This is a genomic window from Bradyrhizobium sp. USDA 10063 (assembly GCF_054063735.1).
On record NZ_JBSSGP010000002.1, the window covers coordinates 8,712,176 to 8,942,861 of the forward strand.

A 230,686-nucleotide genomic window follows, 5' to 3' on the forward strand; every position below is an offset into this window, starting at 1 on the left:
ATAGCCGAGCGCGAGAAGAACAACGTCTCGCACCAGCCCTTCCAAAGGCAATACGACGCCGAGGCCGAGTGGGATATCTAAGTCTGGCTTCCACACGCCGCTCAAGAGCACAGCAACCATAATGCCCGCCAGATATACCACGTTATGTAAACCCTCGATCCTTAATTGGCGCGGCACGTGGCTGATGGGCCAATTCTCCCCGTCCTTTCGCCAATGATGGCGGTCGATGAAATAAAAGAGCACCAGAAGAACAGTACTTGCGAAGGCCATAGGCGGAAACATCGATGTTACCGTCCAGAGAAAGTCCACGCCTTTCAAAAATCCAAGAAACAAAGGCGGATCGCCAAGAGGAGTCAGCGAGCCGCCAATGTTGGCGACGAGAAAAATGAAAAATATGAACACATGACGGTTGTAGTGACGATCCTGGTTCGCTCGAATGAGGGGACGGATCAACAACATGGCGGCGCCGGTGGTCCCAACGAGACTTGCCGCCACCGTCCCGATGCCTAGCAGGGCGGTGTTGGTTGTGGGATTGCCAATGAGATTTCCCATAAGCTGGATACCGCCCGCCACGACAAACAGCGAAAACAGAAGAATAATGAACGGGAAGTATTCCAATGCCGCCGAATGAAGTAGTTCAGTTGCAGTGACCAAAAGGCCGAAGGATATGGCGCAGGGCACTAGAAGCATTGCGGCGCAAAACGCCGCGATCTTGCCGAAGTGATGCTCCCAGAAACGTGGCGCCACTAGAGGAAAGAGCGCGATCGACAAGAGGATGCCAATGAAGGGTAACCCCCAAAGCAAGCTTAGCTGAGAACCGACAAGATGGACCCCTTCGGCTGCGCGCGCCGTCGGGGGAAAAGCCATCGTTACTGTGGCGCCAATCGCGGCCACGCGCTTCATTTTCTCTCCCCCCACAACAAGTTCGCTCGACTAAACGCTTGGCTCGCGCCAAGTCTAAGACTTTCGTTGACATCTAAGCCATTACGTTCTGCCGAAGCCACTGGATTCCAAGCGGTTGAGCCTTTTCGCAAGCCCATAAGCTTCCAGACTTAAGTTCGATGACGACAAAGGCGTCACCCGCATCGGCGGCGGCCCCCAATTCAACTCGGATTTGGGATGCGGACAGGTTGCTGTTAAAAACCCATAGCGAGTCAAGGAGCCGAGTGGCTCCCCAGCTTTCAAGCTTGCGCAGCATGGGATGGTAGTTGCGGACGCGGAGCCGGTGTAGATCGTAACTTGCGATGTAGTGTGCCATTTGGGCCCCCTTTCTAGCTGCGGAGCCGATCCTTATTCGCGCGCAGTTTCAGTAAGCATACCACAGCATGCGCCTTTCCAAAAATTGCGAGAGTCTGGTTCGGGTCTTGGCCATGTAAAAACGATCTCATGGAAGGTCGCTTCTGAGAGCCAGGTGTCGAGCATGTCTCAGACTGCGATCGTTGCCGAGAACGTTCATGGCCAGCGTCGCCAGATTGTAGTCAGAACCGAGAGCGCCATCTCGGCCGCCACCTCCGGTTTGGTGAGGAAGTGTGCCGCTCCCATGCGAGCCTTCGTCGTACCGAACGAATGTTCGACGGTCTTTCGACGCTGACGCATAGGGTCCGGGTCTTGCATCAAGGCGCTGTTGCAGAGCCTCGAGCAGATGCTCACCATCTGGCCCTGTCGCGCATTACGATTTGAGCGATCAATTTGACAGCTGGTCGTCCGGTAGCACCGCAGGATTTGCCGTATTCTTCGTTTGTATAGCGATACGGCAAGCGCTCCCCAGCTGGACAGCGATAGGCGTCCTCCTCAGGCAAATCAGCAAAGTCCTGCGTGCCCGAAGCGCCCATCGACTTGACGCCCGACGTCAGCGGCTTGGGCAGAGTTACGGTATGCCCGCCTCGTGGCACGCAAGGATCTCCGGTCTATTGACGTAGCCGCAATCGGCCACGTCCTCGAGCGTCTCGGCTTTTAGAGCAGCCTTCGCCTGCTTGGCCACGTTGGCAAGTTGTGCCCGATCTGAGCCGCTGTTGGTGACCTCATGTGCCACGATCAGATGATGCTCGGTATCTACGGTGGATGCTCATCACCCGACCGCAACCTGCACGTTGTAGTGGGAGAGTCTCGACCGCAGGCCGGAATAGGAGAACAGCCAGGGTCAAAATGCGACGTGGAGGGAAGGGCAGATGTTCGTGCAAACCGTAGATCGCTTCCTCGTGATTCTGGCAGCCATGACGCGGTTGGATTTTTCGTTGCAAGCCATTGATATGTAATGATCGGATTCTGGCTCGGTTGGAAAAATTCCTTTGAGATATCAATGCGAATAGGATGCCTCTTAATCAGCGGGTCCCAGGTTCGAGCCCTGGTGCGCCCACCACGCTTAAGCCGCTGCCAGGCAGTGCTTCGCGATGGTCTGCGCGCTCTTGTAGCTGTCGCCGATTGAATGCCGCGTGATCTCATCGGAAGCCGCGACCCAGGCAGAAAATTCCGGCATCGTCACCAGCACCACACGTCCGTCGGGATGATCGAACTCCATGCCGATGCGAGAATTGGGCCCGATGGTCGACCGTCTCTCGTTTCCGCGCCGGCTTTGGCTTGGTCCGTCTCGCGGCGCGCGCGGCCGCGACTTCCGCAAACCGCTTGTCGGAGAACGCCGCGGCTTCCTCGATCGTGAACCATCGGCCGACCGGCCGGGGTTTGTCGTCCAACGGCGGATGGCGCAGATCGGCGTCGACGAAGCCGAGCGCGCGCTGGCGCGGTCCATGCACGGCGCGCGGCCGGTCGGCGCGAGTACAAATAGGATGCAAAAGGCGCTGTCACGTCGCGCATTCGCGCGCCACCGCTATGCGACCCTGCAACCAGACCATTATGAGCGGGAGGATAATCGACCGCGACCGTTGATTTTCCGATGTTTTCGTTTGAGATTGATCCTGTTCATCGCGTTCTGGTGAGATTGTTTCTGGCGCGAAACTGGGGCGGTCCACGTGGAACGTCTGCAGGACCATGGGGTCTGCTCATGAGAATGAATGCGAACGTAGAGCTCGACGCCGGCACCAAGACATTCGCCTCGGGCCTCCTGCCGGATTTGATAGCTGCGCTCCGCCGCAGCCGTAAGGGCGATCTCGTGGCTGTGATCAGCGGCGATCCAGGCATCGGCCCCGAGCTCGAGGCATGGTGCCGCTTTACCCGCAACAGTTTGGTCGACATAACAGTCGAAGAGGGCCGCAGCTGTTGGGTATTTCGGCACGGAGAGGCTCTTCAGAATGTCGGAGAGGATCGGCCTGTCGGCTCTCGTCTATGGCTTTACACCAACTTCGACTGCAACTTGAGCTGCGACTATTGTTGCGTGCGCTCGTCACCCAAAGCTCCGCGGCGAGCTCTTGGTATCGAGCGGGTGCGACGCATCGCTGCCGAGGCAGCGGAACTCGGCGTAGGTGAAATCTTTGTGACCGGCGGCGAGCCGTTTATGCTGCCGAGTATCGGCGAGATCCTTGCCGCTTGCGCTGCGGCGGCGCCGACCACGGTTCTCACCAACGGCATGCTGTTTGCCGGAAGTCGGCTTCAGATGCTGCGCGCGTTGCCGCGTGAGCGCGTAACCTTGCAGATCAGCCTCGACAGTGCGACGCCGGAGCACCACGACAGCCATCGAGGAAAGGGAACATGGGAGCGTGCCTGCAAGGGAATCGAGCGCGCCCGCGCCGAAGGATTCCGAGTGCGATTGGCGGCGACGGTGTCGACTGACGCGGAGGCCGAGGAGTTCCGTAGCTTCCTTGATGCCAATCACGTCAGCGAGGAGAACCGGGTGGTCAGGCGGATTGCCTTGCGAGGCTCCGCCACACAGGGCATCGCCTTGGCGAGGGCAGATCTGGTTCCCGAGGTGACGATTACGGCCGAAGGCGTCTTTTGGCATCCGGTCGGAGCCGAGGACAACGATCTGCTCGTCAGCCGCGAAATCTTTCCGCTCGCCGAATCCTTCGCAGCCGTGCGTCGCGCGTTCGATCGCGAATTTGAGCATCCACGCCGTTTGGCAAAGATTTTCAATTGCGCCTGATAAATGGTGGCGCGTGCGCTTGAGGCCGAAGCAGGTTTTTGCTCCCGGTCGCTAAGCGATAGGCCGCCTCAAAAGTCCTTGTTGCGCTGACGCTTCCCGCAACTCGGCATAGGCTTCAAGCTGCGGCGCTATCCATTGGCGCAGCCCTTCCGCCTCGAGCACAGCACGATGCGTCGGATTGTTGTAGCTCATCCCGAAGAGCGCTTTCGCAAACTGTTGCTCCAGCGCGGCATCCAGATCGGAGCGAGCAGTGAACATGCAGTGATTATAGGGCCGCGAGGTCCAGATCTCAGTCAGCGCGCCTTCCGGCACCAGACGCTCGGTACGCACGGCATTCCAGAACGGGCTGCCAATTGCACCCGCATCGGCGCGGCCGTCGAGGACCGCACGAACAACATCGGACTCGCTTGTCCCCGTATCCCCATGCTTGCCGAGGTCGGAGTTGAAGCGAAGCGTTTGGTAGTCCGCCCCCTCAACCAGTCCCTCGCGTTGCAGAAAATAAACTGGGAGGATTGCCGCATGACCGCTGTCGCGGCTTCCGAGAGCGAGGGTGCGGCTCTTAAGATCGGCGAGCGTAGCGACCGGCCCCCCGGTCACCGCGACGATCTTGGTCGCCCAGCCCACATCGGTATCGCGCATCGCGATAGGTCGGCAGCGGTGGCCGCTCCAGGCATCGGCCTGGATATAGGCGAGGTTCGTGTTCCATGCGATGTCGATGCGCGGCAGCGGCTCGCCGGGTAAAGCCAGGAGGGCGGCGACCTGTGCCTCGTAGCTCTGGAACAGTACCACCTCGACCGGTAGTCGCGCTTCCTCGTGAAAATACCGTCGCATGCCCTCCCAGATACCGACTACCTTTGGGTCATACGCGACGGCACCTACCCAGATCGTCTGGTCCATGATTGCTTCTCACATGTCGAATCTAACGTCCAATTGCGACAATCGCGATCCGTGCGCTCCCAGGCGGCGCAGCGCTCTCACACTCAGAACAGCGGTATTCCCAAAATGGCTTTGCCGATGAAGTCCCGCAGAACATCGCCTGTCGGCGCCATAACAGCGCCGGCATGGGCATCGCGGAACAATCGCTCGGTGGCCATATGCTTGGAAAAGGCTGCGCCGCCGCACGCTCGCATCGCTGCCGAGGTGACGGCGATAGCAACATCACCTGCCGACGCCTTGCTCTCAAGCACGCGCAGCATGGTGGTATCTCGAGGGCGCTCAAGGTGATCGATGAGATCGTCGATGCGCGCCGCAAGCCCGTCCGTGTCGATCTGCATTGTCGCAAGCTGGGCGCGAAGCGTCGGCAGGCTCTCTCCGAGGGTCTGGCCCAAATGCTCGAAGCGAGCGCTCTTGAGATGAGCTGCGGTCGCGGCCACCGCGGCCCGGCAAAGGCCTAGCGCGACCGCCGATGTTCCGAGGTTGAACAGTGGAAGCACGATCTCCAGCATCGCCTTGAAGCCGGCGCCGTCGTCGGTCAGTTGGAGCCCAGGCTCGGCCCTGCAATTCTCGAGGATCATCGGCGCGGAAGCGTTGGCGCGCATCCCGAAACCATCCCATGGGCCGGCGACCGACAGTCCGGGCGTACCACTGGCGACAAGGTAGAGGGTCGAATCCGTTGGACTCTTGCCTTCAGGAGCTAAGGTCGAGACAACATAGCTTTGCGCGTGACCGGCGCTCGTCACCCACGATTTCTTGGCCGTGAGGTACACGTTGGCGCCGTTGGGCTGCGCTCGCGAGACTGGAGTCCAGAAGTGGCTGCGCGATCCGGCTTCGCTGAATGCCAGGGTTGTCAGGTGTCGGCCGGCCGAAATGTCCTTGAGCGTCTGTGCGACGGCAGCACCCGGACGTGCCGCCGCGATCGTCGCGGTGGCGCTCATGTGCATCAGATAGACCATCGCGGCGGACGCGTCCGCTTCTGCGAGCGTCGCAATGACGGCCGCGAACGTCCGCGGTCCCAGAGCCGAGCCGCCCATCTCGGTGGGCAGCATGATCCCCAGCAATCCGGCTGAACCAAGCGCCGCGACTGCCTCGGACGAAAATCGACCATCCTTGTCGTTCTGTTTGGCTGCCGGCGCGAGAATACGGTCAGCGATCTCCTTGGCATTCGAAACTGCGGTCTCATGGTTCATAGCGACCTCTCGACACCTGGGCACTGTCGGTCACGTTCGAATATCGAACCCGCCTTTTCTCGCGACCGATGCTACGCGACCCGCACGATCGGATCAACACGACCAGCTCCCGCATGGCAGGCTCTTGCCGTACCAACAGCCAGTACAGACCGTCGTTATTACGTTCTTCAAAGCCGCCTTGTTACATCACCTGAAATCCATTTTTTGTGACATCGGCGAAACCTTGGCAGCGCTTGCCCGTCGTCCGGGGGAGCGCTACCAATAACCGGCAACAGCGTGACAAGGTTTGCCTGGTGATGGCGATCAATGATGGCGGGGTTCCGCCCATCCTAGCGCAAAAACACTATACGAAGCCGTCGGCATTTACGCCGGAAAATCTGCTGCGCGAAGCGTGCAGGCAAAAGCGGATTACGGACTCCAGCGTTCCCGATGTCTGCGTGCTCGACCCCGACGGCGACATCGTGCGTAGCCTGCTCGCTCGCGGCGAAGCCCGGCTCGAACCGGGATGGGCCTGCTATCACACGCAGCTCTATACCTTCAACCGGAGCGGGATCGATTTCGGAATTGTCGGCTGCGCTGTCGGCGCCTCGTTCGCGGTGCTGATCGCCGAGGAAATGTTTGCATCGGGCTGCAAACTGCTGATCAGCGTCACGTCCTCCGGGCAGATCGTGCCGGTACGTCCGCCGCCTTATTTCATCGTCATCGAACGCGCCCTGCGCGACGAAGGCACCAGCTATCACTACATGGCAGCGTCCGACTATTCGCATGCTAATGCCGGACTGATCTCGGCGCTCAACGGTGCATTCGGCGAATTCCCTGTGCCGGTGCTTACGGGCGCGACCTGGACGACTGACGCGCCGTTCCGTGAAACCCAGCCGGCGATCGACGCAATGGTTCAAAGGAATTTGATGGCAGTCGAAATGGAAGCCGCTGCGCTTTACGCGTTCGCGCGAGCCCGACAGAAGCCCGTCCTGTGTCTTGCCCATGTGACCAATCAAATGGGGCGCGTCGATGGTGATTTTGAAAAGGGCGAAGCAGACGGTAGCCGGGACGCGCTGCAGTTGATCGCGATCGCCGCCGATCGCCTGCGGTCCCGGCTCCTTCCGTGAGTGTCGCGGCGATCGGGATCATCTGCAAGGCGCCGCAGCCCGGCCGCGCAAAGACGCGGCTGGCGACGGCCATTGGCGCGGTTGCGGCGTCGGAGCTCTCGTCCTGCTTTCTGCGTGACGTCGCCGCAGCCATCGACGCGGTCCCCGAGACTCTCGGCCGGCGCGGGTATGGTGTCTATGCTCCCGCGGGAGTCGAACACATCATGCGGGAGCTTCTTCCCGCAACGTTCGGGCTCATGCTGCAGGTTGGCGACGATCTGGGTGACGTGCTGTTCGGTGCCACGCGCGATCTGTTGATCGATGGACATGATTGCGTCCTGCTCGTCAATGGCGACAGCCCGACCCTTCCTACCCGTTTCCTGATGCAGGCCATTGAAATCCTCCGCGAGCCAGGCGACCGAATGGTGCTCGGGCCGGCGAGCGATGGCGGCTACTATCTTATCGGCTTGAAACACCCGCACAGGCAGCTGTTCACGCGAATTGCCTGGGGAACCGAAACTGTGGCTCGCAGCACATGCGAGCGCGCTACGGCGATCGGGCTGGCGACGACGCTGCTTCCGGAATGGTACGATATCGACGACGTTGAAACGCTGGGTTGGCTCAGGGACGAACTGTCCGGCAGTTCCACGCGCTTTCGTGGCGGTGGTCTTGCCCCGGCGAGCCGGGCCTTTCTCGAGGCCGCGCCGCAGATAGATCCATGAAGCCAATGCCGGTGGCTGTTCCCAGTCAATTCGATCGACTTGCGCGCTCCGCCAACAACATGCCTCCGCTTCACCTGTTGGCCGGCATCGGTGCGGCTCTGGTGGCTCTGACCCTGGTGACACCCTTTGCCTTCGAGGCCTATGGTGACAATGCTTTCATTGCTCTGAGCATCGCCGCAGGTCTGCTGACGATCGTAGCAACACGCCTGGTCGAGCGCGCGCCACCTGATCGAGCCCTGTTGCTTGTTTTGGGGCTCGGGATTGCGCTGCGAATCTGTGCGCTGCTGTTCGATCCACTTCTGTCCACTGACATTTATCGCTATGTCTGGGACGGCAAGGTGCAGGCCGCTGGCATCAATCCCTATCGCTATGTGCCAGCCGATGACGCGCTGGCGTTTCTGCGCGATGGGACGATCTTTCCTCACATCAACCGGGCCGATACCGCCGTCACCATCTATCCCCCGGTGGCGCAATTCTTCTTCTTCATTGTCACGCGGATCGGCGAAGGCGTGACGACGATGCGTCTTGCACTGCTGGGGTGCGAGTCAGTCACCGTCACCCTGATCATGCTTCTGTTGCGGCGTATGAACCGGCCGGTGACGCGCGTGATCGCCTATCTTTGGCACCCGCTTCCCCTGTGGGAGATTGCCAACAGCGGCCATGTCGATGCGTTGATGGTTGCGCTGATGCTGCTGGGGCTGTGGGTTGCCCTGACGGGCCACGCTCTCCGCGGAGCCGTCGTGATCACTTTTTCAGTGCTGGTGAAGCCCTATGCGGCGCCGGTGCTGGCCGGAATTTGGCGCCCTTGGGACCTCAGGATGCCACTCGTCGTGATCGCCACCGTGGCGCTTTGTTATCTTCCCTATTTGTCGGTTGGCTGGGGAGTTCTCGGATTCTTGACCAAGGGCTATCTGAGGGAGGAGGGGATTAGTGCCGGCAACGATCTCTGGCTGTTGTCCGTCTGGCGCCTTTTGTTTGGCGAGCATCAAGGTGTTGTTATCGTCTACGTCGCGCTGGCCGCGTTGGTCCTCCTGTTCAAGGGGCTCTCCGTGGCCCGCAGCTCTGACCGCACTATCGTGTCAACGCTTGCCGACATCAATATGCTGTTACTCCTCACGCTGTTGTTGTTGTCGCCCAACTATCCCTGGTATTTTCTGATCATCATGCCGTTTGTCGCCCTGTGTGGATCGGCATCTACCTGGGTCGTTTCGATCGGCGCGCTGTTGCTGTCCGAACAGCTCGATTGGGATTTCTACATTCCGAGAATAGTGACCAAATCAATTCTGTTCGGAGGTCTTTTCCTAGCCTGCGCCTTCACAGCCTGGAGGGCCCGCATGCAGCGGATTGCAGATACAGAGGCATCGCGATGAGCCTTTCGCAGAACGCTCGCGCGCCGCTTGATCCGCGCCGATATCACGAGTCGGTCATGGGCGAACGCACCGAGATCGCCCCGCGTCCGCCGGTCTGTCTTTATCTGGAAGTCACCAATCGCTGCAACCTGCTGTGCACGACCTGCCCTCGCACCTACGAGGAACTCGAGCCGCCGGCAGACATGAGTTGGGATCTGTTCACGTCGATTGTCGATCAGGCTCCGGGCCTCTCGCGCGCGGTGCTGCACGGCGTCGGTGAGCCGATGCTGGTCGCCAACCTGCCCCGGATGGTCAGGTACCTGAAGGAGCGCGGCGTTTACGTCCTGTTCAACACCAACGGAACAGTGCTCAGCGAGCGCAACGGCCGTGCGCTGATCGACGCGGGACTTGATGAGTTGCGTGTGTCGCTTGACGCATCAGATCGCGAGAGCTTCAAGGCGATCCGTGGCAGGGACTATTTCGGTCGTATCATCCGCAACGTGCGTGCATTTCGCGAGTTGCAGGAGCGGGAGGGTCACACAAGGCCGCAAGTTTCTGTTTGGCTTACCGGCCTGAAAGAGACCGTCGAGCAACTCCCGGCCTTTGTGAAAGTTGCGGCGGAGATCGGGGTCAAAGAAGTTTATCTGCAACGGCTCGTGTTTTTCGACGAAGCAGCAATCGGCAAGGCGCGTCCCGATCAGGCGTTGTTCGAACGTCTGACCGAGGGGGAGGCAGTGTATCTGAAACAGGCCGAGGATCTCGCACGCTCGCTTGGTGTGGCCTTCAGCGCATCGGGCGCAGCGAGCGAGCCGGGGTTAAGTCTGAAGAGCAGCGGTGACGGTTCGCCGTGGTCGCTCTGCCGGCGGCCCTGGTCGCTGATGTATTTCACGGCCAATGGCCGCGCCTTGCCGTGCTGTATCGCGCCATTTTCGCAGCATGGCTACGACAACTATACACTAGGCCATGCAGGGCAGCAGTCCTTGCACGATATCTGGAACGGACCGGCGTACCGGGACTTTCGTGCGGCCCTCCTGTCGGACAAGCCGCCCAAGAGCTGCGCCAATTGCGGCCTGCGCTGGAGCCTGTGAGCGAGGTGAGCCACGAGATCGACGGGAAGCGGCCTGCATCGTGCCAACCGCCCGTCGTTTCGGCGATCATTCCATGCCTCGACGAGGAAACGGCAATCGGCCAGGTCGTAGCTGCGGTGCTGGGACAGAGCGTGAGTGAAGTCATCGTGGTCGACGGGGGTTCGCGGGACCGCACGGCCGAGCGGGCACGGGCCGCCGGGGCTTGCGTGATTGTCGAGCAACAACGCGGCTACGGTCGCGCCATCCAGGCAGGCATCGCCGCCGTGCGCGATGACGCCGACATTCTTGTCTTCCTCGACGGGGATGGCAGCGATCGCCCGGAATTCATCTCTGATCTGGTGTCGCCGATCGCCGCCGGGCAGGCTGTGTTCGTTCTCGGCTCGCGCGTTCGCGGTTCGCGCGAGCCCGGCAGCTTGACGCCGCAGCAGGTCGTCGCGGCCCATGTTGGCAGTCTGCTCTTGCGGCTGACCTATGGCGCGAGCTTCACCGATCTGTCGCCGTTTCGCGCCATCCGGCGCGATGAGCTCAGACGTCTCGGCATGAAAGAAGAGACGTATGGCTGGAACCTGGAAATGTTGATGCGGGTCGCGGTCGCCCGCTTGCCGGCGCTGGAGATCGCTGTCGGGCAGCGGCGCCGGATCGGCGGTGTATCGAAGGTCTCCGGCAATCTTATCGCTGGCGTCAAGGCGGCATGGTCCATCTCGGCGACGTTCGTCCGCCTCGCCCTTGAACTCCGACACCGGAGGCTTCCGGCAGACAGGCGTGGCTAGATCAACGGGGGCCGGTACGATGACCACAGGCAACGATGTCCCGGGGAGATTTTCGGCTTCCTTCCTCAGGTGGGGAAAACGCCGCCAGATATCCACCATCGCCTGCGAGCTGATACGTGGCGATCTCGCGATAGCCAACGGCGGCGAGCTCGCAACGCAGTAGCTCAATTGGCGTGCCATGCTCCGACGTCGGGCGCTCGAGGTCGACAATTCCGACCCGCGCGCCCTGCTTCAAGGCGGGCGCCAGATTGTAGAGGAAAGCGTATGGCTGAGCTATCTCGTGATACATGTGCACGAGGATGGCGACGTCGAGCAGGGAAGCGGGCAGGCGCGGGTCGTGCGGTTCGCCCGATGCGAATATGACATTTGTCAGCTTCAGGCGTTGCGTTCGCTTGGCGAGCGCGATGAGGTAATGCCGCGTGACATCTTGGGCGATGACAGAGCCGGCGGGACCGACGAGCCGCGAGAGCCGGACCGTGTGGTAGCCGTTACCGGCACCGACATCGCCAACCGTCATCCCTGGCTTGACTTCAAGAAGACGGGCGATCTCGCCGGTCTCATTCAGTGAATCGCGGCGCTCCTCGGAGCCACGGGTCGGGCTGACGATCTGTGCAACCGGACGCCGAGGCGAGGGAAACTCTTTTGCAGGGACTCCAGGCGGAGCCAGGTAGCCGATGTCGGCAGCGTATGCGCGAGCTGCGTCCAGCGCCGCAATAAACATCGCCGCGCGCACCAGTGCGATCATCTGCCTGCCAAGCATCCGGCGCCGTCGTCCGGTTCTATCAGCTCACGAGGTGATCCAGCATCATCCTTCCGCAACTAGCCTGCGATGTAGAGGAACCAACCGATAAAGCCCTTCTTGTCGCGCACGGCAGGGACTTTGCGACGCAACCAAGCATCAAGGCCAAGACTGCGGCCGGCGCTCTCGACCACGAACAGGAACATCAGCAAGGCCAGAAACATATACGTCCACGGCCACTCTGCCGGATTGCCATAGAGGCCGAGCCACAGTTGCAGCACATAGGCGATGGCCAGCACGCCAACCACCCGCACGGCAAGCCCGAGGATCATCGATGCTGCAAACACCAGCTCGGCAAGAAAGACAATTGGTCCAAAGATCGTCATGTTAGGCAACACGACGTCCTTCATGAAGGTGCGGTGAAATTCGAAAGCCGCGTGGGTTGTTTCCTGTTCGGTCCAATATTGCAGACCATCGGACACGGGCAGCGGCAATTTCCACAACATGCCCTGGAACCACATGCAGCCGATCAGGACGCGGACCAGCCAGATTCCAAGATGTCGGCCGGTACGCTGCGCCGGATCCTCCCGCCAATTCTGAAACGCCACTGCAATGCCGGCGATCAGCAACGCCCAGAACAGTGCCAGGACCAAATAGCGCCAGTTTCCCAGACGCAGATAATCACCCGTATTCGCGGTCAGGAATTGCCACGCATTGGTGAAGGGATTGTTGGGCATAAGCGGGTGCTCCCGAGATTTGGGTAGTTACTCTGCGTAAGGCGCACCACTACGCGAGCGGGTCGAGAGGTGCGCCTACCTGGGCTACTACGCAGCAGAGCGCGCAATTATTACGCTGAACAGCGCCGGCATTGAACGCGTCAACAGCGCACCAACCCGCTGTTGCGAGTAACTAGATCGAGAGACCAGGCGACTGATCTGTGAACAACACATAATCAGTCGTTCGAGCGAACCTCTCTGCTCTTCATTGCGCGTTGATCCAGTTTTCCGATCCCGTCACCTTGACCGACACATCCGAAAACGAAAGTTGCATGGGCTTTCCGTCGACCGTCCCGCGGTGATCTGTCGAGATCAGGAGTGGGCCAGCCTTCTTGTAGCCCGCCCATGTCGCGATCACGAGTTTGGGCGGCCTGGTTCCGCCGCGGTGGTAGGCGATCTCCTTTATTTGCTTGTCCGCGCCAACGTACAGGTCCCAGGTGTCGCCGCGATCGTAGCCACCCTCCGAAGGGTATTTGACCACGAGCCGTTCAGCGGAAGCGTCACCCAGGGGTAGTTTGTGCGTGCCCTCATCGGTCACCGTGGGACCGTCCCATACGACGTGGAAAGGGAGGATCAACCAATACTGATCGTTCATGAATGCCGGATCGATTTCGTTCTTTATGGCATCGCTTTGGCTGCTGAGCTGCGAGCGCTGATAGGTAGCCTTGACCGGGTTGCCTTCCTTATCTTTCCCCTCGTAGGAGACCATGTCGATCTTCGGGCTCCACTCCCAACGGCGAGAAAGTTTGACACCAGGCAATTCCGCATTCCAAGTGTAGCGGATTGCCTCGATTTGCCCAAACGAATCAAGGCCGTAGGTTTTTGCCATTTGTTCGGCAATCGGAGGGAGCTGTTGCGCCCGGGAAGTCGCAGGGAGGATCAACAGCATGCCGAAGGCGAAAAGGCGGATCACATCGAGTCGGCTCATTTCTCTGCCGGCCTGAGTATTGCTCATGTCGAGCTCCTTAGGTTTGGTGCAGTTGTGTTGACCGAACTGAGGCCGCCCAGAATACTGGAAATTGTGCGTTATGTACCGTTAGAGGTTGTAGCTGCGGCCGCAATCGCTCCATTGCCCATCAAATGCATCTCAGCGACAACTGAAGTCCGGCCGGTGGGATGCGACTACTTCGGCCTTTTGATGCGTCGTCGCCGCCGAATCTACGATTGAGGGGCGGGGCGCCTAGCAGAGCAGGAGATGCAGCACTACCTCAGGGGTTAGGTTTTCGGTACACACAACGGTCCGTAAGAAGGTGCCACACCAGAGAGCGGCCCTTTGCTTCCTGGCTACCAGCCGCGAATGGTGAATCTGGGTCCGCCGTAGCGGCGATCGTAATAGCCGGGACCAGCGTAGTAGTTGTAGCCCCGGCCGGGGAAGTAACTGGGGTCGTCGAAATAGCGCAGGACATAGCGCCGTCCCCGGGTTCGCCAGCAGAGTCCATAATACTCGTTGCAGACCAGACCAACCTGATCGACGTTGACGACTTCGGCGGAGCCGATCGTCGTCGCGTTGAGGGGCGCGGCGGAAGCGGCGGACGCCAGCAGCGCGGCAGCGAATGCGCCCACTGCGATGGCCTTCATGGAGTTCTCCCTTCGGTTGGGCGAGACAATCGATCTCTATGAACGATCTATGAATCGGCGTTCCGGGACTCGACCCTGGCCTCGAAGATCGAGCTCTTCCACGGCTAGCGCAAAACGACGTGCTGACCAGCGGTGACCTTTATGTAGGGGCCAGAGCTTGCTTGAACAACCGTCTCGCGGTCGATTGAAGCCTTAATCCAGCCACGTGTCAGCCGCGCCAGCACGCCAGCGAGGGCTGTGGCGTTGCGCTTGAGAAGGCGAGCTGTCGGAGTAAGCAGGCAAGTGCTTGTATTCAGAAATTGAGCTGCAGCAGTCCGAAGGCGCCGTGCGCGAGCTTTCCGGTGCCGCCGACGTTCGTTGAGTAGTCCCAGTTCGCTGAATATTCCACAGCAATTTTCAGCCCGTCCGTCACCCACTCGCCGGCAGTGAGGAGCAGCCGGTTTTGCGGGACGAAGCCGATCCGGGTCGGTACGCCATTTACCAGGATTCCTGCGCCGGCCATGTCCTTGCTGCCGGAATATGCGATCGAGATGAAATCGCCCTGGGCGCCGATCTCCGTCACCCACGGATTCCAATCGAATTGGTAGGCAAGCGAAGCCTGCCATGTCATCGGCATCATGTTCCTCGGAATGCCGAACCCATCAATGAACTGTGCTGACCGAAGCGCAGCGTTCACCTCGCCAACAACTGCGAACGGGCCGAAACTCGCTTTGACGCTCGCGGCCACTCCGGGGACGCGTCCGATCTCGGGCAGGAACGGCAAATAGGATTGACGCAGGAATCGACTTTCGAACACCGAAGTGTCATAGTCGACATGGAAGTCAACGGTCCACGGACAGATCAGCGACGTCGTCAATTGCTCATAGGGCACGCCGCAATGGCCTCTCGTTCGGAAACCGAGCGTGGCGTTGTAATCGTCGATTTTCGTTCCGCCCGGCACGATGCTTTCGCTCCCCTTGTAGGTCATGACCGAGCCATAGAAGGGCGGCGGGTCGAGGGGAGGCGTCACGGGCATCGGCTTGAACGGCCGTTGAGGCGGCGGCACGTAGCCCATCCAGCGCGCAATCTGCTGCACTGCTGGTGCGACCACCAGCGGATTGACTTTGGGAACAACAACCGGCGCCGGTAGCGGCTGTAGCGGCGGGGTTGGAAAGGCAAACTCAAGTCCTCCCGCGGTCTGACGGTTTTCAAAAACCTCAGTCGTCAGTGGAGTGCCAATTGACAGTGTATCCAAGCGCGCCACGCCGGTGGACGTGCCAAAATGCAAGGTCTCGACGCCAAAGCGGGCAGCGATCGGAAACTGCATCAAATCGCCGACCAGAATGTGGGTGCGATCAAGCGTGAATCGATCCACGCCAACGCCGGGGACGCCAGGCACGACAGGTTGGTTCCCGGTCGGAAATATAGCGCCCGTGCCGCTCTCGAAATGGAGCACCAATGCGCCGGTTACCCAGTCGCTCAACTTGATATCGAAGTCGAGCTCCGCCGTGCCCAACTGCAGGTTTTCCTTGGAAGGGCCATCGAAATCCTGGGTCCGCGAAGCCAGGCCTTCAATCACACCGCTGAGCGAGAGGTACTTGTTGATGTTTGGCCCGGTCTTGTTGAACGTGTCTGCTATGATCTGCCGCGTCGCGTTTTCCTGCGCCGCCCAGGCGACCTCAAGGTCTTTCACGCGCTCTGTAAGCGGCCTCTTCGCTCCAGTATCCGACAGATCCGGAGCCGGCAGCACGGCGGCCGATGCGGTGGCCGGCGCTCCGGGCGTCACTACGGCTGGGGTAGGTGCGATTGGCGCAGGTGCGGCAGCCGGCGTTACGACAGGCGCGACTGACGTTGGTGCAGCAGTCGTCGTTGCGACAGGTGCTGAACGCACTCGCGGCGCGGCGGCTGCGCGCTTCGGCATTGTCGTGCCTTCCAGGGCGCTGAGACGCTTGGAAAGCTTCCGGTTCTCCGCCTTTAGCTCGCCAAGCATCTGTCGGAGAAGTGCGATCTCGTCATTGCCCGCGGCGGCTGCGCAAGAAGGTACGAATAATGCGAAGCTGAGCAGCGCTGGCGTAGCGCCGGCGATCCATGGGAATACGCCGCACGCGCGGCGCCTCGTGCGCATGGTTGATTGTTCAGTTTTAACTAATGCAGCGCCCGAACGGCACCGGAATCCTGCGACGACGTCATCTCGCTTATTCGAGAGCATACGCGGCCCCCGCTCGATCTCGCCGGTGCCAAATCGCCGGCTCGTTCGTTCATGACAATTCGCTCTTGCAGCCTCTCAGCGAACAATTGATCCGTCAACCCAAACGTGTGGCCATAGTTACCGCAAGTCCATACGCATTTGGAAACGTCGACCAACCTGATGGTGAATTGGTAGGTCACAACACAGGTCCCGGCTGTAAAGTGTGCCGAGTCTATAATGATCTCAACTTAAGGATGTATACGGATGGGTGTGGGGAGTAGCCCAATTGAGGGTAGACGATATCCTAGTTGGCGGTATCCAGCCACCCATTTTGGGGCGCGTCAAAATGTCCCTGGGGGGTGAGGCCTAGAAAAATGGTATTATGAAACTCCAACCCTCCGCTAGTGACGCTGAATGTGGCGTCAATGGGACCGAACCAGAGCGGTAATACGGCGGGACGGGATCAGAGAAGCTGGACATGTCGGGAACTCGGCTGCGCCGTTCGGTGCTGGAGATAGCGGCCGCGAACCGGAGCTCCCACAACTGGAGTTTGATTACAATCAGAGATTATTAGAGGGGGCGTCGCAGATGTTGTGGCTCATTTCCTCTAGCGTGCGTTTACGCACTCTCGTTCTGGCTGTTGCTGCCGGCCTGCTGATCTTCGGGGTCATCAGCATCAAGGACAAGCCGCTCGACGTCATCCCCGAACTCGCTTTGCCTTCGCTCACTGTGAAGACTGAATCGCTGGGCCTCTCCAGCGCCGAAGTCGAATCGCTGATCACCGTTCCGCTGGAAGCGGACCTGCTCAACGGTGTGCCGTGGCTTCATTTGATCCAGTCGGAGTCGATGGCTGGCCTCTCGACCATCGAAATGATCTTTGCACCTGGCACCGACATGATGAAAGCACGCCAGATGGTGCAGGAGCGGCTGACGCAGGCGCACGCGCTGCCGAACGTCTCCGGTCCGCCGGTGATGCTGCAGCCCGTGTCCACAACCAGCCGGGTGATGAACATCGGACTGAGCTCGAAATCCGTTTCGTTGATCGACATGTCGATTCAGGCGCGCTGGAACATCGCGCCGCGCCTTGCTGGCGTTCCGGGCGTCGCGAATGTTTCAATATGGGGACAGCGCGAGCGGCAGGTGCAGGTGCTCGTCGATGCCAGGAACTTGCTGAAAAAGGGCGTCAAGCTCGAGCAGGTGATCAAGACGACAGGCGAGGCGGTCTGGTCTTCGCCGCTGACCTACCTGAACTCGTCGACGCCCGGCACCGGCGGCTTCATCGAAACGCCAAACCAGCGGCTCAGCATCCGTCACCAATTGCCCATCTCCACCGTGGGAACATTCGCCAAGGTGCCGCTGAGCGGCACGACCGTCCGCGTCGGCGATGTAGCCTTTCTTGCAGAAGGCCATCAGGCCCTGATCGGAGATGCCATCATCGGCGATGGGCCTGGCCTGATGCTGGCAATCGAGAAGTTTCCCGGATTCAGCACGTCGGAGGTGACACGCGGCGTAGAGCGCGCGCTCGACGAACTGAAGCCCGGGCTGCCCGGGATCGAGATCAACACGAGGATCTATCATCCCGCGAGCTTCATCGAAGGCGCGAGCGGCACCTTGAGCAAGGCCGCGATCATTTCGATCATCCTGGTCGCAGCGGTACTTGGCCTTCTGATGGGCAGCTGGAGGAGCGCTGTTATCGCGCTCGCCGCGATTTTGTTGTCGTTCGTCTCGGCCGTGCTGCTGCTACAGGCCGCGGGGATTTCGCTCAGCATGATGGTGATCGGCGGTCTCTTGATGGCTTCGGGCGTGGTGGTCCATGACGGCATTCTCGACGCGGACAATCTGCTGCGTCGTCTCCGCTCGCCACGCGACGGACAGTCCGGCTTCCGCATCCTCGCCCGTGCGATGCTGGAAACACGCCGGCCGATGGTCTACGCGTCGTTGATCGTCGTCCTCGCGGTGCTGCCGATCCTGTTTATGCAGAGCCGGTCGGCCGCATTCTTTGCCCCGATGGCCTGGGCCTACATCGCCGCCGTGGCCGTCTCGATGTTGGTGGCGCTGATCGTGACGCCGGCGCTGGCAGCAGTTTTACTCGCGGACACGTCACCGAACGCGAGCGGTGACGAGCCGATCGATCGATTGGCCGGGCGCTTCGATCGAGTAGGCGGCCCCGTCATACGCTGGCCCGTCGCCTGCGTCGCTGCCGGCCTGCTGGCCGCAATCGCGAGCTTTGTGCTCTTGCGTCCGCTCGAACGCCAAATGGTGCCGAGCTTCAAGGAGACCGATCTCCTCGTCGAGTGGCAAGGACCGCCTGGCACCTCGTTGCAGGCGATGATGCGATCGACCGATGGCTTGATCCAAGACCTCAAGCAGATCCCGGGCGTGCGGAGCGCCCACGCCAATCTCGGACGCGCGCTGCTCTGCAACTGCGAGCACGCAGCTGACGTGAATTCGGGGCAAGTGTGGGTCAACATCGATCCCAATGCGCAATATGAAACCGTAGTCGATGCCGTGGAAGCCGCCATCACCGCCTATCCCGGAATGCGCGGGCAGGTCGGGACATACCTGTCGACCAAGCTGCGTGAGGCGCTCACCGGTGATCCTGATTCCATCACCGTGCGCGTCTACGGCAAGAGTCTCGATGTCATTCGTACCAAGGCTGAAGAGATTCGCGCGGCGATCGCAAAGATCAAGGGCGTCGAAAACGCCCGGGTCGAGCTGCAGGTCGAGGAACCTGCGATCGAGGTCAAGGTGGATGTCGATCGCGCGGCCGATTTCGGGCTGAAGCCCGGTGACGTCCGCAGGGCAACCTCCGCACTCGTCAGCGGCATCACCGTCGGTGCGCTATTCGAGGAGCAGAAGGTTTTCGACGTCGTGGTCTGGGGGCGCCCGGAGCTGCGCGACAACATCGAAGACATCCGGAATCTGATGATCAACAGCGAGAGCGGGTCGCAGGCTCGTCTCGCCCAGGTCGCTGACGTCAGCGTTGCGCCGGCGATCAGCATTATCCGCCGCCAGGGAGCCTCGCGCCGTATCGACGTCCGGGCAACAGTGGATGAGCGGGCGCTGGGTGACGTGGCGGATGAGGTCGCCCGCACCGTCAAGCAGGTGGCATTCCCGTTCGAGCATCGCGCCGAGGTGCTAGGCGAATACAAGGAAGAGCAGGCCAGCCTGCGGTCGATCTACGGCTATGTGGTGGCCGCTGCGATCGTGATGTTCCTGCTCATGCAGGCCGTGCTCCGCAGTTGGAAGCTCACTGCGTTGTCGTTGCTCGGTGTACCTATCGCCGTGCTGGGCGGTGTGGCGGCGATCCCGCTTACGGAGGAGGGCACCTTCTCGCTCGGCTCGCTGTTGGGTCTGGCGGCGGTGCTTGCGTTGGCCGTGCGGCAGGCGGTCGGTCTCGTTGCCCATTTCCAGCACCTGCAATTGAACGAGGGCGAGCCGTTCGGCGAGGCGTTGGTGCGTCGCGGTGTTCGGGAGCAGTTCCTGACCATCATCGCGTCATCGATCGCGACGATCGCGCTGGTGCTTCCGTTCGCAGTCATGGGCGATGTCGCGGGGCTTGAAATCGCTCACCCGCTCGCGGTGGTCGTGTTGGGCGGCGTCGTCACTGCGACTCTCGGAACGTTGCTCATGCTTCCGGCGCTTTACGTGCGGTTCGCTGGCGGCTGGACCAAGGACCGGATCGATCTCGAGATGGAGACCGCGTCATGAGCGCCGAGCGATTCATTCCGGTCGCGATCAAGAGGGAGATACCCGTCATGGCCCGCTTCAACGTGTTGGCTGCAGCGATATCTGTCGCGATCTTGGCAACGCTTTTTCTCTCAGCCCTGACCGCGGAGATGACCGGCACGGCACCGGCGCGCGTCGAGGCAACGACTGACGCCAAGATCAAGAAGATAACGCTCACGCCGAAGGCGGCTGAACGGCTCGGCATTCTGATCGATGAGGTGCGCGCGGATCCGTCCGGGCGCCTCATCGTGCCCTATGCATCCGTTCTCTACGACCTTTCGGGCAAAGCGTGGGTCTACATCAGCGCCGAGCCGCTGACATTCGTCCGCGGGCCGGTGGAGATCGACACCATCAAGGGCGACAACGTGTACCTGACCGACGGGCCGCCGGTCGGCACCAAGGTGCTTGCGGCCGGAGTGCCGCAAATCTTCGGGACAGAGGTGAAGGTAGGTCATTAGCCTGGTTGCTCTCCATAACGGCTGCAGTCTGAGTGGGATGTCTGCAATGATGAAGTTGGTCATAGCATCCAGTCTGCGCTTTCGTTATCTGGTCCTCGCCCTGGGTGTGGTGCTTACCTGGTTTGGCCTGGTGCGCCTTAAGGACGTGGCGGTGGACGTGTTCCCGGAATTCGCACCGCCACGCGTCGAGATCCAGACCATCTGCCTTGGACTCTCCTCCGCGGAAGTTGAACAACTTGTCACTGTGCCGTTGGAAAACGCCCTGAACGGCGTTCCAGACATCGACGTAATGCGTTCGAAGTCGGTGGGGCAGTTGTCGTCGATCCTCCTGATCTTCAAGTCCGGCGTCGACGGGATCCGGGCGCGTCAACTGGTCAGCGAGCGGATGGCGCTTGCGTCCAAGACGCTGCCGACGTGGGCGGCGCCGCCCTTCATGATGCCGCCATTGTCCTCGACCAGCCGGATCATGAAGATCGGCATCACCTCGCAGGACAAGTCCGTCATGGACCTGTCGATGCTCGCCTATTGGACCATCCGGCAGCGGCTACTCGGTGTTCCCGGGGTTGCAAACGTCGCGATCTGGGGCGAGCAACTCAAGATGCTTCAGGTGATGGTCGACCCGAATCGGATGGCAGCAGCCGACGTCACGCTCGACCAGGTGCAGGAAGCGGTTTCCAACGCGCTTGACGTCGGCTTGCTCCGCTATTCCCGTGGCGCACATATCGGCACTGGCGGCTTCGTCGAAACACCCAATCAGCGCTTTCAACTGATGTTTGCCGCGTCCGGTGTTACGCCCGAGACGCTGTCGAGGGTGCCGGTAACGACAAGGGACGGCGAGCCGCTGTTACTCAGCGAGGTTGCTAACCTTGTCTATGCGCCGCAGGGCATGGTCGGCGACGCCGTCATCAACGACGGCCCGGGGTTGATGCTCATCGTCGAGAAATTCCCCTGGGGAAACACGCTCGCGGTCACCCGCGGGGTGGAAGATGCGCTGGAGAAAATGAAGCCAGGCCTTCCGGGGGTTGAGATCGATACGACAATCTTCCGGCCCGCAACCTTCGTCGAGGACTCGATCGACAATCTGTCGCGGGCGCTGTTGCTGAGCTGCCTGCTGGTGACGGGAATCATCGTCATCTTCCTTTATGAATGGCGCACCGCGATCGTCTGCATCGTCGCGATTCCGCTGTCGCTACTCGCAGCCGCACTGGTCCTGTTCATATTGGGCGCGACCGTCAACACCATGACGCTGGCCGGCTTCGTGATCGCGCTCGGGATCGTCGTCGACGACGCGATCCTCGATGTAGAGAACATCATGCGGCGCCTGCGGCTCGCGCGGCAGGCGGGGGATACGCGAAGCACGGCGCGCATTATTCTGGACGCGTCCCTCGAGGTGCGCGCGCCGATCGTCTCCGCGACCCTTATCGTGGTCGCCGCCGTGGTGCCCGTCTTGTTCATGCAGGGCCTGGCCGGATCGTTTTTCAAGCCGTTGATCGGAGCCTATGTGCTTGCGATCGCGGCCTCGCTCATCGTGGCGATGACGGTGACGCCGGCGCTTTGCCTGATCTTGCTCAACAATGCGCGGCTTGAAGGGCGAGAATCGCCACTTGTCGTTTGGCTGCGCCGCTACTACCCGCCGTTGCTCGAACGTGTCACGCGAACGCCCCGTCCTGCCTTCATCACGGTCGGCGTTGTGACGCTCGCGGGGATCGTCGTCTGGCCATTGCTCGGCCACTCGCTGCTGCCGTCGTTCAAGGAGCGCGATTTCCTGATGCACTGGGTCACCTCGCCCGATACCTCGCTGCCCGAGATGCTGCGCATCACGACCCGGGCGAGCAAGGAGCTGCGCGCCATTCCGGGGGTACGCAATTTCGGCGCCCATATCGGTCAGGCGTTCGCTGCCGACGAGGTCGTCGGCGTCAATTTCGGAGAGAACTGGATCAGCATCAGCAAGGATGCCGACTACGACAAGACGCACGCCAAGATCGACGAAATGGTGGAGGGTTATCCAGGCCTCTACCGCGATGTGCAAACCTATCTGAAGGAGCGCATTCGCGAGGTCCTGACCGGGGCCGGCGAGGCGATCGTCGTTCGCATCTTCGGCCCGGACCTCGACGTTCTCAGGAGCAAGGCGGAGGAGGTCCGCGCGGCACTCGCTGACGTTCCCAACCTCGTCAACCTGCACAAGGAGCTGATCGTCGAGGTGCCGCATATTCAGGTGACGCTGAAGTTGGAGGAGGCACAGCGTTACGGCCTGAAGCCGGGCGATGCTCGGCGCGCCTCTTCGACCCTGATGGCCGGAGAGGAGGTCGGCGACATCTTCATCGAGGGACGCACCTATGATGTTCAGGTATGGAGCCCGCCGGAATTCCGCCGCAGCGTCGACTCTGTGCGCCAGATGCGGATCGACACGCCGACGGGTCAGCGTGTGCGGTTAGCGGAAGTAGCGGACGTCAGCATTCAGCCGACGCCAAACGTCATCAGGCGCGAGGCGAGTTCCCGTCGGATCGACGTGGACGCGAATGTCCGGGGCCGAGATCTCGCCGCAGTCGCCCGGGACGTGCAGGCGCGGCTGGACAAGCTGTCGTTTCCGCTCGGCTACTACGCGGTGCTGCAGGGCGAATATCAGGAGCTGCGCGCCGCCCGCGCAAGGCTCGAAGTGCTTGGCGCGGTGGCGCTCGCCGTCATATTCGTGCTTCTGCAACAGACGTTCGGAAGCTGGCGGCTGGCAACGCTTAGCTTCCTCACTCTGCCTTCGGCCCTGGTGGGTGGTGTCCTGGCAGCGTGGCTCGCAGGCGGAATCGTCTCGCTCGGCTCGTTGATCGGCTTCCTGACCGTGCTCGGAATCGCCGCGCGCAACGGGATCATCATGATCAACCACTTCCAGCATCTGGAACGCTATGAGGGGACGGCGTTCGGCATGGAGCTTGTGCTTCGCGGGGCCAACGAGCGATTGCGTCCGATCCTGATGACGACCGGAGCCGCCGGGCTTGCGATTCTGCCGTTGATCATCTTCGGTAACTTGCCCGGCCATGAGATCGAATATCCGATGGCAGTGGTCATCATGGGCGGACTTGTGACATCCACGCTGCTCAATCTGTTCATTTTGCCAGCCCTTTATCTCCGTTTCGGCCGCGGCACGGTCGGGCCGACGATCGATCTGACAGGTCCAGAACCGGCAGGCGTCGGGAGGGCAACGTGAAGACCAAGCATCGTTGCAACGGCTGGCTCGTTTTGGCGGCAACCTTGGCGACTTTCGCCTTTCCGATTGCGACATCCGCGACGGAAAATCGCCAGTTCGAACAGCTCTCCGTTTATCTCGAACGCAACGTGCAAGACAAGGACGCGGAGATCAAGTTCGAGGTGACGGGCGCCAGCGATGGGCTCACCGCACTGACGGTTTCGGGTCCCAACGAGCGTAAGGTCGTCGATATCAAGACCCCCGACTCGAAACTGGGCATTCGCAAGCTGACGATTGAATCGCCGGAGCCGGCTGATGACCGCATCGTCAAGGCGGACTTCCCGGCGGGCACGTATCGTTTCTTGGGAAACACGAGCAATGGCGGACGCCTGCGCGGTGAAACGCAGCTCAGTCACACTTTTCCGGAGCCAGCTGCGTTTGAATATCCAAAGTCTGGTCAAAAGGACGTTCCCGCCGGCGACCTGACCTTGCGCTGGTCCGTGCCGAAGGGAATCGAGTCCTGCGTCATCGTTATCGAGCAACCCGGCTCGCCCTACGAGATCCGGGCGCTGCTGCCGGCGTCGACAAAGACTTTCGCGGTACCCAAGGGATTCCTGCGCGCCGGGCAGGCTTACACACTCGCGATCGGTACGGTCGCGAAAGACGGCAATCGCTCATTCATCGAAACCGACTTCACCACGGCGAGGGAGCGATGAGTGCAGTCGACCCGTCAACAACAGATCGGCCTGAGACGAACCGGCGATGTCTTCAGGCCACCTTGCGCAATCCCGGGCGGCAGCCGGACTTGCCGCCCATATCTGAGGGCATCGCGATGGTGGACATGCAGACGAAGCCAGTGCTCCGGCAGTTTGGCCCATTTGTCCGCTTGCGTGGCGCGCTAGCAGCAGCCGTCTTCCTATCAGCGGCCGGACTTGTGACAGGCGGCATTGGATATGCGGCCGAGATCAAAGATCCGCCGCGCTGGACCAAAGGCAGTGATTTCTCCTCGCTGAAGGATTGGAACCTGAAAGCCGAGCAGATCGTCCCGCACGGGGTCAATCCGCTCTACTACCCGATCACGCCAGGCCACAAACACGCACTGGAGCGGCCCGATCACCCCGACGGCAAGTATCGCAAGGAGACCGTGGTGCTGAACACCACGGAGGATTTCGACGTTCCTGGCATCGGCAAATTCAAGACGGCGGTGGTGCAGGAAGAGGAGTATCTCGACGGCGTCCTAAGTGAGCGTAAGCTCAGCTGGATCGCCCTCGACAAGGCCACCAACAATGTTCATTCGTTTGGCGAGGTGAGTTGGGAAATCCAGGACGGCAAGCCGAGCTTCACGGGTACGTGGCGGGCCGGCGACCCCGACGGCGACGGCGTCGCTGAACCGGGTCTGTTGATGCCGGGCACGTTTAAGGTTGGCGAGCGCTACATCTTCGCCGGCGGCCGGAGTACCACGTATGGCGGTGCCGAGAACATGGAAGAAGGCCTTGAAGTAACGGTCTCCGCAGGGAGGTTCAAGGGCTGCGTTCGGATTCGCGAGCAGGGGCTGATCGACCTCAAGGACATCAGCGACAAGATCTGGTGCCCAGAGGTTGGCCTCGTGAACGACACTTCGGACGGCAAGCTCATTCTTTCCAACGCGCTCCCGTCCAGCAATCCGGCGTCCAACGTTTCAAGCATCGGGAAGCTGCGCGACAAGCCCGCGAAGCAGAAGTCAGCGGCGGCGAAGATCACGGCCGAAAACGCCAAGAAGATCGCACTGCAGCGCGTGCCTGGAAAAGTCACCGACGTCACAATCGAGAGGAAGAAGGGCAAGAACGTCTACGTGGTGGAGATCCAGACGGAGGGTCGCGAGGTCGACGTCTTCGTCGACACCCAGACGGGCGAGGTCGTTGGAACGGACTGACGTGGAGATAGGAGAAATCGATTTTGTAATCTTGGGCGACGTTCCGGCCGAGCCGGTGCCCACAACTGGAGGGCAGTGAGATGATCGAGATATTCGACAAGCAGAATTCGGAGCGACAGATGAAGCCGGCGAAGTGGCGGTCTGGCCCGCTCGCACGGTTGCGTGCCACGCTCACGACGGCGGCGGTTCTGACCGCAGCCGGGCTCGTGTTCGCCGGCGGCGCTTGGTTCGGTTTGCATGGCGACAGCGCCGTGGCGCGGGAATACAAGGATCAGCCGGGGCGCACCCAGAGCGGTGCCCGGGTCAATTTTTCCTCATCCAAAGATTGGAATTTGAAGGCAGAAAACCTGGTCACAAGAGGACACAACCCGCTCTATTTTCCTCTCCAACCGGGCTTTCGATACATCATGGAGCATCCAAACCATCCACACGGACTTCTACGAATAGAAGTCGAGGTTCTCGACAAGACCGAACCGTTTGACGTGCCCGGTATTGGCAAGTTCGAATGTGGCGTCGTCCAGGAAGAGGAATTCTACGACGGCATATTGGACCAGCGGGCGGAGAACTGGTTCTGCATGGATAAGCCAACGAACAGTATGTACACGTTTGGCGAAGTGAGCTGGGAGATAGACCAAATAGGACGCAAGGTCTTTGCCGGGACTTGGCGTGTCGGCGACCCTGATGGCAACGGTATTGCCGAGCCCGGCTTGCTGATGCCTGGGACCTTTGTCGTCGGTGACAAATACGTCTTCGACGGGCACGAGGCCGAGGCGTATGGCTACACAGAAAACGTGGAAAGCGGGATCACAATAACTGTTCCAGCCGGGACCTTCAAAGATTGTGTGAGAACACGCGAGTATAGCCTCACCAATCCATCCGATATCACGGATAAGTGGTGGTGCCCTGGAGTGGGACTCGTCAAGGACACCTCGGATGGTGAGCTGGTTGCGTCCGACGCATTGCCCGGCACGGACATGGCGAGCTTCGGAAAACACCATCGGGAGCCTCGGAAGCAGACTGTGCCACCGGTTGCAAAAGTCAGCTCGTCGGAGGCGACGGAAACCGCACTCAAGGAAGTCCCGGGCAAGGTCACGTCGATGAAGATCGAGAGATACGGCAAATACAATGTCTACGCCGTGGAGATCATTGCCACACAGGACGGAGTGGAAACCGATGTCTTCGTTGACATCGAATCGGGGAAGGTGGTGGGCACGGACAAGTAACCGTTGTTCGCGATTGAGCGGAAATGCCGTCCCTGGAAGAGGCTGCAGTTGGAAAGGATAGTGATGAAAGGGTAGCGTCATGAGAAAGAGGATCTGCGCGGGTTTGTTCACCGTTCTGTTCGCGCCGGTGATGGCGGTTGCGCAGGCGCCAAAGGGCCTTGGCACTGAGGAATTCGGCCTATCGCCACGCGAGCTCGTTCAGGCAATCGAAAAGACCGAGCAACTGATCGCACGCTGCATGACCGAACAAGGCTTCCAGTACATCGCGGCTGACGTCGATACCGTCCGGGCTGGCATGTCGGCGGACAAGAGCCTTCCTGGCCTCAGCGAGGAGGAGTTCGTCAATCGTTATGGATTTGGCGTATCCACCTTCTATACGGGTTTGCCGCCTCAACTAGCGACCGGCTACAGCCCCGCCCGCGTCGGCCTCGGCGAACGAAACGTGCAGATCTTCCGTAAACTTTCCCCGGCAGATCAGGTCGCCTATAATCGCGCCTTGTTAGGGGACGACACATCCAGCACCTTGGCGGTCGCGCTTGAGATCGAAGATTTGTCGCGTACCGGCGGCTGCACACGCAAGGCTGTCGCTGAAACGTTCAAACCCGAGCAACTGAAGGCGAGCTACTACAATCCCCAGGACGCGCTAATCAACAAGGATCCGCGCATGAAGGCCGCGCTGGGCTATTGGCAGCGCGAGATGAAGAAGGCCGGTTTTGAGTATGGCCACCCGGACGAGATCGAGCCCGACCTGCGGAACCGGCTCAACGCGCTGACCGAGGGCGGCAAACTTTTGATCGACAAGATGTCTTCGGACCAGAAGGCCGCACTGCGAACATTGAAGGATTTCGAGCGCGGCGTGGCGGTCAAGAGCTTCAAAATGTCGGAGGAGGTGCTGAAGCCGGTCGAGGAGCGGATCCAGGAGGAGCTGTTCTCGCGAAAGGTGCAATGAGACACGTCGTCACGTTCCAGGCTTCCCTGGATCGGGTGCGGCGAGTAAACTTTTCACGACGGGAGAATCGCGGCGAAGGCTGAGGCGACCCTTCGCTCGGTCATAGCGGGCACGCTGTCATTGCGGGAAGGATCCACAGCATGGTCAACCGCGTAAACATTCTTTGGGGCATTCTGGGCGTGGTTGGCGGCATGGCGCTTGGCGCTTGGTACATGGGTTCCAGGATCCAGTCACCGGCGGAGATGGCGGCACGTACCGCGCCGCCAGAACCATCGCCGATCCTCGTGCCGGTGGAGTCGCGTGTACTGAGTTCAGATGTTGTTACCCGCGGGACGGTCCGCTTCGGCCTTCCGCAGCCGATTTCTATCGCGCCTTCGACCGTCAAAGGCAGCGCCGGACTGATCTCGTCACTGCCGCGACCAAATACCCAGTTCAAGGAAGGCGAAGTGATCATGTCGGCGTCTGGCCGTCCGGTCTTCGTCCTGCGCGGGGCGGCGCCGGGTTTCCGCGACATGTCGCCGACGACGACCGGAAGCGACGTACAACAGTTCGAGGAAGCGCTGGCCCGCCTTGGTTTCGATCCGGGACCCGTCGATGGCAACTATGACCAAAAGACATCGGCCGCGGTCGAGCGCCTGTATCAAAAGGCTGGATGGGAGGCGTTCGGACCGACGCGCGAACAACGCGCCGCGGTCGCCGCGCTCGAGAAAGACTGGTCGGACGCCGCGCGAAGCCGGCTTGCAGCCGAGACCGCGCGCGACACCGCGTTGAAAGCGGTCGCCGCTGCACGCGCTATCGCGGATCAGAGCATTCGTCAGGCTACGATCGACGCTGCGGCACGTTACGGCAGCGCGCGGCAGTTGGGAGACCCCCGCAGCGGCAAATCTCTCCTGGTCGAGGCCGAACGCGCCCGGGCGACGTATTCAGCCGCCATCGCTGATGCTGATATCAAGACGCAAACCGCCGATCGAGCCCTGGTCATTCTCGACCCGCGCCAGACGGAGATGACCAAGGCCGCGGCCGAGGCCAAGATGAGAGTGGCGCGAAGCGCACAGCGCAAGGCACGGGTGGAAGCTGAGCTCGCGATTGAGAACGCGACGCGCGAGGCCAGCCTGGCCGACGAGCGGATCAAGGCCGCCGAGGGCGCCGTGAAAGCGGCGCGCCTGGAAGGCGAGCGCAGCGTGCGCGCGGCGCAGGAACAACAGACGCTCGCCGAATTCGACGTCAAGGTCGCAACCGAACGATACGAGCGTCTGGATCGCGAACTCGCGGCGGCGCGGGCGAAGCTCGGCGTCCAGGTGCCGGCGGACGAGGTCGTGTTCATCCCGTCGCTGCCGATCCGTGTCCACGAGGTGACCGCCTCCGTTGCCGGCAACGCGTCCGGGCCGGTGATGAGCGTGACGGATAACGAGCTCAGCATCGACTCGCAACTAGCCATTGAAGCCGCGCCGCTGGTGAAGCCCGGAATGAAGGTCGCGATCGACGAGCAGGCACTCGGCATCAAGGCGAACGGCGTCGTCGAGAGCGTTGCGAACGTACCGGGCACGCGCGGCGTCGATGGGTATCACTTCTATCTCGGGGTGAAGGTCGAGAGCACGCCGGTGTCCTTGGCGGGGTTCTCCGTGCGTCTGTCAATCCCGATCGAGACCACGAAGGGGGCGGTTATCGCCGTGCCGACGAGCGCGGTGTCGCTTGCCGCCGACGGAACGTCACGGGTGCTGGTCGACCGCGGCGGCCGGCAGGAATATGTCACCGTACAACCTGGGCTTTCCACGGGAGGCTATGTCGAGGTCAACGCGTCCGACGGGCGACTTGCGCCCGGCCAGATGGTGGTCGTGGGCTACAAGACGGCGGAGCTTCCGACGATGAAATGACGTTCACCGCTACCACACGCCGAGCCACGCCGATCGAAGAGGTTGCCGCCGATCCCGATCAGGTGCTCGACCTGCGTAAGGTGTGCAAGCGATTCGGGACCGATCCCGCGGTTGATGCCTTGATCGATGTCGATCTCGTGGTGCGGCGCGGTGAATGGCTGTCGATCACCGGTCCGTCCGGCTCGGGCAAATCGACACTGTTGAATGTGCTGGGCTGTCTAGACCGCCCGACCAGCGGAGAGTATTTCTTCGACGGCATCGAAACGACACGGCTGAGCGAGAATGAGCGGGCCGGATTGCGCGCCCGGCGCATAGGATTCATCTTTCAATCATTTCACCTCCTGCCGTATCGGACCGTCCTCGAGAACGTCATGTTGGCGGAAGTCTATCGCCGGCAGACCGGGCAGGGTCGGCGCGAGCGGGCGATGGAGGAAATTCGCCGCGTTGGCCTCGCCCATCGGGCGGATTTCCTGCCTTCCAAATTGTCCGGTGGCGAACGTCAGCGGGTGGCGATTGCCCGGGCCCTGATGGGCTCGCCGAGCCTGCTGCTGTGTGACGAGCCGACCGGCAATCTCGATTCCACGAACACCGAATCGATCCTCGATTTCTTCACCGAGCTGAACAAGGAGCGAATGACGATCGTCGTTGTCACGCATGACGAAAACGTGGCGCGACGCGGCTCACGCCGTGTCAACATGAAGGACGGCCGGCTGCTTGGCGGAGCCGCGCTTGCATTATCAACTCCGTCCAAGACGCGCATCGCGGCTTCGGGGATCACGACGCGCGATCAAATCGCGGAGGCCATCGCCGGGGCGATCGCGCGGCCGGCCCGCATGGCGCTAACAGTGCTTGGCATCGTGATCGGCATGTCGGCGTTGGTCGCTACCGTCGGCCTCACCCGGACCGCCGGCAACCGCATCATCAGCCAATTCGATCAACTCGCGGCCACCGAGCTCTTTATCTCGGCACGGCCAGGCGGCGCCACCGGCATGATCGATCCGCGCGCCATTCCGTGGGACGCGTCGGTCCGGCTCACCCGGCTCAACGGAGTGGTGGCCGCTGGCTTGCTGAGTGACGTCAATATCCATGACGCGCTCGTCAGCGCCTCACCGGTGGTGGATCCGGCAAACCAGACAGCTATCAGGCTGGCGGTACGCGCTGCCTCACCCGATCTGCTCCGCGCGGTGCGCGGTGAACTTGCTTCGGGACGGTTTCTCGACGACGGGCATTCTCTCCGCGGCGACCGCGTTGCGGTGCTCGGCCCCGATGCCGCGCGCCGTTTAGGCATCAGCGGGGTCGAGCGGCTGCCCGCGATCTATATCGGCGATCACCTCTATCTCGTGATTGGCATCCTGCGCGACGTAGTGCGAAAGCCCGAACTGCTTGGCTCGGTCATCATTCCAGAGGGCACAGCGCGACGATATTTTAGCCTGTTCGGGCCCGGCCTGGTGGTCGTGGAGACGAAAATCGGCGCCGCCTCCCTGATCGCTCTTCAAGCCCGGACGGCGCTACGGCCGGATGATCCCCGCGCCCTTCGCGTGCAATTGCCGCAGGAGCCGCGGCGCGTGCGCGATGATGTGCAAACCGACCTCAATGTGATGTTCCTGCTGCTGGGCGGCCTGTCGCTCGTGGTCGGTGCGCTCGGGATCGCAAACATCACCCTGGTGGGCGTGATGGAGCGGACCGCGGAGATCGGATTGCGCCGCGCCATTGGTGCGACGCGCCGGCACATCGCGACACAGTTCCTTGTTGAGAGCGCATCGATGGGGATTGTGGGAGGACTGCTCGGATCCAGCATCGGCGTGCTGATCGTAGTGGGCGTCTCGGCGTATCAGGTCTGGACTCCCGTGCTCGATCCACTCGCTCCGTTGCTCGCGCCGGTTGTCGGCGGTGTGATCGGTCTCTTGTCCGGAGTATACCCCGCCTCGCGCGCGGCCGCGCTGGAGCCGGCCGAGGCGCTTCGAGTCTAGTTCCGACGCCAAAGATATCTGTCCGAACACATCAAGCAGGAATTTTCGCTGCATCCGGAAAATTCCTGGACGTTGCGCGCTGCGAAGAGGACAAAGTTTTTAGGCAATACGTGCGGCGCTGGCGATGAGTTCGAAGGAGCGCAGCCGCGTTGCGTGATCGTAGACATCGGACACGATCATGAGTTCGTCGGCGCCTGTTTCCGCAACGAGCGCATCGATGCCAGAACGAACCGTATCGGGCGAGCCAACGATGGAGCGCGCGAGCATGCTCATCGCCTGCGCTTTTTCCGCAGGCGACCAGTAGCTCTCAATATTGTCGATCGGCGGCTGGCTCAAGCCCCGCGCGCCGCGGAAGATGTTCGTGAAGGACATCTGCTGGGTCGTCGCCAGCCTGCGCGCTTCGTCATCGCTGCCGGCGGCGATGACGTTGACGCCTACCATCGCGTAGGGACGGTCAAGTTGCTCGGATGGTTTGAAGCGGCTGCGGTAGATCTGCAGCGCGGGGATCAGCAGGTCAGGAGCGAAATGCGATGCGAAGGCATAGGGAAGCCCGAGTTCAGCCGCCAGCATCGCGCCAAAATTACTTGATCCGAGAATCCACAACGGCACTTCCGTTCCCGCCGCCGGCACCGCCTGGATGCGCTGATTGGGACCGGCTGGAGCCAGAAAGGCCTGCACTTCGAGAACGTCCTGCGGGAAGTTTTCGGCCGCTTCGGGCGTACGGCGCAACGCGCGCAGTGTAAGCTGGTCGGTCCCCGGTGCACGGCCCAGCCCGAGATCAATGCGGCCCGGAAACAGGCGCGCCAGCGTCCCGAACTGCTCGGCGATGACGTAGGGGGCATGGTTGGGGAGCATGATGCCGCCCGCGCCGACGCGGATCGTTTTTGTTCCCGCTGCGATATGGCCGATCACAACCGACGTCGCGGCGCTCGCGATGCCCGGCATGTTGTGATGCTCCGCCACCCAAATGCGGCGATAGCCCCACGCCTCGGCATGGACCGCGATATCGCGGGCGTTATCGAGCGCCGCGGGCATCGGTGTCTTCAGTGACGCGGACAAGATCGAGGATAGACAGTGTCGTCATAGGAACTCCCGAACGAAACCTTTTGTCTGAATGACGCCGCCAGAGATACTTGGCCGCGTCCAAGCTTGTCCGAAACGGCAGGCTTTATTCGATTCTTCCGTCCCATATGGACAATGTCTCCGTGTGGGTCAATCTGCTGAATCCGGTACGCAATTGACCAACAGGACCGACTGCAATCTGCACCGGTTGGTTGAGGCCTGTGCGTTCGCCTGCACTGTGGGTAATTCCATCACACCTTAAGGAAACGCGCCTGCCTGGTACTGCCGATAGGATTTGCTGAATGTTTTCCGCTTTGCGCTCGAACTCGGACATTACTCCCACGAGGCTCTTAGCCCGCTGATTAACCTGAGTTATGCGTCGAATTTGTCCTCCGGCATGGACGCCCTGTTCGCATCGGGAGAAGATCGGGAAATCTTCCCAGCACGTTGCGGGCAGCCCTCCTTGGACCGCGCTTACCAGCTATGATCTAATCGAGTCGGACGGGCCTTCTAAGCTGACGCGAATGAGTATGCCCTCTTATCTTTGCTGCGGCTTGCTTTGCCAACAGTCATTGATCAGCCTGGGCTATCTTGTCGTACCCACGTCTTCACGGCTCGGGGGGCACTACGTTGCGTGCTGCCACTGTGTCCGAGAAGCCGTGTGTGGCGGCGACAAATTTGCCCGTTGGTACAGGCGCGAATAATCGCAACTGCAGCCAATTGTTGATGAGGCGAAGGAATGCACTCCGGTGAGGATCGCATGGAAGCGTCCGAGTTCTACCACAGCGATCCGGGCGGGGACCTATTCATAGAGCGCGGCTGGGTTGTGCAACACAAGACAAAGCGTCTCCGGGCGCAAGCATCTTCGAAAGTAAATTGGTTTCGGACCGCGAACAGGACCGTAGCGGCACTATTCATGTTGACGAGCGGGTGGGCCGGAGCCGCGCACGCGTGTTCGTGCGAACAAGTCTCTCTCACTGAGGGCTTCGATCGAGTTCAGTACGTCTTCATGGGAAAGGTGGTCGAAATAAAGGATCATACTTGGGCCGTGGACGTGGATCGGGCATGGAAGGGAGCCGAGAAGCTCGCCAACCGCGTTAGGCTGCTAGATGTCTACGCTAGCATTGACTGCGAATTTTACTTCGAACTCGGCCGTGTCTATGTCTTTTTCGTGAATGTGGCGAAGAGCAGCCGCTACGTGTACTATCAGCCGGACGTATGCAACTGGACGCGGGCATTACGCTCGACGCGCGTCACCAGCCCGCGCGGCGCCATTTGGCTTGAAGACGCGATCGTGGAGAACTATGGCCCTGGTGAGCCGCCCAAAGCGAGGGACCCGTGGGAAGATCGATCGGGGAGCCACCGCGGCGCGGGAAACTGATCCGTCCGGATGGATGCTTCGTTGTGACAAACGCCTCTTGATCCGCTTCGGGAGGACGCCTGGCGGTAGTGCTGGCGGCGCGCACGGCCCCCATTAACAGCGAACGGCCAGGCTTTGCCATCGAAGCCGGCAGTTTGCGCCTTTCAGAAATTATATGCGCACTCTGCCGCTCTTGCTTTCACAGGACCGACAGAGGAAGCGCGTCTTCCCTGTGGTTCGCCAAAGGCAGGCGGATATTTCCACTATCGCGCCACTGCATCTATCGAGGCCTGAGACTATTATGCTGCCGCCTCGCCAAACAGGAAGAGCCTTGCGGCTGACGCGCAGTTCAGCAGCAAGCGTTCGTCTTGGCGAAGTGCCAACTCCCCTCATCGGCCGCCCTGGATTGGACCGCTAACCGACCGCTTCACCATGTGAAGTACACTTGTCTGGCCATCCGAACCATGAAACATTTGTAGGCAAATCGAGCGTAGCGGAGGTCACATGCGTCATCTCACGTCGCTGATGGTAGCAGCCGCAACCTGCCTCCTGGCGACGGCGAACGCTACCCGCGCGCAGCAGACAATTCGTGTCGGCTGGACGATCCCAGCCGAGGAATCGAAATACTGGATGATGCGTCGGCCGGCCGAATTCCCGAACTTGGGCAAGGCCTACAACATCGAATGGACCCAATTTCAGGGGACCGCGCCGATGACACAGGCGCTGGCGGCTGGCGCGCTCGACTGTGCGACGCAGGCGCCTCTGTCGCTGTCCAATGGCGTCGTCGGCGGCAATTTGAAGGCCTACATCGTCGCTCAGCACGTCTTCGAGAAGCCGGGCGGCTTCTCGGTCTACTGGGCAGTCAAGGACGACTCGCCGATCAAATCGATCGCCGACCTGAAGGGGAAGACGGTCGGGATTTCGGTGATCGGCGGCGGTACGCAGGGGCCGTTCAATATGCTGCTGAAGCAGAATGGTGTCGATCCGGCCAAGGACATCAAGCTCGTCGAAGTCGGCTTCGCCGTATCGGAGGACGCGCTGCGGCAGGGCAGGGTCGATGCCGTCAACATGAACCAGCCCTTCGCGGCACGGGCGGAAGCCAAGGGCGGCACGCGCAAGCTGTTCTCGCTCTCCCAGGCCATGCCCAACATCGTACACATTCTGGAAGCCTGCCGCGCCGATTTCGTGGACAAGAATCCGGAAACGGTGAAGGCCTATGTGCGGGATATCACCTCCGGCATGAAGAAGGCACTCGCCAACCGCGAGGAAACACTCAAGGTCGTTTCCGAGGTGCTGAAGGCGCCGATCCCGGTGCTCGACACGTATCTGCTCAAGGACAATGATTTCGGTCGTGATCCCGGCGCGGCGCCCAACTTCCCGGCGATCCAGAAGATGCTGGACATCTATGCCGAGACCGGAATGCTGCCCAAACTCGATGTCGCTCAGTTCAAGCATCCGACCATCGTCGCACCGCTGGAATAGCTTCCGATTGCGAAAAGGAAGAGCTGCATGAAGAGATGGCGCTCTCGCGTGACGGTCGAAGGTCTCGATCGGGCGCCGCATCGTGCGTTCATGCGTGCGATGGGACTCGATGACGAGGCCATCGCAAAGCCGATGATCGGCGTGGTCAGCATGAAGGGCGAGCAGACGCCCTGCAACATGACTCACGATTTTCAGGTCGCGGCCGCAAAGGAGGGCATTGCCGCGGCCGGCGGCACGCCAAGGGAGTTTGCGACGGTCTCGGTCTCCGACGGCATCAGCATGAACCATGAGGGGATGAAGTTTTCTTTGTTCTCGCGCGAACTGATCGCGGATTCGATCGAGGCGGTCGTCCATGGACTGGCCTATGACGGCCTGATCGGTTTCGGCGGCTGCGACAAGACACTCCCTGGCGTCATGATGGGAATGGTCCGCTGCAATGTCCCGTCGATCTTCATCTATGGCGGCAGTGCGCTGCCTGGCCGCTTCGCTGGTCGGACACTCACCGTGCTGGACTCCTACGAGGCGGTGGGCGGCTTCATGACTGGGGAGGTCGATGAGGCTACTCTGGAAGGCATTGAGCGCGCCTGCCTGCCGACGATCGGCGCATGTGCGGGGCAGTTCACCGCGAACACGATGGCGATGGTGTCGGAGGCGATGGGGCTGACGATTCCCAATGTGTCGATGATCCCCGGCGTCTATCCGGAACGGGCGCATGCCGCGCGCCGGGCCGGCGGCCTCGTGATGCAGATGTTCGAGCGTGGCGGACCGCTTCCGCGCGAACTCGTCACGCGGAAATCTCTCGAGAACGGCGCGGCCATCGTGGCGGCGACCGGCGGTTCGACCAACGCGGCGCTGCATCTTCCGGCTATCGCCAACGAAGCCGGAATAGCCTTCTCCATCGACGATGTCGGAACGGTCTTCGCGCGCACGCCGTTGATCGGAAATCTGCGTCCGGGCGGTAAATATACGGCGAAGGACGTGTATGACATCGGCGGCGCCGCGGTGGTCATCCGTGAACTGATCGAAAGCGGCCATATTGACGGAAGCTGCCTGACCGTCACGGGCCGCACGATGGCCGAGGAATATGGCGGCGCGAACATTCCAGATGGCGAGATCATTTGCTCAGCCAGCAAGCCGCTTATGCCGGACGGCGGCGTGGCCGTGTTGAAGGGCAATCTCTGCCCCGATGGCGCGGTCATCAAGGTCGCGGGGCTGAAGAGCCTCGTGTTCGAGGGCACGGCGCGCGTGTTCGAGGACGAAGAGAGTTGCGTCGAGACGGTCCGCAACCGCAGCTACGCGGCGGGCGATGTGCTCGTCATCCGCAACGAAGGTCCGGTCGGTGGTCCCGGCATGCGTGAGATGCTCGGCGTCACCGCGCTGATCTATGGCCAGGGCATGGGGGAGAAGGTCGCGCTCATCACTGACGGCCGTTTCTCCGGTGCAACACGCGGCATGTGCATCGGCTATGTCTCGCCTGAAGCCTTTGTGGGCGGCCCTCTGGCGCTGGTGCGCACCGGCGACCGCATCCGGATCGACGCGGCCGCTCGGCGCATGGACCTGTTGGTTGACGAGCGCGAGCTTGCCGAGCGTCGCACGGCCTGGAAGCCGCGACCGCCGCGACATCGGGCAGGGGCGCTCGCAAAATATGCAAAGCTGGTGGGTCAGGCGCCGCGCGGCGCGGTGACCCATGATGGCGCCGCGGAATGGCCGTGGTTTGACGAGAAGCGGCAGGATTGACCAGAAGCCGCATCGCCATGTGCCGGCGCCTTCCGCTATGCTAACAGCGTCCTGGACGCCAGAGCGGCGAGAGATGCTGGAATGACGGTTTTGTCATCACGATCGGACGGACGCGGTGGGTCGCTGGCGGCACGAAAGCCGGCTGCCGCCATGATTGAGATCGACCAGGTCTCGCAGGTGTTCCAGACCGCGGCGCGTCAGGATCATCTGGCGCTGTCCGACATCTCGCTGACGATCGAGGACGGCGCGTTCGTCTCCATCCTCGGGCCCTCCGGCTGCGGAAAATCGACGCTGCTTTACATCGTCGGTGGCTTCGTGCAGCCGACCAGGGGAGCGGCGAGGATGAAGGGGCGGGCGATCAGCGGCCCCGGCCCCGACCGCGGGCCGGTGTTTCAGGAATTTGCGCTGTTCCCTTGGAAGAGCGTGCTCGGCAATGTGATGTATGGCCCGCGCCAGCAAGGCATGAAACGTGCGGACGCCGAGGCGCTGAGCCAGGCTCTGATCGAGATGGTCGGCCTGAAGGGCTTTGAGAACTTCTACCCGAAGGAACTGTCGGGTGGCATGAAGCAGCGCGTCGCGTTGGCGCGTACACTGGCCTATCATCCCGAAGTGCTGCTGATGGACGAGCCGTTCGGCGCGCTCGACGCGCACACGCGCACGCGGTTGCAGAACGATCTGCTCAATATCTGGGAGCGCGACCGCAAGACCGTGCTATTCGTCACTCATTCGGTCGAGGAAGCGGTGTTTCTCTCCGACAGGGTCGTGATGATGACCCGGTCGCCCGGCCGCATTCGAGAGATCATCGACATCGATCTGCCACGTCCGCGCCGCCGCACGGAACTGCTGCTCGATCCGCGCTACCAGAAATACGTCGTCGAGATCGAGCGCATGTTTGACGATTCCGGCACAGGTGAGTTGCCGTCATGATGCGGCGTGCCGCGCCATTTCTGGCCTGTCTTGGCCTGCTGGTCATCTGGCAACTGGCATCGCAGGTGTTGAAGAACGACAGCTTTCCGACCGCACTTGAAGCGATCCGTGCGATTCCGGCGATCCTCGGCGACAAGGATTCGCTGATCAATTTTGGCGCATCGCTCCGCCGCATGGCGATCGGGTTTAGCGTCGCTGTGGCGGTCTCGATTCCGCTCGGACTTCTGATGGGCCGCAACCGCGCGATCGCATCGTTCTTCAATCCCCTCTTGATGGTGATCTATCCGGTGCCGAAGGCGGCGCTGATGCCGATCATCATGCTGTGGCTCGGCGTCGGCGACCTCTCCAAGACGCTGGTGATCTTCCTTGGTGTCAGCCTGCCCGTGATCTATCACAGCTTTGAGGGCGCCAAGGCGGTTGAAGAGAAGATGCTGTGGTCCGGCGCCGCCATGGGGCTTTCAGCCATGCAGCGTCTTGCGCGCATCGTGTTGCCCGCGGCCTTGCCGGAGATCTTGACCGGCTGTCGAACGGGGCTGGTCCTGGCGCTGATCACCATGGTCACCAGCGAGATGATCGCCCGGCAGTCCGGCGCCGGCAATATCCTGTTCAACGCGCTCGACATGGGTCAATACGACACCGTGTTCGCGATGATTATCATCGTCGGCGCCATGGGCATTGGGCTCGATGCCTTGTTCGAGCGGCTGCGCACCTACTTGGTGCGCTGGTCCGAACCGCAACTCGACATCCCCCTGAGCTTTTCATGAACGCGCGCGCCGTAACCTCGGATCTGCTGCTCGGCATGATCCCGATCGTGCTGTTGGTCGCGGTATGGCAGGCGCTGGTCTCGTTTGGCTATGCACCGGTCACGCTGCTCCCGCCGCCGGGTCAGGTGTTGTTGCGCATGATGCAGCAGTTGTCGACCACGACGTTCCAGCAGGAGATCGCGGCCACCTTGTTCCGGCTGTTCGCGGGATTCCTAATTGCGGTGATCCTTGGCGTGATGATTGGCCTTGCGGCTGCGGTCAATCCCGCCATCAATGCCGTGGTGCGGCCGATCGTGCGCGTACTGGCGCCGTTGCCGAAGGTCGCGCTGTATCCGGCCCTGCTGCTGCTGGTCGGCTTCGGCCACCAGTCCAAGATCCTGCTGGTGACGTTCGATGCCTTGTTCCCGATCCTGCTTGCCACCTATTACGGCGCCTCGACCGTCGAGCAGAAGCTGATCTGGTCGGCGATGGCGGCGGGGACGCCCCGGCGCGAGATCCTGTTCAAGGTGGTGCTGCCGGCCGCCGCGCCATCAATCCTGACCGGCTGCCGTATCGGACTCGTGATTTCCTGCATCGTCGTCTTCCTCGCCGAGATGATCACCTCGACGGACGGTCTCGGCCATGCGCTGGTGACGGCGGCGCGGACATTCCAGGCGGTCGACATGTTCGTGCCGCTGATCACGATTTCGCTTGTCGGCCTGATCCTGAACGGCTTACTTGAACTGGCGCGATCCTATTTGCTGCGCGGATTTCCGGAAGCCTAGGAGAACTGAACATGCTCGCTGACCGCATCGAAGCGAAATGGATCGACGCATTCTGCGAGGTGTTTGAGCGCTGCGCGGTGAAGGCCGGCGATACGGCCGCCATCCTGTCGGAAACCCAGTCCCGCGCGCTGAATGTACATCTGGCGGAGTTGGCGCTGCTGCGTATGGGAGCGCGGCCCTTCCACGTGGTAGTACCGACGCCGCGCAACAAGCAGATCGTGCCGATCCGCTCGACTGGTGCGAGCGAGGCGATCCAGCGGTTGGCGCCGGTCGTCACCGCCTTGCAGCAAGCAGGCTTTGTGGTCGATTGCACCATCGAAGGTTTGATGCATGCCCCGGAGACGCCGGAGATTCTGAAGGCCGGCGCGCGCATCCTGGTGATCTCGAACGAACATCCAGAAGCGCTGGAGCGCATGGTGCCCGATAGCGCGCTGGAGAAGCGGGTGCGGGCGGCGGCCAAGATGCTGCGCGGAACCAAGCGGATGCGCGTGACGTCGAAGGCGGGCACTGCGCTCGACGTCGACATGGTCGGCGCCTCCACGGTCGGCGTCTGGGGATGGACCGACAAGCCCGGCACGCTCGCGCACTGGCCGGGCGGAATCGTCGTCAGCTTTCCGAAAAGCGGCGCCGTCAACGGCACACTCGTCATGGCGGCAGGCGACATCAATCTCACCTTCAAGCGCTATCTGACCTCGCCCGTCAGAATGACGTTGAAGGACGATTACGTTATCGACCTCGAAGGCGAGGGCGCTGATGCCGCGATGATGCGGACCTACCTCGCCGCGTGGGGCGACCGCGAGGCTTATGCGGTGTCGCATGTCGGCTTCGGCATGAATCCCGGTGCCCGCTATGAGGCGCTGTCAATGTACGACCAGCGGGATACCAACGGCACCGAACTCCGAGCCGTCTCCGGCAATTTCCTGTTCTCGACCGGGGCCAACGAGTTCGCAGGCCGCTATACCGCTGGTCATTTCGACCTGCCGGTCATGGGTACGACGATCGAACTCGATGGCGTCGCCGTCGTGCGCGAAGGCGTGCTGCAGGATGTTTTCGGCTAGAGCATTTTCGTGCCGTCCGAGGCCAGAACCGCAATGTTCACACGACATCCCTCCGCACCGGTGTCTCGGCGTCGATCTGTTTCAACCTGAAATGCTGAACCTTCCCAAGGGCGGTTCTGGGCAGGTCGTCCACAAAGACGATCTCGCGGGGAGCCTTGAAGCGCGCGAGTTGCAACTGGATATGCGCTTGCAAGGCTGGCGCATCGACGGAACTATCTTTCCGCCGGACCACATAAGCAATCGGCACCTCATCCCAGCGCGGGTCGGCCCGGCCGATCACGCCGCATTCGGCGACATCAGGATGCTCCAGCAGCACGCGCTCGACCTCGGCGGGATAGATGTTCTCGCCGCCCGAAATGATCAGATTCTTCTTGCGGTCGTGTACCCAGAAATAGCCGTCCGCGTCGCGCCGACCGATATCACCGGTGCGGTACCAGCCGTCATGAAGCGCATCGCGTGTGGCTTGCTCGTTTCCCCAATACTCGAAGAACACATTCGGGCCGCGCACCATGATCTCGCCCGCCACCTCCGCCGGCACTTCGTTGCCGGCATCGTCGACGATGGCTGCTTCGCAGCACAGGCCTGGCAGGCCAGTCGAGCCCTCCCGGGAGCTATCGCCGCCGAGCCTTGTATAGATCGCGATCGGACACGTCTCGGTCGAGCCATAGACCTGCAGCACCGGCACGCCCCGCGCGACGAACCGCTCGATCAGATGCGGTGGTACGATGGTGGAACCGGTCGAGATCGCTTTCAGCGATGACAGGTCGGTGGTTGCCCAATCGGAATGGTCGGTCACGGCCTGGATCGTTGCGGGCACCAGCACGGTCAGCGTCGGCCGCTCGCGCGCGAAGCAGGCGAGCGTCGCGTCGGGCGTAAAGCGCGAATGGATCGTCACCGTCGCACCGTGCTGCAGCGCCGGCGTGGTCTGGATGTTGAGGCCGCCGACATGGAAGAACGGAAGCACGGTCAGGATATGATCGTCGGAGGTCAGGCCATGCATGTGCTGGCTCATGACGCCGTTCCACAGCAGGGCTTCCTGACGCAGCACGGCGCCCTTCGGCCTGCCTGTGGTTCCGGACGTATAGACGATCAGCAGCGGACAGGAGAGATCGGTGTGCGGGTTGCGCCCATCGCCCTTGCCCTCTGCCAGCAGCCCATCGAATGTGCTTCCACGCGGCGGCGTGAAGTCGAGGCCAACGGCTGCTATCTTCGGGAGGCTCTTCTCGAGCATCGGCAAGACTGCAGCAAAGGCCTGTTCCAGCACCAGCACCTTTGCGGCGGCATCCGCTAGGATGAACTGCTGTTCGGCGACCGCGAGCCGCCAGTTCAACGGCACCAGCATCGCGCCCAGTCGCGCGCAGGCATAGAGCAGCACGAGGTAGTCCGGATGGTTCAAGCTCAGGATGGCGACGCGATCGCCGCGGCTGACGCCAAGTTCAGACTTCAAAGCTCGTGCGGCCTGTTCGATGCGCGCCGCGAACGCCGCATAGCTCAGCGTAGTGCCTTCGAAATGCAGTGCCGGCTTGTCCGGTGCAAACGCCGTATTGCGCTCGATCAGGCTCGAGAGGTCCACCGTCAGTCGTCCGTTTCGCCGGCCTCATACAGAGCTTCCCGGCCGATGCGGTCGAGGCAAAGCTCGGCGGTCCAGGGCAACATCAGCGAGCCGCACCGGCTGTCGCGGTAGATGCGCTCCAGCGGCAGCGATTTCAACATCGCCTGACCGCCGCAGGTGCGGATCGCCAGGGTCGCGAGCTCGTTGGCACCTTCCATGACCGAATATTGCGCGGCATAGGCGCGCAGCACCTGCTCCTTGCTCGGGTTGGCGCGGGCCTCAGAGACCGCCTGGAACCAGATCGCCTTGATCTGCTCCAGCTTGATCTGCATCTGCGCAACGGCGATCTGCTTGGTTGGATACATCCGCCGTTTCACTGGCGGCGTGCCCGGCATTTCGCCACGCAGATAGCGCACGGTGAAATCGTAGGCCGCCTGCGCAAGACCCATATAGGTCGGCGACAGGGTCAGAAACATGTGCGGCCAACGCTGCGCCGCCTGGAAGTAGACTCCGCGCGGCATCAGCGCCGCGCCTTCGTCCACGAACACGTCCTTGAACAGCAGCGTGCGTGATACCGTGCCACGCATGCCGAGCGGATCCCAATCACCGACGACCGAGACGCCGTCAGCCTTGGCGGGGAGTGCGAGATAAAGCGTGTTGCGCCGCGAAGCCTTCTCGCCTTCCGCGACCTCGGTGCAGAGCACGCCATAATAGTCGGCATGGCCGGAGAGCGAGGCAAAGATCTTCTTGCCGTTGACGATCCAGCCGCCTTTGACCGGCTTCGCTTCGGTGCCGAACGCGACGCCGCCGGCTGCCGCTGCGCCGCCTTCCGAAAACGGCTGCGAATAGATTGCGCCATCCTTGACGATGCGCTTGTAGTGCACGGCACGCCGGCGCTCATGTTCGGCGCGTGTCGCCGCATCCATGTCGAGATCGTCGGCGAGCGGCCCGGACCACAGCGTCGAGCACACATGCATGTTCCATGTAAGTGCGGTCGCGCCGCAATAGCGCCCGATCTCGGCCGCGGCGAGCGCGTAGGTCTGGTAGTCCGCGCCGAGCCCGCCATGCGTCTTCGGGATCGAGATGCCGAGCAGACCTGCCTGGTGCAGATCCCGGTAGTTTTCAGTCGGGAAGGCGGCATCGCGATCGTAGTCCGCAGCGCGCTGCGCAAATAAGGATTGTCCGAGCTCGCGAGCGCGCGCGATGATCGTGGCCTGCTTATCGTTCAAGCGAAACGCAACCGGATCAAAGATCGGCGCATCGAGCCTGACCCCGTTCAGCCCCGCTCCATTCTTCGTGACCTGCGCCGTCATCATGCTGTTTTCCGCTTCGCCATGCCGCTTATCAGGAATTCACCGAGCACGGCGTTGAACTTATCCGGCTGTTCGAGATTGACGAGATGCCCAGCGCCTTCGATCTCGACATAGCTGGCTGAGGGCACATAGGTGGCCATCTTCGCCATCATCGGTGCCGGCGCGTTGTTGTCTTTCGAACCCGACAGCACAAGGGTCGGTATTCTTATGTTCTTCAGCGCGTGGCGGAGGTCAAATCCAACAAGGGCACGGACCATGGCACGGTAGGTCGCCTCGGGAACGCTGGCCATGCAGTCGCGTGCGAGGTCCAGGCCGGCCGGATCCGGCTCGTCGCCGACGAGTTCGCTGACAAGCGACGGAGCAAGCGTAGCCGGCGTTTGCCCGCGATCCAGCGGGCCGAGGCGGGCATCGATGAAGGCCTTTTGCCAGTCGCCATCGGGCTTGCCGAAGGCCGGGCTGGTCTGCGCCAAAACGACAGCTTCAGCCGCGGTCGGATTGTCGGCAAGCCATTGCTGAACGATCATCCCCCCGATCGAGTGTCCAACCAGGATCGGTTTGGCGTTGCCTTGGAACGCGTGCAGGAATTGCTGCAGGGCGCCGGCGAGAGCGGTGATGTTCACGTTTGCCAGCGGTGCGGAGCCGCCATAGCCGGGCATATCCCAGGCAATCGTGTAATAATGGTCGCCGAAAAATTCCATCTGGCGCCGAAAGCTGCGCGCCGCGCCGCCGATACCATGCAGAAAAACCAGCGGTGTTCCACACGGATCGCCCGCTGCTTCATAGGCGAAACGGCCGTGACAGGTTTTCATCGGCTTCGCAACCGCCATGCGCCGATCTCCCTGACTTTTGATAGGGGCTATCCAGGCAGATGTTAACAGGCGGGTTCAGGATAGGAAGCGAAATCTATCACCGCAGCCGGCATGTCGTACCCGGCGTCCAGGAAGCTTAAGCTGATGCTGCTCGCGCACTCAGTTGCCGGGCGATCTCGACGATCACGTCGAACGCGGCATCAGCATCGGCTTCTGTCATATCGAATGAACCTGCCTGAAATCGGATGACGAACTGCCCATCGACGTTGGTCTGCGTGAGATAGATACGTCCGTCGTTGTTGATGGCATTGATCAGCCGAAGGTTATGTTCATCGAGATCGGCAACATTGTCCGGTTCATGCCGAAACGAGAACAATGAAAGCACGGGTCTGGTTGTCACGCGAAAGTCGGCTGTCCTTGTCAGCCGCGCGGCCAGCTTCTCCGACCAGCGCACATGGTTGCGGATCATGTTGCGCAATGCCTCCAGCCCATAGGCGCGCAGCAGGAACCAGATCTTCAAGGCGCGGAAGCGGCGGCCAAGAGGTACGCTCCATTCCGAATAATTGATAATGCCGTCATGGCCATGCGTCTTGAGAAACTCCGGGTGAATGGCGAGAGTTCGCACCAGGCTTTCGGGATCGCGCAGAAAATGCGCAGAACAATCGAACTGCGCGCCGAGCCATTTATGCGGGTTGAGGACCAGAGAGTCGGCGAGCTCGATCCCTTCCCACAGATGGCGAAATTCCGGGCAGATCATCGCCGACCCAGCCCACGCCGCATCGACGTGAACGTAGAGACCATGGCGGCTCGCGACTTCGCAGACGCCTGCGATATTGTCAGTTCCGCCGACGCTGGTTCCTCCGACACTGGCGATGATGCCGGCGGGCAGAAAGCCAGCCTGCTTGTCAGCGACGATAGCAGCATCCAATGCTGCGACGTCGAGGCTGCGCATTTCGCCGAGGACCGGAATGCGTACAAGATTATCCTCGCCAATCCCCGAAATCCAGATGGCGCGATCGATCGAGGTGTGCACCTGATCCGAACTGTAGATCCGCACTCGCGGCTGACCGGACAGACCCTGCTTGTTGCCCGACCATTTCAGCGCACGCTCGCGCATGACGAGGACTGCCGCCAGCGTTGCCGATGATGCGGAGTCCTGGATAACGCCTTTGAATCCGTCGGGCAGGCCGAGCGCCCGGCGCAGCCAGTCCAGCACACGGGTCTCCAATTCGGTTGCAGATGGCGAGGTTTGCCAGAGCATGCATTGGGCGGCGATTGCCGACACGAATTGCTCGGCGACCACCGAAGCGGGGGCTGCATTGGCCGGGAAGTAAGCAAAGAACCGCGGATGCTGCCAATGGGTGATGCCGGGCATCACGATCCTTTCGAAATCCGCAAAAATGGCTTCCATCGATTCCGGCGCTTCGGGCGCGTCGGAAGGAACGGCATTGAAAGTTGCTCCAGGTATTGTCAGGGCCCGAACGGGGCGCTGGCGCAAACCCCGGCGGTAATCCACGCCCCAATCAGCGGCCCTATGGCTCCAAATCCGGAACTCATTGTCATCCATCGGCGTGTCCTCATCATTCCATTAACTCTATCGAACGGCCGTATGCTGGCCAAAGAACGACTGTCCGACCTCGAATGTCTTCAAGGGGCGGCATCTGCGCGACGAGCCGGACGAGGCAGCGTCAACGCATGGCGGCGCCCGAAAACAGATCAGCTTGGAGGCTGTGTCGTTATCTGCGCTACCAGTCCAGGATTTCCGCACCGGTCCACATCACCACGCCTGGGTGTCCCAGATCAATGTATGATGAGCTGACATGGCCATCTGCGGCAGATCGGCGAACGAGGCCATATTGGGCGACGAAGCATGACTCCCAAGCACCCGACGGGCGCGCTAGCCGATCCGACGATTCTGCTGAAGCGCGAGCGCGAACACCCGACCAACCGCTGGCTGGGTCCGTAGTCTAGGCATGTCACAATACCGTCTTGCGCAGCGTCGTAAGTTGGGGGGAGTTTCTGATTGACCGGCGTCTGGTTCAATTCGTAACGGACCGATCTGCAGCCATCCGTGAGTCTCGTGTTTGCCAAGGTGAACCAGCATTTCATGAACATTGTGAGCTGGTGGAAGTGTGTGATCACACGCGATCTTGCCGTTGTTGTCGCGCATTTGATGATAATTTTGGCTCTGTCGCATGCATCGCCGGCGGGAGCGACTTCCTTCGACATCCCCGCGCAACCGCTGGCGTCTGCCATAGACGCGTTCTGCGCAGCCACCGGGACCGAGGTGTATTACGACGGCGCAGCGGCGATCGGACAGCGATCCTCTGCGGTCACCGGCGCCCTTGCGCGTGACGATGCTCTCAGAGACCTGCTCGCAGGGACAGAACTCGTCCCACTGCGTGCGCACGAAAACAGCTACTTGCTGATTCATCCCGGCGACGAGACGGCGCATGCGTTCGCTACGGCACGGATCGCCCAGGATGGCCAATATCAGCGCTATTTCGCCGTGGTGCAAGACGACATCCTGCGCATTCTGTGCCGGTATCCTGACACGCGTCCCGTGAGTTATCGGCTGGTGATCAAGTTGTGGATCAGTTCTTCGGGATTGGTGCAGCGCGCAGAACTCGACGGATCGGCCGGCGAACAGGCAAGTCACCGGATGCTGTTGGCGACGCTTGGCAAGTCACGCATGACCGAACCACCACCGGCGCAGATGCCGCAGCCGATCACCGTGGTTGCGCTGCCGGGAGCAGCGGCCGATGCGAGGCTTTGCGCATCACCCGTCGACCAGAGGGCCGGGCGCTAGCATGTCGGTGTGCGAGACAGCGGGCGTGCGCAATGCGCGCGGGACAAGGGTCCAGGGCCGCGATCCCGCATGACCCACAGCAGCCGCGCCGAATTGCGCCGTTTTTTGACACTCTGCTATGATGATTTGCGAGCCAGGTTGGCCCGTCGATTGAATTCGGTGGAGCTTGCCGGCGACGCCTTGCAGGAAACGTATATGGAGCTTTGCCGGGGCGCGGATCTGCCGCCGGTGCAGCGGCCGCGCTCTTACTTGCTGCGCATGGCCATCAATATCGCCCTGAGGAAACTGCGCTCGGAAAAATACACGGTTTCGCTCGATGACGCGAAGATCGCCTTCGACATTGCCGATGAAACCCCCGGTCCCCAACGAAGTCTGGAAGCGAAGATCGAGCTCGAAGCCTTTCAACATGCGATCAGGGAATTAACCCCGCGACGGCGCGTTATCCTGCATGCAGCGCGCGTTGAAGGAAAAACCCTGCACGCGATTGCAGTGCAGTTGGAGATATCACAAAGACTGGTTGAGATCGAGTTGAAGCATGCGTTAGCCCATTGCGCACTTCGTCTGGACCGGCAACTCGTGCAAAGATTCGGCCCACAGCCCGTTCAGCAACCGCATGGACAGGGGACCGACAAGCGTGTTGATGACAGGGATGACCGATAGCCCGCGCGAAAAGTTGGACCGGATCGAGCGCGAAGCGCACGATTGGCTGGTCCGTTTCACCTCGGGGGAAGCAGGACCTGCGGACGTGCGGGAAGGCAAGGTGTGGATCGAGCGCGATCCGGCGCATCGGACCGCTTTTATGAAGGCCACCCGGATGTGGGAGGCCTTGGGGCCGAAGGCATTTGAGGGGCATCGCCCGGCCGCGCGGCCGTTCGCCTCCATCTCGATGTCACGTCGTGCCGTGCTCGGCGGCGGGGCCGCCGCCATCGCCGCGAGCGCGGCATATCTCGTCGTGCAGCCGCCGCTCGGCCTCTGGCCATCCTGGTCGGAAATGGCGGCCGACTATCGGACGCACACCGGCGAGCGGCGGCGTATTGTGGTGGCCGACACGACTTTCGTCGAGATGAATACCCAGACCAGCATTGCGCTGCGCCAGGTCGCGAAGGAGGCCGCAGGGATCGAGCTGATCTCGGGCGAGGCGGTGGTCGCGACGCCATCCGGCGCGGGGCCGGCGTTTGTCGTGACATCCAGTCAAGGCCAGGCCAGCGGAACTGGAGCGAAATTCAACATACGGAATGATGGGCACGCGGTTTGCGTGACCTGCCTCGAGGGGAATGTTTACGTCTCGTACGGCGCGGCGACAGCGTCGTTGCGCGCCAGCGAGCAGGTCACCTATGATCGATCAGGCTTGGGCAAGCCCGCGTTCGTCGATGCTGCGATCGTAACCTCCTGGCAGGACGATCTGTTGATCTTTCACTCCAAGCCGCTACGTGAAGTCATCACAGAAATCAATCGTTATCGTTCCGGAAAAATCATCGTCGTGAATTCTGCGCTCGGCGCGCGGCTGTTCAGCGCCAATTTCCGGGTTCGCAACGTCGATGCGGTCGTCGAGCAAGTCAAGAAACTGTTTGGCGCGACCGTCACATCCTTGCCGGGCGGCATCGTCCTGCTGAGCTGAACGCCGTCGATCGCCTGGGAATTCCTGACCTCGAATTATTTGTTCTTTTTTTTTCGGTGCCGCGCTTCGGCATGTCTCTACGCAGAGGGAAAGCGTCGCTTTGAGCGACGTCATCCACGTGAAATCAGCTTCACGTCAAAGTCTTTGCCGAGAGATCAAGCCATGTCCGTCCAGTCTGCCGCCTACCGATCCCGCCGCGCTACCCTCAAGAGCAACTTGCTCGTCGGGGTCAGTGCCGCTGCGCTGCTGCTGGGCAGCATTGCGGGAGCGGAGGCGCGCAGCCTGGGGGGCGCAAGCACGGGTTCGGCTACGGCAGCTGCTGCCGCGGCCGCGCAGTCGGCCACCCAGCAGTCGTCGCTCGCGGCCAAGCAGGCGCTGGAGTCGATGGCGCGGGCGGCGGCTTCATTGCAGGCACTGCGCGACGGTCAGGCCGCCGCGCGTGCGGCGGCCTTAGCGGCACAAAGCACGGTCCCGAACGGACTGACGCCCGGAGGACTGGTGACGGCGCCGGGGGCCGGAGCCGTCCCGGGCGTCTGGACCGGCGCCGATCTGCCGACGCAGGCGCAGGGCGGAGGCCGTACGACGGTGACCGTCAGGCAGACAGAGCAAAAAGCGATCCTGAACTGGTCCAGCTTCAATGTCGGGCGCGAGACCGATCTCTACTTCAATCAGACCGCCGGCGGCGCGAACGCGTCGAACTGGATCGCGCTCAATCGCGTCACCGATCCGGGCCTCGCCCCGAGCCGCATCCTTGGCACCATCAAGGCCGAGGGCCAAGTCTATGTCATCAACAAGAATGGCATCATCTTCGGTGGATCGAGCCAGATCAACGTCAACACTTTCGTCGCCTCGTCGCTGAGTCTGTCGGATGAACAGTTCCGCGCCGGCATCAACAAACAGCTCATGGTCTTCGACGATCCATCGGGCAGCAGCATTGCCAAGCCGCAATTCGGCTATCTCGGACAACAAAACCCGAACCAATTTGTCGGGCTCAACGATCCCAGCCAGGTCGCAGGCGCGATCATCGGCGACGCTCCGGGCGATGTGCGGATCGATGCCGGTGCGCAGCTGACAATGGCAAGCGGCGGCAAGGCCCTGATCTTTGCACCGCATGTCCTCAACTCCGGCCGTATCTCGGCGCCCGACGGCCAGGTCATCATGGCGGCTGGCGAACAGATCTACCTCACGACCGATCTGTCTGGCGTTCGCGGTCTCGACGTCGCCGTCTCGGCTCCGATGCGCTGGATGTTCGACTACTACCATATGGCGACAGTGACCGGTCAGGGAAACTGGGTCGGCGACAACGACTACACGCTGGGCTTGAAGAACGTCGTGTTCCCGGAGATGGCAGCGCGTGGCGCTTCGGTCGGTTACAACGTCATCAATAATGGCATGGTGCGGGTCGACCACGGCAACATCACCCTGATCTCCCGCGAGATCGCGCAGAACGGCGCGCTCGAGGCCTCGACCGCGTTGAACAACCGCGAAGGCTCCATCCGGCTGCGCGCCTGGGGCGAGGGCATGATGTCCTACGGCAGCTCGATGCCGGATGGATCGCCGCTGCAATACTGGTCGACCGGCAGGCTGGTGCTCGGCGCCGGCAGCGTGACTACGGCAATGCCTGATCTCAGCGACACCAGCGATATCGAGCTGTCGTCACTGGCGACCCGCTACCGCGCCGGCCGTGTCGAGCTGCGCGGCAACTTGATCGACATCGAAGGGCAAGCCAACGTCATTGTGCCGGCCGGCACCATCAGTATCGTCGCCAGCACCTTGGCCTCGGCCGGTGAGACCCCGGTCACCGGCGAGAAGAATATCCGCGACGGCAGTCGGGTCTATATCGGCGAGGACGCCTATCTCAGCGTCGCCGGCCTGCAGGACGTCGTGTTGACGATGGAGAGCAACGTCGTCACCGGCGAGTTGCGGATCAATGAGCTGCGCGATTCGCCACTGTATCGCGATTCGTGGTTGCGGGGCCTGACGGTCAGCGTCGACAAGCGCGTCAGCGGTCTGTTCAGCGACGGTCCGATGGCGGGTGTCACCTGGATCGAAGGCTCGCCGGGCAAGTGGGTCGGCACGCCGCTCGCCGACTTCTCCGGCTGGATCGGCACCGGCAAGACCAATCTCGGCGAACTCTCCACCAAGGCCGGTACGATCACGATCAAATCGAGTGGCTCGATCATCACGCGGACCGGTTCGTTGCTGGATGTCTCCGGCGGCTCGGTGCGCTACCTCGACGGCTACATCACCACCACCAGATTGCTGGGCGCCGATGGCCGCATCTATGACATCGGCGCGGCGATGCCGGACCAGGTCTATGTAGGCCTCGCCGGCGGCTTCTCGCGGAAGCATGAGCGCGCCGGAATCACCGAGACCTGGACTAACCCATTGAGCGGCGGTGGCACGCGATTCGAGCGGGGCTACACAGAAGGCCGCGACGCCGGCGCGATCCGGCTTTATGCGGCCGAGGCGATCGTACTCGAGGGCGGCTATTGGGGCGGCGTGATCACCGGTGAGCGTCAGTCGGCATCGGGGATGTTCGCCAAGGCCGGCAGCTTGACCATCGGCGGCATCGGCGACGAATACCGAAACTGGTTGGTCGGCAATCTCGTCATCGCCAGCAATCCCGTGCTGCTGGCCGACGGCTTCACCGCAACCTCGACGCTCGATCCGCTGTGGTATTCCGGCAGCACGGGCGACGAGGCGTCGTTCCGCAAGAAGACCACATATCTCGACTCCGACGTCCTGGCGATGGCGGGCTTTGCCAAGCTGGACCTCTATGTCTCGGCCGGATTGACGTTGGGCAAGGGCGAGACGTTGGAGCTGGCGCCCGGCACCGCTCTATCCATCGTCGCCAATGTCGGCAGCCGCTATCCCGCAAGCTTCGCCGTCGACGGCGGCATTCGGATCGCCGGTGGCAGTGTCGTCCTGGCCGGAGCTGCGGCGACCTACGGCGCCGGCACTGTAGTCGACGTCAGCGGCCGGTGGATCAACGATGCCATCGGTGCGGCGTCCCTGATCAAGGGGGGCAGCATCCAGCTCTCCGGGCAATTTGCCGAGGGCGTGATCCTCGATGTTTCCGGCGGCGCCTGGAACGATACCAGCGGCACCAAGTCGAAGCTCAAGGTCGGCGACGCCGGCGCCATCACGCTCTTGATCTCCGATGCCAAGCAAGTGGCGGGCCTCGACCTGCGCGGTTATTCGGCCGGCTCCGGCGGCTCGCTGAACATCAGCACCGATGCGAATATCCGGATCGGCGGCGCCGCATCGGCGGACCCGTCAGAGCTGACGGTGTCGACACGCTTGTATAGCGATCGCGGCTTCCGTTCGCTCGCGCTGACGACGACCGGCAATATCGACATCGCCGATGGCGCCACCATCAGCCAGATTCCGGTCAGCATCGATCTTGCCGGCAGCAATCCCGCAGCTTATGCGTCGGGGACGGCGATGTCCAGCATTGGCCGCCTTGCGGTGCTGCCCCTGGCGGATCGCGCGGTGCGCAGTCCCACCTCGCTCGCGCTCACGGGCAACAATGTCACCGTCGGCCTCGGCTCCCTGCTGCATACCGATGTCGGGGGCAGCGTGAGCCTGTCATCCGCCGGAACCGTAGATCCCGCAACCGGGGCCAATATTCCTGGCGATATCGTTGTGCGCGGCACGATCGACGCGCCGGCGGGCAGCGTCAGCCTGGCGACGAACGGCCGCCTCACGCTGGAGTCGAGCGCGCAATTGCTCGTGCGCGGCGTCGCGGTCGTCCAGAACGATGCGCGCGGGCTTCGATCGGGCAAGGTTCTGGATGGCGGGACCGTCAGCCTGAGCAAATCGTCGCTGATCACGATCGAAAAGGGATCCTTGATCGATGTCTCCGGCGCCAGCGGCGAGATCGATCTCAGCGCGGCCCGCCGCGTCAGCACGGTGCATCTCGCCAGCAATGGCGGCACCATCAGCCTCGACCTGAGCGGCGCCGGTAACGATCTGATCGCCGGCACTTTCCTCGGCCGTTCCGGCGGCACCGGCGCCATCGGCGGAACCATCGACATCGCGGTCGGGGCCTTGTCCCAGCCGACCACGCAGGTGGTGCTGCCGACAGTCCTCTATTATATCGATCGCGATACCGGTGCGATCAGATCGATCAATACCCTCGGCAACCTCGATGTCTATCACGAGTATAGCTCGGGCAGTGATACGGCGTTCCGCTACAGCACGGTTCGCAGCCAGATCGCGACGGCGAGCCGCAGTCTGATCCGCGGCGGCGGACTTGGCATTGTCGATCTCGACGCCGACACCACGCCGAGGGGGATCTCCCAGCCGTTGGTGTCGGTGATGCCGGCCAGCGCGGAGCAGCTCGCGCTCCTGGAAAAAAATTTCTATACCGACGCGGGCGCCACACGGCGTGTGGTGTTGCCGACCGTGACGGTCAAGGTCACCAATATCTCCGCCGATACGGTGAACAATGGCGGCTTCGCCAATCTCAAGGCGAACACCAGCGGATTCATGGTTGCGCCGGGAGTTAATCTTTCGTTCGGCAAGTCGATCACGATCAGCGGCTCCATCGCCAGCGGTGGTGCCGGCACAGCGAGCCTGTCCGCGCCCTATATTGCGCTGCTGACCGGATCGCCCTCGGCCGGCGCCGCCGGCAGCGGCAAGTTCATCGTCGATGCCGAGCTGATCGATGTTACCAGGACCGCCTTCAGCGGTTTTGCCGAAACGCAGCTGGTGGCCGGCCAGTTGCGCATGGGCGGATTGATCACCGACCTGACGACCAACCGGAGCTCGACACTAACGGCCGATGGCCGGCTCGAACTCAAGGTTGGGCAAGTCTATCCCGCTACGGGCGTTGTGGCGTCGATCAAGGCCGGCACCGAACTCGTGGTCGAGCCCAATGGAAGTTCGGAGCTGCCGCTATCGGCGGCCGGCTCGCTGTCGCTCGAGGCGCCGGTAATCGTGCAGAATGGCGTTGTGCGCGCGCCATTCGGCAGCATTACGTTCACGGCCACCACCAACATCACGCTCGGCGAGGGCAGCATCACCTCGGTGTCCGGCGATGGCCTGGTGCTGCCCTATGGCACCTTGATCAACAATGAGTTCTGGGCCGATCCGCTCGTTAGACCGACCTCCGACAATCCGACGCCGATGCTGAGCCAGCTGCCGGAGAAGAAGATCACGCTGAGCGCGCCAAATGTGGAGCTGGCCCGCGGCTCGGTGGTGGATATCCGTGGTGGCGGCGATCTCTATGCCTGGGAAAGCGTGCCCGGGCCAGGCGGATCGCACGACCTGCTGGCGCAGGCCGGCATGTATGCGATCATGCCGGCCGCGAGTTTTGCGAGCGGGTCGCAGGACAAAATCTGGCTCGCAGGCGGCAATGGCCTTGCCGCGGGCTGGTACGCGTTGCTGCCGGCGCGGTACGCGCTGCTGCCTGGGGCCTATGCCATCTCCGTGGTCAAGGGATCGGAAGGCAAGGCGATCAGCGGTTCGGTCAAGATGGCCGACGGCTCGATCGTGATGAGCGGCTACCGCGCCGATGTCTATGGTGGCGGCTCGCAGCAGCAAAGCGCGTCGTGGCGGATCATGTCGGGTGAGACGCTGCGCGGATACAGCGAATACAACGAGGCCTATGCCAACGGTTTCTTTGCCTCCGATGCCTTCAAGCTCAGCCAGTACCGCATAAAGGGCATTGACGTCGTCACGCCGCGGCTGCCGATCGACGGTGGCTCGGTGGTGTTCAACGCCACGACGAACCTCGTGCTCGATGGTTCGTTGTTGTCGCAGTCGCCGTCCGGCGGACGGGGCGGGCTGGTCGATATCGCGGGCTCCAAGATCGCGATTGTCGGCGCAGGCAAGGACCGCAGCGACCTTGCCGGCTATCTGGTGATCGATGCCTCATCGCTCAGCCATTTCGGCGCCGGCAGCCTCCTGGTCGGCGGCAGCCGCAGTGGCGACGCGCGGGGGCTTCTGGTCGACGTCACCGCCACCGACATCGTGGTGCGTAACGGCGAGGAGTCTGCGCTGACCGGACCTGAAATCCTGCTTGCCGCCAGCGCCACCATCAATGTCGACGACGGCAGCGTGATCGCCGCCAGGGGCGAAACCTCCGGCAGCGGCGATCTCGTCATCGCTCCCCAGATCGCCGGCGATGCCACCTTGTCGACGCCGTCGAAGGACTACGGCGCGCTGATCCGGATATCGAATGGCGATGTGGCCAAGGTGCTGCGCCAGAACGTTGACACCACGATCGGCGGCATCGTCAGTATCGGCGCCAACGCGACGCTGTCAGGCGGCAAGGCGCTGTTGATCGATGCCACCCGGAACACGATGGTTGCCGGCAGCGCCAAGCTCTCGGGCGCGGCGCTGTCGCTGGCCAGCGGCCGGATCGGCTTCGGCGGCGGCGCCGGTGGCTTGGTGCTCGATGCCGTCTCGCTGGCGCAACTCGCCAATACCCAACAATTGACGTTGCGCAGCTACAGCACGATCGATTTCTACACCTCGATCGATCTCGGGCGCGCCGGGCTCAAGGCGGTGACACTGGATGCCGCCGGCCTGGTCGGCTATGGCAACGGCACGATCGCGGCGACCGGCGGCAGCCTCACGCTGGACAACAGCGGCGGCAATTTTACCGAGCCGGTTGGCGCCGGCCACGCGCAATTGGTGTTGAGCGCCGATGAAATTGTGCTCGGCGCCGGCAGCAAGGCGCTGCGCGGCTTCGATGCGGTCACCATGACCGCGAGCCGGCAGATCATCGGGCAGGGCAACGGCGCCATCGATGCCGGTAGCGCCGCCGTGGCTTTGGCGGCGCCGGTGTTGACCGGCCGTGGCGGCGCATCGCAGTCGGTCGCCACCACCGGAGCGCTTAGTGTGCGCGGCGGCGACAGCGGGACATTGGCCTCGCCCGAGGGCAGCCTCGGCACCCGCTTCGCTCTGACCGGCGCCAGCGTGGATTTCGGCGGTCGCATTGTTGCCCTCGGCGGCGCGGTCAGTCTGACCGCGATCGGTGGTGATGTCGTCGTCGGCAATGGCGCGCTGATCGACGTTGGTGGATACAAGAAGCAGTTCTACGATGTCGCGCAATATGCCGATGCCGGCAGCATCGCTCTGACCGCGGTTGGCGGTTCGGTTCGGCTGGCGGCCAACTCCGTCCTCAACCTGGCCGCGCCTGCCGAGGGCGGCAATGCCGGCAGCCTGGTGCTGACCGCTTCGGGCGGCGGCACGGTGACACTGGGTGGAAAAATCGCGGCACAGGCCGGCCTTGGCGGCAGGGGCGGCTCATTTACGCTCGATATCGCCGCCTTGCCGGACTTCGCCGGCGTGAGCCAGACCCTGAATGCCAGCGGCTTCACGCGGTCGCGCCAGTTTCGTGTCCGCTCTGGTAACGTCGTGATCGACGGCACCACCGACGTCGCCGACTTTGCGCTGATCGCCGACCAGGGGGCGGTGACCCTGGCAGGGACCATCGACGCGCGCTCGGAATATGGCGGCAACATCGCGATCAGCGCCGGCAACGGGCTGACCATGCTCGGCTCGACACTGTTGCGGGCCGGCGCCACCGGCGCATTGGGCAGCGGTCGCGTCACGTTGGAGGCCAGCGGCGGGCAGCTCGACGTGCAGGGCGGTTACATCGATGTCTCTGGTGGCGATGGTGGCCGCGTTCGGTTCCGCGCGCGGCAGTCGGCCAGCCACGACGAGGTCGCGGTGAGCAATCTGCGCGCGACGATCGTCGGTGCGCGCTCGGCGGTACTCGAAGGCGTCAGCGTCTATAACAGCAATTCGGTCGATGCCGTCCGTGGGGACGCGATCGCCCATGCGACGACCTTCGCCGGCCACGCGGCCACGATCGCCGCCCGGCTCAACGCCGGCGGCAGTGTCGCGGTGATGCCCGGCATCGAAATCCGCAGCAGCGGCGATCTGACCGCCGAAACCGACTGGAACCTGTTCGCCGATTTCGGTGCCAACGCCCGCGAGGGCACGCTGACGCTGCGTGCCGCAGGCAACCTCACCATCCTCGGCAACATCAGCGACGGCTTTTCGGCGGCGGACCGCAGCGGCGTGCTGCAGGACACCGCGTCCTGGAACCTGCGGCTGGTGTCGGGCGCCGATCTGACTGCAGCGAGCGCGATGGCGCTTACGCCGTTGACGGCCCTGCCGTCCGGGAGCGGTTCGCTCATTGTTGGCGATGCCGGCAACGGCTACCAGGTCCGCACCGGCACCGGCGACATTGACGTCGCGGTCGGACGTGATCTGCTGCTCGCCCACAGCGCTTCGGTGATCTACACCGCCGGCCGCGCCGACGGAGCGCTCGCCAATTTCATGCCGGCCGCTGGCGCCACCTACGGCGTACTTGGCGGCAACCTCAACATCGCCGCTCAGGGCGGCGCCAGTTCGGCGCTTCCGGCCAATCCCCACGACAGCCAGTTGTTCGTCGAATGGCTGAGGCGGCAGGGTGACACCGACTCGGACTATGTCTATTACGCCGGCCAGCAGAGTTCATGGTGGGTGGACTACAGCGCGTTCCAACAGGGCGTTGGTGCACTCGGTGGCGGCAACGTCTCGGTCTCGACCGGTGGCGACGTCGTCAACATGCTGGTCGCGCTGCCGAGCAACGGCCGCGTCAGCGGCGGTCTTACCTTCGGCGAAGCCAAGGTGCTCGAGGTTCGCAATGGCGGCCTGATGGACGTCAACGCGGGCGGTGCCATTCGTGCCGGTTACTATTATGTAGGCCGCGGCGCCGGCACCATCACCGCGGGCGAATTCGCCGTCGGTCGCGAGGTCTCCGTCGTCAAGAGCGACGTGCAGACCGATGTCTATGCGATCTCGCCCGTCATCGCGCTCGGGGACGCGACCATCAGCGTTCGCACCGCCGGCGATCTGCGGCTGCAGACCGTGCTCGACCCGTTGCTGCTCGGTAGCAGCTATTGGGACTTTGGTGCCTACATGAGCGGCTACACCGCCCGGACAGCGCTCGATCTCACGTCGGTCGGCGGCAACGTCATCCTGGTCAACCAGGGGCAATATATCTCCAAGAATCTCGACGTCACCGACCCTTTCCACAGCCCCGACCTGCCGTTGGCCCTGATGGGACAGCTCGCCGTCAATCTCTATCCATCAATGACCCGCGTCACCGCGCTCAACGGCTCGATCACCAATCAGGCACGGTTCTTCACCATGCCGGGCCGCACTCCTGAACTGCGCCTGTTGGCGGCGGACAATATCGACACCGGCACCATCGTGATGTCGCGTGCGACGCTCGCTATGATACCTTCGCCACTCCAACCGGTCGGCGGCGACATCGCGACGATCAAGTTGGACATGGCGTCGAACGTCTCCAGTGCGCCATTTCAGCAGCAGGCCTTCCAGCTCATCCTTCTGAACGATATCGATGTGTTGACCTATTACGGTCCGGGGACCCACGGCAGCTATCTCGAGAGTGTCCGCAACCCGAAGCATCTGGACAACGAAGACGATTACGATCCGAGCCGTTTCTACGCGCTGAACGGCTCGATCACGGGGACCCCCGTAACCGGCCAAACCAATTTTGCGCCGGGTATCGTCACGACCAACGAGCAGACCTGGTTCCGCGCTGGCACTGACATCCGCAACATCGGCTACCGGCTGCGCAACCTGCACCGCACCGACGTCTCGTTGCTCGAGGCCGGCAAGGACATCATCGGCGGCAACATCGTGATCCAGGGACCGGGCGCTATCGCGCTCGCGGCCGGCCGCGACGTCTATGGGGCCGCCTTCACGATCGAGAGCCGCGGCAATAGCGAGTACGACGGCAATAACCGCGCGGTCGAGACCACGGAAGTTCTCGGCCTGCCGCGCGGCGGCGCGGCCATTTCGGTGATGGCAGGCCTCAACGGCAAACAGGCGTCGTACGATGCGCTGGCGGCAGCCTATCTCGATCCGGCCAACGTCGCGTCGATGCCGGACTATCTGAAGACCACGGTCGACGGGGTCGTGCTGCCGATCTATCTGACCGATGCCGTCGGGGATCGCGGCGGCGTCAAGCGCACGGTACGCGACGGCCTGGTCTCATTCGTTCGCGAGATCACCGGCGAGACCCTGTCGCCGCAAGCCGCCTGGGCCCGCTTCCAGGCGATGCCCGCCCTGACCCAACAGCGCTTCCTGCGCCAGGTCTACATGCAGGAGCTGAAAGCCGCCGGCGACGACCAGTTGACGCTGGGCGCCGATGGCCGGCCGATCAACGGCGGTTACAGCCGCGGCTATGCCGCGATTGCAACCATGTTCCCGGGCAAGGACTGGAGCGGCGGCGTCAAGATCGGCAATGCCACCTTCCGCACCATGGCGGGCGGCGCCGTCGACATTCTCACTCCCGGTGGCGGTCTGCAGGTGGCGGCACTTGGCACGGTCGCGCCGCCCGGCGCCGGCCTGATCACGCTCGGCAATGGCGACATCAACATATTCGCCCGCGACAGCGTCACCGTGAACCGCTCGCGCATCCTCACCTTCGCCGGCGGCGACGAGGTGATCTGGTCGACGCTCGGCGACATCGATGCCGGCCGTGGTGCCAAGACCACGCGCGTCCCATCGGCGCCGGAAATCGTCACCGATGCCGACGCCGTCACGAAGGTTATGGAAAGGGCTGACATTTCCGGCAGCGGCATCGGCACCATCATCGGCTTCACCGGTGTCGAGCCCGGCGACGTCTCGTTGATCGCTCCGGTCGGCACGGTGGATGCGGGCGACGCCGGAATCCGGGTCAGCGGCAACTTCTCCGTGGCGGCGATGTATGTGCTCAACACCGACAACATCAAGGTCGGTGGTGAGACCAAGGGCATGCCAAAGGTGCAGCCTGCGGCCGTCAATCTGACGGTCGAAACCAAGGACAAGGCGGCAGCCGACGCGGTCAAGGACGCGACGCAGCAGCCTGCGAATGAGCGGCCGTCGATCATCATCGTCGAGCTGCTCGGCTTTGGCGGCGAGAGCGATCAGGAAACGCCGCGACGCGATGAAGAGCCGCGTCAGGACGAAGAACGTCGCAGGAACGAGCGGCGCAGTTACAACTACGATCAGACAAGTCCGGTTCAAGTATTGGGGGCCGGCGCGCTGTCGGATATGCAGACCGAGGCTCTGATCTACGAGAAGAAAAAGCAGGTGCGCTGACCCCAAATGTGGCCGATATCACCAGCGCTTCCGACGTCGAACTGAGGGGCGGCCCTTAAGGTGCGACCGGCAAGTCATTGAATGTGTTCAACCCGTTGCTGACTCTTAATCAGCGGTCCCGGTTTCGAGCCCTGGTGCGCCGACCAAAGCAAGATGAACCACTTGCGACGCTTGTGAATCAGAGCACGCCTTTTGGTTGGAGGCCGGCTTGATCCATTCTGAAGTTCAGTCAGAAGCTGAGCCTGAATTGTTCCGCGCTTCTACTTCGTTCCTTACCTTCACGCGCACGAGATATAGCGCGGATTGATGGTCCAGGTCGATTACACGCCGATCGTAAAATAGGATACTGGAGCGAAGAAATCGGATGGTCGGAGTAGTGCCCTCTCGGACTGAAGTCGATCTTGGGGCTAGGGGCGCCCCAAGCTGGGGTCTAGCCAGCGCGGAGCCGGCACAAGTCTTGTTCGGCGGCTCGCGCGATGAGTAGTTAAGTAAACCATTGAGTCTTCTCGCCCGGCGGCTTTTCGCCATTGGCGGAGATGCGGCGCGTTTCGGTCATTAGATCATCGGATCAATAAGGACGCGCAATGAGCAACGGCTGGACGTTTTCGCCGCCTGCCATGAGGGGATTCGACGGCTCGAAGTGCTCGCGCAGTTCTCGCCTTTTGACGAGCGAGCGTGCCTCAACAAAGGCGTCCTTCAGGCGTTTAGCTTGCCGGAGTGCGACATTGAAAAAGGCGTTGCCGAAATAGGTCCACTTGGCTTTGTCCTGGCAGCCGAACGATGGATGGTCGGCATCGGCCGCGGTGATGACCAACGTATCGGGGTTCGCGAGACGAGGGATAAAGATCCCGGAATAGCAGGCCGAGATGACCACCACCTTGTATCGCATACCGGTCCGCGCCAGCATGGCAGCGAGATTGGACGGCGTGAGCGTTTGCGTAAGCCGCCCCGCTTTGATTGCGAGCCCGTCGGGGGAGCCGTGCGAGGTGAGAATCAAGAACAGAACATCGTTCTCGGCGTCCATCCCGTTGGCCGCTGCCTGCAAGGACCTAGCCAGGCCTTCAATCGTTGCACCTCCGCCTTTCTTCCCATTGTATTGCACGTTGAGCGTGCCGCTCCCGAAACGGCCCGCTACGACCCGTGCTGCGCCGATCGCCTCGTTTCTAAACACGCCCTGATCGCCGAAAAGGCCGAAGGACACGATGCTCACCTTGCGAGCATCCTCAACGGCGTGCGCCGGCGAAACCGACAGCGCAATGGTCAAAACAAAGGCGATGAGCAGCGCGCCCAACCGGCCGATCCAACGTGGATGCACAGCTTCACAGGCCATTTCGTTCAACAGGTCACGTGAAAGAGCCCGATCCTCCTGGCGTGCGACCGGTTGAACATCCGGATCGCCTCGGGTGTCGGCCTCAACAGCACCTCGCAGCCCTTCCTTTCGAAATAGGCTTCGGCTTCCGGCGACAGGTGCACGTTGCCCATCTGACCGGAACCAATGACCACCTGGTCGCACCCTTTCTCGAAGAGAAACTTTGCCTCGTCTTTTGAAAGCACATGCGAGGTACCATAGAGCTTCTTCGATAGCTTCTTTTTCCGTTTCACAACTTCGCCGGAAAGACGAACGACCACGTCGTGCTGATACGTCGTCCCGTCAATCGTAATCGCGCCGAATGTGGTACTGTCAATCTTCATCGTGACCTCCTGATCAGACTCCAGCTCCAATATGCAACAGTGAGGCGCCTCGACGTCGGCATCATCCTCACCCAAGAGCGTTCCAATAGGGCACATCGATCGTTATAGCCGCATACAGCTCTTCGAAAAAATCTCGTCTCGTAAGGGCTACTGCGTAAGGGCTCTTGACCAAAAGCACGCTGTTCGAGCAGGCAGCCCTCGCCAAAATACAAAGGCAAACAGGGCGTCGTGAATCCTATTCGGCCGCGCTTTGTGCTAGGCTTCCAGCCGTCCATACCTTGAACAAAGCGAAATTAAAACAGGAGGATGGGCCCGACACAGACAATCAACCAGATCCTCCGGTGCAGTCTGCGGTTTCTCAGCGAGGTCAGTCTTGCCTGCGGCCATACAAGGGGGTGTCCCAGGAGAGATGTTCTTGCTCACCTCGAGGAGACGCTCATGACGGCTCCGCTTGACGAGGGGAGAGACGATCATGATCAAGATGAAGATTAATGGCCAGGAACAGAATTGGGATGGCGATCCCGATCTTCCGCTGCTCTGGTTCATCCGTGATGAAGTGGGACTCACCGGCACCAAGTTCGGCTGCGGCCAGGCGCTGTGCGGCTCATGCACCGTCATCGTCGACAAGCAGGCGGTGCGCGCCTGCATCACCTCCGTGTCCGACGTCGGCGGCCGCGAGGTCACTACTATCGAGGGCCTGCACCCGACCGGCGATCACCCGGTGCAGAAGGCCTGGCGGCAACTCAACGTGCCGCAATGCGGCTTTTGTCAGACCGGCCAGATCATGCAGGCGGCGGCGTTGTTGATGGATAATCCAAAGCCGTCGCACGACCAGATCCGCGAATCCCTGTCCGGGAATATCTGCCGCTGCGGCTGCTACCAGCGGATCGAGAACGCGGTCCATCTCGCTTCGACGGGGGTGTGACATGAATATCCTTACCAATCCCAGCAAGCTTCGCGGTTTTGAGAAGCACATCAAGGTCGAGAACATTTCGCGGCGCAGCATCCTCAAGGGCCTCGGTCTCGCCGGCGGTTTCGTGCTCGCCGCACCCGTAATGACGCGTACGGCCTTTGCATATGAGACCGGCGCCAGCCTGATGCCGCACGGTACTGTGGTCGATCCGCGCGTCTTCGTCTCGATCGCGTCGGATGGAATGGTCACCGTCGTCGCGCACCGTGCCGAGATGGGAACCGGCGTGCGCACCAGCCTGCCCATGATCGTCGCCGAAGAACTGGAAGCCGACTGGAAGCGCGTTCGCGTCCAGCAAGCGCATGGCGACGAGGTCAAGTTCGGTAACCAGGACACCGACGGCTCGCGTAGCACACGGCATTATCTGATCCCGATGCGCCAGATCGGCGCCTCGGCCCGCACCATGCTCGAGCAGGCCGCCGCAAAACGCTGGGGCGTGCCGGCAGCCGAGGTAAGGGCCGTCAATCACGAAGTCGTCCACAGCGCGAGCGGGCGCAAGCTCGGCTTTGGCGAATTGGCCGCCGATGCTGCCAAGGAGTCGGTGCCGAGCGTTGAAGGCCTGAGGCTGAAGGATCCCAAGGATTTTCGTTACCTGGGCAAGGGCGAGATCGGCATCGTCGATCTCCACGACATCACGACGGGCAAGGCCCAATACGGCGCCGACGTGCGGTTGCCCGGCATGAAATATGCTGTGATTGCCCGCCCGCCGGTGACTGGCGGCAAGGTGGCGTCGTTCGACGGCGCGGAGGCGATGAAGGTTTCCGGCGTCGAGAAGGTGATGGAAGTCAAGGGCTGGCCGTGGCCCTCGAAGTTCCAGCCGCTGGGCGGGGTCGCCGTGATCGCGCGCAATACCGGCGCGGCGATCAAGGGCCGCGACGCGCTGAAGATCACCTGGGACGACGGCGCCAATGCCAAATACGACTCGGTTGCCTATCGGGTCGAACTCGAGGAAGCGGCGCGCAAGCCAGGCCTCGTCGTGCGCAAGGAAGGTGACGCCGAAGCCGCGCTGAAAGGCGCCGACAAGGTAATCGTGGGCGAGTACTATTTGCCCCACCTTGCCCATGTCGCCATGGAGACGCCGGTCGCGGTCGCCGACGTCAAGGGCGACAAGGTGGAGGTCTGGGCTCCCGTGCAAAGCCCGGGCGGCACCCGCGAGGACGTCGCGAAGACGCTCGGCATCCCCGAGGAGAACGTGACGGTCAACGTCACGCTGCTCGGCGGCGGATTCGGGCGCAAGTCGAAGTGCGATTACGCCCTCGAAGCCGTGCTGCTCTCGAAAGAGCTCGGCGCGCCGGTCAAGGTGCAGTGGACGCGGGAGGACGATATCCGCAACGGCTTCCTGCACACCGTCTCCGTCGAGCGCATCGAGGCGGGTCTCGACAAGAGCGGCAAGGTGATCGCCTGGCGGCATCGCAGCGTCGCCCCAAGCATCGCCTCGACCTTTGCGGACGGCACGGTGCACCAGGCGCCGTTCGAGCTCGGCATGGGGCTGGTCGATATGCCCTTCGAGATCGCCAACATCCAGTGCGAGAACCCGGAAGCGGCCGCGCACACCCGCATCGGCTGGTTTCGTTCGGTGTCGAACATCCCGCGCGCCTTCGCGGTGCAATCGATGGTGGCAGAGATCGCGCAGGCCACCAACCGCGACCCGAAGGACATGCTGCTGGAGCTGATCGGTGCGCCGCGGATCCTCGACCTCACCTCGGTGAAGGATTTATGGAACTATGGCGAGCCCTACGACAGCTATCCGATCGACACCGGACGGCTCCGCAAGGTGGTCGAGCTGGTCGCCGACAAGGGCGGTTGGGGACGGCAGGTGCCCAAGGGCCACGGCCTTGGCATTGCGGCGCACCGCAGCTTCGTTAGCTATATCGCGACCATCGTCGAGGTGGCTGTCGACGACAAGGGCACGTTGACGGTGCCACGGGTCGATACCGCCATCGACTGCGGCACCTACGTCAATCCCGAGCGCATCCAGTCGCAGATCGAGGGAGCGGCCATCATGGGGATGAGCCTCGCCAAACATGGCGAGATCACCTTCAAGGACGGCAAGGTGCAGCAGGGCAATTACGACGACTTTCCGGTGATCCGGATCGACGAATCCCCTGCGGTCACCAACGTCTACATCGTGCCGCCCGCCAGCCCAGATACGCCGCCGAGCGGCGTCGGCGAACCCGGCGTGCCGCCGTTCGCGCCGGCGCTGATCAATGCGATCTTCGCCGCGACCGGCAAACGCATCCGCGCGTTGCCGATCGGCAAGCAACTGGAGGCGTGAGGCGGAACGTAACTTCGCAACAACCGTTTCATCGGTCTGGACAGGAGACGGACCGATGAAACAGATCTCGGCGGCGCTCGCGGTATCGCTACTGTCGGGCGCCTTTCTTTTGAGCGCGCAAGCTGCGAGCGCCCAGGCTGATCCGCCACCGGCCACTGCTACACGGCCGGCAAAGACGCCGAAGGATCAGAGCTCTGTACCAAGCAATGCGCCGAAAGCCACGCGAACCCAAACCACCGGCGAAGGCAGCCGCGATCCGACGGTGAAGGAAATGAACGTGAAGGAGAAAGGCAAGATCGAACGGATGGGCAAGTAGTTTGGCCCATCACATTTGGCTTTTTCCAGTGCCCAGCCAGACTGCACCGCGATATATTGCGTGCCGTCTAAGTTTGTAACGCCCTGTTCAAGCAGATTGATGGGGCTATGACTTCGCGTTAATATTTCGCGCCTTGGCCGGGTTGCAGATGAATTACAATCTGCGCCCTCGAAGAAATGCTACTGCAAGTAGAATGAAGCTACGATCCCCCGGTCGCCTGCCTGCTCATTTCTAGTAGTGATACCCCACCTAATGTGAGTTCTGGCGGTCAGCCGGGACTTGTAGGACTTTCGATCCGTTGTATTGTAGGCGAAGCATGCGGAATTCGCATGGCTGCTTCTCGATAGGCGCAGCGTCACAATAAACAATAAACAGGCGCGAACCAACGTGCCGGTTTGGATAGAGGCCGACATGGCCGTTGGTGGATCGTTTGACACGTTCCCCAAGCTGCTGGCGCGAAACGCCGCGCAGTTTAGCAGCCGTCCTGCGCTTCGGCATAAGGATCTCGGTATCTGGCAGACTTGGACCTGGGCTCAAGTCGCAGAGATCGTGCGGGCTTATGCTGCGGGCTTGCAGCGACTGGGTCTGCAGCCAGGAGATACGATCGCCGTCGTTGGTGCCAACCGGCCGAAGCTCTACTGGACGCTGATGGCAGCGCAGGTGCTCCGCGCGATTCCGGTTCCGGTCTATTCCGATGCCGTGGCCGACGAGCTTGCTTATGTCCTCGCTCATGCCGATGTGAAATTTGCTGCAGCGCAAGATCAGGAGCAGGTCGATAAAGTTTTGTCGGTATCGGGCCGGGTACCCCATCTCCACAGGATTGTTTACGACGAGCCGCGTGGCCTCGATGACTACGATCACAGCCGATTGATCGCAATCCACGATGTCATCGAAGACGGCCGCGCCGCGCTTGCCTTCAGCGCAGCGCTCGGCAGGCAGATCGATGAATTCATCCGGCAGGGTGAAGGCTCTGATATCTCGATCATCCTCTACACCTCGGGAACAACCGGCGCCTCGAAGGGCGTCATGCTGTCGGCGAGAGGCTGCATCGACGCTGCAACCGATACGGTCAGGTTCGACAGACTGACCGACAAGGACGTGGCGCTCGCTTACCTGCCGCTCGCCTGGGTGGGCGATCACTACCTTAACTATGCGCAGGGACTTGTCGCGGGATTCTGTATGGCGTGTCCCGAGAGGGGCGAGACGATCGAGCAGGATCGGCGCGAGATCGGACCAACCTTCTATTTCGCCCCGCCTCGCGGTTTCGAGGCCATGCTGACGCGGTTAATGATCCGCATGGAAGACGCTGCAGCCATCAAGCGGCGCATGTTCAACTACTTCCTTGGCATTGCGCGGCGGTATGGCGAGTCCATTTTGACCGGAAAGCCGGTGCCGCTGTCTGGCCGGCTGCTCTATGCGCTCGGGCGTCTAATGGTCTACGAGCCCCTCAAGAACGTTCTTGGCTTGTCTCGCGTGCGCGTCGCCTACACTGCAGGCGAGGCCATCGGCCCGGATCTGTTCGCGTTCTACCGCTCGATCGGATTGAACCTGAAGCAACTCTACGGTCAGACCGAGGCGTTCCTTTACGTTACCTGCCAGCCTGACGGTGAGATCTACTCCGATACGGTCGGTCCGGCTGCACCGAACGTTGACATCCGCATTGCGGAAACAGGCGAGGTGCAGTTCCGTTCACCAGGCATGTTCGTCGGCTACTTCAAGGATCAGGCGAAGACCGCGGAGGCCATGACAACCGACGGCTACGTCAAGACCGGCGATGCCGGTTTCATCGACGAGAAGACCGGGCACCTGAAGATCATCGATCGCGCGAAGGATGTCGGTCGGCTGACCGACGGCACGATGTTTGCGCCGAAATATCTCGAGAACAAGTTGAAGTTTTTTCCAAACATCAAGGAAGCGGTCGTTTACGGCGACTCCAGGGATTTCGTTTGCGCCTTTCTGAACATCGATCCAATCGCGGTGGCGAATTGGGCGGAACGTAACAACATCGCATACGGTTCCTATCAGGAACTGGCGGACCATCCACTGGTCTACGACATGGTGGCGAAAGATGTTACCGAGGTAAACCGCTCCCTCGCAGAGGGGAGGGTGCTGGCGGGCGCCCAGATTCGTCGCTTTCTCATCCTGCATAAAGAGCTCGACGCGGACGATGGAGAATTGACGCGCACCCAGAAAGTTCGCCGTCGGTTCATCGCCGAGCGCTATGCGCCTCTGGTCACGGCGCTCTACGACGGTTCGCATGAAGCCGACATTTCCACCGAGGTCACTTTTGAGGATGGCCGCAAGGGCGTGATCGCGGCTCGCGTCAAGATCCGCGACGTGCAGACAATTGGCGCTACGCAACCTCTGGGGAGAGCCGCATGAGGATGCCGGATACCAGCGGAATCCTGCTTCAGGTCGAAGGGGTATCGCTGGCGTTTGGCGGCGTGAAAGCGCTGAAGGGCGTTTCGTTTGACATCAGGAAAGGCGAAATTCGCGCCATCATCGGACCGAACGGCGCCGGAAAGACCTCGATGCTCAACGTCATCAATGGCTTCTATCATCCTGATCGCGGCGCCATCACCTTCAAGGGAGAGACGCGCGCCCGGATGCAGCCGTTCGAGGCGTCACGTGGCGGCATCGCGCGCACCTTTCAAAACGTCGCCCTGTTCAAGGGAATGAGCGCGCTCGACAATATTATGGCCGGCCGCACATTGAAGATGCGCCGGGGCCTTCTGTGGCAGATGCTGCGCTATGGCCCCGCGCTGGCAGAGGAGATCGAGCATCGGAACCGGGTCGAGGAGATCATCGATTTTCTGGAGATTGAGGCCATCCGCAAGGTGCCGGTTGCGCGTCTGCCTTATGGCCTGCAGAAACGCGTCGAACTCGGCCGCGCCCTTGCGATGGAGCCAGATCTTCTTCTCCTCGACGAGCCGATGGCAGGCATGAACCTCGAGGAGAAGGAGGACATGTCGCGCTTCATCATCGACGTCAACAATCACTACGGCACGACCATTGCGCTGATCGAGCACGACATGGCGGTGGTGATGGATCTCTCCCATCGGGTGGTGGTGCTCGATCATGGCGTGAAGATCGCCGACGGTACCCCCGATGAGGTCAAGAAGAATCGGGGCGTCATCGACGCCTATCTCGGCGTCGCGCACTAAGGAGCATTGCGTGATCGCGTTGGGTCAATTTCTCGAAGTGCTGATCGGCGGATTGATGTCCGGCGTACTATATTCACTGGTCGCGCTCGGTTTCGTGTTGATCTTTAAAGCATCCGGTGTCTTCAACTTTGCGCAAGGTGCAATGGTGTTGCTCGCCGGGCTTGCGCTGGTTCGCTCGCTCGACCTGCTAATGGCATGGGGCTTCTCGCCCTGGACTGCGATCATCTTTGGCATCGCCTTCGCTGCCATGATCATGGCAATAACCGCCTGGCTGATCGAGCGGTTTGTGGTCGGACCGCTTGTTAATCAGGACGCCCTCACGCTGTTCATGTCCACCATCGGCGTGACATTCGTCCTCGAGGGGGCAGCGCAGATGATCTTCGGGTCCGATGTTTACCCGTTGCGGCTATTCCCGACGGACGTCTGGCTTCTGTTCGAAAATCACTTCCCGGGTGGAATTCTGCTCAACAAGCTGGATGTCTGGGGCGCCTTTATCGCTGGCATCCTGGTCGCGGGCCTCGCGCTCTTTTTCCAGCGGACTAAGACCGGTCGCGCGCTCAGGGCGGTTGCCGACGACCACCTGGCCGCGCAGTCGGTCGGGATTCCAATCAGTTGGATCTGGTTCGTGGTCTGGCTTGCCGCCGGTCTGGTTGCGCTGGTTGCGGCGACCGTGTGGGGTACGAAGCTGGGCGTACAGTTCTCCATCACGTTCCTCGCGCTGAAGGCCTTGCCGGTTCTGATCATTGGGGGCCTTACCTCGGTTCCGGGAGCCATCGTCGGCGGGCTCATTGTGGGTGCGGGCGAGAAGATCGCCGAGGTTTTCCTGGGGTCGCAGATTGGTGGCGGTATCGAATATTGGTTCGCCTATGTACTGGCGTTGGCGGTGCTGCTCGTGCGGCCGCAGGGGCTGTTCGGCGAGCGGATCATCGAACGTATCTGAGACGAGGAGCTCGTTGTGCTTTATCGCGAGGCAGGCCAATTCAAGATGACCTACGCGGAGGATATGGCGATCTTCCCAATCCGCCAGGATCGTATTGCACTCGGTATCCTCCTCGGGGTCGCCTTTGTCGGGGTGCCGTTGCTGGCGGCTTTTCGCGTTTGGCCGTTCGCCAGCGAGTATCTGCTGTGGGCCATTCTGCTGCCCTTCCTGATCCTCGCGCTCGCCGCGATCGGCGTGAACATTCTCGTCGGGTATTGCGGCCAGATCTCGCTCGGCAGCGGCGCGTTCATGGCCATCGGCGCCTACTCTGCTTACAAGTTGGGGACCGGTGTTCATATTCCGCTAGCCTGGCTTGGCTTCGCGATTTCGATTCCGCCGCTGCCCGTGCTGTCATCCATTTTGCTCGGCGGACTCGCGGCGGCGGTTGTCGGAATTCTCTTCGGTATTCCCAGTCTACGGATCAAGGGCCTTTATCTGGCCGTCGCAACGCTCGCAGCGCAGTTCTTCTTCGACTGGGTGTTCCTGCGGGTGCCATGGTTCACCAACTACGCGCCCTCAGGGTCGGTCAATGCACCGGAACTGAATTTCTTCGGCTTGACGGTGCGCACGCCGATCGAGCGCTATCTGCTCTGCCTGATCTTCGTAACCGTGTTCGCGGTTCTGGCGAAGAACCTCGTTCGCGGCAATCTCGGCAGACAATGGATGGCAATCCGCGACATGGACATAGCCGCCGAGCTGATCGGCATCCAGCCACTCTATGCAAAGCTCACCGCTTTCGCGGTCTCTTCGTTTATCATCGGCGTGGCGGGCGCACTCTGGGCGTTCGTCTATCTGGGCTCGTGGGAGCCGCTTGCCTTCTCGATCGACCGCTCGCTGCAGCTTCTGTTCATGGTGATCATCGGCGGGTTGGGATCGATCATGGGTTCGTTCGTCGGTGCGGCCTTTATCCTCATTCTGCCGATCTTGCTGAACCTGATTCCGACCCAGCTCGGAGTGCCGCTGTCGACAGAAACGATTACTCATCTGGAATTCATCATCTTTGGATCGTTGATCTGCTATCTTCTGATTAAGGAGCCACATGGGTTTGCCCGGCTCATTTCCATAGGCAAGGAGAAGCTCAGACTTTGGCCGTTTCCCTACTGAAGAGGATCGGACTGAGATCGCAGCGCGGGTGACGGCCGTTGAAGAAGGAGTAGGGAAGCAAGCCCCCGGGATTGCAAAAGAGGGGCCTCAACGAGGAGGACATCGAACATGGTACGCAACAGACTGATACTGGCGGCGGCCGTATTGTCGGGCATGGCGCTTGTCGCTCCGGCCGCGGCGCAGAACGAGCAGTTCATCCCGATACTATCCTACCGGACGGGCGCGTACGCCGTGAATGGCGTGCCGTATGCAAACGGCGTTGCCGACTATTACAACCTTATCAACGAGCGCGACGGCGGCATCAACGGCGTCAAGCTCTTGGTCGAGGAATGCGAGACCGGCTACGCCACCGACAAGGGCGTTGAATGTTACGAGCGTCTTAAAGGGAAGGGTCCGACCGGCGCGGCCTTCGTCAATCCGCTGTCGACCGGCATCACATTCGCCCTCACCGAGAAGACCACGACTGACAAGATCCCGATTATCACGATGGGCTATGGCCGCGCCGATTCCAAGAACGGAGCCGTGTTCGCGTACAATTTCCCGCTGCTCGGCACGTACTGGTCCGCAGCCGATATCGCGATCCAGCACATCGCCAAGGAGGCCGGTGGCTTCGACAAGCTGAAAGGCAAGAAGATTTCGCTGCTCTATCACGACAGCCCATACGGCAAGGAGCCGATTCCGATGCTGCAGGTGCTGGCAAAGAAGTACGGCTTTGAGTTCACGCCGATCCCGGTCACGCACCCCGGTGTCGAACAGAAGTCGCAATGGCTGGCGATCCGCCAGAACCGACCGGACTATGTCCTGGTCTGGGGCTGGGGCGTCATGAACGGCACGGCTGTCAAGGAAGCGGCGGCTGTTGCCTTTCCGCGCGAGAAGATGATCGGTGTTTGGTGGTCGGGCGCAGAGCCGGATGTAACGCCCGCTGGCGATCAAGCCATCGGCTACAAATCGCTGATGCTTCAGCATGGCGCAGGAAAATTCCCTGTGCATGCCGATATTGAGAAGTACGTCTATGCGAGGGGCAAGGGGGCGTCGGAACCTGGCAAGGTCGGCGAAGTTCTCTATAACCGCGGTATGACGAATGCCATGCTCGGGGTGGAGGCGATCCGCAAGGCACAAGAAAAGTTCGGCAAGAAGCCGCTGACGGGCGAGCAGGTCCGTTGGGGTCTGGAGAACCTCAACCTCTCTGAAGCGCGTCTCAAGGAACTCGGCTTCGAGGGCATGTTGAAGCCGATCAGGATTTCCTGCTCCGACCACGAGGGCGCACGGGAAGGGCGCGTACAGCAGTGGGACGGCAAGAACTGGAAAGTCATCTCCGACTGGTACACGGCCAACCAATCCGACACCGAACCGCTCGTCGACGACGTTTCCGCGAAGTATGCCGCGGACAAGAAGATTCAGCCGCGCGACTGCTCGAAGGAAAGCTGAAAGCATCTCGGCGATCCGGGAGGGGCGTTCGCTTCCTCCCGGATGTTCCGAAAGCCGCAACAGTCTGGAGGGAGCAGCGTGACAATCCCTGAGGTCGCCACGGCGACGGTAGCAGTAGCGCCGTTTCTGTCGGTCAACAATATCGAGGTGGTCTACGATCACGTTATCCTCGTGTTGAAGGGTGTATCGCTGGATGTGCCGCGGGGCGGTATTGTCGCGCTTCTCGGCGCCAACGGTGCGGGCAAGACAACGACACTGAAGGCTGTCTCCAATCTCTTGCATGCGGAGCGCGGCGAGGTCACCAAGGGATCGATCCTGTTCGACGGCGTTGAAGTGCATTCCCTGTCGCCAAACGAGGTGGTGCGGCGCGGCTGCATTCAGGTGATGGAGGGACGGCGTTGCTTCGCTCACCTCACGGTCGAAGAGAATCTATTGACCGGCGCCTTCACGCGCGGCGACAGCACGTCCGCAATCGCGCAGGATCTGGAGCGGGTCTATGCCTATTTTCCCCGTCTCAGAGATCGTCGCGGTTCGACGGCCGGCTATACGTCGGGCGGTGAACAGCAGATGTGCGTGATCGGCAGAGCGCTGATGTCGCGCCCGAAGATGATTCTGCTCGATGAGCCTTCGATGGGTCTCGCCCCGCAGATCGTCGAAGAGATCTTCGAGATCGTGAAGAATCTCAATGCCAAGGAAGGTGTCTCGTTTCTCCTCGCCGAGCAGAACGCCAATATGGCGCTCAAATACGCCAGCTACGGATACATTCTCGAAAGCGGCCGCGTGGTGATGGACGGCGAGGCGCGGGCGCTTGCTGCGAATGAGGACGTCAAGGAATTCTATCTTGGCGTCGCCGGCGAGAAACGAAAATCATTTCGCGATGTGAAGCACTACAAGCGGCGCAAACGCTGGCTCATTTAGGAAATATGACGCCGGGTGATCGACGGGCAGGTCGCGGGCCTTTGCCACGTATCCCGACACACATTGTTGCTCGTCGGTTGATCAGTGCGACATCAATGTGGGTTTGGTCATCGAGGCAAGCATGCCGCGCGTCGTGCCGCCAAGGATAAATTCGCGCAGTCGGGAATGTCCGTACCCGCCCATGACAATGAGATCAGGATACGTATCGGCCGCATATGACAGGATTGCATTTGAAACATCGATCTTGCTGACGGGAATGCGCTCAATCGCGACGTTCACTCCGTGACGGGTCATATGGGTCGCGATATCCGCGCCCGGAAGATCTGCGCTCTTCGCGCTCTGAATGTCCGCAACAACAATACTGGCCTTGCCGGAGCGGATAAGAAACGGCATAGCGTCGGCGACCGCTCGCGCGGCTGCCCGGCTGCCGTCCCAGCACACCATGACATGATCGAGTTTGAGGCGCTCTTTTTGTATAAAGGGAACGATGAGCACCGGTCTACCGGATTCGAACAGCGCCGCCTCAATGAGGATATTTTTGGTCGGATGATCCCTGCCGCTTTCAAATTGGCCAATCACGGAAAGATCGAATCGTCTTGCGATATGCGCAAACTGGGTTGATGCGTCGCCAGCGCCAGCTTCAATCCTGCGCGTTTCGCCTGAAACGCCGGTGCGACGGGTCGCCTCGTCGAACGCGGCGGCCACGGACTCTGCGCGTTCTTGAGCTTCTGCGTGCTGGGCTCGGCTAAAGTTGGCCGCCAAGCCACCGCCAGCCATTACCGCGTAGGTAAAGGCGACCCCCACGATGTGTGCGCCGAATGTTTCCGCAACCGATAAGGCGTAATCGGAAGCGCGATCTTGCGATGTCCCGTAGGACAGGTTGACAAGAATATCCTTGATCATGTGTCTGCCTCCAGTTCGGTAATCGCCTCCCATTTTGCAATAGAAGTATATTAATCGCTTTCGGCGCCCCTAGTGCTAGCTTTCATTGTTCACGGTCGGCTCCGTGAGGGCGTCGGCGCGAAAGCGTCAGATAGCAGCGAGGCTCCGCAAGGGCTATCGCTTCAAGGATCGTCTCTACCATCCTCCGGTTTAGTGCTCGGTACACACGTATCGAAATCCGACCAGCCCAAGGCCGCCCCCACCTTTTCGGAATACGGGCGAAGAAACGTCTCCTGATCAGCAGCCGGTGCGTGGAAGCAGCAAATCTTCGCCGCGCCGAAGCATGCCCTGCCCGTCCTTGTGCGTGGCCTGCTCTGGTGCGCCCGGAGAAGGCCGGCGCGGCCGGCTGCAGGTCATGTTTGCCGATGTGCTTCGGCTGGTCCGGCGGCCGGAGGCGACGTCGGGCCTGCGTCAGGAATTAACACCACTGAGAACAGGATTTTAGTGCTATGGTATTGAAATATCGAGCTAATTAATAAGCCACGGCTGCGTGGAACTAGGTCCGCTTCCGACGACATCCATCGTTTGGCGGGATTGCGATGCGGTACGAACCGGGAGCTGGCGCGAAAATCAAGCGCGCCACCATGGCCGAGGATCATGTGCGACTGGCCGGGCCTGATTGTCAGGGACAAATTCCGCTGCCATCCGGCAACAGAGTTCTTCTTGGATGAGAACACCGCTGCTGCGTTGTCAACATTTCCTGATCGTGGGATAATTATCGTTAGCTAATGTCAGCGGGAGTTCGTCTCTGCTGTTGACTGGCACACAACCTCCCGCTGAACGATCAAGCAATGGGAGGGAAACATGTCATCCCGTGCATCTCGTCGCTTCGGCCCTTCGCGCCGCGACGTCATCAAGACTGCTGTGGGTGCAGCCGCAGCCGTCGGACCGTTTTTCCACGTTGCGCCGGCCCGTGCTGCCAAGACACTGAAGATCCTGCAATGGAGTCACTTTGTCCCCGGCTACGACAAGTGGTTCAACAACACCTACACCAAGGAATGGGGCGCCAAGAACGGCACCGAGGTTATTGTCGACAACATCAACCTCGCCCTGATCCCTTCGCGCGCAGCGGCGGAAGTATCGGCGCAGAAGGGCCACGACCTCGTGATGTTCCTCGCGCCGCCGTCGGTCTTCGAAGACCAAGTCATCGACATGACGGAGGTCTATGCCGAGTGCGCGACGAAGTACGGTAAGCCGATCGATCTCGCGGTCAAGAGCACCTACAATCCCAGGACCAAGAAATACTTCGCATTTTCCGACAGCTTCGTGCCGGATCCCGTCAACTACCGCTCGGACCTCTGGGGCGACATCGGCATGAAGCCCGACACCTGGGACAATGCCCGCATCGGCGGCAAGAAGATCAAGGACAAGACCGGCATTCCGGTTGGCATCGGTCTTTCCGCCGAGATCGACACCGCGATGGCCATGCGGGCGATCATGTACTCGTTCGGTGCCCACGAGCAGGACGCCGAGGGTAACCTCGCCATCAATTCCAAGGAAACTCTCGAAGCGCTCAAATTCGTCAAGGCGCTGTTCCAGGAAACCGAAACGCCGGAAGTGTTTGCCTGGGATGCGTCATCCAATAACCGGCAGATGCTCGCCGGTCGATCGTCGCTTGTGCTCAACGCAATTTCGGTCACGCGCGCCGGCGAAAACGACAAGCTTCCGATCCACGAGAAGATCGCCCTTGCCAAGCCGCCGAAAGGTCCGGTCCGTCAGATCGGCCTCGAACATCTGATGAGCTGCTATCTGATCTGGAAGTTTTCCGAGAACATCGATGGCGCCAAGAAATTCCTGGTCGACTACATCGACAGCTTCAAGAGCGCGTTCATGGCGAGCGAATTCTACAACTTCCCCTGCTTCTCAGATACGGTGCCCGATCTCGCGCAAATCATCTCCAAGGATTCCAAAGCGGTTCCGCCGGATAAGTACACCGTTCTCTCGGATGTGCTCGATTGGGCAACCAACGTCGGCTATCCCGGCTACTCCAGTGCCGCGGTCGACGAAACTTTCAATACCTGGGTGATCAACACGATGTTCGCCGAAGCAGCGGCAGGCGCTGAGGCTCCGGAGGACGCTCTCAAGCGCGCGGAAGTCAAGATGAAGGCGATTTGGACGAAATGGAAAGATCGGAAGATGATCTGATCGTCTCGCCGCGCATTGCCGCTGGGGCACACGAGTTCTGAGCTCGGCGGACTAGGGCTGACCCCGAAGCCGTTCCGGAGAACCGCTTCGCAGGAGAAGGCAATCGGAGTCGCGCATGGCCATCGTTGAAACCCGGCGTGTCACCAAGCTGTTCGACGACATCCGCGCTGTCGACAGCATTGACCTGGTCGCGAGGGAAGGAGAATTCCTGGTTCTGCTCGGCCCATCGGGGTGCGGCAAGACAACGTTGATGCGTTTGATCGCGGGCCTTGAGCAGCCAACCTCAGGCGACGTCGTGATTGATGGAAACATCGTGACGGGGCTCCCGCCGCGCGCACGAAATGTCGCCATGGTGTTCCAAAGTTACGCGCTCTATCCGCACCTCACCGTCGCAAAGAACATTTCGTTTCCGCTGCATGCAGTCGGCATGCCAAGAGAGGCGATCCGCAAGAAGGTCGCCTGGGCAGCTCAGATATTCGGCATTCAAGGCTTCCTTGACCGCAAGCCGCGTCAGTTGTCGGGCGGAGAGCGTCAGCGCGTCGCCCTCGCGCGCGCGGTGGTGCGTGAGCCGGTGGTCTTCCTTCTTGACGAGCCTCTGTCGAATCTCGACGCCAAATTGCGCAACTCCGCGCGTGACGAGCTGAAGCAACTGCAGCGCAGCCTCGGCACCACCACCATCTACGTCACCCACGATCAAGCCGAGGCCATGGGCCTGGGCGACCGCATCGCTGTTCTCAATCAAGGTCGTGTCCACCAGATCGGCACGCCGCACGAGATTTATGGCTCGCCGGCCGATACCTTCGCCGCCACGTTCATCGGATCGCCGCCGATGAATCTGATCGAGGATGGCAAAACTTGGATCGGGTTCCGGCCGGAGGCGTTCCTGCCGAAGGAGGTCGAGCCGGACGACGACATCGTCGACTTCCTGTTCCGCATTACCCGCATCGAGTATCTTGGCGCCGACCGCCTGGTCTACGGCGTGATCGATGGTCGCAGACCCGAAGCGCACGTGATCTCCAAAATCCCGACGAACGTCCGCACCCATATCTGCGCCGGCGAGGTCTACGATTTTGTTGTGCGGTGCCAGGACATCGCCCGCTTCGACCAGCAGAGCGGGCGGCGCATCGATGGAGGTGCGACGTGACGTCGATCATCGCGGGGACGGCTCGAAGGACCCGCGCGCAGGACCGCTTCCTGTCGCGTCTTGCTGATAACGATCGCTGGCTGTGGCGCGCCATGCTGGCGCCGGCAATCCTCTACATTATTCTGCTGGTCGGCTTTCCCTTCCTGCTCTCGATCTATTACAGCCTTTCCAGCGCGACGGTCGCCGGGCAGGAGGCGCATTTCGTCGGTCTGGAAAATTTCCGGCGGATTGTCGACAGCCGCACTTTCTGGCTTTCGCTGCAGAATACAATCGTCATCACCATCGTCTCCCAGTTTTTCGTCATGGTGCTTGCCAACATTCTGGCGACGGCGCTTGCCGTCGATTTCCACGGTAAATGGCTGGTTCGTCTGTTGATCCTGCTGCCGTGGGTGGCGCCGATCTCGCTTGGCAGCATCGGTTGGCTCTGGATCTTCGATTCGATCTACAGCGTCATCAACTGGACGGCGCGCGCAGCCGGCCTGCTCGGACCGAACGAATGGCCAATCTGGCTCGGCGAACCGACCCTGGCAAGAGCGTCGATCATCGCCGTCAACGTCTGGCGCATCCTTCCGCTGGCGACAGTGATTATCCTGGCCGGCCTGTCGTCGATTCCGCAAGACATCCACGACGCGGCAGAAGTGGATGGAGCCGGCTTCTGGCGCCACTATTTCCAGATCACAACGCCGTTGATTCTGCCGATCACGCTGGTGGCGCTGTTGTTCGGCATCATCTTCACTTTCACCGACATGATCGTCGTGTTCGTGCTAACGCGTGGCGGTCCTTACGATACCACGCAAGTCATCGCCACTTGGGCCTATTTCACCGGCATCCAGGGAGGTGATCTCGCGGGAGGCGCGGCCATCTCGCTGTTCCTATTCCCCGTTCTCGCGGGCGTCGCCATCCTGTTCCTGTGGTTCGCCCGGCGCACTGAGGTGACGTGAGATGATCCCTCGACTGGCCAGCGGACATCGTATCGTCAGGCGGACCGGCCACGCCGCCATTCTGACTTTCTTTGTTACCTTCCTGGCATTCCCGTTCTACTGGATGCTGATCACCACGTTCAAAACCACCCAGGATCTGCACAACACCGAAAACAGCCCATATTTGTTCAACGACCCACCGACGCTGAGGCACCTTTCAGTGTTGCTCGAAGATACCCAATACCTGCAATGGCTGTGGAATACCGGCCTAGTCGGAGTAGCCGTCGTCATCATCACGCTGCTGCTCGCAGTTCCGGCAGGCTACGCGCTCGCGCGCATGACCGGCGCCTGGGCGCAAACCCTGGGCGTCACGATATTCCTCACTTATCTGGTACCGCCGACGATTCTGTTTATCCCGTTCTCCCGCATCATCGCGATATTGAGATTGCAGGATTCGGTGTGGTCGCTGATCCTCGTCTATCCGAGCTTCACCGTGCCGTTCTGCACCTGGCTTCTGATGGGCTTCTTCAAGACGATCCCGCGCGATCTCGAGGACGCAGCCATGATCGACGGACTGAGCCGTTTCGGCGCATTCATCAAGGTAGTGATGCCGATTTCGGTTGCCGGGATACTGACGGCAGTCATTTTTGCCTTCACTCTGGTAACGCAGGAGTTCGTCTATGGCGTCACGTTCATCACCGCGTCGTCGAGCTATACGGTGAGCGTCGGAGTGCCGACTTTTCTTGTGCGAGGCGACGTCTATTTCTGGGGCTCGATGATGGCGGCCTGCCTGATCGCGAGCGTGCCGATTGCCGTCATCTATAATTTCTTCGTCGCTCGTTTCGTAGCTGGCTTTACCATGGGAGCGATCAAGTGACGCGCGAGGCACCATCCAGCTCCCATGCCCACCCTCCGCTATTGAGCGAAGGCGCATTTGTTCATCTAGCCTTCGGCCTAGCCCGGCGGTCCCCTCCGTCGGGGGCCCCTATCACGAAGGCCGGACGCTGGCGGCTCGACCGCGGAAACGACGGGGCGTCGCTCCGCGGAACGGCCGGCGAGGGCTGCAACGTGATTGTGTATCAACTAGAGGTAGCAAATGGGCGTGTACGCGGCCGGCTTTTCGAGGCATGATACGCCGAGGCTAGGTTGTGTGGGGGCCGCAGTTGCGCGTGAGGCGGCCGGTCCGCGCGATCGCGCCAGCGCCCCCTGCTGCCGGTCTTGCAGCTAGGCCGCAAAGCGCAAATAGTCCCGACGACGATTGTTGGGCTTCCCGAAGGGAAGTCCGGCCAAAGGCCCAAAATCGGGCAACAAGATCGAGCAACAAGGGAGGGATGCCATGGCGCGGGAACCCGGGCGGAATGCGACGAACGGCAACAACTTCGAGGCCAGCCGACGCCGGTTTCTGGGCAGCTCAGGTTTGGCTGCGACAGGAGCCATCATCGGCGGCGTCCTACCGCTCGCCGGGATTCCTCAAGCCTACGCGCAAGCTGCTCCGGCTGTCGCGCCCGATCCGGCCAAGGGACCGCAACATTTGAAGTATCCCGGCAAGAACGAAGGGCTCGTCGTGCTCGGCGAGCGGCCGCTGGTCGCCGAGACGCCTGAAAGCCTGCTTGATGACGACACCACGCCGATCGACAAATTCTACATTCGCAACAACGGGCAGATACCCGAGGAGACGAAGAATCCCGACGCCTGGAAAATCACCATCGATGGTGAAGTCAACAACAAGATCGAGATCACGCTCGGCGAGTTGAAATCGAAATACAAGGCTGTGACGCGGCGCATGGTGCTGGAGTGCGGCGGCAACGGCCGCGCGGCGTTCTCGCCGCCGGCGCGCGGCAACCAGTGGACCAATGGCGGTGCAGGGTGCGCGGAATGGACCGGCATGCCGCTCGCCGATTTGCTCAAGGCCGCGGGCCTGAAACCAAGCGCGAAATACACCGCGCATTATGCTGCCGATCTGCATCTATCGGGCGACGCCGGCAAGCCGAGCATTTCGCGCGGCGTGCGCATCGAAAAGGCGATGGACCCAAACACGATGATCGTATGGGGCATGAACGGCCAGCCGCTGCCGAACATCCACGGCGGGCCGGTGCGTCTGGTTGTGCCGGGCTGGGCAGGTTCGGCGTCGCAGAAATGGCTGACGCGCATCACCATCCGTGACAGGGAGCATGACGGTCCTGGCATGACGGAATTTTCCTATCGGCTCGCCATCAAGCCGATGGTGCCCGGCGGCAAGGCTGATCCCGCGAACTTCCGCATCCTGGAATCGATGCCGGTGCGCTCGATCATCACCAATCCGGCCAACGGCGCCAAGTTCGCGGCCGGCACCAAAGAACTGAAATTGCGCGGTGCGTCCTGGGCCGGCGATCTCACGGTCAAGCAGATGGATGTTTCGATCGATTTCGGCGCAACCTGGCAGCGGGCCAGGCTGGAAAAGCCGAAGAACAAATATGATTGGCAGCGCTGGACCGCGACCGTGAAGCTGCCGACCGACGGCTATTATGAAATCTGGGCGCGCGCGACCGACTCCAAGGGAGCGATGCAACCCCATCAGGCCGGCTTCTGGAATCCGCAAGGTTATGGCGGTAACGCCATGCACCGCATCGCCGTGTTGGTAGGGTAATGTGGCGCTTCACGTGGCTCGCATTGTCCGGACTGTGTTGGATTGCGCCGGCCATCGCACAGACAACTTTTACGCCGCGCGAGGAAAGTCCGGGGGATTTTCCCGCAGGTCTGGGCCGCGATGAGGCCTTCTACACCTGCACCGCCTGCCACGGTTTCAGGCTGGTAGCGCAGCAAGGCTTGACGCGCGCGCAGTGGGAGGATTCGATCAACCTGATGGTCCGCCGCCACAACATGCCGCCGCTCGACGACAAGGACCGCGACATGGTGCTGAACTATCTCGAGGCGACCTATCCTCCGCGCGCGCCAACGGGTCGCGGAGGCTGGCAGAACCCGTTCGCCAAGTGAATGTCTGCAAGCGGCTCGAACGATCGATCCTCGCCGTCACGCTCACCCCGGCCGAGGACGCAGGACCTGTTCAACGCTCCGGCGAGGGGCCGGAGAGTTCGGCCGCCTATCCGCCGCTGAAGCTCATCTGCGATACCGGGCGGCTACTGCCGCGTGTCCCCAGCCGGTCTCGTCACGGGTGTTGGCGTCGGCGCGTTGCTGTCGGTGCCGCGCCAGGATTCGACCAAGAGCAACGTGGTTCTCTCGGCGCCGCACGGCACGGTTGCGCGTCCTGCAACGAATTTCATTATGACTCGGGCCGCCTCACCGGGCGCGCAAGCGTCAACTCGGCCACCGGCGGCCTTGCTTGCGAAAGGGATTGCGTTGCTCGCCCACTCGTCGGCAGGCATTACTCGTTCTCGTTTGCTGATTGCCGCCGACCAGAGTCGCTCCTGTGGCGGGCCGGTGACGTCGCCCAGCCGGAAGGCTACGACTCTCTTGCATCTCGCGGCTTGAATAGCTTGCGCCGGGCGTCGCTCAAGATGCGAGACCATATCCCACCATCATGAGCCCGATCGCTGCAATCCAACCACCCAACGCCTGCAGGGTGATCTTTCGCCAGCCGATCGGGGCGCTGGTATCTGCTCCGCGGAACGCCAGCACAAGTGCCATGACGAGCGTGATCGCCGCGTAGCCGCTGCAGGCGAGTCCTGCCGCGAACAGCAGTCGGTCGGTCTCAGGTCCGAGATCGGTCGCATTCGCCGCTCCTCGGATCACCGCCAATGCGAAAGCAAGCGCGCACAGCGCGGCCGCCGGTATCCGCACCGCTGTCGCCAGGAGCAAGCCCAGGACGAGAACCATGGCAGCGTCCACCGTCGAGCCCGTCGAGGTGATCTCGAAAGACCGGGCGAGCGCCAACCCAGTCAGCAGTCCGAGTGGGAACACCAGCACGAGCCAGCGTCCCGTTGCGGCGCCAAGCGTGCCTCCCAACCCGCCGATGGCGCCCCAAAGGATGAGATCCTGGAGGTCCATTAGCGGATGCAAGGCACCGGCATAGAAATCGCCCAGGCGCGAGGCGACGATGTGCGCCTCGGCCGGGCTGGCCTGAACGAGCAGCACCGCTGCGGCGATCAAGCCGCGGCCGAGCTTGATATTCATGCGACAGCTCCCAGGCTCAGCGCCAGAAAGTATCCACCGAGCAGGGCAATCACCGCGCCTAGCCCTTGAATCAATCGCTCTCCGGCAGACCAACGGGTCAGCGTGCCGATCGTGATGCCGCAGAGGTGCAGCAGGCCGGTTGAGACGACAAAGCCGACGCCGTAGGCCAGCGGGTTTGCGGACTTCGGAAGCTCGACGGCGTGGGCGTAGCCGTGAAAGATCGCAAAGACGGCAACGATTCCGGCTGCGGCCGCAAACGGCAGCCGCATCCGCACCGCAACCGCGGCGCCGAGAATGAGCGCCGAGAGCGCGATCATGACCTCGGGCATCGGCAGCGGAGCGTGCAGAATCCCAAGTACTCCGCCGATCGCCATCACCAGCGGGAAGGTGATGGGCAGCACCCAAATGGCAGGAGCGCCGAGCTGCGCGCCCCAGATTCCAACGGCGACCATCGCAATCAGGTGGTCAATCCCTGTCAGCGGATGCAGGAAGCCGCCGACAAGCCCGCCGCCAACGCCGACCTGCTCGTGCGCGAAAGCGGCTTGCGGCAGGACGAGACCTGCGATCGTGAACGGGAGACATCGGAAGATATGCAAGGACATGGTTCGACCACTTTCCGTCATGTTGCAACGAGCACGCGTAGCAAGCGGCCGAAAAACCAGAACATGGAAACCGAGCCGATAGCATAGGCCGGTAGGGCGTCGCCCCAGCGCGGCAAGACCGCGTCGAGCCGCCGATGGGCCCACATCAGCGCCAGCACCAGGAGCACAAAGGCGAGCTGGCCGATCTCCACGCCGATATTGAAGAAGAGCAGGGCGATCGGCAGCAGTCGGCGCTCCAGTCCGAGTCCCGCCAGCGCGCTCGCAAATCCGATTCCGTGAACCAGGCCGAAGGTGAATGCGACCGCCCAGGGATAACGTGCAGTCAGCCCGCTTTCGCCGCGCTGCTGCTTTACGATCTCCACGCCGATAAACACGATGCTGAGCGCAATGCAGGCATTGAGCGGCCGCTCCGGCACGCCGATCAGGCCGAATGCCGCCGCCGCAAGCGAGGCGCTGTGTCCGATCGTGAAAGCCGTGATCGTTTTCACCAGCCGCCATCCGCCGCCGACAATCCAGATAAGTCCGAGCACGAACAACAGGTGATCGGCCCCGAGCAGGATATGGTCGATGCCGTAGTTGACGTAGGTCCTGGCCAATTCGATCCATGTCTGCAGGGTCGGGGCACCGGTGCCCAGCACCGAAACGACGGGATTCGCGGTCGAAATCGTGTAGGAGCGCGGCTCGCCCACAATCGGAATCACCTTGATCAGGACCGCCGACATGTTGGCGCCGAGATTGGTGATCGTGATCGGCCCGATCAGCCCTTTGTCGCCGCAATTGAGCTCCGGCAGCCGGAGGAAGCAGTGCGGCGGCACCTGCAGATCGACGCGCGCGGCTCCGATGGTGGGCTCCATGGTCCAGAGCCCGACGAATGCGCCTGGCCGGACCTCGCGGAATTCGAGCACGCCGAGCGTGGCCTCATGTGCAAAGAGCTGGCGCGGCAGCACCAGCGCGGCGAAAACGAGTAGCGCGACCGCAAGATGGCGCATGGCTCACCGCTCGTACTGCACTTTATAGTTGGCCTTGAGGCGGCTTACCGCCTCCCACGCTTGCTTTCGCGTCTCTTCGGTGTACCAGATCTTGGCGGCCTCTTCCTGCACATCCTCGAACTTGGCGAGCGCGCCCGGGCGGCGTGAATCCAGCCGGACGACATGCCAGCCTTCCTTGGACTGCACCACCTTCCATTGTCCCTCCGGCATCGCCAGCAAGGCATCGCGGAAGCCGTCCCCGAAAGACGCAGGCAAGCTTGCGACGGGACGTCCGAGGATCGCCCGCGTCTGATTGCGGAGCTCTTCGGATTCCCGCTGCGCCGTGATGTCTTCGAGCTGACGCCGTGCCGTCGCCTCGTCGGTCGCCGGCGTCAGATAAAAGCCGACCTGCTCGGGCTCATCGAACCGCTCATGGTTGCCCGCAAACCATGCACGAAGCTGCTCTTCCGTCGGCTGCGCCACGCGGACCTGGTCGAAGATGAGCAGTTGAAGCTTGAAGGCGATGCGATCGCGGATCATGTCGTCACCGCGATCAACGCCGAGCGCCTTGCCTTCGCGGTACAAAATCTCGCTCGCCACCCAGCTATCGATCATCTTCTCCAGTTCGGATTCGGAGGGAACGCGCTCCTTGTCCTCGTCGAAATTGTCGATGAAGGACTTGCGCATCGCCTTGGTCACCGTGATGACCTTGTCATCCTTCGCCGGCGGACGAAGCGCGGCGTCTATGCCGAAGATGATTGCGCCGAGGAGGACAAAATGCACGAGAGGTTCGCGTCCGAGAAAGCGCAAGGCAACGAACAGATTGAAGCGCAACGGCTTCGCTTCGGATTCTGACGGATTTTCGCTGGATGCATCGGCTTTGGCGGAAGGCGATATCCCGAGAGTATGCGCAGCGTCTGTCATTGCGAATGTTGACACATAAGCTTCACAAAAATGATCGCTGCGGGGCGCGCGGACGATCTTACGGCCGCAGGCTTATGCAACGTCGCGTGCGATCTGTCACTCCGCAATCGATCGTGCGTTCGAAAAAAATCCGAGCGCCAATAATAAAACCTTCACCGAACTGTCTCCGAGTTCTGGTTGGTTCAGGGACGGAGAGCCAGATGCGGCGGACGCGTGGCTCTCATTTTTCTTCGTGCGTAAGAACGCATTCAGGGGCGATTACATGGTTCAATCTTCGAAGAAATTGCTGCTGACGGCAGCTTCGGTCTCGCTGGCGTTGGCGCATTCGGCGCATGCCAACGATCGGCGGGATTCCAGGCCGGACAATCCGTATGTCGCCGGCGACATGCACAATCACAATACCTGCACGGACGGCTCGGTATCCGCCGGCTATGCGATCGACAGGTCCGTCGCGACCGGCACTGCCGCCGCGGGCGGCAACAACTTCGATCTCGACTGGTTCACGCTCGGCAACCACGGCGGCTCGGGCAACCGCGACTGCCGCTTCAGCGACACCAGCGCCAACATTCCGGGCGACACGACCAAGACCTGGAATCAGACGCTGGGCAAGACCATCGATGGGATCACGATCACCAGCCTGAAGGGCACGCCGAACGGTACGGGTGACAGCGCCCAGATGTGGCGCTGGCAGTCGATCAAGGAAGTCGAGTATCCGATCATCGTCAATCGCACTCCGGTCTACAACAAGGTGTTGATCGAAGGCCTGGAGTGGGTTGTTCCCGGTCACGAACATACTGACGTGGCTGTCATTTCCGGTCAGAACCCGCGCGGTTACGGCAACGCCGACAAGATGGCGGAATATGAATTTCGCTTCGACCGTGCCGATACCGACGCGATCGGTCCGGTGGATTCGAAGAACAGACAGATTTGGCCCGGCAAGGACAACGTCAACAACAGCGGAACGGCGGGCCATCAAAAGGCGGTCGCCGGCATCCAGTGGCTGCAGAAAAACCATCCGCTGGAATCCTACGCGATCCCGACCCATACGGAACGCGCGGGTCCATTCAACCCCAACAGCAGCAGCGGCTACAACATCGAGCACTTCCGCGATTTCAACAATGCCGGCCCGACCGTTGCGTTCGGCATCGAAGCGCCTGGCCACATGGCGCAGGGATCGCTCACGGGCGGCTCCGGTTCCTACGGAACCAACTCTGTTGGCGGCGGCACCTACGGCATGAGTGGCATCTACACCGCCAAGGTCGGCGGCCTGTGGGATGGGCTACTCGGCGAAGGCCGCAACTTCTTCGTGTATGTCAGCTCCGACTGGCACAATCGCGGGGCAGCCGGTGCGCGTGACAGCTTTACGACAGCCGACTTCATCCCGGGCGAATATACCAAGCTCTACGTTCCGAACGAGGAGCACTTCCGCTCGCAATCCGTCATCGACGGCATGCGTTCGGGCAACTCTTATTCCGTCAATGCCGACATTATCGGCCCCGACATGGTTTTCCGCGCCAAGGGCCATGACGGCGAATGGAAGACGATGGGCGAGACGCTGGTCGTGACGCCGGGCGAACGGATCACGTTCGAGATGCAGATGACCATCCCGGCGAAGAACAACAGCCCATACAGCTTCAATAATCCGCTCCTGCTGCCAGTTGGCATCAAGCAGCCGCTGAACAAGCCGTCGCTCGACCATGTCGATCTCATCAGCGGTCAGATCACGGGTCCGATCGAGCCGGGGGCGCCGGGCTATGCGGTGCCGAACGCCGGCGGCGTCGCCGCTGCGTCGATCGTGTACAACCCCACGACCACGATCTCCCAGCAGATTCTCGCAAAGCACATGCAGCGCGATCATCAGCGGGATGGTTCGATGCGCCTGCGTTTCACGACCACGTTCACGGCGGGTAAGACTGCGTTCTACGTCCGCGCCCGCGGAACGAACATTCCGATCGCAACGCCCAACGTCAGCGACAGTGCCGGCAATCCGCTGCTCGACGTCAACAACGTTCAGGTGAGCTGCACGGATCCCGCTTGTCCGTCGCACCTGCAGACGGCGAACGGCGTCAAGAAGGTGACCTACGACGTTCAGGCGTACTCGAACGTCTGGTTCTACGCCAACCCGATCTTCATCCGGCCGCGCGGCACGCCCAAGCTTCTGGTTGAGAAGAACGCCGAACTCGCCGAGAAGCTCGGCGGTCACCGGGATGATCACGATCATGACCACGATCACGATCATCATGGCAACAGCTACCCCCATGACTGGTGGCACTTCGGCTGGTGGAATCGCTACGGCCACCGCTTCTTCTGAGTTCAGAAGGATACAATGCTCGTAGGATCTGGCGGAGCTGAAAGATTCGCTCCGCCAGATTTTCCGCAGGTCACCCTGAGGGTCTTGTGCCTGCTTCGTTAAATGCATGCCGAGCCAAATGAAACCCGTTCTGGTCTGCCTGCTCCTGGGCCTGACCTGCTGCGTGGCCTCGCCATGCGGCGCCGAAACCGTTTCGGCCGAGCCGAGCAGAGAGGATTGTGAGGCCGCGGTCGGGCAAGCGCGCACGATGGCGGCCACCTTGCCGGCCAATGATCTCTCTCGCTACTTCGCCGAACGCGACTTGCATCAGGCAATGGTCGAGGCTGGCAATGGAGAGTTCGACGAGTGCATGGAGTTTGCCGCCCGAGCGGCAGATGAATTGCGGGAGCGCCGTCACGAGTTGCCGCCGGGAGAAACGCTGAAAGTGCTCAAGCCCGACGAGTAGTCTCGACGAGGGGAAGGGTCCATTCGAGGACCTGTCGGTTGTCATCGCGGTGTCACGTTCGTCCGCGCATTGTCCGACGGATTCGAGATATCTGGCAGTTGAGACATGGATCATATCGAGCCGCTGTTTCCGATTCCGCTGATGCGTTCGCCGGGCCTGTTGGGTCCGGAGCTGAAGGACGCCGCCATCGCGGCAATCCGCAATGCCCGCGTCGAAAGCAATCTGCGCTCGGGCCAGCTCTTTCATACCGAGGTAGCCGATCCCCGCGAGAACAAGCTCTTTCGGGATATCGCCGAGTTGGCCACGCCGAAGCTGGTCGATTTCGGCGAGCTTCTCTTTGGCGAGAAGCTGCGGTGGACCGTGAAGGAGATGTGGACCAACATGCTCGAAACGGGAGGAAACCAGACGCTGCATGCCCATGCGAACAGTTTCATCTCGGGCATCTTCTATCTGACGCCGTCGCACCCGGCGAGCAAGACTGTTTTCGTGCGGCCCCCTGGCGGTTCTGACTTCTCCTTTCGTCATCATACGCGAGGTGCGGCAGTCGGGCCGTACAATGCCGGCAAGTACATGTTGCCGGAGGCCGAACCGGGCGATCTGGTTCTTTTCCCGAGCTACCTCTATCACGAGGTTCCAAGAAACCAGGGCGAGCAACGCATCACCATCGCGTTCAACGCCATTCCCGACCACCTCGATTGCTGGGGCTATCGGGTGACTTTCGCGCCATAGCTCCTCGGCCGCGAGCTCCGCCAAGATCCGTCTCCGCTCCCCCAAAGCGATATTTTGCGCGATCGGTCGCAGCTCAGCGGTTGAATTCGCGCGCGAGCAACTGTCCTGCCTCTCCGCGCGACGGCGCCGCATCGCTGATCGCACGTAGCAGGCGAGCGGCGGCTTCGCGGTCGGACGCCATCAACGACTTCGCCATGTCCATCAGTGGGACAAAAGCCGGATCGAATTCGGGACTGAGGCGGAGCGCATCGAGCAGCCCTGGGGAAGCCGCTTCGATCAGCGCGCGGCCGCGCGGATCGCCGGGCAGGGCCGCGCCCGCTTCAAGGAATGAATTGCGCGCGCGCCAGTAGGCGCGGAGACGTTCGCCCAATGCATCTCGATGCGGCGAGTCGAGCAACTCGGCCGCGTCCGGCTGCATCGCCCGGATGACGGCAAGCAGCAGAGACCATGGCGGCGCCGTCAACGCGCTGACGTTCCGGCGCGCATCGAAGGTCACGAAGGGATAGTCGTCCGTATTGCGGGGACCTCTGCCGGCGAACGCGGAGAGCGCACGCGGACCTCCCACATATTGTCCGAGCAGATCGATCGAAGATTCGAACCCGAGCGGACGCACGACGAGCGCGACCGCCGGATTGCCAAGTCGCAGGGTCAGCGCGTCGGGATCGAGATGACCGCCGTCGCGTGGACCGATCAGGGCGAGCATAGGGGTGCGCACGCTGTAATGGTTGAGCCAGGCAGAACCCTCGGGATAGATCTCGAGAAATCCGCGGATGATGGCGCGTAAGGATGGTAGATCGAGCTGGTACAGGGGCAGCCACTGACAGAACACGCCGCCGGGAGCCAGTCGCTTCTTGACGGCGTCGAAATGCTCGACGGTGTAGAGTGCGCCGCTGCCGTCCAGCGCCGGATGAAACAGATCCGCGACGATCACGTCATACAGATCGGTATCTGCGGCGACATATCGGCGTGCGTCGGCGACGGTGATCGGCGGTGCTAGGCCGGTGGTGGCCGGCGGATTGGCGAACCATGGCAGAAGCTCGACCACTTCTCGGGACAATTCGACGCCGTGGACCGCGAGTTCCGGCATCTTCGATCCGCCGACCACCGTAGCGCCGGTGCCGATGCCGAGGAATAGAGCGCGATGTGGCGCCGAATGCAGCAATAGCGGCAGCATCGCCTGGCGATAGTCGGATCGGCTTGAACTCGTCCCTCCCATGCGGAAGTGGCCGTTCACCTCAAGATAGCGGGTGCCGGACGCATCGTCGACGACGCTCGCAGTCACCATCGACCCTTCACGGACCGCAAGCAGCGTGCCGCCGGGCGGCACTTTGGTCAGAGAGGGTGCGGGACGAACCCACAGCACAAGGGCGACGGCCATCGGCGCCGCGCACCAAGCGAGTGATGTCCGGCTGGGCGGAAGCAGGAGAAGATAACCCAGCGCAACCACAATGAGCGCCATCCAAATGCCGAAGGTCGGGATCAGGAGTTGCGCCGCCAGCAGCGGCGCTATCGAGGCGCCGATGCTGTTGATGCCGACCGCCCACCCCAGCGATCCGCGCTGATCCCGTACCCGTTGCGCGAGCAGCCCGAACAGCGCACCCATCGCAGCCGAGGGCACCAGAAATAGCGCCATCGCGACACCCAGTTCGCCGATGATGCCGGCTTCAACGGTGGCCTGCGAGAAGCGGACAATGTAAGGGGCAAGGAACGCCGTCGCCAGACAGGCGAGCGCCGTCCCGGCGAGCAGCAGGCCGAGGTTTTCGTCGCGGTCATGACGTCCGGTCCGCTGCCAGATGAGGCTTCCGGCGGCGGTACCGAGCAGGTACGCCGCGAGCAATCCAGCGAAGGTGTAGACCGTGTCGTGCATCGCCTGGGCCGCCAGCCGGACGACGAGAACCTCGAACGCGATCCCGAGCAGGCCGGTCGCGAACAGGGTAACCGTGAGCCGCGAACTTCCGATCCGATGTTGCCTGACCTCGTCGAGGTCTGCCGTGCGCGGGCTCGAATTCGGCGCGATTGCGAGCGCGGCCAAAGCGCATGCCAGGTTCACGATGGCGAGGCAAACCAGCGTTCCGGAGAATCCGAGCGCAGGGATCAAGACGATTGCTTCATACTGCACCTCATTCCTGTGATGGCGCGGTGATCGAGATGAGTTGTGCTGGGCAACCGCGAGGGCCGCCATGGCCCTTGATGATGATTTTGCCCGGCGGGATCTCCCACAGTCCGCGGTTCAGGCTGTCCGTATAGCATTTTTTGATGAGCCCCTGATTGCCCCATTCGCGCACAGCTGTCTTTGAGACACCGAACTTCGCGGCCACCTCGCGCGTCGTGAGCATGCCGCGCCGGCGCAGTCGATCATGACGGCTCGAGAGCTTGTAGGCGCAACGAATCCAGGCGACTTTCTTGAGATTGAACGGCTTTGCCTCCCATGTGCGCCGTCCGTTCTGATTGAGAATCTCAGCGATCTCACGATCGCAGTGATGGTCGAGGAGACGATCGACCTCGGCGACGAGCTCAGGTTTGAACTTGCGGATCTGTGCGATAGGCAACGGCCGTTCGAGCACCAAGGAGCGCGTGGCGCCGCCCGACAGGCGCACGTGAACGGTGATCTTCTCCGCTTTGATCAGGGTTACGTCGTCGATGAGTAGACGCGCAATGCGCTTGCGCTCGCGGACGTCGACACGCGGGTCGTGCCAGATTCGGGGCAGTTGCTCGGCAAGATCGAGAATGCGCCGTCGGGTCTCGGCGCTCAGTGCTGCGGCCTGCTGTTTGCAACGGCGCTCGTAGTCTTCCGCCGCATCGGCATGAATGCGCAGCTTCTCGTTCCATTCCGCTTCGAGTGCATCGGCGACGAGGCGGTTGTCGGGATCGACCTTCATGTAGCGCCGCCGCGCGAGCTCGCCTTCATAGCGCATCCGCTCGACATGCTGGCGACGCGCTGCGTCAGTCTCCGCGGCGCGCGCCTCGAGCTCGCGCTGAATCTCCAAAGTGACCGCCAGGCTCATCGGTGTCATCAGCTCGATCATCAGGGCGGCGATCGCGGCATCGACGAGCTTCCCGGGAACCGTTTGGCATGTCCATCCCGCGCGCCGCACCGCATTAGCTTGACAGACATAGGTCGGTACTGTGCGGCTGTGCTCTTGGCTGTAGCGCACACCCATGCGTTCGCCACAGAGGCCACAGACCACGCGACCTTGCAGCAACGCCGGTCCTTCGCGTGCCGGCCCCGACCGCCGTTCGCCGCCGAAGGCGCGAGCATTGTCGGCGAGCCGCCGCTGATTGGCTTCGAACCGTTCCCAGTCGATGTAGCCTTGGTACATGCCCGGCATGACGAACTGCCAGTCCGCCCGGGCAACCCTGACGACACTGCTGCCGCCGTCGGGCCTGTGCCGTGTGCGCGTGCGACCATAGACGAAGGCGCCGGCGTAGCGTGGATTGTGGAGCACCTGCAGGATGCGCGCATGATTCGGCGGCGCCCACAGGAGGTCTCCCTTGTTTGGACCTGCGCGCAATCGACGTGGGAACAACAGACCTTGCTCTCGGAAGAAGCGGACGGTCTGCATGGCGCTTTCGGTCCGCTCGAAGGTGTCGAACACGAGACGGATGGCATTCTGCACTTGGGCGTCAGGATCGAGGCCGAGGGTCCGATCATTCCGGTAGACCAAGCCGACTGGAGGGCACATCTCGAGCTCGCCACGTCGCGCCTTGTTGAGTTGGCCACCGCGCATGCGTGCTTTGAGGATATGCAGCTCGGCTTCGCTCATCGTGCCCTTAAGGCCGAGCAGGAGGCGATCATTGAAGTTGGCTGGATCGTAGATTCCGTCCTCGTCGAGAATCAGCGTCATCGTCAACGCGCACAACTCGATGAGGCGGTGCCAGTCAGCCGAGTTGCGTGCAAGCCGCGAGACCTCCAGACCCATAACAATGCCGGCCTTGCCCAGCGCCACCTCGCTCACGAGTTGCTGGAAGCCCTCGCGTGCTGTCGTACTTGATCCTGATTTGCCGAGATCGCAATCGATGACGTGGATGCGTTCAATCGGCCAGCCCACGGCGATTGCCCGAGCGCGCAACGCATATTGGCGCTGCGTGCTCTCGCCGTGCTCGGCGACTTGGCGGAGGGTCGATTGGCGGACATAGAGGTAGGCGGCGCGCTTGAGATGCTCGGCAGTGACTTTGAGGTCAGCCATGGGCAGGCTCCATTGCGATGGCGATAATGATGCCGGCGATGAGTCGCGTGAGGTCGCCCGCTGCAGGCAATGGATCGACCGTGATCGCTGGCGTGGTCGGATGATCGCAGCACGCCATCTCGGCGTGACGGCGCTGCCCGAGCGCTCTGATCCATGCAGCGAGCCCTTGGCGGCGAAGAATGCCGAGGCCAAAGCAGGCAGTGAGCTCGCCTCGCAATACCGCGGCGCGTAGCTCCTCGTAACGGTCCGTGGCGTCTGCCGGCGGAACGATCAGGTTGAAGTGAGTCGTTTTTTTTTGCGCGCCAGCGCCCGCTCCAGGCTGCGCCGGTGCACCTTGACGCCAAAGCGTGTCTCGATCGCATCGAGACATTGCGATGTCGTCAGCTCGGGGCTTGCGGCCTTGAGATCGGCTACGAACGCAATGACCTCGGCGGAGATCTTGTAGCCACTCTTGGGGCCTCGCCGGTTCGGCAGCAAGCCGGCGACTCCTGCGCTCTGCAGCGCACTCTGGGCCTTGTAGAAGGTTGGGCGGGTGACGCCGAACGTCGCGGCGGCTTCGCTGATGGCAACGCCGTCGACTTGATGCCGCCGCACCATCTCGTAACGGACTTGGACCAAGTCCTTGGCATCGAAGAATGGATTGCCGACGAACAGCATGTCGCGGACAGCTTCGGGGTCGGGATTGAGGACGCCGTCCTGCGCCAGCGCCGCGCTCTTCGGATCCTGTCTTTTGGCCTTCCTCATGCGTGGCCTCGAATCGTCGTAAATATAAATACGCCTCTATATCTTGATGATCAAGCCCCAAGTCAGCACCACATTCCGATATTTGGCCGATAGTCTGGTAAAAATCCGTCGTTTGGCGGCTGTGGAGCGGCGTCAATCCCTTTACACACGCGGCGTAATTCTCTTTACGCATCGTCGGACCTCAATCCCTCGGCGAGCCGATCCAGCGCATCACACAGGGCCAGCAGATCAACGGTCCTAAAGGCTGCTCGACCCGCGGCAATCAGCCGAAACTCATCCCCGGGATCGATGTCGGTCCAGGCGCTCGCAATCGTGCAAAGTCGTCCATTCTGCCCTTCATAGATCACCCGGTCTTCGCCCCAATGTCGCCGCCGGCAGATCAGATCGAACATGCGACCGCACAGCGGATGGAAGGGATGAGTGATCCGCACCCTTTGGCGGGTCGTACCTACACGGCCTGCAGTCGACGACCTTCTCCAAGGCGAATGTCGAAGCCAAGGTGCCTGCCACCGCGCCGGCCGTATTCGCACCATAGACGCCTGCACTGACGCGAACATTGCCGCGGGCTTCCCTGACCATCCGTTCGAGCGCGGTCAGGGTTCCGCCCATCGCCGCGGTTGCGGGAAGCAGGACAAGCGTCGGCAGCGCAAAGCTGGCCGCCCATAGCAGGGCCGGCCCGGGCTCGGTGCCAAGCATGGGTGGCAAAGCCCGGCCCGCGAGCGGCAGGAGCCAGACGTTGGCAAGACCCCACAGTCCGATCACCGCCTCGAGCGCCGCGTATACGATGTGCGGCGACCGTGCCCGCCGGATCAGGCCATCGAGGGCAACGGCACCGAGCGCCAGTCCGCAGAAAAATCCGGCAATCGCGCCCAGCACCGCCATCATCTCGGTCCCGAGTGCGAGGCTGAGTTGCCGCGTCCACACGACCTCATAACCGAGGCCCGCAAAACCGGACGCCACTGCGATCGGCATCAAGGCCCACCGCCGACCGACCCGCTGAAGGTGCTCGGCAGCACCGGAATCCGCTCTTGGCGCGAGTTTGTCTGCCGCAGCCATCGCGCCTGCGTCCGGATCGTATTGCATTGCCGTCATTTCCAGTTCGAAGTTCGGCGACGGCCTCTACCACGGATCCAAGGGGAGAGCAGGACCGTGCGCGAGATCGATCAGTCCCTTTCTCGCAAATCCTCAATTCTGATTTGTGACGGTTCGTCTGGTTGTCCGGTCAGTATCAGATTGTTCCTTGGAATTCGCCTTCTCCTGGACGCAAGCTCATCATGTCGACTGTTGAGGTAAACCGGGCTTTGCTCGCTGTTGGCCCGATAGCCGGAATCTTCCGTCGATGCCCTCATCATGCCGCGGGCGTTCGACAGGCGGACCTCGTCGCTTCAATCCGAACTTTGAAGTGGTCGGCACATGGATAGGCGGTGTCGGTCGCTGCACAGGATCTTCGCGGCATGTTGGATCTTGTAGCGCGGGACTAGAAGGCTTGAAGTTCTGTGCGCATCGCGGGTTGCGTAGGACTTGCGGACGCGAGCTCGTTGCCCAGCGATCTTGGTCGCGACCGAGGCCCGCGAAATCGGGGCTCTATCCACTCGCTTCGCGCACCATCGTCTTGAGCATTTCCGCCAGCACACTTGCGATTGCGCTGGTGCCTCGTTCGTGACCGATCAGCATCAAGGTCTGGGATTCATGTGACAGTTCGCGGACCGGTACGTAGACAAGACGTCCCGCGCGCCGTTCGAACTCGATATCAAAAGGGGTCAGGAAGGTGATCCCGTTGTCGACGATCGCGGAGTGCCTCATGATCTCGATAGCATTGGTCTCGATGATCGGCTGCAGATCGAGTGAGACGCGCGTGAACGCAGTGTTCAAGTAAGGCCTGATGGCACTCGTGTCGTCGGCAACGACAAGCGGATAGTCGATGCAGTCACTGAGTCGGATACCGGTTCGCTTGGCAAGCGGATGGTCCGGCGCCATGACGGCGCCAAGCTTGGCGCCGGCGCGCGCCAGGACTTTCAGATTGCCGTCCTTGGTAAAGTCAAACCCGATGCCGAGATCGGCTTCACCGTTGGCGACAGCGAACTGAATCTCCTCCCCTGTGTTGAACAACGTCAGATTGAGCTTGACCCTGGGATTGGCGACCCGGAACGCCTTTACCGTTCCCGGGACCAGGTTCGAAGCAAGGCCGCTCATCATCGCCATGGTGATCTCGCCGCGGCGCAGCCCCTTGAGTTCCTCGATCTTCGTTTGTGCGCGCGTCAGTTCCTTCAGGGTCTGCCTGACGTGGCCGATCAAGACTTCTCCTGCAGCGGTCAGCACCAGCTTCTTGGGGAGTCGTTGAAAAATTGGCGTTCCCAATTGAGTTTCCAGCGCCAGGATCTGGCGACTGATCGCGGAAGCGGCGACGTTCAGATGGTTGGCGGCCTTGCGGATCGAGCCCGTCCGCGCAACCTCGTCGACGTAGTTCAACAGTCGGCCATGAAGCATCACCGTTCCACTCCGTCTTGCCTTCGAAGGAGAAGACCTCCGTTGCCCAAAAGGCAACGGACTTGCCGAATTAAAGCGCTTTCAAGTGATGGCGGCGCGTGCACAATCGCAAGCCCGAATAGCAGGCAATCCGCGCCGGACTCTTTTGCAGACCTCCCGGCGCAGCTAGCCGTTGGAGCTGAATGAAGAATGGCGCTGAAGTCGCATTGGTGGTGGGATCTGAGCACGAAGGATTTCGCCGAGCTCGACGCAGAGAGGGTGGTCGCGATCCTGCCCGTGGGCGCCGTCGAGCAGCATGGGCCGCATCTGCCTGTCAGGGTCGATGCTGCCATCAATGCGGGCATCGTGGCGCGGGCTGTCGAGCTGATGCCGCCCGACTTGATGGCGCTGGTTTTGCCGATGATGCCGGTCGGCAAGTCCGACGAGCATCTGGCGTTTCCCGGCACGCTGACCTTGTCGCACGAAACGCTCGGACGCCTCTGGTACGAGCTCGGCGAATGCGTTCATCGCGTCGGCGTTCGCAAGATTCTGTTCCTGAACTCGCATGGTGGCCAGCCGCAGCTTCTGGACATCGTCTGCCGGGATCTGCGCGTCAAACTCGGCATGTTTGCCGTCAACGTGATGTGGCCGCGGTTGATCGACATGGACGCTCTGTTCCCGCCCGAGGAAAATCGGCATGGCATTCATGGCGGCCAGAGCGAGACCAGCGTGATGCTGCATCTGCATCCCGAGCTCATCGACATGCATCATGCCGAAAACTTCGTCGCGCTCTCGGTCGAGATCGAACAGGAGTCGGAGATGCTGAGCCCGGAAGGTGGCGCCAGGTTCGGCTGGCAGGCGCAGGACTTGCATCCCAAGGGCGCTTGCGGTGACGCCGCCAAGGCCACCGCCGAGCTTGGCCAGCTAGCCGTCGAGCGCTCGGCGGCGCGACTGGTCAAATTGATCGAGGAGATCAACCGTTATCCACTATCGCGCATTGCGGCCCACACCGCGTTCGACAGGTCGCGGTCCGGCTAAAGGAGCTTGTACATGGCATTCAGCATTGCGGACCTTGCGCGGGTGAAAGCATTTCGGATCTCGCCGAAGGACACCAACTACTTCGTGATGCTGTTCGATCAGGAGACCGACCGGATCGACAACATCTTCGTCATCGAGATATTCAAGGTCGGCGGCGCCACGCCGCCGAACGAGCATAGCCGTGCCCATGAATTCTTCCACGTGCTGCACGGGGAGGGCGTTGCGCGCTGCGACGGCAAGACATTGCCGATCAGGAAGGGCGACTCGCTGCTGCTGCATCCAGGCTCCGAACATGTGATCGAGAACACCGGTGCCGGCAAGCTCTACACGCTCACCGTGATGACGCCGAACGAAGGCTTTGCCGAATTGATCCGCGGCGGCGAGTGCGTCGAGCTCGATGCCGACGATATCCGCATCTTGCAGGGATATAGCCGATGAGCCCGGCGCCACGCCAAGCCGGCGAAGACGACGCGCTGCGGCCATTGGGGTCGAGCGCGCGCAATCGCTGGCGGGTTTCTGAAAGCCGTGCCGACTTGGTGCGTGAGCCGGTTCCGCCAAGGCCGATCACCTTGCAGACCGACGGCAAGCTGATCACCATCGATCTCGCGCGCACGGCGATGGTCGTGGTCGACATGCAAAATGACTTCTGCCATCCGAAGGGCTGGCTCGCGCATATCGGCGTGGATATCTCGCCGGCGCGCAGGCCGATCGCGCCGCTGCGCCGGCTGCTTCCGTTGCTGCGAAACCAGGATGTGCCGGTGATCTGGGTCAATTGGGGCAACCGGCCCGACAGGCTCAATCTCAGCCCGGCGCTGTTGCACGTCTATAACCCCAGCGGCAACGGCGTGGGTCTCGGCGACGCCCTGCCGGGTTCGGGCGCAAGGGTGCTCGAGCGCGGCAGTTGGTCGTCCGCGATCGTCGACGAACTCACGATCGATCCATCCGACGTCAAGGTCGCGAAATACCGGATGTCGGGCTTCCAGGACACGGAGCTGGATAGCATCCTGCGCAATCTCGGCGTCACCACGCTGATATTCGCTGGCGTCAATATCGACCAGTGCGTCTTGTGCACGCTGCAAGAGGCCAATTTCCGCGGCTACGATTGTCTGCTGCTGGAAGACTGCGCCGCGACGACGTCGCCGGACTATTGCCTGGCGGCAACGCTCTACAATGTCCGCCAGTGCTTTGGCTTCGTCCTCAGCTCGCAGACGATCGTCGCCGAGCTGGCCGATGGCAAGCGAGAGCCAATGATGGCCATGCCATGAGCGATTTCTTGTCCAGCAATCTGGTGCGGCTCGTCGACGATCTCGGTGACGTTCCGGTGGTGACAGATCCCAGGATCGTGCGCCGGCGTTCGCGCGATTTTTTCTGGTACAGCCCGGTGTTGAACGAGCAACTGAACGGCAAGTCGGCGGATCTGGTCGTTTCGCCGCGGGACGAAGCCGACGTCATCCGCGTCGCCGCTGCCTGTGCGCGCCATCGCGTGCCGATCACGGTGCGCGCCGGTGGTACCGGCAATTATGGCCAGGCCGTGCCGCTGCGCGGCGGCGTGCTGCTCGACGTCATGGCGCTTGACGGCATTCGATGGACAAAGCCGGGCGTGATGCGCGTCGGCGTTGGCGAAAAGCTGAATACCATCGACGCAGCACTCCAGCCTCAGGGCTGGGAGCTGCGCATGCATCCGTCCACCAAGCGGACGGCGACGATCGGTGGCTTCGTGGCGGGCGGATCGGGTGGCATCGGTTCGGTCAACTATGGCGGCCTGCGTGAGCCCGGCAATATCCTCGCCGCGCGCGTGGTCACGGTCGAAGAGGAGCCGCGCGTGATCGAGTTGCGCGGCGACGCGGCGCAGAAGATCAACCGCGCCTATGGCACGACCGGCATCATCACCGAGCTCGAAATGCCGCTGGCGCCGGTCTGGCCGTGGATCGATGTCGTCGTCGTGTTCGACGACTTCGCAGACGCCGCGGCCTTTGGCTACGAGGCTGCCTTGGCCGATGGCATCGTCAAGAAGCTGCTGTCGCCGATCACTTGGCCGCTGCCCTCCTATTTTGGAGCGCTGAAGCCGTTCTGTCCCGACGGCAAGAGCATCCTGATCGCGATGATCGCCGAACCCTCGCTCGAGAGTTTCAAGTCGTTGCTGGGCGGCCGCGGCGCCATCACGCTGGAGATGCCGACCGACGACAGTCCCGGCAAGGTCCCGCTCTATGAGTACACCTGGAATCATACCACCTTGCAGGTACTGAAGACCGATCGCTCGGTCACCTACCTGCAGTGCCTCTATCCGCACGACCGGCTGATGGAAAAGGTGGTCGAGATGCGGGAGCTGTTTCCCGACGAAGTCTTGCAGCATCTTGAGTTCATCCGTTTTGGCGGCCGCGTGACCTGCAGCGGACTGCCGGTCGTTCGCTATACCAGTGCCGACAGGCTGAACGAGATCATCCGCCTGCATGAATCGCGCGGCGTCCATATCGCCAATCCGCATGTCTTCACGGTTGAGGACGGCAGCCGTTACAAGCGGGCGGACGCCGATCAGCTCGGCTTCAAGCACGAGGTCGATCCGTACGGCTTGTTGAACCCCGGCAAGATGCGCAGCTTCGTGCCGGCGAGGCCATGACATGCGCGTGCTGTATGTCTATTGCCATCCGCTCAGCGATTCCTTTCACGCTGCGATCCGGAAGGAAGCGCTGGCCGGGCTTGATGAGGCCGGGCACACGGTGGACCTGCTTGATCTCTACGCCGAGGGCTTTGATCCCGTGCTGACGGCGGAGCGTCGTCGCGACTATCACGACCCCGCACGCAACCGGGCCAACAACCAGGCCTATGCCGATCGCCTGATGGCGGCGGATGCGCTCGTCGTGCAGTTTCCGACCTGGTCGTTCGGACCGCCGGCGATGTTGAAGGGCTGGTTCGACCGGATGTTCGGCCCGGGCATTGCGCTGGATTTGTCGGAGCCGTCCCACGCCAAGCCGATGCTCGTGCACATCCAGCGGATCACCGGTATTTCGACCTATGGCCGCCCGCGTTGGCAGGCGATCGGGATGGCGGACCCGCCGCGCCGGATCATCAAGCGCTATCTGCGGTGGTTCACCGGCTCGAAGGCCGCGGTACGCTATTACGCGCTCTATCATATGAACGTCGCAACCGACGCGCAGCGCGGACGCTTCCTCGCCAGGATTCGTCGGGAGATGGCGCGATTCTAGGCGCGTTCGGGCGCGGCTGCGATGGCCTCGATCTCGACGAAGAATTCCGGCCGGGTGAATCCTGACACGATCACCAGCGTCGAAGCCGGCGGTAGTCCCTGAAAGTGCCTGTCGCGTGACCGCATATAGCCCTGCATGTGCTCGCGCGCCGTCACATAGGCGTTGAGCCGAACGATGTTCGCGAGCGTCATGCCATCCTCGACAAGAATGGCTGCGATGTTGGCAAAGCAGAGGTCGGCCTGCTGCTCGCATTCCGCCGGTATCGTCTCATCGGATGAGATACCGAGCTGACCGGAGGTCACGACGAGCCGGTGCCCGGCCGGGACCGCGATGCCGTGGCTGTAGCGCGCAAAGGGCGGCCTGATCGAAGCTGGAGCGAGCGCGCGCAAAGTGACTCTGACGGTGGTTGGTTAGGCCGTAAGCGTACCGCGGGGTGCCAATCCATTCCAGCACAAACATTGTTGCCTCAAAGGCAACGGATGGCTCGAATAAAAATGCTTTCAGGCGACAGGCCGGCTGTGCATCCTGCCAACGAGGACAAGATTGTCTCATCGACATGACGATCCGGATCATGACGGCGGCTGTAACGCCGTAACGAGGAAGTCGCAATGGCCACGAAGTTTCTGCCGCGAACGATCGCAATCGCTCTTGTGAGCGCCGGCGCGCTGTTCGGCTCGATGGCCCCGACCTTTGCCGCCGACAAGGTAACGTTCCTGACAAGCTGGTTTGCGCAAGCCGAGCACGGCGGCTTCTACGAGGCCAAGGCGACTGGGTTGTACGAGAAGGCCGGGCTTGACGTGACCATCAAGATGGGCGGCCCGCAGGTCAACGGCTCGCAACTTTTGCTCGCCGGCGAAACCGACTTCCTGATGGGCTACGATATTCAGGTGCTCAAGGGGCGGGAGCAGAATCTCCCGTTGGTCGCGGTGGCGTCCTCCTTCCAGTTCGATCTGCAAGGGCTGATGACGCATGACGATGTCGCGGATATGGCGGCGCTGAAGGGCAGGCCGATCCTGATCGCAGGTTCATCCCGCGTCACCTTCTGGCCCTGGCTCAAGGCCAAATATGGTTTCACCGACGACCAGATTCGTCCCTATACATTCAACCTGCAGCCTTTCTTCGCCGACAAGAACATGGCGCAGCAGGCCTATCCATCGTCCGAGCCCTACCAGGCGGAGCAGCAGCACGAGAAAGTGAAATTCTTCCTGCTCGCGGACGGCGGCTATCCGCCTTACGGTTCGACGATCGTCACCACCGAGAAGATGATCGCCGAGAAACCGGACGTGGTGGCGCGTTTCGTCAAGGCCTCGCTCGAAGGTTGGCGCGATTACCTCAAGAATCCTGAGCCGGCCAACGCGCTGATCAAGGCCGACAATCCCAAGATGACCGACGGGCAAATCGCCTTCGCGATCGAGAAGCTGAAGGACAACAAGGCGATCGACGGCGGTGACGCCGCCAAGCTCGGCATCGGCATCATTACGTCGGAGCGCTACAAGCAGATTTACGACTTCCTGGTCGCAGGCGGCCTGCTGGATCCAAAGGTGGATTGGCACAAGGCTTACGACGACCGTTTCGTCAAGGACTTGAAGATCGGAGTGCCATAGGGGCAGTCGATGAACGCTCTCTTGCCGGGCGAGCCACGCGATGGAGGTGGGCAGCGAATGCTGGCGGGTGGCGAACGGCCGCCTGCGGTGGAGGTGCTGTCGGCCGAGAAAATCTTCTCGAATGGAGCCCGGGGGGGGCTGGCGCCGATCGATCTTTCGATCGCCGACGGCGAGTTCCTGACGCTGATCGGCCCATCCGGCTGTGGCAAGAGCACGCTGCTCAAACTGATCGCCAATCTGATCGAGCCGTCCGATGGCCGGTTGCTGTGGTGGCGCGGAGATTTCTCGCAGGTCGGGCAGGAGGGGAGGCGGCTCGCTTTCGTGTTCCAGGAGCCGACGCTGATGCCTTGGGCGCGGGTCGACGCGAATGTGCGGCTTCCGCTCGAACTCGCCAATGTCGCCAAAGCCAAGGCGGCTCCGCTGGTGGCCGAGGCGATCGAACGCGTCGGCCTGTCCGCCTTTGTCAGGCATTTTCCGCGCCAGCTCTCGGGCGGCATGAAGATGCGGGTCTCGATTGCCCGCGCGCTGGTAACGAAGCCCAATCTGTTGCTGATGGACGAGCCGTTCGGCGCGCTCGATGAGTTCACGCGCAACAGGCTCGATGCGGATCTGATCCGCCTGCGGTGGGAAGGCAAGTTGACCACGGTGTTCGTGACCCACTCGATCTACGAAACCGTGTTCCTGTCGACGCGCATCATCGTCATGGCGGCTAATCCCGGTCGCATCTTCCGCACCATGACCATCGACGAGCCCCAGCCGCGCGACGATGGCTTTCGAGATAGCCCGAAATTCGCCGCCTATTGCCGGGAGCTGTCGACCTGGCTCGCGGAAGCATCACTTCCTTCGGCATCGGGGAGCGTCCCGTGAAGCCGCTGCTGCAATCGGAAACCTTCGTGCGGATCGCAGCCCCGCTTGCGGTCGGGGTCGGGTTGTTCGTGCTGTGGGAGATTGGCTTCCGGCTCGCATCCGTTCCCGTCTATCTGTTTCCGAAGCCGAGCGACATCTTCGTAAGCTTCATTCACAATGGTCCATCACTATTTCGCGCACTGTTGGTAACGTTGCGGGTGACGCTGCAGGCGTTTGTGGCGGCCGTCATCATCGGGACGCTGGTCGCGTTCATGTTCGTGCAGAGCCGCGCGATCGAGGTCAGCCTGTTTCCCTATGCGGTGCTGTTGCAGGTGACGCCGGTCGTTGCGATTGCGCCGCTCATCATCATTCTCGTCAAGAACACGCAGCTCTCGCTGACGATTTGCGCCACGCTCGTCGCGCTGTTTCCCATCATCTCCAACACCACGCTGGGATTGCGCAGCGTCGATCCCGGCCTTGCAAACTATTTCCGGATGAATCGCGCGGGTCGCCTCAAGACGCTGATCAAGCTCCGCATCCCCGGCGCCTTGCCCTATTTCTTCGGCGGCCTGCGGATCTCCAGCGGGCTGGCGCTGATCGGCGCTGTCGTCGCCGAGTTCGTCGCCGGGACCGGAGGCCGTTCGTCGGGGCTCGCCTATGAGATCCTGGACGCCGGGTTCACGCTGGACATTCCCCGCATGTTTGCGGCGCTGTTCCTGATCACGTTGACGGGAGTCTGCCTGTTCGCGGCGATGGTCGTGCTATCCAGGCTCGCATTGTCGAACTGGCATGAAAGCGAAATAAGGACTGAGACATGACCGCGATGCTGATCGAGAATGCCGCCGGGATCTTCACCGGCCTGCCGGGTTCTGCGATGCGCACGACCGGTGCTATCCGGGTCCGCGACGGCGTCATCGCCGAGATCGGCACGCTGCAGCCACAGCCGGATGAGCAAAGGCTGGATGCAGGCGGCTGCGTCATCTATCCCGGCCTGATCTCCACCCACCATCATATGTTCCAGAGCGTGATGAAGGGCGTAACCGCCGGCATCAACCTTCCGCTCGCGGGCTGGCTGCGCGCGGCACCCTACAAGCTCTGGTCGAAGATCGATGAGGAAGCGCTGGCGGTCGCAGCAAAGATCGCGCTTTCCGAGTTGCTCTTGTCAGGAACGACGACGGCCGCCGACCATCATTATCTCTTCAGCGACACGTTCAGGTTCGATCCCGCGCATGTGATCTTCGAGGTCGCGCGTAGTCTCGGCATCCGCCTGGTGTTCTGCCGCGGCGGCGCCACCAAGGACCGTCACATGAACGCGGACGACTTCCCGCCGATGCCGATCGAGTCACTTGATTCCATGCTGAAGTCGGTCGAAGCCTGCGCTCAGCGCTTCCACGACCCGTCGCCGCGGGGCCTGACGCGCGTTGCGCTGGCCCCGACCACGCCGACCTGGTCGCTGGATCCAGGTGAACTGAAGGAAGTGATCGCGGCGGCGCGGCGGATGAAGCTGCGGCTGCACAGCCATCTCTCCGAGACATCGGACTATGTCGATTTCTGCCTGTCGGTCCACGGCAAGCGCCCGGTGGAATGGCTTGCGGACCATGACTGGCTCGGGCCCGATATCTGGTTTGCGCATCTGGTCCATCTCGATGCCGGCGAGGTCGAGATGCTCGCGAGCACCGGCACTGGCATGGCGCATTGTCCGCAGTCCAACTGCCGTCTCGGCTCCGGCGTTGCACCGGCCGATCACATGGCGCGGCTCGGTGGCGCAGTATCGCTTGGGGTCGACGGCGCAGCGTCCAACGAGGCCGCCGACATGATCAGCGAGATGCATAGCTGCTGGCACACCCATCGCGCGGCGAAAGGTGCGCATGCGGTGACAGCCGAAGACGTCGTGCACTGGGCGACGGCCGGCGGTGCGCGCGTGCTCGGATTTCCCGAGATCGGCACGCTCGTGCCCGGACAGCAGGCCGATATCGCCATCTTCGACCTGAATCAGCCGCGGCATTTCGGGATGCACGATCCGCTGATCGCGCCGGTCACCTGCGCCGGCACCGCGCATGTGCGCTACCTCCTGATCGGCGGCCGGATCGTGGTCGAGGACGGCGCCATTCCCGGTCTCGATATTGCGGGACTCAGGTCCGATGCCATCCGCGTAGTCGAACGTATGGCTGCCTAGCGGAGAAGATCATGCTCAGCACCAAACAACCGGTCCTTCGCCGCTTCTGGTACGCGACCGTGCCGCTCGAACATCTGAAAGACGGCCCGAAGCCATTCACGCTGCTGGGGGAGCCGATCGTGCTGTTCCTCGACGCCAAGGGCGAGCCCGCGGCGCTGGAAGACCGCTGCTGTCACCGCACGGCAAAACTGTCGAAGGGCTGGTGCAAAGATGGCAATATCGTCTGCGGCTATCATGGCTGGGAATATGATCGCGACGGCAAGCTGGTGATGATCCCGCAATTCCCGTTCGAGCAACCCGTGCCGGATGCCAAAGCCCGCTCATTTCGGGCACAGTCGCGATATGGCTATGTCTGGGTCGCGCTCGACGACCCCTTACGTGACATTCCCGAAATTCCGGAGGCGACCCGTCCGGGCTATCGCCGCATCCACCAGTTCTACGAGAAATGGAACACGGCCGCGCTCAGGCTGATGGAAAACTCCTTCGACAACGCCCATTTTGCCTTTGTGCATAAGGGCACTTTCGGCGACATCAATCAGCCGAAGCCGGAGAAATACGAGATCGTCGAAACCGACGACGGCTTCGATGCCGAGACCATCATCACCGTCCGCAATCCGCCGAATGCCTATCGGATCAGCGGTACAACCGATCCAACCACGAAACGGCATCAGCGCAACAAGTGGTTCATGCCATTCTGCCGACGGCTCGACATGGAGTATCCGTCGGGCATCCGGCATATCATCTTCAACTGCGCGACGCCGATCTCCGACGGACAGATCCAGGTCGTTCAAATCCTCTTTCGCAACGACAGCGAGGCTGACTGCTCGACGCAGGAGTTGATCGACTGGGACGCCGCGATCATCGCCGAGGACCGCGATATGCTGGAATCGACCGATCCCGACGCCATCGTGGACATGGGCCGGAAGATCGAAATGCACATGCCCTCGGATCGGCCGGGGATGATCATGCGCAAGCGCCTGCTCGAACTGCTGCGCGCGTATGGGGAGGAGGAGCAGCCCAAGACCGAGCTGGCTTAGAGCGTCAGCCATCGCGAAGGCGAGGCTAGTCGTCAAACCTTGGCGGCGTGAGTTCGGCTGCGCGATGACAGGCGACGTAGTGATTTGTTCCGATCGATTCCGGCAGCGGCTGGCTCTTGCGGCATTGTTCGATTGCTGACGGGCAGCGCTGGGCAAATCGGCAGCCCGGCGGCGGGTCGACCGGGCTCGGTGGATCGCCTTTCACGAGATAACGCTGCTTCAGCGCGTCGCGGATCGGGCCGGGCGGAGCCGCGGCCGCAATGAGCGACCATGTGTAGGGGTGACGCGGCTCGGCGAAGATGGCCGCAGCCGGTGCCTGCTCGACGATCTTGCCGAGATACATCACCGCGATCTCATCGCAGAATTGCTGGATCACGCCGAGATCGTGCGAGATGAAGATATAGGTCAGGTGTCGCTCGCGCTGCAGCCGTTTCAGCAGGTTGAGGATCTGGGCCTGGATGGCGACGTCGAGTGCTGACACGGCTTCATCGCAGACGATCAGGTCGGGCTCCGGCGCCAGCGCCCGCGCGATGCACAGCCGTTGGCGCTGGCCGCCGGAGAACTGGTGAGGGAAGAGATTGGCGGCATCCGGCGGAAGCCCGACCTCGCCGAGCAGCCGGCGCACCCGGTCGTCGCGCTCGCCGGGCGTGCCGATTCCCAACAGATCGAGCGGCTCGCGAATTTGGTCGCCGGCGCGCCGTCTCGGATTGAGCGCGGAGAATGGATCCTGGAACACGATCTGCAAGTGCTTGCGCACTTCACGCAGGCTTTTGCCCGTCAAGTCCAGGATATTTCGGTTACCGAATACGATCTGGCCGGAGGTTGCGGGAACGAGCCGCATGATCGCTTGCGCCGTCGTGGATTTTCCGGAGCCGCTCTCGCCGACAATGCCGAAGCTGGTGCCGCGCCGGACGCGGAAGCTGACGCCGTCGACGGCATGCACGAACGAGGGGGCTTGCAGGGGCCGCTTCCTGCCGGCCTCGAAATGAACGACGAGATCGTTCACGTTCAGGACAAATTCCGATGTCGTGGCCGGTGCGGCGGCTTGCGGCGCGGTCATGCGGCCAGCTCCGATTTTCGCCAGCAGGAGACGGCATGATCGCGTGCAATCGGCTCCAGTCCGGGTTGGAGACGCGACCTGCAAAGCTCGCTCGCTTCTCGGCACCTTGCCAGGAAGGCACAGTCGGGTCCGCGCGCACCCAGTGGCGGCACCATCCCTGCGATCTCGGCAAGATCCGACCAGGCTTGCGACGGTCGCGGTCCCAGTTTGAGGTGCGGCACGCAGCCCAATAGACCCCTCGTGTAGGGATGGCATGGATGGTGCACCACGCTATCGGCATCGCCGGACTCGATGCAGCGCCCCGCATACAGTACCGAAACCTTGTCGGCGAGTTCCGCGACGGCACCGAGATCGTGGGTGATGAGCACGATCGCTGTCTTCGTTTCCTCTTGCAGATCGGCCAGCAAATCGAAGATTTGCGCCTGCACCGTAACGTCCAGCGCCGTGGTGGGCTCATCAGCGATCAGCAGCTTCGGCCGGCCGGCGAGCGCCATCGCGATCATCACGCGCTGGCGCATGCCGCCCGAGAGCTGATGCGGATAGGCCTTCACCCGCTGTTCGGGAGCGGGTATCTGCACCGCGCGCAGCAAGGCGATCGCCTGCTCCTCCGCTTCGGCCGAGCCAACGCCGCGGTGCCACCGCAAGACTTCGCCGATCTGATCGCCGACCGTGAACAGCGGATTGAGCGCGGTCATCGGCTCCTGGAAAATCATCGAAATGCCATTGCCGCGCAGGCTGCGCATCCGCTTGGTCGATGCCGACAGGATGTCCTCGCCCTCCAGAAGGATCCGGCCACCCGTGACGACGAAATCCTCCGGCAATAGCCGCATGATCGCCAGCGCCGTCATGCTCTTGCCACAGCCCGATTCCCCGACCAGCGCCATCGTCTGCCCGGCCTCGACCGAGAACGACAGGTTTTCGAGCACCGGCACCGTTTCACCCCTGCTGCCGCGCATGCCGACGCTGAGATTTTCTATCTTGAGCAGCGCGCCCATCACATCCTCCGGCGCAGGCGTGGATTGATGGCGTCGTTCACGCCATCGCCGACCAGGCTGATCGACAGCACCGCAAGAAAAATCGCGGCACCGGGAAAGATCACCGCCCACCAGGCGTCGAGCACATAGTTGCGGTTCTGGCCGAGCATCAATCCCCAGCTCATGGTGTTGGGATCGCCGAGGCCCAGGAAGCTCAGGCCGCCCTCGAACAGGATGGCAACGCCGATGGCAAGCGTCGCCGAAACGATGACGGGGGGCAGGGCATTCGGCAGCAGCACACGCAAGATCAGGTAGGCATCACCCGCGCCGGCTGCGCGCGAGGCCTTGACGAAATCCAGATTGCGCAGCCGCATGAACTCGGCCCGGGTCAGGCGAGCTGCCGATGTCCAGCTCACCGCCCCGATGGCGAGCGTAATGGTCGTGAGCTTCTGGCCGAACAGGGTGACGAGCACCATCGCAAACAGGAGTGGTGGCAGGATCTGGAAGAACTCGGTGATCTTCACCAGCGCCGCATCGATCGCCCCGCCGAAAAAGCCGCTCAGCGCGCCCACCGTCAAACCAATTGCAATCGTGATCAACGCGGCCACCGCGCCGACAGCAAGGCTCGCACGCCCTCCGTAGATCAAGCCGGCAAGCACGTCGCGGCCGAGATAGTCGGTACCGAGCCAGGCGTCGGCGGACGGTGCCGTGAAGGGGCCGCCGACCAGATCGAGCGGGTCGACCGGATAGAGTGTCGGACCGATCGCCGTCCCCAACACGATCAGGATCAGCAGGCATGCGCCGCACACGCCGGAGGGGCTGCGCAGGAACTGCCGGAACGCCACCCGTCCAGGCGAGGCCGCGCGTCGTGCCGGCGGACTGGGGGAGTCGACGGTGAGAGGCGTCGACGTCTCGAGCGTCGTCATGATTGTCCCGTTCGAATGCGCGGATCGATGAGGCGGTAGACGAGGTCGGTGATGATGTTGGCGACCATCACCATCACTGCCGAGAAGAAAAGCACCGCCATCAAGGTCGGATAGTCGCGCCGCAAGATGGAATCGAACACCAGTCGCCCCATGCCTGGCCAGCTAAACACGGTCTCCACCAGGACCGCGCCTGCGAATAGATTGCCGAACTGGTGTCCGACGACGGTCACGATCGGAATGAGCGTGTTCCGCAACGCGTGCTTGCCGATCACGATCCATTCGGGGAGGCCCTTGGCGCGCGCGGTGCGGACATAGTCCGCGGACAGAGCGTCGATCATGTTGACCCGCGCAAGCCGGCTGTACTGCGCGATGAACACCAGCGCCAGTGTCAGCGAAGGCAACACCAAATGGCGCATGACATCGATGGCGTGGGCGAGTCCTTGCCGGGGATGCACGACGTCGCTCATGCCCGCGACGGGAAGCACCGGCCAGACCGATCCGAACAGCAACAGCAGCATCAAACCTGTCCAGAAGATCGGCGCGGCATAGCCGGCCAGCGAAAACAGCGTGACGGCATGGCTGACGATGCCGTTCGGGCGGCGGGCGCTGATCACGCCGAGCAGGGTGCCGATGAGAACCGCCAGGATCAGCGCGCAGAGCGCGAGATAGAGCGTCGCCGACAGTCGTTGCCCGATCAGGTCCAGCACCGGCTGGTTGAAATAGTAGGAGTAGCCGAAGTCGCCGGTCGCCACCTTGCCCAGATAGGTGACGAGCTGCTCCGGCAGGCTTTGGTCGAGCCCGTATTTGGCGCGCAGTGCGGCCACGACTTCGGCCGATGCGCCACCCATCTCTCCGGCGATGACCTGCACCGGATCCCCCGGGGCCAGATGGATCAGGCAGAAGTTGAGCACCAGCACCGCGAGCAGCAGGGCCAGCGCGTTCACGATCTGCCGAAGGAAATGGGTGGCGAAGGCCATCAGCTTGGTCTTATCGCAAGGATCTCAGGATCACAGGTTTCAGGTTTTGGGCGGCGTTTCCCAAAACACCTCGTCCAAAGGAGACATCATGCCCCAGATCGAGGTCGGCAGGCCGCCCAGGCCCTTGCTGAAGGCGTTGTAATAGGGCGTGGCGTTGATGAAGTAGATCGGTACGTCCTTCACCACGATCTTTTGGAATTCCGAGTAGAGCGCTTTGCGCTTTTCCGGCGAAGTTTCCACCGCGGCGGCCTGCAGCAATTCGTCGATCTTCGGGTTGCTGTATTGCTGCGTGTTGGACCAGATGATGCCCTTGCGGATGTTCGAGCTGAGATAGGTCCTGTTGACGCCGATCACGGGGTCGCCCCAGTTGAATACGGTATCCATCGTCAGGTCGAAGTCATAGTTGGATACACGCTGGGCCCAGGTCGGGAAATCCGGCGCCGCCCTGACCTCCAGGTTGATGCCGATACGCTTAAACTGTGAACGAAGATATTCGGCGATATTGCGCTGCTGTTCGTCTGCTCCCGGAATATAATCGATCGTGAGTGAGAAGCGCGAACCATCGGCACCTTTCGGGTGCCCGGCTGCGTCGAGCAGCTCGGCGGCTTTGGCATAGTCCACCTTGTAGGTCTCGACGGCCTTCTCTTCGAGCGGGGATCCGGGTGCGATCGGCCCGGTTGCGGGAGCGGCCTTGCCGCTCATCAGCTTGCTGACGATGAAATCGCGGTTTGCGGCATAGGCGATCGCCTGGCGGACTCGCGCATCATCGAGCGGCTTCTTCTTGGTGTTGAAAGCCAGCCAGTTGAGCGGTCCGACGCCCGCAAAGCCCTTGTCGGTCACGACGACGTTTGGCGCCTTTTGCAGGCGGTCGATGTCGCGAACGCCTGCGACGAACGGCAGAATGTTTGCATCGCCCCGTTCCATCGACACCAGCGCGGCATTGGGGTCGGAGACGATGCGGACCACGATCTTGTCGAGCTTGGGCCGCCCTGCCATGAAGAACTTGTCGAATTTCTCCAGCGTGTAGTACTCGCCCTGCTTGTATTCCGTCAGCCTGAACGGTCCGGAGCCGATCGGCTTGAGGTTGGCGGGGTGGGCCTTGAGGTCCTGGCCGTCACCATAGACGTGCTTGGGGAGGATCGGCATCAAGGCCGGCGACATTGCCAGCAGCAGCGACGGGTTGGGATGCGACAGGCGGATGATCGCCGTGGAGGGATCCGGCGTGTCGACCTTTTCCACCGCCGCCAGCATGGTCTGGAACGGGTGATTGGCCTTGATCGCCATGATCGAGAACGCGACGTCCTCCGACGTCACCGGTTGGCCGTCATGGAACACCGCGTTCTTGACCAGGTGCAGCGTCACCGACAGGCCGTCCGGCGCGACGTCCCAGGATTGCGCGAGATAGGGCTGCGGATTCCACTTGTCGTCGTAACGCAAGGGGCTTGCGAAGATCTGCGAGCTCGGCATGGCCGTGGCGAGGCCGGATTGCACCGCGCCGTTGAAGTGTCGTGGGACTTGTGTGGTCGCGATCACGACCGCATTGTTGCTCGCGGTCTGGGCCATGGTTCGGTGAGGGGCTGCGCAGATCGCAAATAGTCCGATGGCTCCGAGTAAAAAATATCTTCTGATCGACATGGCTAAATCCGTTTTCATGGTTGGCTATTCGGAAGCTGGCACTTCTGCGGTGCCATGAAAAACATGCTCGCCTTGCTGCTCATGCAACAAAGGATCGCGCGAGCGCACCATCGAGAATGGCCGCAAGATCGGCGTCGGAGGGCAGGTCGGGCGTCCCTATTCCGACAAGCGCAATCGGTCCCGGGTCGAGATCCCCGCAAGCCGCAGGCGACAATGACCAGTCTCTTGAAACCATCTGAAATACCAGTGGCTCGGCGTCGCCTGCGACGCGACATGCGCCTTTGAGGCGCAATAGCTGCGGCGGCAGCGCTTCGATTGCCGCGGCCAGCCGGCTCGGGTCGAACGCGCCGTCCCGCCGGTAGGTCCAGCGCCTGAAATTCTCTTCGTGATCGAGCGTGCCGTCCGCGACGCCGTCGGCACGGAAGCGCGACCTTCGGCTTCCCGCCGTCAGCAACAGGTCGGGCCTCGTGTCGTGCGAGAGCATTTCGATAGGCGCATCCGGCCGCACGGCCTTGATCGCGGATCGGGCGGCCTGCCGCGCAACTTCGTCCGCGAGGTCGCTCTTGCTGAGCAAGACCACGTCGCATTTGGCGAATTGACAGCGAACCGTGTCTCCGACGCGGCGGTCATCGATCAGCTCCGTGATCCGCGTCGCGTCGGCAAGGACGATGACCCCGTCGAGCCGCAGGTCGGGCTCGACCAGCGCGATCTCGGCAATCCGCCAGGGATCGCCGACGCCGCTTGCTTCGATCACGATGCGCTCGAAGCTCTCGCCACCATCCAGGAGCTTCCCAAGCGTTTCGAGGAAGCCGGAGCCAATGCTGCAGCAGACGCAGCCATTGGCGAGCGACAACGTGGTCCCGTCATGGCGTTCGATCAAGGCGGCGTCCACATTGATCTCGCCGAAATCGTTGACCAGCACGGCATAGCGTGCGGTCGCGGTCGCGAGCAGGCGATTGAGGAAGGTGGTCTTGCCTGCGCCGAGGAATCCGCCGATCACGGTGACAGGAATGGGCGTCGCTCGCCTCATGCGCGCGGGGCCTTTCGTACCTTGCCGCCCACGACCGTTCCCCAGACCGCGATGTCCTTCAGCTTGTCTGGCGCAACCGCAAGCGGGTCCTCCTCGAGCACGGCGAAATCCGCATATTTGCCGCACTCGATGCTGCCGATCATGTCGTCGAGCTTCAGCGTGTAGGCTGGCCCGATCGTGATCGCCGCAAGCGCCTGCTCGACCGTAAGCGCCTCGGTCTCGCAGCCAAGCCTGCGGCCCGAGGACGAGACGCGGTTGACGGCGCACCAGGCCGTGAACAACGGCCCGAGCGGGGTCACCGGGGCATCGGAGTGGATCGCGAAGGGCACGCCGATTCGTTGCGCCGTTCCCGTCGCGTCCAGCCGCGCGGCGCGCTCGGGCCCCATCGTCAATTCGTAGTGTGCATCGCCCCAGTAATAGAGGTGGTTAGCGAACAGGTTGGCGCAGACGCCGAGCGCCTTCATGCGGCGGAACAGCGCAGCGTCCGCCATCTGACAGTGCTGCAGGGTGTGGCGGTGATCGGGGCGAGGCATCGCGGTCTGGGCGGCCTCGATCGCGTCCAGCGCCAGCTCGGTCGCTTCGTCGCCATTGGTGTGGATGTGAAGCTGAATGCCTGCTTTGTGATAGGTGTCGACAAGCTGCGGGAGCTGTTCCGGTGCGATGTACCAAAGGCCATTGGGCGCGCCGTTGTGATAGCCCGGCCAACGCAGCCGCGCGGTAAAACCCTGGATCGAGCCGTCGACCACGAGCTTGACGATGCCATAGTGCAGCTTGTCGTTGTTGCTCTCGCGCAAGGCCGCGATCTTGGCGATGGCCTGTTCGGGCGAATGCGAGACCGAGGCGAGTGCCGGCACCAGCCTCACGCCGAAATCAGGTTGTGTCGTCGCCGTCCGATAGAGGTCGACGGTCTGGTCGACCAGATCGTTGTGCAAGTCGGTGATCGTGGTCACGCCCTGCACACAGGCCGAATTGGCATAGCGGGTGACGTCGGCGAGCGTCAGATTTCCGGACAACGGATTGCCGCCGAGTGCGCGGAACACGCGAAAACGCGCGGCAATGCCCTGCAGTTCACCGCTCGCCAGCCCGTCGGCGCCGGCAACGACGCCGGAAATGTCGATGGCGCGGAGCAGCTCGGTCTGCTCCAGAATGATGGTATTGACATTGCTGATGTGGAAGCTGGCGTGGATCACCATGACCGGCCGGGTCGTCGAGACCCGGTCGAGATCCCGCCGCGTCAGCATGCGGCCGCCGATATGCAGGGGGTCAAACCCCCAGGCAAACAGCGGCGTGGTAGCGTCCCCGATGGCGGCCTCCGCCCCCTTCAGCCGTGCGACGATGGCATCGATCGAGCCGACGCCGGCAACCAGTTTCCCTTCCGGCGAGCGGCGATCACCGGCCCCGATATAGGGTAGCGACCACATCATCCCTTCCATGATGTGGCTATGGCCTTCCACGAACCCCGGAAGCAGAACCTTGTTGCTGAAGCGGTCGTCGAATGTCGCGCCTCTGGCAAACTGCGCGATCTCGGCCTCATCGCCGACCGCCACGATACGTCCGTCGCGCACCGCGACATGGGTCGCGAGCGGCCGTGATGGGTTCATGGTCACGATCTTGCGCGCCGCGAAGACGACGGTGTCCTGGCTCACTCTTGCACTCCCAAGCTCGATGCTGCGAGCCTGATGCGCGGGGCGGGTTCAGATAAGCGCCAGATGCCATGCACAAATGGGGCCAGGGGCATGCATCCGCCCCTTGATGTTCTGCTATGGCGCGGATTTTGCTTCCATTTTGCTGTCACTGCGGGTCAACTGCGGAGGTTTATCCGCAAGGGATTTCGATGGGTAAGTTGGTGCCATTGCGTCGGCGTGAGGCGACGGGACAGGTCAGCGTCCTTCCGCCGAGCGACCTTCTGTTCTGGAATTCGCTGTTTCAGGGCCTGGACCGGTCCGGCGCGTTCCTGCAACTCCAGATACGGCGAATGATTGTGACGGCGATCGAGGATGGTCGCCTGCCGCTCGGAGTCCGCATGCCGTCGAGCCGCGATCTTGCCGCGCTGCTCAAGGTATCGCGGAACACGATCGTCATCGCCTATGAGCAGCTCGTGGATCAGAACTTTCTGGTGTCGCGGGAACGCAGCGGCTATTTCGTCGCGGGCCTGCCGAAGCACATTGGGCCGCCGCCTGGCAACGGCCTTGCAGCGGCGGGCAGCGACGAGAGCCGCTGGACCGAGCGCTTTGCGCTGCGCCCGTCGCAGTTTCGGAACATCGTCAAGCCGCTCGATTGGCAGAGCTATCCATATCCCTTCATTTTTGGGCAGTTCGATCCGAGCCTGTTTCCGACCAACGACTGGCGTGAAAGCGCGCGAGCAGCGTTGAGCGTCCCGGAAATCAACAACTGGGCAAGAGACATGATCGATGGTGATGATCCTGCCCTGATCGAGCAGTTGCAGCGCCAGGTGCTGCCGCGCCGCGGCATCCGCGCCCGATCCGACGAGATCATGATGACGATCGGCGCCCAGCATGCGCTCTATCTCATCGCCAAGCTGTTCGTGGTCGCGGATACGCCCGTGGGGATGGAGGATCCCGGCTACCCGGATGCCCGCAATATTTTCGGCATGCTCACCTCAAGCGTCCTGCCGCTGCGCACCGATGAGCAGGGGTTGGTTCCCGATGACGCATTCGAGCGCTGCAAGCTCGCCTATGTGACCGCCAGCCATCAATGCCCTACCGCGGTCTCGATGTCGCTCGAGCGGCGTCGCGAGTTGCTCAGGATCGCCAGGGCGCGGGACATCCTGCTGATCGAGGACGACTACGAGAGCGAATTGATTCCCGAGGGCAGCAGCTTGCCGCCTTTGATGAGTCTCGATGTCGACCAGACCGTGCTCTATGTCGGCAGCCTTTCGAAAGCCCTGGCGCCCGGCCTGCGGCTGGGTTACGTCGTGGCGCCTGCGCCTGTCATTCGCGAATTGCGGGCGCTGCGGCGGCTCATGCTTCGCCATCCGCCTCTGAATAATCAGCGCGTTGCGGCGCTGTTCATCGGCCTCGGTCATTACCGCTCACACCTGCAACAGGTCGCCCGCGTGCTGCTGGAGCGGGCGAAGCTGCTCGACCGGCTGCTGCCGCAATTCCTTCCGAACTGCGATTGGACGCGCGCGGCCGGCAGCACGAACTACTGGGTTTCCTGTCCCGACGGCACCGACACCACGCAATTGGCCGAGGCCGCCCGCGCCAAAGGAGTCGTGATCGAGCCGGGCGATGTCTTTTCGATGCATGAATCGGCAACCCGTCACTGCTTCCGGCTCGGTTTCTCGTCAATCCGGACCGACCGGATCGAGCCTGGAATGGAACGCCTCGGATCGGTGGTCGCGGGCCGCTGAACCCCGTCACATCAGTTCGCTCACGCCCTTGATCGCACTGCCGATTGCGATCAGTCCGAGGCTTGCGATCGAGACCTGGCGATGCAGCGTGTCGCTGCCGCGCCGGAACGCCTGCTCGCCGATCCAGGTGCCCGCAAGCATGATGGGCAGCGCCAACAGTGAAAGAAGCAGGGATCGCTGGTCGAGCAAGCCGACCAACGCCGTGCTGATCAGCGCGGCGATGGAGGTGGCCAGGAAAAACACCATGAGCGAAGCCCGCGCTGCCACGCGGCCGAACGGCCCCGACATATAGTACATGACGACAGGCGGGCCCGGCATAGCCGCCAGTCCGTTGAAAAGCCCACAGATCAGGCCGACCAGCATCGTCATCGCCCTCGACGGCGTCTGCGCCACGCGGGCGCCTCCATTGAGCGCAATCACAGCCGCGATGGTGATGCCGGCAATCAGGATGCGCGCTACTGACGCGGGCACCACGCTCAGCGCCAGCGCGCCTACAGGAGATCCGGCGACGGCTCCCACGATCAGCCAGCGCAGCGACGGCCAATGGCCATGCTGACGGGCGCGCGGAAAGTCCAACGCACTGCCCATGAACTGCAGGCAGATCGCGATCGGAACGGATTTTGATGGCGGCATGAACATGCCGAGCAGGGGGACCGCCGCCAACGCGAAGCCGAAGCCGGTAAATCCGCGCAACAACGCCGCGGCCAAGACGGATGACGTAGTCGCAACGAGGACAGTCGGCGTCAGCGACGCCGAGGCGGCGAGGTCGTGCAGGCGCGCAGTGAGATCAAACATGCCCATCCATCACCGCGCATCGACGGCGAGCGCTTTTCAATTGAAGCGTTCCGGTATCGAGACGCCCTTAGATCATGATCCGAATAGACGGAATCGGATCGTGATCTCATCTCTTGTTTGAGCATGATCTCGGCGCAAACGCTTCGCGTTTGTTGCAGGGAAAACCGGTTTCCACTTTTCCGGATCATGCTCTAGCGCAGATTGCTTGAAGGCGGCGCCGGTCGAAGGGGCCAGCCGGAGCCTTATCATCGGGCCAGTTCTGGTCACAGAAGATCGGCCGATCTGGTTCTAAGGGCGGTGTTTGGCCTGTGGCAGGTTGCGAGCGAGCCGCCTGACGCCAAAGCCTTGGCGTCTGCTGGCCAGCGGGAAAAACGACATGCCGACACTCGAAACCCTCAGGCGAAATCTTCTTGAAGCATTGTTCGCGGCCTTCAACCGCCACGATGGTTCTGCCGTTATGGCCTGCATGACGGACGACATCGTATTCGATGCCGCCGCCGGTCCTGACATCTGCGGCCGCCGTCTGATCGGAACCAAGGAGGTCCGCGCCGCGTTCGAGAATACCTGGACCAGCATGCCTGACGTGAGCTGGCAGTGCACGCGCCACGCCGTGTTCGGTGATCGTGGAATTTCCGAATGGATCTTTCGCGCCACGACCAAGGATGGCCAACGTATCGAAGCGGAAGGTTGTGACCTGTTCGCTTTCCGCGGCGACAAGATCTGGGCCAAGAGTGCGTTCCGGAAGGATCGTCCGTTGTTGCCCGCGCTCGCAACGGAGGAGACCTTGCTGCAATGAACGTGCAGGTGACCGCGCCGACCGTGGCCTACGATCCCCACTACGATCCTCTGGTCTCCGACGGTCCGGGGCGCAACCGGGACTATGCGCCGACCTACTGGGTCGCGACCGCAGGAACGCCGCCGGAAACCGACGGTCCGATCGTTGGCGATACCGATGCCGATGTCGCGATCATCGGATCGGGTTACACTGGCCTTGCCTGCGCAATCTTTCTCGCGCGCGAGTTCGGCATCAAGGCCACCGTGCTGGAAGCCAATCGCATCGCCTGGGGATGCAGCACGCGCAATGGAGGTCAGGCGCAGAATGCCGCGGGCCGGCTGACGCATTCGCAGTGGATCGCCCGCTGGGGCGTGGATGTCGCCCGCCGCATGCATGCTGAAATCGAAGACGGGTTTGTAACGTTCGAAGAACTGGTTCGCCGGAGCCCGATCGATTGCGAGCCGCAGCCGGGCGGGCACCTCTATATCGCGCATCGCCGGCGCAGCCTGGAGAAGATCGCCGCCGAATCGAAAGTCCTGAACGACGTTTTCGGCTGCGCGACGCGTATCCTGTCGCGCGAGGACGTGCGCCGCGATTTCGTCGCCGATGCGGAAGCGGCCGGCGCGGTTCACGAACCGCTTGGAATCGGCGTCCATCCGGCGAAACTTGCGTTCGGCTATCTCAGGATGGCGCGCGATCTCGGAGCGCGCGTGCATCCGGCAAGCCCGGTTCTCCACATCGAGCCGCGCGGTGGAGCGTTTCTCCTGAAGACGCCGGGCGGCACGGTCAAGGCGCGCGCGGTGGCGATCGCGACGGGCGCCTATACCTCGCTCGGTTTGACGCCGGTGCTGCAGGGCCGCTGCATGCCGATCCTCTCCAACTCGATCGTCACCCGGCCGCTGACCGCCGCAGAGCTGGAAGCCACCGGCTTTCGCACCAAGCAGGTCATCACCGACACGAGAACGCTTCGTTTCTACTATCGCCTGCTGCCGGACAATCGCGTTCAGATCGGCAGCCGCAGCGCCATCACCGGCGCCGACGCGGCTCACCCCAAGCATCTTCAGCTTCTCATCGAGGGGCTCAATCGGAAGTTCCCGTCGCTGCGCGGCATCCAGATCGATTACTCCTGGTGGGGCTGGGTCGATGTCAGCCATGACATGATGCCGCGCATTTTCCGCCCCGACCCGAAGCAGGCGCTCGTCTATGCGCTCGGCTATGGCGGCAACGGCGTTTCCTATTCGGCGCAAGCGGGCCGACGCATGGCGCAGATGATCGCCGGGAAAAATTTCACCGGCCAGGACCTGCCGATCTTCACCTCGCCGCTGCCGGGGCATCCGTTCGCGCCGTTTCGCCGTATAGGACAGCGGATGCTCTATGGCTGGTATCACCTGCGAGACGAGGCCGCCTGATGCGGGACGTCATCCAGCCGCGCTGATGTTTCTCTCAGAGAGGGTCGTCAGAAAGCGTCGACAAGTTCGGCTTGACGTCGACGCGCCGGATTTGCGCCGACATCGCGCTCGATATGAGCCGCCAGATGATCCGCGGCCGGAAACGCTCCGGTCTTGCGCCGCCAAAGCACGAGTTCGACAGGTGGCAGCGGCGGCATTCCGTCCTGTTCGGTCAGGCGGCGCAACCCCGCGACCTTGACCGACTTCGCAAGCACGATGACGGCCGCATCTGCCAGCGCCATCGCCTCCATCCCGGCGATGCTTTCCGAAACGCAGGCGATACGCCACGCCCGGCCCGCGTTATTGAGTGCCTGCAAGGCGTAGTCCCGATAGAGATTGCCCTCAGGAAGCAGCGCCAGCGGCAATGGTTTCTCCTGAAACGCGCGTCCCGATTTCGCGCCAAGCCAGACCAGCGGCTCATGACGCAGAAGCGTGATGCTTGAGACGTTGGGGTGAACGGTGGGCATCCGTGTTGCCAGGGCGACGTCGAGCCGTCCGGCCGAAATTTCCTCGGAGAGCTGCGCACTGAGCGCGCAGCGGACCGTGACCTCGATCCCGGGATACGCGGCCCTGAAGCTTGCGAGCGTCTCGGGCAACAGGAACGCTGCATAGAGATCCGGGCAGCCGAGAGTCACGCGTCCGGCAATCTCCTCACTCGAAAGGCGCGAATATGCATCGTCGTGCATCTTCAGCATCTGGCGCGCGTACGGCAATAGCATCTCTCCATGCCGCGTGAGACGGGGGTGGCGAAGGTCTCGTTCGAACAGCGGACGTCCCACCGCATCGCTTAAGCGGCCGAGCTGAAGACTGATTGCCGGCTGAGTTCGATTGAGCCGTCGCGCCACGCGCGTCACGCTCTGTTCCTCGACAAGCATGACGAACGTGCGAAGGAGGTTGATCTCGAGCGGGCGACCCATGGCCAAATCATAAATAGAACTTTGCTTCTCGCGAAGCACAATAAATTTGCTTGCGGGCGGGGCGAAATCTAACGTCCGCAAAGGGTCAAATTTGTGCGTGCACACGATAAAAGCGGATGTGTTCAAGTTTTAATCAGGTGCGATGGGGCGGTGTTTGGGGCTGTCATGACCCGCGCGAGCGAGGCGTGATGCCGGATGTTCCGGGGAGTCGTGGCTGGTGAGCGCCTTCCTGAGAGTTGAGCATCTCAGCAAGCATTTCGGCGGTGTCGCGGCCCTGCACGATTGCTCGCTGTCGTTTGCAAAGGGGCGCATCACCGGCATCATTGGTCCCAATGGAGCGGGCAAGACCACGCTGCTGAACACGGTCACCGGCCTGGTGAAGCCCGACCGGGGTTCGGTCGCGTTCGAAGGCCATGACGTGACCGGCTTGCCGATGCATCGGATCGCATCGCTCGGTCTGGTCCGAACGTTTCAGATCGTCAGAGAGCTGCGCGGTCTCACCGTGCTCGAGAATCTTCTGCTTTCGCCGCCCCGTCAGATCGGAGAGCGGATAGGCGGCGCGTTGTTTGCGCGGCCGCTCGTCAAGCGGCAGGATCAGAAGAACGCGCTCAAGGCGCGCGAGGTATTGCAGCGGCTGGGGCTTTGGCGCGTGGCCGATCAATCCGCGGCAGCCCTGTCAGGCGGTCAGAAGAAGCTGCTCGAGATCGCCCGCGCGCTTCTGCTCGATCCCAAGTTCATCCTTCTTGATGAGCCGGCGGCTGGCGTGGCACCGCCTCTGCTCAAGGACATCATCCGGCTGATCAAGGAACTGAATGCGGAGGGCGTCTCGTTCGCCTTGGTCGAACACGATATGCATCTGATCAGCGAAGTCTGCCACGACGTTCATGTCATGGCGGAAGGCACGGCGCTGGTCTCCGGTTCTTTCGCCGACGTCACGGCCGATCAACGCGTGATCGATGCCTATCTGGGGATGGCGCTGTGAATCCGGACCACATCATCCCGGCTCTTTCGATTCGTGATCTTCGCGCCGGATATCCCGGCGGTGGCGACATTGTGCGCGGGATCACGCTCAATCAGCCTCCCGAGACGATCCTCGCGGTCATCGGCCCGAACGGTTCCGGGAAGTCCTCGTTCGTAAAGACGCTGGCAGGCCTGCTGCGCTCGCGGGAAGGGTCGATCGAGGTGACGGGCAAAGCTGTCACTACGCTGTCGCCGGCGAAGCGCGTCATGGCGGGGCTGGCCTATGTTCCCCAGGAGGAGAACGTCTTTCGCAATCTGACGATCCGGGAAAATCTGAAGCTCGCGACAGAATTCCTGCGCGGCCGCAGCGGTGTTGGCCCGGCGCAGGAAGCCCAGGTGCTGTCGCTGTTTCCGGAGATCGGCCGAAGGCCCAAGACGCTTGCCGGGAATCTATCCGGCGGACAGCGGCAAATGCTGGCGTTCGCCTGTGCCTTGCTGTCCAACCCCGAGGTCCTTTTGCTCGACGAGCCGACCGCCGGGCTGTCGCCGAAATCCGTCGGCGAGACGATGGAAGCCGTTGCCCGCGTACGGGAAGCCGGCGTGGCCGTGCTTCTGGTCGAACAGAACGTGGCCGCCGCGCTGCGCATCGCCGATGAAGTGATGGTGCTGGTGGCCGGCCGCAAGATCCTGCAGACCCGCGCGTCCGACATATCGAATGCCGATCTGGCCGATCTGTTTTTTGCAAGGATGCAGTAGCGCATGTTCGGCCAATTGATCATCAACGGTCTCGTTTCCGGGTTATTGCTCGCGCTTCCGGCGCTCGCGCTCACCACGGTATTCGGCATCCTGAAATTTCCGAACTTCGCCGTCGGCGCGACGCTGACGTTCGGAGGCTACGCCGCCTGGGTCATGAATCATCAAGTCGGCGCGCCCCTGTTCGTCGCGGCTGCGGCCGCCGCCGTAATTGCCGCCGGACTGGCCATCGTCTGCGACCGATTGATCTTTGAACGACTGCGCGACGCCGGTTCGATCGCTTTGCTGGTCGCCTCGCTCGGCCTCTCGCTCGTTCTCGAGAACGCGTGCCGGTTCGTGTTCGGCAATTCCACCCGCAACTTCGACATCGAAATTGCGCGGCCGATCCGTTGGAATGGCCTGCGGATCAATCATGAGCAGATCGTGACGGCGGTGACCGTGATTCTTTGCGTCATCATCGTCCAGCTTCTGCTTTCGGTCTCGCCGCTCGGCCGCGCCATGCGAGCAACGGCGGATAACCCCGCGCTTGCGGCGGTTCGCGGCATCGAACGCAACACGGTGGCGCGCATCACATGGGCGCTGTCGGGCGTGCTTCTGGGGCTGTCGGGGGTTCTGGCGGGGCTCGACCGCGCCGTCGATCCGCTGCTCGGGTGGAGCTACCAGCTTCCGGTGTTCGCCGCCGCGATTCTCGGCGGGCTCGGAAGCCCGATCGGAGCGGTTTTCGGTGCCCTTGTCATTGGCCTCGCCGAGGAACTCTCGACCCTCGTGCTGCCGACCAACTACCGGCAGGTTATCAGCTTCGCGATCATTCTTCTGTTGCTGCTCATGCGGACGCGCGGGTTGTTCGGGGTAAAGGCGGTGCGCAAATGATGGTCTATCTGTCCACCGTCATCGTCCTGGTATCCGTCTCGGCCCTCGTTGGGCTGGGCCTCAACTTCCAATGGGGGGTGGCCGGCCTGGTCAATTTCGGTGTGGTCGGCTTTGTCGCGCTTGGTGCCTACACAGCGGCTTTATCGGTGTCCCATGTCGGATGGCTGCCAGCCATGGCCATCGCCGTGGCGATAAGCGCCGCCGCGAGCACGATCCTTGCGTTCCTTTCGATACGTCTTGCCGACGATTACCTCGCCATCGTCACCATCGGCTTTGGCGAGGTGATCAATATTCTGCTCCTCAACGAGGATTGGCTGACCGGAGGAGCGCTGGGAATTGCCAACATTCCGCGTCCGCTGTCCTCGATCATTCCGGTCACGCAATACGATGCAATTCTGCCGTTCCTGGCGATGTTGCTGGTCGCCCTGACGTTCGCCGCGCTTGAAACGCTGGTGCGATCGCCGCTCGGCCGCGCGCTGCGGGCCGTGCGCGACGACCCTACGGTGGCGAGCGCGCTGGGCAAGCCGGTCCTTCTGCTTCGCATCAAGGCGTTTGCGGTCGGCGGCGCCGTGATGGGGATCGCGGGCTCGCTCCACGCCTTCTATCTCACCTACATCGATCCCGGTCAGTTCACCTCCATCATCACGGCCTATGCCTTTATGGCCGTCATTCTCGGAGGGCGGGGATCGAATCTCGGTCTGCTGATCGGCGCCTGCACGATCATGAGCCTGATCGAGGCGACGCGCTTCCTGAAGGACACGTTGAGCATCGTTGATGGCGTGCAACTTGCCGCGTTGCGCCTCGGCCTTGTCGGTCTCGGCATCATCCTTCTTTTGCTTCTGCGCCCGCAAGGGTTGCTGGCCGAGCCGCATCAACGCATTCGTGACTTTTTCCCGGACAGCGAGGAGACGCATTGATGCCGCGCGTTCAGCCAATATCATCCGACGAGTTGCCTGCGCCCTTGGCCGATGTCTATGAGCGGTTCGTCAAATTCGGGCCGTTTCAGGATCAGGCCGCGGTTCTCGCTCACGTCCCTCCCGCTCTCGATCATCTCTACCGCATGCTGATGGAGCTCAAGGCGAGGGGTGGCCTGCCCTGGCGCTATGTCGAGCTTGCCATCGTCGTAACGTCTAAGCTCAACGCCTGCGCCTTCTGCGTCGCGAGCCATTCTCCCGTTCTGCGGATCGAGGGCATCTCGGATGCGGCGATCGCCACGCTGCCGGCCGTCGACCATCCTGATTTTGATGACACCGACCGGCTGGTGATCGAATACGCCACGCTGGTCACGCAAAGGGCGGGCCAGATCCGTGACGGTGTGTTCGAGCGCCTCCGCGCCCGCTTCAGCAACAGTCAGATCGTGGAGCTCACGCTGCGTATCGCGCTCGCCGGATTCTTCAACCGCTTCAACGACGCGCTGCAGATCGACGATGGCCGTGCGCTTGCGGCTTTCGAACAACGGGAATCGGAATCCCAGACACAGGAGCTTTAATGATGACGAAGTCGGATTGGATGCTCAATCGGCGCCAGCTCGTTGGCATGATGGGCGCGTCGTTGGCGGGACTCGCTGCAAGGCCCGGCTTCGCGCAGGGCGCGGGCGAGATTCCGATCGGAATGGTGCTGCCCTTCACTGGGGCCACCGGTCCCTATGGACCTGATATGAAGAAGGCTGCGGACCTCATCGTGAAGACGATCAACGATGCCGGCGGGGTGCTCGGTGGCCGCAAGCTCCAACTCTATATCGAGGATTCCGAGACGAGCGCGACGACCAGCGTCACGGCGACGCGCAAGCTGATTGACGTCAACAAGGTGGAGGTCGTCGGCGGCTTTTGGGGCAGCCCCGAGGCGCTCGCCGCGAAGCCGCTGATTCTTGCGGCCAGCAAGGTGCAGATGGTGTCCGCCTCCGCCGACGGCATCACCGATGGCGACAACAAGGGCCTTGTCTATCGCTTCCAGGCCAAGAGTTCGCAATGGGGACCGGCCGGCGCCAAGGTCATGACGAGCCTCAACTTGAAGAGGGTCGCCATTCTCGCGCAGCAGAATCCGTTCGTGGTCGCGATGATCGAGCCCTTCAAGCAGGAGATGACCAAGCGCGGCGGCAGCATCGTCGAGGTGGTCATGTACAATCCCAATCAGGCGTCCTACCGCGCCGAAGTGGAGAAGGCGTTCGGCTCGGAACCGGACGGCGTGTTCTGCGCGTCGCTGCTTACGGATTTCGTGGCGATCGCCAAGGAAGCCTACCGCGGCGGCTTCCATTCCAAGATTGTTGCGCTCGGAACCGGCGCTGACGCCGACGGTGCGTTCATCAAGAGCGTCCCGAACGAGGTCTCCGAGGGCATCCATCACCTTCAGCCCGGCCCGCCGCTGGAATCGGCCGCGTACAAGAAATTCGTCAAAGAGATGGGGGCTCCGGATGGAACGGTGTTTCTGTTCGCCGGAAACACCCATGACCAGGTATGCGTGACGGCGCTGGCGATGGAGCACGCCAAATCCATGGAAGCGGCGGTGTGGGCCAAATCGATCCGCGAGGTCTGCAACCCGCCTGGCGAGGATGTCGACGACATCGTCCGGGCGCTGGAGATGGTCCGCGCCGGCAAGAAGATCAATTTTGTGGGCGCCGGCGCAACCGTGGACTTCAACGATCGTGGCGATCAGCTCAACCGGTCGTTTGTTCATCAGGTGATCCGCTCCGGCAAGAACCAGATCGTGGAGATCGTAGCCTGACCTGACGTTACAGGTCGATCAATCAAGTCGTTAAAACGGGGGCGCAACAAGTGCTGCGCCCCAAGGGAGAGACGCATGCCGAAAACAAGCAGGATGCACCTTTGCGGTTTTCTGATCGCCGGGCCGGTGGTTCACAGCCACGCGATCTGGAGAAATCCAAAGCATCGTACGGACTTTCTCAGTCTCGATCACTACGTCGGGATTGCGCGATTGCTGGAACGGGGAAAGTTCGACTTCATGTTCTTCGCAGACCGGCTGGCCATTGCCGATCGATATGGTGCCAGCCATGAGACCGGCATCCGCCATGCGGACCAGGATGCGACGCGGATGGATCCGGTGCCGATCCTCGGCGCGGTTGCGGCGGTCACGAGCCGCATCGGCCTCGGTGCGACGCGCTCGACCACATACGATGCGCCCTACAACATCGCGCGTGAGTTCGCCACGCTGGACCATATCTCGGCCGGTCGCGCGGCGTGGAATGTCGTCACGTCGATGAATGACGGCGAAGCGCTGAACTACGGCGACGTTCCGCATCTCGGGCACGACGAGAGGTATGACCGTGGCGACGAATTCATGGAGGTCGCCTTCGGCCTGTGGGACAGTTGGGACAGGGATGCCCTCCTGCTCGACCGCGAAAACGGAATCTATGCGGACCCCGACAAGGTTCACTACCTGAACCATAAGGGACGATGGTTTCAGTCGCGCGGGCCTCTGAACATTCCGCGCAGTCCGCAAGGACGGCCGGTCATCATCCAGGCTGGATCGTCCGGCAGGGGGAAGGCATTTGCGGCTCGCTGGTCCGAGGTGATCTTTGCGCTTCAGCCGAGCCTGGAGCGCATGCGGGAGTTCAAGAACGACGTCGCTGTCGCGCTGGTCGATGCCGGGCGGGCGCCCGATGCCAGCAAGGTACTGATGGCGATCATGCCGTTCATCGGCGAGAGCCGGGCTGAAGCGGAAGAAAAGAGAGATCTTCACGATTCGCTGGTCAACCCGCTGGTCGGGCTTTCGACCCTCGCTGCCCACGCCAATGCGGATTTCTCTCATTTCTCGCTGGACGAGAATGTCGAGCAGCTTCAGTCGTCGGGAAGCCAGGGAAATCTCGCGGCATTGAAAAGCATCGCGGCCGGACAATCGATCACGATCGCGGATGCCGGCAGAATCTATGGTCAGGGTGTCATGTGCCCAAGGCTGGTCGGAACCGCAAAGGATGTTGCCGAGCAGATGGCGGAAATCGTCACGTCAGGCGCGTCGGACGGGTTCGTGGTATCGCCCGCGTTCCTTCCCGATACCTTCGGGGATTTCGTCGGGAAAGTCGTGCCGATCCTGCAGAAGAATGGGCTGTTCCGGAGCGAATACGAGGGCAGCACGCTGCGATCTCACCTCGGCCAGGCCGCAAGGTAGCGCCGCGCATGTCCGGGCTCGACACCCCCGCATTGCTGGCCTCCGTGGACGCCGAGCAATTCAGAGCAACGATGCGATGCATCGCATCGACGGTGACCGTTATCACGAGCAGAGTAGGTTCTGTGGCGAACGGCATGACCGCAACCGCGGTCTGCAGCGTTTCGGCTTCGCCGCCCTGCATTCTCATCGTCGTTAATCAGACCGCGCGCTCGCATTCGCTGATCGCAAGCGCGGGTGTTTTCGCCGTGAACGTGCTGGCCACAAACCAGGTGGCCTTGGCGCAGCATTTTGCGTCGAGACCGGATGAGCCGCTCGAGGGCGTGGAGCATCGCCAGGGTCGGACGGGCGTGCCGATTCTGGAAGGATGCGCGGCCAGCCTTGAGTGCGTCGTTGAATCACAGACGAGATCGGGAACGCACTCGATCTTCGTGGGTCGGGTTGTGTCGGCCCGGGAAGCGGGAGCTTCGCCATTGCTGTACTGCCGCGGCCGGTTTACGAGCCTGGAGATACAGCTTCCTTGAGAGCGCGCGAGAAACTGCAGTTCGTCAGCTCCTGGTGAGCAACGCGGACCCAAGTTTCTTCGTGCCTTTAAGGAAGCGAAAACGGGTCAACAGTCTGCTGCGAGACTGATCTGTAAGTCTGGTGATTGGCTCCGCGCCCGCAGATTCAATTCCGCCTATCTATCCGGCCGGACCATAAGCTGATTTAGCCAGTGATCAAGCGAGAAGCGGCCAGGTCCATAAGCCATGATGCCCAACGCCATCGCCGCCCAGGTGATGTGAACGGGCCAGCCATCGGGTACCGTGAGCTCAACAATTGCCGTCATGATCAACAGCCCGAGCGCGGCGAACCGCGTGCCGAGGCCGAGGACCAGCAGGACCGGAAACAGGATCTCTCCACATCCAGACAGGAAGGCCATCACCGTCGGCACCGGGTAATGATAGGGGCCGCTCGGTAGATGCAGCATGAACTCGTCGCGGAACAACGTCACGGCGGTGTCGCTCAGCCGGAAAAAGCCATCCCATTTGAGGATGCCGGAGCGCCAGAATGGCACCGCGAGTGCCGCGCGCAGCACCAGTTGCACGATCGAGGGTGAGGCGACCACCTTCACCAGATGATTGGCCTTCGCGACGAACTGCCAGAGCGACGGCAGGCCGCCGCCGGCCGCGATGCGCAGTTCCGTGATCATCGTGCGTCTCCAGAGGTCAACGAAGTCAAGGCACCAGCCTCGATCAGACCGGAAATGTTGGCGGCGAGATCAAAGGCGGGAGAGCGGTCGAGTGCCGCCGCGGCGGACTCGCCAAGAGAGTGTCCCGACATCAGGTCGCTGAGAAAGATCGCGCCGCCCGGTGGTAGCAGCCGCACCGTGACCTCGCACTCTGGCCGCGTGATCAGTGCGTCCTCCGGCATCAAGGCGTCGATGGTGTTGACCGACGCCGCCCTGCGGTTGGCCGCAAAGATCGTCACCGCCGCGAACGACGAGCGGACGATCCGCGTCGCCGGATGCGCGGTGAAGACGAGATCGGCCAGCCGGTCCGGCGCCACCGCGGCAAGCGTGACCGGAGAGAGCGGCGCGGCATCGGCGGCGTGATAGGCGTCGAGCCATGCCCGCTCGATCCGCGCGACGTCGGCGAGAAAGGGCAACGATTGCGCGTATTCATACCGTTCGATGAAGGCCGGAAAATCGCGGCCGTATTCGAACAGCAGCGGCGATGTCGGCGGCGTTTCGCGGACGTGGAAGCGCGCCATGGCGCGAAAGAAATCGGGGCCGGTGATGCGCTGCAGCGCCGGATAGGTCGCGGCGAGCGCGTCGATCAGGCTGACGGTGATGTTGTTGCGGTAGACATTGTAGCGTTTGGCCGCCGCCTTGCCGTTCGGACCAGTGACGACGGACGGAACCTCGCGGGCAGGATCGAGCAGCGCCGGCGCGAAGGCCGCTGCATAAGAGGCGTGATGCTCAAGCGGCATGACAATCCCCCATGATAGCGTGACAGCGATCGAGGATCGCCTGGGCTGCGGCCGCCTCGGCCTTCAGGATCGGCCAATCCGGGATCTTGCTGTCCCATTCGATCAGCGTCGGAATGGGGCCACGGCGCGCGATGACGATCTCGAACAGCTTCCACACGGCATCCGCGACCGGGCCGTCATGGCTGTCGATCAGCAACAGATCGCCCTCGTCGTCGCTCTGCTCGGCATGGCCGGCCAGGTGGATTTCGCCGACGCGCGAAAGGGGAAAATCGGCGAGATATTGCAAGGCCGAAAATCCATGATTGGTGGCGGAGACGAAGACATTGTTGATGTCGAGCAAGAGACCGCACCCGGTGCGCTGTGCGACGTCGCGGATGAAGTCGGTCTCGCTGATCGTCGAGGTGCGAAACGCGACATAGGTCGACGGGTTTTCAAGGAGAATGGGCCGCCGGATTGCCTCCTGCACCTCGTCGACATGATCGCAGACATGATCAAGCGTTGCTTGCGTGTAGGGCAGGGGCAGGAGATCGTTGAAGTAGCTCGTCCTATGCGTCGACCAGGCGAGATGCTCGGAGACCAGCGCCGGCTGATAGCGCGCGACAAGGCCGCGGAAGCGCGCCAGGTGTGCGCGGTCGAGCGGCTCGGGCCCGCCGATCGACATGCATACGCCGTGCAGCGAAATCGGATGATCGCGGCGGATCCGTTCCAGTGCGCGATGCGGCGGTCCGCCCGCGCCCATATAGTTCTCGGCATGCACTTCGAAGAAGCCGCGCTGCGGGCCTTCGTTGAGGATCGCTGCGAGATGCTCGTGCTTGAAGCTCGTCCCGGCGACGCCGTCAAGGGGCAGGGAAAAGCGGAGTGGAATGGGCGCAGACGACAGAGGCTTGATCGCCGCGTTCATGTCGTTCCTCCGCTTTTCGGTTGTCGTGACGTTTCGTTGCCGCGTCAGATCGGCTTCAGCGAGCCCTTCTTGCCGTTCGGCAGCTCGATGCTGCTGCAGGTGCCACCTTGGACGAACTTCCACGCATTGCCTTGGAAGTCGACGGTCGAGGTGCCCTGGCAGGTCGTGCCCGGTCCGGCTGCGCAATCGTTCTGGCCCTTCAGTGCGACGCCGAAGCATTTTTCCTTCTTGGCGGCCACGGCGGCGTCTGCCTCGGCCTTGGTGAGCGGGCCAGCGACGGCCAGCGTCGCAAGCGCGGTCGAAACGGCGCCGGCGAGGACGAGCGAACTGACAGTAGTTTTGGCAGACATGAGATATCTCCTCTCGGTATTGCATCGCCTGAACAAGCGATGGCGCATCGTCTCATTCGTTCCCGCCGCAGCAGTCGTTACCGGTCAAGCCGCTCACGAGTCTGTGAGACCGTTGGGTGCCGCGCACAATGCGGTGGGCTTGGCGGATTAGCCGGGAAGCGGCGGGGCAAACCCAATGCCTTATCGCTATCGAGACGTTAGCCAGCAGGCATTGGCGGGAGCCTTGGCCTTTTGCGACACGTAACGAACGGAGACGCCGTGCGTAGAACCGTACCAGTCGGCGTCGCTACGCCCCTGCCGCAGCGCGGAAACAGCAATGATCGCGAGTCCACGACAAGGCCCCAAGCCGCTTCGGTCAACCGACAGGTGGTTGACGGTCAGCATTCGCTTGGCTGTCTCGGCGCTGGTCCTGACCGCGATCCTGCTGACCGCCGCTCTGTCCAGCCTGTTGTGGTGGCGCACGGCGGAGGCGACCAGCCGGCAGCTCGCCTCGACCATCAACGAGCAGATCGTGGCCGCCGTCCGCAAGGAGGTATCGGCGATCGTCGATGAGGCGCGCGCGGCTCACACCGCCATTCGCACGCTGTTCCTGCAAAACGTGCTGGACACGCGCGAGGCCGACAAGCGCGAATTCGTCTTCCTGTCGCAACTGCAGTCGCAGGCGACGATCTCCTGGGTCGCCTTCGGCTGGCCCGACGGCGCGTTCTTCGCCGCCCACAAGCTCGGCGACCGTCGCATGGAGATGATGGAGATCTCGCTGACCGATCATCCCGGCCAGCGCCGCGTCGACGAGTATGACGTAGTGCCGGGCGACATCGAATTTGCCAATAGGCGCTTCGAGCCGACCGATTTTCGCGTCGCCGAGCGCACCTGGTTCAAGACTGGCATCAAGGCCGAGGACCCCGAATGGTTCAAGGTGACCGATCATCCGATCGGCGAGCGGCCATCAATCGCCTTTGCCGGCCCGATCGACGTCTATCAGGAGCGGCAGGGCGTCCTTGCGATCATCATCGAATATACGAGGCTTGCGCGCTTCCTCGCCCAACTCGAGGTCGGGCGCACCGGAACGGCCTTTATCTTCGACGGCAGTGGTGAACTCGTTGCCGCGCCGGACAAGGACGCGGATGAACTGCATCCGGCTCATGGCGAAAAGAAGCTGTTGCCGCTCGCCAAAATGGCGCTCGCCAAGGCCGGCGACGAGGGCCGCAAGGATGCCGGGCGGAGCCGGCTTACCTCAGGCGGCGCTGCCTATGAAGTCGCACTCACGCCACTGCCGTTTCCCGGCTGGTCGTTGGCAACCGTCATTCCCGAGGCGGAGTTTCTCGGTCCCGTCGAGACGACGCTGCAACGCTTGATCATTGGCCTTGCCGTCGGCGCGGTGCTCGCCGCGCTGGCCTCGGCGATGCTGGCGCGCTCGGTGATCGCGGCGCCGCTCTCCCGCGTCGTGGGCGAGATCCGTCATGTCGAGACCTTTGCGCTGGAGCGGGTCCGCCGCCACCCGTCACGACTGAAGGAGATCGCGAGCCTGTCCGGCGCGATTGCCGAGATGGCCGCGGGCCTGTCCGCCTTCCGCAAATTCATCCCGGCTGATCTCGTCCGCGCGCTGCTGCGCCAGGGCGTGGAAGCAAGACCTGGCGGCGCCATCCAGGAGCTGAGCGTGATGTTCATCGACATCGCCGGCTTCACGGGTCTCTCCGAACGTATGGGCGATCGCGTCGTGCCGCTCTTGTCGCGCTATCTCGATCTCACCTCGGAAGTCATCGTCGCCAATGGCGGCACCATCGACAAGTTCATTGGCGACGCCGTCATGGCGTTCTGGGGCGCGCCACAGCAGCAGGCGGATCATGCGCTGCTATGTTGCCGCGCTGCGCTTGCTTGCCGCAGGGCGCTCGAGGAGTCGGGCCTCACGGATGATCTCGGCCGCCCCCTCCACATCCGGATCGGCATCAACTCCGGGCGCATGCTGGTCGGCAATATCGGCTCCGAGCTGCGCCTGAACTACACCGTCATCGGCGACGCCGTGAATGTCGCGAGCCGGCTCGAGAGCGTCAACAAGAGCTATGGGACACAAATCCTGATCGGCGAAGAAACCGAACGCCTGGCGCGCGGAGCAATCATCACCCGCGAAATCGACAGCATCGCGGTCTATGGACGGGAGGAGGGGCTTTCCGTTTACGAACTGGTTGATTCTGCGGGGGAACAAGCAAGCCACCGCGCGGCTTGGATAGCAGGCTATGAGCGCGGGCTCGCGAAATATCGAAATCGGGACCTGACGGGAGCCATAGTCGAGTTCGAGACTGTGTTGCGCGACCGGCAGCATGATCAGCCAGCAGAGGTGCTGCTAGAGCGCTGCAGGCAACTGCAACAAAAGGATGTCCCCGGGGATTGGCAGCCGATTGCGGTATTGAAGTCGAAGTAGTGCGTTGGCCAAACAGGGGCTAAGTCCAGGATCGGCGCGGCATCAGAAATTTGCGGGTTGAAGCAGGTGAATCCGCTCCAGTTCACGGGGCTATCTCCGTTATTCCATGTCCGAGCTGTTTCGAGATATCTCTCGCGCAGTCTCGCAGCGCGCCGGCGATTGGGCTGCCCCAGCGCGCATCGAAGGTACCGGCTGGTCCCATGGCCGTGACCACGAGCGCGATCCGCCCGGTGTGGTCAAACACCGGTGCGGCGAAAGCATTGACACCGGGCAGGGGATCACCGATGGCGCGTGCAAGCCCGCGGCTGCGTACCTCCGCCAGCAGTTCGGTGATCTCCGGACTTTTGAGCGCGCGCTTCGGATTGTAGCCAACGCCGAGCCGATCAAGGCCGCTTTCAAGCGCGGCGTTCACGGTTTTTGGTGGGAGAAACCCTGCAAACACTCGGCCCGTGGCGGTTTCGAGCAACGCCATCACGGAGCCGACGCGCATCACAATGTGCACCGGATGGCTCGGTTCCTCGAGCCGCACCACGGTCGGCCCGTGGGTTCCCCAGACCGCAAGCGAGACCGCGTGATCGATGGCGCCAGCGAGCGCCGCGATTTTGGGCGTTGCGATCCGTACCGCCGAGAGCCGGCGCAGGCTGATCAAGCCGAGTTCGAGCGCGAGTGCGCCGATCTCGTATCGCCCTGTGGCTTCGTCCTGCTCGATCAAGCCGATGCGGGAAAAGCTCACGAGATAGGGATGCGCTTTCGCAGGTGCCATGCCGGCTTCGCGCGCGAGATCGCGCAGCATCATCGGCTCGCCACTTCGGGCCAGCGCGCGGAGCAATTCCCCGCCCACTTCGATCGATTGGATGCCGCGGCTTTCTCGGGTCATTTGCCGCTCACGGCATTCATGCCGCGCTCCTTTTCGTGGTGCTCTCGGCAAGATGCCGTCCGGCGATGTAGCCAAAGGTCAGTGCGGGGCCGAGCGTGATACCGGCGCCGGGATAGTTGCCGCCCATGATGCTCGCCATATCATTGCCGGCGGCATAGAGCCCCGGGATGACACGGCCTTCGGCATCCAGCGCACGCGCGTTCGCATCGGTAACGATCCCTGCATAGGTGCCGAGATCGCCGATGACCATTTTGATGGCATAGAACGGTCCGTCCGCGAGGGGCGCGACGCATGGATTGGGTCCGTGCAGCGCGTCGCCCTGATAGCGATTATAAGCGCGCGAGCCCTTGCCGAAGGCGGGGTCGCGTCCCTCGGCCGCTGCGGCGTTGAACTGCGCGACGGTATCCGCGAGACCCTTGGCATCGATCCCGGTCTGCGTTGCAAGTGCCTCCAGCGTCGCGCCGCGCAGCAGATAGCCCGAGCGCAGATGATGGCGCAACGGCATCGGAAATGGCGGCACGCAGCCGAGACCGTATTTGCGCAATGTCTTGTGGTCGCAGATGAGGTACGCGGCAATCTCTTCGTCCGGCTTTGCCGCCTTCATCATGGCCTGCACAAAGTCATGATAGGAATTGCCTTCGTTGGCAAAGCGCTTGCCGTCGCGCATCACGGCGATCACGCCCGGCTTGGCGCGGTCAATGAAATGCGGCATCACCCCGCTCGATCCGTCCTTACGCCGTGTCAGTGAAACCGGCACCCAGGCCGCCGCGTTCGGCAGGCGGTCTTCGATGCGCCCGCCAGCGGCCTCCGCAAGACGCAAGCCATCGCCCGTGTTGCCTGTCGGGCCTGGCGAGAAATGTTCGGCGCCGGTCGGGGCGTGCGGAAACATCGCCTTGCGCCGCGCCACATCGTGAGGAAAGCCGCCACAGGCCAGTACGACGCCGCGCCGTGCGCGGACACGGATATCGCGCCCCTCACGCGTGACCAGCGCGCCGCGCACCGCGCCATTCTCGACATCCAGCTCGCGCACCGGCGTGGACAGCCAGAGCGGAATCTTCAGGTCGAGTGCAGATTTCGCCAGACGTCCGGCCAACGCATTGCCGTTGGTCAATGTCATGCCGCGGCCGTAGCGCATCACATCCCTGAAGTGTCGCGCCAGTCGCTTGGTGACATAGATTGCGGAGGTCAGCGACCGTGTCGCGCGCATGAAATGGATGATTTCCTTGCCAGACCCGAGCATCATGCCGAACACGGTGAGCTCGGGCAGGGGAGCGCCGAGGTTCTTGACGTGTTCGCCAAGTTCGCGCCCGTCGAACGGACGCGTCACCATGGAGCGGCCGCCTTGGGTGCCGCCCGGCGCTTCGGCATGATAGTCGGGAAACACCAGCGGCATATCGAAGCGCAGCGCCGTCTGCGTGGTGAAGAAGTCGACTGCCTCGGGCCCAGCCGCAAGGAAAGCATCGACCCGCTCAGCGTCGAAATTATTGCCCGCCTCATGTCGCAGATAGATGCGCGCGGCCTCCGCCGTCTCGTTGATGCCGTAGGCGTGAGCGAGCGATGTCCCGGGGATCCAGAGCCAGCCGCCGGAGCGTGCAGTGGTGCCGCCGAAGCACGGCTCCTTCTCGACGATCAGCACATCAAGGCCGCGATGATGGGCGGTGATCGCAGCCGCCATGCCGGCACAGCCCGATCCGGCCACCAGCACGTCGCAGTCATAAACCTCGCCCGCGTCAGTTCTGTTCGCGCTCATGTCTGCACCTCAGACGGATCTCAGTTCTTCAGAAGCGGGCACTTCGATTCCGAGACTGGACGGAAGGCATCTTCGCCCTTCACGGTCTTGACGATGTCGAGATAGTCCCATGGTTCCTTTGACTGATCCGGCGACTTCACCTTGGCAAGATACATGTCGCGAATGACGCGCCCGTCCTGACGCAGCTTGCCACCGTGCACGAAAATATCTTCGAGCGGCAATTCGCGCATCTTGGCCATCACCTTGGCGGGATCGTCGGTGCCGGCTGCCTTGATCGCCTTCAGATAGTGCAGGACCGAGCCGTAGACACCGGTGTGGATCATGGTCGGCATCACCTGGGTGCGCGCGTAGAATTTCTTGGACCAGGCGCGGGTCGCCTCATCCATGTTCCAGTACGAGGCCGTCGTCATGTACGTCCCCTGTGCGGATTTCAATCCGATTGCGTGCACGTCAGTGTCGAACATCAGGAGCCCCACGAGCTTCTGGCCGGCTTGCACAAGGCCGAACTCTCCGGACTGCTTGATCGCGTTGTCGGTATCCTGGCCCGCATTGGCGAACGCCACGACGTCGGCCTTCGAGCTCTGCGCCTGCAGCGCGAAAGAGGAGAAGTCGGCGGTGTTGGTCGGATGACGCACGCTGCCCAGCACAGAGCCGCCCATCTCCTTGATGAAGCGCGTCGCATCGGCTTCGAGCTGACGGCCGAAGGCATAATCGGCAGTGACAAAGAACCAGGATTTTCCGCCTTCCTTGATCACGGCGGAAGCCGTGACCTTCGATAGTGCGTAGGTATCGTAGGTAAAATGCACCGTGTTCGGGCTGCACAATTCATCGGTCAGCGAACTTGCGCCAGGGCCGGACAGCAGCGCGATCTTGTTACGCTCCCGCACCATGTTGTGGACCGCGATCGCGATCGCCGAGTTCGGAATGTCGACAACGGCATCGACATTGCCGTTGTCGAACCAACCGCGTACGATCTGCGCGCCTATATCGGTCTTCATCTGGTGATCGGCGCCGATGATCTCGATGGGCTTGCCGAGCACGGTGGGGCCGAATTCTTCCACCGCCATGCGCGCCGCTTCGACCGAGCCTGGGCCGCTATTGTCGCGTCCCCAGCTCGAAAGGTCGGTGAGCACGCCGATCCGCACCACGTCATCCGAAATCTGCGCGCCGGCAGCAGACGTCAACGCGGCCAGGATGGCGCAGGCCAGCATCTGTCTCTTCATGGGCTTCGTTCCCTCGATTGGCCGCTCTGCGTCGGCTCACACAAGCTTTGCTCGAAATTAGGAAATAGCAAATTAGTTTGTCAATAACGAAAATACGCGCGGCAGTACGGGTTCGATGCACCCAGAATAGGATTTGGCTTTAGGAGGGGCGCCCGTTCGGGAACGACACTGAAACCGAAAGGCTCGGGCAGATCGTCAGGTCCGCCCGACAACTTCTCGATTGTCACGCGATCGCCGAAAGCAATCCACAGGACGGACTCCATCCGCCCGTCGCAAAATCCCCAGTGCACGTTGCCCGGGGTCGACGTTACGTGATGATCCGTTATCCTGTCATTGGCTCGTGCTGGGCGCTGCAACGGGCGAGGGCGCGGTCGCGCGCTTGCCGAGTGCCAGATATACCGCAGCCGATACGCCGATGCCGAACAGCCAGCTCAGATCAGCGCCGCCGAGCAGACCGGTCGAGATCGGTCCCTGCAGCGCACTGACGAGGCCGTCTTCCACCGACCAGCCGGCGACGAGACCTGCCAGGAAGGCGATGATCCCGCTCCAATTGATGTCGCCATAGGCGCTGGTCTCCGGCGAACGATAGAGTTCGGCGACATCGATCTGGCCCTTACGCTTGATGTAGAAATCGGCCAGCACGACGCCGGCCCATGGGCTCATCCACAACAACAGGCTGATCATCCAGTTGTCGAATGCCTTTGCAAAGGACGGCGCGAAGATGAAGTACAGCGTGACCAGATAGCCGGCGATGCCGACGACGATCGCGAGCGAGACGCGCGACAGCTTGAGGCCCGCGCTGAGCGCGGCCAGCGCCGCCGAATAGACATTAAGGATATTGGTCGCGATCGGTCCGTGCAGCACCATCAGCAGCACCAGGATGCTGGTCGGACCGCCGAACACCGCGCTGACCATCTTGGCCGGATCGGTATCCAGCGTCGTGCTCGCGATCGTTGCGCCCAGGATGGCGAGCCATACGCTCGGGACGAACATGCCGACATAGCTGTACCAGAACACGGAGCTCGAGGGCACGCTCTTCGGCACGAAGCGCGAATAGTCCGATGCCCAGGTGACCCAGGAGATGCCCCAGCCGACGCCGATCGCCGTCATCAACAATGTCAGCATCGCCAGATGCGCGCCGCCCGAGAGCTCCGTGGTGAGGCCCCAGTTGACGACGCCTGGACGCGACCATGCCAGCACGCTCATCAGGATCATGATCGCGACGGTCGCCGGCACCGTGTATTTCTCAAACGTCCGGATCGCGTAGAAGCCGTACACGCCGATCCCGACCTGCAGAACCATCACCAGCGTGATGACGATGATCTCGACCAGCCAGGTATCGGGAATGCCGAACTGGCTGAGGATGGCGACCGCGATCTTGACAGGGAAGTAGGTGTTCACGCCGATCCAGCACAGTGTCATCAGGAACATCAGGATGCTCGGCAGATAGGCGCCGCGAACGCCGAAGGCCGAGCGGCTCAGCACCATCTGGTTGACGCCGGTCTTGTGCCCCATCACGGTGAAAGATGCGAAGATCGCGCAACCGACAATATTCCCGATCACGATCACCGCGATCGTTTCGAGAAGGCCAAGCTTGAGAATGATGCCGAGCGCGCCGAGCGCCCAGTTGACCGGCGCGATATTGGCGCCTGCCCAGATCCACATCTGCTGCGGTCCGGTGGAGTCCCGGTCGGCGTCGGGAATAGGCTCGATGCTATGAATATCGGCGCGAAGCTCGGAATCCGTCATGACATCCCCCGTTCAATACGAAGCACGCTTCGTAATCGTCGGGTGCAGCAACAATCGTGCCATGGAAGGATGGCGCATCAGCAAAGCGTGCTGCTCCGCATGCCGACGCGGCGGGTGGTTTGAAGAATTGACGCTGTCTTTTCAAGGTCGAGATGGCATCGTTGCCCGTCTGTGTCGACCCGCGCGCCGGTTGTTGCATCGCTTGTCATGCCGATCCGCGCATCGGAAGAACCGGGCGGTCACAGCCAGCGTGCGATCACAGATTGTGCAGCCCGCGCCAAAAAGACAGCCAGCGCCCCCGTTCCATCTAGTCGAATAGGGCAGCAGCGCTGTCGCGATTGGCGTTGCCCGCAACGATGCGTTGCATCATCTCGATGAACAAGAAGCGTTCCTTCTCTGTCAAGCCGCGGAGCGTGGCGCGATGTGCAGCCCGCGCCGATGCTTCGATCCTGGCGAGCAGGGCCGTTCCGGCTGACGTCAACCGGCAGAGCCGGGCGCGCCGGTCCTCCTTGTTGACGGCTCGTTCGACCAGATTACGGGCGGCTAGCCGCTTCAGCGCGCCGGTCGTCGTGGTTCGATCCAGCGCGATATCGGCCGCCAATGTGGTCTGATCGGCGGTTCCTCGCACCGCCAGCGCCGATAGCAGGCTGTATTGCAGCGGCGTTATCTCGAATTCGCCGCACGCTTCCTGGAACAGAGCGACGTGGATTTGATGCAGGCGCCGGATCAGGAACCCCGGCCGCTGTGACAATGGCCATGGGCGATGTCTGGTCTCACCACGGCGCTTCTTCGCTTGCTGCAACGCGCAGTCTCCAGCCTTGGAATGTGGCGCGAGTAGCCCGATTCGAGTGCCAGCGCCATCGCCAGATCATGGCATGAAGCTTGCTTTTTTAAAAATACGAAGCATGCTTCGTATTTCCGCGAGAGCGGGACCAACCCGCCGGCGAGAGCTTAAGGAGAACGTTCATGTCCATCAGCGCCAGCTTCGACCTGCTTTTGCGCGGCGGCCGCGTGATCTGCCCGGCCTCCGGCGTCGACGGCATCCGGGATGTTGCCATCCGCAACGGCAAGATCGCGGCGGTGCAGGCGGATATCCTGCCAACCAGCGCGCGGGAAGTGGTCGACGTCGCCGGCAAGCTGGTGTTGCCGGGACTGATCGATACGCACGCACATGTCTATCAATATGTCACCGGACGGTTCGGTATGAATGCCGACATGGTCGGGGTGCAATCGGGCGTCACGACGCTGGTCGATCAGGGCGGTCCGTCCTGCATGACGCTTCCGGGCTTTCGTCACTTTGTCGCCGAGGCCGCAAAGTCGCGCGTCTATGCGTTCCTGTCGGCCTATCTCGTTGGCGGGCTGGAAGGACATTACTATCCGCAACTCTATAGCCCCGACGGTGTCGATATCGACGCTACGGTGAAAGCGGCCGCAGCCAATCGTGACATCGTTCGCGGCATCAAGGCGCATGCCGAGATCGGCGGCTTCGCGCGCTGGGGCATCCGCGTCATCGAAATGTCGGCCGAAATCGGTCGCCGCGCCGATCTGCCTGTCTATGTCCATTTCGGTCAGCTCTGGGGCCTGCCCGAAAGCGGCGCCAACGGCGAGGATGCCGACACGATCTTGACGCGCGTGATCCCGTTATTGCGCGAGGGAGACATCTTGGCGCACCCGTTCACGCGCCATCCCGGCGGCTTCGTCAACCGCGACGGCGAGGTGCACCCGGTGATCCAGGCAGCCCTCGACCGCGGCCTCAAGGTCGACGTCGGCCACGGCAGCCATTTCTCCTATCGGCTGGCAAAGAAGGCGATTGCGGCCGGCATCGTTCCGACCACGCTGGGCGCTGACATCCATGGCTACAACACCCATGTGCCGGCGCCGGCGGGAACGCCGGACCAGCACGAGGATGACGAAAATCATCCGTTCGCCGGCCAGGCAAAATTCAGCCTGGTGCAGGCGATGAGTTCGATGATGGCGCTCGGCCTCTCGCTTGAGCAGGTGGTGCCGATGGTCACCTCCAATCCGGCCAAGATGCTTGGCCGCGACGAGGAGATCGGCGCGCTCAGGGTTGGCAGGGATGCCGATGTCTCGGTACTCACGGAGCAGACCGGACGTTTCGTGCTTCGCGACAACGAGAAGAATGAAGTCATTGCCGAACGGCTGCTGCAGCCGGCGTTCTGTTTGCGCGCCGGTACGCGTTACGACGCGGTGGCGCCGATCCTGCCGCAAGCGGTTGCGGCGTAGGGAGGCTGTAGCAGTCCGATCGGGGAGACGCCACCGTGCGCAACGAGCGTGACTTTTCCTCCGCACCAGGGGCGGGCGCCGGGCAGGGTGTCGGCGCGCGGCTGCCACGCAAAGAGGACGACCGGCTGATGCGCGGCCGCGGCCAGTTCGTGGCCGACATCCGTCTTGCCGGGCTGCAGGATGTTGCGTTCGTGCGCAGCCCGCTGGCGCATGCGCGCATCAGGGGCATCCACGTGCCTGAGCATTACCGTGGGAGCGTCTTCACGGCGGCCGATCTCGTCGGCGTCAGGCCGATCCGCGCGGTGTCGGCGTTGCCAGGCTTCAAGATTTCCGAGCAGCCGGTGCTCGCTACCGGCAAGGTCCGCCAGGTCGGCGAACTCGTCGCGATGTGCGTAGCGCCGACGCGCGCCGAGGCTGAGGACATCGCGGCTGCCGTGACGCTCGATCTCGAAGAGCTTCCCGCCGTCTACGACATGCTGAAGGCGCGCGAGCCTGGTGCGGCGCTGGTGCACGAGCATTGGGGCGACAACGTCTTCCTCGAAACCAACTACGAGGTCGACATCTCAACAGCGCTGGATGCGCCGATCAAGGTAACGCGCGAGATCTCGACTGCACGGCAATGCATGTCGCCGCTTGAGGGGCGCGGCGTGGTCGCGACCTTCGATCACCGGCTCGATCAGCTCACGCTCTACTCCGCCGCCCAGATGCCGCATGTCACCCGGAGCGGACTTGCCGAATGCCTTGGTATGGACGAAGGGAGAATTCGCCTGATCTCGCCAGATGTCGGTGGCGGTTTCGGCCACAAGGGAATCCTGCTGCCCGAGGAAGTCTGCCTCTCCTGGCTGACGATGCGGAGTGGCCACCCGGTGCGCTGGACGGAGGATCGCCGCGAACATCTGACGGCAAGCTCGAACTGCCGCGAGCATCACTACAAGATCACGGTCTATGCCGATCGCGACGGAAGGCTGCGAGGCATCGATTGCGAGGCGACGGTGGATTCCGGCGCCTATTCCTCCTATCCGTTCTCGGCGTGCCTCGAGGCGGCGCAGGTCGCGAGCATCCTGCCTGGTCCCTATCTGATGCCGGCCTATCGCTGCCGGACGTTCTCGGTCGCCACCAACAAGTGCCCGATCCTGCCTTACCGCGGCGTGGCGCGCACGGGTGTCTGCTTCGCTCTGGAATTGATGCTCGATCTCGTCGCTGCAGAGGCTGGGCTCGAGCCCGGCGAAGTGCGGCTGCGCAATCTGATCCGGCCGGAGCAGATGCCGTTCGATAACATCACCAAGAAGCATTTCGACAGCGGCGATTATCCTGAGGCGATGCGGCGCGCACTCGCCGCGATCGATGTCGATGCGGTGCGCGCGCGCCAGTGCAAGGGAGAGCCGGACGGACGGCGGATCGGCGTCGGCGTCTCCATCTATTGCGAACAGGCGGCGCATGGCACCTCCGTCTATGCCGGCTGGGGCATTCCGATGGTGCCGGGTCACGAGCAGGCATCCGCGCGGCTGACGCCGGACGGTGGCCTCGAGCTGCGCGTCGGTGTGCATTCGCACGGGCAGGGCATGGAGACGACGCTTGCCCAGGTCGCCCACGAGATGCTCGGCGTTGATGTTGCCAACGTCCGCATCATCCTCGGCGACACCGCGATGACGCCCTATTCGACGGGCACCTGGGGCTCGCGTTCGATGGTGATGGCCGGCGGCGCCGTCGCAACCGCGTGCCGAGAACTCGGCGAACGCGCCAGGCGCATCGGCGCCAAGCTGTTGCAGCACGATCCGGCATCGGTGGTGCTGCAGAATGGCGAGGTGCGCGGCGTCAACGGCAGCGTGACGTTGAAGGAAATCGCCTATACCTGGTATCGCCGCCCACAGGATCTGCCGGCCGATGTCGATCCCGGCGGGCTCGAGGTCACCTCCGGCTACAAGCCGCAGCGCGACAGCGGCACCTTCAGCTATGCCGCGCATGCAGCCGTCGTTGCCGTCGATCCCGATGTGGGAGCGATCGAAATCCTCGACTATGTCATCGTCGAGGATGGCGGCGTGCTGGTCAATCCGATGGTCGTGGACGGCCAGATCTATGGCGGCCTCGCGCAGGGCATTGGCACCGCGCTCTATGAGGAGATGCCATTCGATGCATCCGGCCAGCCGCTCGCGACGACGCTCGCCGATTATCTTTTGCCTGGAGCGACCGAGGTGCCCGCGGCGCGCCTCGACCACATGGAAACGCCGTCGCCCTACACGCAGTTCGGCGTCAAAGGCATCGGCGAAGGCGGCGCCATCGCGCCGCCGGCCGCGATCGCCAATGCGATCAACGATGCGCTGAGACCGCTCGGTGTCGAGATGATGCAATCTCCGATCACGCCGCACCGCATCGTCGAGGCCGTCTTGGCCGCTCGCGATGCAGAAAGGACGGCGGCATGAAACCCGCGCCCTTCGGCTATGAGCGTCCACGCGATCTGCCGGCGGCGCTTTCGCTGTTGGCCGAGGCCAATGGGTCGGCGAAGATCATCGCCGGCGGGCAGTCGCTCGGCCCGATGCTCAACCTGCGGCTGGTTCAGCCGGAGCTGGTCGTCGACATCACCGGCCTTGCCGAGCTGAAGCAGGCGGAGCGGCGCGGCGACGAGCTTGTGCTCGGGGCCTGCATCACGCATGCCGACATCGAGGATGGACGAACGCCGGACGTAACGCGTGGCGCCATGCGGAGCATTGCCGCCAACATTGCCTATCGCGCGGTGCGCAATCGCGGCACGATCGGCGGCTCCCTCAGCCATGCCGATCCCGCCGCCGACTGGGTGTCGGCGCTGGCCGCCTTCGGCGCGCGGCTGACGCTGCGCAGCCTCAAAGGTGCGCGCACGGTCGTGATGGAGGATTTCATTCTCGGAGCGCTTGAATCCGTCTTGCGTCCCGGTGAGATCGTCGAGACCATCCATGTCCCGACGCGGTCGGCATCGGCACATTGGGGCTACGTCAAGAGCTGCCGCAAGACCGGGGAGTTCGCGCATGCGCTCGGCGCGGTGATGATCGATCCCAGCGCCGCGACGGCCCGCGTGGTGATGGGCGCGATCGACACCGCGCCGATCGTGATCACCGATGCCGCGGAGCTGTTCGGCGGACGTATTAGCGGCGACTACAAGGAGCGCTTTGACGCGCGGGTTGCCGACGCCCTACTCGCCAAGACCGGCATCAGCAACGCGGCCGACCGGCATATCCATGTGAGCGTGCTCCGGCGCGCGGTCCGCGAGGCGGCCGCATGAACATGATCGCGCTCAACGTCAACCGTCGCGCGGTGCAGGCTGTCGCAGAGCCGCGGACAAGTCTCGCCGACTTCGTCCGCGACAAGCTTGATTTGACCGGCACGCATCTCGGCTGCGAGCATGGCGTCTGCGGCGCCTGCACGGTGCTGCTCGACGGCGTGCCCGCGCGCTCGTGCATTACCTATGCCGTGGCTTGCGAGGGCGCCGATGTCACCACGATCGAGGGCCTCGACGAGGACGACATCACGACCGAGCTTCGTGCCGCCTTCACCCGCGAGCACGCCCTGCAGTGCGGCTATTGCACGCCGGGCATGCTGGTCTCCGCGCGCGACCTCGTCCTACGTCTGTCCGCCGCCGACGAGCGCCAGATCCGCGTCGGCCTGAGCGGCAATCTCTGCCGCTGCACCGGCTATGTCGGCATCGTACGGGCGGTGCAGTCCGTGATCGAGGCACGGCGTGCCCGCGACATCGCGCCCGAGCCTGACGGTGGGCGAAAGATCCTGGGTCCGGCCGGCTCCGGGCGAAGCGAACGAGGGGACGCGATCCAGGTGCCGCGGCCAATCCAGGCCGACCACGCCTATGCATCTGAGACGGCGGCAGCGCCGGCCGAGATTCCTGACTTCACGCCGGCCAACAGACTGGAGAGGGACTTCACGCTTCCGCACCGGCCAAAGGATGTCTTTGCGATGTTCGGTGACATCGCCGCCGTTGCGGCCTGCTTGCCAGGCGCGTCGTTGACCGCAGCGCCGAGCCCGGAGCGGATCGAGGGCGCCATCCGCGTTAAGCTTGGTCCGATCGCCGCGACTTTCCTGGGTACGGCCCGCGTCGAGCGCGATCCCAGGAATCTTTCCGGCCGCATCATCGGTATCGGCAACGACCGGCGCAGCCGGTCGGCGACCCAGGGCGAGATCCGCTACCAGTTGGCGCCGATCGAGGAGGGCGCTGCGACGCGCGTCGACCTCTCGATCGGATACACGCTGACGGGAGTGCTGGCGCAGGTCGGACGGCCGGGACTGGTGCGCGATCTCGCCGAGCGGCTGATCGCGGAATTTGCCGCCAATCTCGATCGCCGCATGTCGGGGACGTCGTCAGATGAGAAGGCGCCGACCGAGCTGCAGGGATTGTCGGTGCTGTCAGGAGTTTTGCGCGCGCGCATCGCGCGCTGGTTTGCTCGCTTCGTCAAACGAGACGGAGCGGCGTGATGTTTTCGGCGTCTCCCCGTGTCGCGGGGCGGCGAGATTGGGACTGCGCGGAGATCAACAGAGGAATTGGAGAGCCAGATGATGAGGACTTTGAGGATTGTTCCGGCAATTGCGCTGGCGGGCGTTTTGCTCGGCGGCGGAGCAGAGGCACAAACCATCAAGATCGGCGTGAACGAACCGCTCACCGGCGCGTTCGCCGCATCGGGCACCTATGTCGTCAACGGCGCCAAGATCGCCGCCGACGAGATCAACGCCAAGGGCGGCATTCTCGGCAAGAAGATCGAGCTTGTCATTGAGGACAACAAGAGCAATCCGACCGAAGCGGCCGCCGTCGCCGAGAAGCTGATCACCAGCGACAGGGTGCCGGTGCTGATGGGCGCGTGGGGCTCGAGCCTGACGCTCGCGGTGATGCCGAAACTGATCGAGTACGAAACGCCTATGGTCGTCGAGACGTCGTCGTCCGGCAAGATCACCACCACCGGCAATCCCTTCATCTTCCGCATCTCGCCGCCGTCGTCGGTCGAGGCCGCCGCTTTCAAGGGGATCGTCGACAAGCTCGCGCTGAAGAAGGTCGATTTCCTCGTCATCAATAACGACTGGGGCCGCGGCACGGCGGAAGATTTCAGCAAGATGATGAAGGAGAAGGGGATCGGCATCGGCCTGGTCGAGACCATGGACCAGGGCGCGCAGGACATGAGCGCGCAGCTCTCCAAGATCAAGGGCTCGGACTCCGAGACCGTCATCGTCACGACGGCGGTCGACCAGCTCACCTTGATCTTCAAGCAGGCGGCAGCGCTGGGCCTGAAGAAGCGCATCATCACCACCGGCGGCTCGCAGAATCCGGATCAGATCATCGCGCAGGCGGGCGCCGCGGCCAACGGCACCATGCACCTGACGACCTTCCTGCCCTGGTTCCCCGAGAAGACGCCGAATCCGGAAGCGACCAACTATTTCGTGTCGGAATGGAAGAAGCGCGGCTTCGACTTCGCAGGCTGCACCGAGAGTTTCCGCGGCTATGACGGCATCCGAACCGCGGCGGCAGCGATCGAGAAGGCCGGCAAGGCGGAGCCCGCGGCGATCAAGGCGGCGCTGTGGGACATCAAGGTGAAGGGCCTGAACGGCGACATCGTATTCCGCAAGTCCGGCCCGGAAGGCAAGGAGAGCGGCCAGAGCCAGCCGAACGTCTACCTGATCGAAATTAACGACGGCAAGGTCGACATGAAGACGCTGTGATCTCGCGTGACCGATCGGCAAGATGAGGTCAGATCGAACTGCGGCAACGACGGCGCTTTACCCCCTCTCCCGCTTGCGGGGGAGGGCCGGGGTGGGGGTCTCTCCGCGAGTCATCGCCTGGAGAGAGCCCTCACCCGGCGCTACGCGCCGACCTCTCCCGCAAGCGGGAGAGGTGAAACTCGCGGACCGGCCGGTTCGACCAACTAGCATTGTACCGTAAGCACGGAGTCGCCTTGAGCGAATTTCTGCAACATCTGATCAACATGCTCGTCCTCGGCGGCACCTATGCGCTGCTCGGGATTGGGCTGACCCTCATCTTCGGCATCATGAACGTGGTGAATTTCACCCATGGCGTGCTCTACACGTTCGGCGCCTACATCATGTTCATCGTCGTGCAGCAGCTCGGACTGAACTTCTTCCTCGCGCTGCCTGTCGCCGTCGTCGCGGGCTGGCTCCTGGGTGCCGCGATTGAACTGACCTTGCTGCGGCCCCTGCGCGGCTCCGATATCGACACCACGATGCTGGTGATGATCGGCGCCTGGATTGCGATGCAGTCGGCCACGTTGTGGATCTGGGGCGGGGTCGCGAAATCGGTCGCGACGCCGTTTCCGGAGGCGCCCCTTGTCCTTGGTCCCGTCTCGGTTTCCTGGCTGCGGCTGTTCGTTTTGGCTGCCGCGGGGCTTTTGATCCTCGTGACGTATCTCCTCATCAACCGCACCAAGCTCGGCTGCGCGATGCGGGCGACGTTCCAGGACCAGGACACTGCGTCACTGATGGGGGTCAACGTTGATCTCATCTATACCTCGACCTTCGCGATCGGTTCTAGCCTGGCCGCCGCGGCCGGCGCACTGCTCGGGCCGGTCTATGTGATCTTTCCGCAGATGGGCGATCTTGCCGCCGTCAAGGCGTTCGCGATCGTGATCCTCGGCGGCCTCGGCAACATCACCGGTGCGGTCATCGGCGGCTTCATCCTGGCGTTGGCCGAGGAACTCGGCGCCGGCTATATCTCGTCGGGATACCGGGATGCGATGGGCTTCCTGATCATCATCGCGGTGCTGATCTTCAAGCCGACTGGCCTGTTCGCGCGCTCGGAGCGCGTCGGATGAGGGCGATCGTCACCATCCTTACGCTCGCGGCTTTCGCATCCGTGCCGCTCTGGCTGCGCGATCCCTATCTCCTGAACGCGTTGATCACGACCGGCATCTTCATCATCGGGGCGATGAGCCTCAACCTTCTGCTCGGCTTCACCGGCCAGCTCAGCCTCGGTCACATCGCCTTTTTCGGCATCGGCGCCTATGCCAGCGCGCTGACTTCGCTCGGCTTCGATATCGGCCTGCCCGGCGGCTTGCGCCTGGTTCACGAACCATGGCCGCCCATTGTGGGATTTGCGCTGGCAATCGTCATCACGGGCTTGTGCGGCTATTTCGTCGGGCTGCTTTCGTTCCGCGTTCGCGGCGCCTATTTCGTGATCGTCACGATCTCCTTTGCCGAGGTCGTTCGCCTCGTGGCGCTGAACTGGGTCGAGCTGACGCAGGGGCCGCTGGCACTCAACAACATCCCGTCGATTGCGATCGGCCTGCCGGGTCTTGGTGAACTGACGCTGCGCACCAAGCTGCAGAACTACTATCTGGTGCTTGCGGTTGCGGGGGTCGCCTATCTCCTGATCTCGCGGCTCGTGCATTCCCATTTCGGCCGCGCCATGCGCGGGCTGATGGAAAACGAGACGCTGGCGGTGTCTGTTGGCATCGACGTGACCAGGACGCTCACGCTCGCCGCCGTCATTTCGGCCGCCATCGCCGGCGCAGCGGGCAGCCTCTACGCGCACTACATCCGGATCATCGATCCCGAAGTGTTCGCGTTCATCAACACGGTGACGATGGTGATCATGGTCATCAGCGGCGGCAAGGGCTCGCTGGCTGGACCGATTGTCGGCGGCCTGATCTTCGGATTGCTGCCGGTCGTGCTACGCCCGATCATGGCGCCGGAAGCGCAATGGATCGCCTATGGCGGCGTGCTGATTGTGATCCTCTTCGTCCTGCCGCGTGGCATCGTGCCTTCGCTAGCGCAGCGGTTCGCGAAGCGGAAGAGCAAGGCAGCGGCAAAGGTTGCTCCGGTTGCCTTCTCCGAACGTGCCAAGGAGCCCGCGTGATGACCGCGCGTGCAACCGCTCTGGAGGTCGACCAGGTTGCCGTTCGCTTCGGCGGGCTCGTCGCGCTCTCGGATATGAACTTCACGGTAGGTGAGGGCGAGATCGTCAGCCTGATCGGGCCGAACGGCGCCGGCAAGACCACCGCGTTCAACGTCATGACCGGCTTCCTGGACCCGGCCCAGGGTAAAGTGAGCTATCGCGGAACCACGCTCAACGGATTGAAGCCGCACCAGATCGCCGATCTCGGATTGATCCGGACGTTCCAGCGGACCAGTGTTTTCCCGAATGACACAGTCTACGACAATCTCCTGATCGGGCTGCACCGCCAGGGCCGGACCGGTCTATTCGAAGCGATACTTGGCCTGCCGCGTGCACGCGCGTCAGAGCGCCGGCTGCGCGAACGCGCGGCCGAACTCATCGAATGGGTCGGTCTTGAACGTCGCGCCCATGATCCCGCAGGCTCGCTGTCCTATGGCGAGCAGCGCCTCGTCGGTGTGGCGCTCGCGCTGGCCGCGGAGCCATCGATGCTGCTGCTCGACGAACCGGTTTCCGGCATGAATGCGTCGGAGACCCATAGGTTCGTCGAACTCATCCGCAACATCCGTGATCGCGGCATCACCATCCTTCTGGTCGAACATGACATGCCGATGGTGATGAGCGTCTCGGATCGGATCGTGGTGCTGAACTACGGGAGGATCATTGCAGAGGGACCACCGGACACGATCCGGAATGATCCTGATGTCATCGAGGCCTATCTCGGGCAGGGAGCGGCGCGTGCTTGAGATCCACGATATCGTCTGCGGCTATGGCGGTGTCACCGCGCTGCGCGGGATTTCGCTGCAGGTGAAGGCCGGGCAGCTTGTCGCCCTGATCGGCGCCAATGGCGCCGGCAAGAGCACGACGCTGCGCGCGATCTCCGGGCTGGTGCCGCCGCGTTCCGGACAGATGTTCTTTGACGGCAAGGATATCACCGCGGCGCGACCGCCGCGCGTGCTGGCGAGCGGAATCGCGCATTGCCCGGAGGGAAGGCGCGTGTTCCCGCACATGACTGTTGAGGAAAATCTCGACATGGGCGCCTATCTGCGCAGCGACGCGAGCGGGATCGCCGCAGACCGCGACCGCATCTTCACCGAATTTCCACGCCTTGCGGAGCGGCGGCGGCAGGCGGCCGGCACCTTGTCCGGCGGCGAGCAACAGATGCTGGCGATCGGCAGGGCGCTAATGTCGCGGCCTCGGCTCATTATGTTTGACGAGCCGTCGCTCGGGCTCGCGCCGAATATTGTCGAGCGGACATTCGCGATCATCCGCGGGATCCGCGATGCAGGCACGACCGTGCTGTTGGTGGAGCAAAACGCCTTTGCTGCGCTGGAGATGTGCGATCACGCTTACCTCATCGAAAGCGGCCGCATCGTTCTGTCTGGCGCCGGCGCGGAGCTGATCGCGAACGAGCATGTCCGGAAGGCCTATCTCGGTGGCTGATCCGCCGCTGTCGGTTGGTTCACGGTGGACGGCGATCTGTCCTGTGAGCCGGTTGATCGAAAAGACCGTCGTCTGCGCCAGCATCGGCGGGAACGACCTGATCCTGATCTGGGACGGTGGCCGCGCGATTGCCTGCGAGCGGGCCTGTCCGCACGAACAGGCCGATCTCAGTCGTGGACGGCTGTCCAACGGACGGCTGCTTTGTCCCCGTCACGCAGCGTCGTTCGATCTCGACGACGGCAACATCACCGCCGGGTGGCCAAGCCGGCCGTTGCGGATGTACGCGGTCCGGATCGCTGAGGAACAGGTGTGGATCGACGCCAAGGCTGTCACGTCGGCTGGCAGTTAGATCAGCTCGCCCAGCCGACGCGTCTGGCGTCGAGACTTACTGGAGAGCTACTGCCGTTGTCATAGGCTGGATTTTCGCCGCACGTTTGTCAGGCATCAGCCGCGACCTTCAAGGCCTCGGTGCGTATCTCTTCCACAAGCCGTTCCTTCAGCCTGATGAATTCGGACGTGGTTTTGATCTTGTAGGAACGCGGATGGGGCAGGTCGACCGCAATCTCGGCCTTGATGCGGCCGGGGCGCGCGCTCATCACGATGACTCGACTGCCCAGAAAGATCGCCTCTTCGATATCGTGGGTGACAAACAGCACGGTCTTCTGGTCGCGTTCCCAAATCCCAAGCAGCATCTCCTGCATGAGCGCGCGGGTCTGGTTGTCCAGAGCGCCGAACGGCTCATCCAGCAACAGGATCTTCGGATCGTTGGCAAGGGCACGCGCGATCGCTGTGCGCTGTTGCATGCCGCCGGAGAGCTGCTTCGGCCAATGATTCTCAAAGCCAGACAATCCGACTCGGTGGATGAACCCGTCCGCGATCTTGTGGCGATCCGCTTGAGCGATTCCGCGCTCGCGCAGGCCGAACGCGATGTTCTCCCGCACCGTCAGCCAGGGAAACAGCGTGTAGGACTGAAACACCATGCCGCGATCGGCGCCAGGCCCGATGACCTCGCAACCGTCGAGCATGACGCGTCCGCTGGTCGGCCGATCGAGCCCGGCGATGATACGAAGCAGGGTGGACTTTCCGCAGCCCGAGGGGCCAAGGATGGTGACAAAATCATTGTCGCCGACGTTGAGATCGGTCGGTTCGAGGGCCCGCGTCGGCGCATGGCCCGGCCGCGCGGGAAAGGTGCGGGAAACCTGGTCGATCTTCAGCGCCGTCATGCCAATTTCCAGGGAAACAGCCATGCGTTGAAGGCCTTGAACAGGAAGTCGGAGATCAGGCCGATGAGCCCGATAACGATGATGCCGAAGATGATCTGGCCGGTGTTGAGCAAGGCCTGGCTGTCAGTAATCATGTGGCCGATCCCCGACGACGACCCGATCAGTTCGGCGACGATGACATAGGTCCATGCCCATCCGAGAACCAGCCGAAGAATTTCTGCGATCTCGGGCGCGGAGGAGGGCAGCAGCACGCGACGGATGATGCCGCCGTCGCCGGCTCCCAGCGTGTACGCCGCTTCGACCAGATCGCGCCTCGTGCTGCCCACGGTCACGGCGACCATCAGGATGATCTGGAAGACCGCTCCGATGAAAATCACCATGAGTTTCTGCAGTTCGCCGATACCGGCCCAAAGGATCAGAAGCGGAATGAAGGCGGAGGCAGGCAGATAACGCGCGAACGAAACGAATGGTTCGAGGAAGGCTTCGATCGGCTTGTAAGCGCCCATGAGAACGCCAAGCGGCACCGCAACGAGAGCCGCCAGCACGAAGCCGCCGACGACGCGCCAGATCGTCATGCCGATATCGAACAGGAAGCCATGCCTGGTCAGCAGCTCGAAGCCTTCCTGCACCATGGTCATCGGGTTGGCGAGAAATGTCTTCGACACATAGCCGCCGAAGGTCGCCCAGGCCCATACGGCAACGAACAGCACGAAGAACGCAAGGCCATAGACCACGCGTTGCTTCGAAGTTACGGGACTTAAGGGACGCATCACGTCTGTGCTTCCAAGCGGCGCGTCGACCCGCGCCGATCCTGCTTCACAAGCTGAGAAGCGGAGCCGGCGCGGCGCGCAGCAGCCTTACTTGATGAAACTTGCGTCAAAGAGATCTTCGATCTTCGGGGCAGACTTGATGATGCCGATCTCCAGCAGCAGATCTGCCGCCTCCTTGTTGAAGGTCAGGAACTCGCCCGTGAAGAATTTCTGGTTCGCGGCTTTGTCCTGCCAGCGCAGATATTTCGCCGAGTTGCCGAATTGCTCGCCGGATTGTTTCACGTCGGCTCCCATGATCTCGTAGGCCTTCGCCTGATCTTTTGCGATCATGTCGAGGGCTTCGAAATAACTGTTGGCTAGCGCCTGCGCGGCTTTCGGATTGTCGGTCAGGAATTTCGGTGTGCAGCCGAACGTATCCATCACCATCGGGTAGTCGAGGGTGGTGGCGATGATCTTGCCCTTGTCCGGCGCAGCACGCACCGTCGAGAGGTAGGGTTCGTAGGTCATTGCCGCGTCGTTCTGTCCCGACACGAACGCTTGCGCAGCCGCGGCCGGCTCCAGGTTTACGACCGTCACGTCCTTGACCGAGAGGCCGTTCTTCCGAAGCATCCAGGCCAGTGCGAAGTAGGGTGAGGTGCCGGGCGCGGACGCCGCGATCGTCTTGCCTTTCAGATCCTTGACCGAGGCGATCTCGTTCCGCACCGCCATGCCGTCGGCGCCGAAGCTCTTGTCGAGCTGAAAGATCTGCTTGGTCAATACGCCGTTCGCATTCCACGAGATCCAGGTCTCGACGGTGGTCGCCGCACATTGAATGTCCCCGGAAGCGATGGCGAGATGCCGATCCTTCTGCGGGATTTTCCTCAGCGTCACATCGAGTCCGTTTTTCTTGAAGATGCCGGCCTGGTTCGCAAGCGTGAGCGGCGCAAAGCCTGTCCATCCCGAGAGGCCGATGCCGACCTTCACATCGTCGGCAACTGCCGGCGCGGACATCAGCAAGGCAAAAATTGCCGTGAATGCTTTAAAACTACGCATGATGCTCTTCCCTCCTACCGAAACTATGGATTACGTCCCATTGGTTCCTTCCGCGACGAACCCCTGCACCAGTCATGCTTACGCCGCGTTGCATGAATTGTGCCGTGCCAGCCATTCCTTCAGCCGCCATTGAAACGGGCTACCAGCCGGTGCGAATCCCCTGGATAGAGCAGGCGCACGGAGGTGACCGTCCGTGCGCTACGCCATGTGTACCGATCGATCACCAAGCACGGTGCGCCGATCGCAATATCCAGTTCGGCCGCAGTGCGCTCGTCGGCCACCACGGCGCTGATGGTGTGCTCGGCTTCTGTCCAGGGAACATGGTGCAACAGCCATGACCCGGGTGGCTCGGTTGTAAAGTCCGCCGCGGCAGCTTCCGGTACCGTGTCGAGATCGATCAGCCTGTCTTCGATGGCGAACGGCACATTATCGGCGCTGTGACGGCATGCGATTGCGATCACCTTGCCGGCCTTACGGACACCAAGACGTGCGCGATCGGCAGGGTTCGCGACACGACGCGAGCAATGGATGAGCTGATAGGCATAGCTGCGGCCAAGCGCGATGATCTCCGCGCGAATGTCGACTATCTTGAGCACCGCCGACAGATGCTGCGGACGACGTACGAATGTACCGGCCCGCCGCCGTCGCTCGATCAGGTCGGCTTGCGCCAGCTCCGACAGCGCCTTGTTCACGGTCATTCGCGAGCAGCGATAGCGCTCCATCAGCTCGTGCTCGAAGGGAATGCGATGACCCGGAGGCCATTCGCCGGTCAGGATCCGCCGTTCTATATCGTGTCGGATCTGCTTATAGAGCGTCCGCTTGTCCGCGGCCTGAAGCTCGTTGTGGGCGGGGAGGCTCATGCCAGGAGCCTCCGAACGGTCGCATTGAACTCTGCGCGCGCTCGCTCGCGGAGCCGATGACGTCCGCCCTCGACGACCTTGTTTCCCCCTGCCCAGACACAATCGATGGCTTCCCCGCCCGTCGCAAAAATCCAGCCGTCGAGGATGGCATCGCCGCGGCGTCCGGCCAGCGACGGATGCATGATATCGAGGGTCACGATGTCGGCGCGTGCGCTTTGCTCCATTCCCGCCCCGGTCTGCGCCAGCGCCTGTGCACCGCCCGCGAGCGCGCTGTCGAACAACGCACGGCCGGTCGAGCTGCCTGGTCCGCCGGACAGCACGTTGCGTTCGCGGTGCTTCAGGCGCTGACCATATTCAAGCTGGCGCAGTTCATCGGCAACACCGACCAGGACGTTGGAATCGGTGCCGACGCCGAAGCGGCCCCCGGCATCAGCAAACTCGCGTGCCGGGAAAATGCCGTCGCCGAGACTCGCTTCGGTAACCGGACAGAGGCCGGCGACCGCGCCGGCGCTCGCAAGCGAGGCGACTTCCGTCGGCGTTGTATGGGTCGCATGGATCAGGCACCAGCGCTGATCGACGGGCGCATGGTCAAGCAGCCACTCGACCGGCCGCTGGCCCGACCAGGCAGCACAATCCTCGACCTCCCTGACTTGCTCGGCGGCATGGATATGGATCGGCTCGCCTTGGGCCATCGGCACGATCGCAGATAGTTCGTTTGGCGTCACGGCACGCAGGCTGTGCGGGGCAATGCCGACATTGGCTCCGCGTAGAGGCCGGACGATCTTGCGCGTGGCGTCAATCAGCGCGGCAAACTGGTCGATCGAACAGATGAAACGGCGCTGGCCTGCATGCGGCGCGGTGCCACCAAAGGAGCTGTGCGCGTAGAAACTCGGCAGCAGTGTGAGGCCGATGCCTGCGCTCTCGGCGGCCTGTGCAATCCGTGTCGCCATCTCGGCGGGGTTGGCGTAGGGCGTGCCGTCACGATCGTGATGCAGATAGTGGAACTCGCCAACCCGCGTATAGCCCCGCTCGAGCATCTCGACATAAAGCAGGGTCGCAACGCTCTCGACGTCGTCCGGAGTCATCTCCAGCGCAAAGCGATACATCGTCTCGCGCCATGTCCAGAACGTATCCGCTGTGTTGCCGCGCGTCTCGGCAAGGCCCGCCATGGCGCGCTGGAACGCGTGACTGTGCAGGCTCGCTATCCCCGGAATGGCCAATTGATGCCGCTCATCCCGCGCTTCCGGCGCTACGCCGACCGTGACCTTGGCGATGATCCCATCCGTGATGACCACCTGCACGTCATCGGCCCAGCCCGACGGCAGCAGCGCGGATGCGAAATGCAGATGTGTCATGTTTCCTGCCGGCTGGACAGAACGCCGACACAATTATATGTCTAGACATATATGTCAAGCTTCCGGCACCGGGGGAAGACACATGGCCGAGCGCTTCGATCGTATCTGGCACAATGCCCGGCTCGCCACGATGCGGGAGGATCTGCCCGATCTCGGCGTTATCGAGCAAGGTCTGATCGCGGCCCGCGATGGCCGGATCGTCTATGCAGGCACGCAATCCGCTTTCCCGCATGATGCCGACGCGAGCGAGCGGATCGATTGCGCGGGCCGATGGATCACGCCCGGACTGGTGGATTGTCACACCCACCTGGTTTTCGGCGGCAACCGCGCGCATGAGTTCGAGCTGCGACTTAAGGGCGCAAGCTATGAAGAGATCGCGCGTGCCGGCGGCGGCATCGTCTCCACCGTTGCGGCGACTCGGACTGCAAGCGAGGCTGATCTTGTTGCCGGTGCGCTGCCGAGGCTCGACGCCCTGATCCGCGAGGGTGTCACGACGATCGAGATCAAGTCCGGTTACGGCCTCAACACAGAAACCGAAATGCGACAGCTTTCGGCCGCGCGTGCGCTTGGCCGCGTCCGACCGATTGCGATCCGGACGTCTTTCCTTGGCGCACATGCGCTTCCGCCTGAAGCTTCCGGAGACAAGGATCGTTACATCGATCTCGTTTGCCAACAGATGCTGCCGGCGGTAGCGCAGGCAGGGCTTGCAGACGCCGTGGATGCTTTCATGGAGGGCATCGCGTTCTCGCGCGATCAAACAGCGCGTGTGTTCGAGGCGGCGAAGGCCCTGGGTTTGCCGGTCAAGCTTCACGCCGATCAATTGTCGAATCTCGGCGGCGCATCGCTTGCCGCGGAATATTCAGCTCTGTCCGCCGATCATCTGGAACATACCGATGAGGCCGGGGCTCAAGCGATGGCGGCAGCGGGCACGGTCGCGGTCCTGCTGCCAGGCGCCTTCTATTTCATTCGCGAGACGACGAAACCACCGATCGAGCTTTTCCGCGCCCACGGAGTCAAAATGGCGCTGGCGACCGATTGCAATCCGGGCAGCTCGCCGCTGACGTCGCTTCTGCTCACGATGAACATGGGTGCGACGCTGTTCCGGATGACCGTTGCCGAATGTCTTGCCGGCGTGACGCGGGAGGGAGCGCGCGCGCTGAGCCTCTTGGGTGAAACCGGCACGCTCGAGGCCGGCAAATGGTGTGATCTCGCGATCTGGGATATCGAGCGGCCTGCCGAGCTCGTCTACCGGATCGGATTCAATCCCCCGCATAGCCGGGTGTGGAGGGGGCAATGAGCGATCCGGCCGCGCCGGTCGTCGTCACGCCCGGAAAAGTTACGCTCGACGATTTTGCGCAGGTGCTCGCAGGTGCGGCAGTCGTGCTGGAACCATCGTTCTGGGCGCGGGTCGAAGCGGCTTCTCATATCGTTGCGCAGGCTGCTGGTGCGGACATGCCGGTTTACGGCATCAACACCGGATTCGGAAAACTGGCATCGACGCGCATTGCGCCCGATCAGACGGCGCTGCTTCAGCGCAATCTCATCGTCTCCCATTGCTGCGGGGTAGGGCGCCCCTCGCCTGAGCCGATCGTCCGGCTGATGATGGCCTTGAAGATCGTCTCGCTCGGAAGAGGCGCTTCGGGTGTGCGCCGCGAAGTCGTCGAGCAATTGCAGATGATGCTGGCGCGCGGCGTCTATCCGCTTGTGCCGCAGCAGGGTTCGGTCGGCGCATCCGGCGATCTGGCGCCGCTCGCCCATATGACGGCCGTCATGATCGGGGAGGGGCAGGCAATCGTCGATGGACGGGTGGTGTCGGGTCGCGAGGCGCTTGCCGCTGCCAATCTTGCGCCGTTGACGCTCGGACCGAAGGAGGGCCTCGCCCTCATCAACGGCAGTCAGTTCTCGACGGCCTACGCGATCTCCGGCGTATTGCGGGCCCATCGCCTGGCCTGTGCCGCGCTGGTAACAGGAGCACTCTCGGTCGATGCCGCCATGGCCTCGACCGTGCCGTTTCGCCCGGAAATCCAGCAGCTGCGGGGACATGCCGGGCAGATCGCCGCGGGCGCGGCCCTGACGGCGCTGCTCGCCGGTAGCGACATCCGCCAGTCGCATCTCGAAGGCGACGAGCGCGTGCAGGATCCCTACTGCCTGCGCTGCCAGCCGCAGGTGGCCGGCGCCGCGCTCGACTTGCTTGCGCAAGCGGCTCGCACACTGACGATCGAGGCCAATGCGGTCACCGACAATCCGTTGGTATTGGTCGAGACCGGCGAGATCGTCTCGGGCGGCAACTTCCACGCCGAACCGGTGGCCTTTGCGGCGGACCAGATTGCGCTTGCGCTTTCGGAGGTTGGCGCGATCAGCGAACGACGTATCGCGACGCTGGTCGATCCCGCGCTGAATTTCGGCCTGCCGCCGTTCCTCACACCGGAGCCCGGCATCAATTCCGGATTCATGATCGCCGAAGTGACGGCGGCCGCGCTCTATGCCGAGAACAAGCAGCGCGCGTTGGCCTGCTCGATCGACTCAACCCCCACCAGCGCCAATCAGGAAGATCACGTCTCAATGGCTGCGCACGCTGCGCGCCGGCTGTCCGACATGGCGGACAATTTGGCGACGATCCTGGGCATCGAGCTGCTGGCCGCGGCGCAAGGCATCACTCTTCGCGCCCCGCATTCGACCAGTGCCCCGCTCGCAGCGGTCATTGCCGAGTTGCGCGCGCATGTGCCGGCGCTGGGCGCGGACCGCTACATGGCCGACGATCTTGCGAAGGCAACCGCGCTGGTCGAAGCCGGTGCGTTGCCGGCTGCAGCGCTCGCCGTTCTCCCGGACAATCCGTTTCCGATCCTTGTTTCGAAGCCTGCCGAAGAGGGCCATTTGTCATGAGCCGCCGAGTGGACAATGACCGTACGATCCGCGCGCCACGAGGTGGCGAGATCAGCGCCAAGAGCTGGTTGACGGAAGCGCCGCTCCGCATGCTCATGAACAATCTCGATCCGGAGGTTGCGGAACGACCAAGCGAGCTCGTCGTCTACGGGGGAATTGGTCGTGCGGCGCGCGATTGGGATAGCTTCGACCGGATCGTCGCCTCCTTGCGCAAGCTGGAGGCCGACCAGACGTTGCTGGTTCAGTCGGGCAAGCCCGTCGGAATCTTCCGCACCCATCCAGATGCGCCGCGCGTTCTGATCGCGAACTCGAACCTGGTGCCGCATTGGGCGACGCTCGATCATTTCAACGCGCTCGACCGGCAAGGCTTGATGATGTTCGGTCAAATGACGGCCGGCTCCTGGATCTATATCGGCAGCCAGGGCATCGTGCAGGGGACCTATGAGACGTTTGTCGAGGTCGGCCGACGGCACTACGGCGGCAGCCTTGCAGGCAAGTGGATCCTCACAGCGGGTCTCGGCGGGATGGGCGGCGCGCAGCCGCTCGCCGCGACCATGGCGGGCGCCTCGCTGCTTGCGGTCGAATGCCAGCCGAGCCGCATCGAGATGCGGCTGCGCACGGGATATCTCGATCGGCAGGCGAGCACGCTTGACGAAGCGCTTGCGATCATGGCGGAGAGCGCGCAGAGCCAGAAGCCAGTGTCGGTTGGTCTGCTCGGCAATGCGGCCGAGATTTTTCCGGAACTGGTGCGGCGTGGCGTGAGGCCCGACATCGTCACCGACCAGACCAGCGCGCACGATCCCATCAATGGCTACCTGCCCAAGGGATGGTCGCTTGCCGAGTGGGAGACCAGACGCGCCAGCGATCCGAAGGCGGTCGAGGCCGCGGCCAAGACCTCCATGGTCGATCACGTCAAGGCCATGCTGGATTTCCACGCGCAAGGTATTCCCACGCTCGACTATGGCAACAACATTCGCCAGATGGCGAAGGATATGGGACTGCAGAACGCGTTCGATTTTCCCGGCTTCGTCCCGGCCTATATTCGTCCGCTGTTTTGCCGCGGCGTTGGGCCGTTTCGGTGGGCAGCGCTGTCAGGAGATCCGGACGACATCTTCAGGACCGACGCCAAGGTCAAGGAGCTGATGCCCGACGACAAGCATCTGCACAACTGGCTCGACATGGCGAAAGCCCGGATCAAGTTTCAGGGGCTGCCGGCGCGGATTTGCTGGGTCGGTCTCGGCGATCGGCACCGGCTGGGTCTCGCCTTCAACGAGATGGTGGCGCGCGGCGAAGTGAAGGCGCCGATCGTGATCGGCCGCGACCATCTCGACAGCGGCTCGGTTGCAAGTCCGAACCGCGAAACCGAAGCGATGCGCGACGGGTCAGATGCGGTATCAGACTGGCCTTTGCTCAATGCTCTCCTGAATTGTGCCAGCGGCGCGACGTGGGTCTCGCTGCATCACGGCGGCGGCGTCGGCATCGGCTATTCGCAGCATGCCGGAATGGTGATCGTTGCAGACGGCACCCCGGAGGCTGCCCGCCGCATTGAACGGGTGCTGTGGAACGATCCGGCGAGCGGCGTCATGCGGCACGCGGACGCGGGCTATGAAAGCGCGATTGCATCTGCCCGTTCGAACGGCCTCGATCTGCCTAGCTTGGCGCCATAGGGCGCGCTCGGCGCTGACCACAACAATCAGCGCAAAGCCAGTTCACGTAACTCGCAAATCCGACTGCCTACACCGTAGGCGAACCGCCCGCGATGAGGCAGTGCGCGTCCGCGTCCTGCGCACGCCGAGAGGGGACTGCCACAAGATCGGTCAAAAACCACACGGCGATCATCAAAAACTGAGCAATTACTGCCTTGGCACGCCACCTGCATGACCGTTGTGACCGGTTTGTCGGTTCATGTGGAAAAGGGGAATGTCGATGCATCCGAAATTTGACCGTCGCCACTTTCTAAAAGGGGCGGCAGGAGCTGCGGTCACCGCAGGCTACATGCAGATCAATCCGGACTTTTTTATCTCGGCGGCCCACGCGCAGGCCGGGAAGACCATGAGCTTTCTGTCGGCCGAGAACATCACGGGCAATTGGGATCCGACCGCCCACACCACGCTTTCGCAGAAGAACATCGAAGGCTTCGTGATGGGCTTCCTCACCCGCACACCGATGAAGCTCGATAACCCGGGCGAGGTGGTCTATGAGCTCGCAACCGACATCAAGCTGCTCGATCCGAGCCGCCTGCAGATCAAGCTGCGCCAAGGCGTGGTCTTCCATGATGGCAAGCCGTTCAAGGCGGAGGACGTCAAGGCAACCTTCGAATACGGATCCAAGCCGGATCGCCCAGCGCAATGGTATCCCGGCCCCACGGAAACGTTGAAGATCGAGACGCCTGATGACTACACGGTGATCGTTGATACGTCGAAGGGCGGTTATCCGGCGCACCTCTTCATGTTCCTTGCGGCGTTCCTGCCGATCATGTCGGCAAAGGATATCGCCGGCGGACCCGGGGGCGTGCTCTCACAGCGGCTGAACGGCACCGGTCCCTTCAAGTTCGTCGAACAGCGCGGCAACGACACCGTGATGAAGGCGTTCGACGGCTACTTCAAGGGCAAGCCGGGCATTGCGGGCATCAACTTCACCTTTACCGGCGATTCCACGACACGCATGCTGTCGCTTATGAACGGTCAGGCGTCGATCGTCGAGCGCCTGGAGCCGGAGCAGGTGGATACGGTCAAGGGCAATCCCAACATCCGGATCAACCAGGTGGTTTCCGTCGAGAACAAGTATCTGTGGTTTCGCTGCTCGAAGCCGCCGTTCAACGATCCGCGCATCCGCCTTGCCGCCTGTCATGCGATCAACCGTGATCTCATCCTCGAAGTGCTGGGCTCCGCCGGCCATGCGTCATCCAACTTCGTGTCACCGGTCAAGTTCGGCTACATCGATCTCGAGAATTATCCGAAGTTCGACCCGAAGAAGTGTCAGGCGCTGCTCGCCGAGGCCGGCTTCCCGAACGGCAAGGGTCTGCCGCCGCTCGAATACATCACGTCCGTGGGCTTCTATCCCAAGACCAAGGAATATGGCGAGATCATCACCGCGATGCTCAACGAGCAGGGCTTCAATGTCAGCCTGACCGTGCTCGAGCCGGCCGCCTGGAATGAACGCCTCTACCATCGTCCCGGCGGTGGACCCGGTCACATGGTGGACTGTGGATGGTCGACCGGTTCACCCGAGCCCGACCTGATCCTGCGCACGCACTTTCACTCCTCGTCACATCGCATTTGCGGCATCGAGGATCCGGCGATCGATGCAAGTCTCGACAAGGAACGTAGCGCGCCGACGCTTGAGGAACGGAAGAAGATCCTTCAGACCGAGACGATGCCACTCATCGCCTCGAAGATGCCCGCGCTCTCGCTGTTCACCTCCGTGATGATTCACGCGATGCAGAAGGATTTCGAGGGCCTCTATATCTATCCGGATGGATCGATGGACGCTTCCAAGCCCGTTGCCTGACCATGAACGGCTACCGCGCGCCGCGAACAGGCGGTTGCGCGGTCCGACATGTCCTTCGCGGAGCTGAAGAATGTTCGTTCTGAATTTCCTGATGCGGCGCCTGGTCCAGGGTGTCATCATCATATTCCTTGTCTCGCTGCTGATCTTCACCTTGTTGAGGATCGTGCCGGGAGATCCCGTGCGACTGATGGCCGGCGGCATGGCTCCCGAGGCCCTGATCGAGAAGATCGCGACCGACATGGGCCTGCGAGACCCGATCATCGTGCAGTTCGGGCGCTATATGAGCAGCGTCGTTCGGGGCGATCTCGGCCAGTCCTTCGTTCGCCCCGCGAACGGCGCGGCTACCGGTGGCGCGAACTTCAACGACACGACACGCGGTGAACGGGCGAAGGTCTTAAGCCTGATTCTCGAAGCCCTGCCCATGACGTTGCAGCTTGCCGCGGTGACATTGGTGATTGCTCTCGTATTCTCCGGGATCATAGGGATTGCGGGCGGCCTGGCGGTCGGGCGATGGCCGGACAAGCTGGCGTTCTACACTTCGTCGATCTTCATATCGCTGCCGAACTTCTGGCTGGGAATCGTTCTCGCGTTGCTCTTTTCAGTCAAGCTCGGCTGGCTGCCGGCGATCGGCTATCAGGGATTTGCCTATACGATTCTTCCGGCCATCGTGCTTGCGGTCGAACTGTCGCCTGTCCTGATCCGGACGCTCGTCAGTTCCGTTTCGGCGCAGATGATGGAGCCGTACGTGGCGGTGGGGCATGTCCGTGGCCTCGGCCGCAGCCGCATCATTGCAAACCATGCCCTTCGCAATGCCTCCGTGCCGCTGCTCAATCTGCTCGGGGTACAGTTCTCGAGCCTGCTCGGCGGAGTGATCATCGTCGAATATATCTTCGACTATCCGGGCCTGGGCCTGTTGACCATCAACGCGGTGCTGCAGCGTGACTTCCCGTTGATTCAAGGGATCGCGATCGTAACCAGCGCCGTCTTCGTGCTGATCAACATCATTGTCGATCTCATTGCCACCACCGTGGATCCAAGGCTCGAATATTGAGGCTCGAATATTGATGTCTATCGCCACCGCCACCGGCGCTCCTATGGCGCACAAGCCGGTCCAACGCTCCATCGTCCGACGTATCTTCGACAAGGCCGCGTCCACGCCAGGGTTTCGCGTCGGCCTCGCGCTGTTCGTCGTCCTTGCTCTCGCAACCGCATTCTATCCAGAACTGAGCGGGATCGATCCGACCAAAATGGACGTCAAGGCCCGCCTTCTGCCGCCGCTGTTTCTGGGCGGAAACTGGAACTGGGCTCACCCGCTCGGCACGGACCAAATCGGCCGCGACATGCTTGTGCGCTCACTCGTCGGCCTCCGTTACTCCTTCCTGATCGGCGTCGCCTCCGTCATCGTCATGCTGGCGATCGGATGCGCGCTCGGCACCATTGCCGGTTATTTCGGCGGGCGAACCGATGCCATCATCATGAGGCTGACCGATGCCCAGCTATCGATCCCTATGATCATCCTCGCCATCTCCGTGCTTGGCGTCTCGCGACCGACGATCCCTGCGATCGTCCTCGTGCTCGGCGTTTCGAATTGGCCGGTCTATGCGCGCATCATGCGGAGCATCGTGATGACCGAGCGGCAGCGCGAATATGTCCGCGCCGCAAAGATCGGCGGTTCGACCGATCTTCGGATCATCCTCGCCCTGCTGCTGCCGTTGCTGCTGCCGCCGGTCCTGTTTACCTCCGTGCTCGACGTGGCACGCATGATGATCTTCGAGTCTACGCTCGGCTTCCTCGGGCTCGGCGTGCAGCCGCCGACGCCGACATTCGGCAATATCATCGCGGACGGTGCGGAAATATCTCCTGAACGCGTGGTGGATCGCGACCATGCCGGGCCTCTTCCTCGGCCTGACCCTCACCAGCATCAACCTGATCGGCGCTTCTCTCGAACGCGCACGCAATGCGATTCATGGAGGCTCCGAAGCATGACGCAGCCGCTTCTTGACCTCAGGAATCTGGCGGTCGCCGCCGGCCGCGGCGGCGCGGCCAAGGTCATTCTCGATAATGTGTCCCTGAGCCTCGCTCCCCGCGAGATCGTTGGCGTTGTGGGCGCCAGCGGTTCCGGCAAGACCGTGCTGTCCAAGGCCGTGGTCAACTGGCTCGAGCCACCGCTCACGAAGCGATCCGGCGAGGTGCTGTTCGAGGGACGTGACATCTATGCAATGCATGGCGCGGAGATGCGCCCGTTGCGCCAGCGGATATCCTATGTCGGCGCCAACCCCATGGGCGCGCTTGATCCGACGCTGCCGGTCGGTGCCCAGATCGTCGAGAAGATGAGGGCCGTCGTGCCCGACACATCGCGCCGGGAGGCCGAACGCCGCGTCATCGAACTCCTCGACGCCGTTCGCATTCCGTCCGCGCGAAACCGCTTTCACGATTATCCGTCCCAATTCTCGGGCGGCATGATGCAGCGCGCGCTGATCGTGGATGCGCTGGTGACCAATCCCGCACTTCTGGTCGCCGACAACGTCACGCAGCCGCTCGACGTGACGGTTGCCGCCCAAGTGATCCGGCTGATGAAGGAATTGACGATCAGCTTCAACACCGCCGTCCTGTTTGTCTCGTCGTCGCTGCCGGTGGCGCGCGAGGCCTGCTCGCGGATCCTGGTGATGGAGGATGGTCGCATCGTCGAGGAGCAGTCGACCGAAGACCTGATCAGCAGGCCCGTGTATCCGTATACGCGCGAGCTGGTGCGTCAGACGCCGAAGATATGGGTCGAGACTGCGGCGACACCCCGCCTCGATGACCAGCGGGAGGTGGTTCTCAGCCTGCGCGACGCCTCGCAGACCTACAAGGTCAAGAAGAAGACCGGCTTTGGCGGGGTCAACCTGGTTCGCGCCGTTCGTAATGTCACCTTCGACGTGCGCCGCGGCGACAGCTTTGCCATTGTCGGCGAGTCTGGCTGCGGAAAGTCGACCCTGATGCGGCTTCTGTCCAGGCTCGAACTGCCGAGTTCGGGACATATCCTCTGTGCGGACAAGGACATCGCAACGCTCAAGGGCAAGGCGTTACTCGAATTCCGGGGCAAGCTGCAGATGGTGCTGCAGGATCCGTTCGGCTCGCTGCCGCCGCGCACCTCGATCGGGAAGATGCTGGAGGACCCGTTGCGCACGCATGGTTGGCGCGACCGGGGAAGGATTCGCGAACGCGTCCTGAAGGTGATGGGAGAAGTGGGCTTGCCGGCCGAACTTTACGAGGAGCTCCCGCTGGGATTGAGCGCGGGACAGCGACAGCGCATCAATGTTGCCCGCGCGCTGGTGCTTGAGCCCGAAATTCTCATCATGGACGAGACGCTGTCGGCACTCGATCAAACCGAGCAGTTCAAGCTGCTCGACCTGTTCCAGAAGCTTCAGAAGGAGTACGACCTGACCTACATCTTCATCTCGCACGACCTGGCGATGGTGAGGAAGGCCTGCAACCGCGTGGCGGTGATGTATCTCGGCGAGGTCTTTGAGCTTGCCGACAATGAGCGTCTTTTCTTCGACCCGGGCCACCCGTACACGAAAGCACTTCTCAGCGCGATGCCGACTCTCGAACGGCGTCGCTATCAGCCGGAGGAGTGTCTACTGGAGGGGGAGCCGCCAAGCCCGCTCGACGTCCCCGCAGGCTGCAGCTTCCGGTCGCGCTGCCCGCAGGTCATCGACAAATGCAGCCGCCTTCATCCGAGCCTGACGGTGCGGGAGCGGCAAGACTTCGCTGCCTGTCACCTGGTGATGCCGTCGGCCGCCGCTTCCGGCGCCGTCGGAGGGATGCGCGCCGACGTGTGATGAGACGGGTCGTGAACAAGAATTCGTATCGAGAAGCGGCCGGCAGTGCCGTGACATTCGAGGAACGTCCATGAGCTTCACGGAGCATCGCCTTGAATTGATCCGCGACCTGCTGCGGCAGAAGCAGCGGGTTCACGTCAAGGACCTGGTCGATCACCTCAATGTCAGTCATGAGTCGATCCGCCGTGACCTTCGGGAACTCGAGACGCAGGGCTTTGCCCGTCGTGTCTATGGCGGTGCGGTGATCGATCGGCAGGAGAGCGATCAGCCCTTTGCCGAGCGCCTGCGCGTCGGCGCGAGGGAGAAGGCGCGGATCGGCGAGGCCGCCGCGGCTCTGGTCAAGGATGGCATGAAAATCTTCATTGACGAGGGGACGACAGCGCTTGCCTGCGTGAAGCACCTCGAGGCTCGCAAGGACCTCACGATCGTGAGCAACTCGCTCGCGGTGGCGGCGCACTTCTATTATCTATCGACGCCCAGCGTTCGCGTGCTCGGAGGACGGTTGCGCCCCGACTATCAGGCGACCTTTGGGCCCGAAACCGTGGCAGCGATGAAGGATCATTTCTTCGATCTCGCCATCATCGCGATCAGCGCCGTCCATGCCGAACGCGGCTTCATGGACTATGGCGAGGACGAAGCGATCACGCGGCGCGTTGCGCGCGCACAGGCCAAGCGGTCGGCGATCGTCGCCGACAGTTCCAAGTTCGGCCGCCTCGGTTCGATCCATACGTTTGGGCTGGGCGACGTCCAGGCGGTCATCACAGGGGGCACCCTGACCAAGGACTTCTCCAACCAGTTCCTCAAATCCAACGTGGAAATCATCTATGCCTGACCTTGCCTCCAAGCGCGCTCCCATCAAGCCGTCACGGCTTAAGGCGATGATGGACGAGTTGTCGACATTCGGCGGCGGGCCGGATGGATCCATGACGCGCCTGACGCTCTCGCAAGAGGACGGCGCGGCGCGCAACTGGCTTGGCCGTTGGTTCGCCAACAACGGCTTCATCCAGGCCGTCGACGCCATCGGCAATCAGTTCGGCAGCATGCCGCTTGCCGGCGCCAACGCGCCGGTCATCATGGTCGGCTCGCATATCGACAGCCAGCCCAATGGTGGTCGCTTCGACGGGGCTCTCGGTGTCGTCTCGGCCTGCGAGGCCGTGCTCGCCGTCTCGGAACGTCTGAAGGCGGAGAACAAGCTGTCGGCCTGCAATTTCCAAGTGGTGAACTGGACCAACGAGGAGGGCGCGCGCTTCCAGCCGAGCCTGCTCGGCAGCAGCGTATTCGCCGGGTCGACCGAACTTGAATGGGCGCTTGACCGGGCGGATGGAGACGGCGTCACCGTTCGTCAGTCCCTCGAGCAGATCGGATATGCAGGCAAGGACCAGGTGCCAATTCCGGACGCCCTCATCGAACTTCATATCGAGGGCGACAAGGCGCTGTTCGAGGCGAATGAGAAATTCGGTATCTTCACCCGCTTCTGGGGCGCTACCAAGTACCGTCTCGCTTTCCTTGGCCGGCAGGCGCATACGGGGCCGACGCCGATGGCTCAACGCAAGGACGCGCTGCTCGGCGCAGCCTATCTGATCGCCGATCTGAAGGAGATCGCCGGCGAGCACGGTCTCGACCTGCACACATCGGTTGGCCGGTTGGAGGTGTTTCCAAACTCGCCCAACACCGTTCCATCCGAAGCCGTTCTCTTCATCGAATTGCGTTCCGGCTCGCCGGAAGTTCTCGCCGAGGCTGAGCGGAAGATGAAGATCAGGATGGAAGCGGCGGCCGAGAGAGCCGGCGTGACCTATGAGATCAGGGCGATCGATCGGCGCAAGGCGGGCGGCTTTGCTCCTGGGCTGATCTCGCTCGCCGAACGAACCGCCGCAAACTACGGGGAGACGGCGCGCCATCTGGATACGATTGGTGGTCATGATGCGGTGGCAATGTCCAGCGTCTGCCCCTCGATCGTCCTGGCGGTGCGTTCGCGCGACGGCGTGATCCATCATCCGACTGAGTTCACTAGCGCCGAGGATCAGGCTTTCGGGACGCAGGTGCTGGCGGACATGCTCTATGCGATCGCCAGCGAAGGGCTGCAGGCGGCCAATCCGAAGGGGACGGTGACATGAAGCCGCTCGGAAGTGCGGAGACGGCGCTGGAGGCGCGTGCCGAGCAGGCAATCAGGAGCCTGCCGATGCTCGATGCCGCGAGCGCAACCTATGCAGCATCGGTGCCGCCGGTCGCATCGCCATCCTATCACGCGGTCGAGTCGACGTCGTTCGACGTGGCGCCTGATGGCAAGGAGGCAACGTTCTTTCTTCGGCTGGGAGCTGACGAGGTCGCCGAACTGGTCGACGACGATGTGGCGTTTGCGGCGGCGCATCGTCTTCGCAGTCTCGGTCTGTCGCCGGAGCCTATCGCGCGGGTGCGGGGCGAAAGGGCCGTGCTGTTCGCGCGGCTCGGCGAAGGCTGGCGAACCGCGAAAATCGACGACCTGATGCACGAGGGCGCGGCTGCACGTCTGATCGAGATGCAGAAGACGATTGCCGCAGGCGAGCCATTCGGACGACCCTGGTCTGTCTTCGATGGCGTCGATCGGCTTTGGCCGCTGGTTTCCGAGGCTGACAGTACACTCCCCGGCGATGTGGAATGGATGCTGGCATGGATGACGACCATGCGCGATGCGATTTCTGCGGCGGGCGTCGAACGGAAACCTGCGCACGGAGACCCTCATTCCTCCAACGTCATGCTCGGTCCGAACGACGCGATGATGTTGGTCGACTTCGACATGGCCGGCGACATCGATCCCTACTACCAGCTCGGCGTGCAGATGAACGAGCTTTACCAGTTCGAAAGCCAGATGAAGCCGCTCCTGGAGATGCACGACGGCGGCTTCAGCGAGAAGGCGTTCAACCGGTGCAGGCTCTATGCCGCTGCCGACGACTTCTATTGGGCGCTCCGCAGCCTGCTGCAAAATGCTCGGTCATCCTCTCAGGGACTGGAATTCCTCAAATATGCGGGGTGGCGATTCCTGCGCTGCCGGATGCTGCTTGGGCATCCCGGGTTTGAGGAACGGACGAGATCTCTCTAGGGAAAGCGAGACAAGGTCATGCTTGAAATCGGTGCGGCTAGGTCAGACGCAGAGCGGGCGCTTGAGGCGGCCATAGTCCAGGTGGAGGCTTGGAAGGGTAACCGCCTGTCCTATCAGCCGGTCTCCGGCGGCATCAGCAATACCAATTTCCTGGTGCGGGTCGACGGCCACCCTACCCAATACTTTGTCAAGATACCCGGGCGCGGCACCGAGATGTTCATCGATCGCAACGCGGCGCGGGCGGCCAGCAAACAGGCGGAAGCAATGAATGTCGGACCGCGGACGTTCGATTTCCTCGATCATCTTGACATTGAGGTTTCCGAATTCCTTGACGACCGGCGGGCTTCCACCCATCGCGACTTCGTCGACCCGGCGTTTCGCGCCACCGTGGTCACGATGTATCGCCGCTTGCACGAGGCGCCGCCGCTGCCGCTGACCAAGACCGTGTTCGACATGATCGAGGAGCATTATGAGCAGGTGAAGAAGCTCGGCGGCTACTGGCCCGAGGATCATGCCTGGCTCTACCGTCAGTACCAGCAGGCCCGGGCGGCTCTTGAGGCATCGGGGCTCGATCTCGTGCCCTGCTTCAATGATCCGATGCCGGGGAACTTCCTGGTCGGGGAAGACAAGTCGATCAAGCTGATCGACTTCGAATATGCATCCAACAACGAACGGCTCTATGACCTGGCAATCTGGAGCAGCGAGCACTTTTTCTCGGAGGATGTCGAGCACGAAATCATCGAGGAGTATTTCGGCCGCTATGACAAGCGACGGCACGCGCGCTTCATCGTCCACAAGGCGCTCGCCGACATCAAGTGGAGCACCTGGGCGATGGTGCAAAACCGGATCTCGACCTTGGATTTCGACTTCTACAAATACGGCATATGGAAGCACATGCGTGCGCGTTCCATCATCTACGACCCGCGCTGGCCGTCATTCCTGAAGGCGCTGTGATGGTCCAACTTGCCGTCGCGGTAGACGACGCAGACGTCTACCTTTCCTTCGCTGCCGAGCTCGCTGATATGGTCAGGCCGATCGTGCTGTCCTATTTTCGCACGCCGCTCGACGTCATCTCCAAGTCCGATGCGAGTCCGGTGACGATTGCCGATCGAACCGTCGAGCTGCGTCTCAGGGAACAGATCGAGGCGCGCTTTCCCGATCATGGCATCATCGGTGAGGAGATTGGGGTCAAGCGCGGCAACGCCTTCACCTGGATCATCGACCCGATCGACGGCACCAAGAGCTTCATCACCGGCTTCCCCTTGTTCGGCACGCTGATCTCGCTGACCCATGAGGAGCAGCCTTTCTGTGGTTTGATCGACGTCCCGGCTACCGGCGAGCGGTGGATGGCGAAGCCCGGCCTGTCGTTGTTCGGCGGCAGACTGGCCCGAACGAGCGCTTGCGAAACCCTCGCGGAGGCCCGTTTCTATACGACGTCGCCCGATATGTTCGTAAACGAGGATGCAGCGGAGTTCGAGCGACTTTCGAAATCCGCCAAGTTGCGGCGCTTCGGCGGCGACTGCTACATCTACGGTCTGCTTGCGTCGGGACATTGCGACATCGTTCTCGAAGTAGGATTGCAGCCATATGACTATATGGCCCTGGTCCCGATCGTGCAGGGCGCGGGAGGTTGCATCACCGACTGGGGGGGAAGTCCACTTTCAATTCGCTCCGACGGACGCGTGCTGGCGACCGCCACGCCGAAACTTCACGCGGAAGCGCTGGCACTCATCAACCGATAGCAAACGGTCATGCCCTACAAGACGACGATCGAGCAGACGGTCTTCAGTTTCGCCGACCTCAAGGATCTCTTGGCCAAGGCGACGCCCGAGCGGTCGGGCGACCAGCTTGCCGGCATCGCCGCGGACGGTCCGGTCGAGCGGCTTGCCGCACAAATGGCGCTTGCCGACGTGCCTCTCAAGGCGTTCCTTGCCGAGGAATTGATCCCGGCCGACAGCGACGAAGTCTCGCGCTTGATTATCGATCAACATGACCAGGCGGCTTTCGGGATCATCTCGTCGCTGACCGTCGGCGAATTCCGCGAATGGCTTCTCAAGCCGGAAACGGGCCAGCGGCAACTCGAGGCGGTGACGTTCGGCCTGACGCCCGAGATGGTGGCTGGTGTCTCCAAGATCATGCGGTTGCAGGACCTGATCTCCGTGGCCTCCAAGCGGGAGGTTGTCACCCGCTTCCGCTCGACGATCGGACTGAAGGGACGGCTCTCGACGCGCAATCAGCCAAACCATCCGACCGATGACTCCTACGGCATCGCCGCTTCCGCCATCGATGGACTTCTCATGGGATCGGGCGACGCAGTGATCGGGGTAAACCCGGCGACGGACACCGTAGAAGACTATGTGCGCATCGTTTCACTCCTGGACGAACTGCGCATGCGCCTTTCGATTCCGACGCAAACATGCTGCCTGGGCCATGTCACGACAGCCATCAAGGCAATCGCGGCGAAGGCGCCGGTGGATCTCGTGTTCCAGTCAATCGCCGGATCGCAGAAGGCCAATGACGGCTTCGGCGTCAATCTGGCGCTGCTCAAGGAGGCTCATGAGGCCGTGCGCAGCCTCGGGCGCGGCGCGATTGATGCGAACTTGATGTACTTCGAGACCGGGCAGGGCGCAGCACTTTCCGCTGAGGCGAATTTCGGAATCGATCAGCAGACCATGGAAGCGCGCGCCTATGCGGTCGCGCGCGAGTTCAAGCCGCTGCTCGTCAATACCGTGGTCGGATTCATTGGTCCGGAGTATCTCTTCAACGGCAAGCAGATCATTCGGGCCGGCCTGGAGGATCACTTCTGCGGAAAGCTGCTCGGCTTACCGATGGGCGTTGACGTCTGCTATACCAACCACGCGGATGCCGACCAGGAGGACATGGATGCGCTGCTGACGCTGCTTTGCGCGGCCAATGTCAACTTCGTCATCACCGTTCCCGGTGCTGACGATGTGATGCTGAACTACCAGTCGCTCGCGCATCACGACGCAGTCTACTGCCGCGAAATCCTGAAGCGGCCGCCGGCGCCGGAGTTCGAGCGATGGCTGGTGGATATCGGATTGACCGACGTGGGCGGCCGCCTGCTGGATGCGCCGCCGAAGCTCGCTGACTACATGGCGGATGCCAGGCTGCTCGGAGCGTGACGTGTCGAAGAATGATCTGGAAAGGGAGAGGGCAGGGTCGGTCGATTTGCGGCAGATGACGGAAGCGCGTGTGCTCCTCGGTCGATTCGGTGCCGGACTGCCGACGCGGGCGGCGCAATCGTTCCTCCTCGATCATGCGCGCGCGCGTCAGGCTGTGTGGTCTGGGGTCGATTGGGCTTTGCTCCGGGCCAACCTCGCTGATCTGAAGCTCGGAACGATCGACGTCGAAAGCGAGGCAGGGGATCGCGGCGCCTATATCCGACGACCTGATCTGGGCCGGAAACTTTCTCGGCAATCGGTGGAACGCCTGGCCGGTGTCCCGCCAGATTGCGACGTCGTGATCGTCGTGGCGGACGGATTGTCGGCCAGCGCCATCGACGTCAACGCCGTGCCGTTGGTGCGAGCGCTCGTCGAACGTCTTTCGTCACGGCGGCTTTCGATCGCGCCGCTGATTTTGGCGTCGCGCGCGCGCGTCGCGCTCGGCGATCCCGTCGCGGAGATCATTCGTGCCCGGATATCGGTCATGCTCATCGGAGAGCGGCCCGGCCTTTCGGCGGCCGATAGTCTAGGGGCTTACGTCACTTACTCGCCGAAGGTGGGTACGCCTGATTCAAGGAGAAACTGCGTCTCCAATATCCGTGGTGGCGGGCTGAGTGTCGACAGCGCGGTGGACACCGTGGTGTCGTTGGTCTTGGATATGCTGACAACAGGCATCAGCGGAGTCGGCCTCAAGGATGCTGTAGCCGGCTTGCCGAGCCGCTGATGCAGGCCGGCTTAGGCGCGCTTCTCAGAAATCCATCGGCGGCGTGGCTGGCGCATGTGCGTCCGGCTTCTTCTTTTCGGCGACGAGGGCTTCGGTCGTGACCAGAAGCGAAGCAATCGAGGCGCCATCCTGCAGCGCGGTGCGGACGACCTTTGCCGGATCGATCACGCCGGCCTTGACCAGATCCTGATATTCACCGGTCGCGGCATTGAAGCCCCAATTGTAGTCCTCGTTCTCGAGCAGCCTTGCGACCACCAGCGAACCGTCCTCGCCAGCATTTTCCACGATCTGGCGTGCCGGCGCCTGGAGCGCGCGGCGTACGATGTCGACGCCCGCCTTTTGGTCAGAGCTGGTGGTCTTGATGCCCTTGAGCGCCTTCTGCGCTCTGAGCAGCGCAACCCCGCCGCCGGGCAGGATGCCTTCCTCCACCGCTGCGCGGGTTGCATGCAGCGCATCGTCGACGCGGTCCTTGCGTTCCTTCACCTCGATCTCGGTCGCGCCACCGACGCGGATCACCGCGACGCCACCAGCGAGTTTTGCCAGGCGTTCCTGCAGCTTCTCTCGGTCGTAATCGGAGGTGGTCTCCTCGATCTGCGCCTTGATCTGCGTGATCCGGCCTTCGATGTCCTTTTTTGCGCCGCCGCCATCGACGATGGTCGTGTTCTCCTTCTCGACCACGATCTTCTTGGCGCGCCCGAGCATGTTAAGCGTGACGTTTTCGAGCTTGATGCCGAGATCTTCGGCGATCATTGTGCCGGCGGTCAGCACCGCGATGTCCTCCAGCATCGCCTTGCGCCGATCGCCAAATCCCGGTGCCTTGACGGCAGCGACCTTCAGGCCGCCACGCAGCTTGTTGACGACAAGTGTCGCCAGCGCCTCGCCCTCGACATCCTCGGCGATGATCAGAAGCGGCTTGCCCGATTGCACCACGGCTTCAAGCAGCGGCAGCAAGCTCTGCAGCACGGACAGTTTTTTCTCGTGGATCAGGATATAGGCATCCTCGAGCTCGACCCGCATCTTCTCGGCATTGGTAACAAAATAGGGCGAGACATAGCCGCGGTCGAACTGCATGCCCTCGACCACCTCGAGCTCGGTGTTGAGGCTCTTGGCCTCTTCCACCGTGATGACACCCTCATTGCCGACCTTCTTCATGGCATCAGCCAAAAACTTGCCGATCTCGGCATCGCCATTGGCGGAGATCGTGGCGACCTGGGCGATTTCCTCGTTGGCGGTGACCTTCCTGGCGTGAGTCTTCAGGTCGCGAACAATCGCATCCACCGCAAGATCGATGCCGCGCTTCAGATCCATCGGGTTCATCCCCGCGGCGACCGACTTGGCGCCTTCCTTGACGATGGCCTCCGCCAGCACGGTCGCGGTCGTGGTGCCGTCGCCTGCGATGTCGCTTGTCTTGGAGGCGACCTCGCGCACCATCTGCGCGCCCATGTTCTCGAACTTGTCCTCCAGTTCGATCTCTTTCGCGACGGTGACGCCGTCCTTGGTGATGCGCGGCGCACCGAACGGCTTGTCAAGAACGACGTTGCGCCCTTTGGGGCCGAGCGTGACCTTCACGGCGTTCGCCAGAACGTCGATGCCGCGCAGCATCTTTTCACGTGCCTCGGTTGAGAATTTGACATCCTTGGCAGCCATCGTTTTCCTCCCTCGCTTCTTGCTATGTTTCGGCTCCTCGTCGATTGCCGTATCCAGGCAGCGCTCATTTCGTTTCTCATCCACAGGAATGCTAATGGAGTGGGACTCCTGTTATCCTCGGACTTTGAACATACCGCCGCCGTTCAAAGAATCTTCTACGGAATTTGCTCCCGGCAAGATCGCTTTCAAGTCCGGTTCGTCGCGAGGGGGCATCGCCTCGTGACGCCCCACATTGGTCAGCAAGACTGACTGATAATGTTTCAGGTTCAGCAGACTTGACGACCGGAAAAATCGGCGCAGGGTCTCGCGCGAAAGCTGATAACGATGGGCGAACTATGAGGTTGTGGCCGCCACAAGCCCTATCGTTTGGGGTATTCGCTATACTGGTCAACGCCGGGATCTTGACCAGCGCCGTGCCGGTTGCGGCTTTCACGGCGCAGCAAGACGCCGCCGATCGCCAGCGGATGGTCGAGCAGATCGATGCAATGCTCGGCTCGGCCGCGCGCACGATCAGTGTGACTCGGCTCAGTCCAAGTGTGCGCGCCGCAATGATCGAGGTACCGCGACACGAGTTCGTGCCCCTCGCGCACAGGTCAGCCGCTTACAGAAACACTCCGCTCCCGATAGGCCATGGCCAGACGATCTCACAACCGGTCATCGTCGCGCTAATGACAGAACTGCTGCAACTGGCGAAGACGGATAAGGTCCTGGAGGTGGGCACCGGATCGGGCTACCAGGCGGTGATTCTGTCTGTGCTCGCGCGCGAGGTATACACGATCGAGATCGTGCCGGAGCTCGGCAAAATAGCCGGTGCCAACCTCGAACGTCTGGGCTACAGCAACGTTTCGACGAAAATCGGCGATGGCTACCATGGCTGGGCGGAGCATGCGCCCTTCGATGCCATCATCGTGACGGCGGCCCCCAACCACGTTCCACCTTTGCTGGTCGCGCAATTGAGGCCGGGTGGCCGCATGGTCATCCCGGTTGGCGGCTTCGAGCAGGAGCTTATGGTATTGGCAAAACAGGCCGACGGAACGGCCACAACGACGATCGTAGCGCCTGTCCGGTTCGTGCCTTTGGTTCGGGAGTAGCGAGGGGACAAGCGGTCTGACGCGGCTCGATATGCATCCAGTAGTCGCGGAGAAAAGCTTCATCCTGATTCGAATTTCAGCGCTTGCGCGCCATGGCCAACGCGCTTCATGCGGGCTTCGTACGCCAAACCTGCGGCGGCAAGATCCGCCAGAGCGGTTCCGACTGCCTTGAACATGGTGATGTCGTCGCGCGATCGTCGCCCGTGAACGGCTCCGCTGCAGAGTTCGGCAAGCGACGCCTTCAAGTCCTGACGTGACAGAATTCCCGCTTCGATTGGGTGGACGAGATCACCGGCCTCATGCGCCGCCTCATAGGTATCCACGAATATAGCGGAACGCTTGACTGCTTCGTCATCCGATTCCCGCATCGCCGGCGTGAAGGCGCCGATGAGATCAACATGTATGCCGGCCTGCAGCCATTCGCCCCTGATCAGGGGCGACGTTGCCAGAGTGGCCGACGTGACGATGTCCGCCGTCCTGACGGCGTGTTCAAGATCGGAGACGGCCATGGCATCCAGTCCCGTTTCGCGTAGGCGATCCACCATCCGCGAGGCGCTGTCGGCATTGACGTTCCACACGCTGATCCGGCGAATGTCGCGGACGGCCCGATAAGCTTCCGGCAAAAGGCTCGCGACCCGACCGGAGCCGAGAACAAGCAGGTTGGTCGCGTCTTCGCGCGCCAGATAGGACGCCGCGAGCGCTGACGTCGCCGCGGTTCGCCGGGCGGTAAGGACGTCACCTGCGATCGTCGCGAGTTGCGCACCGGTGCCGCTATCGAACAACAGATAAACCGATGTCAACGCCGGCATCTTGCGCGCGGCGTTGCCCGGGAATACGGCGACCAGCTTGATTCCAAGCAGGTCATCACTTTCCGATTTCTGCTGCCATGAAGGCATCAGCAATAAGGTCGCGTCCGGTTCGCCCGGAACTGGAATCGTATGATGATGTCGCGGGGGAACCGTGCAACCCCTGACAAAGGAGGTGCGCAGGTGCCGGATCAATTCATCCATCGGGAGAAGGCGCGTTGCCTCCTCTGCATCAATGGTCTGCGGCGATCGTATCTCGGTCATGGCTTTCTTGTCGCAGGAATTTGCGTCCCGGGCCTCGCGTGACGTCTGGTTTCGGGATTGCCGAACCAGGTCGACGTCGCGCTCCGGAATGACGGACAAGGGCACGGCCGGGACGCCAATGCGGTCGTCCCGGCGGGTCAGTTCGCCCGGCCCAGCGATTTGATCAGGGAAGGATTGGCGCGTGGTAGGTGAACGTTGTCATCAGGATTGCCGCAACGATCATGACGATCGGGAAATGCACGAAGAATTGTACCGAGGTGTAGCCGATCAGGTCTTTTGACTTCAACCCGAGTATGCCGAGCAGAGGAAGCATCCAGAATGGGTTGATGAAGTTCGGCAGCGTCTCCGCGATGTTGTAGACCATCACGGTCCAGCCCAAATGAGCGCCGATCTCATTGGCCGCCTTCATGATGTAAGGGGCCTCGATGATCCATTTGCCACCGGCCGACGGAATGAAGAAGCCAAGCACCGCGGAATAGACTCCGACCAGGAACGAGAAGACGGTCGAATTGGCTGACGCGTCCACGAACCAGTGCGCGATAGTGTCTGACAGCGTGGCACCGCTGCTATTTGGCACCTTGGTCAGCATCTGGGCGATGCCGGCGTAGAAAGGAAACTGCAACAGCACGCCCGAAACGCTTGGCATCGCCTTGGAAAAAGCCTCGAGCAGGCTGCGCGGACGCCAATGCAGGAGGATGCCGAGCACCAGAAACACGAAATTGTAGGTATTCAGGCCTGACAGAGTGATCAGCGGATTGCCGGATTGAAAGGTCTGCCAGAGCCAGCCCAGCGCCAGCACGACGATCAAGATCGTCAGAATGGGGCTGAACTCGAGAAAGTCGCCGGGCCGCGCCGGTTTCTTCGGCTCGATACGGTCGTCGTCCAGAGACACTCCAAGGTCCTCAGCGGTCTTGACCAGCATCGGATTTGGCGCCGTCAGGTAACAGATCACTGCCGACAGCGCGGTTACAAGCAACGTCGTGACCAGATTCTGCCACGTCAGGATCGTCTCGGAGAAGCCGATGACACCGGTGATCGGCAACAGCGAGCTCGGAATGCTGGCCGCATTGGCTTGAAGCTGGGCGGCCGATGAGGTGATGCCGAGCGTGAAACCGCAGCCCAGCCCGAGGTAGCCGGCCGCGCCGGCCGCACGATAGTCCAGCTTGATGTCTTTGCGCCGCGCGATTTCGCGCACCAACAGGCCGGAAAAAATCAGGCTGAGACCCCAGTTCAGCAGCGACAGAACGATACTGAGCACGCCGACGAAGACCACCGCGCCGCGTGCGGTGGAGGGCACGGCAGCCAGCCGCCGCAGCACCGCAGCGACAGGTGGCGACATGGCGACGACATAGCCCCCGATCGCCACCAGTGCCATTTGCATCGTGAACGGAATGAGATTCCAGAAGCCGTCGCCGAAGGCGCGGCTGACTGCAAGCGGTGAGCCGCCATGCACGATGGTGCCGAGCGCGATCACGACCACGGCAATCAGGACGAACACATAAGCATCCGGAAACCAACGCTCGGCGAAGGCGACCATATGCTGCGAGAACCTCGCAAGCAGGTTGGCTTGCATCGGCATTTTGTCCGGAAAGGAATTTCTATTCGTAGCGTCGGTCATTGCAGCCCCCATTGTCGTGTCGGTGTTGCCTTCGTTTCATCATTGCCGGTCAGAGCGCGAGCGTGAGTTCGGAGAGAGGAACGGCCTGGCAGGTCAGGCACTGGTCCGTTGCGCCATCGTCACCGCCGAGTCGTGCGACGTCGCCCTTGACGATGCGCATGGCGCAGCTCTCGCATTGCCCGACACGGCAACCGCTGGGAAGAGACAGCCCTGCCGCCTGCGCGGCATCGAGAAGGGTTCCGAGTTCGGGCGACCAGATAAAGCTCTTGTCGGTACCGACGACGTGAACGGTCTGTGGCGTCAAGGTCCGCGGCACGATTGGCGGTGATGCGAAAGCCTCCGTAAACACGTCGAAGCGCGGCATGCCCCGGTCCACCAGCCGCGCAGTCATTGATGTCGTGAAGTCTGGCGAGCCGCAAAGATAGGAAAGAGGCCTTTGCGGCAGCAGCGGGTCAATCGCCGACAGGTCCAGCCGGCCCGCATAATCATAGTCCTCCGGGCAGCGATCTTGCGCGCGCGGGGCTGAAAAGGCCGTGACGAGATCAAGCTCCGGCAGCAGCTCTGCAAGCTCTCGCAGCCGGCGCGCAAAGGGATGTTCGCCGCCGTTGCGACAACCATAGAGCAGAAGCACCTTGGCGATGCGCTCCGCCGGCCTGCGTTTCGCCAGCGCCTCAAGGTGGCTCATAAAGGGTGTAATGCCGATGCCGGCCGCGAGGAAAATGAGAGGCCGGGGTCCCGTCAGCGGTGGAGTGAAAATTCCCCTCGGTGCCTCGATCCGGACTTGATCACCGACGGTCAGACGATGGATGTGAGCGGAAAGATGGCCGGTGTCGCAGGTGAGGGCGGCATCGTCGGAACGCTGTTTCTTTATTGCGACCGACAGGATATCCTGGCCGTCATGACCGGTCAGCGAATAGGCCCGGGTCACATCGATCCCCGGCAGGCTCAGCATGACGTGTTGTCCCGGCCGGAATGCGGGAAGCGCGCCGCCGTCGAGCGGGGCGAGCTCGAGCGCGACGACATCGTCGGACTCGCTCCGAACGGCGGCGACCGAGAAAGCGCGCCGGCCGACCCAGCGGCCACGGTTCGCGATCTCGTCCTTGCGAATGTCGCAACGTATCGCACGCAGCGGCACCGAGCCGCTGACCGGATCGCGCGTGACGTCGCTCAAGCCGTCGTTCATGTTCGATGTCGGAGATTCGGCGGGGCTCGTCGCGTCGTGGCCCAGCGGTGGACAATCCTCCCACCAGCCGAACTCGGCGATGGCGACGCGATCGTCGAGAGATTCGTTCAGGCGCACGCGCAGCCGGACTTCTCCCGTTGACGTCTCGACGATCGCCCAGTCGCCATCCTCAAGACCGCGCCCCGCCGCGAGCGTTGCGTTGATCTCGATCGCGGGATCGGGCGTTTTTCTGCGAAGCGAGGCGACATGGCGGTGTGAGCTGTGCACGAACCAGCCGCTCTTGGCCGTGGTGAGCACCAGTGGGAAGCGATTGTCGCCGGTGTCCGCAAGCGGGCTTTCGGCGGGCTCGACATGGTTCGGCAGCGGCGCATAGCCATGATCGAGCATCAATTCCGAATAGATCTCGACACGGCGGGTGGGCGTGGCAAAGCCTGCGATCGTGCCGTCCGCCTGCTGCAAGGCGTATTTTTCATGACGGAAGGGCTGAGGGAAACGCATCCCCTCGGGGTGCCGGCGCAGCTCGTCGACCGTCACGCCAAGCGGCGCGAGCTGATAGTTCCAGCCGGCCTGGATATCGCCGCCGAAGAATTCGTTTGCCAGGCCCAGCCTGACGGCAAGTTCGGCCGCGATTTCATAGTCTGATTTGCACTCGCCGAGACGTGGAAGCATCTGTGGACGGAACTGTATCGTCTCGACGGCCTCCTGCGTGATCTCGAAACCGATTTTGAGGGCGTCCCGCTCCCACGGCATATTGGCCGGCAGGATGATGTCCGCATTCTCGGCCGTCGGATTCATGAACATGTCGACATGAACGTGGAAGTCGAGAGCGCGCAGCGCCTCGCGGTTGCGCGAGGAATGGCCCTGCGACACCACGAGATTCGTGCCGAAGCTCATCAACGCCCGGACCTGATAGGGCTCGCCCGTCAGAACGGCGCGACTGAAATCCCGTGCCGTGATCCATCCGCGGCTTGGAGGCCCGAGCGGCAATTCATCGATGCCGAGCGCTTTGGCCTTCTGCTCCGGCGGGAGCAAGGCATAGTCGTTGACGGCCCGCGTCGGTGGCGGCACCGGCCAGACATTGCCGCCGGGCCGGTCGCAGGCGCCGGTGAGCGCATAGAGCGTTGCGATCGCCCGCTCGGTCATCGTCGCGTTGGTGTGCTGGCCGACGCCGGTCCATGAGTGATAGGCGAGGCGCGGGCTGTTCTCGAACAGGCTGTAGAACGCAGCGATGTTGCGCTCTTCGAGCCAGGTCACCTCGGCGACGCGAGCGATCGTGTAGGGGGCAGCCTCCGTAGCCAGCAGACGGAAGGCGGTCGCCGCAGCGATCACGCGACCATCGCGCCCGGCGAGCGTCGTCCGGTCATCCAGCCTGCAGCACGTCGGATCGAGAGCCGCAAAGCGGGGATCATGGGCGCGCGCCGCTCCGGACTGATCCAGCACGACGAAGGCTTCCGGTGATTGACCGTCCCAGAGTTCGCTCGCACGAACGAAGCGGCCTGTATTGGTGTCAACCAGGAAAGGCGCATTGGTCCAGCGTGTCACGAAGCCCACATCGAACGACCTGGTCGCGATCAGATGCCGGATTGCGCCCATGGCCAAGGCCCCGTCGGCGCCGGGACGGATGCGCAGCCAGATGTCGGCCTGCTGTCCCGATCCGTTAGGTTTGGGATCGACGACCGCGACGCGTGCCCCGCGTTGTCGCGCATCGGCGATGCGTGTCGCCTGGGCAAGCCAAGTGCGGGCCGGATTGTGTCCCCACAGGACGATGGCGTCGGCGCGATCATAGTCGGGAAATCCGATGCCGCGGCCGAAAGTCAGGGCGTGGGCATAGTCCTTGTGCCAGCCGCAGATTTCGACCGCGTAGATCAGATTCGGACTGCCGAAGCACCTGATAAAGCGCTCGACCCATTCGAAGCTGTCGACCATCGGCGTGCCGCTGGGCGTGGTGACGGCGAAGGCCACGGCTTCAGCGCCGGATGCTTTGCGAATGTCACCGAGCTTCTGGACGATTTCGTCCAGAGCCTCGCCCCAGGAAATTTCGGTCCAACCCGGATCGGCAGCTTCTCGCGGCGCGGTTCGACGAAGCGGTTTGGTCAGGCGGCGCGGACTATGCACCATCTCCGGTGCGGCGCGGCCCTTCGCGCAAAGCGCTCCGCCGGTCGGATGCCCTTCCAGGCGCTCGACACTGATCAGCCGGCCATCCGCGACCACCATGGTCGAGCCGCACCGTGATCGGCAGAGCGTGCAATAGCCCGGAATCCGCTCAGCCATCGTGAATGAGAACCGTGTCACAGAGAAGTTAATATAGCGCGCTACTGTAGCGCTTTACACAGCATGATCTGTGGGCATATCCTCCGTCAAGCGCATTTATTGTGCGGCGCTGCTAAACCGGAGGGCTCTGGAACCGACGAAGCGGGAGAGGGGGATGGAGCAGAATTTGCGGGAGCAGGTGGTGCAGCAGGTGCGCGCCGAGATCATTTCCGGTCAGAGCATGCCGGGAACGATGTATTCGGTGCCGTCCCTGGCCACGAGCCTCGGCATCTCGACGACTCCCGTGCGGGAGGCGCTGCTGGAATTGACGCGTAGCGGACTGATCGAACCCATGCGCAATCGGGGCTTCAAGGTGGTCGAACCGACCTTGACCGAGCTCCGCAACCTGTTTGATCTCCGCGAAGTCCTGGAGCTCCATGCGGCGGCGATCGTTGCACGCAAGCCAAAGAAGAATCTCGAAGGGCTCAATCGCCTTGCCGATGACATCGCGCGTGCGGTGCGAACGGAAGATCTGAGGCTCTATCTCGAATCCGATCGAAGCTTTCACCGCTTGCTGACGGCGGCGGCGGACAACGCACGCCTCACTGACCTGGTGATGGGATTGCGCGACCAAATGCGACTCTACGGCATCAAGTCGCGTGCAGGTCTCGCCCGCCAAAATGAATCCACCGCGGAGCACTATCAGATCATTGAGCTTGCGATTGCCGGCAACGAGGAGGCTCTCACAAATCTTCTCAGGCATCATATCAGGGCCTGGGAGCCCATCTTTGTTGAGGCGTTATCACAGGTGGCGATTCAGCGTGAGCCGCTCGTTGCCAATCGCGGTCGTGGGCGCTAGTTGCAGCGAGTTCCACGATGCATCATTTCTGTGAAGGAATCATCGACCGGCGCAAGCACGCCCGCCTCCGTGGTCGCATAGTCACCGCCCTGGGGCGCCCACCAAAATAACGCCTTAGCGAGACACATTAGTACACGCGCTCTTTTGGCGGGATTGACTGCACCTCGTTCGAGAGAGGTTGCAGATGCACGGGTCTGTAGTCGAGCCGCGCGCGGCCATCATCATCGAGCCAGCACAGAGTGTGTTTCAACCAGTTTTCGTCGTCGCGTTTGGGGAAGTCTTCCCGCGCATGGGCACCGCGGCTTTCCTTGCGGCCGATCGCCGAACGAAAGCTGACGCTTGCCTGCGCAAGCATGTTGTCCAGTTCAAGTGTCTCGGCCAGATCCGTATTGAAGATCATCGTGTGATCGGCCACGCCAATGTCATCCCGCATCCTGGCGGTCACCGCGTTAAGCTTTGCCAGACCTTCGTCCAGCAGAGGGCCGGTGCGAAAAACGGCGCAGTGGCGTTGCATGGTCCGTTGCATGGCCAGCCTGATGTCCCCAGCGCGAGTCTTGCCCTTCGACCACCTGATGCGATCGAGACGCGCGATGGCACGGTCGGTCGCCTTGTCGGGCGCCGGTGCATGGCCCTCCAGCGGACGCAGGGTCTCGATCACTCGGTGAGCGGCCGCGCGTCCAAACACGATGATGTCGAGAAGCGAATTGGAGCCGAGGCGGTTGGCGCCATGCACCGAAACGCAGGCTGCTTCCCCGATCGCCATCAGCCCTGGGACAACCGTTTCTGGATCGCCGTGGCGTGAGGTGACGGCTTCGCCATGCAGATTGGTCGGAACTCCGCCCATGTTGTAGTGGACGGTTGGCAACACCGGTATAGGCTGGCGTGTGACGTCGACGCCTGCGAAGATTTTTGCGGTCTCGCTGATCCCCGGCAGGCGCGTGTGCAGGAGTTCCGGGTCGAGGTGCTCCAGATGTAGTTCGATATAGTCCTTGTGCGGACCGCAGCCGCGCCCTTCGTTGATCTCAATCGTCATTGCGCGGCAGACAACGTCGCGTCCGGCGAGATCCTTCGCGCTCGGCGCATAACGCTCCATGAAGCGCTCGCCTTCGGCGTTGGTGAGATAGCCACCTTCGCCGCGCGCCCCTTCCGTGATCAGGCAACCGGAGCCATAGATGCCGCTCGGGTGAAACTGCGTGAATTCCATATCCTCGAGCGGCAATCCGGCCCTCAGGGCCATCGCGTTACCGTCGCCGGTGCAGGTGTGTGCGGCAGTGCAGGAGAAGTAGACGCGGCCGTAACCACCGGTGGCCAGCACAGTGCGGTGAGCATTGAAGCGGTGGAGTGCCCCATCTTCCATGCTCCATGCCAGCAGGCCACGACAGGCGCCGTCATCATCCATCAGCAGGTCCAGCGCGAAATATTCGATGAAGAACTCCGTGCCGTGGGTCAGGCACTGCTGATAAAGCGTGTGCAGGATGGCATGGCCGGTCCGATCGGCCGCCGCACAGGTGCGCTGGGCCATCTTCTTTCCGTACCCGATGGTCTGGCCGCCAAAGGGACGTTGATAGATCCGACCATCCCCGATGCGCGAGAAGGGCACGCCATAGTGCTCCAGTTCCAGCACCGCGGGCACGGCTTCGCGGCACATGTACTCGATCGCGTCCTGATCACCGAGCCAGTCGGAGCCCTTGACCGTGTCGTACATGTGAAAGCGCCAATCGTCGCCATCGCCCATGTTTCCGAGCGACGCGGCCATGCCGCCCTGTGCGGCGACGGTGTGGCTACGTGTTGGAAAGACCTTCGTAACGCAGGCCGTCTTGAGGCCTGACGATGCCATTCCGAGCGCTGCGCGCAATCCGGCGCCTCCGGCACCGACGATCACCACGTCATAGCTGTGATCGATGATTTCGTACGCCTTAGCCATCCCGCTGTTCTCCGAGATTTGCGAACTGGCCTTTCCGAGTTCAGACGTTTCCATCGGATCGGCGAACAGAAGGCGTATCGATTTCCAACTGTTCTCGCGATGCAGCTCAATATGGCATCGAGCGGATCAAATTCCATTGGCCCAGCTATGACAATGCTCATCTCGGCAAGGAGAGATTTCGATATCGCCATCTGAGATGATACGTATCTGATTATTTGAATTTTCAAGATGGAGATTGGACCTGTATCTTCCTGCACTAGATGTTTAGGGATGCCGATGGCAAACGTCGTCGCGCATCGCTGCTCAGAGGACTTGTCTCTTCGCGCGTTTGGTCGCTGGTTGGCCAATTGCATTGGAGGTGAGAATATGAAGCTCCAAACCGTTCTATCGACCGTCGCCGCGCTTGCGATTGGCCACGGCGCCCGGGCCGCAGCCCTGCCGTCGACTTCGGCCACGATCACCTATCATCGCACGCAGGTGGATGGCGTCGGCGTCTTCTATCGCGAAGCGGGACCGAGCGACGCGCCGACGATTGTGCTGTTGCACGGCTTTCCGTCCTCCTCGCGGATGTTCGATACTTTGATTCCGCTTCTTGCCACGCGCTATCACCTGATCGCACCTGACTATCCGGGGTTCGGCCAGAGCGAGGCCCCGCCGCCTTCGCGCTACGCTTACACGTTCGACCATCTCGCTCAGACCACCAACGCCTTGCTCGAGCAGCTCAAGGTCAGCCGCTACGTCCTGTACCTGCAGGACTATGGTGGTCCGGTTGGCTATCGCATCATGATGGCTCATCCCGAGCGGGTGCGCGCGCTGGTGATCCAGAATGCGAATGCCTACAGGGAAGGGCTCGGCGCCAAATGGAGCGGCATTGCACAATATTGGGCCGATCGCGATGCGCACTCGGAGCAGGTCGACGCCTTCATCTCGCTCGAAGGCGCCAAGGTCCGTCACATTGGCAACAGCCCCAATCCCGAGCGCTACAATCCCGATACATGGACCGATGAGTATGCGTTCTTGTCCCGACCCGGGCAGCGCGAAATCCAGGCGGACCTGCTCTACGACTATCGCACGAACGTAGCCTCCTATCCCGCATGGCAGGCGTTTCTGCGCGAGCACAAGCCACCGACGCTGATCGTGTGGGGACGCTATGATCCATCCTTCATTGCGCCGGGTGCGGAGGCGTTCAGGCGCGACCTGCCGGACGCGGAGCTTCACCTGCTGGACGCCGGTCACTTCGCGCTCGACGAGAAGGTCGACGATATAGCGCGTCTCATGCTCGACTTCCTGCCCAGGCAGCCGGAATAGGCTTAGCGCGAACGATACCAGGAGCGAATGCGTCGACCGCCCATGTGTATTATTGAACAGGGCGGCCGACGATGTGTCTGTTCTAATTGAAGAAAACATTCAGGTGGGGCATAAGTCCCGGCGATTGAAGCGCTGATTGCACCCACCAATATGACCAGGCCCCGGGTTCCATCCCTTATCGCATTGAGAGCTTTTGAAGCTGTTGGCCGCACCGGCAGCATGCGTGCCGCTGGCGACGAGCTGGCGGTGAGCCATACGGTCGTGTCACGTCACATCCAGAACCTCCAGGAAAGCCTCGGCGTAACGCTTGTCCGGGCCCAAGGTCGCGGCGTCATGCTGACCGAACGAGGTGCGTTTCTCTATGAGCAGCTATCGCAAGCATTCGACATTATCGCGCGCGCGACGGTTGCGGTGCGTCCTCCGTCGCGAACCACCCTGAACATCTGGTGTATTCCCGGCATCGCCAACCGTCGTTTGCTGCAGAGGCTTCCCGAACTGACGGACCCACCAAACCGATGGGAAGTCAATCTGCAGCCGACATTGTCGCACCCCGACCTCTCGCGCGGTGAGGCGGATGCCGAGATCGTCTATGCCGACGTGATCACTACGCATCTCGATCTCGCGTCCGAGCCCTTGATCCGGCCAAGGGTCTTCCCTGTGGCGAGCCCGAGCTATCTGGCGCGTCATCCCGCCATCACGAGCCTGAAGGACTTGGCCTCGATCGCGTTGATCCACGAAGAGTCGACGGAGCAATGGGAGCGCTGGTTTCGACTGGCCGGGTTGGTCGATTTGCCGCAGCTCGGCGGTCAGCGCCTTTGGCATGCGCACCTGGCCATCGAGGCGGCGCGACTGGGGCAGGGCGTGGCGATCGCCAACGACGTCCTTGTCGAGGACGACCTCCGCAGCGGCGCGTTGGTCGAACTCCTTTCCACCTCCGTCTATATGGGAACGTACCAATTGGTCGCCTTGAAGGAGCGCTGGCGCGATCCGGCGATTGTTGCATTGCGGAATTGGTTACAAAATGTGCTGGCCGGCGCACCGAACGGTCCGACCGGTGCATGGGAGTCACCATAGCGAGATAATAAAACTGGTTGTTCGTTCGATCGCGCCAACTACGGTCCCCTCAACTTGGGGAAGTAAGAATGGCGCTAAACTCCGAACTGATGTCACGCAGGCAGTCTGCGGTGGTGCGTGGTGTTGGTCATGCCACACCGGTGTTCGCTGACCGGGCACTCAACAGCGAGCTGTGGGACGTCGAGGGGCGACGTTACGTCGATTTTGCCGGTGGTATTGCGGTTCTCAACACCGGTCATCGCCATCCGCAGGTGATCAAGGCGGTTCGCGATCAGTTGGATCGCTTTACGCACACGTGTTTCCAGGTCGCCCCCTATGACTCCTATGTTGAACTCGCGGAGCGTCTCAATGCGCTGGCGCCGATCAGCGGGCCGCTGAAGTCGATACTGCTGACAACCGGCGCCGAGGCGACCGAAAATGCGGTCAAGATCGCTCGTGCGGCAACCGGCCGCAGCGGGGTCATCGCGTTCACCGGAGGCTTTCACGGGCGCACCGCTTTTGCGTCTGTCATGACGGGGAAAGTCGTCCCTTACAAGAAGGGTGTTGTTTCCCCTCTGCCCGGCGTGTGGCATGTGCCATTCCCCATCGGTGGCAGCGAGGTCACCGTCGAAGACGCGCTGCGCTATATCGGCTTCATTTTCAAGGCCGACATCGATGCATCCCAGGTAGCCGCGATCATCATCGAGCCCGTGCAAGGCGAAGGCGGCTTCCACCAGGCTCCCCCCGAACTGATGCGTGGACTGCGCCGCATTTGCGACGAGAATGGGATCGTGCTGATCGCAGACGAAGTTCAGACCGGATTCGGTCGGACCGGAAAAATGTTCGCGATGGAGCACTACGACGTCAAGCCAGACCTTATCTGCGTCGCGAAAAGCCTTGCCGGTGGTTTGCCGCTATCGGGCGTGATCGGACGTGCCGCGATCATGGATGCGGCGGAGCCAGGCGGCCTTGGCGGCACATATGCCGGCCATCCGCTGGCATGCGCGGCTGCGCTTGCGGTCCTCGACGTGTTCGAACAAGAAAACCTTCTCACACGTGCCAATGAGATCGGCGCTCGTCTGCGCGATGCGATCGACCGCTTCGCACAGGCCAATCATCTGCTGCCGATTTCCCGGGCTCGCGGATTGGGCGCGATGATCGCCTTCGATGTACTCAAGCAGCGGGGGAGCGGCGAGCCGGACGCTGAAGCCACAAGTCAGGTCACCAGGCTGGCGCACCAGAACGGCCTGATCCTTCTTTCCTGCGGCACGACCGCGAACACGATTCGGATTTTGGTCCCGCTCACGGCATCGGATGAGATCGTGGATGAGGGGCTTTCGATCCTCGAATCCTGCCTCGTCGCGTGAACTCCACGGCCGACGAAGATCGACCAGACCAACAACGAGCATTCGGGTGAATTCAACCCTGCGAACAGGAGACGACCTTGGAAACTGAGCTCACCAAGACCAACAGTCTTGCGGAAGAATTGCGGGCTGCTGTCGATCGCAACTTCGACGACCAAGTGGCCTTCCTCACGCGCCTGGTGCAATTCCGCAGTCTCCGTGGTCAGGAGGCGCCGCTCCAGGCCTGGATGGCCGAACGCCTGGCCGAGCGCGGCTACAAGGTCGATCCCTTCAGCCTCGCCGACGTCGATCTGATGAGCCATCCAAAGGCGGCCCCGATGGATGGGATCGATCTTGCCGGATCGAGACAGGTTGTGGCGACCTATGACGGCGGCGGGAAGGGACGCAGCCTGATCATGCAGGGCCATATCGACGTGGTGCCGGAAGGCCCGGCTGATTTCTGGGAGTTTCCGCCGTTCGAGGGCGTGGTGCGCGACGGCTGGATGCATGGCCGCGGCGCCCAGGACATGAAGGCTGGCGTCTCGGCGATGATTTACGCGCTCGATGCGATCCGAGCCGCGGGCTACGCGCCGCAGGGCCGTATCCACCTGCAGACCGTCACCGAGGAAGAAAGCACCGGCAACGGCGCGCTGTCGACGTTGATGCGCGGCTATCGCGCCGAAGCGTGCCTGATCCCCGAGCCCATCGGGCACAAGCTCCTGCGCGCGCAGGTCGGCGCGATCTGGTTCCGCGTGCGGGTGCGGGGCACGCCGGCGCATGTCGCCTACTCGGAGACGGGTACCAGCGCGATTTTGTCTGCCATGCACGTGATCCGTGCGTTTCAGGACTATACGAAGCGGCTCAACGAGCAGGCCGTGGATCATCCGTGGTTCAAGGACGTCAAATCGCCAATCAAGTTCAATGTCGGCATCATCAAGGGCGGCGACTGGGCGAGCTCCACGGCGGCCTGGTGCGAGTTCGATTGCCGACTCGGCCTGCTTCCCGGCACTAGCCCGCAGGAGGCGATGCGTGGCATCGAGACGTGTCTGGCCGACGCGCAGAGCACCGACAGTTTCCTGTCGAGCAATCCGGCCGAATTGATCTGGAGTGGTTTCCAGGCAGATTCATCGGTCTTGGAGCCCGGAAGCGAAGCCGAGCAGGTGCTCGCCTTGGTGCATCAGGTGGTTTTCAACGAGCCGATGCAATTGCAGATCGGCACCGCCGTTACCGATACGCGCTACTACAAAGTCGATTACGGAATTCCGGCGCTGTGCTACGGCCATTACGGCATCGGGCCGCATGCGTTCAATGAGCGCGTCGATCTCGAAAGCGTCCGCAAGATTACGCTGAGCATCGCGCTCTTCGTCGCCAACTGGTGCGGGCTGAAGAAGCTGTAATGATCGGCGCCGCATCTGCGGGCGTCTCATCCAAAGAACCATGTGAACAGGAATGGGGGGTGTCATGGGAATGAACAGGCGTGAATTCGGCAAGTTGGGACTGGCCGCGGGAGTGGTCAGCGTCGCGGGGATCCCGCTTGGCTTGCAGCGTGCCGCGGGGCAGACGCGCGGCGGCACGCTCAACACCATTACCCATCCGGAGCCGGCCATGCTGGTCACCGCCATCAGCCAGCTTCAACCGACGCTGACGGTCGGCGGCAAGATCTACGAGAGCTTGCTGCGCTATGATTTCGACCTGAAGCCGATCCCGGGATTGGCGCAGTCCTGGACCGTCTCGCCCGACGGGCTGACCTATACGTTCAAGTTCTTCCCGAACATCACCTTCCACGACGGCAAGCCGCTGACGGCCGACGACGTCATCTTCTCGATGACCAAGATGCTGCCCGAAACCCACGCGCGGGCCCGGCCGATATTCACCCGCATCGAAAGCGCGGAAGCGCCCGATCCGTTGACGGTTGTGTTCAAGCTCAAGTCGCCGTTTTCTCCGTTCCTGGGGGCGTTCGATTGCACCACGGCGCCGATCGTGCCGAAGCACATCTACGAAGGCACCGATTTCAAGACCAACCCGGCGAATGAAAAGGCAATCGGATGCGGTCCGTTCAAGTTGAAGGAATGGGTGCGGGGATCGCACATTCACCTTGTCAAGCATGAGGGCTACTACCGCGCCGGTGAACCTCATATCGACGAGATCATCTACCGGGTCATTCCCGACGCGGCGGCGCGTTCGGTTGCGCTCGAGCAGGGAACCGTCAAGCTGACGCAGTGGAGCGACATCGAGCAATACGACGTCGCTCGCCTCGCCAAGCTGCCCCATCTCGACATGACCACGAAGGGATACGAATATTTCGCGCCGCATCTGTGGTTAGAGCTGAACAACCGCATTGCGCCGATGAACGACAAGCGCTTCCGTCAGGCGGTGATGTATGCGATCGACCGCAAAGCCCTGCTCCAGCGCGTCTACTTCGGTCTCGGCAAGGTTGCGACCGGTCCGATCTCGTCGAAGACCCGGTTCTACGAGAAGAGCGTCAAGCAGTACGAACATTCGCCGGACAAGGCCAAGGCGCTTCTCGACGAGATGGGATTGAAGCCGGGCGCGGACGGCAAGCGGATCACCGTCCCGTTCCTGGTCACGCCATCGGGCGAACTCTATCGTCGTGTCGCGGAGTTCTTACGACAATCGCTGCTGCGGGTCGGTATCGACCTGCAGTTCGAAGGTACCGACGTCGCCGGCTGGATCCAGAAGGTCAGCAACTGGGAATACTCGATGACGACGAATCTCGTCTATCAGCTCGGGGACCCCGCTGTCGGCGTATCGCGCACTTACATTTCGTCGAACATCCGCAAGGGCATCATGTTCTCCAACACGGCCGGATATTCCAATCCGGAAGCCGATCGCCTGTTCGAGGAGGCGGCGACCGCCACGTCGGATGCGAAGCGGCAGGAGCTCTATAGCGCGGTGCAGAAGATCCTGGTCGAAGATGTGCCGATCGTATGGCTGTTGGAACAGGACTTTCCGACGTTCACCGACAAGAAGCTCAAGAATGTGACCACGACCGCCATCGGCGTTCACGAAACCTTCGGCGCGGTCCGGTTCGAATGAGCGTCGTCGCCATCAACAGGTACGCAGGCCGCTTGTCGGCCTACGTGCTGGGCGCCGCCACCGGAGCGGTGAAGATCATCGGCGTGATCCTGGTCATCGCGACCTTCAACTTTATTCTCGTTCATGCGGCTCCCGGCGACCCGGCGCAGGTGATCGCCGGACAGAGCGGTGCCGCCGACGAGACATTGCTCCGCCAGATACGATCGGCTTACGGCCTGGACCAGCCGTACCTGGTGCAACTGGCGAGCTCCCTGAAGAAAACGCTGACGCTCGATCTCGGCTATTCCTATCGGCAGCAGCGGACAGTGTTGTCGCTGCTGCTCGAACGGCTACCTGCGACCTTGCTGCTCACTGGTACGGCATTCATCCTGTCTCTGGTCTTCGGCACGGCGCTCGGGACCATAGCCGGCACACGCGCGGGAAAATGGTCCGACACTTTCTTCACCATTGTCTCGCTGCTGCTCTATGCCTTGCCGGTGTTCTGGCTCGGCCTGATGCTCGTGCTGCTGTTTTCCGTGCAGCTCAATTGGCTTCCGCCATTCGGCTACGTGACGGTTGGCGTCGAGATGACGACGTGGCAGCGCATCGCGGACATCGCCTGGCACATGGTGCTGCCGACCTTGTCGCTCGCCGCTGTCTATCTCGCGATCTATGCCAGGCTGATGCGTTCCTCGATCATCGAGGTCAAACAGCAGGATTTCATCAAGACGGCGCGCGCCAAGGGCGTGACCGAGTCCCGGATCGTGATGCATCACCTGCTTCGCAACGCCATCCTGCCCGTGATCACGGTTGCCGGAATGCAGGCCGGCGGTGTGGTCGGCGGCGCTGTCGTTGTCGAGACCGTGTTCGCCTGGCCCGGCCTGGGGCGGCTGATCTATGACGCCGTGCTGCAGCGCGACTATCCGGTCATGCAGGGCATCTTCCTGGTCATGTCGATTGTCGTCATCGGGCTGAACCTGCTCACCGAGGCGGTCTATCGCATGGTCGATCCGCGCATCTCCGTACGGAGCGTGAGGTGAGGCGAGCCGTGAAGACCCTGGCATCCTTTCTTCGACATCCGGCCGGCGTCATCGGGCTGGTCATCCTGACCGGGGTCGTCGTGCTGGCCCTCGTGGCGCCGACGCTGTTTCCTGATGATCCCTGGGACATGGTGGCCGCGCCGTTTCAGCCGCCGTTCGATGGCGAGACGTGGCTCGGCTCCGATATGCTCGGTCGCGACGTCGCCGCCTGCATCGCCTATGGCGCGCGGGTCTCGCTCCTCATTGGCGTCTCCTCGACGCTTGCTGCGCTCGCGATCGGCGTCACCGTGGGAGCCGTTGCCGGCTATTTCGGCGGCCGCGTCGATGAAATCCTGATGCGCTTCGTCGAATTGTTCCAGACGATTCCTGGCTTCATTCTCGCCATCCTGCTGGTGGCGACCCTCGGGCCTTCACTGAGCAACGTGATCCTCGCGATCGGCGCGGTGAGCTGGCCTCAGCTTGCCCGGCTGACGCGCGCCGAGTTCCTGCGATTGCGGAGCAGGGAATTCGTGCAGGCCGCGGTCTGTCAGGGACAGCCGCCGGTGTCGGTCGTGTTGCGTCACATTTTGCCGAACGCCGTGTCGCCGATCATCGTGACCGGCTCGCTGATGATCGCCAGCTCGATCCTGATCGAAAGCGCGCTCAGCTTCATGGGGCTCGGTGACCCCAATCTGATGTCCTGGGGGTTCATGATCGGCGCGTCCCGTTCGGTGATGCGCCAGGCATGGTGGATGAGCGTGTTCCCCGGGATTGCCATCTTCCTCACCGTGCTGGCGATCAACCTCGTTGGCGAAGGACTGAACGATACCCTGAACCCGAGACTGTCGCGGAAGGCGCGAGGTGCATGACGGACGAACCGCTGCTTGCAATCGAAAATCTGTCTGTTGCTTTGCCGAAGGGCGGGGACCGGCAGTTCGCGGTGGAAAACGTCTCGCTTGCCGTGCGCCGCAACGAGATCGTTTGTCTGGTCGGCGAATCCGGTTCGGGTAAGTCGATCACCGCGCACGCCGTGCTCCGGCTGTTGCCGCCAGGTCTTGAGGTCGCCACAGGCGCGATCCGGTTCAAGGATATGGACCTTGCAAGGGCGGATGAGGGGGCAATGCGGGCGCTGCGAGGCGGCCCGATATCCATGATCTTCCAGGAGCCGCTCAGCGCGCTCAATCCGCTGACGCGGGTCGGTCAGCAGATCGCGGAAGCCATCAACACGCACGCCGGCGCGAAGCTGTCCCGTTCCGAAGTGGACGCGCGGGTCATCGAACTGATCGCGGCGGTCGGCTTGCCTGACCCGCCGGCGCTCGCGCGCAGCTATCCGTTCCAGCTCTCCGGCGGTCAGCGCCAACGCATCATGATCGCGATCGCGATGGCCAATGAGCCGGCACTCCTGCTCGCCGACGAGCCGACGACCGCGCTCGACGTGACCACGCAAAAGCAAATCCTCGGGCTAGTCCGGCGGTTGCAGACCGAGCGAGGAATGGGCGTCCTGTTCATCACGCACGACTTTGGCGTTGTCGCCGACATCGCTGACCGCGTCGTTGTCATGCGCAACGGGTGTGTTGTCGAGCAGGGCACGGTCGATGAGGTGCTCCGTGCTCCGAAGAATGACTACACCAAGGCACTCATTGCGGCAGTGCCGGGCGGTCGGCCCGCCGCGATGCGCAGCCACGCTCTGGGGAGCGATCCGTTGTTGGAGGCCCGCGGTCTCAACAAGATGTTCACGTCCCGTCAGGGCGCTTTCAAGCCGATGCGACGGGTGTCGGCCGTGCAAGACGTCGCGCTTACGTTGCGACCACGCGAGACGGTTGCCGTCGTCGGTGAGTCCGGATCGGGCAAATCGACGCTCGCGCGCATGATCATGCGGCTGATCGAGCCCGACACCGGCACGATCGATTTCGATGGGGTGGACTTTCTCAAATTGAAAGGCGTGCAGTTGCGCGCGATCCGCCGCAAGGTGCAGATCGTCTTTCAGGATCCGTTTGCGGCTCTCGATCCACGGCAGAAGGTCGGCGAGGCCATCGCGCGTGGACCAATGACCTATGGAACGCCGCCGATCGAGGCGATTGCGGAGGCAAAGCGACTGTTGGCACGAGTCGGGCTGAAGGAGAGCGCATATGAACGCTATCCTCATGAGTTCTCCGGCGGGCAACGCCAGCGCATCTGTATCGCGCGCGCCATCGCGTTGAAGCCGCTGGTGCTGGTCGCGGACGAGGCCGTTTCGGCGCTCGACGTCTCGGTGCAACAGCACATCCTGGAATTGCTGGCCGAGCTGCGCGAGGAAATGAACCTGGCCATGCTGTTCATCACACACGACCTGCGCGTCGCATCGGAGATCGCCGACAGGATCGTCGTGATGCGGCGCGGCGAGATCGTCGAGCAGGGTGAGACGCAATCGGTATTTGGGGCGCCGCAGCACGCTTACACCCGCGAATTGCTTGAGGCCATCCCGGGGCGCTCGTTGTTCGGTCGACCGCACGAGCCATCCGTCAATGTGCGTTTCGCTTAGGCACTAGTGTAGCCTTGCGGAGAGCAAACTGAAATACGGGGCGCAATGACATGAGAACTGGTGCGGATCATCTCTGCGACGCGCTGCTCGCGCTTGGCGTCGATACCTGCTTCGCCAATCCGGGGACGTCGGAGATGCACTTTGTCGCCGCGCTCGATCGTCGGCGGGACATGCGATGTGTGCTTGGCCTGTTCGAGGGCGTCGTCACCGGAGCTGCCGATGGCTATGGCCGGATGATGGACCGGCCCGCGGCGACCCTTCTGCATCTCGGCCCCGGTCTGGCGAACGGGCTCGCCAATCTCCACAACGCCAGGCGCGCCGGCACGCCGATCATCAACATCGTCGGCGAGCATTCGACCGCGCATCTTCCGCTCGACGCGCCGCTGACGAGCGACATCGAAACGCTCGCCCGGCCGATGTCCGCGTTCGTGCGTCGGATCGGCAGTGCCACCTCGATCGAGCAGGATGTCACTGATGCCTGGGACGCGAGCCTGGCAAACGGCATCGCCACGCTGATCCTGCCGGCGGACATGGCCTGGTCGGAACGGTCCGCCGCGGCTCCGCTCGCCAGGCGTTCGCAGCCGCCCAGGCGCGAAGTCGATCCGGACAAATTCAAGGCGGTCGTCGATCGGCTGCGCAGCGGTTGCAAGGCGGCGCTGATCCTGTCGGGACAGGCCTTGCGCGCCGATGCGCTCGCGGATGCCGAGAGGATCTGCGCCAGGACCGGCGCGCGGCTGTTTGCGCAGGGCGTCAACGGGCGCATCGAGCGGGGGCGTGGTCGGGCACCGATCGAGAAGATATCCTTTGCCTGGGAGCAGGGTCGCGCCGCATTGGCGGGCATCGACATGATCGTGCTGATCGGTGCCAAGGAGCCGGTCACATTCTTTGGCTACCCGACGCAGTCCGGTCGTCTCGCGCCTGAGGGGTGCAGCGTGGTCGAACTCGGCGGGCTCGGTCACGATCTGAAGGGAATTCTCGCCCATCTTGCGGAAGCTGTCGGCCCCAGGTCGGCGGCAGGTTTGCAGACGAGCCATCTGGCAGCAGCCGAGGTGTCGCTCCAAGCCGACGCTCCGCTGACCGCCGAAATGATCAATAGCGTGGTTGCCGCGAAACTGCCCGAGAACGCGATCGTGTGCGACGAGGCGATCACGTCCGCCGGATTCTACGAGCTGTCCTACAATGCGCCCGTGCATGATTATCTGCAGATCACGGGTGGCGCTATCGGCATCGGAATGCCGATGGCGGCAGGAGCTGCGATCGCCTGTCCGGGGCGCAAGGTGGTGTCGCTTCAGGCTGACGGCAGCGGCCTCTACACGCTTCAGGGGCTCTGGACGCAAGCGCGCGAGAAACTCGATATTGTGACCATCATCTTTGCCAATCGCGGCTATGCGATCCTCCACGGGGAAATGCGCAAGGTTGGCGTCGCGAGCCCGGGCCAGAATGCCCGCCGGATGCTCGACATCGAGGATCCCGAGATCGATTGGGTCAAGCTTGCCGGCGGCATGGGTGTAGCGGCGGAACGCGTGACGACCGTTCAGCGTTTCGCAGAAGTGTTCGACGCTGCGCTTCGGCAGCGCGGGCCGTTCGTCATCGAGGCGTCGTTGCTGTAGCCTCGCAGGGCGATGTTCTAGAGACGGGCAACGGCAGATGACGAATTCCAACGCGACCGATCGTGACCAGGGCTTCGCGACGCACAGTGCGCATTGGGGAGCATTTTCCGCGCGCTGGGACGGTCAGGATATCTCGATCCTGCCGTACGGCGGCGATCCGGCGCCATCGCCGATCCTCGGCAATTTCAAAGGCGCCCTGCGCCACAAGGCGCGTATCCTGAAGCCGATGATCCGCCGCAACTGGCTCGAGCATGGGCCAGGCCCGCAGCGGCGCGAAATCGGCGACGATTTTGTCGAATGCGGATGGGACACTGCGCTCGATCTGCTCGCCGGCGAACTCGCGCGCGTTCGCGACAATTTCGGCCCGAAGGCGATCTATGGAGGCTCGTACGGCTGGGCCAGCGCGGGACGCTTTCATCACGCGCAGAGCCAGATCCACCGCTTCCTCAACCTCGTGTGTGGCGGCTATGTGCGTTCGGTCAACAGCTACAGCGCGGGCGCGTCGGCGGTGATTCTGCCGCATGTGATGGGGCCGTTCGAAGCGCTTTCGCGGCGCAATGTGACCTGGGATCAGGTGCGCAACCATACCGATGTCGTGCTGGCGTTCGGCGGCATGGCGATCAAGAACTCGATGATCGCCAGCGGCGGGCTGAGCCGTCACGTCGAGCCCGACGCCATGCGCGAGGCGGTCGAGCGTGGCACGCGGTTCATCTCGATCAGCCCATTGCGAGATGATTTCCCGCCCGAGGCCAAAGCCGAGTGGATTCCGATTCGTCCGGGCACCGACGTCGCCGTGATGCTCGCGATGGCGCACACCTTGCTGCTCGACGACCTGTGCGACCGTGCCTTTGTTGATCGCTACACGACGGGCTTCGACGTGTTCGAGCGTTACTTGCGTGGCGACGGCGACGGACAGCCCAAGCATGCAGATTGGGCGGCCTCGATCAGCGGAATTGCGGCCGACCGGATCAGGGACATCGCCCGCTCGCTTGTGCATGGCCGCAGCCTCATTGCCGTGGCCCATGCGTTACAGCGCGCGCAGTATGGCGAGCAGCCGGTGTGGGCCGCCGCGGCACTTGCGGCAATGGTCGGCCAGATCGGTCTGCCCGGCGGCGGCTACAATTATGCGCTCGGTGCGATGGGGCACACCGGCCGCCGGGTCAACGCCGTGCCGATTCCGACGATGCCGCAAGGAACCAACCCGGTTCGCGAATTCATTCCGGTGGCGCGGATTTCCGACATGCTGCTGAATCCGGGCGCATCATTCGCGTACAATGGCAGCGAGTTACACTATCCCGATATCAAGCTCGTCTATTGGGCTGGCGGCAATCCGTTCCATCATCATCAGGACATCCATCGTCTGCGTCAGGCATTTGCGCGCCCTGACACGCTCGTGGTCCACGAACTCGCCTGGACCGCAATGGCACGGTCCGCTGACATTGTGCTGCCTGCGACGATGACGCTGGAGCGCGACGATATCGGCGCCGCGGCGACCGATCCGCGATTGATCGCGATGCGCCAGGTCGCCCCTCCCATCGGTGAAGCGCGCGACGACTTCGCAATTCTCCGCGATCTCGCGGAGCGGCTCGGCGCCGCAAAAGTCTTTGCCGAAGGACGCGATGCCGCGCAATGGATGCGCCATCTGTATGAGCCGACGCGGCGTGCCCTGGCCGAGCGCGGCTGGGAGGCGCCTGATTTCGAGGAGTTCTGGGAACGCGGCGAACTGGCGCTTCCGTCGGAACCGGACGACGGCGGTATCCTGCGCCGTTTTCGAACGACGCCAGAAGAAAATCCGCTGCCGACGCCCAGCGGCAGGATCGAGATATTCTCGAAGACGGTTGCCGGCTACGGCTATGACGATTGCCCGGGCCACCCCACCTGGCTTGCCTCTACCGAGCAGCCGGACGCGGCAGCCCCATTGTGGCTGGTCGCCAATCAGCCGGCGACGCGACTTCACGGTCAGCTCGATTTCGGTGCGTACAGCCAGTCAAGAAAGATCGAGGGCAGGGAAGTCGCACGGATGCATCCGGACGACGCGATGCCGCGCGGGATCGTCGACGGCGACATCATCAGGATCTTCAATGTGCGTGGCGCCTGCCTCGCAGCGGTGCAGGTGACCGAGGACGTGATGCGGGGCGTCGTCAACTTGCCGACTGGCGCCTGGTACGATCCTGCCCCGGGCGACGCCCTGAATCCCCTTTGCCTCCATGGCAACCCTAATGTGCTGACGCGCGACGTCGGCACGTCACGATTGGCTCAAGGCTGCTGCGGACAAATCACCGTGGTCGATTGCGAGAAGTTCGCAGGAACGGCTCCGGCCGTCCGAGCCTATGAGCCGCCGATCGCCGTGAAATCTTTCTGAGCTATTCCGCCATCCTGCATTTGGACAGAACTCAACCGCGTCCTCCCAGAAAGGCGTCCGAGACAGCGGGATCTTCGATCATCTTCTGCGCCGGGCCGGACGCCACCATGCGGCCGGTCTCAAGCAGGTACGCCCGATCCGCCACCTTCAACGTTTGACGCGCCTTTTGTTCGACCAACAGCACGGACAATCCTTCGGCGCGCGTCTCGGCAATGACGCCGAAAAGGTAAGCCGTGGCTTGGGGGGCAAGGCCGAGCGATGGTTCATCCAGGAGCAGCAGCCGGGGTTTCGATAGCAGCGCGCGCGCCGTCGCCAGCAGCTGCTGCTCGCCGCCGCTGAGCAGGCTGGCGGCGTTGTGTCGCCGCTGCCCCAGGATCGGGAAGCGCTCCTGCATGCGCTTGAGGTCCGCGATCGCCTGGCTCTTGTCCGCGCGGGTGTAGATCCCCATCGCCAGGTTTTCCTCGACCGTCATGCGTCCGAGGATGCCGCGCCCTTCGGGCACCAGCACGATGCCGCGGCGAACGTTGCGTTCGGCGTCGTTCGGCCTGAGCTTTTGGCCTTGGTAGACGATCTCGCCCTGGAAGGGCAGCAGGCCGGCGATCGCCCGGGCGATCGTGCTCTTGCCCGCGCCATTGGCTCCGAGCAGCGCGACGATCTCGCCTTCAGCGACGTCGATGTCCACGCCGCGCACCGCGGCGATGGCGCCATATCGAACCTTGAGCCCCCGTGCCGAGAGTATCATTCGTCCTTACCGAGATAGGCGTCGAGGACGCGAGGATTCGTTCGGACTTCGCTTGGCGTGCCTTCCGCAATCAGCACGCCGAAATCGAGCACATAGAGATAATCGCATAGTTGCATCACGAAGTTCATGTCGTGCTCGATGAGAAGGATCGTCAATCCGGTTGCGCGAAGCTTCAGCATCAGTTGCCGGACTTCTTCCGCTTCGTCATGGTTCATGCCGGCCACGGGCTCATCGAGCAGCAATAGTTTCGGCCGCGCGGTGAGAGCGCGCGCCATCTCCACCCGGCGCTGCAATCCATAGGGCAGCGATTTGGCGGGGCGGTCACGCAGGCCGGTCAAGCCGAAGAACTCCATCACCTCCTCGGCGCGCACCTGGGCGGCTGGATCACCCCAGCCCACCGGCAGCAATCGGCGCCACCAGGACTCGCCGTGCGGCTGCGCCACAAGCAGATGCTCCCAGACCGTCATGCTGGGGAAGAGGCGGATGTTCTGGAAAGTTCGCGCAATGCCCTCGCGCGCGATCCTGTGCGGAGGCAGGCCGTTCAGCGCCGTGCCGTTCAGGCGGACGGTTCCAGCATCGGCGCGATAGGCACCGGTGATGACGTTGAAGAGCGTCGTCTTGCCGGCCCCGTTGGGACCGATGATACCGACGATCTTGCCCTCAGGCACGCCGCTGGTCACAGCGGAAAGCGCGTGGATGCCGCCGAAGCTTTTCGTGACCTCGGCAAGTTGAAGGAGCGGCGCGCTCATGATGCCGCCTTCCTGAACGTAAGCCCACGCAGCAGCGTGCGGTCGACGATGCCCTGGCGACGCACCAGGAGCACCAGGATCAGCAGCGTGCCGAAGGCGGCGAGGCGCCAGTCCGCGATCGGCCGCAGGAATTCGGGCAGGAAGACCAGCAATATCGCGCCGATCAGGGAGCCTAGCCCGAGCGTGGAGCCACCAAGGATGGTCGCGAGCACGAAGTCGATCGAGCGCTCAAAGCCGAAATTGGCGGGTTCGATATAGACGTGATGATGCGCAAACAGCCCTCCCGAGATCGCGGCAACAGCCGCGCCGATCCCGAATGCACTCACCTTGATTGCGACGCTGTTTAGTCCGACCAGTCCCGCCGCGGTTTCGTCGTCGTGTACGGCCTGCATCTCGAGCCATACGCGCGAGCGCTCGACGAGGATCAGGACGACAAGGATGCTGCCGGACCACGCCCAGATATACCCGACCGAAATGTGCGCCATGCCGTGAAAGCCGCCGGAGCCGCCCATCGCCGGGAAGTTGATGAAGAAGCTGCGGATCATCTCGCCGAAGCCGAGCGTGGCCATCGCAAGATAGATGCCCTTCAGCCGAAGCGCCGGGAAGCCCACGATCACGCCGATGATGCCGGCCGCGATCGCCGAGACGATCAACGCCGGCGTGACCGGCATGCCGACTTCGACCGTGAGGTAAGAACTCAGATAGGCGCCGATCGCCATGAAGGCGGCATTGCCGAGCGACAATTGGCCGGTGGCGAGAATGATGTAGACGCTGAGCGCACCGAGCAGCAGGATGCCGGCTTCAGCGAACAGGCTGGCGTAATAGGTCGACATCACACGCGCTGGCCCTGGTCGGAACGCGCGCCGCCGAGCAGGCCCTGCGGGCGCAGCAAGAGGATCAGAATCATGAAGCCGTAGACGACGAAGTCGCGGACCTGCGAGCCGCCATAGGCCACCGTCAGCACCTCGACGACGCCGATCAGGGGACCTGCGAGCAGCGCGCCCCAGATGTTGGTGGTGCCCCCGATCACCATCACAGCGACCGCCTTCAACCCGATTTCGACGCCAAGATATGGCGTGATGGCGCCGTAATGCAGCGCGATCAGGACGCCGGCAACGCCGGCAAGCGCGCCCGAGAGCGCGAAGGCAAACAAGGTCAGCCGGTCCGCCGAAACGCCGAGCAGGCGCGACACTTCGCGGTTCTCGGCGACCGCCCGCAGCGCCCGGCCAATGGTCGTTCGCTGCACGGTGTAGGCGACCACCATCACCAGCATGATGGTGGCGCCCACCACGATCAACTGCATCTGGCCGATGTTGACCGGGCCGAGCGTGTACTGCCGCCCCAGATATTCGTCAGGCAGTTGCAGCGGGTCGGAGCCCCAGAAGTTGGTCGCGACGTTCTGCAGGATGATCGAGAAACCGAGCGTGCTCAGCATCGGGGTGACGACAGGGGTGCCGCGCAGCGGCTGATACCCGATCTTCTCGATCAGCATGGCGGCGACGGCAGCGCCCGCCATGCCGCCGAGCACGGCGACCGGAAGGGGAAAGTTCGCGGCGATCAGCGTGAATCCGAAATAGCCGCCGATCATGAAGAGTTCGGCGATCGCCAGATTGAGAATGCCGAGAATTCCCATCACGATGGAGAACGACAGCGCCAGCAGCGTGTAGATCGCTCCTAGCGTGAGGCCGTTCACGAGTTGCTGCCACAGCATGGAGTTTTCAGTCAGTCAATTTGATGCGCGTTGAGGAGAGTGGCCGGGCGAACCCGGCCACCGAATGACATCTGCGTCGATCAGCAACCGGCGTGGTTGGGTGCGGAACTGCAGCCCCGGACCTTGGTGTCCCAGGCGCCGTTCTGCCCCTGCAGCACGTAGAACGCCTTGATCGCGTCGCCGTCGTCATTGAAGCCGATCGGGCCGCCGAGACCCTGGAAGCCTTCCAGCTTGGCGAGATGGTCGCGGATCTTGGCGCGGTCGGCCTCGACATCCGCAGGCTTGCCGGTCACGCCGGATTTCTTGATCGCATCGATGTACATGCTGACGATCTCGTAGATGTTGGCGTCATACATGCTCGGTTCGATCTCGGCCGGCAGACCGCTCTCCTTGCGCAGGAGCGGCTGCAGATTGGCGACAAACTTCTCGGCCGCTTCGCCTTTCATGGTGGCGAAGAAGGTCGCCGGCGCGACGATCGGGATTTCCGGCGCGGCCTTGAGGATCGCAGACGAGATCAGTTGGGTGGCGCCGACCACCGGCTTGATCAGGCCCTGGCGCTTCATCTCGCGCAGCACCGTGATAGCCTGGCTATAGTCCGCGCTGACGACCACACCGTCCGGGTTCAGCGATTTCAGCTTGGTGACCTGGGCACTGACGTCGAGATCGCCGGTGTTGAACGACAGCGGATCGGATTCGTTGACGATGGTGATCTCGTTCGCCTTCAGCACGGCGGGCATGATCGCCTTGCCGACCGTGGCCGCGGTGGCGTCCTTGGCATCGAAGATGATGCCGACGGTCTTGATGCTGAACGCCTTCTTGAAATAGGGCACCGTCGTCTTGGCAAGCACGCCTTCGTCGATCGTGTTGCGGAACGCCCACGGCCGGTTCAGCTTGGCCACTCCCGGCTTCGAGGAGGCCTGCGAGGTTGCGACCACCTTCATCTCGTTGGCGACCGGGAACGTCACTTCGGCGGCGCTGCTGGTCAGCGGGCCTGCGACCGCGAGGACCTTTTCGTCGCCCGCCAGCTTGCGCAGCGAGCTTGCCGCCTGCGCCGGCTTGGCGCCGTCGTCGAGAATGGTGATCTTCAGCTTGGCGCCGTTGATACCGCCGGCATCATTGGTCTGCTTCTCCAGCATCTTCAGCGTGACGCTGTTGCTGCGGCCCCATTCGGCGAACGGACCACTGCTCGGCACGATCGCACCGAGCGCGATCTCCTGAGCTTGCGCCAGCGCGCTGCCTGCGCCCAGCGAGACCACGGCGAGAGCGGCGAGGGTGCCTAGCAGCCGCGACGGGTTCGGTTTGACCTTCAACATCGAGTTCTTTCCGTTGCTGTTAACCATGGCTGCCTTTGACCGCAGCCGATCTCGGAGGCATGCAATGCACGCGGCGTGCCAGCGGCCCCGCGGCGTCGCCAATGTTCCAACAGATCTGGCTTTTTGACAAACGATAATTTGAGAGCTTTGCAGATTAGTTCTCTTTAGAAGCTATTTTTTCGGCACCGCGGTGAAGTTTGCGGCAACCTGTCGCGCCTTGCCGGTCTTCCGCGGCGGCTTCGAGGCGGACTTGCGCGACGGCGCAGGGATAGGCTGGACGTTGGTTTCAGCCAGGTAGCGCTGCAGCGCGATAGCGCGGTCGCTCGACTCGACCAGGCGCTGTACCAGGTCGAGCAACAGCTCGAACTCCCGCGCGCTCAGGCAGCCGAATTCCACGTCGTTGACCTGCATTTGCGTCGGCGCCAGCCGTTCGAGCAATTCGGCGCCCCGCGGCGTGACGCTGAGCGAGAGCCGCCGGCGATCGCCCTGATGGGCCGCCTTTTCGATCAAGCCCTTGCTTTCCAGCTTGTTGGTCACGGTGGTCACGAAGGCGCCGCTGAGATGGAGGTGATCGGCGACGGTCTTGACGTGCACGTCGCCCTGCAAGGCCAGATGCCGGATCGCGATTAGCGTCGTGTATTCAATTCCGGGAAGACCGATGACGGCGGCATGGCCGTCGCGCAGGGTTTGATGCCGGACCAGGAATCCGAACAGGCTGTGCACCAGTCGGCGAAACTGCTGGTCGGAGCCGTCTACGAGCAGCTCGGGGCGGGAGGTCGTGAGCGCAGCGCGATGGGCGGTGCGTCCGGCGCCGGGTTTGGTGGTGATGGCGCGCGCTGTTTTAGCCAAGGGATCATCTCATTGATTGGGTTCGTCGCGAGATTGAACGCTCCTAATAGCAATTGCAATGCTTGTGTCCGAATGGGCACAGCGTTTATTGCCGCCTTGACATTCGGTTCATAATAGCTTCGGATATTAGCTATCTAATCCTACGCCGGGCTGGCGGGAAGCGCCATCTGTTCGGTGTTCTTTTTTGGGGATCGCGATGGGCGAGGCATCATCCGGGGCGGCTGCGGGCGGTTTGGTCAAGAACGGCGCCGAGCACATCGCAAGCGTGCGCGACGGCAGGGCGGTCTTTCTCGACGGCGAGCGTGTCGCCGATGTCTCGACGCATCCTGCCTATCGTCATGCCGTCGAGTCGGCCGGTGTGCTGTATGACTACCAGGCGCATTCCGACAATCTGGAGCGCATGACCTTTGACGTCGGCGGCGGCCGGCGCATCAACCGCGCCTGGCAACTCCCCAGGAGCCACGCAGATCTGGTCGAGCGTCGAAAGGCGCTGGTGGAGTGGGCCGAATTGTCGTGCGGCTACCTCGGCCGGTCGCCCGATCACGTGGCGTCTTCGATGTCCGGCATGATGATGGGGATCGAGGTCTTCGAGAACTATGATGTGAAGCGCGCCCAGGCGTTTCGGGACTGGTACGACTACGCCAGCAAGAACGATCTGTTTCTCACCTATGTCATCAACAACGTGCAGGGCGACCGCTCCAAGGCATTTGGCAGCCAGGGCAAGGGCGCCGAGGACATGGTGGCACGCATCGTCGACGAGGATGCCTCCGGCATCACCATTCGCGGCGCCAAGCTGTTTGCCACCAGCGCGATCATGGCCAATGAGCTGTTTGTCGGCTCCGGCCAGCCGCTCCGGCCGGGTGAGGAGCATCTGGCCTTCTCCTGCGCGCTGCCGATGGGCGCCAAAGGATTGAAAATGCTGTCGCGAAAGTCGTTCGAGGCGCACGCGGTCAGCGAATACGACAATCCGCTGGCCTATCGCTACGACGAGAACGACGCCCTGGTGTTTTTCGACGACGTCAAGGTGCCGTGGGAGCGCGTTTTCCTGCTGCGCAACACCGACATGTGCCGGGCGCAACTGCACGATACGCCGGCCCACATCTATCAGAACTATCAGGCGCAGATCCGGCTTTCGGTCAAGCTGCGGTTCCTGGTCGGCCTGGCGCGCGGCATCGCGCAGACGATCGGCACCATCAATTTCCCGCCGGTGGTCGACACGCTCGGCAAGCTGGCGTCGCAGGCGGCGCTGATCGAGGGCATGGTGTTCGGCATGGAAGCCGGCGGGCGCCATGCGCGGCGAATATTTTCTGCCCAACAAGCATCTGCTTTATGCAGCGCAAGTCCAGTCGCAGGAGATGTATCCGCAGATCATCAGCACGATCCGTGAACTGGCCGGCGGGGCGCTGTTGATGCTGCCGTCATCGGTGCGGGATTTCGCCAATCCGGAACTGGCCGACATCATTTCGCTCACCCAGATCTCGCCGGCGATGAGCGGCGAGCAGCGGGTCAAGATGCTGAAAATGACCTGGGATGCGGTCGGCTCGGAATTCGCCTCACGCCATCTGCAATACGAGATGTTCTACGCCGGTGCGCAGTTCGTCACCCGCGGCCACAGCTATCGCACCTATGACTGGGATCGCGCCTCCGGCCTCGCCGACAGATTGGCGAGCAAGTACCGATTGCCGGATTTCAAGAACTAGAGCAATCGGCTATCAGATTGAAAGGCAGACCCGGCGAAGGTGCGCTCCCTCTCCCGCTTGCGGGAGAGGGCTGGGGTGAGGGTGTCTCCGCATTGGGACTCCCCGAGTGGAGAGAGCCCTCACCCGGCGCTACGCGCCGACCTCTCCCGCAAGCGGGAGAGGTGAAGATTCAGTCTGATCGGATTATGCATCTAATGCGCGGCGCCTGAGAAGTCGCGGGGCAGGCGGTTTTCCGCGACGCGGACGTTGCGGATGCCGGCCGGCGTGTTGCGGCTGCGACCGACAAAGCGCGGAACGCCTGCCGTCAACACGGCCGACACCGCCGGGACGTCGCCATTGCGCAATGCTGACAGGGCGTCATCCTGCGAGCCGCCGGCGCAGGCGTCGATGAGCAGCACGTCGGCTTCCTTGCCGGGCTGCAGCAGGCCGGTGTTCAGCCGATAGACGCGCGCGTTGTTGCCGGTCGCCGCGGCAATCGCCTGCTCCGGGGGCATGCCGCCAAGGCTCGCGAGGTGGCTGATCGTGTAGAACATGCCGAGCGGCATGATGCCGCTCCCGGTCGGCGTATCGGTGGCGATCAACAGCCGCTCCGGCTGCCCCGCTTCGTCGAGCAGTTTGGCCGTCAGCAGCGCGGTGCGCAGATTGCCCGCGGTGCAAAGCTGCAAGGCAATGGCGCTCTCATTGACCAGACGGGCAAAGCCCGCCTCCGGCATCGCCACCGGACCGCCATTGACGTGAAAGGATACGGTCGGATTGGACGCCAGCACATGCTCGGCCCAGATGCCGGACGAGCCGGGGATTGACGAGCCGCCGGTATGCATGGTGGTCACCATGCCCAGTCGCCGCGCCGCCAGCATCAACGGTGCATAGTCGAAGGGCGTCGCGAAGGCGCCGAATCCTGCCTTGGCGAGCCAGACGCCGGCGCCCAAGAGTTCCTCGAGGTCACCTTCGGTGAGGCCGGGCTCGAGAATGACCGAGCCGGCGTGAACCCGCACGCCGCCGGGGCGATAGTCCAGGAAGCAAGCCCGCGCCGCGAGCGCCAACGCCTTGACGCCGGCCGCATCCTTCGGCCGGCCCGGCACATGCACTTCCGATGCGGTGATCGCCGTCGTCGTGCCGCCGTGCAGATAGCTTTCGAGATAGCCGACGACGCGCTGGCGCGGGGTGTAGTCGCCGAAGGTGATGTGCACGTGGCTGTCGATCAGGCCGGGCACCGCCGTCGTTCCCGCGGCGTCGATCACGACATCGCAAGCTGCAACCGCGTCAGCGGAAAGCGTCCCGATCTCGGCGATCACGCCATCGTTGATCAGGATGCCGTCGCCCTTGGCGAAAGGTTGGGCGAGATCGCCCGTCACGATGGTGGCGATGTTGACGATCGCGGTGCGCATGGCGTTGTCCGTGTAGCTGGAATCAGTGCAGGCCGTCCTCGCCGACGATGGCGTCGGCGGAGAGACCTCCAACGCGCGCGTTGAGGCGGCCGCGATTGGCGAGGCAGACGATCAGCGCAATTTCATCGGCAGCCGGCGCGTCCGGCGGCAGCGTCACCGAGACGCCGTCGTAATGTGAGCGGACGTAAAGGGCATCCTTGTGGGCCAGCGGAACGTCGATCAGGCACCCCGGCGCCGCGAGCTTCGTGAAGGAGGGAATCCAGGCCTTGCCGCCGCCTACGGCCTCCCGCAGCGGCGTCGCGAAGGTCGTCGTCAGCAAGGCGTTGGCGTGCTCGAGTTCGCCGCCGAGGCCGACAACGCCGCCCTTGCCATAGCTTTCAGCCTTGTGCGGCCCGAGGGCTTCAATCGCGAGCTTGGCCAGCACTGCTCCGATCTCTGCGCTGGCAGCCGTGCCTTCGGACAGGTCCTCGACGTAGCGACCGGCATAGGGATTCTGAATGATCGCAACCGCAGCAACGCGGCGCAGCGGCTCGGCGTGACGCCGACCAGCCTCGACTTCCTTGTGATCGGTGAAACAAAGCAGGCGCCTGACATCGAGTTTCATTTGATGGGTCTCTCGCAAAACAGCTATCGCAAATCCTGCCGCATCGAATATGTTTGGGCAATAGCTTAGTTGCGAAGCGAGAGGGCGCGGGGCGCGCGCCGACCCGGGATGCCTGGCTTCGCGCGCGAGAGCCGGGCGGCGGCAAAAGTCGTCCGGCGTGAACTGAAACGAGCAACAGCCCGCCGCAAAGATCGGCATCGGCTTGCTTGACAGCGGTCTTTTTGCCTCGATAATATAGCTTTGTTATAAAGCTAATTACGAGCTTGTGACCCCTGATGACCGCAACCACAGATCTCGATGCGCGTGCCTTCCGCCGGGCGTTGGGGCAATTTGCCACCGGGGTTGCCGTGATCACGGCGCAGGCCGCGGACGGAAGCGCGATCGGGCTGACCATGAGCTCGTTCAATTCCGTCTCGATCGATCCGCCGCTGATCCTGTTCTCGATCGACCGCAAGGCATTCAGCCTCGTCGCGATGACGGAGGCCAAAGGCTATGCCGTGAATATCCTGGGTCACGATCAAGAACATCTGTCGAACCAATTCGCCCGCGCTCTTGGCGACAAGTGGACCGCCGTGGAGCACACGATTGGCCATATGTCCGCGCCGCTGCTTGCCGGCGCGTTGGCGCATTTTGAATGCGTTCCCTATGCGCAGTATGACGGAGGTGACCACGTGATCTTCGTCGGGAGGGTCGTGCGGTTTTCCGCCCATCCTCCCAAAGAACCGCTCATATTCTTCGGCGGGGCCTATCGCAGCCTTGCCGGAACCGAAAGCAGCCCGGAGTGGCCGCTTCCAATGCACTACTAAATCCATCCAGGGAATCTCGAGGCCTTCATGATCAAGACTGGCGCCCAGCACATTGCAAGCCTACGCGACGGACGCGAAGTTTATCTCGACGGCGAGCTGGTGACCGATGTCACCACGCATCCGGCGTTCCGCGGCGCGGTGGCCTCGGTCGGCCGGATGTTCGACTTCCAGAGTGCGCCGGAAAATCGCGATCTGATGACATTCGAGACGGATACCGGCACGCGCGCCAATCGGATCTGGGAGTTGCCGGGCAGCTACGATGCGCTGGTCAGGCGCCGGCGCGGCTTGGAAGCCTGGACCGAGCTGCATGCCGGCTTCATGGGCCGGGCGCCGGACCATGTCGCCTCCTGCATCGCGGGCATGTATATGGGGCTCGAGGTCTTCGAGGCCTATGACAAGGAGCGCGCCAAGGCGCTTGCGGACTATTACCGCTACGCGCGCGACAACGATCTCTACCTGACCTACGTCATCATCAATCCGCAGGCGGACCGCTCGAAGAGCGCCGCCGCGCAGGCCGATCCATACCTGTCCGCGGGTATCGTGTCGCGCGACGCCGACGGCATCACAGTGCGTGGCGCCAAGATGCTGGCGACCGGCGGGATCATGGCCAATGAGGTGTTCGTCACCTGCATCCAGCCGTTGCAGCCGGGCGACGAAAAATACGCGATCTCGTTTGCGATCCCGATGAACACCAAGGGGTTGAAGATCCTCTCGCGTAAATCCTACGAAGCTGCGGCGGGGGCGGTGTTCGATAGCCCGCTGGCGAGCCGCTTCGATGAGAACGATGCGATTCTGTATTTCGACGACGTCAAGGTGCCCTGGAACAGGGTGTTCATCGTCGACGATATCGCGATGTGCCAGAAGCAGTTCCATGTCACGCCGGCGCACGTCTACCAGAACTACCAGGCCATGATCCGGCTCTCGATCAAGTTGCGCTTCCTCGCCGGGATCGCGCACCGCATCGCGGAAACCAATGGCATCATCGGCTTCCCGCAGGTGAAGGAGACGCTCGGCCAGCTCGCGGCCGAAGTCAGCATGGTGGAAGCGTTCATGGTCGCGATGGAGACCAAGGGCCAGCAGCGCGGCGCCTATTTCGTGCCGGACCGGCAGATGCTCTACGGGGCACAGACCATGACGCAGCAGCTCTACGCCAAGATCATCAACGCGCTGCGCGAACTTGCCGGCGGCGGCATGATCATGCTGCCGTCCTCGGTAAAGGATTTCGACAATCCGGATCTGGCGAAGCTGATCGGCAAGACCCAACAGTCGCCGGCGGCGGGTGCGGTGGACAAGGTGAAGTTCTACAAGCTTGCCTGGGATGCGGTCGGATCGGAATTCGCCTCGCGGCATGCGCAATATGAGATGTTCTATGCCGGTGCGACCTTCGTCACCAAGGGGCACGCGTTCCGCACCTATGACTGGCAGAAGTCGGCGGCGTTGCTCGACAAGATGCTGTCGAGCTACGATCTGGCGGACGAATTGACCAACGACCAAAAACCGGCTTCATCGTCTCGGGCCGTCGCCTAAACTTCAGGAAAGTCGAAAATGGCAATCAACAAGCTTCACGACGAGTTTCGCGCCATCGATATGTCCAGCGGGTGGGAGACGCCCGCGGGCTATCCGGCCGGCATCCAGCAGAAGATCCTCTCGGGCGCCCTGGATGAGGCGAACAAGCGCGGCAGCCGCACCCGGCTGCTTCGGTTCGAGCCGGGCGTTTACACGACCAAGCCGTTCGTGCACGAATATTGGGAAGAGGTCTTCCTGTTTTCGGGCGACCTGATCGTCGGCAATGACGAGCAGGGCAACGGCGGCGAGTCGTTCAAGCCGAATACCTATGCCTGCCGCCCACCGGGCGCCTATCATGGACCGTTCAAGTCGGTGACCGGCTGCCTTCTGATGGAGATTCACTATTTCGATCCGGCCTGAGGGCGAGCCGAGGCGTCTGATCGTCGGCATCACCGGAGCGTCCGGCGCCATCTATGGCGTCCGGCTGCTGCGGCTGTTGAAGTCGGCGCCGATCGAGACTCATCTGGTGATGAGCCGTTCGGCAAAGATCGCGCTGACCCAGGAGCTCGACGTCAAGGTCTCGGACGTGATGGCCCTGGCGGACGTCGTTCACCAGGTCGACAATATCGGCGCCTCGATCTCGAGCGGCTCGTTCAAGACGCTCGGAATGGTGATCGCACCGTGCTCGATGCGGAGCCTCGCTGAGATCGCCAGCGGTGTGACGTCGTCGCTGCTGACCCGCGCGGCGGACGTGGTCTTGAAAGAGCGTCGCCGGCTCGTGCTGATGGTGCGCGAGGCGCCGCTGCATCTCGGGCATCTCAAATCGATGGTGGCTGCGACCGAAATCGGTGCCATCGTCTACCCGCCGGTGCCTGCATTCTACGCACGCCCGGAAAACCTCGAGCAGATGGTCGACCATACGCTCGGCCGCATCCTCGACCTCTTTGATATCTCGACCGATACGGTCAGTCGTTGGCAGGGGCTTGCGCCTGTCGACACGAAGGAATCGCGTTGAGCGGCGACGCGCCAGGCGGGGAGCAGGACGCCACGGCCGGCGCAAGCCAGGCGATCGATGCAGAAAGCTGGGCGTTTGCGCTGGAGCTTTATGCCGAGCCCGGCATCGCCGATGCCTGCCTTCGATTGCAGAACGAATGCGGCGTCGACGTCATGATGTTGTTGATGGCGACATTCGCTGCCGTCCGCCGTGGGATCGTATTGACGCGAACAGATATTGCAGGGATGGACGGCGCGTGCCGCGACTGGCGCGAGCGGATCGTGCTTCCGCTGCGTGCGCTCCGCACGACCTTGAAATCGGGGCCAGCGCCGGCGCCAAGCGAGCGGACCGAGAAATTGCGGTCGAGCATCAAGGCGGCCGAACTGTCCGCCGAACGGTTGCAGAACGAAGTCCTCGCGCAATGGCTTGCGAAGCTGTCGCCGCAGCCGCGTGCAGTGCAGCGTGAGGACATCATCAGCGCATTGCGAGCCGTGATTGATTTCGCATTCCAAGGGCGCCGCGGACCGCCGAGCGCCGCGCAACTCTCGCTGATCGACGTGATCGTCGATAGAGCGCTCGGAATTTCCAGCTAAGCCCCGTTCGCGCCACGCGCACATCTTCGCCACGTTGTGCCTAGCAAGCAGGCTTGACTAGCTTTATTGCTTAGCTATTCTTGTTTGCAAATTTTGGTGAGATCGATCTTGCAGCCTGAAGTTCTCGATACGCGTTTCCGTTCGGCACTGGCCCGCCTGGCACAGCGTGGCCGCATCCTCACTTATGAAAAGCCGGTCGATACGCATCTCGAACTCGCCGCGATGCTGAAGAAGCACGACGGCAAACAGGTCCTGCTGTTTCCGTCGGTCAAGGGCGCGGACATTCCGGTCGTCGGCAACCTCCTGAGTTCGAGGGAAAACTGCGAAGCCGGCTTCGGGCTGGATTTCAGGGGCATCCGCGGTCTGGTGCAGCGCGCCCTCGGCGGTCCGCTGAAGCCCGAGCTCGTGAGCGAAGTTCCTGTTCAGGAAGTTGTGCTGCGCACGGGCTTTGACATTACGAAGATCATTCCCGCGTTGTTTCACGCGCCCGGCGATGCAGGGCGCTATATCACCGCCGGTATCGTCGTGGTGAAGGATCCAGTCACCGGCATCTACAACGCCTCCTACCATCGCCTGCAGTTGTTGGGGCCGGACCGGGTCGCGATCAAGCTCGACTTCGGCCGCCACTTGCGGCTCGCGTTCGAGCGCGCCAAGGAGCAGGGCAGGTCGCTGCCGGTCGTAGTCTGCATCGGCGCCGACCTCGCACTGCACTTCACCGCGGCGACCATGGGATCGCAGATGCCGGAAAGCGCCGACGAGCTTGCCGTCGCGGGCGGACTGGCGGGCCGGCCGCTCACGGTCGGTAAGGCGGTGTCGCAGGACATCCTGGTGCCGGCGGAGAGCGAGTTCGTTCTCGAAGGCGAAATCCTGGCCGACGAGGTAGCACCCGAGGGACCGTTCGGAGAGTTTGTCGGCTTCGCCGCACCGGCGGCCGACGCGCCGGTCCTGAAGATCACCGCGGTCACGCATCGGCTGCGGCCGATCTATCACGTCATCAACGGCTTCGGGCGCGAGACCATCATTCTGCGGAAATATGTGCTGGAGGCGAGCCTCCTGAAAGTGCTGCAGTCGGCGATTCCGATCGTCACCGACGTCGAGATGACGTCGGGTGGCCTGCATCGCTTCCACGCGGTGATCCAGGTCCACAAACAGAGCCGGCAGCACAACGGGCTTCAACGCAACGCCATCCTGGCCGCGTTCGGTGCCTTGAAGGATCTCGATCTCATCACCGTGGTCGACCACGACATCGACATCCGCGATCCCATCGATGTGGAATATGCGGTGGCGACGCGGATGGAAGCGTCTAGCGATCTGTTTCTCATCCCGGGCGCGCGCGGGCACGAATATGTGCGCGTCAGCAAGGACGGCGTGCGTACCAAGCTCGGCATCGACGCCACGGTGCCGTTCGAGGATCAGGTCAAGTTTCGACGGGTCGAATTCGCGCCGACGCAGGTCGAGCTCAGTGAATTCACAGGGGGCGAGGCCGTCGCCAGGAGCGCTCTCGGTCTTGCCGGATCGAACATCACCTGAATCATTTTCACCAAACAAGATCACACGCGGGGAAACGAAAGATGATGCGAATTGCGGCGGCCATTCTGTCGGCAGGCATGGCATTGAGCGCCACGACAGCATCGGCGCAGGAGTGGCCGAGCAAGACCATCAAGCTGGTCGTGCCCTATGCGCCCGGTGGCTACACCGATTCGGTCGCGCGCATCACCGCGCGATATCTCGAGAAGGAATTGGGGCAGACAGTGATCGTCGACAACCGCGCCGGCGGCGGCGGCATCGTCGGCTCGGACCTCGTGGCGAAGTCGCCCGGCGACGGTTACACGCTCTGCATCTGCAGCGTGGGCGCCATTTCGGTCGCTCCGGTCGCGCAGACGACGGCGTACGATCCGGTGAAGAGCTTCAAGCCGGTCAGCGTCGTCAGCACAATTCCTCAGACCGTGATCGTCAACCCGTCGCTTCCGATCAATACGATGCAGGACCTCGTTGCCTATGCCAAGGCCAACCCTGGCAAGCTGAGCTATGGGTCGAGCGGCGCCGGCGGCCTGATGCATTATTCCGTGCAGCTATTCGATGCGCGGAACGGGACCAAGATGACCCATGTTCCGTTCAAGGGCGGCTCGCCGGCCACGGCCGCCGTAGTGTCGGGCGAGGTCAACCTGTCCTTCACCAACATGACCGATGCGTTGCCGCAGATGGAAGCGAACAAGGTGCGTGCGCTGGCGGTGACGTCGGCAAAGCGCAACGAGTTTGCGCCGCAGTTGCCGACGGTTTCTGAAACGGTGACGCCGGGCTACGCCGTTGAATCGTGGAATGGCGTGATGGCTCCGGCCAGCACGCCGGACCCCATCATCGCCAAACTGTCGGACGTGCTGAAGAAGATGGCGGCAGACCCCGAGGTCAAGAAGAGCATGGCGGTGGTCGGCGCCTCGACCGTGTTCACGACACCGGAGGAATACAAGGCGCAGATCGCCGCTGAAGTCGAGCAATGGCGCGAGCTCCTCAAGGAAATCGCCGAGAAGAAGAACTGACTGGCCTCAGGGCAGGTCTGCGGGGAGGCAATATCGGCATGAGGTCACCTGCCGGACGCGGCCATAACACCGACTTCTATTCCGGTTTGCTGCTGGTCGCGGTCGCGACCGTCGCGCTGCTTTACATCCGAACGCTTTCAGTCGGCACCGTCCTGGAGATGGGGCCGGGCTACTTCCCGCTCGGGCTTGCGCTCGTTCTGCTCGGCATGGGGATTTGCCTCGCCGTCAAGGGGCTGCTTGCCGAAGGCAATCCGATTGGATCGTTCCATCTGCGGCCGCTGATCTGCATTCTGCTGTCCTTCACGGCTTTCGGTGTGCTGGTCGAGCGCGCCGGGTTGATCATCGCAATCCTGGCGCAGGTAGCGATTGCGCATTTCGCGTCGGTCGAGACCCGTTGGCGGCAGAGCCTCGTCAGCGGCGTGCTGCTTGCGGCGGCGTCAGCCGTGATCTTTGTCTGGCTTCTCAAGATCCCGGTGGACCTGCTGCCATGACCGATGTCTTCGCTTCGCTTGGCCATGGCTTCGCCGTCGCCGCGACGCCGATCAACCTGTTCTTCTGCCTGGTCGGGGCGATCTGCGGCACGCTGATCGGCGTGCTGCCTGGCCTTGGACCGGTCGCCACGATTTCGCTGTTGCTGCCGGCGACCTATGCGCTCAGTCCGGTCTCCGCGATCATCATGCTGGCCGGCATCTACTACGGCGCCCAGTATGGCGGGTCGACCACCGCGATCCTGGTCAACATTCCCGGCGAATCCACCTCCGTGGTCACGGCGATCGACGGCTACAAGATGGCTCAGCAGGGCAGGGCGAGCGAGGCGCTCGCGATCGCTGCCATCGGCTCCTTCATCGCGGGATGCATCGGCACGGTCGTCATCGCGCTTCTTGGACCGCCGCTCGCGCTGATGACGCAGCAATTCGCCTCGCCGGACTATTTTTCGCTGATGGTGCTCGGGCTCGTCTCCGCGGTGGTGCTCGCCAATGGCTCGGCGTTTCGCGCCATCGCGATGATCTTTCTCGGGCTACTGCTCGGCATGGTCGGCATGGATCTCAACACCGGCGAAGCCCGCATGACGTTCGGCCTCGTCGAACTGTCCGACGGCATCAATTTCGTCGCGCTCGTCATGGGCCTGTTCGGCGTCGCCGAGGTGATCTCGAACCTCGAAGGAGCGTCGGTGCGTATTGTCAACAAGATGCGGATCGGCACCATCTGGCCGTCATTCAAGGCGTTGCGCGGCGCCTGGGGCGCCGTTCTGCGCGGCACCGCGCTCGGCACGCTGTTCGGTATCCTGCCGGGCGGCGGCGCGACCATCGCCTCGTTCTCCGCCTACGCCCTCGAGAAGCGTGTCGCCAAGGATCGATCGCGGTTCGGCAATGGCGCCATTGAGGGCGTGGCGGGGCCGGAAAGCGCCAACAATGCCGCGGCGCAGACCTCGTTCGTGCCGTTGCTGACGATGGGCATCCCGACCAGCGCCACCATGGCGTTGATGGTCGGTGCGTTGACGCTGCACGGCATCGCGCCCGGACCGATGATCATCTCTCGGCAGCCCGACCTGTTCTGGGGCCTGATCGCCAGCATGTTCCTCGGCAACACAATGCTGGTGATCATCAATCTGCCGATGATCGGGATCTGGGTTCGTCTGCTCGCGGTCCCCTACCGGCTGCTTTATCTGGTGATCGTCGTGATCTGCGCGATCGGCGTCTACTCGGTGAATAATTCGAGCTTTGACGTTTACATGACGGTCGGCTTCTCGTTGCTTGGCTACGTCCTGCGCAAGCTCGACGCCGAGCCGGCACCGCTGCTGATGGGGTTTGTGCTCGGACCCATGGTCGAGGAGAATTTCCGGCGCAGCCTGATCACCGCGCATGGCGATCCCATGATCTTCCTGCAGCGGCCGATAAGTCTCGCACTGCTCCTGGTCTCGGCAGCCTTGCTGATCTCGATCATGATGCCGGCGGTTCGGCAGCGCCGTGTCGAAGTATTCCAGGAATGAGCGGCCGGCAGGACGCCATAGCGCAACCAGGAACGAGCCCGTGAACAAGCATGATCCGGAGCAACCGATTGCGCGTCAATCGCAATCAACTCACGCTGGATCGTAGCTCGTAAAGCTCGGTTCAAAATCGGGCGCCCCCACATGGAACGGACATGAAGAACGATATCGAATTCACTCTGGTCGCCAAGGACACCACGACGCCGCTCAAACTGTCGGTCGCGCAGGCGGTGATCGCCGGCTGGACCGGCCGCGATCCGGTCGCGCGCGACAAGCACATTGCCGAACTCGCGGCGATCGGCATCGCGCCGCCGGCCTCGACACCGATCTATTATCGATGTGCTGCGCGCAGGCTGACGACCGCCGGCAGCATTGAATGCACCGGCACCGAGTCGAGCGGGGAGGTCGAGTTCGTGCTGTTTGGATTCGAAGGGCGTACGCTCGTCGGCGTCGGCTCGGATCATACCGACCGCAAGGTCGAGACGTACAACATCACGGTGTCCAAGCAGATGTGCGACAAGCCGGTGGCACCGACGCTGTGGGATCTCGCCGACATCGAAAGCCACTGGGATCAGATCATGCTGCGATCCTGGGCGACGATCGACGGCGAGCGCGTGCTTTATCAGGAAGGCGCTCTGAGCGGGATGCTGCCGGTATCAGATCTGATCGAGCGCGGATTTGGCAGTGCTAGGCTGCCCGATGGCTGCGCGATGTTCTGCGGCACCTTCGCTGCCAAAGGCGGCATCCGCCCGGCCAGCCGCTTCGACTATGTGATCGAAGATCCCGTTCTGAAGCGCAGCATCAGCCACGGGTACGACATCATCACGCTGCCGGTGCTAGGCTAGGTCCCCGGGCCCGGACTTCATCTGGGACTCGGTCGGCGCCTTCCGATCCGGGTCCCCATCATTCTTGTTGCCTTCGGACAGGCGGATGCGCCGCTCATAGTGGTGAGCCAACTGCAGCAGGCGCCGCTTGATGAAGGGATCTGCTTGCTCCGCAATAGCCCGGACCGCGCGCGCTCTTTCTCTGCAAAACTCGTCGTCCATCGATTTGTCCCCGCAGACATTTGCAAGCGCGGGGACGTTAGCGCGGTTGGCCCGATCTCGTTGTGATCGAGATCACACTTTCGGGTTCTGATTTAATCAGAACCGAACATCTCTGGGCGCGGCGTGACCCGAGCGATTAGGACGAGCTGCGCACGATCGGCGCAGCGTCGCGATCGGTCGGCGCCACCGCGTGCAGGATGCTGGTCCGATTGCGTCCTGCCTTTTTCGCCGCGTACAGGGCGGAGTCGGCCGCCGACATCAGCCGGTCCAGGACGATCCCTTGAACGTGGGAGATCGATATGCCTGCGCTCGCGGTGGCCATGATTTCAACGTTGTCATGACGGATCGGCGCATCGCCGAATGCAGCGCGGACGCGATCGACGACGAGCCTTGCATCGTTGATCGTGGTGTCCGGCAGCCAAAACGGCGAGGGCCGCGGCGATGCCGCAGCCCTCTGGTGACTGAAGATCGTCGATTCGCTCAGAATCTGTAATTGACGCCGGCCTTCACCGTGTGAAGCTTGGTGCTGACATCCATGCTGGCGTTCGAGAAGAAGCCGTTCGCGACGTCGTCGACCGTGTTATTGAATAAAGCGTGGCTGCCAAGGTCAAGATAGAGATACTCCGTCTTGAACGACCAGTTGCGTGTGAGGGCGTATTCGAGACCGGCGCCCGCGGTCCAGCCCCATTGCGTGTCGCTGGCCGAGATCGAGGCCGGCAGCAGACCGACAGGCCCAATGAAGCTGGCGTGAGACTTGACCTTGCCAAAAGCCGCGCCGCCGGTCGCATAGAGAAGAACCCTGTCCCAGGTGTAACCGATGCGGCCGCGGATGGTGCCGAACCATTCGACCTCGGATCCGATGTCGAAGCTTGCATTGCCGACGAGGCCGGGCGCGGTGAACAGTGCGTTGCCCGCGAACCTGCCCTTGATGTCCGAACCTTCGAAATCGGCTTCGATGCCGGCGACGACGTTGTTGTCGAACTGATGATTGTAACCGATCTGGCCACCGCCGAAGAATCCGCTCGAGGTGACGCTCAGATTGCCGGCGATGCTCGACTCGAGCGCAGGCGCCTCGGCCTGAAGCTGTCGCTGGAATGCCTGGAAGGGATAGTCGAACTTGTCGCCGCCAAAGCCGACATTGGCGCCGATGTAAAAGCCGGTCCAGGAGAACACCGGGACGGCCGCGACGGGCGGCGCCTTGACCGGATAGGCCATATCGGCGGCAAAGGTCGGGCCTGCCGCCAAGCCAAGACCACAGACAGTGCCGAGTAGAAACGTCTTCATTACCACGCCCCTAAATTTCCCTGGAGTGAGGGTTTTCCAGTGCATCGCCGTCGTGGGACGGCGACATGTGAAAGCCGGGCGATCGCGTCGGGACCTCGCAGTGGTCGAGCTCGACGCAGTTCCTCGCAGCAGCCGTGTCGCAACATGGCAGGGGTAGCGTTGACGGTCTTGTTCTCGCCCGCACTGGATTTGGGCCCGAGCGCGCTCCCGCTAAACCGTTCGTCGCTGTGGCTGTTGCGCAACAACCCGAAGCGGCGTGTGAGCGATTCACGGTGCGCTGCGGCAGATTTACTCATGGCTTGCGTGAAGCCGCCCCGGTAGCATGAATGCGTAAATGCAATTACAAGAACAATGCATCAAGCAAGCTTCCACTCCGCCAACCTCGATCCCGCGCTCGAAGACGATCGAAGGTTTTCCCTCTGGTATGAGAAGGTGGAGGCACTCACCTGCTGTGTCGACATCACGCGATTCGATGATCGGCCGTTTTCCGGATTTCTCCGCTGGTCCGACTTTCAAGATGTTCACGTCACGCGATTCGGCGGCACCTTCGGCAGGATCACGCGATCGAGGAGCGCCATCTCCCGCGGCCCCGATGATGATTTCTGCCTCGTCTTCCATCGCGGCACGGGCACGCTGCGGGTGGATCAGTCAAACCGCGAAACGAATCTTGCTTCCGGCGGCGCATTTCTCGGGACAAACGGCATGCCCGCCGACATGAGATCCGATGCGCCCTTCGCATGGACGACGTTGACGGTCTCCAGGGACCGGCTGGCCGCGCTTGTCGGCCAGGCGGACGACCTGCTGGCAAGGCCTCTCGATCCGCAGCGACCGGCCGTTGCGCACCTGCGGCGCTATATCGAGAGCGTCGTGAAGCTGTCGCGTGCGCCCCACGATCCGCAGCTCGACGCGCATATCAGGACGACTCTTCTCGACCTGACTGCGCTGGTGCTCGGCGCGCGCGGTGACGCCGCGCAGATCGCCGCGACGCGTGGCCTGCGGGCATCGCGCATTCACGACATCATCGCCGAGATCGATCGCGGCTTCATGAATGCCGGTTTCTCGGCGGCGCAGGTGGCCCGCCATCTCGGTCTGTCGACCAGATATGTCCAAGACCTTCTGCACGAGACGGGCCAGAGCTTCACCGAGCGGCTGCTGGAGCGCCGGCTGCAGCAGGCGCGGCACATGCTTACGAGCGAGCGGGGAGATCGTCTCAAGATCAGCGAGATCGCTCTTGCATGCGGCTTCGGCGAAGTCTCCTACTTCAACCAGCGGTTCCGCAGCCGTTTCGGAATCACTCCGACAGAGTGCCGGCGCGCTTCGCCCCGCTGAAGCTCGCACGCAATTCGTCAACGCCCGCAATTCACGACAGCGTGCGTCAAAGGCTTCGACGCAATACCGACTGCTTCATTCGTGCTGCCGCCCGCTGTGTTGGCGGAGGAGCCCTGTTGCAGTTCGGCGCGCGCAAGAGCGCGATATCGGCTGCCGAGAGTCCGAAGTTCGAGAGCTTCTCGTCGCAGATATTGCTAAGCCACGCGCGTATACGCCGCTTCGCCGGGTCGTTCCGGGCTTGAACCAACCGTCTCACCAGGCTTGAGGTCGCAATCCGATTTCCGCCTGTGCATTGCGTACTTCCGTGCCTCATCGTGCTGTCCTATTGAAACGCAGGCCATCTCGGCGTGTGCATGCAACGGAGCATGATGCGCGCCGTTGATCGTCAGCGATCGTGGCCCTTGGGCGTGTGTAGCGCCGCTAGGTTTCGCGCCTGCGGATGGAAGCGATATCGCAGCGGGATAGCCCGATATCGCGCAGCATTCGGTCGTCGAGATCCCGGAGCTCCGCCATGGCCTGGCGTATCGCCAGTTCGTCGCGCATCTTCGACAGCAGGAACATCACCATCGCGCTGATCGAGACGTACCATCGCGGAGCGTTCGGTGCCTGTTGCGTCTGTATCGGGTATTCCGTGCGAACCGGTGCCTCTTGACCGGACTGCCTATCCGGTGGAGCCACCTCTCGCCGCGGCAGCGAAAGCTGCGCCTTGTCATAATTGGGCGATCGTTCCGGCGCGGCGCGTCGATCGGTGCGGTACGGCACGCGCCTCTGCGGCTGTGGTCGGCTATGGAACAGTTGTTCTATGTATGACATCGATATCTCCCGGCAAATATCAGTCGGGGAGACTCTGGCGCGGCCATGTTTCCGGAACATTCCGGCGCGGGAAAATACGGCTACGGCCGTAACGCGCGGCGCGGCCGGTAAAAAAATACGCAGAGATCGCGCCGGCCGGCCGACAATGATGCTATGAAGCATTCGGCGCAGTCGCCGTCTTTCCAAAACAACCCCAAGGACTTTCGTATGAAAGTGGTCAAGCTCTTCGGTCTAACACTAAGCATGTCACTTGCGCTGTCATCTGCAGCGCTGGCCCAGGACATCAGGGTGGCAGTTGCCTCATCGATGACCGGCGGCGAAGCCGCGTTCGGTCGCCAGTTCCAGAACGGCGCCGAGCAGGCGGTCGCCGATATCAATGCCGCCGGCGGTCTCCTCAACCGGAAGCTCGTGCTTGATGTCAACGACGATGCCTGCGATCCCAAGCAGGCGCGCTCGGTGGCCGAGAAGATCGCCAGTGCGAGGATTCCGTTCGTCGCCGGCCATTATTGTTCGTCGTCGTCGATCCCGGCGTCCGAAGCCTATGCGGATGGCAATGTGCTGCAGATTTCGCCAGGCTCGACCAATCCGCTGCTCACGGAGCGCAAGTTGTGGAACGTGCTCCGGGTCTGCGGTCGCGACGACCAGCAGGGCCTGGTCGCTGGGACCTATATCGCCAAGAATTTCGCCGGCAAGAACATCGCGATCCTCAACGACAAGACCACCTACGGCAAAGGGCTTGCGGACGAAACCAAGAAGGCGCTCAACAAGGCTGGCGTCACCGAGAAGATGTTCGAGTCCTTCAACAAGGGCGATAAGGATTTCAACTCCATTGTGTCGCGGCTGAAGCGCGAGAACATCGATCTCGTCTTTGTCGGAGGCTATCACCAGGAAGCAGGCCTGATCCTCCGCCAGATGCGCGATCAGGGGCTGAAGACGGTGCTGATGGCGGGCGATGCGATCAACGATAAGGAGTTCGCCTCGATCACCGGCCCGCTCGCGGAAGGCGCGCTGTTCACCTTCGGTCCCGACGCGCGCAACAGGCCGACCGCCAAGGCAATCGTCGAGAAGTTCAAGGCCAAGAACATCGATCCCGACGGCTACACGCTCTACACCTATGCGGCGTTCCAGGTGTGGTCGCAGGCGGCGGCGAAAGCCGGCACGACCGATCCTAAGAAGGTGAGCGACACCATCAAGTCCGGCGAATGGGACACCGTGCTCGGCAAGCTGTCTTTCGATGCCAAAGGGGACGTCAAGGCGAACAATTACGTCGTCTACAAGTGGGACAGCAAGGGCGGCTCCGCCGAAATCGACACCAATTGATCCACGCGAAGTTATCTTGGACGTCTGTGACTTCCAGTGAATGGTAGCGCCGCGGTTCGCCGCGGCGCTACGCCCGTTGGCCCCTATGGACGCCGTCTCACGACGGCATCACGGCCTGTTGCCTGGCTCGCCCGATTGCCATGGCGAACAACAACAGCGCAAGCAGAGAGAAGAATTCCATCGTCCCAGCCATCGATAGTGACGTCCGGCCGTCGAAGAGGACAGCCGTGAGCGCGCTGGTTAACGAGCCTGAGACCATTATGAGACAGTTGGTTGCGGCGCTGACGGTGCCCGCCATTTCCGGTAGCTGTTGCAGCGCTCCCTGCATCAGGCCCGGCGCCCCGATCCCCCCGCTGAACGTGATGGCGACGAACAGCAAGACGACGACGGTGGTCGGCGTCCAGTTCAACAGCGTCATGGCCAGCAGGACCGACGAGGCAAGCGCCTGGATGGCGAATCCGATCGACAGCGAATAGTGCGATGGAATTCCCCGCGCATTGAGCCGGCCGTCGAGGAACGCTCCAGCCATTCCGGCCAGTGCCGTCAGGCCGAAGATGATTCCGTATTGAGTTGAGCTCAGCCCGGCGACCTGGACCAGGAAGAGGGAGGATCCGGTCGCATAGGCGGCGAGAACTCCGAAGGACGCCGCAGCGGCCAGGAGATAGGCGCGACAGGTCGGATGCGACAGGACGCGGCGATAATCTCCGACAAGTGCGGGCAAGCTCAAGCGGGTTGCCTGCCGCGGTCGCTGGCCATAGTCGGGGCCAAAGCGTAGGCCTGCCAGCAGGAGAATTCCGAGTGCTGCAAGGCTCGCATAGATAGCGCGCCAACTCGCGAGGTCGAGCAAAGCCGCTCCAGCCATCGGCGCGGCGATCGGGGAGACGTATATCGCCATGACGATGCTCGACAGTTTTTGGCGGACGACGCCATCGTCGAACGTGTCACGGGCAATCGCGATGGCGAGCGTCATGGCTGCAGCGCCGATGCCCTGGACGACGCGGCACGCAATCAGCAACGGCAGCGACGGTGCCAGCGCGCATCCGACCGAGGCAATGATGAAGATGATGGTGCCAAGCGTGACCACCGGTTTGCGACCGTAGCGATCCGACAGCGGCCCGAACGCCAGCGGAGCAAGGCCGAAGCTGATCATGTAACTGCTGATCGTCAGGCCGGCGCTATGTACCGGAACTGCAAGGGAAGCGGCTGTGTCTGCGAGGGCCGGCAGCGCCATGTCGGTGCCGAAGCCCGGAAGTGTGGCCATCAAACCGAGCAGACAGGTGAACGCGAACGAGTCCGTTTTGCCGTGAGGCACCGTCATTTTGAATTGAGCTTGTCGAAGTTCCGTTGGTCGGCTGAGCGCCTTGTCGAGACGTTTCGCCTGACACTGTCAGCGCAATGTTGCGCACTGATTTCAGTTCGCACGCGCTCTGTTACTTCCGTAACGTGACGCTGCCCCGACAAGGATTGTTGCGGCTGTAGCGCGTTCGTCCGTTTCGGTGACCTAACCGTAACAGCGGCCGAACAATAATGAGGCGGGTGCTTGGCCCGTCGCAGCCGACCGGCCCTCAGTAACTCGGCTCAACTGTCAAGTTCAACGGAGACCCGTGCATGAAGGCGCTTCTCGTCTCGTCCCCGATGATGGGACATCTCCATCCGGTATTGGGGGCCGGGCGGATACTGATCGCCGACGGCTGGGAGGTCATGGGCCTGACATCGAGCTATCTGCGAAACCGCGTCGAAGAGATCGGCGCCACATTCCGCAGTTTCGTGCCGGCGGCCGACATCGACACGCGAAACATGGCCAAGCTGTTTCCGGAAATCATGACAGCGGCGCCCGGCTCACAGCAACTGCGGCTGATCCTGGAGCAGGGTTTCGCCGATTTCATGTTGCCTCAATATGAGAGCATCAAAACCGTCATGCGGGAGTTTCCTGCTGACATCATCATCGGCGATCATCTCATGCTGGGTGTGTTGCCGATGCTGCTCGATCCTCGCGCGCAGCGGCCGTCCGTGGCCTTGCTTGGAACCACCTACCTGTTGTCACGTCGCGATGACGGCGCCCCGAACGACGCAGGCATTCCGCCTGCGCGCAACGACCAGCAACAAAGGGGCTATGCCGCGCTCTTTCAAGCCTACGAACAGGCGGTGTTTGGTCCGGTAGGACGATGCGTAAATGAGTACCTGGCCCAGATCGGAAGCAGGCCGCTGCGATTGAATCTCTATGACGCGATGGTGGAGCTGCCCGATATCTATCTGCAACTGACGGTGCCGCGGTTCGAGCTGCCGCGCCGCCGGCTGCCAGGTTCGGTACATTTCGTCGGCCCGCTGCCGATCACGCCGAACCAGGCCCCGGTGCCCTCGTGGGCCTATGAATTGGATGGTTCACGCAAGGTCGTCCTCGTAACCCAGGGCACGTTGACCAATAACGACTTCAGCGAATTGATGCTGCCGACGCTGCAGGCGCTGGCGAACGAGCCGGATGTTCTCGCAATCGTCACGACGGGCGGACGTCCGATCGATGTGCTCGGCGGCCCCCTGCCTCAAAATGTGCGGGTCGCGCAGTATCTCCCGTTCGAGTGGGCATTGTCGAAAGCCGATGCATTCGTGACGAATGGCGGCTACGGCAGTGTCAATCAAGCCTTGAGTTTCGGCGTTCCCATCGTTGTAGCGGGAACGGCAGGCGATCGAGGCGATGTCAGCGTCCGCATTGCCTGGTCGGGGGTGGGCGTCAATCTGGCAACCAATGCACCTACCGCGGAGCAATTGCGCTCCGCTGTGCGCGCGGTGGTGGATGATCCGAAATATCGCGAACGCGCGGCGTCGTTGGCGGAGGACATTCGCAAGATCGACGCCGCATCGGAGGTCCGCCGGATTCTTCGGCAAGAGATCTCGGCCCGCTCTCAGGAGGGCCTGCGCGCGACGGCCACGCGGCGATAAGGCCGCGCTCCGCCAAGCATGAGTCGTCAGTCGGCCTGCATTGACGCCGGCTAGGGCTTGACCACGGCCAAGACGACCACCGCGAGCAGGGAGACAAGGATCAGGGGCAGCATTGTCCGGGGCTCTACTGCTTTCTTCCTGACAAGACGCCGGAGCTGGCCTGACTGGATTCCATGCCCGGCCGACAGCAGAACGACAAAGGCCAACTTGACTTGCAGCCACGTGCTGGAAAACCACCCGGCCGTGACCGCCAGCGTCAAGCCGAAAGCCCAGACCAGCAGCATGGCCGGCGTGGTCAGCCAGCGTTCCGATCTGGCCAGAAAACTCGCGACGGGCTCGACCGATCCCGGATTCGCGCGCTCCGCTGCCAGTGCCATCGAGGTGGTGAAGGTGCCGGCCACAAAAAGGAAGGCGCTCGCGACATGCAATGCCTTGAGCCATGGGTAGAGCGCAGCAAGGCTCATTGGAGCGCACCGGTGCGCAAAGCCTCGGACTTTCGCGCAATGAAGCGCAGGTTGGCAAAGCCGGCGAACGGGATGAACGCGGTCGCAAACAGCCGCGCCGCCTCCGCTCGGCTCCAGCCACCTTCCGCGACCGCCTGGATCGCGGCCCAGCAATAGCTGAGAAACGCGAGGCCGTGGACCGGCCCCATGACATGGACGGCGACGTTCCAGCCGGCGATATGCTTGAGCGGCACGGCCACCGCGACAAGCAGGACCAGCGTTGTCGCCTCGAGGACCGACAGGATCCCGAGCCATCGTAACTGCGTCGATTCGCAATCGTTGGACACGCGCGCCTTCCCGCTTTCGAGACTGGCGGCATGCATAGACAATGCCTCGCGCACACCGTGAGCGACTGAAATGACAACCTGCGATCATTTCCTGCCAAGCCGTGCTTCGGCTATGTTCGGCTCGGAAGATGCTTGCTCTGAGGTGACCATGCACAGAGTTTCGGTTCTCGCGATGGATGGCTTCGTGCCGTTCGACCTGTCGGTCCCGTGCGAGGTGTTCGGGCGGGCGAGTGCCGCATCCGGGGTGGCCGGCTACAGCGTCCGCGTGTGCGGCGAGGGGACCGAAGTTCGGTCGAAGAATTTCACGCTGCAGACGGAGTGGGGCCTTAAGGAGCTCGCGTCGGCCGATACGATCCTGGTGCCGGGACTGGAAGATCCGACCGCTCCGATCTCCTCGGCTGTGCTTGAGGCGCTTCAGTCTGCCTGGGAGCGCGGCGCGAGATTGGCGTCGATCTGTTCGGGAGCGTTTGTCCTGGCGGCAACCGGCCTCCTGGATGGACGCCGGGCCACGACGCACTGGATTTGTGCAGGCGAGTTGGCGCGGCGCTATCCCCGCATCCAGGTCGATCCCAACGTCCTGTTCGTGGACGAGGGGCGGCTGATCACCTCTGCCGGCGCTGCGGCCGGAATGGACATGTGCCTGCATCTGCTCCGCCGCGACCATGGCCAGGCCGTTGCGGCCGACGCCGCGTGCCTTGCCGTTGCTCCCTTGGTCAGGGACGGCGGCCAATCGCAGTTCATCCGGCACGAACCGCCGAAATCCGCTGCCAGTCTGACCTCGCTGCTCGACTGGATGAGCGCCAATCTCGACCGCACGATCACGGTTCAGACGCTGGCCGATCGGGCGCGCATGAGTCCGAGGACGCTCGCGCGACGCTTCCAGGAGCAGACCGGAACGACGCCGCTGCAATGGCTGCTCAAGATGCGCATTCGCCGGGCGCAGGAGCTGCTCGAGACCCGCGAAGCTTCGATCGATCGGATTGCAAGCTCGGTCGGTTTCGAATCCGCGGTTACCTTCCGATCCCGCTTCCGGAAGCTCACAGGGATCAGCCCGACGGCGTACCGTCATCGTTTCAGCGTCTGGGACGCTTGAGCTAGCCATTATTGTCGGACAGATAGGAACCCGCGCGCATTTGGCTTCCCACGCGGTTGATGAGAAATAACAATAAATTACAATGCATTAGTTGCCGATCGGAGATTGCCGCTCGATCGGCGTCGCTGTCGACAGTTGCAAGCCCAGGTGTGCGAGGCTAGTTTTGGTCCGACAATAATTGCTCTCGCGCCATCGGGGCGGCGGCGGGCGATAACTCCAGCTTTGTTGTTCGGATGGGGAGGCGAGGCGCGTGATTGGTGATCCGTCGCCGCTGGGAGATCCAGGATTGTTGTCCGCCGCGGAGACTGCGCCGTCCTGACCGGACTTGATATCGACGACCTGCCAGCGATGCGCGTGCTCGCGCTGTTCAAGCTCGGGATCGTGTTCCTGCAACTGCACCGGCAATGGGTCAATGGCGCGGTGAAGGACAATCGCTACGCCGACTTCGCCCGCCTTGGCGAAGACATTCTTCTGGTCGCGCGCGACGCCGCCACCGGAACCGAACGAGGAAACTGCTCGACATGAACTTTTTGCTGCCGCCGCGCGTGTCCGAACTGGCCGATCGCGTCAGGGCCTTCGTCAAGGATACAGTCGTTCCGTTCGAGAAGGACGAGCGCTGGACCTCCCATGGACCGACCGATGAGCTGCGGCGCGAGCTCAATGCGCTCGCGCGCCAGGCCGGCGTATTCGCACCGCACGCGCCGGCGGAATATGGCGGCCGGCATCTGTCGCATATCGGCCGCGCCGCCGTGTTCACCGCCGCCGGCTATTCGATGCTTGGCCCGGTGGCGCTGCACTGCGCCGCGCCCGATGAGGGCAACATTCATCTGCTTGATGTCGTGGCGCGGCCGGACCAGCGCGAGCGCTATTTGAAGCCGCTCGCGACCGGCGAAGCCCGTTCCTGCTTCTGCATGACGGAGCCCGCGCCCGGCGCGGGCTCCGATCCCGGCCAGTTGCAGACCACGGCGCGGCGCGACGGCAATGACTGGGTCATCGACGGGGAGAAATGGCTGATCACCGGCGCCGAGGGCGCGGCGTTTGCGATCATCATGGCGAAGACGAGCGGCGGCGGAATGGAGGGAGCAGCCACCATGTTCCTCGCCGACATGTCCGATCCTGCGATTACGATCGAGCGCACGCTCGACACCATCGATTCCTCCTTTGTCGGCGGGCACGCGGTGGTCCGCTTCAACGGACTTCGCGTGCCGGCGGACGCCGTGCTCGGCGAGATCGGGCAGGGTTTTCGCCACGCCCAGGTTCGCCTTGCGCCGGCGCGGCTCACGCATTGCATGCGCTGGCTCGGCGCAGCGATCCGCGCTCAGGAGATCGCAACCGAGTACGCGCGGCGTCGCACCGCATTTGGCAAACCGCTTGGGGAGCACGAAGGAGTCTCGTTCATGCTGGCCGACAACGCGATGGATATCCACCAGGCGCAACTGACGATCTGGCACACGGCGTGGCTGCTCGACAAAGGCGAGCGGGCCTCGACCGAGAGCTCGATGGCTAAGGTGATCTGCTCGGAAGCGATCGCGCGCGTCGCCGACCGCTCGCTGCAGATCCTCGGCGGGCTCGGCACCACGCGCGACACGGTGGTCGAGCGGTTTTATCGCGACGTCCGCGCCTTCCGTATCTATGACGGTCCGTCGGAAGTGCACCGCTGGGCGATCGGACGGCGGATCGTGACCCACGGCGTGAGATAGGCGGCACTAAGAGCCGCCGCAGAACAGAACAACAAGCGCAGAATGCGCGAACAGGGAGGACTTGATGCGGGATATCTGGTCACCACCCAAGGAGCCTGCGGTTGAAGGCTATGAAAGCTTGCGCGCCAATTTCCGCTGGCAGGTGCCCGAGACCTTCAATTTCGGTACCGACATCATCGATCGCCGCGCCCGCGAGCAGGATGGCCCGGCACTGATCTGGGAGAACGCCGCGGGCGAGACCCGGCGTTACAAATATTCCGATCTGTCGCTGCTATCGAACCGGCTTGCGAATGTGCTGCGGGCGAACGGCGTGGAGAAGGGCGACCGCGTCATCGTCATGCTGCCGCGGTTGCCTGAATGGTTCATCGCGCTGATTGCGGCGATGAAGATCGGCGCGGTGCCGATCCCCTGCATCGAGATGCTGACGGCGCGCGATATCGAATATCGCGTTGCCAATGCCGAGGCCAAGGCGGCGATCTGCCGTCCCGAGCAGACCGCGAAGTTCGCATCCGTGGAGAAGCTGATCCCGGTGCGGATCGCGCTCGGCGAGATATCCGGCTGGCTCGATTGGAACAGCGAAGTGTCGCGCGCTTCGGAGACGATCGAGCCGGCGATCGTCAGGGCCGAGGATCCGGCGATCATGTATTACACGTCTGGCTCGACCGGCCATCCGAAGGCCGTCGTCCACGCCGCGCGCGCGATCTATGCGTGGCGGGTCTCGGCAATCTACTGGCTCGATCTGCGTCCCGGCGAGGTGATCTGGTGCACGGCCGACACCGGCTGGAGCAAGGCGGGCACGAGCATCATCTTCGGGCCGCTGAGCTGCGGCGCCTGTGCGTTCTTTTTCGACGGCCCTTTCGTGCCGAAGGATCGGCTCGAATTCCTGCGCAAGCACCAGGTCACCGTCTATTGCGCGCCAGGCACGGAGCTGTCGCGGGTCGTTGGCGAAGTCCGCGCACGCAGCGATCTCGGCCGCCTGCGTCGCGTCGTCACCGCTGGCGAAGCCATGAACCCCGTCGTCGCCGAGCGCTGGGAGGCGGCGACCGGCATTCGCATCGATGAAGCCTATGGGCAGACCGAAGCCCTGATGGTCGCGCTGAACTATCCAACCGAGCCGGTCCATTATGGCTCGATGGGACGCCCGTCGCCGGGCTCCGACCTTGATGTGATCGACGCGGGCGGCAACCGCTTGCCGCCAGGGCAGGAAGGCGATCTCGCGCTGAAGATGCCGAGCCCACAATTGATGCTCGGCTACTGGAAGGATGCGGAGCGCACCGCGGCGTGTTTCGTCGACGGTCCCGATGGCCGCTGGTTCCTGACCAGCGATCGCGCGGAGAAGGATGCCGACGGCTATCTCTGGTATCGCGGCCGCTCGGACGATGTCATCAATTCAGCCGGATATCGCATCGGGCCGATCGAGGTCGAGAACGCGCTGGCCGAACATCCGGCGGTGCAGATGTGCGCGGTGGTCGGCAGTCCCGATGCCGAGCGCGGCGAGATCGTGAAGGCGTTCGTCGTGCTGCGGCAGGGCCATGCGCCGTCGCCGGAGCTGACACGCGAATTGCAGGACCACGTCAAGTCGGTCACCGCGCCTTACAAATATCCGCGCGCGGTCGAGTACATCGCCGAGCTTCCGATGACGATCACCGGCAAGATCCGCCGCCGCGAATTGCGCGACCGCGAGTTCGCGCGTCGGGCTTAGATTGGATGTCAATTGATCTGAAGTGGCGGCCGCGAATCCGCTTGCTTGTCAAAACGACGTTTGCAGTCTTCGCGCGCAGTAGGATTTGGACGCTTCGAAGTCGGGAGCTTTTCCCAGTCAACACCAGACAGAATTCCCGATGGGACGACTTCTTATTCACGCGTGATCGGGATTGACTGCGCCGAAGTTTACGAAGACCATTGAACAAGAACAAAGAATATCGCAAGGGATGGCCTCAAGGATTCCTGACCGATCGCAACGCGAGCGGTTTGAGGGCTTCGAACAATCCAAATTTCTGGTGTCGAGAGATTGAAGCGACAGTTTCATGGTCGCTCGGCAATTGGATGGGCGCAATGAGCGTGAAAGACTCTGACACCCGATCCTGTGATTCCTGCAATCTCATCATTGAACGTCGCGCTCTTCTCCTCTGCGGTCTTGCACTGACGTTGCCCTCTCTTGACACTCTGCCTGCGCGAGCTGATGCGGCTGCCGCGCGCGCAGTGCGTCCCCAGCCGGGAGACCATCTCGTCTTCATGTCCGGCGAGCGCCGCGAGCAAATAATCGGACCCGCTGACTTGACCGTTGGAGCGCCGCCAACTCTCGCTTTCCCGATGGATCCTGTTTCGCACAGCGTCCGGGACGCCTCGCGCGTCAAATATGATCGTCCTTGTTCGCGTTGATCCAAACGAGATTGCAGAATCCGATCGCAGCCGCGCGGCTGACGGAATCGTTGCGTTCTCCGCGATCTGTACGCACTACGGCTGCCCGGTCACCGGGTTGGATCAGACAGAGAAGAATCTCGCATGCAAATGCCATGGCTCGATTTTTGATCCGCGAAACAATGCAGAGGTCGTCGGAGGGCCGGCGCCGCGGCGGCTGGCGGCACTGCCGCTCAAGCTGGAAGAGGGCGAGCTCAGGGTCGCCGGCGGATTTTCCGGCGCAGTGGGACAACAACGATAAAGGGCTCGCTGCGGAGTCACTCGCTGCTGAGTCAATTGCAATCGTCGTGCATCAGGGAGGAAACGTCGATGAGGATACTGGTGGCAATCAGTGCGCTCGGCTTGGCTGTCGTTCCCAATATATGCGCCGCCCAGGGGCCGGGTGACTACAAGCCCGTCACGCATGAGCGACTAGTCAATCCGGAGCCCGAAAATTGGCTGCTGACAAAAGGCAACTACGCCGGATGGAGCTACAGTCCTCTCAACCAGATCAATGCGAGCAACGTATCCAAGCTCAGGCCGGTTTGGTCCGCCGCAACCAATGTCGGCTCGGGTCACGAGGCGCCGGCTATCGTCAACGGGCGCTATATGTTCGTGGCGACACCACACAACCAGGTGCTGGCTTTCGACTCGAAGACAGGAGAGCTGCTGTGGCGATATCGACGGGAGCTGCCGGAAGGATTCGGCGCCCTTCATATGACCAATCGAGGCGTCGCGTTGTGGGGTAACAAGGTCTACATCGCCAGCGTCGACTGCATGCTGGCTGCCCTTGACGCCAAGACCGGCAAGAAAATCTGGGAGTCTCAAGTCTGCGATTGGAAGACCGGAAACGCTTACATCACCTCGGCGCCGTTGGTCGTGAATGGCAAGGTGATGGTCGGACCATCCGGCGGCGAGTTCGGCGTCCGCGGTTTCCTGAAGGCGTTCGACGCCGAGACTGGCAAGGAGCTCTGGACGCGTTACAGCGTTCCGGCCCCCGGTGAGCCGGGTTCGGAGACATGGCCGCAAGATGGACGCTGGAAGGACTCGTGGAAGAATGGCGGCGGCACGATGTGGATGCCGGGTAACTACGATGCAAAGAACGACGTCCTCTATTGGGGCGTTGGCAATGGCGCCCCCTGGCTTGGCGATCAGCGTCCTGGGGACAATCTGTACCTTGCCTCAGTGCTTTCGATGAATCCCAACGACGGCACGATCAAGGGTCACTTCCAGTATCACTGGAACGACTCGTGGGACTGGG

195 protein-coding genes and 3 pseudogenes (2 of these 198 cut by a window edge) are annotated in these 230,686 nt (G+C 62.4%); 126 read left to right on the plus strand and 72 right to left on the minus strand.

Translation table 11 applies throughout. From position 1 onward, the window contains the following. From ACVJGD_RS42715 to ACVJGD_RS42725, 3 genes are all read right to left on the minus strand, one after another. Positions 1 to 903 carry the 5' portion of a sodium:proton antiporter gene (locus ACVJGD_RS42715; RefSeq protein WP_456639690.1) on the minus strand. Its footprint begins 513 nt before the window's first position, so 903 of the gene's 1,416 nt are visible here — the first part of the coding sequence; its start codon is at positions 901 to 903; the stop codon falls past the left edge of the window. Between the two features lie 73 nt (positions 904 to 976). Next, on the minus strand, positions 977 to 1,258 hold the full coding sequence (locus ACVJGD_RS42720; protein WP_456639691.1) for a SinR: 282 nt from the start codon (positions 1,256 to 1,258) through the stop codon (positions 977 to 979). A 1,104-nt stretch (positions 1,259 to 2,362) separates the two neighbouring features. Then, positions 2,363 to 2,518, minus strand: coding sequence for a hypothetical protein (locus ACVJGD_RS42725; RefSeq protein WP_456639692.1), 156 nt, complete (start codon positions 2,516 to 2,518; stop codon positions 2,363 to 2,365). 178 nt (positions 2,519 to 2,696) lie between these two features. Here ACVJGD_RS42725 and ACVJGD_RS42730 point away from each other — a divergent pair, with 178 nt between their 5' ends. Continuing rightward, a complete protein-coding gene (locus tag ACVJGD_RS42730; protein WP_456639693.1) occupies positions 2,697 to 2,933 on the plus strand; it encodes a hypothetical protein in 237 nt (78 codons plus the stop codon). A gap of 71 nt (positions 2,934 to 3,004) precedes the next feature. Further along, positions 3,005 to 4,033 (plus strand): Rv1681 family radical SAM protein, encoded by a 1,029-nt coding sequence (locus ACVJGD_RS42735; RefSeq protein ID WP_456640566.1) that lies wholly within the window; start codon positions 3,005 to 3,007, stop codon positions 4,031 to 4,033. A 51-nt stretch (positions 4,034 to 4,084) separates the two neighbouring features. Here ACVJGD_RS42735 and ACVJGD_RS42740 read toward each other — a convergent pair whose 3' ends face one another. Together ACVJGD_RS42740 and ACVJGD_RS42745 are read right to left on the minus strand one after the other, a co-directional pair. After that, positions 4,085 to 4,930: a phosphate/phosphite/phosphonate ABC transporter substrate-binding protein gene (locus tag ACVJGD_RS42740; protein ID WP_456639694.1), complete on the minus strand. Its 846-nt coding sequence runs from the start codon at positions 4,928 to 4,930 to the stop codon at positions 4,085 to 4,087. An 83-nt stretch (positions 4,931 to 5,013) separates the two neighbouring features. Beyond that, entirely contained in the window at positions 5,014 to 6,159 is a 1,146-nt protein-coding gene (locus ACVJGD_RS42745; RefSeq protein WP_456639695.1) for an acyl-CoA dehydrogenase family protein, read from the minus strand. Positions 6,160 to 6,455: 296 nt separating this feature from the next. On the opposite strand from ACVJGD_RS42745, the gene ACVJGD_RS42750 reads away from it, so the two are divergent. Genes ACVJGD_RS42750 through ACVJGD_RS42770 form a run of 5 tightly spaced genes read left to right on the plus strand, consistent with a single transcriptional unit; the run spans position 6,456 to position 11,176 of the window. Further along, entirely contained in the window at positions 6,456 to 7,268 is an 813-nt protein-coding gene (locus ACVJGD_RS42750) for a nucleoside phosphorylase (protein ID WP_456639696.1), read from the plus strand. Beyond that, positions 7,265 to 7,969, plus strand: a complete 705-nt coding sequence (locus ACVJGD_RS42755) for a TIGR04282 family arsenosugar biosynthesis glycosyltransferase (RefSeq protein WP_456639697.1) — start codon at positions 7,265 to 7,267, stop codon at positions 7,967 to 7,969. Before ACVJGD_RS42750 ends, ACVJGD_RS42755 begins: the two co-directional genes overlap by 4 nt. Then, on the plus strand, positions 7,966 to 9,339 hold the full coding sequence (locus ACVJGD_RS42760; RefSeq protein ID WP_456639698.1) for a hypothetical protein: 1,374 nt from the start codon (positions 7,966 to 7,968) through the stop codon (positions 9,337 to 9,339). The genes ACVJGD_RS42755 and ACVJGD_RS42760 overlap by 4 nt, the downstream gene beginning before the upstream one ends. Before the next feature lie 56 nt (positions 9,340 to 9,395). Then, positions 9,396 to 10,406 (plus strand): radical SAM protein, encoded by a 1,011-nt coding sequence (locus tag ACVJGD_RS42765; protein WP_456639699.1) that lies wholly within the window; start codon positions 9,396 to 9,398, stop codon positions 10,404 to 10,406. Positions 10,407 to 10,411: 5 nt separating this feature from the next. Further along, positions 10,412 to 11,176: a glycosyltransferase family 2 protein gene (locus ACVJGD_RS42770; RefSeq protein ID WP_456639700.1), complete on the plus strand. Its 765-nt coding sequence runs from the start codon at positions 10,412 to 10,414 to the stop codon at positions 11,174 to 11,176. Position 11,177: 1 nt separating this feature from the next. On the opposite strand, the gene ACVJGD_RS42775 is transcribed toward ACVJGD_RS42770, so the two are convergent. The 5 genes from ACVJGD_RS42775 to ACVJGD_RS42795 form a co-directional block, all read right to left on the minus strand. Continuing rightward, positions 11,178 to 11,921, minus strand: coding sequence for a class I SAM-dependent methyltransferase (locus tag ACVJGD_RS42775; protein ID WP_456636259.1), 744 nt, complete (start codon positions 11,919 to 11,921; stop codon positions 11,178 to 11,180). A 74-nt stretch (positions 11,922 to 11,995) separates the two neighbouring features. After that, a complete protein-coding gene (locus ACVJGD_RS42780) occupies positions 11,996 to 12,652 on the minus strand; it encodes a DoxX family protein (RefSeq protein ID WP_456639701.1) in 657 nt (218 codons plus the stop codon). 244 nt (positions 12,653 to 12,896) lie between these two features. After that, positions 12,897 to 13,646, minus strand: coding sequence for a hypothetical protein (locus ACVJGD_RS42785; protein WP_456639702.1), 750 nt, complete (start codon positions 13,644 to 13,646; stop codon positions 12,897 to 12,899). Between the two features lie 329 nt (positions 13,647 to 13,975). Further along, on the minus strand, positions 13,976 to 14,269 hold the full coding sequence (locus ACVJGD_RS42790) for a hypothetical protein (protein ID WP_456639703.1): 294 nt from the start codon (positions 14,267 to 14,269) through the stop codon (positions 13,976 to 13,978). A gap of 292 nt (positions 14,270 to 14,561) precedes the next feature. Continuing rightward, positions 14,562 to 16,457: a hypothetical protein gene (locus ACVJGD_RS42795; protein WP_456639704.1), complete on the minus strand. Its 1,896-nt coding sequence runs from the start codon at positions 16,455 to 16,457 to the stop codon at positions 14,562 to 14,564. Positions 16,458 to 17,048: 591 nt separating this feature from the next. Between ACVJGD_RS42795 and ACVJGD_RS42800 the strand changes: the two genes are divergently transcribed. The 9 genes from ACVJGD_RS42800 to ACVJGD_RS42840 all read left to right on the plus strand — a co-directional run bounded on the left by ACVJGD_RS42800 (position 17,049) and on the right by ACVJGD_RS42840 (position 31,729). Further along, complete coding sequence (locus ACVJGD_RS42800) at positions 17,049 to 20,147, plus strand: efflux RND transporter permease subunit (RefSeq protein WP_456639705.1); 3,099 nt, start codon at positions 17,049 to 17,051, stop codon at positions 20,145 to 20,147. Then, a complete protein-coding gene (locus tag ACVJGD_RS42805) occupies positions 20,144 to 20,623 on the plus strand; it encodes a hypothetical protein (protein WP_456639706.1) in 480 nt (159 codons plus the stop codon). The genes ACVJGD_RS42800 and ACVJGD_RS42805 overlap by 4 nt, the downstream gene beginning before the upstream one ends. A gap of 46 nt (positions 20,624 to 20,669) precedes the next feature. Continuing rightward, positions 20,670 to 23,822 carry an efflux RND transporter permease subunit gene (locus ACVJGD_RS42810; protein WP_456639707.1) on the plus strand — a complete coding sequence of 1,051 codons (3,153 nt, stop codon included), beginning with the start codon at positions 20,670 to 20,672 and terminating at the stop codon, positions 23,820 to 23,822. Continuing rightward, the gene (locus ACVJGD_RS42815) at positions 23,819 to 24,517 is read left to right on the plus strand and encodes a hypothetical protein (protein ID WP_456639708.1); all 699 of its coding nucleotides are present in this window, start codon (positions 23,819 to 23,821) and stop codon (positions 24,515 to 24,517) included. Before ACVJGD_RS42810 ends, ACVJGD_RS42815 begins: the two co-directional genes overlap by 4 nt. A gap of 125 nt (positions 24,518 to 24,642) precedes the next feature. Then, positions 24,643 to 25,713, plus strand: coding sequence for a PepSY domain-containing protein (locus ACVJGD_RS42820; RefSeq protein WP_456639709.1), 1,071 nt, complete (start codon positions 24,643 to 24,645; stop codon positions 25,711 to 25,713). 80 nt (positions 25,714 to 25,793) lie between these two features. Further along, on the plus strand, positions 25,794 to 26,936 hold the full coding sequence (locus ACVJGD_RS42825) for a PepSY domain-containing protein (RefSeq protein WP_456639710.1): 1,143 nt from the start codon (positions 25,794 to 25,796) through the stop codon (positions 26,934 to 26,936). Between the two features lie 79 nt (positions 26,937 to 27,015). Further along, entirely contained in the window at positions 27,016 to 27,885 is an 870-nt protein-coding gene (locus ACVJGD_RS42830; RefSeq protein WP_456639711.1) for a hypothetical protein, read from the plus strand. Positions 27,886 to 28,025: 140 nt separating this feature from the next. Continuing rightward, the gene (locus ACVJGD_RS42835) at positions 28,026 to 29,759 is read left to right on the plus strand and encodes a peptidoglycan-binding protein (RefSeq protein ID WP_456639712.1); all 1,734 of its coding nucleotides are present in this window, start codon (positions 28,026 to 28,028) and stop codon (positions 29,757 to 29,759) included. Next, positions 29,756 to 31,729, plus strand: a complete 1,974-nt coding sequence (locus ACVJGD_RS42840; RefSeq protein ID WP_456639713.1) for an ABC transporter ATP-binding protein/permease — start codon at positions 29,756 to 29,758, stop codon at positions 31,727 to 31,729. Before ACVJGD_RS42835 ends, ACVJGD_RS42840 begins: the two co-directional genes overlap by 4 nt. Positions 31,730 to 31,828: 99 nt before the next feature. Here the strand turns inward: ACVJGD_RS42840 and ACVJGD_RS42845 are convergent. Next, positions 31,829 to 32,813 (minus strand): annotated as a pseudogene (locus ACVJGD_RS42845) (LLM class flavin-dependent oxidoreductase). 987 nt (positions 32,814 to 33,800) lie between these two features. On the opposite strand from ACVJGD_RS42845, the gene ACVJGD_RS42850 reads away from it, so the two are divergent. The 7 genes from ACVJGD_RS42850 (at position 33,801) to ACVJGD_RS42880 (ending at position 40,883) form a co-directional block, all read left to right on the plus strand. Further along, complete coding sequence (locus tag ACVJGD_RS42850; RefSeq protein ID WP_456639714.1) at positions 33,801 to 34,172, plus strand: hypothetical protein; 372 nt, start codon at positions 33,801 to 33,803, stop codon at positions 34,170 to 34,172. 483 nt (positions 34,173 to 34,655) lie between these two features. Next, positions 34,656 to 35,633 carry an ABC transporter substrate-binding protein gene (locus ACVJGD_RS42855; RefSeq protein WP_456639715.1) on the plus strand — a complete coding sequence of 326 codons (978 nt, stop codon included), beginning with the start codon at positions 34,656 to 34,658 and terminating at the stop codon, positions 35,631 to 35,633. A gap of 27 nt (positions 35,634 to 35,660) precedes the next feature. Continuing rightward, on the plus strand, positions 35,661 to 37,370 hold the full coding sequence (gene ilvD / locus ACVJGD_RS42860) for a dihydroxy-acid dehydratase (protein WP_456639716.1): 1,710 nt from the start codon (positions 35,661 to 35,663) through the stop codon (positions 37,368 to 37,370). 81 nt (positions 37,371 to 37,451) lie between these two features. Continuing rightward, entirely contained in the window at positions 37,452 to 38,297 is an 846-nt protein-coding gene (locus tag ACVJGD_RS42865) for an ABC transporter ATP-binding protein (RefSeq protein ID WP_456639717.1), read from the plus strand. Further along, the gene (locus ACVJGD_RS42870; RefSeq protein ID WP_456639718.1) at positions 38,294 to 39,061 is read left to right on the plus strand and encodes an ABC transporter permease; all 768 of its coding nucleotides are present in this window, start codon (positions 38,294 to 38,296) and stop codon (positions 39,059 to 39,061) included. The genes ACVJGD_RS42865 and ACVJGD_RS42870 overlap by 4 nt, the downstream gene beginning before the upstream one ends. Beyond that, the gene (locus tag ACVJGD_RS42875) at positions 39,058 to 39,825 is read left to right on the plus strand and encodes an ABC transporter permease (RefSeq protein ID WP_456639719.1); all 768 of its coding nucleotides are present in this window, start codon (positions 39,058 to 39,060) and stop codon (positions 39,823 to 39,825) included. The genes ACVJGD_RS42870 and ACVJGD_RS42875 overlap by 4 nt, the downstream gene beginning before the upstream one ends. 11 nt (positions 39,826 to 39,836) lie before the next feature. Further along, entirely contained in the window at positions 39,837 to 40,883 is a 1,047-nt protein-coding gene (locus ACVJGD_RS42880) for a peptidase M29 (protein ID WP_456639720.1), read from the plus strand. A 37-nt stretch (positions 40,884 to 40,920) separates the two neighbouring features. Here the strand turns inward: ACVJGD_RS42880 and ACVJGD_RS42885 are convergent, their stop codons facing one another. The 4 genes from ACVJGD_RS42885 to ACVJGD_RS42900 form a co-directional block, all read right to left on the minus strand. Next, positions 40,921 to 42,456, minus strand: a complete 1,536-nt coding sequence (locus ACVJGD_RS42885) for a class I adenylate-forming enzyme family protein (RefSeq protein WP_456639721.1) — start codon at positions 42,454 to 42,456, stop codon at positions 40,921 to 40,923. A gap of 2 nt (positions 42,457 to 42,458) precedes the next feature. Next, positions 42,459 to 43,748, minus strand: coding sequence for an acyl-CoA dehydrogenase family protein (locus ACVJGD_RS42890; RefSeq protein ID WP_456640567.1), 1,290 nt, complete (start codon positions 43,746 to 43,748; stop codon positions 42,459 to 42,461). After that, positions 43,748 to 44,575 (minus strand): alpha/beta fold hydrolase, encoded by an 828-nt coding sequence (locus ACVJGD_RS42895; RefSeq protein WP_456639722.1) that lies wholly within the window; start codon positions 44,573 to 44,575, stop codon positions 43,748 to 43,750. Before ACVJGD_RS42895 ends, ACVJGD_RS42890 begins: the two co-directional genes overlap by 1 nt. A 118-nt stretch (positions 44,576 to 44,693) precedes the next feature. Continuing rightward, positions 44,694 to 46,124: a pyridoxal phosphate-dependent decarboxylase family protein gene (locus tag ACVJGD_RS42900; protein ID WP_456639723.1), complete on the minus strand. Its 1,431-nt coding sequence runs from the start codon at positions 46,122 to 46,124 to the stop codon at positions 44,694 to 44,696. A gap of 513 nt (positions 46,125 to 46,637) precedes the next feature. Between ACVJGD_RS42900 and ACVJGD_RS42905 the strand changes: the two genes are divergently transcribed. The 4 genes from ACVJGD_RS42905 to ACVJGD_RS42920 all read left to right on the plus strand — a co-directional run bounded on the left by ACVJGD_RS42905 (position 46,638) and on the right by ACVJGD_RS42920 (position 60,102). Next, positions 46,638 to 47,366, plus strand: coding sequence for an STN domain-containing protein (locus ACVJGD_RS42905; RefSeq protein ID WP_456639724.1), 729 nt, complete (start codon positions 46,638 to 46,640; stop codon positions 47,364 to 47,366). A 69-nt stretch (positions 47,367 to 47,435) separates the two neighbouring features. Then, positions 47,436 to 48,026 (plus strand): RNA polymerase sigma factor, encoded by a 591-nt coding sequence (locus ACVJGD_RS42910; protein WP_456639725.1) that lies wholly within the window; start codon positions 47,436 to 47,438, stop codon positions 48,024 to 48,026. Positions 48,027 to 48,039: 13 nt separating this feature from the next. Further along, the gene (locus ACVJGD_RS42915) at positions 48,040 to 48,984 is read left to right on the plus strand and encodes a FecR family protein (protein ID WP_456639726.1); all 945 of its coding nucleotides are present in this window, start codon (positions 48,040 to 48,042) and stop codon (positions 48,982 to 48,984) included. Positions 48,985 to 49,146: 162 nt separating this feature from the next. Further along, on the plus strand, positions 49,147 to 60,102 hold the full coding sequence (locus tag ACVJGD_RS42920; RefSeq protein WP_456639727.1) for a filamentous haemagglutinin family protein: 10,956 nt from the start codon (positions 49,147 to 49,149) through the stop codon (positions 60,100 to 60,102). A gap of 568 nt (positions 60,103 to 60,670) precedes the next feature. Here ACVJGD_RS42920 and ACVJGD_RS42925 read toward each other — a convergent pair. Together ACVJGD_RS42925 and ACVJGD_RS42930 are read right to left on the minus strand one after the other, a co-directional pair. Next, positions 60,671 to 61,432 (minus strand): C13 family peptidase, encoded by a 762-nt coding sequence (locus ACVJGD_RS42925; RefSeq protein ID WP_456640568.1) that lies wholly within the window; start codon positions 61,430 to 61,432, stop codon positions 60,671 to 60,673. Positions 61,433 to 61,437: 5 nt separating this feature from the next. Continuing rightward, on the minus strand, positions 61,438 to 61,869 hold the full coding sequence (locus ACVJGD_RS42930) for an Mth938-like domain-containing protein (RefSeq protein WP_456639728.1): 432 nt from the start codon (positions 61,867 to 61,869) through the stop codon (positions 61,438 to 61,440). 397 nt (positions 61,870 to 62,266) lie between these two features. On the opposite strand from ACVJGD_RS42930, the gene ACVJGD_RS42935 reads away from it, so the two are divergent. From ACVJGD_RS42935 to ACVJGD_RS42975, 9 genes are all read left to right on the plus strand, one after another. Beyond that, on the plus strand, positions 62,267 to 62,719 hold the full coding sequence (locus tag ACVJGD_RS42935) for a (2Fe-2S)-binding protein (RefSeq protein ID WP_456639729.1): 453 nt from the start codon (positions 62,267 to 62,269) through the stop codon (positions 62,717 to 62,719). Between the two features lies 1 nt (position 62,720). Continuing rightward, positions 62,721 to 65,039, plus strand: a complete 2,319-nt coding sequence (locus ACVJGD_RS42940; RefSeq protein WP_456639730.1) for a molybdopterin cofactor-binding domain-containing protein — start codon at positions 62,721 to 62,723, stop codon at positions 65,037 to 65,039. A 55-nt stretch (positions 65,040 to 65,094) separates the two neighbouring features. Then, positions 65,095 to 65,355 carry a hypothetical protein gene (locus ACVJGD_RS42945; protein WP_456639731.1) on the plus strand — a complete coding sequence of 87 codons (261 nt, stop codon included), beginning with the start codon at positions 65,095 to 65,097 and terminating at the stop codon, positions 65,353 to 65,355. A 411-nt stretch (positions 65,356 to 65,766) separates the two neighbouring features. Then, positions 65,767 to 67,737 (plus strand): AMP-binding protein, encoded by a 1,971-nt coding sequence (locus tag ACVJGD_RS42950; protein WP_456639732.1) that lies wholly within the window; start codon positions 65,767 to 65,769, stop codon positions 67,735 to 67,737. Further along, positions 67,734 to 68,519 carry an ABC transporter ATP-binding protein gene (locus tag ACVJGD_RS42955; protein ID WP_456639733.1) on the plus strand — a complete coding sequence of 262 codons (786 nt, stop codon included), beginning with the start codon at positions 67,734 to 67,736 and terminating at the stop codon, positions 68,517 to 68,519. The genes ACVJGD_RS42950 and ACVJGD_RS42955 overlap by 4 nt, the downstream gene beginning before the upstream one ends. A gap of 10 nt (positions 68,520 to 68,529) precedes the next feature. Beyond that, positions 68,530 to 69,459 carry a branched-chain amino acid ABC transporter permease gene (locus tag ACVJGD_RS42960; protein WP_456639734.1) on the plus strand — a complete coding sequence of 310 codons (930 nt, stop codon included), beginning with the start codon at positions 68,530 to 68,532 and terminating at the stop codon, positions 69,457 to 69,459. 15 nt (positions 69,460 to 69,474) lie between these two features. Continuing rightward, positions 69,475 to 70,602 (plus strand): branched-chain amino acid ABC transporter permease, encoded by a 1,128-nt coding sequence (locus ACVJGD_RS42965; RefSeq protein WP_456639735.1) that lies wholly within the window; start codon positions 69,475 to 69,477, stop codon positions 70,600 to 70,602. 108 nt (positions 70,603 to 70,710) lie between these two features. Then, a complete protein-coding gene (locus ACVJGD_RS42970; protein ID WP_456639736.1) occupies positions 70,711 to 72,030 on the plus strand; it encodes an ABC transporter substrate-binding protein in 1,320 nt (439 codons plus the stop codon). 78 nt (positions 72,031 to 72,108) lie between these two features. After that, positions 72,109 to 72,948, plus strand: a complete 840-nt coding sequence (locus ACVJGD_RS42975) for an ABC transporter ATP-binding protein (protein WP_456639737.1) — start codon at positions 72,109 to 72,111, stop codon at positions 72,946 to 72,948. Positions 72,949 to 73,029: 81 nt separating this feature from the next. Here ACVJGD_RS42975 and ACVJGD_RS42980 read toward each other — a convergent pair whose 3' ends face one another. After that, positions 73,030 to 73,851 (minus strand): universal stress protein, encoded by an 822-nt coding sequence (locus ACVJGD_RS42980; protein ID WP_456639738.1) that lies wholly within the window; start codon positions 73,849 to 73,851, stop codon positions 73,030 to 73,032. A gap of 843 nt (positions 73,852 to 74,694) precedes the next feature. Here ACVJGD_RS42980 and ACVJGD_RS42985 point away from each other — a divergent pair. The 6 genes from ACVJGD_RS42985 to ACVJGD_RS43010 all read left to right on the plus strand — a co-directional run bounded on the left by ACVJGD_RS42985 (position 74,695) and on the right by ACVJGD_RS43010 (position 81,072). Then, the gene (locus ACVJGD_RS42985) at positions 74,695 to 76,035 is read left to right on the plus strand and encodes an extracellular solute-binding protein (protein WP_456639739.1); all 1,341 of its coding nucleotides are present in this window, start codon (positions 74,695 to 74,697) and stop codon (positions 76,033 to 76,035) included. A gap of 115 nt (positions 76,036 to 76,150) precedes the next feature. Beyond that, entirely contained in the window at positions 76,151 to 77,179 is a 1,029-nt protein-coding gene (locus ACVJGD_RS42990) for an ABC transporter ATP-binding protein (protein WP_456639740.1), read from the plus strand. Then, positions 77,176 to 78,120 (plus strand): carbohydrate ABC transporter permease, encoded by a 945-nt coding sequence (locus ACVJGD_RS42995; RefSeq protein ID WP_456639741.1) that lies wholly within the window; start codon positions 77,176 to 77,178, stop codon positions 78,118 to 78,120. The genes ACVJGD_RS42990 and ACVJGD_RS42995 overlap by 4 nt, the downstream gene beginning before the upstream one ends. 1 nt (position 78,121) lies before the next feature. Further along, positions 78,122 to 78,976 carry a carbohydrate ABC transporter permease gene (locus tag ACVJGD_RS43000; protein ID WP_456639742.1) on the plus strand — a complete coding sequence of 285 codons (855 nt, stop codon included), beginning with the start codon at positions 78,122 to 78,124 and terminating at the stop codon, positions 78,974 to 78,976. Between the two features lie 459 nt (positions 78,977 to 79,435). Then, the gene (locus ACVJGD_RS43005) at positions 79,436 to 80,725 is read left to right on the plus strand and encodes a sulfite oxidase (protein ID WP_456639743.1); all 1,290 of its coding nucleotides are present in this window, start codon (positions 79,436 to 79,438) and stop codon (positions 80,723 to 80,725) included. Next, complete coding sequence (locus tag ACVJGD_RS43010; protein ID WP_456639744.1) at positions 80,725 to 81,072, plus strand: hypothetical protein; 348 nt, start codon at positions 80,725 to 80,727, stop codon at positions 81,070 to 81,072. Before ACVJGD_RS43005 ends, ACVJGD_RS43010 begins: the two co-directional genes overlap by 1 nt. A gap of 516 nt (positions 81,073 to 81,588) precedes the next feature. Here ACVJGD_RS43010 and ACVJGD_RS43015 read toward each other — a convergent pair. From ACVJGD_RS43015 to ACVJGD_RS43030, 4 genes are read right to left on the minus strand one after another with little or no spacing between them, the layout of a single operon-like run. Further along, positions 81,589 to 82,209: a HupE/UreJ family protein gene (locus tag ACVJGD_RS43015; RefSeq protein WP_456639745.1), complete on the minus strand. Its 621-nt coding sequence runs from the start codon at positions 82,207 to 82,209 to the stop codon at positions 81,589 to 81,591. Continuing rightward, entirely contained in the window at positions 82,206 to 82,811 is a 606-nt protein-coding gene (locus ACVJGD_RS43020) for a HupE/UreJ family protein (RefSeq protein ID WP_456639746.1), read from the minus strand. Before ACVJGD_RS43020 ends, ACVJGD_RS43015 begins: the two co-directional genes overlap by 4 nt. Positions 82,812 to 82,828: 17 nt before the next feature. Further along, complete coding sequence (locus ACVJGD_RS43025; RefSeq protein WP_456639747.1) at positions 82,829 to 83,800, minus strand: HupE/UreJ family protein; 972 nt, start codon at positions 83,798 to 83,800, stop codon at positions 82,829 to 82,831. A 3-nt stretch (positions 83,801 to 83,803) separates the two neighbouring features. After that, entirely contained in the window at positions 83,804 to 84,562 is a 759-nt protein-coding gene (locus ACVJGD_RS43030) for a peptidylprolyl isomerase (RefSeq protein ID WP_456639748.1), read from the minus strand. 403 nt (positions 84,563 to 84,965) lie between these two features. Here ACVJGD_RS43030 and ACVJGD_RS43035 point away from each other — a divergent pair, with 403 nt between their 5' ends. The 3 genes from ACVJGD_RS43035 (at position 84,966) to ACVJGD_RS43045 (ending at position 88,188) form a co-directional block, all read left to right on the plus strand. Then, positions 84,966 to 87,014 carry a hypothetical protein gene (locus ACVJGD_RS43035; protein ID WP_456639749.1) on the plus strand — a complete coding sequence of 683 codons (2,049 nt, stop codon included), beginning with the start codon at positions 84,966 to 84,968 and terminating at the stop codon, positions 87,012 to 87,014. Between the two features lie 118 nt (positions 87,015 to 87,132). Continuing rightward, positions 87,133 to 87,459 carry a hypothetical protein gene (locus ACVJGD_RS43040; RefSeq protein ID WP_456639750.1) on the plus strand — a complete coding sequence of 109 codons (327 nt, stop codon included), beginning with the start codon at positions 87,133 to 87,135 and terminating at the stop codon, positions 87,457 to 87,459. A gap of 105 nt (positions 87,460 to 87,564) precedes the next feature. Beyond that, positions 87,565 to 88,188 carry a 2OG-Fe(II) oxygenase family protein gene (locus ACVJGD_RS43045; protein WP_456639751.1) on the plus strand — a complete coding sequence of 208 codons (624 nt, stop codon included), beginning with the start codon at positions 87,565 to 87,567 and terminating at the stop codon, positions 88,186 to 88,188. Between the two features lie 73 nt (positions 88,189 to 88,261). On the opposite strand, the gene ACVJGD_RS43050 is transcribed toward ACVJGD_RS43045, so the two are convergent. Both ACVJGD_RS43050 and ACVJGD_RS43055 read right to left on the minus strand, forming a co-directional pair. Further along, entirely contained in the window at positions 88,262 to 90,307 is a 2,046-nt protein-coding gene (locus ACVJGD_RS43050; protein WP_456639752.1) for a spermine/spermidine synthase domain-containing protein, read from the minus strand. A gap of 1 nt (position 90,308) precedes the next feature. Further along, positions 90,309 to 92,375 carry a recombinase family protein gene (locus tag ACVJGD_RS43055; RefSeq protein WP_456639233.1) on the minus strand — a complete coding sequence of 689 codons (2,067 nt, stop codon included), beginning with the start codon at positions 92,373 to 92,375 and terminating at the stop codon, positions 90,309 to 90,311. On the opposite strand from ACVJGD_RS43055, the gene ACVJGD_RS43060 reads away from it, so the two are divergent. Beyond that, the gene (locus tag ACVJGD_RS43060) at positions 92,374 to 92,607 is read left to right on the plus strand and encodes a hypothetical protein (protein WP_456639232.1); all 234 of its coding nucleotides are present in this window, start codon (positions 92,374 to 92,376) and stop codon (positions 92,605 to 92,607) included. The two genes, ACVJGD_RS43055 and ACVJGD_RS43060, sit on opposite strands and share 2 nt — an antisense overlap. Positions 92,608 to 92,645: 38 nt before the next feature. Here the strand turns inward: ACVJGD_RS43060 and ACVJGD_RS43065 are convergent, their stop codons facing one another. The 4 genes and pseudogenes from ACVJGD_RS43065 to ACVJGD_RS43080 form a co-directional block, all read right to left on the minus strand. After that, entirely contained in the window at positions 92,646 to 93,119 is a 474-nt protein-coding gene (locus ACVJGD_RS43065; RefSeq protein ID WP_456639231.1) for a helix-turn-helix domain-containing protein, read from the minus strand. A 164-nt stretch (positions 93,120 to 93,283) separates the two neighbouring features. Beyond that, on the minus strand, positions 93,284 to 93,676 hold the full coding sequence (locus ACVJGD_RS43070) for a DUF5372 family protein (RefSeq protein ID WP_456639753.1): 393 nt from the start codon (positions 93,674 to 93,676) through the stop codon (positions 93,284 to 93,286). Beyond that, positions 93,597 to 94,091: pseudogene (locus ACVJGD_RS43075) on the minus strand (spermidine synthase); the annotation flags it as partial. The gene ACVJGD_RS43070 and the pseudogene ACVJGD_RS43075, both read right to left, overlap by 80 nt. Before the next feature lie 612 nt (positions 94,092 to 94,703). Beyond that, positions 94,704 to 95,606 carry a LysR family transcriptional regulator gene (locus ACVJGD_RS43080; protein WP_456640569.1) on the minus strand — a complete coding sequence of 301 codons (903 nt, stop codon included), beginning with the start codon at positions 95,604 to 95,606 and terminating at the stop codon, positions 94,704 to 94,706. Between the two features lie 189 nt (positions 95,607 to 95,795). On the opposite strand from ACVJGD_RS43080, the gene ACVJGD_RS43085 reads away from it, so the two are divergent. Genes ACVJGD_RS43085 through ACVJGD_RS43105 form a run of 5 tightly spaced genes read left to right on the plus strand, consistent with a single transcriptional unit; the run spans position 95,796 to position 99,826 of the window. Further along, positions 95,796 to 96,623 carry a creatininase family protein gene (locus ACVJGD_RS43085; protein WP_456639754.1) on the plus strand — a complete coding sequence of 276 codons (828 nt, stop codon included), beginning with the start codon at positions 95,796 to 95,798 and terminating at the stop codon, positions 96,621 to 96,623. A 12-nt stretch (positions 96,624 to 96,635) separates the two neighbouring features. Beyond that, positions 96,636 to 97,061 carry a cupin domain-containing protein gene (locus ACVJGD_RS43090; protein WP_456639755.1) on the plus strand — a complete coding sequence of 142 codons (426 nt, stop codon included), beginning with the start codon at positions 96,636 to 96,638 and terminating at the stop codon, positions 97,059 to 97,061. Further along, positions 97,058 to 97,888, plus strand: a complete 831-nt coding sequence (locus ACVJGD_RS43095) for a cysteine hydrolase family protein (protein WP_456639756.1) — start codon at positions 97,058 to 97,060, stop codon at positions 97,886 to 97,888. The genes ACVJGD_RS43090 and ACVJGD_RS43095 overlap by 4 nt, the downstream gene beginning before the upstream one ends. Then, positions 97,885 to 99,240: an FAD-binding oxidoreductase gene (locus ACVJGD_RS43100; protein ID WP_456639757.1), complete on the plus strand. Its 1,356-nt coding sequence runs from the start codon at positions 97,885 to 97,887 to the stop codon at positions 99,238 to 99,240. Before ACVJGD_RS43095 ends, ACVJGD_RS43100 begins: the two co-directional genes overlap by 4 nt. A gap of 1 nt (position 99,241) precedes the next feature. Next, positions 99,242 to 99,826 carry an NAD(P)H-dependent oxidoreductase gene (locus ACVJGD_RS43105; protein ID WP_456639758.1) on the plus strand — a complete coding sequence of 195 codons (585 nt, stop codon included), beginning with the start codon at positions 99,242 to 99,244 and terminating at the stop codon, positions 99,824 to 99,826. On the opposite strand, the gene ACVJGD_RS43110 is transcribed toward ACVJGD_RS43105, so the two are convergent. Next, positions 99,823 to 100,215 carry a RidA family protein gene (locus ACVJGD_RS43110; RefSeq protein ID WP_456639759.1) on the minus strand — a complete coding sequence of 131 codons (393 nt, stop codon included), beginning with the start codon at positions 100,213 to 100,215 and terminating at the stop codon, positions 99,823 to 99,825. The two genes, ACVJGD_RS43105 and ACVJGD_RS43110, sit on opposite strands and share 4 nt — an antisense overlap. Before the next feature lie 219 nt (positions 100,216 to 100,434). On the opposite strand from ACVJGD_RS43110, the gene ACVJGD_RS43115 reads away from it, so the two are divergent. Genes ACVJGD_RS43115 through ACVJGD_RS43135 form a run of 5 tightly spaced genes read left to right on the plus strand, consistent with a single transcriptional unit; the run spans position 100,435 to position 105,489 of the window. Then, positions 100,435 to 101,430, plus strand: a complete 996-nt coding sequence (locus tag ACVJGD_RS43115; RefSeq protein WP_456639760.1) for an ABC transporter substrate-binding protein — start codon at positions 100,435 to 100,437, stop codon at positions 101,428 to 101,430. Between the two features lie 9 nt (positions 101,431 to 101,439). Continuing rightward, entirely contained in the window at positions 101,440 to 102,297 is an 858-nt protein-coding gene (locus ACVJGD_RS43120; RefSeq protein ID WP_456639761.1) for an ABC transporter ATP-binding protein, read from the plus strand. Continuing rightward, positions 102,294 to 103,094: an ABC transporter permease gene (locus tag ACVJGD_RS43125; protein WP_456639762.1), complete on the plus strand. Its 801-nt coding sequence runs from the start codon at positions 102,294 to 102,296 to the stop codon at positions 103,092 to 103,094. The genes ACVJGD_RS43120 and ACVJGD_RS43125 overlap by 4 nt, the downstream gene beginning before the upstream one ends. Further along, positions 103,091 to 104,452, plus strand: coding sequence for an amidohydrolase family protein (locus ACVJGD_RS43130; protein ID WP_456639763.1), 1,362 nt, complete (start codon positions 103,091 to 103,093; stop codon positions 104,450 to 104,452). Before ACVJGD_RS43125 ends, ACVJGD_RS43130 begins: the two co-directional genes overlap by 4 nt. Before the next feature lie 11 nt (positions 104,453 to 104,463). Beyond that, entirely contained in the window at positions 104,464 to 105,489 is a 1,026-nt protein-coding gene (locus ACVJGD_RS43135) for an aromatic ring-hydroxylating dioxygenase subunit alpha (RefSeq protein WP_456639764.1), read from the plus strand. Positions 105,490 to 105,514: 25 nt separating this feature from the next. Here ACVJGD_RS43135 and ACVJGD_RS43140 read toward each other — a convergent pair whose 3' ends face one another. The 7 genes from ACVJGD_RS43140 to ACVJGD_RS43170 form a co-directional block, all read right to left on the minus strand. Then, positions 105,515 to 106,549: an ABC transporter ATP-binding protein gene (locus ACVJGD_RS43140; RefSeq protein ID WP_456639765.1), complete on the minus strand. Its 1,035-nt coding sequence runs from the start codon at positions 106,547 to 106,549 to the stop codon at positions 105,515 to 105,517. Next, positions 106,546 to 107,544, minus strand: a complete 999-nt coding sequence (locus ACVJGD_RS43145; protein ID WP_456639766.1) for an ABC transporter ATP-binding protein — start codon at positions 107,542 to 107,544, stop codon at positions 106,546 to 106,548. Before ACVJGD_RS43145 ends, ACVJGD_RS43140 begins: the two co-directional genes overlap by 4 nt. Next, positions 107,544 to 108,449 carry an ABC transporter permease gene (locus ACVJGD_RS43150; RefSeq protein ID WP_456639767.1) on the minus strand — a complete coding sequence of 302 codons (906 nt, stop codon included), beginning with the start codon at positions 108,447 to 108,449 and terminating at the stop codon, positions 107,544 to 107,546. The genes ACVJGD_RS43145 and ACVJGD_RS43150 overlap by 1 nt, the downstream gene beginning before the upstream one ends. After that, positions 108,446 to 109,426, minus strand: coding sequence for an ABC transporter permease (locus ACVJGD_RS43155; RefSeq protein ID WP_456639768.1), 981 nt, complete (start codon positions 109,424 to 109,426; stop codon positions 108,446 to 108,448). The genes ACVJGD_RS43150 and ACVJGD_RS43155 overlap by 4 nt, the downstream gene beginning before the upstream one ends. 39 nt (positions 109,427 to 109,465) lie before the next feature. Beyond that, complete coding sequence (locus ACVJGD_RS43160) at positions 109,466 to 111,061, minus strand: ABC transporter substrate-binding protein (protein ID WP_456639769.1); 1,596 nt, start codon at positions 111,059 to 111,061, stop codon at positions 109,466 to 109,468. A 79-nt stretch (positions 111,062 to 111,140) separates the two neighbouring features. Further along, on the minus strand, positions 111,141 to 112,091 hold the full coding sequence (locus ACVJGD_RS43165) for a CobW family GTP-binding protein (RefSeq protein WP_456639770.1): 951 nt from the start codon (positions 112,089 to 112,091) through the stop codon (positions 111,141 to 111,143). Continuing rightward, positions 112,088 to 113,737 carry an amidohydrolase gene (locus ACVJGD_RS43170; RefSeq protein WP_456639771.1) on the minus strand — a complete coding sequence of 550 codons (1,650 nt, stop codon included), beginning with the start codon at positions 113,735 to 113,737 and terminating at the stop codon, positions 112,088 to 112,090. The genes ACVJGD_RS43165 and ACVJGD_RS43170 overlap by 4 nt, the downstream gene beginning before the upstream one ends. A 188-nt stretch (positions 113,738 to 113,925) precedes the next feature. Here ACVJGD_RS43170 and pdxR point away from each other — a divergent pair, with 188 nt between their 5' ends. Further along, on the plus strand, positions 113,926 to 115,464 hold the full coding sequence (gene pdxR, locus ACVJGD_RS43175) for a MocR-like pyridoxine biosynthesis transcription factor PdxR (protein WP_456639772.1): 1,539 nt from the start codon (positions 113,926 to 113,928) through the stop codon (positions 115,462 to 115,464). Positions 115,465 to 115,470: 6 nt separating this feature from the next. On the opposite strand, the gene ACVJGD_RS43180 is transcribed toward pdxR, so the two are convergent. Next, a complete protein-coding gene (locus ACVJGD_RS43180) occupies positions 115,471 to 116,259 on the minus strand; it encodes a sulfite exporter TauE/SafE family protein (protein WP_456639773.1) in 789 nt (262 codons plus the stop codon). A 376-nt stretch (positions 116,260 to 116,635) separates the two neighbouring features. Here ACVJGD_RS43180 and ACVJGD_RS43185 point away from each other — a divergent pair, with 376 nt between their 5' ends. Both ACVJGD_RS43185 and ACVJGD_RS43190 read left to right on the plus strand, forming a co-directional pair. Next, entirely contained in the window at positions 116,636 to 117,055 is a 420-nt protein-coding gene (locus ACVJGD_RS43185) for a nuclear transport factor 2 family protein (protein ID WP_456639774.1), read from the plus strand. Next, positions 117,052 to 118,443: an NAD(P)/FAD-dependent oxidoreductase gene (locus tag ACVJGD_RS43190; protein ID WP_456639775.1), complete on the plus strand. Its 1,392-nt coding sequence runs from the start codon at positions 117,052 to 117,054 to the stop codon at positions 118,441 to 118,443. Before ACVJGD_RS43185 ends, ACVJGD_RS43190 begins: the two co-directional genes overlap by 4 nt. Before the next feature lie 47 nt (positions 118,444 to 118,490). On the opposite strand, the gene ACVJGD_RS43195 is transcribed toward ACVJGD_RS43190, so the two are convergent. Continuing rightward, positions 118,491 to 119,399, minus strand: coding sequence for a LysR substrate-binding domain-containing protein (locus ACVJGD_RS43195; RefSeq protein ID WP_456639776.1), 909 nt, complete (start codon positions 119,397 to 119,399; stop codon positions 118,491 to 118,493). Between the two features lie 217 nt (positions 119,400 to 119,616). Here ACVJGD_RS43195 and ACVJGD_RS43200 point away from each other — a divergent pair, with 217 nt between their 5' ends. From ACVJGD_RS43200 to ACVJGD_RS43235, 8 genes are all read left to right on the plus strand, one after another. Beyond that, entirely contained in the window at positions 119,617 to 120,381 is a 765-nt protein-coding gene (locus ACVJGD_RS43200; RefSeq protein ID WP_456639777.1) for an ABC transporter ATP-binding protein, read from the plus strand. Then, a complete protein-coding gene (locus ACVJGD_RS43205; RefSeq protein ID WP_456639778.1) occupies positions 120,378 to 121,115 on the plus strand; it encodes a branched-chain amino acid ABC transporter ATP-binding protein in 738 nt (245 codons plus the stop codon). Before ACVJGD_RS43200 ends, ACVJGD_RS43205 begins: the two co-directional genes overlap by 4 nt. Positions 121,116 to 121,118: 3 nt before the next feature. Continuing rightward, positions 121,119 to 121,982 (plus strand): branched-chain amino acid ABC transporter permease, encoded by an 864-nt coding sequence (locus ACVJGD_RS43210; RefSeq protein ID WP_456639779.1) that lies wholly within the window; start codon positions 121,119 to 121,121, stop codon positions 121,980 to 121,982. Then, positions 121,979 to 122,899 (plus strand): branched-chain amino acid ABC transporter permease, encoded by a 921-nt coding sequence (locus tag ACVJGD_RS43215; RefSeq protein WP_456639780.1) that lies wholly within the window; start codon positions 121,979 to 121,981, stop codon positions 122,897 to 122,899. The genes ACVJGD_RS43210 and ACVJGD_RS43215 overlap by 4 nt, the downstream gene beginning before the upstream one ends. After that, entirely contained in the window at positions 122,899 to 123,471 is a 573-nt protein-coding gene (locus ACVJGD_RS43220; protein WP_456639781.1) for a carboxymuconolactone decarboxylase family protein, read from the plus strand. The genes ACVJGD_RS43215 and ACVJGD_RS43220 overlap by 1 nt, the downstream gene beginning before the upstream one ends. Continuing rightward, entirely contained in the window at positions 123,471 to 124,703 is a 1,233-nt protein-coding gene (locus ACVJGD_RS43225) for an ABC transporter substrate-binding protein (protein WP_456639782.1), read from the plus strand. Before ACVJGD_RS43220 ends, ACVJGD_RS43225 begins: the two co-directional genes overlap by 1 nt. A gap of 75 nt (positions 124,704 to 124,778) precedes the next feature. After that, on the plus strand, positions 124,779 to 126,104 hold the full coding sequence (locus tag ACVJGD_RS43230) for an LLM class flavin-dependent oxidoreductase (protein ID WP_456639783.1): 1,326 nt from the start codon (positions 124,779 to 124,781) through the stop codon (positions 126,102 to 126,104). Positions 126,105 to 126,112: 8 nt separating this feature from the next. Further along, positions 126,113 to 126,625 carry a flavin reductase family protein gene (locus ACVJGD_RS43235; RefSeq protein WP_456639784.1) on the plus strand — a complete coding sequence of 171 codons (513 nt, stop codon included), beginning with the start codon at positions 126,113 to 126,115 and terminating at the stop codon, positions 126,623 to 126,625. A 155-nt stretch (positions 126,626 to 126,780) separates the two neighbouring features. On the opposite strand, the gene ACVJGD_RS43240 is transcribed toward ACVJGD_RS43235, so the two are convergent. From ACVJGD_RS43240 to ACVJGD_RS43255, 4 genes are read right to left on the minus strand one after another with little or no spacing between them, the layout of a single operon-like run. Continuing rightward, complete coding sequence (locus tag ACVJGD_RS43240; RefSeq protein ID WP_456639785.1) at positions 126,781 to 127,293, minus strand: DoxX family protein; 513 nt, start codon at positions 127,291 to 127,293, stop codon at positions 126,781 to 126,783. Continuing rightward, positions 127,290 to 128,072 (minus strand): HvfC/BufC N-terminal domain-containing protein, encoded by a 783-nt coding sequence (locus tag ACVJGD_RS43245; RefSeq protein WP_456639786.1) that lies wholly within the window; start codon positions 128,070 to 128,072, stop codon positions 127,290 to 127,292. The genes ACVJGD_RS43240 and ACVJGD_RS43245 overlap by 4 nt, the downstream gene beginning before the upstream one ends. Further along, a complete protein-coding gene (bufB, locus tag ACVJGD_RS43250) occupies positions 128,062 to 128,973 on the minus strand; it encodes an MNIO family bufferin maturase (protein ID WP_456639787.1) in 912 nt (303 codons plus the stop codon). The genes ACVJGD_RS43245 and bufB overlap by 11 nt, the downstream gene beginning before the upstream one ends. A 44-nt stretch (positions 128,974 to 129,017) precedes the next feature. Then, positions 129,018 to 129,323: a BufA1 family periplasmic bufferin-type metallophore gene (locus tag ACVJGD_RS43255; RefSeq protein WP_456639788.1), complete on the minus strand. Its 306-nt coding sequence runs from the start codon at positions 129,321 to 129,323 to the stop codon at positions 129,018 to 129,020. 316 nt (positions 129,324 to 129,639) lie between these two features. Here ACVJGD_RS43255 and ACVJGD_RS43260 point away from each other — a divergent pair, with 316 nt between their 5' ends. Beyond that, entirely contained in the window at positions 129,640 to 131,742 is a 2,103-nt protein-coding gene (locus ACVJGD_RS43260; protein ID WP_456639789.1) for an adenylate/guanylate cyclase domain-containing protein, read from the plus strand. 82 nt (positions 131,743 to 131,824) lie between these two features. On the opposite strand, the gene ACVJGD_RS43265 is transcribed toward ACVJGD_RS43260, so the two are convergent. The 5 genes from ACVJGD_RS43265 to ACVJGD_RS43285 all read right to left on the minus strand — a co-directional run bounded on the left by ACVJGD_RS43265 (position 131,825) and on the right by ACVJGD_RS43285 (position 138,143). After that, on the minus strand, positions 131,825 to 132,619 hold the full coding sequence (locus ACVJGD_RS43265; protein WP_456639790.1) for an IclR family transcriptional regulator: 795 nt from the start codon (positions 132,617 to 132,619) through the stop codon (positions 131,825 to 131,827). A 16-nt stretch (positions 132,620 to 132,635) separates the two neighbouring features. Then, on the minus strand, positions 132,636 to 134,369 hold the full coding sequence (locus ACVJGD_RS43270) for an FAD-dependent oxidoreductase (protein WP_456639791.1): 1,734 nt from the start codon (positions 134,367 to 134,369) through the stop codon (positions 132,636 to 132,638). A gap of 20 nt (positions 134,370 to 134,389) precedes the next feature. Beyond that, entirely contained in the window at positions 134,390 to 135,592 is a 1,203-nt protein-coding gene (locus tag ACVJGD_RS43275; RefSeq protein WP_456639792.1) for an ABC transporter substrate-binding protein, read from the minus strand. A 330-nt stretch (positions 135,593 to 135,922) separates the two neighbouring features. Continuing rightward, positions 135,923 to 137,341: a cytosine permease gene (locus tag ACVJGD_RS43280; protein WP_456639793.1), complete on the minus strand. Its 1,419-nt coding sequence runs from the start codon at positions 137,339 to 137,341 to the stop codon at positions 135,923 to 135,925. Positions 137,342 to 137,648: 307 nt separating this feature from the next. Beyond that, positions 137,649 to 138,143 carry a MarR family winged helix-turn-helix transcriptional regulator gene (locus tag ACVJGD_RS43285; RefSeq protein ID WP_456639794.1) on the minus strand — a complete coding sequence of 165 codons (495 nt, stop codon included), beginning with the start codon at positions 138,141 to 138,143 and terminating at the stop codon, positions 137,649 to 137,651. Between the two features lie 164 nt (positions 138,144 to 138,307). Here ACVJGD_RS43285 and ACVJGD_RS43290 point away from each other — a divergent pair, with 164 nt between their 5' ends. The 10 genes from ACVJGD_RS43290 (at position 138,308) to ACVJGD_RS43335 (ending at position 149,250) form a co-directional block, all read left to right on the plus strand. After that, positions 138,308 to 139,585 (plus strand): amidohydrolase/deacetylase family metallohydrolase, encoded by a 1,278-nt coding sequence (locus tag ACVJGD_RS43290; protein WP_456639795.1) that lies wholly within the window; start codon positions 138,308 to 138,310, stop codon positions 139,583 to 139,585. Positions 139,586 to 139,713: 128 nt separating this feature from the next. Next, the gene (locus tag ACVJGD_RS43295) at positions 139,714 to 142,005 is read left to right on the plus strand and encodes a xanthine dehydrogenase family protein molybdopterin-binding subunit (RefSeq protein ID WP_456640570.1); all 2,292 of its coding nucleotides are present in this window, start codon (positions 139,714 to 139,716) and stop codon (positions 142,003 to 142,005) included. Next, the gene (locus ACVJGD_RS43300) at positions 142,002 to 142,838 is read left to right on the plus strand and encodes an FAD binding domain-containing protein (RefSeq protein WP_456639796.1); all 837 of its coding nucleotides are present in this window, start codon (positions 142,002 to 142,004) and stop codon (positions 142,836 to 142,838) included. The genes ACVJGD_RS43295 and ACVJGD_RS43300 overlap by 4 nt, the downstream gene beginning before the upstream one ends. After that, positions 142,835 to 144,040: a xanthine dehydrogenase family Fe-S subunit gene (locus tag ACVJGD_RS43305; RefSeq protein ID WP_456639797.1), complete on the plus strand. Its 1,206-nt coding sequence runs from the start codon at positions 142,835 to 142,837 to the stop codon at positions 144,038 to 144,040. The genes ACVJGD_RS43300 and ACVJGD_RS43305 overlap by 4 nt, the downstream gene beginning before the upstream one ends. A 78-nt stretch (positions 144,041 to 144,118) precedes the next feature. Continuing rightward, entirely contained in the window at positions 144,119 to 145,273 is a 1,155-nt protein-coding gene (locus ACVJGD_RS43310) for an ABC transporter substrate-binding protein (RefSeq protein ID WP_456639798.1), read from the plus strand. A gap of 233 nt (positions 145,274 to 145,506) precedes the next feature. Then, on the plus strand, positions 145,507 to 146,379 hold the full coding sequence (locus ACVJGD_RS43315) for a branched-chain amino acid ABC transporter permease (RefSeq protein WP_456639799.1): 873 nt from the start codon (positions 145,507 to 145,509) through the stop codon (positions 146,377 to 146,379). Continuing rightward, positions 146,376 to 147,422 carry a branched-chain amino acid ABC transporter permease gene (locus ACVJGD_RS43320; protein WP_456639800.1) on the plus strand — a complete coding sequence of 349 codons (1,047 nt, stop codon included), beginning with the start codon at positions 146,376 to 146,378 and terminating at the stop codon, positions 147,420 to 147,422. Before ACVJGD_RS43315 ends, ACVJGD_RS43320 begins: the two co-directional genes overlap by 4 nt. Next, positions 147,422 to 148,204, plus strand: coding sequence for an ABC transporter ATP-binding protein (locus ACVJGD_RS43325; protein ID WP_456639801.1), 783 nt, complete (start codon positions 147,422 to 147,424; stop codon positions 148,202 to 148,204). Before ACVJGD_RS43320 ends, ACVJGD_RS43325 begins: the two co-directional genes overlap by 1 nt. Beyond that, positions 148,197 to 148,901, plus strand: a complete 705-nt coding sequence (locus tag ACVJGD_RS43330) for an ABC transporter ATP-binding protein (RefSeq protein WP_456639802.1) — start codon at positions 148,197 to 148,199, stop codon at positions 148,899 to 148,901. Before ACVJGD_RS43325 ends, ACVJGD_RS43330 begins: the two co-directional genes overlap by 8 nt. Next, positions 148,873 to 149,250 (plus strand): Rieske (2Fe-2S) protein, encoded by a 378-nt coding sequence (locus tag ACVJGD_RS43335; RefSeq protein ID WP_456639803.1) that lies wholly within the window; start codon positions 148,873 to 148,875, stop codon positions 149,248 to 149,250. Before ACVJGD_RS43330 ends, ACVJGD_RS43335 begins: the two co-directional genes overlap by 29 nt. Before the next feature lie 88 nt (positions 149,251 to 149,338). Here ACVJGD_RS43335 and ACVJGD_RS43340 read toward each other — a convergent pair whose 3' ends face one another. The 5 genes from ACVJGD_RS43340 to ACVJGD_RS43360 form a co-directional block, all read right to left on the minus strand. Then, entirely contained in the window at positions 149,339 to 150,124 is a 786-nt protein-coding gene (locus ACVJGD_RS43340; RefSeq protein WP_456639804.1) for an ABC transporter ATP-binding protein, read from the minus strand. Then, positions 150,121 to 150,894, minus strand: a complete 774-nt coding sequence (locus tag ACVJGD_RS43345; protein ID WP_456640571.1) for an ABC transporter permease — start codon at positions 150,892 to 150,894, stop codon at positions 150,121 to 150,123. Before ACVJGD_RS43345 ends, ACVJGD_RS43340 begins: the two co-directional genes overlap by 4 nt. Before the next feature lie 87 nt (positions 150,895 to 150,981). Further along, the gene (locus ACVJGD_RS43350; RefSeq protein WP_456639805.1) at positions 150,982 to 151,926 is read right to left on the minus strand and encodes an ABC transporter substrate-binding protein; all 945 of its coding nucleotides are present in this window, start codon (positions 151,924 to 151,926) and stop codon (positions 150,982 to 150,984) included. A 119-nt stretch (positions 151,927 to 152,045) separates the two neighbouring features. Further along, positions 152,046 to 152,786, minus strand: a complete 741-nt coding sequence (gene hutC / locus ACVJGD_RS43355; protein ID WP_456639806.1) for a histidine utilization repressor — start codon at positions 152,784 to 152,786, stop codon at positions 152,046 to 152,048. After that, positions 152,783 to 154,141, minus strand: coding sequence for a formimidoylglutamate deiminase (locus tag ACVJGD_RS43360; protein ID WP_456639807.1), 1,359 nt, complete (start codon positions 154,139 to 154,141; stop codon positions 152,783 to 152,785). The genes hutC and ACVJGD_RS43360 overlap by 4 nt, the downstream gene beginning before the upstream one ends. A gap of 82 nt (positions 154,142 to 154,223) precedes the next feature. Between ACVJGD_RS43360 and hutI the strand changes: the two genes are divergently transcribed. The 14 genes and pseudogenes from hutI (at position 154,224) to eutC (ending at position 171,340) form a co-directional block, all read left to right on the plus strand. After that, the gene (hutI, locus tag ACVJGD_RS43365) at positions 154,224 to 155,438 is read left to right on the plus strand and encodes an imidazolonepropionase (RefSeq protein ID WP_456639808.1); all 1,215 of its coding nucleotides are present in this window, start codon (positions 154,224 to 154,226) and stop codon (positions 155,436 to 155,438) included. Beyond that, positions 155,435 to 157,024 (plus strand): histidine ammonia-lyase, encoded by a 1,590-nt coding sequence (gene hutH, locus ACVJGD_RS43370; RefSeq protein ID WP_456639809.1) that lies wholly within the window; start codon positions 155,435 to 155,437, stop codon positions 157,022 to 157,024. The genes hutI and hutH overlap by 4 nt, the downstream gene beginning before the upstream one ends. Further along, a complete protein-coding gene (gene hutU / locus ACVJGD_RS43375) occupies positions 157,021 to 158,691 on the plus strand; it encodes a urocanate hydratase (protein ID WP_456639810.1) in 1,671 nt (556 codons plus the stop codon). Before hutH ends, hutU begins: the two co-directional genes overlap by 4 nt. A 259-nt stretch (positions 158,692 to 158,950) precedes the next feature. Further along, a complete protein-coding gene (locus tag ACVJGD_RS43380; protein WP_456640572.1) occupies positions 158,951 to 160,534 on the plus strand; it encodes an ABC transporter substrate-binding protein in 1,584 nt (527 codons plus the stop codon). A 70-nt stretch (positions 160,535 to 160,604) separates the two neighbouring features. Continuing rightward, positions 160,605 to 161,585 carry an ABC transporter permease gene (locus ACVJGD_RS43385; protein ID WP_456639811.1) on the plus strand — a complete coding sequence of 327 codons (981 nt, stop codon included), beginning with the start codon at positions 160,605 to 160,607 and terminating at the stop codon, positions 161,583 to 161,585. Between the two features lie 13 nt (positions 161,586 to 161,598). Then, a pseudogene (locus tag ACVJGD_RS43390) lies at positions 161,599 to 162,520 on the plus strand (ABC transporter permease). Further along, positions 162,517 to 164,358 carry an ABC transporter ATP-binding protein gene (locus tag ACVJGD_RS43395; RefSeq protein ID WP_456639812.1) on the plus strand — a complete coding sequence of 614 codons (1,842 nt, stop codon included), beginning with the start codon at positions 162,517 to 162,519 and terminating at the stop codon, positions 164,356 to 164,358. Before ACVJGD_RS43390 ends, ACVJGD_RS43395 begins: the two are co-directional and overlap by 4 nt. Before the next feature lie 70 nt (positions 164,359 to 164,428). Continuing rightward, a complete protein-coding gene (locus ACVJGD_RS43400; RefSeq protein WP_456639813.1) occupies positions 164,429 to 165,190 on the plus strand; it encodes a DeoR/GlpR family DNA-binding transcription regulator in 762 nt (253 codons plus the stop codon). Continuing rightward, positions 165,183 to 166,472, plus strand: a complete 1,290-nt coding sequence (locus tag ACVJGD_RS43405; protein WP_456639814.1) for an allantoate amidohydrolase — start codon at positions 165,183 to 165,185, stop codon at positions 166,470 to 166,472. Before ACVJGD_RS43400 ends, ACVJGD_RS43405 begins: the two co-directional genes overlap by 8 nt. Continuing rightward, complete coding sequence (locus ACVJGD_RS43410) at positions 166,469 to 167,434, plus strand: phosphotransferase family protein (protein WP_456639815.1); 966 nt, start codon at positions 166,469 to 166,471, stop codon at positions 167,432 to 167,434. Before ACVJGD_RS43405 ends, ACVJGD_RS43410 begins: the two co-directional genes overlap by 4 nt. Before the next feature lie 18 nt (positions 167,435 to 167,452). Further along, a complete protein-coding gene (locus ACVJGD_RS43415) occupies positions 167,453 to 168,388 on the plus strand; it encodes a phosphotransferase (protein WP_456639816.1) in 936 nt (311 codons plus the stop codon). Beyond that, positions 168,388 to 169,176: a histidinol-phosphatase gene (gene hisN / locus ACVJGD_RS43420; protein ID WP_456639817.1), complete on the plus strand. Its 789-nt coding sequence runs from the start codon at positions 168,388 to 168,390 to the stop codon at positions 169,174 to 169,176. Before ACVJGD_RS43415 ends, hisN begins: the two co-directional genes overlap by 1 nt. Positions 169,177 to 169,185: 9 nt before the next feature. Further along, positions 169,186 to 170,577, plus strand: a complete 1,392-nt coding sequence (locus ACVJGD_RS43425; protein WP_456639818.1) for an ethanolamine ammonia-lyase subunit EutB — start codon at positions 169,186 to 169,188, stop codon at positions 170,575 to 170,577. 1 nt (position 170,578) lies between these two features. Continuing rightward, positions 170,579 to 171,340: an ethanolamine ammonia-lyase subunit EutC gene (eutC, locus tag ACVJGD_RS43430; RefSeq protein ID WP_456639819.1), complete on the plus strand. Its 762-nt coding sequence runs from the start codon at positions 170,579 to 170,581 to the stop codon at positions 171,338 to 171,340. A gap of 24 nt (positions 171,341 to 171,364) precedes the next feature. Here eutC and groL read toward each other — a convergent pair whose 3' ends face one another. Then, positions 171,365 to 172,987 (minus strand): chaperonin GroEL, encoded by a 1,623-nt coding sequence (groL, locus tag ACVJGD_RS43435; protein WP_456639820.1) that lies wholly within the window; start codon positions 172,985 to 172,987, stop codon positions 171,365 to 171,367. A gap of 401 nt (positions 172,988 to 173,388) precedes the next feature. Here groL and ACVJGD_RS43440 point away from each other — a divergent pair, with 401 nt between their 5' ends. After that, entirely contained in the window at positions 173,389 to 174,078 is a 690-nt protein-coding gene (locus ACVJGD_RS43440; RefSeq protein ID WP_456639821.1) for a protein-L-isoaspartate(D-aspartate) O-methyltransferase, read from the plus strand. 59 nt (positions 174,079 to 174,137) lie between these two features. Here the strand turns inward: ACVJGD_RS43440 and lhpI are convergent, their stop codons facing one another. The 3 genes from lhpI to ACVJGD_RS43455 all read right to left on the minus strand — a co-directional run bounded on the left by lhpI (position 174,138) and on the right by ACVJGD_RS43455 (position 180,220). Further along, the gene (gene lhpI, locus ACVJGD_RS43445) at positions 174,138 to 175,148 is read right to left on the minus strand and encodes a bifunctional Delta(1)-pyrroline-2-carboxylate/Delta(1)-piperideine-2-carboxylate reductase (protein ID WP_456639822.1); all 1,011 of its coding nucleotides are present in this window, start codon (positions 175,146 to 175,148) and stop codon (positions 174,138 to 174,140) included. A gap of 163 nt (positions 175,149 to 175,311) precedes the next feature. Beyond that, positions 175,312 to 176,766, minus strand: coding sequence for a short-chain fatty acid transporter (locus ACVJGD_RS43450; RefSeq protein WP_456639823.1), 1,455 nt, complete (start codon positions 176,764 to 176,766; stop codon positions 175,312 to 175,314). Positions 176,767 to 176,815: 49 nt separating this feature from the next. Further along, positions 176,816 to 180,220, minus strand: coding sequence for a molybdopterin-dependent oxidoreductase (locus ACVJGD_RS43455; RefSeq protein WP_456639824.1), 3,405 nt, complete (start codon positions 180,218 to 180,220; stop codon positions 176,816 to 176,818). Positions 180,221 to 180,374: 154 nt separating this feature from the next. Between ACVJGD_RS43455 and ACVJGD_RS43460 the strand changes: the two genes are divergently transcribed. After that, the gene (locus ACVJGD_RS43460; protein ID WP_456639825.1) at positions 180,375 to 181,058 is read left to right on the plus strand and encodes a GntR family transcriptional regulator; all 684 of its coding nucleotides are present in this window, start codon (positions 180,375 to 180,377) and stop codon (positions 181,056 to 181,058) included. 127 nt (positions 181,059 to 181,185) lie between these two features. Here the strand turns inward: ACVJGD_RS43460 and sdhA are convergent, their stop codons facing one another. Next, positions 181,186 to 183,036, minus strand: a complete 1,851-nt coding sequence (sdhA, locus tag ACVJGD_RS43465; protein ID WP_456639826.1) for a succinate dehydrogenase flavoprotein subunit — start codon at positions 183,034 to 183,036, stop codon at positions 181,186 to 181,188. A gap of 312 nt (positions 183,037 to 183,348) precedes the next feature. Between sdhA and ACVJGD_RS43470 the strand changes: the two genes are divergently transcribed. The 10 genes from ACVJGD_RS43470 (at position 183,349) to ACVJGD_RS43515 (ending at position 197,234) form a co-directional block, all read left to right on the plus strand. Further along, positions 183,349 to 184,290 (plus strand): alpha/beta fold hydrolase, encoded by a 942-nt coding sequence (locus ACVJGD_RS43470; protein WP_456639827.1) that lies wholly within the window; start codon positions 183,349 to 183,351, stop codon positions 184,288 to 184,290. Between the two features lie 150 nt (positions 184,291 to 184,440). After that, positions 184,441 to 185,364, plus strand: coding sequence for a LysR substrate-binding domain-containing protein (locus ACVJGD_RS43475; protein WP_456639828.1), 924 nt, complete (start codon positions 184,441 to 184,443; stop codon positions 185,362 to 185,364). 68 nt (positions 185,365 to 185,432) lie between these two features. Beyond that, positions 185,433 to 186,710, plus strand: a complete 1,278-nt coding sequence (gene gabT, locus ACVJGD_RS43480) for a 4-aminobutyrate--2-oxoglutarate transaminase (protein WP_456640573.1) — start codon at positions 185,433 to 185,435, stop codon at positions 186,708 to 186,710. 77 nt (positions 186,711 to 186,787) lie between these two features. Next, positions 186,788 to 188,083, plus strand: a complete 1,296-nt coding sequence (locus tag ACVJGD_RS43485) for an ArgE/DapE family deacylase (RefSeq protein ID WP_456639829.1) — start codon at positions 186,788 to 186,790, stop codon at positions 188,081 to 188,083. A 70-nt stretch (positions 188,084 to 188,153) separates the two neighbouring features. After that, complete coding sequence (locus ACVJGD_RS43490; RefSeq protein WP_456640574.1) at positions 188,154 to 189,743, plus strand: ABC transporter substrate-binding protein; 1,590 nt, start codon at positions 188,154 to 188,156, stop codon at positions 189,741 to 189,743. After that, a complete protein-coding gene (locus ACVJGD_RS43495; RefSeq protein ID WP_456639830.1) occupies positions 189,740 to 190,762 on the plus strand; it encodes an ABC transporter permease in 1,023 nt (340 codons plus the stop codon). Before ACVJGD_RS43490 ends, ACVJGD_RS43495 begins: the two co-directional genes overlap by 4 nt. An 8-nt stretch (positions 190,763 to 190,770) precedes the next feature. Beyond that, entirely contained in the window at positions 190,771 to 191,610 is an 840-nt protein-coding gene (locus tag ACVJGD_RS43500) for an ABC transporter permease (RefSeq protein WP_456639831.1), read from the plus strand. Then, positions 191,607 to 193,262: an ABC transporter ATP-binding protein gene (locus ACVJGD_RS43505; protein ID WP_456639832.1), complete on the plus strand. Its 1,656-nt coding sequence runs from the start codon at positions 191,607 to 191,609 to the stop codon at positions 193,260 to 193,262. The genes ACVJGD_RS43500 and ACVJGD_RS43505 overlap by 4 nt, the downstream gene beginning before the upstream one ends. 50 nt (positions 193,263 to 193,312) lie before the next feature. After that, positions 193,313 to 194,872, plus strand: coding sequence for an acetolactate synthase large subunit (locus ACVJGD_RS43510; protein WP_456639833.1), 1,560 nt, complete (start codon positions 193,313 to 193,315; stop codon positions 194,870 to 194,872). A 37-nt stretch (positions 194,873 to 194,909) separates the two neighbouring features. Next, positions 194,910 to 197,234: a molybdopterin guanine dinucleotide-containing S/N-oxide reductase gene (locus tag ACVJGD_RS43515; protein ID WP_456639834.1), complete on the plus strand. Its 2,325-nt coding sequence runs from the start codon at positions 194,910 to 194,912 to the stop codon at positions 197,232 to 197,234. A 31-nt stretch (positions 197,235 to 197,265) separates the two neighbouring features. On the opposite strand, the gene ACVJGD_RS43520 is transcribed toward ACVJGD_RS43515, so the two are convergent. The 6 genes from ACVJGD_RS43520 to ACVJGD_RS43545 all read right to left on the minus strand — a co-directional run bounded on the left by ACVJGD_RS43520 (position 197,266) and on the right by ACVJGD_RS43545 (position 202,598). After that, positions 197,266 to 197,976, minus strand: a complete 711-nt coding sequence (locus ACVJGD_RS43520) for an ABC transporter ATP-binding protein (RefSeq protein WP_456639835.1) — start codon at positions 197,974 to 197,976, stop codon at positions 197,266 to 197,268. After that, positions 197,973 to 198,725: an ABC transporter ATP-binding protein gene (locus tag ACVJGD_RS43525; RefSeq protein WP_456639836.1), complete on the minus strand. Its 753-nt coding sequence runs from the start codon at positions 198,723 to 198,725 to the stop codon at positions 197,973 to 197,975. Before ACVJGD_RS43525 ends, ACVJGD_RS43520 begins: the two co-directional genes overlap by 4 nt. Beyond that, on the minus strand, positions 198,722 to 199,558 hold the full coding sequence (locus ACVJGD_RS43530) for a branched-chain amino acid ABC transporter permease (protein WP_456639837.1): 837 nt from the start codon (positions 199,556 to 199,558) through the stop codon (positions 198,722 to 198,724). The genes ACVJGD_RS43525 and ACVJGD_RS43530 overlap by 4 nt, the downstream gene beginning before the upstream one ends. Further along, the gene (locus ACVJGD_RS43535) at positions 199,558 to 200,436 is read right to left on the minus strand and encodes a branched-chain amino acid ABC transporter permease (protein ID WP_456639838.1); all 879 of its coding nucleotides are present in this window, start codon (positions 200,434 to 200,436) and stop codon (positions 199,558 to 199,560) included. Before ACVJGD_RS43535 ends, ACVJGD_RS43530 begins: the two co-directional genes overlap by 1 nt. 80 nt (positions 200,437 to 200,516) lie before the next feature. Next, positions 200,517 to 201,749 (minus strand): ABC transporter substrate-binding protein, encoded by a 1,233-nt coding sequence (locus tag ACVJGD_RS43540; protein WP_456639839.1) that lies wholly within the window; start codon positions 201,747 to 201,749, stop codon positions 200,517 to 200,519. A gap of 171 nt (positions 201,750 to 201,920) precedes the next feature. Then, complete coding sequence (locus ACVJGD_RS43545) at positions 201,921 to 202,598, minus strand: MarR family winged helix-turn-helix transcriptional regulator (protein ID WP_456639840.1); 678 nt, start codon at positions 202,596 to 202,598, stop codon at positions 201,921 to 201,923. Between the two features lie 196 nt (positions 202,599 to 202,794). Here ACVJGD_RS43545 and ACVJGD_RS43550 point away from each other — a divergent pair, with 196 nt between their 5' ends. Together ACVJGD_RS43550 and ACVJGD_RS43555 are read left to right on the plus strand one after the other, a co-directional pair. Further along, on the plus strand, positions 202,795 to 203,985 hold the full coding sequence (locus ACVJGD_RS43550; RefSeq protein ID WP_456639841.1) for a 4-hydroxyphenylacetate 3-hydroxylase N-terminal domain-containing protein: 1,191 nt from the start codon (positions 202,795 to 202,797) through the stop codon (positions 203,983 to 203,985). Next, positions 203,888 to 204,298 (plus strand): 4-hydroxyphenylacetate 3-hydroxylase C-terminal domain-containing protein, encoded by a 411-nt coding sequence (locus ACVJGD_RS43555; protein ID WP_456639842.1) that lies wholly within the window; start codon positions 203,888 to 203,890, stop codon positions 204,296 to 204,298. Before ACVJGD_RS43550 ends, ACVJGD_RS43555 begins: the two co-directional genes overlap by 98 nt. A gap of 191 nt (positions 204,299 to 204,489) precedes the next feature. On the opposite strand, the gene ACVJGD_RS43560 is transcribed toward ACVJGD_RS43555, so the two are convergent. Together ACVJGD_RS43560 and ACVJGD_RS43565 are read right to left on the minus strand one after the other, a co-directional pair. After that, a complete protein-coding gene (locus ACVJGD_RS43560) occupies positions 204,490 to 205,686 on the minus strand; it encodes an amidohydrolase family protein (protein WP_456639843.1) in 1,197 nt (398 codons plus the stop codon). 22 nt (positions 205,687 to 205,708) lie between these two features. Then, positions 205,709 to 206,290, minus strand: a complete 582-nt coding sequence (locus ACVJGD_RS43565; protein WP_027578051.1) for an amino acid synthesis family protein — start codon at positions 206,288 to 206,290, stop codon at positions 205,709 to 205,711. Between the two features lie 275 nt (positions 206,291 to 206,565). On the opposite strand from ACVJGD_RS43565, the gene ACVJGD_RS43570 reads away from it, so the two are divergent. From ACVJGD_RS43570 to ACVJGD_RS43615, 10 genes are all read left to right on the plus strand, one after another. Further along, positions 206,566 to 207,096 carry a flavin reductase family protein gene (locus ACVJGD_RS43570; RefSeq protein WP_456639844.1) on the plus strand — a complete coding sequence of 177 codons (531 nt, stop codon included), beginning with the start codon at positions 206,566 to 206,568 and terminating at the stop codon, positions 207,094 to 207,096. A 27-nt stretch (positions 207,097 to 207,123) separates the two neighbouring features. Beyond that, complete coding sequence (locus ACVJGD_RS43575; RefSeq protein WP_456639845.1) at positions 207,124 to 208,623, plus strand: 4-hydroxyphenylacetate 3-hydroxylase family protein; 1,500 nt, start codon at positions 207,124 to 207,126, stop codon at positions 208,621 to 208,623. Positions 208,624 to 208,641: 18 nt separating this feature from the next. Beyond that, complete coding sequence (locus ACVJGD_RS43580; RefSeq protein WP_456639846.1) at positions 208,642 to 209,022, plus strand: cupin; 381 nt, start codon at positions 208,642 to 208,644, stop codon at positions 209,020 to 209,022. After that, positions 209,012 to 209,617: a UbiX family flavin prenyltransferase gene (locus ACVJGD_RS43585; protein ID WP_456640575.1), complete on the plus strand. Its 606-nt coding sequence runs from the start codon at positions 209,012 to 209,014 to the stop codon at positions 209,615 to 209,617. The genes ACVJGD_RS43580 and ACVJGD_RS43585 overlap by 11 nt, the downstream gene beginning before the upstream one ends. Next, positions 209,614 to 210,189 (plus strand): TIGR02444 family protein, encoded by a 576-nt coding sequence (locus ACVJGD_RS43590; protein WP_456639847.1) that lies wholly within the window; start codon positions 209,614 to 209,616, stop codon positions 210,187 to 210,189. Before ACVJGD_RS43585 ends, ACVJGD_RS43590 begins: the two co-directional genes overlap by 4 nt. A gap of 108 nt (positions 210,190 to 210,297) precedes the next feature. Continuing rightward, positions 210,298 to 211,719, plus strand: coding sequence for a UbiD family decarboxylase (locus ACVJGD_RS43595; protein ID WP_456639848.1), 1,422 nt, complete (start codon positions 210,298 to 210,300; stop codon positions 211,717 to 211,719). Positions 211,720 to 211,760: 41 nt separating this feature from the next. Next, positions 211,761 to 212,726, plus strand: a complete 966-nt coding sequence (locus ACVJGD_RS43600) for a Bug family tripartite tricarboxylate transporter substrate binding protein (RefSeq protein ID WP_456639849.1) — start codon at positions 211,761 to 211,763, stop codon at positions 212,724 to 212,726. 38 nt (positions 212,727 to 212,764) lie between these two features. After that, positions 212,765 to 213,217, plus strand: coding sequence for a tripartite tricarboxylate transporter TctB family protein (locus tag ACVJGD_RS43605; protein ID WP_456639850.1), 453 nt, complete (start codon positions 212,765 to 212,767; stop codon positions 213,215 to 213,217). Then, positions 213,214 to 214,716, plus strand: coding sequence for a tripartite tricarboxylate transporter permease (locus ACVJGD_RS43610; RefSeq protein WP_456639851.1), 1,503 nt, complete (start codon positions 213,214 to 213,216; stop codon positions 214,714 to 214,716). The genes ACVJGD_RS43605 and ACVJGD_RS43610 overlap by 4 nt, the downstream gene beginning before the upstream one ends. Positions 214,717 to 214,868: 152 nt before the next feature. After that, on the plus strand, positions 214,869 to 215,558 hold the full coding sequence (locus tag ACVJGD_RS43615; protein ID WP_456639852.1) for a DUF2848 domain-containing protein: 690 nt from the start codon (positions 214,869 to 214,871) through the stop codon (positions 215,556 to 215,558). Here the strand turns inward: ACVJGD_RS43615 and ACVJGD_RS43620 are convergent. From ACVJGD_RS43620 to ACVJGD_RS43630, 3 genes are all read right to left on the minus strand, one after another. Next, positions 215,550 to 215,759 (minus strand): hypothetical protein, encoded by a 210-nt coding sequence (locus ACVJGD_RS43620; RefSeq protein ID WP_456639853.1) that lies wholly within the window; start codon positions 215,757 to 215,759, stop codon positions 215,550 to 215,552. The two genes, ACVJGD_RS43615 and ACVJGD_RS43620, sit on opposite strands and share 9 nt — an antisense overlap. 136 nt (positions 215,760 to 215,895) lie before the next feature. Continuing rightward, the gene (locus ACVJGD_RS43625; RefSeq protein ID WP_456640576.1) at positions 215,896 to 216,246 is read right to left on the minus strand and encodes a GGDEF domain-containing protein; all 351 of its coding nucleotides are present in this window, start codon (positions 216,244 to 216,246) and stop codon (positions 215,896 to 215,898) included. Continuing rightward, positions 216,240 to 217,043, minus strand: a complete 804-nt coding sequence (locus tag ACVJGD_RS43630) for an outer membrane protein (protein ID WP_456639854.1) — start codon at positions 217,041 to 217,043, stop codon at positions 216,240 to 216,242. The genes ACVJGD_RS43625 and ACVJGD_RS43630 overlap by 7 nt, the downstream gene beginning before the upstream one ends. Positions 217,044 to 217,394: 351 nt before the next feature. Here ACVJGD_RS43630 and ACVJGD_RS43635 point away from each other — a divergent pair, with 351 nt between their 5' ends. Further along, positions 217,395 to 218,372, plus strand: a complete 978-nt coding sequence (locus tag ACVJGD_RS43635; protein WP_456639855.1) for an AraC family transcriptional regulator — start codon at positions 217,395 to 217,397, stop codon at positions 218,370 to 218,372. A gap of 420 nt (positions 218,373 to 218,792) precedes the next feature. On the opposite strand, the gene ACVJGD_RS43640 is transcribed toward ACVJGD_RS43635, so the two are convergent. Beyond that, positions 218,793 to 219,185 (minus strand): DUF1127 domain-containing protein, encoded by a 393-nt coding sequence (locus ACVJGD_RS43640; protein WP_456639856.1) that lies wholly within the window; start codon positions 219,183 to 219,185, stop codon positions 218,793 to 218,795. Positions 219,186 to 219,392: 207 nt separating this feature from the next. Here ACVJGD_RS43640 and ACVJGD_RS43645 point away from each other — a divergent pair, with 207 nt between their 5' ends. Next, positions 219,393 to 220,505 carry a branched-chain amino acid ABC transporter substrate-binding protein gene (locus ACVJGD_RS43645; protein ID WP_456639857.1) on the plus strand — a complete coding sequence of 371 codons (1,113 nt, stop codon included), beginning with the start codon at positions 219,393 to 219,395 and terminating at the stop codon, positions 220,503 to 220,505. A gap of 97 nt (positions 220,506 to 220,602) precedes the next feature. Here the strand turns inward: ACVJGD_RS43645 and ACVJGD_RS43650 are convergent, their stop codons facing one another. Further along, positions 220,603 to 221,766, minus strand: coding sequence for an MFS transporter (locus ACVJGD_RS43650; protein WP_456639858.1), 1,164 nt, complete (start codon positions 221,764 to 221,766; stop codon positions 220,603 to 220,605). Positions 221,767 to 222,302: 536 nt separating this feature from the next. On the opposite strand from ACVJGD_RS43650, the gene ACVJGD_RS43655 reads away from it, so the two are divergent. Continuing rightward, complete coding sequence (locus ACVJGD_RS43655) at positions 222,303 to 223,442, plus strand: glycosyltransferase (RefSeq protein WP_456639859.1); 1,140 nt, start codon at positions 222,303 to 222,305, stop codon at positions 223,440 to 223,442. Positions 223,443 to 223,492: 50 nt separating this feature from the next. Here the strand turns inward: ACVJGD_RS43655 and ACVJGD_RS43660 are convergent, their stop codons facing one another. Further along, on the minus strand, positions 223,493 to 223,906 hold the full coding sequence (locus ACVJGD_RS43660; protein ID WP_456639860.1) for a CopD family protein: 414 nt from the start codon (positions 223,904 to 223,906) through the stop codon (positions 223,493 to 223,495). Continuing rightward, positions 223,903 to 224,232 (minus strand): DUF3817 domain-containing protein, encoded by a 330-nt coding sequence (locus tag ACVJGD_RS43665; RefSeq protein ID WP_456639861.1) that lies wholly within the window; start codon positions 224,230 to 224,232, stop codon positions 223,903 to 223,905. Before ACVJGD_RS43665 ends, ACVJGD_RS43660 begins: the two co-directional genes overlap by 4 nt. Before the next feature lie 148 nt (positions 224,233 to 224,380). Between ACVJGD_RS43665 and ACVJGD_RS43670 the strand changes: the two genes are divergently transcribed. From ACVJGD_RS43670 to ACVJGD_RS43700, 7 genes are all read left to right on the plus strand, one after another. Beyond that, the gene (locus tag ACVJGD_RS43670) at positions 224,381 to 225,325 is read left to right on the plus strand and encodes a GlxA family transcriptional regulator (protein ID WP_456639862.1); all 945 of its coding nucleotides are present in this window, start codon (positions 224,381 to 224,383) and stop codon (positions 225,323 to 225,325) included. Positions 225,326 to 225,673: 348 nt separating this feature from the next. Continuing rightward, the gene (locus ACVJGD_RS43675) at positions 225,674 to 225,850 is read left to right on the plus strand and encodes a hypothetical protein (protein WP_456639863.1); all 177 of its coding nucleotides are present in this window, start codon (positions 225,674 to 225,676) and stop codon (positions 225,848 to 225,850) included. Beyond that, positions 225,847 to 227,025 carry an acyl-CoA dehydrogenase family protein gene (locus ACVJGD_RS43680; protein ID WP_456639864.1) on the plus strand — a complete coding sequence of 393 codons (1,179 nt, stop codon included), beginning with the start codon at positions 225,847 to 225,849 and terminating at the stop codon, positions 227,023 to 227,025. The genes ACVJGD_RS43675 and ACVJGD_RS43680 overlap by 4 nt, the downstream gene beginning before the upstream one ends. A 64-nt stretch (positions 227,026 to 227,089) precedes the next feature. After that, on the plus strand, positions 227,090 to 228,727 hold the full coding sequence (locus ACVJGD_RS43685; RefSeq protein ID WP_456639865.1) for an acyl-CoA synthetase: 1,638 nt from the start codon (positions 227,090 to 227,092) through the stop codon (positions 228,725 to 228,727). Between the two features lie 200 nt (positions 228,728 to 228,927). After that, the gene (locus ACVJGD_RS43690) at positions 228,928 to 229,407 is read left to right on the plus strand and encodes a hypothetical protein (protein ID WP_456639866.1); all 480 of its coding nucleotides are present in this window, start codon (positions 228,928 to 228,930) and stop codon (positions 229,405 to 229,407) included. Next, the gene (locus tag ACVJGD_RS43695; RefSeq protein ID WP_456639867.1) at positions 229,385 to 229,687 is read left to right on the plus strand and encodes a QcrA and Rieske domain-containing protein; all 303 of its coding nucleotides are present in this window, start codon (positions 229,385 to 229,387) and stop codon (positions 229,685 to 229,687) included. Before ACVJGD_RS43690 ends, ACVJGD_RS43695 begins: the two co-directional genes overlap by 23 nt. A 68-nt stretch (positions 229,688 to 229,755) precedes the next feature. After that, positions 229,756 to 230,686 carry the 5' portion of a PQQ-dependent dehydrogenase, methanol/ethanol family gene (locus ACVJGD_RS43700; RefSeq protein WP_456639868.1) on the plus strand. The gene runs 806 nt beyond the window's last position, so 931 of the gene's 1,737 nt are visible here — the first part of the coding sequence; its start codon is at positions 229,756 to 229,758; its stop codon lies off the right edge, out of view.

Excerpts from the sequence above, each read along its gene's own strand:
- ACVJGD_RS42720 (WP_456639691.1), bottom strand. The coding sequence starts at position 1,258 with ATGGCACACTACATCGCAAGTTACGATCTACACCGGCTCCGCGTCCGC.
- ACVJGD_RS42725 (WP_456639692.1), bottom strand. The coding sequence starts at position 2,518 with ATGGAGTTCGATCATCCCGACGGACGTGTGGTGCTGGTGACGATGCCG.
- ACVJGD_RS42730 (WP_456639693.1), top strand. The coding sequence starts at position 2,697 with ATGGCGCAGATCGGCGTCGACGAAGCCGAGCGCGCGCTGGCGCGGTCC.
- ACVJGD_RS42735 (WP_456640566.1), top strand. The coding sequence starts at position 3,005 with ATGAATGCGAACGTAGAGCTCGACGCCGGCACCAAGACATTCGCCTCG.
- ACVJGD_RS42740 (WP_456639694.1), bottom strand. The coding sequence starts at position 4,930 with ATGGACCAGACGATCTGGGTAGGTGCCGTCGCGTATGACCCAAAGGTA.
- ACVJGD_RS42745 (WP_456639695.1), bottom strand. The coding sequence starts at position 6,159 with ATGAACCATGAGACCGCAGTTTCGAATGCCAAGGAGATCGCTGACCGT.
- ACVJGD_RS42750 (WP_456639696.1), top strand. The coding sequence starts at position 6,456 with ATGGCGATCAATGATGGCGGGGTTCCGCCCATCCTAGCGCAAAAACAC.
- ACVJGD_RS42760 (WP_456639698.1), top strand. The coding sequence starts at position 7,966 with ATGAAGCCAATGCCGGTGGCTGTTCCCAGTCAATTCGATCGACTTGCG.
- ACVJGD_RS42765 (WP_456639699.1), top strand. The coding sequence starts at position 9,396 with ATGGGCGAACGCACCGAGATCGCCCCGCGTCCGCCGGTCTGTCTTTAT.
- ACVJGD_RS42775 (WP_456636259.1), bottom strand. The coding sequence starts at position 11,921 with ATGATCGCACTGGTGCGCGCGGCGATGTTTATTGCGGCGCTGGACGCA.
- ACVJGD_RS42780 (WP_456639701.1), bottom strand. The coding sequence starts at position 12,652 with ATGCCCAACAATCCCTTCACCAATGCGTGGCAATTCCTGACCGCGAAT.
- ACVJGD_RS42785 (WP_456639702.1), bottom strand. The coding sequence starts at position 13,646 with ATGAGCAATACTCAGGCCGGCAGAGAAATGAGCCGACTCGATGTGATC.
- ACVJGD_RS42790 (WP_456639703.1), bottom strand. The coding sequence starts at position 14,269 with ATGAAGGCCATCGCAGTGGGCGCATTCGCTGCCGCGCTGCTGGCGTCC.
- ACVJGD_RS42795 (WP_456639704.1), bottom strand. The coding sequence starts at position 16,457 with ATGCTCTCGAATAAGCGAGATGACGTCGTCGCAGGATTCCGGTGCCGT.
- ACVJGD_RS42805 (WP_456639706.1), top strand. The coding sequence starts at position 20,144 with ATGAGCGCCGAGCGATTCATTCCGGTCGCGATCAAGAGGGAGATACCC.
- ACVJGD_RS42810 (WP_456639707.1), top strand. The coding sequence starts at position 20,670 with ATGATGAAGTTGGTCATAGCATCCAGTCTGCGCTTTCGTTATCTGGTC.
- ACVJGD_RS42820 (WP_456639709.1), top strand. The coding sequence starts at position 24,643 with ATGCAGACGAAGCCAGTGCTCCGGCAGTTTGGCCCATTTGTCCGCTTG.
- ACVJGD_RS42825 (WP_456639710.1), top strand. The coding sequence starts at position 25,794 with ATGATCGAGATATTCGACAAGCAGAATTCGGAGCGACAGATGAAGCCG.
- ACVJGD_RS42830 (WP_456639711.1), top strand. The coding sequence starts at position 27,016 with ATGAGAAAGAGGATCTGCGCGGGTTTGTTCACCGTTCTGTTCGCGCCG.
- ACVJGD_RS42835 (WP_456639712.1), top strand. The coding sequence starts at position 28,026 with ATGGTCAACCGCGTAAACATTCTTTGGGGCATTCTGGGCGTGGTTGGC.
- ACVJGD_RS42840 (WP_456639713.1), top strand. The coding sequence starts at position 29,756 with ATGACGTTCACCGCTACCACACGCCGAGCCACGCCGATCGAAGAGGTT.
- ACVJGD_RS42850 (WP_456639714.1), top strand. The coding sequence starts at position 33,801 with ATGGGAAAGGTGGTCGAAATAAAGGATCATACTTGGGCCGTGGACGTG.
- ACVJGD_RS42855 (WP_456639715.1), top strand. The coding sequence starts at position 34,656 with ATGCGTCATCTCACGTCGCTGATGGTAGCAGCCGCAACCTGCCTCCTG.
- ilvD (WP_456639716.1), top strand. The coding sequence starts at position 35,661 with ATGAAGAGATGGCGCTCTCGCGTGACGGTCGAAGGTCTCGATCGGGCG.
- ACVJGD_RS42865 (WP_456639717.1), top strand. The coding sequence starts at position 37,452 with ATGACGGTTTTGTCATCACGATCGGACGGACGCGGTGGGTCGCTGGCG.
- ACVJGD_RS42870 (WP_456639718.1), top strand. The coding sequence starts at position 38,294 with ATGATGCGGCGTGCCGCGCCATTTCTGGCCTGTCTTGGCCTGCTGGTC.
- ACVJGD_RS42875 (WP_456639719.1), top strand. The coding sequence starts at position 39,058 with ATGAACGCGCGCGCCGTAACCTCGGATCTGCTGCTCGGCATGATCCCG.
- ACVJGD_RS42880 (WP_456639720.1), top strand. The coding sequence starts at position 39,837 with ATGCTCGCTGACCGCATCGAAGCGAAATGGATCGACGCATTCTGCGAG.
- ACVJGD_RS42890 (WP_456640567.1), bottom strand. The coding sequence starts at position 43,748 with ATGACGGCGCAGGTCACGAAGAATGGAGCGGGGCTGAACGGGGTCAGG.
- ACVJGD_RS42895 (WP_456639722.1), bottom strand. The coding sequence starts at position 44,575 with ATGGCGGTTGCGAAGCCGATGAAAACCTGTCACGGCCGTTTCGCCTAT.
- ACVJGD_RS42900 (WP_456639723.1), bottom strand. The coding sequence starts at position 46,124 with ATGGATGACAATGAGTTCCGGATTTGGAGCCATAGGGCCGCTGATTGG.
- ACVJGD_RS42910 (WP_456639725.1), top strand. The coding sequence starts at position 47,436 with ATGACCCACAGCAGCCGCGCCGAATTGCGCCGTTTTTTGACACTCTGC.
- ACVJGD_RS42920 (WP_456639727.1), top strand. The coding sequence starts at position 49,147 with ATGTCCGTCCAGTCTGCCGCCTACCGATCCCGCCGCGCTACCCTCAAG.
- ACVJGD_RS42925 (WP_456640568.1), bottom strand. The coding sequence starts at position 61,432 with ATGGCCTGTGAAGCTGTGCATCCACGTTGGATCGGCCGGTTGGGCGCG.
- ACVJGD_RS42935 (WP_456639729.1), top strand. The coding sequence starts at position 62,267 with ATGATCAAGATGAAGATTAATGGCCAGGAACAGAATTGGGATGGCGAT.
- ACVJGD_RS42940 (WP_456639730.1), top strand. The coding sequence starts at position 62,721 with ATGAATATCCTTACCAATCCCAGCAAGCTTCGCGGTTTTGAGAAGCAC.
- ACVJGD_RS42945 (WP_456639731.1), top strand. The coding sequence starts at position 65,095 with ATGAAACAGATCTCGGCGGCGCTCGCGGTATCGCTACTGTCGGGCGCC.
- ACVJGD_RS42950 (WP_456639732.1), top strand. The coding sequence starts at position 65,767 with ATGGCCGTTGGTGGATCGTTTGACACGTTCCCCAAGCTGCTGGCGCGA.
- ACVJGD_RS42955 (WP_456639733.1), top strand. The coding sequence starts at position 67,734 with ATGAGGATGCCGGATACCAGCGGAATCCTGCTTCAGGTCGAAGGGGTA.
- ACVJGD_RS42970 (WP_456639736.1), top strand. The coding sequence starts at position 70,711 with ATGGTACGCAACAGACTGATACTGGCGGCGGCCGTATTGTCGGGCATG.
- ACVJGD_RS42980 (WP_456639738.1), bottom strand. The coding sequence starts at position 73,851 with ATGATCAAGGATATTCTTGTCAACCTGTCCTACGGGACATCGCAAGAT.
- ACVJGD_RS42985 (WP_456639739.1), top strand. The coding sequence starts at position 74,695 with ATGTCATCCCGTGCATCTCGTCGCTTCGGCCCTTCGCGCCGCGACGTC.
- ACVJGD_RS42990 (WP_456639740.1), top strand. The coding sequence starts at position 76,151 with ATGGCCATCGTTGAAACCCGGCGTGTCACCAAGCTGTTCGACGACATC.
- ACVJGD_RS43000 (WP_456639742.1), top strand. The coding sequence starts at position 78,122 with ATGATCCCTCGACTGGCCAGCGGACATCGTATCGTCAGGCGGACCGGC.
- ACVJGD_RS43005 (WP_456639743.1), top strand. The coding sequence starts at position 79,436 with ATGGCGCGGGAACCCGGGCGGAATGCGACGAACGGCAACAACTTCGAG.
- ACVJGD_RS43010 (WP_456639744.1), top strand. The coding sequence starts at position 80,725 with ATGTGGCGCTTCACGTGGCTCGCATTGTCCGGACTGTGTTGGATTGCG.
- ACVJGD_RS43015 (WP_456639745.1), bottom strand. The coding sequence starts at position 82,209 with ATGAATATCAAGCTCGGCCGCGGCTTGATCGCCGCAGCGGTGCTGCTC.
- ACVJGD_RS43020 (WP_456639746.1), bottom strand. The coding sequence starts at position 82,811 with ATGTCCTTGCATATCTTCCGATGTCTCCCGTTCACGATCGCAGGTCTC.
- ACVJGD_RS43025 (WP_456639747.1), bottom strand. The coding sequence starts at position 83,800 with ATGCGCCATCTTGCGGTCGCGCTACTCGTTTTCGCCGCGCTGGTGCTG.
- ACVJGD_RS43035 (WP_456639749.1), top strand. The coding sequence starts at position 84,966 with ATGGTTCAATCTTCGAAGAAATTGCTGCTGACGGCAGCTTCGGTCTCG.
- ACVJGD_RS43040 (WP_456639750.1), top strand. The coding sequence starts at position 87,133 with ATGAAACCCGTTCTGGTCTGCCTGCTCCTGGGCCTGACCTGCTGCGTG.
- ACVJGD_RS43045 (WP_456639751.1), top strand. The coding sequence starts at position 87,565 with ATGGATCATATCGAGCCGCTGTTTCCGATTCCGCTGATGCGTTCGCCG.
- ACVJGD_RS43060 (WP_456639232.1), top strand. The coding sequence starts at position 92,374 with ATGGGCAGGCTCCATTGCGATGGCGATAATGATGCCGGCGATGAGTCG.
- ACVJGD_RS43055 (WP_456639233.1), bottom strand. The coding sequence starts at position 92,375 with ATGGCTGACCTCAAAGTCACTGCCGAGCATCTCAAGCGCGCCGCCTAC.
- ACVJGD_RS43065 (WP_456639231.1), bottom strand. The coding sequence starts at position 93,119 with ATGAGGAAGGCCAAAAGACAGGATCCGAAGAGCGCGGCGCTGGCGCAG.
- ACVJGD_RS43070 (WP_456639753.1), bottom strand. The coding sequence starts at position 93,676 with ATGTTCGCGTCAGTGCAGGCGTCTATGGTGCGAATACGGCCGGCGCGG.
- ACVJGD_RS43080 (WP_456640569.1), bottom strand. The coding sequence starts at position 95,606 with ATGCTTCATGGCCGACTGTTGAACTACGTCGACGAGGTTGCGCGGACG.
- ACVJGD_RS43085 (WP_456639754.1), top strand. The coding sequence starts at position 95,796 with ATGGCGCTGAAGTCGCATTGGTGGTGGGATCTGAGCACGAAGGATTTC.
- ACVJGD_RS43090 (WP_456639755.1), top strand. The coding sequence starts at position 96,636 with ATGGCATTCAGCATTGCGGACCTTGCGCGGGTGAAAGCATTTCGGATC.
- ACVJGD_RS43095 (WP_456639756.1), top strand. The coding sequence starts at position 97,058 with ATGAGCCCGGCGCCACGCCAAGCCGGCGAAGACGACGCGCTGCGGCCA.
- ACVJGD_RS43100 (WP_456639757.1), top strand. The coding sequence starts at position 97,885 with ATGAGCGATTTCTTGTCCAGCAATCTGGTGCGGCTCGTCGACGATCTC.
- ACVJGD_RS43105 (WP_456639758.1), top strand. The coding sequence starts at position 99,242 with ATGCGCGTGCTGTATGTCTATTGCCATCCGCTCAGCGATTCCTTTCAC.
- ACVJGD_RS43115 (WP_456639760.1), top strand. The coding sequence starts at position 100,435 with ATGGCCACGAAGTTTCTGCCGCGAACGATCGCAATCGCTCTTGTGAGC.
- ACVJGD_RS43120 (WP_456639761.1), top strand. The coding sequence starts at position 101,440 with ATGAACGCTCTCTTGCCGGGCGAGCCACGCGATGGAGGTGGGCAGCGA.
- ACVJGD_RS43130 (WP_456639763.1), top strand. The coding sequence starts at position 103,091 with ATGACCGCGATGCTGATCGAGAATGCCGCCGGGATCTTCACCGGCCTG.
- ACVJGD_RS43135 (WP_456639764.1), top strand. The coding sequence starts at position 104,464 with ATGCTCAGCACCAAACAACCGGTCCTTCGCCGCTTCTGGTACGCGACC.
- ACVJGD_RS43140 (WP_456639765.1), bottom strand. The coding sequence starts at position 106,549 with ATGACCGCGCCGCAAGCCGCCGCACCGGCCACGACATCGGAATTTGTC.
- ACVJGD_RS43145 (WP_456639766.1), bottom strand. The coding sequence starts at position 107,544 with ATGGGCGCGCTGCTCAAGATAGAAAATCTCAGCGTCGGCATGCGCGGC.
- ACVJGD_RS43150 (WP_456639767.1), bottom strand. The coding sequence starts at position 108,449 with ATGACGACGCTCGAGACGTCGACGCCTCTCACCGTCGACTCCCCCAGT.
- ACVJGD_RS43155 (WP_456639768.1), bottom strand. The coding sequence starts at position 109,426 with ATGGCCTTCGCCACCCATTTCCTTCGGCAGATCGTGAACGCGCTGGCC.
- ACVJGD_RS43160 (WP_456639769.1), bottom strand. The coding sequence starts at position 111,061 with ATGTCGATCAGAAGATATTTTTTACTCGGAGCCATCGGACTATTTGCG.
- ACVJGD_RS43165 (WP_456639770.1), bottom strand. The coding sequence starts at position 112,091 with ATGAGGCGAGCGACGCCCATTCCTGTCACCGTGATCGGCGGATTCCTC.
- pdxR (WP_456639772.1), top strand. The coding sequence starts at position 113,926 with ATGGGTAAGTTGGTGCCATTGCGTCGGCGTGAGGCGACGGGACAGGTC.
- ACVJGD_RS43180 (WP_456639773.1), bottom strand. The coding sequence starts at position 116,259 with ATGTTTGATCTCACTGCGCGCCTGCACGACCTCGCCGCCTCGGCGTCG.
- ACVJGD_RS43185 (WP_456639774.1), top strand. The coding sequence starts at position 116,636 with ATGCCGACACTCGAAACCCTCAGGCGAAATCTTCTTGAAGCATTGTTC.
- ACVJGD_RS43190 (WP_456639775.1), top strand. The coding sequence starts at position 117,052 with ATGAACGTGCAGGTGACCGCGCCGACCGTGGCCTACGATCCCCACTAC.
- ACVJGD_RS43195 (WP_456639776.1), bottom strand. The coding sequence starts at position 119,399 with ATGGGTCGCCCGCTCGAGATCAACCTCCTTCGCACGTTCGTCATGCTT.
- ACVJGD_RS43210 (WP_456639779.1), top strand. The coding sequence starts at position 121,119 with ATGTTCGGCCAATTGATCATCAACGGTCTCGTTTCCGGGTTATTGCTC.
- ACVJGD_RS43215 (WP_456639780.1), top strand. The coding sequence starts at position 121,979 with ATGATGGTCTATCTGTCCACCGTCATCGTCCTGGTATCCGTCTCGGCC.
- ACVJGD_RS43220 (WP_456639781.1), top strand. The coding sequence starts at position 122,899 with ATGCCGCGCGTTCAGCCAATATCATCCGACGAGTTGCCTGCGCCCTTG.
- ACVJGD_RS43225 (WP_456639782.1), top strand. The coding sequence starts at position 123,471 with ATGATGACGAAGTCGGATTGGATGCTCAATCGGCGCCAGCTCGTTGGC.
- ACVJGD_RS43230 (WP_456639783.1), top strand. The coding sequence starts at position 124,779 with ATGCCGAAAACAAGCAGGATGCACCTTTGCGGTTTTCTGATCGCCGGG.
- ACVJGD_RS43235 (WP_456639784.1), top strand. The coding sequence starts at position 126,113 with ATGTCCGGGCTCGACACCCCCGCATTGCTGGCCTCCGTGGACGCCGAG.
- ACVJGD_RS43240 (WP_456639785.1), bottom strand. The coding sequence starts at position 127,293 with ATGATCACGGAACTGCGCATCGCGGCCGGCGGCGGCCTGCCGTCGCTC.
- ACVJGD_RS43245 (WP_456639786.1), bottom strand. The coding sequence starts at position 128,072 with ATGCCGCTTGAGCATCACGCCTCTTATGCAGCGGCCTTCGCGCCGGCG.
- bufB (WP_456639787.1), bottom strand. The coding sequence starts at position 128,973 with ATGAACGCGGCGATCAAGCCTCTGTCGTCTGCGCCCATTCCACTCCGC.
- ACVJGD_RS43255 (WP_456639788.1), bottom strand. The coding sequence starts at position 129,323 with ATGTCTGCCAAAACTACTGTCAGTTCGCTCGTCCTCGCCGGCGCCGTT.
- ACVJGD_RS43260 (WP_456639789.1), top strand. The coding sequence starts at position 129,640 with ATGATCGCGAGTCCACGACAAGGCCCCAAGCCGCTTCGGTCAACCGAC.
- ACVJGD_RS43265 (WP_456639790.1), bottom strand. The coding sequence starts at position 132,619 with ATGACCCGAGAAAGCCGCGGCATCCAATCGATCGAAGTGGGCGGGGAA.
- ACVJGD_RS43270 (WP_456639791.1), bottom strand. The coding sequence starts at position 134,369 with ATGAGCGCGAACAGAACTGACGCGGGCGAGGTTTATGACTGCGACGTG.
- ACVJGD_RS43275 (WP_456639792.1), bottom strand. The coding sequence starts at position 135,592 with ATGAAGAGACAGATGCTGGCCTGCGCCATCCTGGCCGCGTTGACGTCT.
- ACVJGD_RS43280 (WP_456639793.1), bottom strand. The coding sequence starts at position 137,341 with ATGACGGATTCCGAGCTTCGCGCCGATATTCATAGCATCGAGCCTATT.
- ACVJGD_RS43290 (WP_456639795.1), top strand. The coding sequence starts at position 138,308 with ATGTCCATCAGCGCCAGCTTCGACCTGCTTTTGCGCGGCGGCCGCGTG.
- ACVJGD_RS43295 (WP_456640570.1), top strand. The coding sequence starts at position 139,714 with ATGCGCGGCCGCGGCCAGTTCGTGGCCGACATCCGTCTTGCCGGGCTG.
- ACVJGD_RS43300 (WP_456639796.1), top strand. The coding sequence starts at position 142,002 with ATGAAACCCGCGCCCTTCGGCTATGAGCGTCCACGCGATCTGCCGGCG.
- ACVJGD_RS43305 (WP_456639797.1), top strand. The coding sequence starts at position 142,835 with ATGAACATGATCGCGCTCAACGTCAACCGTCGCGCGGTGCAGGCTGTC.
- ACVJGD_RS43310 (WP_456639798.1), top strand. The coding sequence starts at position 144,119 with ATGATGAGGACTTTGAGGATTGTTCCGGCAATTGCGCTGGCGGGCGTT.
- ACVJGD_RS43320 (WP_456639800.1), top strand. The coding sequence starts at position 146,376 with ATGAGGGCGATCGTCACCATCCTTACGCTCGCGGCTTTCGCATCCGTG.
- ACVJGD_RS43325 (WP_456639801.1), top strand. The coding sequence starts at position 147,422 with ATGACCGCGCGTGCAACCGCTCTGGAGGTCGACCAGGTTGCCGTTCGC.
- ACVJGD_RS43335 (WP_456639803.1), top strand. The coding sequence starts at position 148,873 with ATGTCCGGAAGGCCTATCTCGGTGGCTGATCCGCCGCTGTCGGTTGGT.
- ACVJGD_RS43340 (WP_456639804.1), bottom strand. The coding sequence starts at position 150,124 with ATGACGGCGCTGAAGATCGACCAGGTTTCCCGCACCTTTCCCGCGCGG.
- ACVJGD_RS43345 (WP_456640571.1), bottom strand. The coding sequence starts at position 150,894 with ATGCGTCCCTTAAGTCCCGTAACTTCGAAGCAACGCGTGGTCTATGGC.
- ACVJGD_RS43350 (WP_456639805.1), bottom strand. The coding sequence starts at position 151,926 with ATGCGTAGTTTTAAAGCATTCACGGCAATTTTTGCCTTGCTGATGTCC.
- hutC (WP_456639806.1), bottom strand. The coding sequence starts at position 152,786 with ATGAGCCTCCCCGCCCACAACGAGCTTCAGGCCGCGGACAAGCGGACG.
- ACVJGD_RS43360 (WP_456639807.1), bottom strand. The coding sequence starts at position 154,141 with ATGACACATCTGCATTTCGCATCCGCGCTGCTGCCGTCGGGCTGGGCC.
- hutI (WP_456639808.1), top strand. The coding sequence starts at position 154,224 with ATGGCCGAGCGCTTCGATCGTATCTGGCACAATGCCCGGCTCGCCACG.
- hutH (WP_456639809.1), top strand. The coding sequence starts at position 155,435 with ATGAGCGATCCGGCCGCGCCGGTCGTCGTCACGCCCGGAAAAGTTACG.
- hutU (WP_456639810.1), top strand. The coding sequence starts at position 157,021 with ATGAGCCGCCGAGTGGACAATGACCGTACGATCCGCGCGCCACGAGGT.
- ACVJGD_RS43380 (WP_456640572.1), top strand. The coding sequence starts at position 158,951 with ATGCATCCGAAATTTGACCGTCGCCACTTTCTAAAAGGGGCGGCAGGA.
- ACVJGD_RS43385 (WP_456639811.1), top strand. The coding sequence starts at position 160,605 with ATGTTCGTTCTGAATTTCCTGATGCGGCGCCTGGTCCAGGGTGTCATC.
- ACVJGD_RS43395 (WP_456639812.1), top strand. The coding sequence starts at position 162,517 with ATGACGCAGCCGCTTCTTGACCTCAGGAATCTGGCGGTCGCCGCCGGC.
- ACVJGD_RS43400 (WP_456639813.1), top strand. The coding sequence starts at position 164,429 with ATGAGCTTCACGGAGCATCGCCTTGAATTGATCCGCGACCTGCTGCGG.
- ACVJGD_RS43405 (WP_456639814.1), top strand. The coding sequence starts at position 165,183 with ATGCCTGACCTTGCCTCCAAGCGCGCTCCCATCAAGCCGTCACGGCTT.
- ACVJGD_RS43410 (WP_456639815.1), top strand. The coding sequence starts at position 166,469 with ATGAAGCCGCTCGGAAGTGCGGAGACGGCGCTGGAGGCGCGTGCCGAG.
- ACVJGD_RS43415 (WP_456639816.1), top strand. The coding sequence starts at position 167,453 with ATGCTTGAAATCGGTGCGGCTAGGTCAGACGCAGAGCGGGCGCTTGAG.
- hisN (WP_456639817.1), top strand. The coding sequence starts at position 168,388 with ATGGTCCAACTTGCCGTCGCGGTAGACGACGCAGACGTCTACCTTTCC.
- ACVJGD_RS43425 (WP_456639818.1), top strand. The coding sequence starts at position 169,186 with ATGCCCTACAAGACGACGATCGAGCAGACGGTCTTCAGTTTCGCCGAC.
- groL (WP_456639820.1), bottom strand. The coding sequence starts at position 172,987 with ATGGCTGCCAAGGATGTCAAATTCTCAACCGAGGCACGTGAAAAGATG.
- lhpI (WP_456639822.1), bottom strand. The coding sequence starts at position 175,148 with ATGACCGAGATACGATCGCCGCAGACCATTGATGCAGAGGAGGCAACG.
- ACVJGD_RS43450 (WP_456639823.1), bottom strand. The coding sequence starts at position 176,766 with ATGACCGACGCTACGAATAGAAATTCCTTTCCGGACAAAATGCCGATG.
- ACVJGD_RS43455 (WP_456639824.1), bottom strand. The coding sequence starts at position 180,220 with ATGGCTGAGCGGATTCCGGGCTATTGCACGCTCTGCCGATCACGGTGC.
- ACVJGD_RS43460 (WP_456639825.1), top strand. The coding sequence starts at position 180,375 with ATGGAGCAGAATTTGCGGGAGCAGGTGGTGCAGCAGGTGCGCGCCGAG.
- sdhA (WP_456639826.1), bottom strand. The coding sequence starts at position 183,036 with ATGGAAACGTCTGAACTCGGAAAGGCCAGTTCGCAAATCTCGGAGAAC.
- ACVJGD_RS43470 (WP_456639827.1), top strand. The coding sequence starts at position 183,349 with ATGAAGCTCCAAACCGTTCTATCGACCGTCGCCGCGCTTGCGATTGGC.
- ACVJGD_RS43475 (WP_456639828.1), top strand. The coding sequence starts at position 184,441 with ATGACCAGGCCCCGGGTTCCATCCCTTATCGCATTGAGAGCTTTTGAA.
- gabT (WP_456640573.1), top strand. The coding sequence starts at position 185,433 with ATGGCGCTAAACTCCGAACTGATGTCACGCAGGCAGTCTGCGGTGGTG.
- ACVJGD_RS43490 (WP_456640574.1), top strand. The coding sequence starts at position 188,154 with ATGAACAGGCGTGAATTCGGCAAGTTGGGACTGGCCGCGGGAGTGGTC.
- ACVJGD_RS43495 (WP_456639830.1), top strand. The coding sequence starts at position 189,740 with ATGAGCGTCGTCGCCATCAACAGGTACGCAGGCCGCTTGTCGGCCTAC.
- ACVJGD_RS43505 (WP_456639832.1), top strand. The coding sequence starts at position 191,607 with ATGACGGACGAACCGCTGCTTGCAATCGAAAATCTGTCTGTTGCTTTG.
- ACVJGD_RS43510 (WP_456639833.1), top strand. The coding sequence starts at position 193,313 with ATGAGAACTGGTGCGGATCATCTCTGCGACGCGCTGCTCGCGCTTGGC.
- ACVJGD_RS43515 (WP_456639834.1), top strand. The coding sequence starts at position 194,910 with ATGACGAATTCCAACGCGACCGATCGTGACCAGGGCTTCGCGACGCAC.
- ACVJGD_RS43520 (WP_456639835.1), bottom strand. The coding sequence starts at position 197,976 with ATGATACTCTCGGCACGGGGGCTCAAGGTTCGATATGGCGCCATCGCC.
- ACVJGD_RS43525 (WP_456639836.1), bottom strand. The coding sequence starts at position 198,725 with ATGAGCGCGCCGCTCCTTCAACTTGCCGAGGTCACGAAAAGCTTCGGC.
- ACVJGD_RS43530 (WP_456639837.1), bottom strand. The coding sequence starts at position 199,558 with ATGTCGACCTATTACGCCAGCCTGTTCGCTGAAGCCGGCATCCTGCTG.
- ACVJGD_RS43535 (WP_456639838.1), bottom strand. The coding sequence starts at position 200,436 with ATGCTGTGGCAGCAACTCGTGAACGGCCTCACGCTAGGAGCGATCTAC.
- ACVJGD_RS43540 (WP_456639839.1), bottom strand. The coding sequence starts at position 201,749 with ATGTTGAAGGTCAAACCGAACCCGTCGCGGCTGCTAGGCACCCTCGCC.
- ACVJGD_RS43550 (WP_456639841.1), top strand. The coding sequence starts at position 202,795 with ATGGGCGAGGCATCATCCGGGGCGGCTGCGGGCGGTTTGGTCAAGAAC.
- ACVJGD_RS43555 (WP_456639842.1), top strand. The coding sequence starts at position 203,888 with ATGCGCGGCGAATATTTTCTGCCCAACAAGCATCTGCTTTATGCAGCG.
- ACVJGD_RS43560 (WP_456639843.1), bottom strand. The coding sequence starts at position 205,686 with ATGCGCACCGCGATCGTCAACATCGCCACCATCGTGACGGGCGATCTC.
- ACVJGD_RS43565 (WP_027578051.1), bottom strand. The coding sequence starts at position 206,290 with ATGAAACTCGATGTCAGGCGCCTGCTTTGTTTCACCGATCACAAGGAA.
- ACVJGD_RS43570 (WP_456639844.1), top strand. The coding sequence starts at position 206,566 with ATGACCGCAACCACAGATCTCGATGCGCGTGCCTTCCGCCGGGCGTTG.
- ACVJGD_RS43575 (WP_456639845.1), top strand. The coding sequence starts at position 207,124 with ATGATCAAGACTGGCGCCCAGCACATTGCAAGCCTACGCGACGGACGC.
- ACVJGD_RS43580 (WP_456639846.1), top strand. The coding sequence starts at position 208,642 with ATGGCAATCAACAAGCTTCACGACGAGTTTCGCGCCATCGATATGTCC.
- ACVJGD_RS43600 (WP_456639849.1), top strand. The coding sequence starts at position 211,761 with ATGATGCGAATTGCGGCGGCCATTCTGTCGGCAGGCATGGCATTGAGC.
- ACVJGD_RS43605 (WP_456639850.1), top strand. The coding sequence starts at position 212,765 with ATGAGGTCACCTGCCGGACGCGGCCATAACACCGACTTCTATTCCGGT.
- ACVJGD_RS43610 (WP_456639851.1), top strand. The coding sequence starts at position 213,214 with ATGACCGATGTCTTCGCTTCGCTTGGCCATGGCTTCGCCGTCGCCGCG.
- ACVJGD_RS43615 (WP_456639852.1), top strand. The coding sequence starts at position 214,869 with ATGAAGAACGATATCGAATTCACTCTGGTCGCCAAGGACACCACGACG.
- ACVJGD_RS43620 (WP_456639853.1), bottom strand. The coding sequence starts at position 215,759 with ATGGACGACGAGTTTTGCAGAGAAAGAGCGCGCGCGGTCCGGGCTATT.
- ACVJGD_RS43630 (WP_456639854.1), bottom strand. The coding sequence starts at position 217,043 with ATGAAGACGTTTCTACTCGGCACTGTCTGTGGTCTTGGCTTGGCGGCA.
- ACVJGD_RS43635 (WP_456639855.1), top strand. The coding sequence starts at position 217,395 with ATGCATCAAGCAAGCTTCCACTCCGCCAACCTCGATCCCGCGCTCGAA.
- ACVJGD_RS43640 (WP_456639856.1), bottom strand. The coding sequence starts at position 219,185 with ATGTCATACATAGAACAACTGTTCCATAGCCGACCACAGCCGCAGAGG.
- ACVJGD_RS43645 (WP_456639857.1), top strand. The coding sequence starts at position 219,393 with ATGAAAGTGGTCAAGCTCTTCGGTCTAACACTAAGCATGTCACTTGCG.
- ACVJGD_RS43650 (WP_456639858.1), bottom strand. The coding sequence starts at position 221,766 with ATGGCCACACTTCCGGGCTTCGGCACCGACATGGCGCTGCCGGCCCTC.
- ACVJGD_RS43655 (WP_456639859.1), top strand. The coding sequence starts at position 222,303 with ATGGCCAAGCTGTTTCCGGAAATCATGACAGCGGCGCCCGGCTCACAG.
- ACVJGD_RS43660 (WP_456639860.1), bottom strand. The coding sequence starts at position 223,906 with ATGAGCCTTGCTGCGCTCTACCCATGGCTCAAGGCATTGCATGTCGCG.
- ACVJGD_RS43670 (WP_456639862.1), top strand. The coding sequence starts at position 224,381 with ATGCACAGAGTTTCGGTTCTCGCGATGGATGGCTTCGTGCCGTTCGAC.
- ACVJGD_RS43675 (WP_456639863.1), top strand. The coding sequence starts at position 225,674 with ATGCGCGTGCTCGCGCTGTTCAAGCTCGGGATCGTGTTCCTGCAACTG.
- ACVJGD_RS43680 (WP_456639864.1), top strand. The coding sequence starts at position 225,847 with ATGAACTTTTTGCTGCCGCCGCGCGTGTCCGAACTGGCCGATCGCGTC.
- ACVJGD_RS43685 (WP_456639865.1), top strand. The coding sequence starts at position 227,090 with ATGCGGGATATCTGGTCACCACCCAAGGAGCCTGCGGTTGAAGGCTAT.
- ACVJGD_RS43695 (WP_456639867.1), top strand. The coding sequence starts at position 229,385 with ATGATCGTCCTTGTTCGCGTTGATCCAAACGAGATTGCAGAATCCGAT.